Here is a 230,209-nt window from a genome sequence, read left to right on the forward strand (position 1 = left end):
CGGACCGCCCGCTGGAGCTGACCGTAAAGGGAAGCACGGAACAGACGGTGCCGCTGGATTACAGCGCCCTGCCCCAGACCGTGCTGCTGGAAAAGGGGGCCGGGGCCGACCTGCGCACCGAGCTGACCCTACCCGAAACGCTGGAAGCGCCCGTGGAGCGGGGGCAGGCGGTGGGCACTGCCGCAGTTTATGCGGGCGAAACACTGCTGGCCGAGGCCGAGGTGAAGTCTGCTGCGGATGCGCCGCGGCTGACCTTTGGCGGCGCAATGGAGCTGCTGTGGCAGAGCCTGCTGGGCGCATGAAGCGCAAAAGAAACACAACAGCGCCCAAAAGCGGTTCGCTTCGGCAAATCGGCTTTGGCGGGGCTGAACAAAAGATGTCGGGACGACCAAAAGAACACTATTAAAATTGTATGAAATCCTGGGATTTTGGCCTTGACTTTGCGGCGTTGGAACGGTACACTTATACCAAGATAAACCCTCGCAGGGCAACGTGCCCGGCAAAATGTTTGGAGGTTCTGAGAGAATGAGTGTCGTTCTGAATACAAAGCACCTCTCCGGTTTTATCAACGAAGAGGAATATAAGGCCATCTACCCCCAGGTGGAGGCCGCACACCGGCAGCTGGAAGCCAAGAATGGCCCCGGCAATGACTTCCTGGGCTGGATGTATCTGCCCCGCGATTACGACAAGGAAGAGTTCGCCCGCATCAAGGAAGCAGCGCAGAAGATCCGTGAGGACTCCGAAGTGCTGGTCGTGGCCGGCATCGGCGGCAGCTATCTGGGTGCCCGCGCTGTGATCGAGGCCGTCAAGGGCCTGTACCACAACGAGATCGAGAACGGCCTGAAGATCTACTTCTGCGGCAACAGCATCAGCCCCACCTACCTGAACGATGTCATCGCTCTGTGCAAGGGGAAGAAGTTCTCCATCAACGTCATCTCCAAGTCCGGCACCACCACCGAGACCAGCCTGGCCTTCCGTGTGCTGCGCAAGCTGCTGGAAGACGAGATGGGCGTGGAAGAGGCCAACAAGCGCATCTATGCCACCACCGACCGTGCCAAGGGCACCCTGAAGCAGCTGGCGGACGCACAGGGCTGGCCCACCTTCGTCGTTCCCGACGACGTCGGCGGCCGCTACTCCGTCCTTTCCGCTGTGGGCCTGCTGCCCATCGCCGCTGCCGGGATCGACATCGACGAGCTGATGAAGGGCGCTGCCGACGCCATGGAGCGCTTCTCCGTCCTGAGTGAGGACAACGACGCTTATAAGTACGCCGCCATCCGCAACATCCTGTACCGCAAGGGCAAGGCTGTGGAGATCCTGGAGTGCTATGAGCCGAACTTTACCCTGATGAACGAGTGGTACAAGCAGCTGTTCGGCGAGAGCGAAGGCAAGGACAACAAGGGCCTGTTCCCCGCAAGCTGCATCTTCTCCACCGACCTGCACTCCATGGGTCAGTTCATCCAGGAGGGGGCCCGCCTCATGTTTGAGACCATCGTCGATGTCAAAAAGCCTGCACAGGATCTCTTCATCGAGAAGCTGGAGGGCAACTTCGACGGCCTGAACTTCCTGGCCGATCAGAACATGAGCGTGGTCAACCGCAAGGCGATGGAAGGCACCATCCTGGCCCACACCGACGGCGGTGTGCCGGAGGTCGTGATCGAGGTGGACGACCTGACTGCTTATAATGTGGGTTATCTGATCTACTTCTTCTGGCGTGCCTGCGCCTGCAGCGGCTACCTGCTGAGCGTCAACCCCTTCAACCAGCCGGGTGTTGAGAGCTACAAGAAGAACATGTTCGCACTGCTGGGCAAGCCGGGTTACGAGAACCTGACCGCCGAGCTGGAAGCAAAGCTGAAGTAAGCTGGAAAATAAATGATCTCCCGCCGCAAGGCGTGGAAAATACAGGAGGACAGAACTATGATTAAACTGATTGTTGGTGCAAAGGGCTCCGGTAAGACCAAAGCAATGATCGACATGATCAATGATTCGGTCAAGACCTCCAAGGGCAACGTCGTCGTTGTCGAAAAGGGCATGAAGCTCACCTATGACATCGCTCCTGCTGCTCGCCTGATCGATCTGGACGAGTACAAGATCTCCGGCGGCGAGATGCTGTATGGTTTTATCGCAGGCCTGATGGCAAGCAACTACGATATCACCGATCTGTACATCGACGGCATCCTGAAGGTGCTGAACCACGACATCAACCGCCTGGGCGTGGTGCTGGACGAGATCGCTGCCATCGCCGGTGATTCCGTCCGCGTCGTCGTCACCGTCAGCGCAGACGAGGCCGAGCTGCCCCACAACGTCAAGAAGTACCTGTGATTTTCTGAACGGAAACCATCCAAGCGGGCAGGAAACCGGAAAATTTGAAATTTTTTCGGTTTTCTGCCTGTTTTGGTGTTGACAAAGGAACGCTTTGGCGCTATACTAACAAAGCAGCCTTTTATGAGGTGTACTATGCAATTTGACCTGAGAAAGTTTATCGCGACCGGCACGAAGCCCTACCACGCAGAGTTTCCCTGTGATTTGTCTGCCAGGGATTTTGCCGGCGCAAGGATCGAACAGCCTGTGACCGCCTGCTTTGATGCAGAAACGGACGGCGACGAAGTCCGGATGACACTGCGGGCAAAAGCATTGGTGCACGGAGAGTGCGCCCGCTGCCTGGACCCGGTCGAACGGGAAGAGGCGGTCGAAGCGGAGTGGACGGCAAAGGAGCGAGATCTGGACGACCCGGATTTCGATCTTCCGCTGGACGAAAAAGGCCATCTGGATGTGGACGAATGGCTGGCCCAGGAGTTCCTGTTCCAGATCCCGACGGTGCTGCTGTGCAGCCCGGACTGCGCGGGGTTATGCCCTCGCTGCGGCAAGAAGAAGGCAGAGTGTGTCTGCCCGCCAGAGGAAGAGGAGACTGCTCCCGCTGACGCAAGGCTCGCGATCCTCAAATCACTGCTGAACTGAGAAACCCATCAAGGAGGTGCAAAAATATGGCAGTACCTAAGAGACATCTTTCCAAGGCCCGCCGCGACAAGCGTCGCAGCAATGTTTGGAAGCTGGAGGCCCCTGCACTGGTCAAGTGCAGCAACTGTGGCTCTCTGAAGCTCCCCCACCAGGCATGTGGCAACTGCGGTTACTACAAGGGCGAGGAAGTCATCAAGAAGGCCTAATTTGCGCAAAATTGGTGGCACATTGGTGTTATGTTGAGAAGGGGATGGCGCAATGCCTTCCCCTTCTTCTTTTGTCCAACCCTCTCAGGCGCTTCGCGCCAGCTCCCCCAAAGTGGGAGCCATTGGCAGTCGGATGAAGTCTGATGGAACTGAATTGAGACGAACGTACGGAAAATTTGTGATTCGGTCGTTTGGCCGGAAGCAGAAAAGGCAGGTGAAGCAGAGTGGCGATCAAGATCGAGCGCGTTGAAAAGGGGAGCGAAGCCCAGGCGCTTGGCCTGCAGCCCGGCGACGAGCTGCTGAGCGTGGACGACAATGAACTGAACGACACGCTGGACTACGATTTTTATACCGACAGCAGGAGCTTTCACCTGAAGGCAAAGGTGGCGGATGGCATCCGGGAATGGGATGTCAGCCGGGAGGAGCGCGGCCCCTTTGGCTGCGATTTCCACACCTACCTCGGCGACGAGAAGCACACCTGCTCCAACCACTGCATGTTCTGCTTCATCGACCAGATGCCCCCCGGTATGCGCGAGAGCCTTTACTTCAAGGATGACGACGAGCGCCTGTCCTTTCTGTTCGGCAACTATATCACCATGACGAACATGCAGGACCATGAGATCGACCGCATCATCAAGATGCACATCTCGCCGATCAACATTTCGGTCCACACCACCAACCCCCAGCTCCGCGTCCGGATGCTGGCCAACCGGCGCGGCGGCGAGGTGCTTCAATACCTGCCCCGCCTGGTGCAGGGCGGCATCGCCATCAACTGCCAGCTGGTGCTCTGCCGGGGCATCAACGACGGCGATGAGCTGCGCCGCACCCTGACCGACTTGCTGGAACTGACCCCCATGGTGCAGAGCATAGCCGCCGTGCCCTGCGGCGTGACGGACTACCGCAAGAACCTCTACCCGCAGGTGCCCTACGACGCCGAGACGAGCGCTGCTGTCATCGACATTCTGGAAGCGTTCGGCGACGAGTGCAAGCGCCGCCACGGCAAGCGGATCATCTACCCCAGCGACGAGTGGTATCTCAAGGCAGGGCGGCCCATCCCGCCGCCGGAGTTCTATGAAGACTACGACCAGCTGGAAAACGGCGTGGGCATGATGAGCCTGTTCCGCGAAGAGTTTCTGGCTGAGCTGGAAAAGCCTCACCGCATCTACGGCACCAAGCAGCTGGATGTGGTCACGGGCACCATGGCATCCCCCCTCATCTGTGAGATGATGGACGAGCTTCACCGCCAGTACCCGATGATCGAGGTCACGGTCCACACCATCCAGAATAAGTTCTTTGGCGGCAATGTCGGCGTGGCCGGTCTTGTGACGGCCACCGACATCATCGCCCAGTGCGAGGGCCGCCTGAAGAGCGGGACGCTGGGCATCCCGGCCGTCATGCTGCGGGAAGAGAAGGATACCTTCCTGGACGATGTGACCATTGCGCAGCTGGGCGAGCGGCTGGGCGTCAAGGTAGAGGTGCTGCCCGTCAGCGGCGGCGACGAAGCCCGCGCCCTGCTCCGCAGCGGCCTGCATATTTCGAGAAGAAGACATTGAGATAAGAGATAAGAGATAAGAGACTACTCTGAAAGGAGGAACCCCCATGAGCAAACCGATCGTAGCAGTCGTGGGCCGCCCCAACGTGGGCAAATCCACCCTGTTCAATAAACTGTGCGGCCAGCGTCTGGCCATCGTCGAGGATACCCCCGGCATCACCCGCGACCGCATCTTTGCCAACTGCGAGTGGAACGGCCACGATTTCCTGCTGGTGGACACCGGCGGCATCGAGCCGAAGGCCACCGAGGGCATCCTGGCCCACATGCGGGAGCAGGCACAGATCGCCATCGACACCGCCGACTGCATCATCATGGTGGTGGATGTCCGCAACGGCCTGACCGCCGCCGACGAGGACGTGGCCCACATGCTCCGCCGCAGCCACAAGCCGGTCATCCTGGCCGTCAACAAGTGCGACAATGTCGGCGAGGCTCCCATGGAGCTGTACGAGTTCTACAACCTGGGTTTTGAGGAAGTCATGCCCATCTCGTCCGTCCACGGCCACGGCACCGGCGACCTGCTGGATGCCGTCTGCGCCCATCTGGATTTCAGCGAGACCGTGGTGGAGGAGGACCGCATCCCGGTCGCCATCATTGGCCGCCCCAACGTGGGCAAGTCCAGCCTGACCAACCGCATCCTGGGCGAGAACCGGATGATCGTGGCCAACGAGGCCGGCACCACCCGCGACGCCATCGACACCCCTGTGGACAACGCCTACGGCAAGTTCATCTTCACCGACACCGCCGGTCTGCGCAAGCGCAGCAACATCACCGACGGACTGGAACGGTATATGGTCGTGCGCGCGCTGGCAGCCGTTGAGCGCAGCCGCGTGGCTCTCATCCTCGTGGACGCCACCGTCGGCTTCACCGAGCAGGACAGCAAGGTGGCCGGTTACGCCCACGATCAGGGCAAGGCCTGCATCATCGTCGTCAACAAGTGGGACGCCGTGGAGGGCAAGGAGACCAACACCATGGAGCTCCAGCGCCGCGGCTATGCCGAGTGCTTCAGCTTCATGGGCTATGCTCCGATCATCTTCATCTCCGCACAGACGGGCTATAACGTCAACAAGCTGATGCAGCTCATCCGCGATGTGGACGCCCAGAACGGTGCCCGTGTGCCAACCGGCGTGTTGAATGAGATGCTGGCCCGCGCCACCGCCCGGATGCAGCCGCCCAGCGACAAGGGCCGCCGCCTGAAGATCTTCTATCTGACCCAGGCCTCCACCCGTCCGCCGACGTTCGTGGCCTTCGTCAACTCCAAGCAGCTGTTCCACTTCAGCTATCAGCGCTACCTCATCAACCAGATCCGCGAGAACTTTGGTCTGGAGCACACGCCCATCCGGCTGGTCATCCGCGAGCGCGGCACCGGCTCGGTCGGTGCAAAAGATGTGTAAGGGGGCAGACGGTTGATGATGACGATCCTGATCGTCCTCGCTGCCGCGGCGCAGGCATACCTGCTGGGCAGCATCGACACCGGCATCCTGGTCAGTAAGTACCTCTACCACGATGACGTCCGCAACTACGGCAGCGGTGCCGCCGGCATGACCAATATGCTGCGCACCTTTGGCAAAAAAGCCGCAGCCCTGACCGCTGCGGGAGATGTGCTCAAGGGCGTGGCGGCGGTCTGCATCGGCCGGTGGCTGTTTGGCTTCCTGCCCGAAAACGCAGCCGTTTCGCCCTACCTCGGCGTTTATCTGACCGCCATCCTGGCCGTGGTCGGCCACCTGAAGCCTCTCTACTTTGGCTTCAAGGGCGGCAAGGGTGTGCTGGTGGCGGGCGGTGCCATTCTGGCCATCCAGCCCATTCTGCTGCCCTTTCTGGCGGCGATCTTCCTGCTCTGCCTGCTGCCCACCGGCATGGTCTCACTGGGCAGCATCGTCATGGCCGCGTCCTACCCGGTGCTGACCCTCCTCTACGGTCTGCTCAAGGGGCTGGCCGTGGGCGACCTTGTCGTCTGCGTGACCGGTGCGGCCATCATGGGCGGCATGGTCGTCTATATGCACCGTGCCAATATCCAGCGCATCCGCGCAGGGCAGGAGTACCGCTTCGGCCGGAAACACAAAAAATAAAAAAACTTGAAAAAAGAAGTTGACAAATCTCTCCATTGCTGGTATAATAACTCACGTCGCAAGACACGAAACCAAACATGTGGGGGATTAGCTCAGCTGGGAGAGCGCTTGCATGGCATGCAAGAGGTCAGCGGTTCGATCCCGCTATTCTCCACCAAAAAAGCACTGTACTTCGTAGGAAGTACGGTGCTTTTCTTTTTTACTGAAGCCGATTTTGGGGGTTGCATTGCTTCGCCTGCACCGTTTTTGGGCTTTTGCAGGCGGTCGAGTTACGCCCCCGCGATTCCGCGCTATGCAACAAACGAGAGGCATCTTCGTCTGGGTACAGCACAGACGGAAACGCCTCTCTTTTCGTTTTTGAACGATATTATTCGTAGTCGATGGGCAGGGTGGGCAGGCCGTTGAGCTCCAGCCCGGCGGTGTGCCCGGCGATGTACTGGTAGTAGCCCTGGGCGGCGATCATTGCGCCGTTGTCGCCGCAGAACTTGAGCTCCGGCAGGTAGACTTTGGCACCCAGCTTCTGTGCGCCGTCGTTGACGAGCTGGCGCAGCCGGCCATTGGCTGCGACGCCGCCCGCCAGGCAGACCTGCTTCGCTCCGGTGTCGGCTGCGGCCAGGAGCAGTTTTTCGGCCAGGATGCCTGCGATGCGCTCCTGAAAGCTGGCGGCAAGGTCGGGCACGTTGACTTCCTCGCCCTTCATCTGGGCCTTGTTCACCTCGTTCAGCACGGCGGTCTTCAGGCCGGAGAAGCTGACGTTGTACTTGCCGTCCACATGGGGCACCGGCAGGCGGTAGGCTTTGGGGTCGCCGGTCTTGGCAGCGTTGGCAACGCTCGGCCCGCCGGGGTAGGGCAGACCCAGCGTCCGCGCTACCTTGTCAAAGGCTTCGCCTGCCGCATCGTCCACGGTGTGGCCGAGGATGTGGTAATGGGTGTAGTCCTGCACTTCCACGATGTGGCTGTGGCCGCCGGAGGCCACCAGACAGAGGAAGGGCGGCTTGAGTTCCGGGTGGGTGAGGTAGAGCGCCGCGATGTGACCGCGCAGATGATGCACCGGCACCAGCGGCTTGTCGGCCGAGTAGGCCAGCCCTTTGGCGAAGTTCACGCCCACGAGCACGGCCCCGATGAGGCCGGGCGCAAAGGTGACGGCCACGGCGTCCACGTCGTCGATGGTCTTGTCGGCATCCAGCAGGGCCTTTTTCACGGTGGCGCTGATGAACTCGCAGTGGCGGCGGCTGGCGATCTCCGGTACGACGCCGCCATACAGCGCCTGTTCTTTTACGCTGGTGGAGATGACGTTGCTCAGCAGATGCCGGCCATCCTCCACCAGGGCTGCGGCAGTCTCGTCGCAGGTGGATTCGATTCCTAAAACGATCATAGTATCAATGGGCCTCCAGCCAGTTTTTGCCGGTGTGCACGTCGGTGCTCAGAGGCACGGCGTACTGCACACAGCCTTCCATCTCTTCCCGCAGGATGGCGGCGGCCTTTTCGGCTTCGGCCTCCGGTGCTTCCACGATGAGTTCATCGTGGACGGTCAGAATGAGACGGCTCTCCATTTTCTCGTCCCGCAGACGCCGCCAGACCCGCACCATGGCCAGCTTGATGACGTCGGCAGCCGTGCCCTGGATGGGTGTGTTGCGGGCCATCCGCTCGCCGCTGGCCCGGATGTTCCGGTTGGTACTGGTCAGCTCCGGCAGGGCGCGGCGGCGTCCGAACAGAGTGGAAACGTAGCCGCACGCCCGCGCGTCGGCGATGGTCTTGTCCATGTAGCCGCTTACCTTGGGGAACGCGGCCAGATAATTTTTGAGGAAGACGTCCGCCTCTTTGACGGAGACGCCGATGTCCTTCGAGAGGCTGTACGCGCCCTTGCCGTACATGATGCCGAAGTTGATGGCCTTGGCCGAAGAGCGGATGCGGGGCGTGACGGCCTCCAACGGCAGGTTGTAGATCTTGGCGGCGGTGGAGCGGTGGATGTCCTCTCCGCTGCGGAAGGCCTGCTGCATGTGTTCGTCGCCGGTGATGTGGGCGAGGATGCGCAGCTCGATCTGGCTGTAATCGGCATCCACCAGCACACAGCCGGGCTTTGCGATGAAGTAGGCCCGCAGCTGGCTGCCCAGCTCGGTGCGGATGGGGATGTTCTGCAGGTTGGGGTTGTCGGAGGAGAGACGGCCGGTGCGGGCTTCGGTCTGGTTGAAGCGGGTGTGGATGCGGCCATCCTCCGCGATGACCTTCAGCAGGCCCTCCACGTAGGTGGAGTTCAGTTTCTGGTAGGCACGGTACTGCAAAATGTCCTCGACCAGCGGGTAATCCCGCAGGGATTCCAGCGTCTCGGCGTCGGTAGACCAGCCGCGCTGGGTCTTTTTGCCGTGGGGCAGACCCATGGTATCGAAGAGCATCTCGCCCAGCTGCTTGGGGCTGTTGGGGTTGAAGCTGGTGCTGCCGGTCTCCATCTGGATGCGGGCCAGCACCTCCGAAAGCTCGCTGCGCATCCGCAGGCCGAACGCCTCAATGCCGTCCCGGTCCACCAGGATGCCGGTGCGGGTCATGTCGGCCAGCACCTGGGCCAGCGGGAACTCGATGTCATTGTACAGCGCATCCTCGTCCCGCGCGGTGATCTCAGCCTTCATCCGGGCAAAAAGGTCGGCCAGCGAACCGGCATCGGGCCAGGCCTCACAGGTGAACGCGGCCTGCGTCTTATAGCTTGTCAGCAGCTCGGAGACCTGATATTTCGAAGCCGAGGCGTCCAGCAAGTAGGCGGCCAGCTTGCCGTCCCACACGATGCTGCTGCCCCAGCCGCCGTGGGCCATGGCCAGCGCATAGAGCGGGGCGGAGTCGAAGACGTCCAGCGTCACGGCGGGGTCGTCCAGCAGGCGGACCAGCGCGTCGTCTGACAGGGGATAGACGGTGGTGTCCTGCACGGCATACCAGGCTTCCGGCTGAAGCACGACGTTTTTCGTGCCCTGCTTGCCGGTCACGGCAGGCCGCGCGGCCAGCAGGTAATGCCCGGACGGCGTCAGGGGCAGGACGTCCACGCTGCCCTCCACGGCGGGCAGCGTCTCCGGGTCGGCCGCCGGGGCGACGCCGTCCAGCCCGAACCGGGGAATGAGGGAGTGGATCTCCAACTCCTGCAGGAGCTTCACGGCAGCGGCCTTGTTGCCCTCGCCCACCTTGTAAGCGCCCTCGGCGGTGTCGATGGGCGCATCGGTGCGGATGGTGCCCAGCAGATGGCTCAGCTCGGCATCGGCCTTGCATTCCAACAGGTGCTCCCGCTGCTTGGGCTTGATGACCTTGTCATCAATATTGGCATACACGTTTTCCAGTGTGCCGAACTTCTGCACCAGCGCGAGAGCGGTCTTTTCGCCGATGCCCCGCACACCGGGGATGTTGTCGGACGTGTCGCCCATCAGGCTCTTCACCTCAATGAGCTGCCGGGGCTGGATGCCGTATTTTTCCTCAATGGCAGCCACATCCATGGCCACGGTCTTGCTGCGGCCCATGGCGGTGGTGGCCAGCAGGACCGTGGTGCTCTCGCTTACCAGCTGCAGGCTGTCGCGGTCTCCCGTGGCCAGGAAGCAGTCGTCTTTGCGGGCGTCGCAGGCTGCGGCCAGGGTGCCCAGGATGTCGTCGGCCTCCCAGCCCTCGGCCGTCACTTCCCGGTAGCCCAGGTCGGCCAGCAGCTCTTTCAGCACCGGCATCTGCTGCGCCAGCTCTTCGGGCATCCCATGGCGGGTGGCTTTGTAGCCATCGTACATCTTGTGGCGGAAGGTGGGGGCTTTGAGGTCGAACGCGACGGCGACCTCGTCCGGGTCGTACTCCTTGAGCAGAGAGAGCAGAATATTCAGAAAACCATAAATGGCGTTGGTATAGCGGCCGTCCTTGGTGGTCAGCAGCTTGATGCCGAAAAAGGCACGGTTCGCGATGCTGTTGCCGTCAATGACCAGTAAACGCATAGGCTTTGATCCTCCGTAACATAATTTCACATCTTATAGTATAGCACAAAGCGGAGGATATCGGAGGATTTTTTGAAAATTTTTGATGTAGCCCCTCTTCGTACAACCTCTCAGTCGAGCCGAGAGAAGAGGGGATGCCGGAGAGGGTCACGCCTCGATCCGGATCGCGCTCACCGGGCAGGTCTGGGCAGCGTCCACAGCCTGGGGCACTGCCTCGGCGGGGATCTCACCCAGAAGGGCCACGGCCAGGGTGCCCTCCATCGTGAATACCTCCGGGCAGAGCCCTGCACACTGGGTGCAGCCGATGCAGAGGTCTGGGTCAACGAATGCTTTCATGGGATGCTCCTCCTTCCAATTTGGGATGCTGCTAGTTTTCCCGCCGGGGCATGGAAATATCCCTATGCTTTTCGGTGCAAGTATGGTACAATAGGCTGAGACTTTCCGGGAGGATGAAACGATGAACATTCAGATCTTCGGCACGAACAAGTGCTTCGATACCAAAAAGGCCCAGCGCTATTTCAAGGAGCGGGGCGTCCGGTTCCAGATGATCGACCTGAAGGAAAAAGGCATGAGCCGGGGCGAATTTGAGAACGTGGCCCGCGCGCTGGGCGGCTGGGAAAAGCTGGTGGACCCGGCGGCGAAGGACAAGCAGACCCTTGCGCTGCTGGACGCTCTGGTGGACTGGCAGAAGGAGGACAAGCTGTTCGAGAACCAGCAGCTGTTCAAAACGCCCATCGTCCGCAACGGGCGGCAGGCCACCGTGGGCTATCAGCCCGATGTCTGGAAGAACTGGGAATAACACGCGCTTTCACAAAAAATCCACGCGCCGGATTTTGCACTTTGGGGCGAATCGTGGTATACTAAAACACAGTGTGGCCCCTACGATATCCAATTAGGAGACGAATAGAATATGAAAACCTATATGACCCCGGAAGAACACGCCCGGCTCCACCGCCGCCGCGCCCGGCAGGCACTGGGCCTGCTGGTGGCGGTGCTGGTGCTGGTGGGTGCCGTGACCGTGGTGCGCGCCGGTGTGCGCACCGTGGCAAACCTGTTCGACGATACCCAGCAGCGGCAGGAGTATGAGGACAAGCTCGAAGGCCTGGTCCTGTTCGACCCCGTTCCCTTTGACGGCATCGAGAACATCGACGACCTGACCCTGCGCGAAGCGGCGGTCTGGGGCTGCGTGTACAGCATCCAGGAGACCCAGGGCGGCTTCGACAACTACAACACCGACCCCGACACCGAGCAGCTGCTGCTTCCCTCGGTGGATGTGGACGCCTATCTGGCCAAGCTCGTGGGCCCCAGCTTCAAGATGACCCACAAGAGCTTTGAGATGGATGATATGACCGTCGAATTTGACGAGACGACCCAGTGCTACAAGATCCCGGTCACGGGCAGCGTGGGCACCTACCGCGCCACCGTCACCCGGCTGTTCAAGAAGGACGGTCTGCTCCATGTCACGGTGGGCTATATCCCCACCCAGAGCGTGGATGACAGCATCCTGAACGCAGCCTCCGATACGCCCACCAAGTATATGGACTATCTGTTCAGTCGCCAGAGCGGCAGCTGGTATCTGACCGGCCTGACCGACAGCGAGACCAAGCCCGAAAGCACCGCGTCGTCGGCTGCCGCTGAGCCGATGCCGCTGGCGGACAGCGAGGTGCAGGACGCCATCCTCGCCACAGCGGGTGACTCCGCAGCTGCCAGCGAAGCGGCTTCCGGGGAAGCAGCCCCCGCTTCGGAGCCTGCCGACAGCACCGCCGCCGAGAGCAGCGCTGCCGATGCCGGCAGTGCCGCCGCCAGTGAAGCAGCATCGCAGAGCGCGGCAGGGTAAGAAGACAGAATAGAAAAGCAGAGTCCCCGCCTTGAGAGGAAGTTCCTCTCCTGGCGGGGACTTTTTTGCTTGTCGGTTATAGTTTGGATAGGTCCTCCAACAGAGCCAGCGCAATGGGTTTGACACGCATGGAGCAGGAATTGAACAATTCCACCACGCGGTCATTGGCATAGTCTTTACGTGCGATTTCGGTGTTGGTCAGAATCTCAGCCAGCTCTGTATCCAATTCCGTACAGATATTGGAGAGTGTTTCCAAGGTGGGATATACGCGGCCATTTTCTATTTTGGACAGATAGACCACCGAAATGCCGACCTGCTCGGCCAATTTTTCCTGCGTGATGTTCCGCTCCTGTCGTTTGGTTTGAATGCGTTTGCCGATTGTAGCATAGTCAATCATAGAAGTTGACCTCCTGTATGTATCTTATACTGACAATACAGGATTAAACTGAAAGAATAATAATTTAATAGATTAACTTGACTTAATAAAACAATATGCCTATAATGGAATCAAACAGGAGAAAATGGTTTTCTCCAAAAGCTTTGGAATCACAAAATCAGTGAAGGAGTGGAATTATGCGTTTACATCTTCGAACGTTCTATGCTTTGTCGGTCAGTGCTGTCATTGCGGCAATGTTTCTGACGGGATGCAGTGGCGGCGGTGAGGTTCCGGAGGCCCCCGCTGATTCAATGCCGTCCAGTGCAAGCAGTAGTACGGAGGCTCCGGCCACATCGGAGAGTGCACCAAGTGCGCCTTCCTCGGAAAGCACTTCGTCTGAACCGCAGGAATCTGAACAGACGGATGGCATCAAGTGGATGTACAGCAAAAATGAGGACGGAACGATTACACTGAAAGGCTATGATAAAACTGCCGAAAAGGTGCCATCCGGTGAGCTTCGTATCCCGGAAAAATACGATGGATATGTAGTGAGTGCAATTGGCTACCAATGTCTCTATAAAAATAATGACATAGAAAGTCTTGTTATCCCAAACTGCGTGCAGAGTATTGGTGACCAGGCTTTTTACCAATGTACAAATTTGACGAGTGTTGTTCTGCCGGAAGGCTTGAAAAAGATTGGAACAATAGCGTTTAAGGGTACAAATCTGGATGAAGTGACTTTACCAAAGAGTTTGGCAAGCGTTGGTTCGTCAGCGTTTGAAGAGAATGCGTCTTTATCTAAGGTGTCGATCAAAGGAAAAACGGAGTTTGCAGGGGCAACATTTAGAAATTGCAAGAATTTAGGAAGTGTTACATTCGAAAACAGCATTCGCAGTTTGCCAAGTGAAATGTTCAGGAATTGCGAAAAGCTTCAGAATATAGTGTTTCCTTCGGAGGTGAAAACACTCGGAAACTATATTTTCTATGGATGCAGATTGCTGGAAAACATTATACTGCCGGATTCTGTTACGGATATTGGGAGTTATGCCTTTGCCTGCTGTACCTCACTACGATCGGTCGTAATTCCAAAAGGTGTGACGGAAGTCAAAGATTGGACTTTCCAGGAATGCAAAAATCTAAGTGATGTAACAATTCCGGAGAGTGTCAAAATTCTTGGAAAAGGTGCATTTGACAGTTGTAGTGCGCTTGTAACTATTAAACTTCCAAAGTCAATGTCTTCGATTCGCGAAGTGGCATTTTGGCATTGTACGGCATTGGTTAAAATAGCGCTTCCAGAAAATATTTCTGAAATCAGTAGTCAAACATTCCAGTTCTGTAATTCGCTTCGGGATATTTATATTCCGAGTAGTGTAAAAAAAATTAACTCTTGTGCATTTGATAAGTGCACATCGCTGAGCAATGTATATTTTGGTGGTAGTGAAGAAACGTGGAATAATATACTTATCAGTGATGGAAGGCCTTCGTATGATACATACAATGGCAATAAATATCTGACGAACTCTTTTATAAAACGTTACTGGAACCAGACAGCGACAGTTATTGGTTATTGAGTAAATAAGCAACACCCCCGGTCCGGGACGCGGCAAACGTCTCAGGCCGGGGGTGTTGTTCATTTTCTGGGAATCTCAGCAGACCAAAGCCTCATCCATTGGCCTTTTCATCCCATCCGCTGGACTTGACGATCTGCCCATCGGTGGTGCACCAGAGAGCTTCGACACCGTCGAGGCTCTCGACGATGGCCTGGCCTTCTTCCAGCGGCATGCAGAACAGGCCGGTGGTCAGGCAGTCGGCGACGCCGGAATCGGGGGCCAGCACGCTCACGCCGTCAAAGTAGGCGGCGGGCCAGAGGGTGGCGGGGTTGATGAGGTGGTGGTAGCGCACACCATCGACAAGATAGTAGCGCTGATAGTCGCCGCTGGTGACGAGGGAGAGGTCGCTCATTTTGACAGCGGCCACCGAGGAGGAGCTGCCAGTGTAGACGTCCGAAGCGTTCCACGGGTCTTCCACACCGCCGACCCACTGGGAGCCGTCGGGCTTGGTGCCGATGGCCCGCAGGTTGCCGCCCACGCTGATGAGGGCGCTGGTCAGGCCGCGGGCCTCGGCAGCCTGAGCGACCATCTCCACGGCGTAGCCTTTGCCCACGCTGCCCACATCCAGGGACATCTCCGGGTCGGTCAGAAAGACCGTTCGGGCGTTGTCGTCGATGACGAGGTCGTGGATGTCGCAGTGCTGGGCGGCAGCATCCAGCTCGTCCTGCGTGGGCAGCTGGTTGTTGCTGTCGTCGGTGTCGGCGAGGGCAGCTTCACGATAATTGTGCCAGATGTTGAGCACACTGCCCATGGCGATGTTCAGCTTGCCGTCGGTGGTGTCGTACATGGTCTGGGCCAGCTCCAGCATCCCCAGAATCTTGTCGTCCACGGTCACGGGGGCGAGGCCAGCGTTGTCGTTGATGGTCTTGACGTTGGTGACGCCGTCGTAGTCGTTGTAGATGTCGTAGAGCTTGTGATATTCCAGCAGGTCGGCGTGGAGAGCGTCCATCTGGGCGGCGAACTCCTCCTCGCTGTCGCAGTAGGCGATGACCTGGGTCACGGTGTCAAAGGCGTCATAGAACACGGTGGAGTAGCGCTGCGGGCCGTCGGCGGTGCTGCTGGAAGCGCCGGACGAAGCGGCACGGCCGCAGCCGGCCAGCAGGCTCAGGCAGAGCGCGGCAGACAGGAAAACAGACAGGATGCGTTTCATGCGTGGGCGGTCTCCTTTGCAGCGGTGAAGGCGGTGTGCTCCTCCTGCAGATGGGCCAGCAGGTCGCCGAAGACCCAGTTCTTGTTGGAGGGGGTCACGAGGGCTTTGAGTGGGATATTCACCTGAGCCTGCTTCATGAGGTCGAGCAGGGTGTCCACGTCTTTGTCCTTGAAGTTGGCGAGGACAAGGGCCGACGGGTAGGCGTTCGGGTCCAGCACCAGCGTGCGGGGCGCCTTGGTCTCCACCTCACCCAGCAGCTGGGCGACGGTCTTGCCTGCATCGGCGGGGGAGACGAGGAGAAGCTTCATGCCAAAGGCAGGGGCCATGCCCTCCAGGATGCCGCGGTCGGCGGCGGACAGATTCCAGCCCAGTGCCAGCGGGACGCCAGCGTTCTGGTTGCGTGCGATATGTGCTTTCATATAGAAACCTCTTTCAAAAAGATACCTTAGTATACCACAATTCCGGGCAAAGAAAAAGCGCTCTTGCGAAAAGAGCGCTTTTTCAAACCGTTCAGTTCATCTTTTTGCCGAAGAACTCGACCTCCTTGCCGATGAACTGCATCAGCTCATCGAACTGGTCGGGGGTCAGGCTCTGGGCACCGTCGCACTTGGCCTTGGCGGGGTTGTTGTGGACCTCGATCATCAGGCCGTCGGCCCCGGCTGCTACGGCAGCCTTAGCCAGCTCCGGCACCATCCAGGCGTGGCCGCAGGCATGGCTGGGGTCTACGATGACCGGCAGGTGGGTCATCTTGTGGAGCATGACCACACCGGCCAGATCCAGCGTGTTGCGCATACTGGTCTCGAAGGTGCGGATGCCGCGCTCGCAGAGGATGACGTTCTCGTTGCCCTCGGCCATGATGTACTCGGCGCTCATTACGAACTCTTCCAGCGTGTTGGCAAGACCGCGCTTGAGCAGGACGGGCTTTTTCTGGCGGCCCACGGCCTTGAGCAGTTCAAAGTTCTGCATGTTGCGGGCACCGACCTGAATGAGGTCCACGTTCTCAAACAGGGGCAGATGCTCGGTGTTCATGATCTCGGTGACGATGGGGGCACCGGTGGCGCGACGGGCCAGCTTGAGCAGGTCCAGACCTTCGCTCCGCATTCCCTGGAAGGAGTACGGAGAGGTGCGGGGCTTGAACGCGCCGCCGCGCAGCAGGGAAGCACCGGCGTCCTTCACGCGCTGGGCGCAGTAGGTGATCTGCTCTTCGCTTTCGATGCTGCACGGGCCTGCGATGACTGCGAAATTGCCGCCGCCGATCTTCACGCCGTTCACGTCGATGACACTGTCGTCCGGGTGGAACTTGCGGTTGGCCTTCTTGTAGGGCTCGGATACGCGGCGGCAGGTCTCGACGACGGGGTTGGCCAGCACCCAGCTCTCAGCAATGGCCTTGGTGTCGCCGATGAGGCCGAGGATGTGGGTGTCGCTGCCCTTGGAGTCGTTGATCTGCAGGCCCATGCCCTCCAGCTCGCGGCAGAATTCGTGGACCTGTGCGTCGGGGGCGTTCTGTTTCAGTACGATGATCATGGTGGTGTCTCCTTTACCTTCTCACACGGTTTTGGGAACGGCACAGGAGACCGGCTCCGTTGCCGCGGCTTGTTTCATCAAACTTCAGTTTCCTGAAGCGTGAGCTTATCATATCACTTCAGTTTCCTGAAGTCAAGAGGCTTTTTGATATTTTTTGGGAAAAGTGGTAGAATAGACGGGAAGGAATCCTTCCTACAACCTCTCCGTCCATGCTGCGCATTGCCACCTCTCCTGCCAGGAGAGCTGTCGAGCGCAAGCGAGACGGAGAGGTTGTACAAAAACGGGGTTTACCTGAATTATAGAGTACAGAAAACAAAAAGGACGATAGAGTATGGGAAAAGAAGCAAAAACCAACGCGATGCGGATTTTGGAGCGGGCCAAGGTGGCCTATACGGCGCATGAGTATCCCCACGAGGAGGGCGTGGCCGTGGACGGCATCCATGTGGCCCAGAGCCTGGGCGAGGACCCGGCCTGCGTGTACAAGACACTGGTGACGCAGGGGGCCAGCCGAAATTATTTCGTCTTTGTCATCCCAGTGGCAGCGGAGCTGGACCTGAAGGCAGCGGCCCGCAGCGTGGGCGAAAAGAGCGTCGCCATGATCCATGTGGCCGACATCAACAAAGTCACCGGCTATGTGCGCGGCGGCTGCAGCCCGGTGGGCATGAAGAAGCAGTATACCACCGTGTTCGACGAGAGCGTCCTCGCGCAGGAGAAGGTCTATGTCTCCGGCGGCCGCATCGGTACGCAGGTCTGCTGCGCACCGGCCGACCTCATCAAGGCGGCACGGGCCACGACGGCGCGGATTATTTTTTAAGAAACCCTCTCAGCCGCCTGTGGCGGCAGCTCCCCCATAGGGGGAGCCATTGGCAGACCGGGCAGGTTTGCACGTTGTCGCCTTACGGCTCCCACGCAGCAGGGCCTTGTTCTCATTGGCAGCAGCTGCCAGCCTGAACAGCGAAGCCCGCCGCCTTCCGGCAGGATGAGCCTGCGCGGTCAGTAGAGCCAAAACCGGCTCGCCAGTGGCTCTCCCTTTGGGAGAGCTGTCGAGCGCAAGCGAGACTGAGAGGGTTTGTCCCCCCCTAAAATATATTCCACAAATAAGTCATACTTAAAAAGAAAATGAGTGTCGAAACTGCACAAAACTTTTGAAAGTTTTTTGGAGCAAGAGAACACAAGGGAGAATTTGCCCAAACACCCTTTGCAAAGCGGATCTTTTGCCGTAAACTGTATGTATCAGAAGGACGGTGCGGCGCAGAGCGCACCGTTCCAGAGGATGGAACAGGGAATCCCCGCAGAGAATTTGGAGGAATACGGAATGCTGGAACTGCTGCTTGGAACCATTCGCCGTCTGTGTGCGACTGGATACCAGGGCATCCGTGTAACCTCATGCGGGCGTGTTCTGCACAGACCGTAGGATCAAAAGGCCGTGGTGTAGTTGCATCACAGCCTTTTTTGTTTGCACGGAGTCTGGAAAGAGAGAAAGAGAGGCTCGGAAATATGATTCGTAAAGTTGCTGTGATCATGGGTTCGGACAGCGATTGGCCGGTGGTGAAGGGGGCCTGCGCCCAGCTCAAGGCGCTGGACATCCCGTTCGAGGCACACATCCTGTCGGCGCACCGCACCCCGGCGGAGGCGGCAGAGTTTGCCCGGAACGCGAAGGCCAACGGCTTCGGCGTCATCCTGTGCGCCGCCGGCATGGCGGCCCATCTGGCCGGTGCCTTTGCGGCCAACACCACGCTGCCGGTCATCGGCATCCCGATGAAGGGCGGCGCGATGGACGGTCTGGACGCACTGCTGGCCACGGTGCAGATGCCCAGCGGCATCCCGGTGGCCACCGTGGCGCTGAACGGTGCCAAGAACGCCGCTTGGCTGGCGGCAGAGATCCTGGCTCTCAGCGACGATGCGCTGGCCGGGAAGCTGGACGCTGAGCGCGCTGCCATGGCGCAGCAGATCGCGGCCAAGGAACAGAAACTTCAGAAAGAAATTGAGGAACTCTAATGTCTGATTTTGCATATCCGCTGCACGAAGAGTGCGGTGTGTTCGGCATCTATGACCGTGCCGGGACCGAGGATGTGGCAGCCGCAGCCTACTCAGCCCTGTACGCTTTGCAGCACCGCGGCCAGGAGAGCTGCGGCATCGCCGTCAACGACGATGGTGTCATCACCGGCCACCGGGACCTCGGCCTGGTGAACGAGGTGTTCACCCCGGCGGTACTGGCGTCGGTGTCCAGCCCCACGGCCCACATGGCCACCGGCCATGTCCGCTATGCCACCGCCGGGAGCCGGGTGCGGGCCAACGCCCAGCCCATGATCGTCCGGCATGGCCGGGGCACGATGGCCCTGTGCCACAACGGCAACCTGACCAATGCGCTGGAGCTTCGCCGCCAGCTGGAAAACGAGGGTGCCATTTTCCACGGCTCCTCCGATACCGAGGTCATCTGCTACCTCGTCACCCGCAACCGGCTGCGGATGGGCAGCATCGAGACGGCCATCAGCAAGACGATGGATGTGCTGGAGGGTGCCTACAGCCTCGTCATCATGTCGTCCACCAAGCTTATCGCAGTGCGTGACCCGCGCGGCTACCGGCCTCTGTGCATCGGTACGCTGCCCGGCGGCGGCTACGTCTTCGCCAGCGAGAGCTGTGCGCTGGATGCGGCCGGTGCTTCGCTTCTGCGGGATGTGGAGCCCGGCGAGATCGTCGTGGCCGACACCCGCACCGGCGAGCTGCGCAGCATCAAGGATCACTGCGGCCGGAAGGACACCCAGATGTGCGTCTTCGAGTACATCTACTTCTCCCGCCCGGACAGCATCATCGAGGGCAGCTCGGTCCACGAGGCCCGCAAGCAGGCAGGCCGCTTCCTAGCGCAGGAGCACCCCGTGGAGGCCGATGTGGTCATCGGTGTGCCGGACTCCGGCCTCGACGCCGCCCTCGGCTACTCCGAGGAGAGCGGCATCCCCTACGGCATCGGCTTCATCAAGAACAAATACATTGGCCGCACCTTCATCCAGGGCAGCCAGAAGCAGCGCGAGAACAGTGTGCGCATCAAGCTGAACGTCGTGTCCAGCACCGTCAAGGGCAAGCGGGTCGTGCTGGTGGATGACTCCATCGTGCGCGGCACCACCTCTGCCCGCATCATCAAGCTGCTGCGGGACGCCGGTGCAGCGGAGGTCCACTTCCGCGTATCGGCCCCGCCCTTCAAGTATCCCTGCTATTTCGGCACCGACATTCCGGACCAGAAGCTGCTGGTCGCCACCGGCCGCACCGTGGAGCAGATCAATGAGGTCATCGGCGCGGATACGCTGGGCTACCTGTCCACAGACCATGTGGTCCGGCTGGCAAAGAACGCTTCATGCGGCTTCTGCACCGCCTGCTTCACCGGCGAATATGCCGTCAAGCCCGACGAGGTGCTTTCGACCGATATTCATGAACGCCACCTGAACGACCGTCCCAAGGACGCAAAAAAGTTAGGAGAGTAAGACCATGGAAAAGAGCTATTCGGAAAGCTACGCAGCAGCCGGTGTGGATATCACCGCCGGTTATCGTTCCGTTGAACTGATGAAGCAGTATGTCGCCCGCACCATGAACGAGCACTGCATCGGCGGTCTGGGCGGCTTCGGCGGCCTGTTTGAGCTGGACTGCACCGGTTACAAGCACCCGGTCCTCATCTCCGGCACCGACGGCGTCGGCACCAAGCTGAAGCTGGCCATGCTCCTGAACAAGCATGACACCATCGGCATCGACTGCGTGGCCATGTGCGTCAACGACGTCATCTGCGCCGGTGCCAAGCCGCTGGTCTTCCTGGACTACATCGCCTGCGGCCGCAACATCCCGGAGAAGATCGCAGAGATCGTCAAGGGTGTGGCCGAGGGCTGCGTCCAGGCCGACTGCTCTCTGGTGGGCGGCGAGACGGCCGAGCATCCGGGCATGATGCCGGAGGACGAGTACGATCTGGCCGGTTTCACCGTGGGCGTCGTGGACAAGGAGAAGATCCTGAGCAACGAGACCATGAAGCCCGGCGATGTCATCCTGGCCCTGCCCTCCACGGGTGTGCACTCCAACGGTTTCTCGCTGGTACGCAAAATTTTTGACATCGACAACGACCCCGATGTCCTGAAGACGGCTCCCGCTGAGCTGGGCGGCAAGACGCTGGGCGAGGCCCTGCTGGCCCCCACCAAGATCTACGTCAAGCCGGTGCTCAAGGTGCTGGAAGAGGTGGATGTCAAGGGCATCTCCCACATCACCGGCGGCGGCTTCTATGAGAATATCCCCCGCAGCCTGAAGAAGGGCTGCTGCGCCCGCATCCGCAAGGCGGACGTCCACACCCCGGCGCTCTTCCACCTGATGGAGAAGGTGGGCGGCATCTCTGAGCACGATATGTTCAACACCTTCAACATGGGTGTCGGCATGGTGCTGACCGTCCCCGCAGAGCAGGCCGACAAGGCGCTGGCCATCCTCCACGCAAACGGTGAGCCGGAAGCCTATCGGCTGGGCGTCATCGCAGAGGGCGAGGGGGTCGAACTGTGCTGAACATCGCCGTGTTAGTGTCCGGCGGCGGCACCAATCTGCAGGCCCTGCTGGACAGCGAAGCCCGTGGAGAGAACCCCAACGGCAAAATCACCCTCGTCGTGGCCTCCAAGCCCGGCGTCTATGCGCTGGAACGGGCTGCGAAAGCCGGGGTGGAGGGCTGCGTCGTCCGCCGCAAGGATTACCCGAACAGCGAAGAGTTCGACGCCGCTCTGCTGGATACATTGAAAAGCCACCACATCGACCTCGTGGTGCTGGCCGGATTCCTGTCCGTGCTGGGGCCCAGCGTCATTGCGGCCTACCCGCGCCGCATCCTGAACGTCCACCCGGCCCTCATTCCGTCCTTCTGCGGGCCCGGCATGTATGGCCTGCGCCCCCACGAGGCGGCGCTGGCCCGCGGCTGCAAGGTGACCGGTGCGACCGTCCACTTCGTCAATGAGGAGTGCGACGGCGGGCCCATCCTGTTGCAGAAGGCCGTGGACATCCTGCCCGGCGACACCCCCGAAGTGCTGCAGAAGCGAGTGATGGAGCAGGCTGAGTGGAAGCTGCTGCCGCAGGCAGTGCGTATGATTTGTGATGGCGAAGTTCAGTGAGTGTTTTTCTGCCGCAGGCGGAAAAACATCAATAAAGGAGAACAGTATGGAAAAAATCGACCTGAACGAATATCTGGCCTCCAACGAGTATCCCGGCCGCGGCATCGCAGTGGCCATGGCTCCGGACGGTCGCCAGATGTTCATTGGCTATTTTATCATGGGCCGCAGCGAGAACAGCCGCAACCGCGTGTTTGACCCCATCCCGGAGCGGGGCGGCATCTGCACCGTGGCCGCAGACCCCGATAAGCTGGAAGACCCCAGCCTCATCATCTACAACCCCGTGCTGACCCTGGGCAAGACCCAGATCGTGACCAACGGCGACCAGACCGATACCATCTACGACCTCATGAGCCGGGGAAAGAGCTTTGCAGATGCCCTGCGCACCCGCACCTTTGAGCCGGACGGCCCCAACTACACCCCCCGCATCTCCGCTGTGGTGTATGAGGACGGCAGCTATCAGATGAGCATTTTGAAGTCGGCCGACGGCAATGGCGAGAGCGTCCAGCGCTACTTCTTCGATTATCCGCAGCCCGTTGCAGGCGAGGGCCACTTCATCAGCACCTACAAGCACAACGGTGCCCCCATCCCCAGCTTTGAGGGCGAGCCGCTCCGCTTTGCCTGCCCCCGCACCATCGGCGATTTTGCCCACGGCCTGTGGCAGAACCTGAACCCCGACAATAAGGTCAGCCTGTTTGCCCGCGTCATCGACCTGGATACCGGCGAGACCGGCGACATGATCTTCAACAAATACGACGCCGTGTACGACGACGAGGAAGACCCCGAAGAACCCGCCCTGCTGCCCGAAGAGCTGGAAGCTCTGGCCGCAGAAAGCGCAGAATAAGGAGGAAGTACGGATGAACGAACTGGCACTGAAGTACGGCTGCAACCCCAACCAGAAGCCCAGCCGCATTTATATGGAAGATGGCTCCGACCTGCCCGTGACCGTTCTGAACGGCAAGCCCGGCTACATCAATTTTCTGGATGCGCTCAACTCCATCCAGCTGGTCCAGGAGCTGAAAGCGGCCTGCGGCCAGCCCGCAGCGGCATCCTTCAAGCATGTTTCCCCGGCCGGTGCAGCCCTGGGCCTGCCCCTGACCGAGGTGGAGCGGAAGATGTACCACATCGCCCCGGATCTTGAGCTGTCTCCGCTGGCCTGCGCCTATGCCCGCGCCCGCGGTGCGGACCGGATGTCCTCCTTCGGTGACTGGATCGCCCTGTCGGATGTCTGCGACGTGCCCACCGCAAAGCTCATCCAGCACGAAGTGTCCGACGGCATCATCGCACCGGGCTACGAGCCGGAGGCTCTGGCCATCCTGTCCGGCAAGAAGAAGGGCAACTACAACGTGGTCGCCATCGACCCGGAGTATAAGCCCGCCCCGGTGGAGCACAAGCAGGTGTACGGCATCACCTTTGAGCAGGGCCGCAACGAGCTGGTCATCAACGCCGACACCATGCTGACCAACTGGGTCACCGAGAACAAGACCGTCTCGGAGGAGCAGAAGCGCGACCTCGTCATCGCCCTCATCACCCTGAAATACACCCAGTCCAACAGCGTCTGCTATACCTACAACGGCCAGACCATCGGCGTGGGTGCCGGCCAGCAGAGCCGCATCCACTGCACCCGTCTGGCGGGCCAGAAGGCCGACAACTGGCAGCTGCGCCACATGGACAAGGTGCTGAACCTGCCCTTCCGCGACGATGTCTCCAAGCCCAACCGCGACAATGCCATTGATGTCTACATCGGCGATACGCCCGAAGATGTCATCGGCGACGATGTCTGGGCCGAGACCTTCACCGAGCAGCCCGCTCCGCTGACCGCCGAGGAAAAGAAGGAATACCTGCGCCAGGTCACCGGCGTTTCGCTGGGCTCGGATGCGTTCTTCCCCTTCGGTGACAACATCGAGCGCGCCCGCCGTTCCGGCGTGACCGCCATCGTCCAGCCCGGCGGCTCCATCCGCGACCAGCAGGTCATCGACACCTGCAACAAGTACGACATCGCGATGGCCTTCTGCGGCATCCGGCTGTTCCATCACTGACCCTCTCAGGCGCTTCGCGCCAGCTCCCCCAAAGTGGGAGCCTTTGGCAGGACGATAGAGAGAATGCTGGACAGATAAGGCCCGATGTTCCGGAAGCGATTGGGCTCCGCTGCTTCGAAAAGCAGCAGCTTGCCTGAGCGGCAAGGCCCACATCTTTATGGCGGGTCGAACCCAGGCAGTCAGCAGGGCCAGAACCGACTCGCCAGTGCCTCCCACTTTGGGGGAGGTGGCATCGCGTGAGCGATGACGGAGAGGGGAGGATGTGGATGGAACACGAGAGTTTAGGAGATAGAATATGGCTAAAAAAATATTAGTCGTTGGCGGCGGCGGACGTGAGCACGCCATCATCAAGGCATTGAAGAAGAGCCCGGACTGCGGCGAGATCTGGTGCGCACCCGGCAACGGCGGCATCAGCTATGACGCCAAGTGCAAGAACATCAAGGCCACCGATGTGGACACCATGGTCGCGTTTGCAGCGGAGGAACAGTTCGATTATGTCGTCGTCGCGCAGGACGACCCGCTGGCTCTGGGCATGGTCGATGCGCTGGCGGCGGTCGGCATCCCGACCTTTGGCCCGGATAAGGCAGCGGCCCGCATCGAGGCTTCCAAGGTCTTCTCCAAAGACCTGATGAAGAAATACGGCATCCCCACCGCCAGGTATGAGACGTTTGACGACCCGGCCAAGGTCATGGATTACATCCGGGCCGAGGGCAAGTATCCTGTCGTCATCAAGGCAGATGGTCTGGCTCTGGGCAAGGGTGTGCTCATCTGTGAGAACGAGCAGCAGGCCGCCGACGGCGTGAAGGAGATCATGCTGGACAAGAAGTTCGGCGCTTCCGGCAACCACGTCGTGGTCGAAGAGTTTCTCACCGGCCCGGAGGTCAGTGTGCTAAGCTTCACCGACGGCAAGGTGGTCAAGCCCATGGTGTCCAGCATGGACCACAAGCGGGCCAACGACCACGATACCGGCCTGAACACCGGCGGCATGGGCACTGTGGCCCCGAACCCCTACTACACCCCGGCCATCGCTGCCGAGTGCATGGAGAAAATCTTCCTGCCCACCATCCGGGCCATGAACGCCGAGGGCTGTCCCTTCAAGGGCTGCCTCTACTTCGGCCTCATGCTCACCCCGGACGGCCCGAAGGTCATCGAGTACAACTGCCGCTTCGGCGACCCGGAAACGCAGGTCGTGCTGCCGCTGCTGGAGAGTGACCTGCTGCAGATCATGACGGCCTGCACCAATGGTACGCTGGCCGACACCGAGGTCCGGTTCTCCGACGGTGCCGCCGCCTGTGTCATCCTGGCTTCCGGCGGCTATCCCGTCCAGTATGAAAAGGGCAAGCCCATCTCCGGCCTGACCAACGGCCAGCTGGCAGGGGAGGAGAACATCACCGTCTACCACTCCGGCACGGCCATCACCGAGGATGGCACCCTCGTCACCAACGGAGGCCGTGTGCTGGGCGTCACTGCTACGGCACCCCGGCTGACCGCCGCCGTCACCCAGGCTTATGCGGCAGCCGAGAAGATCTCCTTCGAAAAACTGCACAAGCGGACGGATATCGGTCTGCGGGCACTGAAGGCAATCGCAGAAGGGTAAGCCCTCTCAGGCGCTTGCGCGCCAGCTCTCCCGGAGGGAGAGCCATTGGCATATCGGGCAGGTCTGCGCGTTGTCGCCGGTGGCTCTCATGCAGCGGGGCCCTGTCCCGATTGGCAGCAGTTGCTGACCTCTGTCGCGGAGCCTGAACGTTTGGGTTAAATAAAGCGTGGTTCATCCAGCAGTTTCAAGACCGTCCTGCCAATGCCTCGCCCTTTGGGAGAGGTGGCAGCGCGTCAGCGCTGACGGAGAGGGTGAGTCACTGAAAGAGAGGATAAATTCCTATGGTATATCGTATCTATGTGGAAAAGAAACCCGGCTTCGACGTGGAAGCCGAGGGGCTGAAGAATGAACTGGTGTCGCTGCTGGGCGTGTCCGGCCTGACCGGTCTGCGCCTGCTCAACCGCTACGACGTGGAGGGCATCGACGAGGCACTGTTCCAGCAGTGTGCATCCACCGTGTTCAGCGAGCCGCCGGTGGATGACACCTACGACGCGCTGCCTCAGTTTGAGGGTGTGTCCTTTGCCGTGGAGTATCTGCCCGGCCAGTTCGACCAGCGCGCCGACTCGGCTGCCGAGTGCATCCAGCTCATCAGCCAGGGCGAGCGCCCGCTCGTCCGCTCGGCCCGCGTCTATCTGCTGCAGGGCAGCCTGACCGAGGCGCAGGTGGAGGAGATCAAGAAGTATGTCATCAACCCGGTGGAGGCCCGCGAGGCAAGCCTGGAAAAGAAGGATACCCTGAAGATGGAGTACCCCATCCCCAGCTCCGTGGCGGTGCTGGACGGCTTCAACGAGCTGGACGAAGAGGGCCTGAAGAAGTTCATCGAGGAAAAGGGTCTGGCCATGGACCTGGGCGATATCCGGTTCTGCCAGGACTATTTCCGCGGTGAGCACCGGGACCCCACCATCACCGAGATCCGGATGATCGACACCTACTGGTCTGACCACTGCCGCCACACCACCTTCGGCACCATTCTGGACGATGTGCAGATCGACGATGCTGTGGTGCAGGAGGCCTTTGACCGCTACATGGCTATGCGCGAGGATCTGGGCCGCACCAAGAAGCCCCGCTGCATGATGGACCTGGCCACCATCGGTGCCAAGGAGCTGAAGAAGCAGGGCATCCTGAAGAACCTCGACGAGTCCGAGGAGATCAACGCCTGCACCGTCAAGATCAAGTGTGACGTCAACGGCAAGGATGAGGACTGGCTGTTCCTCTTCAAGAACGAGACCCACAACCACCCCACCGAGATCGAGCCGTTCGGCGGCGCAGCCACCTGCATCGGCGGTGCCATCCGCGACCCGCTGTCCGGCCGCAGCTACGTTTATCAGGCCATGCGCGTGACCGGTGCGGGCGACCCGCTCAAGCCCGTCAGCGAGACGCTGCCCGGCAAGCTGCCCCAGCGCAAACTGGTGACGACCGCTGCCGCCGGTTACTCTTCCTACGGCAACCAGATCGGCCTTGCCACCGGCCAGGTCGATGAGATCTATCACCCCGGCTATGTGGCCAAGCGGATGGAGATCGGCGCCGTCGTGGGCGCGACTCCCGCTTCCCACGTCCGCCGCGAGTGCCCGGCTCCCGGCGACGTCATCGTCCTGCTGGGCGGCCGCACCGGCCGCGACGGCATCGGCGGTGCCACCGGCTCTTCCAAGGCCCACAATCTGGGCAGCCTCGACCACTGCGGTGCCGAGGTCCAGAAGGGCAATGCCCCCATCGAGCGCAAGCTCCAGCGTCTGTTCCGCCGCGAGGACGCCTGCAAGATGATCAAGCGCTGCAACGACTTTGGTGCGGGCGGCGTTTCCGTTGCCATCGGCGAGCTGGCCGACGGCCTGTACATCGACCTGAACAAGGTCACCAAGAAGTATGACGGTCTGGACGGCACCGAGCTGGCCATCAGCGAGAGCCAGGAGCGCATGGCCGTGGCCCTTGCCCCGGAGGATGTGGATAAGTTCATCGCCATCGCCACCGAGGAGAACCTCGAAGCAACTCCCGTGGCCAAAGTCACCGAGGAAAAGCGCCTGAACATGGTGTGGAACGGCGTGTCCATCGTCAACATCAGCCGCGAGTTCCTGAACTCCAACGGTGCAGAGAAGCACCAGAACGTCCATGTGGAGCAGGGCACCGTCTGGCAGCCCCAGTGGTCCGGCATCACCTTCGCCCAGAAGATGAAGAACATGGTGGGCGACCTGAACGTGTGCAGCAAGAAGGGCCTGTCCGAGCGGTTCGACTCCACCATCGGTGCCGCCACCGTCCTGATGCCCTTTGGCGGCGCACACCAGCTGACCCCGCAGAACGCCATGGTGGCAAAGCTGCCCGTGGACGGCGAGACCACCACCTGCTCCGGCATGGCATGGGGCTACAACCCCTACCTGATGAGCGCCAACCAGTATGTGGGTGCCCGGATGGCTGTGGTCGAGAGCGTGACCAAGCTGGTCGCCTCCGGCTTCCGCTATGAGGACGCCTACCTGACCTTCCAGGAATACTTCGAGCGCCTGGGTTCCAAGCCGGAGCGCTGGGGCAAGCCGCTGGCCGCTCTGCTGGGCGCACTGGATGCCCAGATGGGCCTTGGCATCGCCTCCATCGGCGGCAAGGACAGCATGTCCGGCTCTTTTGAGCAGCTGGATGTGCCGCCCACGCTCGTCTCGTTCGCGACGGCCATCGGCAAGGCCGGCCGGGTGATCTCGACCGAGTTCAAGAAGCCGGAAAGCACCGTCGTGCTGGTGCGGCCCATTCTGGACCCGGAGACCGGCTGCCCCAACTTCTTCTCGCTGAAGGCCAACTACAAGATGGTCGAGCAGCTCATCGAAGAGGGTATGGTCGCCGCTGCCTGCTCGGTGGGCTACGGCGGTCTGGCGGAGGCTCTGTTCAAGATGGGTCTGGGCAACCGCATCGGCTTCAAGATGATGGCCGACAAGACCACGGCGGAGATGTTTGCGCCCATGTACGGCTCCATCGTGCTGGAAATGGTGTCCGATTCGCCTGCCGGTGAGCTGCTGGGCGAGACCACCAAGGACTATACCTTCGAGTGCTGCGGCGAAACGCTGGATATGGCCGAGCTGCAGGAGATCTGGGAGTCCAAGCTGGAGCCGGTCTACCCCTACCGCAAAGCCGGTGCCAATGTGGACAAGATCAACGGCCGGCTGGAAGCTCCCGCCGCTGCGCCCAAGATCGGCGTGGCAAAACCGAAGGTCATCATCCCGGTCTTCCCCGGCACCAACTGCGAGTACGACACCGCCCATGCCTTTGCGCGCGCCGGTGCCGACCCGGAGATCCTTGTCATCCGCAACCTGACCCCGGCGGACGTCACCGCCAGCTGTGAAGCACTGGTCAAGGCCATCGGCGAGAGCCAGATCGTCATGCTGCCGGGCGGCTTCTCCGGCGGCGACGAGCCGGACGGCAGTGCCAAGTTCATCGCCTCCTTCTTCCGCAACCCCGCTGTCACCGAGGCAGTGCGTGAGCTGCTGCAGAAGCGCGACGGCCTGATGCTGGGCATCTGCAACGGCTTCCAGGCCCTCATCAAGCTGGGTCTGGTGCCCTACGGCGATATCCGCCCCATCACCAGCTATGACCCGACCCTGACCTTCAACACCATCGGCCGCCATCAGAGCATGCTGGTCCGCACCCGCATCGCCTCCACCGGCAGCCCCTGGCTGAGCAACTGTGCTGTGGGCGATGAGCACACCGTGGCCATCAGCCACGGCGAGGGCCGCTTCGTGGCTCCGCAGAACGTGCTGGACGAGCTGGTCCGGAACGGCCAGGTCGCCACACAGTATGTGGATCTGGACGGCCAGCCCACCATGGATCAGCGCTACAACCCCAACGGCTCGCTCCTCGCCATCGAGGGCATCACCAGCCCGGATGGCCGTGTCTTCGGCAAGATGGGCCACTCCGAGCGCAGCGGTGAGTACCTGTACAAGAACGTCACGGGTGACAAGTACCAGCCGATCTTTGAGGGCGGCGTAGACTATTTCAAGATTTGATGGTAGAATAAAGATATCGGCCTTTCCGTTGCAATTGATGAGTTCCTTCGTACAACCTCTCAGTCACGGCTGCGCCGTGCCAGCTCTCCTGGTAGGAGAGCCTCTGGCGTACCGCAGGGCTTCGTTCGCATGGCATACCATGCTGCTGCCGTAAAAAGCAGAAACTGTATCGTGATGCCAAGGGCTCCCCTACAAGGGGAGCTGTCGAACGAAGTGAGACGGAGAGGTTGTATAGAAGGATAAAAATCAGAGAGGCTGCACCGAGTAAAATCTGCCCTCGTGCAAGTGACCGGGGGCGTAGGAGGATTTCCAATGTCTCAGCATGACCGCTATATCAGCCCGTTTTCCACCCGTTATTCCTCCGATGAGATGCAGTACATCTTCTCGGATGACAACAAGTTCCGCACCTGGCGCCGTCTGTGGGTGGCGCTGGCCCGCGCAGAGATGAAGCAGGGCCTGACCAACATCACCCCCGAAATGGTGGAGGAGCTGGAAGCCCATGTGGACGACATCAACTACGATGTCGCCATTGCCCGCGAGAAGCTGGTCCGCCACGACGTCATGAGCCATGTCTACGCCTACGGCCAGCAGTGCCCCAAGGCGGCAGGCATCATCCATCTGGGTGCGACCAGCTGCTACGTCGGCGACAACACCGACATCATCGTGATGCGTCAGGGTCTGGAGCTCATCCGCAAAAAGCTCATCGGCGTACTGGCCAAGCTGGCCCGTTTTGCCGAGGAGTACAAGGACATGCCCTGCATGGCCTACACCCACTGCCAGCCCGCTCAGCCCACCACCGTGGGCAAGCGCGCGACCCTTTGGGCCAATGAGCTGGTGATGGACCTGCAGGAGATCGACCATCGTCTGGCCGTGCTGCAGCTGCGCGGCGTCAAGGGAACCACCGGCACCCAGGCTTCCTTTATGGAGCTGTTCAAGGGCGATGCGGATAAGATCCGTGCCGTGGATGCTTCCATTGCCGAGGAGATGGGCTTCGACCCCGAAGCCGTCATCCCGGTCTCCGGCCAGACTTACAGCCGCAAGGTGGATTCCTTCATCCTCAACGCGCTGGCCGGCATTGCCCAGAGCTGCATGAAGTTCGCCACCGACCTGCGCCTGCTGGCCAACTTCAAGGAGATGGAAGAGCCGTTCGAGAAGAACCAGATCGGTTCCTCCGCCATGCCGTACAAGCGAAACCCCATGCGCTGCGAGCGCATCTGCGCACTGAGCCGCTATCTGATGGTGGACGTGCTGAACCCCAGCTTCACCACCGGCACTCAGTGGTTCGAGCGCACCCTCGACGACAGCGCCAACAAGCGCGTTGCCATGGCCGAGGGCTTCCTGGCGGCAGACGCCATCCTGAACATTATGCTGAACGTCACCGACGGCATCGTGGTCTACCCCAAGGTCGTCCGCAGCCGTCTGATGGCGGAGCTGCCCTTCATGGCCAGTGAGAACATCATGATGCAGGCCGTGGAAAAGGGCGGCAACCGTCAGGAGCTGCACGAGCGCCTGCGCCAGCATGCCATTGCCGCAGGCAAGCAGGTCAAGGAAGAGGGCCTGCCCAACGATATGGTGGACCGCATCGCCGCAGACCCTGCCTTTGGCCTGACCAAAGAGGAGATCGTGGCCGGTCTGGTGCCCGAAAACTTTGTGGGCCGCGCTCCCCAGCAGGTGGAGGAGTTCATCGCCCACATCCTCAAGCCCATCTTTGACGCCAACCCCGATGCGATCGAGCAGCATGCTTCTTTGAGCGTGTAAAAGCAGGCGAGCTGTTCTGCCGCCTTCCGGCAAAAATGGAAGACTGCGCGAAGAAGCGTGAAATAAGATTTGCTGCGCCTTGCTGTTTTGGCAGGGCGCAGCTTTGCTATCACAAGGAGAACCCATGCGATTGGATAAATATCTGGCCGAGACGGCCCAGTGCACCCGGAGCGAGGCGAAGACGCTGCTGCAAAAGGGGAAAGTGACCGTGAACGGCACGCTCTGCAAAAAAGGGGACACCCAGCTCCGGGAGACGGATATGGTGGCCGTGGAAGGGAGACCGCTGGCGTACCAGAAGTTCGTCTACATCATGCTGAACAAGCCCGAAGGTGTGGTCAGCGCCTCCACCGACAAGCGGGACACCACCGTCGTGGACCTGCTGGGCGATGCCTACCCCCGGCGGGAACTGTTCCCGGCCGGGCGGCTGGACAAGACCAGCACCGGCTTCGTGCTGCTGACGGATGACGGCGGCTTTGCCCACGACATCCTGGCCCCGAAGCGCCATGTCTCCAAGACCTACACCGTCACGCTGGACACGCCGCTGACTGCTGAAATGAAAGCGGGCTTTGCGGCGGGTGTCACCCTGGCGGACGGCACAGCGCTTTCCCCCGCCGAGGTGGAGGCCCTGACGCCCGACGGCCTGACGGTACGGGTGCTGCTCAAACAGGGGGTCTACCACCAGATCAAGCGGATGTTCGGCGTTTACGGCGCGGGGGTCAACGCCCTGCACCGGGACGCCATCGGCGGCCTTGCGCTGGATGCGGCCCTTGCGCCGGGGCAGTGGCGGGAGCTTTCGGACGCTGAAGTGGCAGAAATTACCGGCTGAAGGGGTCGGCTTTTCACCCCATTTTCAAAAAAACATCACAATTTCCCGGTAGAATACAGATAAGAACCACGCAAAAAGGCGCTTTTTAGGCCGTGTCAGACCCCTGAAAGATAATTTCAACAAGAAAAATAAAAATTTTTTGGTGAAATATGTTGCAAAAGTAAATTCTTTTGTGTAAAATAGATAATGTAATGCGGCGAAATTGTTAAAAATCACAATCTCGCCCCTGCGGCTTGCACAAAAGAGGAAAAGGGGTATCCATTTATGGCCAATAGAGTATTCCAGAGCGTGATCTACCAGATGAAAGACGCAATCGACCGTGTGGTCGGCGTGGTGGATGAGACCGGTGCAGTGATCTCCTGCTCGGAGCTGAACCTGATCGGAGAAGTGCGCGAAGGCTTTATGGCGGAGCGCCTGACAGCGGGCGACCGTTTTGTGCGGGATGGCTACACCTATCAACAGTTCTCCAGCGCCAAGCACAACGACTATGCTGTCTTCGTGGAGGGCGCGGACGAGACCGCCGGTCAGTTCGCGGCGGTGCTGTCCATCAGCCTGCAGAGCATCAAGCAGTATCACGATGAAAAGTTCGACAAGTCCAACTTCATCAAGAATGTGGTGCTGGACAACATCCTGCCCGGCGATATCTACGCCAAGGCCAGAGAGCTGCACTTTGCAACCGACGTTTCCCGCGTCGTGTTCATCGTGCGCGTGACCAGCGGCGGCGATATCTCCGCTTACGATGTCGTCAGCAGCCTGTTCCCCGATAAGCAGAAGGACTTCGTCTTCAACATCAGCGAGACCGACACCGTTCTGGTCAAGGAGATCCGCAAGGGCATCGACCGCACCGATATGGAAAAGCTGGCGGCCAGCATCGTGGATACCCTGTCCGGCGAGCATTACATCAAGGCGGTCGTGGGCATCGGCACCCCCATCTCCAATGTGAAGGATCTGGCCACCTCCTTTAAGGAAGCCCAGATCGCCATGGAGGTGAGCAAGGTCTTCGATACCGAGAAGCAGATCATCCGCTACGACAACCTCGGCATCGCCCGCCTGATCTACCAGCTGCCCACCACCGTGTGCGAGATGTTCCTGCGTGAGGTGTTCAAGCAGGGCAGCATCGAGAGCCTGGATCAGGAGACGCTGTTCACCATCCAGCGCTTCTTCGAGAACAACCTGAACGTCTCTGAGACCAGCCGCGGCCTGTTCGTCCACCGCAATACGCTGGTGTATCGTCTGGAAAAGATCAAAAAGCTGACCGGCCTGGACCTGCGTGAGTTCGACGACGCTATCGTCTTCAAGGTAGCATTGATGGTCAAGAAGTACCTGTCCAACAACCCGGCCAAATATTGATGTTCGCTGTGCGGCACAAAGCCGCCGGCGCTGGAACCGGCCGCTCGCAACCGATGCTGGCCGGTTCTTTTTGGGTACTGACCAAATAACTACGTCAGGAGCAACTAAACTGATGATTGATTTTGAACATGTTTCCAAGCAATATAAAAAGGGCACGAAGCCCGCGCTGGAGGACATCAACTTCCATGTGGACGACGGCGAGTTCGTCTTCCTGCTGGGCCACTCCGGCGCAGGCAAATCCACCCTGCTCAAGCTCATCCTCCGGGAGGAGAAGGCCAGCCAGGGCCGTGTCCTGGTGAACGGCAAGGATGTTGCGAAGGTCCGCCGCCACAAGATCCCTTATCTGCGCCGTCAGATGGGCATCATCTTCCAGGACTTCCGCCTCATCCCCACCATGACGGTCTATGAGAACATCGCGTTCGCCATGCACGTGACCAACATCGGCCGCAGACAGATCAAGGAGCGTGTGCCCTACATGCTGGAGCTGGTCCATCTGGAAGACAAGGCCAACGTCTACCCGGAGTTCCTCTCCGGCGGCGAGCAGCAGCGCGTGGCCGTGGCCCGCGCACTGGCGCATGCGCCCAAGCTCGTCATCGCGGACGAGCCTACCGGCAACATCGACCCCGAACTGAGCCTTGAGATGATGGAACTTCTGGAGCGGGTGAGCGGCATGGGCATCACCGTGCTGGTCGTTACCCACGAACACGAGCTGGTCCACCGTTTCCACCGGCGGGTCGTGACCCTGAAGGATGGCCGCATCGTCTCCGACATCCCGGCCGACCGGGAGGCAGAACCGGATCTGGCGCTGCCGCTGGACAGCCTGGAGAAGACCGGCGAGATCACACTGGAGACCGGAAAGGAGGCACTGGTATGAAACCTTCCACCTTTGCATTCCTGACCCGGCGCGGTGTGCGCAACCTGGGCAAGCACTGGGCCATGACCATTGCCTGCATCGCCTCTCTGAGCGTCTGCATGACGCTGAACACCTTTGCAAACCTGGCCGAGGTCAATGTGGACAGCATGGTCAACTATCTGGGCCAGCAGAACGAGATGGTCGTTTTCGTGGACCCGGAGGCCGACGATGCCGCCACCGCCGCTGTGGGCGAGCGCATCGCCTCCACCCCCGGCGTCAGCGGGGTGCAGTTCATGTCCAAGCAGGACACCCTGAATGCCTACAAAGGGTTCCTGTCAGATTATGCCTCCCTGCTGGACGAATTTGAAAACGACAACCCCTTCAAAGCCAACTACCGGGTCTCGCTGAGCGATCTCAGCCAGATGGCTTCCATCAGCCAGACCTTCCAGACCATCCCCGGCGTGTACAGTGTCTCGGCGCCGGTGGAGATGACACACACCTTCGTGGAGATCCAGCGGGCCGTGACCAAGGGCGGGCAGATCGTCATCCTCGTCCTGATGGCGGTCAGCATCATCACGGTGGGAAGCACCATCCGCCTGAGCGTCTTCGCCCGGCGGCGGGAAATCGAGATCATGAAGTATGTGGGCGCGACCAACGCCATGGTCACGCTGCCCTTCTTCATCGAGGGCCTGACCATGGGCCTTATCTCCGGCGCGATCACCTCGGCGGCGAGTATCGGCGGCTACTACTACATCGTGCAGGTGTCCGGCACTTTCGGCGGCCTGTGGGAGATGCTCATGGGTGCGGCCCTCGTTCCGGTGGAGAACGTCTGGCAGACGATCCTGCTCTACAGTCTGGCGGCGGGTGCGCTCATCGGCGGTCTGGGCAGCATGTTCTCCATCCGCAAGCACCTGAATGTGTAAGCGAAGGGGGAGACCGCGATGAAAGCAAAACATTCGGCCGGGTTCCGGTTGTATCACCGCCCCGCCCACGCAAGACCCAGTCGCTACCCCGGCCGCGCGATGCGGGCGGCCAGCCTGTTTCTGGCCATGGCCTGCCTGCTGCTGACCGTTTCGGTCTACCCGGCCGCGGCGGCGACCAGCATGTCCAGCCTGCAGAACAAGCTGAACAAGCTGAGCCAATCCATCGAGCAGCACAAAAAAGAGCTGTCCGACGCCAAAAAGAAAGAACAGGCCGCCAAGGCTCTGGAATCCGAACTGAAGGAAAAGGTCACAGTGGTCCAGGGGCAGATCAGTGTGCTCAAAACGCAGATCGCTCAGGTGCAGAACAGCATCGGCCTCAAGGAGCAGGAGATCGCCGCCAAAGAGCAGGAGATCGCCGCCAAGCAGGAGGAGATCACCGCCAAGCAGGGCGAGATCGACGCCCAGTGGAGCGCCTTCAAGGGCCACATGGCCGCCATGCAGGAGCTGCGGGAGGGCGGCAGCGTGGCGATGCTCTCCTCGGTCACCAACCTGTATGAGCTGTTGACCTTCAACGAAGCATTGCAGGACATCTCGGTCAAGGATACCGAGATCCTGACCAATATGCGCAACGCGAAGGAGGCGCTGGAAAACGACAAGCTCCAGCTCGAAGAGCAGAGAGCCGAGCTGAAGACGCAGAAGGCAGACCTGCAGAGCAAAAAGGCAGATCTGGATGCACAGAACAACCAGATGAGCGCAAAGCAGAAGGAGCTGAACTCCAGCGTCGCTGCCGCCAAGATGAGCGCAGCCGAGGCTCAGCAGGCCCAGAAGGATGCGCAGGCAGCCATCGAGTCGGATGAGATGAACTATGAGGCGGTCAAGAAGGAGATCCAGAAGCTCATCGCCCAGGCGGCTGCGGCCAAGCCGCAGCTGAGCTTCACCGGCTTCATCTGCCCGCTCAAGAGCTATACCCGCATCTCCAGCGAGTACGGCTGGCGCAAGAACCCGGTGACGGGCGTGAACAAGCTCCACGCCGGCACCGACTTTGCGGCCCCTGCCGGAACGCCCATCTATGCCGCAGCCAGCGGCTATGTGCAGGTGGCGGGCTGGTCCAGCGGCGGCTACGGCAACTATGTCATTATCTACCACGGCAAGATGTCGGATGGCAACCAGTACAGCACGCTGTACGGCCACATGCGCTCGGTGGCGACCTCTGCGGGCAAATATGTCCAGCAGGGCGAGATCATCGGCTATGTGGGCAGCACCGGCAACTCCACCGGTAACCACCTCCACCTTGAAGTCTGGAAGGGCGGTTCCAAGGCCAATGCCGTGAATCCTAGAAGTTATATTCCCATGAGATAATTCCTGATGGTATCAAAGGAGGCCGTTCGGTCCTATGAACGAAGAAAAACGCAAGCGCATCCTGCGCTGGGGCTGCCTGATCCTGGCAGGGGTGTTCACCCTCTCTCTGCTGGGCAGCGTGGTCGTGATGCTGCTGGTCTGACCGAGGAGGAAACCACACAATGAATCGCAAAATCTCTGTTGGCATGGCGGTCAGCATCGTGATCCTTGCCATGACGGTGACCTTTTCCATCACGATGCTGGTGGCGATGCGCCTGTTCGACAGCACCGTTTCCAGCGTGAAGGAAAAGGAGAGCATGTACAATAAGATCGCCGAGGTGGACCGCTACGTCCGCAGCAACGATTATTACCAGATCGACGAGACCACCCTGTACGACCGCCTGACCGCAGGCTATCTGCTGGGCACCGGCGATAAATACGCCCGGTATTATACGGCCTCCGCATACACGGACCTGATGAACGCCCAGAACGGCACCCTGCTGGGCATCGGCGTGGAACTGGCCGTGGACCAGTCCGGCTATGCCAAGGTGACCAAGGTCTACGACGAATCCCCGGCCAAGGAAGCTGGCATCACGGTGGGCTGCTACATCACCGCCGTGGACGGCACCGATGTCAAGAGCCTGGGCGGTGTGGATGCCATCCAGACCCGCCTGCGCGGCGAGTCCGGCATGAGCGTCAATGTGACCTGGCTGGACAGCGAGGCGACCGAGCACACCGTAGACCTGACCCATTCCGGCTACTCGACCACAACGGTGGATTTCCAGATGCTGCAGGGCAATGTGGGTTATATCAGGATCCGTCAGTTCGATGCCTCTACCCCCAGTGAGCTGGACTACGCCATCCGCAGTCTGAGCGCCAACAATGCCCTGAGCCTGGTCTTCGACCTCCGCGACAACGGCGGCGGCCTGCTGGACGATGCCCTCAGCTGCATCGACCTCGTGGCCCCGGAAGGGACGCTGGCCTATGCCGAGGATCAGAACGGCACCCGCACCGTGCTGGGCAGCAGCACCGGCGACTCGTATGTCAGCCTGCCCATGGTCTGCCTGGTCAATGGCAACACCGCCAGCGCGGCCGAGCTGTTCGCCAGCAGTCTGCGCACCCTGAACGGTGCCCGCCTGGTGGGTACCACCACGATGGGCAAGGGCACCATCCAGAGCAGCCCGCAGCGCCTTTCCGATGGCAGTGCCGTGGTCATCACCGTGGCAAAGCTCATCTGCGGCGACGGCAGCTGCTTCGACGGCACCGGCCTGAGCGTGGATGTGGACCGCCCGCTGACGGCGGATGAGCAGACCGCGTATTACGACTACACCGTTGAGAACGACCCGCAGATCCAGCGCGCTGTCAGCACGGCGCAGCAGATGAGCGGCACCACCACCGTCAGCGGTGTCAACGAGGCAGCTTCCAGCGAAGCTGCTTCCGACAGCACCGCAGCCGACAGCGCGGCTGCCGAGGCAGCTTCTTCGGAGGCCGCTGCGTCCAGTGAGACCGCTGCCGAAAGTGCCGCTTCCAGCGAGGAAACGGCCTCTTCCACCGCAGAATAAACGAAACCAGATACCGCAAAGGCCCCCGGCGCTCCTGCCGGAGGCCTTTTTGCCCAAAGAAAGGATGGAACTTATGCCGGAGCTGACCGACCTGTCTTACGTCCGCGCCCTGTGCGAGAAATATGATTTTGCCCTGTCCAAGGGCTTTGGCCAGAACTTCATCATCAACCCCGGTCTGCCCCTCAAGATCGTGGATGCCAGCGGCGTGGATCGGCGCTATGGCGTCATCGAGATCGGCCCCGGCATCGGTGTGCTGACCCGTGAGCTGGCCCGACGCGCCGCAAAGGTCGTCTCCATTGAGGTGGACGAGCGCCTGCCGCCCCTGCTGGAGGAGACGATGGCCGGTGTGGACAACTTCAAGCTGGTCATGAACGATGTGCTCAAGGTGGACCTCCGCGCCCTCATCGAGGAGGAGTTCCCCGGAATGCCGGTGGCCGTCTGCGCCAACCTGCCCTATTACATCACCAGCCCCATCGTCATGAAGCTGCTGGGCGACCGCCTGCCTGTGGAGAGCCTGACCGTCATGGTCCAGAAGGAGGCCGCCGACCGTCTGGCAGCAGCCCCCGGCACCCGCGCTTCCAGCGCCATCAGCTGCGCGGTGAGCTACTATGCAAAGTCGAAGATGATGTTCACCGCTGCGCCGGGCAGCTTCTACCCGGCCCCCAAGGTGACCAGCGCCGTGGTCCGGATGGACATCCGCCCTACCCCCGCAGTGCAGGTGGAAGATGAGGACGGCTACTTTGCCCTTATCCGCGCAGCCTTCGGGCAGCGCCGCAAGACCGCCGCCAACGCCATCGCCAGCGGCCTTGGCCGCTCCAAGGAGTCGGTCATCGCTGCCATTGAAGCGGCCGGGTTCGATGCCCGCATCCGTCCCGAAGCTCTGACGCTGGAGGATTTTGCCAAGATCCAGCAGGCCCTTGCGGCGCAGTGAGCAGACCGTCTGCCTGCGGCGGGAACATCGGCCCGCAAACAAACCCGGAAATCAAAAATCAGCCTTGCCAAACCCGCCCGCTGGTGGTATACTATTCTGGTAGTGTTCGCTAGTGTGGCGCAATGGCAGCGCAACTGATTTGTAATCAGTGGGTTGCAGGTTCAACTCCTGTCACTAGCTCCAAGAAAAATCCTGCGATATACCGTTGAAATGGCGGCGTGTATCGTGGGATTTTTGCTTTTATATGCGTTGTGAAAAGCCCGGAAAGTGCGACAAATTTGAAGAGGTCATGATGGTAAAGCGCACACATGGAGAAAAACGGCATACGATCAGAGGAATGGGGCTTGCGAGAAGGAAACAAGAACCATGCAAACGCAGCGTTTTGCGAAAAAGTTGTACTTTTATAGAAATCTTTTTCAGAAATCGGTTGACAAAAACGAGGCGAGATGGTAAGATATACAGGCAGTCAGCTGTGGCTGTAAAAATTGAATCTGGGCGTGTTCCCGAGTGGCCAATGGGGACAGACTGTAAATCTGCTGCTTTTCAGCTTCGGTGGTTCGAATCCACCCGCGCCCACCAAGAGATCCAGCATCCGAACCGGGTGCTGGATCTTCTGTTTTGTAGAAACTTTTTCAGGGCTGAGCGGGCGGATTCGAACAGCATCGGCCCGCCGTACAGTCCGGCGGGCAAAAAAGCCCCAGTGGGGCTTTTTTAGATGCGCGGCTCGCGACTCCACCCGCGCCCACCAAGAGGTCCAGCATCCGAACCGGGTGCTGGATTTTCTGTTTTGTAGAAACTTTTTCAGGGCTGAGCGGGCGGATTCGAACAGCTGCGGCGCTGTCGCAGAAGACAGCGCAAAAACAGCCCGGTGGGCTGTTTTTAGCAGCGCGGCTCGCGATATCCACCCGCGCCCACCAAGAGATCCAGTATCCGAACCGGGTACTGGATTTTCTGTTTCGTGGAAACTTTCTCAGGGCCGGGCGGGAAGAAGGCAAATGTGAAAAACAAAGTCTGGTTCTTGCCCAGGCCCGCCGGGTGTGTTAAACTGGAAGAAAAAATTGCACATATGAGGTGCATACTGGGAGGAAACCGACTTTGAAGCGTATTTCGATGGTTGCACGCCGCATTGCGGCGCTGGTACTGGCAGTGGTGCTGCTGTGCACGGCGGCCCCCGCCGCATTTGCTGAGGGCGAGACGGCCCACCCCACCACCATGGGCGGCGCGGACACGACTCTGATCCCGGCGGAGGAAGAAAACTGCCTGAGCTGGCTGTTCGGCTCGCGGAATAAGATCACGATGCCTTACCTGAACATCAAGGGCAAGGGCCTGCGCCGGAACGTGACGCTCGATCTGGTGGACTGCCTGGTGGGCATCACCTACACCGAACTTGGCTCCATTGGCAGCTTCGTCAGCGCGTCGGCGGCGCAGCAGGCCTGGAAGGCGCAGGCTGTGGCCATCCACTCCTATCTGCTGTACCATAAACAGTACGGCTCTTCGGCCAACGCCCTGATCTACACCCCGGTGGGTGAGATTCCGTCCTCTACGCGGGAGGCTCTGCGCAAGGCCATCGAGCCGGTCAAAGACGAGGTCGTGACCTACAATGGTTCGGTCATTGACGCGGTGTGGTCGGCCAGCGCAGGCTACAACACCCAGACCGGTACCTATGGCACCTGTTCCGGTCAGGATGCCTGGGGCAGCGATGTACCGTATTTGCAGAGCGTGGAAAGCCCCTATGAGGAGCAGTATCATAACCTGATGCGCCGCATCATCGGCCGAGATTACCGCTATACCGAATACACCAACAGCAAGACGGGGCAGGCTTACCAAAGCGCTGACACCACCCACAAGGATCTGGGCGGCTATGTGCAGTACAACACCCTGACGGTCGATGGCAGCAGCTACCGGTATCTCGGCCAGTTCGTCAGCTCCCGCTACTGCTTCGATTTCGGTACCGATGCCAACGGCACTCCGGTGATGTACTACTACGGCTATGGCCACGGTGTGGGGATGAGCCAGTGCGGCGCGGTGGGCTATGCCAACGAGCGTGGAATGAATTATAAAAAGATCCTCAAGCACTATTATCCCGGCACCTCCATCGGCAAGGCGGGCCGCGGCACTTCCGGCCTGTTCGGCTGGCTGAGCGGTCTGTTCGGCTAAAGAACTGGCATCCGCAGGAAAATGGGCAAAAGCGCTTCTCAAACGGGGCGGAATCTGGTATACTATATTAGTTTATAGGAAAGCGAAGCGCGGGATCTGCGTCCTGCGGAGAAGTGGAGAAATCAGAAATGCAGTTGGAGAAAGAAAAGGAAACGAGAGAGGCTGCAGAGCGCTGCCGCCTGCTGGCACAGCGCATCGCGGAGGAGCTGGCACCGGAGGCGGCTGCGGTGCTTGCAGCCGATGAGGAGTCCGGTGCGCTGCTGGAAAAGGCGCTGCGCCGTGCGGGCATCCGGACCAACCCCTGGACGGCGGCCGCCACGGCCCAGCCGGAGCTGCTGGTGGTGGAAGACCCGGTCTGGGTCGAACTGCCCGCCCAGCTGGCCGAACAGGTCCTGCTGGTGTGCACCGATGCCACCGCCCTGTCCGCATGGGCGGAAAAGCTGGCCGAGCGCGGCTACTACCGTGATCTGCAGTGGCGCAGCCGGGGCCGTGCCCAGCAGGCGGCGCTGTTCTGCACTGTCCAGCCCAGCGCCATGGGGATGGTCCGCGGTTACGAGGAAGAGCTCGACATCCTGCGGGACCGGATGGTCCGTGCAGAGCGCACCTGCGGCGAGGAAGCGGCCCTCATCGAGCGGCTGCGCAGCGACCTCTCCCTGAGCCGCAGCCACGAAAAGCAGCTGGAGCAGACCCTGAACGAGGTCACAGGCTCCACCTTCTGGAAGATGACCTGGCCCGCCCGCTATGCGGTCAGCAAGAGCCGCCAGCTCTGGCACACCTTCCCGCTCTTTGTCTTCCTGCATGAGCTGCGCACCGAGGGCGTTTCCGGTATGCTGGAAAAGGCCCGTGCCCGCCGTGTGTATGCGGCGCTCTTCCCCGGCATGACGATGCGGGCCGACCGCTTCGCCCCAGTGGAGCTGCTGGTCCGGCAGGCAAACGACCAGCCCGCCGGGCCGAAGATCAGCATCGTGGTGCCGCTGTACAACACTCCGCTGAACTTTCTGGAAGAGCTGCTGGATTCCGTCGTGAACCAGACCTACCGCAACTGGGAGCTGTGCTGCGTGGATGCCGGGCAGGACCCTGCCGTGGGCCAGAAGGTCCAGGCCCGCGCCGCGTCCGACCCGCGCATCCGCTACCAGAAGCTGGAAAAGAACGAGCTGATCCCCGGCAACACCAACCATGGCTTTGAAATGGCCACCGGCGCGTACATCGCCCTGCTGGACCATGATGACATCCTGCACCCCTGTGCGCTGTGGTATGCGGCCAAAGCCATCGCCGAGCAGAAGGCGGATTTCGTCTATACCGACGAGGCCACCTTTGAGGGCGAGGTGGAGAATGTGGTGCTTTACCACTTCAAGCCGGACTTCATGCTGGACAACCTCCGCTCCAACAACTATATCTGTCATCTGTCCGTCTTCAGCCGCGCCCTGATGGAGCGCAGCGGCGGCGGTGAGCGGATGGAATACAACGGCAGTCAGGATTACGACCTCTTCCTCCGCCTGACCGAACAGGCCGAGAAGATCGTCCACATCCCCCATGCGCTGTACTACTGGCGCTCCAGCCCCGGCAGCACGGCGGCGGACATCTCCGCCAAGACCTACTGCATTGAAGCGGGCATTGCGGCGCTCAAGGCGCATTACGAGCGCTGCGGCGTGGCGGTGGATGATGTGACCCTCATCCCCGGTACGCCCGGTTATTACAAGACCGATTACACCATCGCGCATCCGGGCCGGGTCAGCATCCTGATCCCCACCTGTGACCACATCAAGGATCTGGAGCTGTGCGTGGAATCCATCTACGACCGCACCACCTACCCGGATTTTGAACTCATCATCATCGAGAACAACAGCAGGCAGCCGGAGACGTTCCGTGCTTACAAGCGGATGGAGCAGGAGCATGCCAACCTGCACGTCGTCACCTGGCAGGGCAAGGGCTTCAACTACAGCGCCCTGAACAACTTCGGCGAGAAGTTCGCCACCGGCGAATATCTGCTGCTGCTGAACAACGACACCGAGGTCATCACCCCCAACTGGCTGGAAGAGATGGTCATGTACGCCCAGCAAAAGCGGGTGGGCTGCGTAGGCGCCAAACTGCTCTATCCGGACGACACCATCCAGCATGCCGGTATCGGCTTTGGCATCGGCGGCGTGGCGGGCCACCTGCACAAATACTTCCCGGCGGCATCCGATGGCTACATGGGCCGCCTGAACTATGTGCAGGACGTCTACGGCGACACCGCTGCCTGCCTGCTCATCCGCCGTGAGATCTATCAGGAGCTGAACGGCCTGGATGAGAGCTATGCGGTGGCCTTCAACGATGTGGACTTCTGCGTCCGCGTCCGTGAGGCGGGTTATACCAACGTCTTTACCCCGTTCGCCCAGCTCTACCACTACGAGAGCAAGAGCCGCGGCATGGAGGACAACCCCGAAAAGCAGAAGCGCTTCCAGGGCGAGGTGCTCCGCTTCCAGGCCCGCTGGGGCGACCTTCTGGCCAAGGGCGACCCCTGCACCAACCCCAACTTTGACATCCAGCGGGAGGATTTCGCACTGAAGATCCTGCCGCTGGAATGACCCTCCCGGTCATGCTTCGCGTGTCCGCCAAGGCCGGAGCAGGATGGCGCAGGCCGTTCCGTTCGGAACTTGTCGGGCGCCGCGACAGAGAAGAGGAGAATCCATTTGAAACTATCAGCTTGTATTGTAGTCTATAACGGGTACGACGAGGCGCTGAAAGCGGCACAGACCGTTTTGCGGTTCACCCGCCGCCACCCGCTGACCCTCTATCTGGTGGATAACGCCAGCCCGGACGGCAGCGGCCAAAAGCTGGAAGCAGCGCTGCACAGCGGCCTGCTGGCAACAGGGGAGGGGCAGCAGGTCGTTGTCCGCTGCCGCACCGAGAACGGCGGCTTCGGCACCGGCCACAACATGGTCCTGCCGGAACTGGACAGCGACTATCACTTCATCCTCAACCCGGACATCCAGTTGACGGCGGACACACTGAGCGACCTGGCCGACTGGATGGAGCAGCACCCGGACGTCGTCATGGCCCGGCCTGCGCTCGTCTTCCCGGATGGCCGCCCCCAGCAGCTGCCGCTGCGCCGGTGTGCGCTCCGCCCCATGGTCTACCGCCAGTTGCCGGCGCTCAGGTTCTGGGCAAAGTACAACGATGCCTACCTCATGAAGGACAAAGACCTGACCCGCCCCACCGAGATCGAGTTCTGTACCGGCAGCTTCTCGGCGGTGCGCACCCGCACTTTCCGGGCAGTGGGCGGCTTCGATGAGAAGTACTTCATGTACGTGGAAGACGCCGACCTCACCCAGAAGATGCGCACGCAGGGCAAGGCATATCTTGTGCCGCAGTTCACGGCCATCCACGCCTGGCACCGCGCTGCCCACCGCAGCCTCAAGCCTGCCCTCTGGCAGACCAGCAACCTGCTGCGGTACTTCTCCAAGTGGGGATTCCGATGGTGAACAACCCTCTCAGGCAGGTTTACAATAGCAGCGCGCTTTCCTCGGTACAACCTCTCAGTCTCGCCTACGGCTCGACAGCTCCCCTGGTAGGGGAGCCATTGGCAGGCCGGGCCAGCCCTACTGTTCGCTTGGGCCTGATGGAGCGCAAAGCAGTGGGCCCTGCTCTCATTGGCAGCGGCATTGTATTGCAGCTGTGAATCTTAACAGCGGAGCCCGGCCGTTCCCGATTGCAAAAAACTTTGCTCGTTCAGCACGACCACTACCGACTCGCCAGTGGCTCCCCTACCAGGGGAGCTGGCATCGCGAAGCGATGACTGAGAGGTTGTACGAAGGACAGCTTCTCCGCCAGCGCTTACGCGATGCCTGAGAGGTTCATCCCCCAGAAAACCGCAAATGACATCAGGAGAACGGCCCCTTTGCAGAAAAATTTCTGTAAAGGGCCGTTCTTTCTTGCTTTTTTTTCGATTTGATAGTAAAATAAAGTGTAAAACTATCTGCGGTGGTCGGAGCACCCCCGGCAGAGCGGTTTTTCTGCAACTTTGTTGACAGCGGACGCAGCTCCGCTTTGAATATTACGAGGCCGGAGGAAACGAAGGCTTCGTATAGCTGCACAACTTTTTTCATTTTAATTAAAGGAGTGCACAAACGATGAAAGGTATTATTCTCGCCGGCGGCGCCGGCACCCGGCTTTACCCGTTGACCATGGTCACCAGCAAACAGCTGCTGCCTGTCTACGACAAGCCGATGATCTACTATCCTCTGTCCACCCTCATGCTGGCGGGCATCCAGGATATCCTTATCATTTCGACCCCCACTGACACGCCCCGTTTCGAGGCGCTGCTGGGCGATGGCAGCCAGTACGGCATCCATCTGCAATATAAGGTCCAGCCCTCTCCCGATGGCCTGGCACAGGCATTCATTCTGGGTGAGGAGTTCATCGGCGACGACTGCTGCGCCATGATCCTGGGCGACAACATCTTCTACGGCAACGGCTTCTCCAAGATCCTGAAGACCGCTGCCTCCAACGCCGAGACCAAGGGCCGCTGCACCGTGTTTGGCTACTACGTACCGGACCCGGAGCGCTTTGGCATCGTCGAGTTCGACGCCAACGGCAAAGTCCTGAGCGTGGAGGAAAAGCCGGAGCACCCGAAATCCAACTACGCCATCACCGGCCTGTACTTCTACAACAAGGAAGTCGTCCAGATGGCAAAGCAGGTCAAGCCCTCTGCCCGCGGCGAGCTGGAGATCACCACCCTGAACGACATGTACCTCAAGAAGGGCGAGCTGGACGTCCAGCTGCTGGGCCGCGGCTTTGCCTGGCTGGATACCGGCACGATGGACAGCCTGGTGGATGCCGCCGACTTCGTGCGGATGATCGAGAAGCGGCAGGGCATCAAGATCAGCGCCCCGGAGGAGATCGCTTTCAAGTATGGCTGGATCGACCGCGACACGCTGCTGGAGAGCGCAAAGCGCTATGGCAAGAGCCCCTATGGCCAGCACCTGAAGAATGTGGCCGACGGAAAACTGAGATACTAAGAGGAGACCGCACATGAAAATCATCGTTACTGGCTGCAAGGGTCAGCTGGGCACCGAGATCATCAAGCAGCTCCGCGAGGGCCGCAGCGAGATCGGCCCCATCCCCGAAAAGCTGCAGAGCGCGACCGTCATCCCTGTGGACCTGCCCGAACTGGACATCTCCAACTACAAGATGGTGGATGACTTCATCCGCCGTCAGCGCCCGGATGTCATCATCAACTGCGCTGCCTACACCAACGTGGACGGCTGCGAGGTGAACCACGACGCGGCCTTCAAGGCAAACGCCCTCGGCCCCCGCAACTTGGCACAGGCTGCCACCAAGACCGGTGCCCGCCTGGTCCATGTCTCCACCGACTACGTCTTCTCCGGCCGCGAGAACGGCGGCATCGCACAGGATGAGGCCACCCTTCCCGGCCCCATCAGCGCCTACGGCTCCACCAAGCTCATGGGCGAGAAGTACGTGGAGCAGTTCTGCCACCGCCACTTCATCGTCCGCACGGCCTGGCTGTACAGCTACTATGGCAAGAACTTCGTCAAGACCATCGTGAACGCGGGCAAAAAGTTCGGCAAGCTGGAAGTCGTCAACGACCAGTGCGGCAACCCCACCAACGCGGTGGACCTGGCCCACGAGATCCTGCAGCTCTGCGTCACCCATGAGTACGGCCTGTATCACTGCACCGGTGAGGGCATCTGCTCCTGGTATGATTTCGCCTCCGAGATCATCCGCCTGTCCGGCGTGGACGCAACCGTGGCCCCCTGCACCAGCGAGGAGTACAAGGCCAAGCACCCCGAAAGCGCCGACCGCCCCAAGTGGAGCGCTCTGGACAACCGGATGCTGCGCTGCACCGTCGGCAACGAGGTACGCGACTGGAAGGCTGCCCTGGCCTGCTTCTTTGAGCACTGGGACGGCGAGAATGGGATGAAGTAAACCCTCTCAGGCCGCTTCACGTCCAGCTCTCCCGAAGGGAGAGCTGTCACCGCAGGTGACTGAGAGGTTGTATCAAAAAACGAAACAAATTGTTTTGAGGAAAGAATCAAACTATGAAAAAATATCTGATCACCGGCTGCGCCGGCTTTATTGGCTCGAACTTTGTGCATTATATGCTTAAGAAGTACCCGGAGATCCTGCTGGTCAACCTGGATAAGCTGACCTATGCGGGCAATCTGGAAAACCTGAAGGATGTTGAGGGCGACCCCCGCCACGTCTTCGTGCAGGGCGATATCTGCGATAAGGAGCTGGTCGAGGGCCTGTTCGCAAAGTACGATTTCGATTACGTCATCAACTTTGCCGCAGAGAGCCACGTGGACCGCTCCATCAAGAACCCGGAGATCTTCGTCCAGAGCAACGTCATGGGCACGGTGAACCTGCTGCAGCGCGCCAAGGAGGCCTGGTATGACGCCGAGGCCAAGACCTGGAAAGAGGGCAAGAAGTACCTGCAGGTCTCGACCGACGAGGTCTATGGCGCTCTGGGTGCCGAGGGCTTCTTCATGGAGACCACCCCGCTGTGCCCCCACAGCCCCTACTCTTCCTCCAAGGCCAGCGCCGATATGTTCGTCATGGCATTCCACGACACCTACGGGATGCCCATCAACATCACCCGCTGCTCCAACAACTACGGCCCCTATCAGTTCCCGGAGAAGCTGATCCCCCTGATGATCAACAACGTCAAGCACCACAAGCAGCTGCCCGTCTACGGCGACGGAATGCAGATCCGCGACTGGCTGTATGTGGAAGACCACTGCAAGGCCATTGATATGGTCTGCAACGGCGGCAAGATCGGCGAGGTCTACAACGTCGGCGGCCACAACGAGCGCCCCAACATCTTCATCGTCAAGACCATCATCGAGCAGCTGCACGACCGCCTGAAGGATGACGGCATCAGCGAAGACCTCATCAAGCACGTTGCCGACCGTCTGGGCCACGACCGCCGCTATGGCATCGACCCCACCAAGATCAAGAACGACCTGGGCTGGTATCCGGAGACCCCGTTCGAGAAGGGCATCGTCCTGACCATCGACTGGTACCTCGACCACGAGGAGTGGATGGAGCACATCACCAGCGGCAACTACCAGAAGTACTACGAGGAAATGTACAAGAATAAGTAAGCGCTTGTAAGCCCTCGGAATCGCAAAACCAAAAGGAGCACCCCTCTGCATGATGCAGGGGAGTGCTCCTTTTTTGGTTGGTTCAGGAAAACCTCAGCCCAGGCTCACGCCCATCCGGCGGGCGACGGTGAGCAGCTCACAGCCTTCGGGGACGTTGCGGGTCTTGCCGGCGATGTCCTCCAGACGGTTGGCGGTGACATGGCCGTTGACCAGAGCGACGGTCACGCCGTAGCGCTCGATCTCCACCAGCTTGGCGGCGTAGCTGCCGAACTGGGTGGCCAGCACACGGTCATAGGCGCTGGGGCTGCCGCCGCGCTGCATGTGGCCGGGGATGCAGACGCGGGTCTCCATGCCGGTCTTCTTCTGGACGGCGGCGGCGATGCGGCTGGTGGCGGTGGTGTAGCCCGCCTCGGCGCGCTTGGCGGTCCATTCCTTCCGCTTCAGTTTGGCCTCTTCCTCGTTCAGGGCACCCTCTGCCACGGCGATGATGGAGAAGTTGGAACCCTTCTTGGCGCGGCGCTCCACCGCACCGCAGACGCGGTCGATGTCATAGGGCATTTCGGGCAGCAGGATGATGTCTGCGCCGCCGGCGATGCCGGAATAGAGGGTCAGCCAGCCGGCCTTGTTGCCCATGATCTCGATGCACATCACGCGGCTGTGGCTGCCTGCGGTGGTGTGGATGCGGTCGATGACGTCGGTGGCGATGTCCACAGCGGTGTGGAAGCCGAAGGTGACGTCGGTGCCGTAGATGTCGTTGTCGATGGTCTTGGGCAGGCCGATGATGTTCAGGCCCTCCTGAGAGAGGAGGTTGGCGGTCTTGTGGGTGCCGTTGCCGCCCAGGCAGAGCAGACAGTCGAGCTTTGCGTCCTTATAGGTCTTCTTCATGGCTGCGACCTTGTCGATCTTGTCTTCTTCCACAACGCGCATCAGCTTGAAGGGGGTGCGCTTGGTGCCCAGAATGGTGCCGCCCAGCGTCAGGATGCCCCGGAAGTCGTCTTCCGTCATCTCCTTGTAGTCGCCGGTGATCAGGCCATGGTAGCCGTTCAGGATGCCCACGATCTCGACGCTGTCGCCCATCCGGGCATACAGAGCTTTTGCCACGCCGCGGATGGTGGCGTTCAGGCCGGGGCAGTCGCCGCCGGAGGTCAGGATGCCAACACGTTTTTTCATCTCGTAATATCCCTCGTTTTCTCTGAATTTCCCACTCGTGCAGGAGAAGTTTGTACTATAAGAGTATTCCCAAAGCGGGGCGGTGTCAAGAGTTGGAACATAAAAATCGCGTGAAATCGCGCAGAGAATTTGCCGGAAAAACTTCGGCAAAAAAGTTCTGAAAAAGTGTTGACAAGAAGGTGGTTTGATAGTATAATATCCCTTGTCAGCAGCGAGCAACGCTCCTGACAAAACAAAATATTGGGGATTTGCATAGTGGTAGTGCGGTAGACTCTGACTCTACTTGTGGGAGTTCGATTCTCTCATCCCCAACCAGACCGCAGCCGAAAAGCTGCGGTATTTTCGGGGCATAGCGCAGTTGGTAGCGCGCTTCGTTCGGGACGAAGAGGCCGTGGGTTCAAATCCCGCTGCTCCGACCAAAAAAGACCAGACGGATAAAAATCCGTCTGGTCTTTTTTCATCTTCGCAGCGGGATTTGAACAGGGCGGCCTTGCAAAGCAAGGCAAGCAATCAGCCCTGAGGGCTGTTGCTTAGCCCGCGGGTCCTGGACCAGTAGGAATGTCGAACAAGGGGACTGCTGCTGCATTTCTGCCTTTGCAGCGGGATTTGCAGTGACACTGTCCGCAGCGGGATTTGAACAGGGCGGCCTTGCGAAGCAAGGCAAGCAATCAGCCCTGAGGGCTGTTGCTTAGCCCGCGGGTCCTGGACCAGTAGGAATGTCGAACAAGGGGACTGCTGCTGTATTTCCGCCTCTGCAAGCGGGATTTGAACAATTTCCCCTGATATGTTACAATAGAGTCACTATCTGCAACGGAGGAAAATTCGATGCTCAAACGTCTGCGCAAAAACCATCCGCTCGGCTACTGTGTCGGGGCGGAGGTGCTGTTTCTGGGAAGTCTGGTCCTAACGTCGATCCTTGTGGTGTTTTTGCTGATGCTGTTTCGCTTTGATTTGAACGATGCGGACGACTATCTGCTGGGCTGCATCCAGGAGCTGGTCGGCGTCGGCGTGGCCGTGCTGCTGCTGAAGCGCACCGGCAAGGCGCAGCTGCTGCGAAAGCGGGGCTGCGGCTTCTTCAACGGCCTGCTGGTGGGAATGTATCCGCTGGCCCTGCTGGCGTACACGCTGTACACAAAGATCCTGTTCGGCCTGCCGGAAGACGGCACGCTGCTACCGCTCTGGCGCATCCTGAGCTTTCTGGCCAATATGATGCTGGTGGGCATCGCGGAGGAGTTTTTGTTCCGTGGCGTCATCGCGGAGACGCTGCTGGAGCACTTCGGCACGAGCCGTGGCGGCATCTGGAAAGCCTGCCTGCTGTCGGGTCTGCTGTTCGGCTGCGCCCACCTGACGAATCTGCTGTCCAGTGCGCCGCTGGGGGTGCTGATGCAGTGTATCTTCGCAGCGTCGCTGGGGGTGCTGTATGCGGCCATCTACTTCCGCACCGGCAACCTCTGGGTCACGGTGTTCTTACATGGCGGCATGGACATCATCTCCATGCTCGTCGGCGGGCTCTACGGCACCGAGAGCGTGGCCGAGAGCGTGAGCAGCTACGATGCCTCGATGCTGCTGTCGGTGCTGGTCTACCTCATCCCGGCGGCGATCCTGCTGCGGAAAAAGAAGATCGGTGAAGTGAAGCTCTACTTCCAATATTAAGGGACAAACGAAGACCCGCCCACCCGATGAAATGTCGGATGAGCGGGTCTTTTCTTGTGCGGGAAAACTTCCGGTTACATCTTCTCCGGAACGTTGATCTTGAACATGGTCAGCACATTGCAGATGACGTTCTTGACGCCGATGCAGAGGGCCAGGCGGGCCTGCTGGACGGCGGGGTCTGCGCCCTGGATGCGGCAGCTGCCGTAGAAGCGGTGGAAGGCGCTGGCGAGGTCGATGACGAAGCGGTTGATCCGGCTGGGGTCGTACTTCTCAGCGGCCATGACGATCTCCTGCGGGAAGGCGGCCAGCATCCGGATGAGGTCCATCTCGGAGGGCTCGGTCAGCAGGGTGGCATCCACCTGGTCGGCACCCGCAAAGGCGACACCCTCGCTCTCCATCTTCTTGAGGATGGAGCAGATGCGGGCGTGTGCATACTGGACGTAGTAGACCGGGTTGTCGTTGTCGGTCTTGACGGCCTGGTCGAGGTCGAAGTCGATGCCGCTTCCGGCGTCGTGCATGTTGAACAGGAAGCGGGCGCTGTCGATGGGCACCTCTTCCAGCAGGTCGGTCAGGGTGATGGCGTTGCCGGTGCGCTTGGACATGCGGACGGGCTGACCGTCGCGCATCAGGTTGACCATCTGCATCAGCACGACGTCGAGGTCATTGCCGTTCAGGCCGATGGCGTCCATGGCACCCTTCATGCGGGCGACATGGCCGTGGTGGTCTGCACCCCAGACGTCGATGGCCTTGGCAAAGCCGCGGGTGGCCAGCTTGTTGTAGTGGTAGGCGATGTCGGCGGCAAAGTAGGTGGGGATGCCGTTGGCGCGGACCAGAACTTCGTCCTTGGCCTCTTCCTCGGTGCCGTCCTCGGTCTTCTTCTTGTTGACGGTGCCGTACTTGGCGGCGTACTGGGCGCTGCGGTACATGACGGCACCATCCTCGGCCTTGTAGCAGGCACCCAGCTCCAGCAGCTTTTCGACCACAGCCTTGACAGCGCCGGACTCGTGCAGGGTGCTCTCGTGGAACCAGACATCGTAGTCGATGCGGTACTTGCCCAGGTCGCGCTTGAGGGCCGCGATGTTCTTGGGCAGTGCGTAATCCACGAGGGCGTTCTTCAGGGTCTCGAACGCTTCGCTGGCAAACAGGGTCTCTTCGTCCATGCCCTGGCAGGCGGCCACATAGCAGTCGCCGTGCAGGTCGGCAAATTCCCCGGCCAGCACCTTGATGTCGCCGCCCTGGTAGCACTCAGCGGGCAGGGGATAGGCTTCCTCGCCGCAGAACTTCTGCAAATAACGGACGGCCAGGCTCTTGCCGAATTTCTGGATCTGGTTGCCTGCGTCGTTGATGTAGAACTCGCGGGTCACATCGTAACCGGCCCAGTCCAGCACGGCGGCCAGGCAGTCGCCCAGAGCGCCGCCGCGGGCGTTGCCCATGTGCATGGGGCCGGTGGGGTTGGCAGAGACGAACTCCACGTTGTACTTGGCACCCTTGCCGTAGTCGGTGCGGCCGTAGTCCTTGTTGGCGGCAGCGCCCAGCACGACGCTGGCCCAGAAGGCCGGAGCCAGGAACAGGTTGATGAAGCCGGGGCCGGCCACCTCCACCTTGGCGAAGACGCTGCCCTCGATGGAGGGCAGGTGGGCGATGAGGGCGTCGGCGATCATCCTGGGAGCCTTGCGCCAGGTGCGGGCACCGGCCATGGCCAGGTTGGAGGCGATGTCACCGTTCTTGGTGTCGGCGGGGATCTCCACGATGAAAGCGGGCAGCTCGGCTTCGGGCAGGGTGCCGTCGGCCATGGCAGCCTTGGCCGCAGCGGTCAGCAGCGCGCGGGCCTCGCTCAGGGCAGCCGAGCGGGGGTTGTAGTTCTGGTAGGTCTTTTCGAATTCAGTCATTGTTTTATCCTTTCACGGGCTGACCCTCTCAGGCCGCTTCGCGTCCAGCTCTCCCAAAGGGGAGCGCTTTTCGCAAACGAGAGAAACCTTGCACTCGAAAGCACGGATGGAGAGGGTGAACCGCTTTAATTTGGCTTTTGCACGGAAATTTCCAGCGTGTTGCGGTTGATGATGGAGATGGGGTCGTCGGCGTCCAGCAGATAGCTGAATCGGGCCGTGCCGCCCGTTTCGGTCAGGCTGCACTCAATGCCGTCGCCGGTCACGCCCAGCGTCAGGGAGCCGACCTCGGTCTCATAGTGGCAGATGCTCCGGCGGTCCCGCTCGATGATGAGCTGGGCGTTGGCCGGGCCGAACCGGAGCAGGCCCACCCGGCTGCCGTCGGCTGCGATCTTGATGGTGGTGGTGCAGCCGGCAAAGCCGATGGTCTCGGTTTCTTTATAAGTGATATAGTAGGTGTCGCCCTTTTTCACGAAGCTGCCGTAGGTCATCAGTTCGATGCGGTCATCCTCGTCCACCCGGACGGGCTGGGTGTGCTCGAACTGCTCCGAGCGGCTCTTGATGCGGATGATGAAATCTTCCTTCACGTTCGTTTGTCCTTCGCTTTAGTATTTGTCGATGGCGATCTGCTCCACCGGCCCTCCCTTGTACTCGCCGAGGAAGAGGTCTGCCGTCTGCGAAAAACTGTCCGGCGTGTCGCTGACGTAGAAATGCGCCTGCCCGGCGGGGTGGTTGGCCCGCAGACCGCGCTCGCTGAGGGTGCGTTCCAGATGGTGGGCGGCGGTCTTGGCCGGGTCCACCAGCACGACGTCCCGGCCCATGAATTCGCCGATCATGGTCTTGATGAGGGGATAGTGGGTGCAGCCCAGAATGAGGGTGTCCACCCCGGCATCCCGCACCTCGGTCAGGTACTGGGCGATGACGAGCCGGGTCACTTCCTGCTTGTCTTCGGCGCTGTGGTCCACGTAACCGGCCTCCACCAGCGGCACAAAGAGCGGGCAGGGGCGGGCCGTGATCTCCACGCCCGGCACCAGTTTGCGCAGCAGGGTCTCATAGCTGCGGGAGCGGATGGTGGCCGCGGTGCCGATGACGCCGATGCGGCGGTTGCGGGTGGAAAAAGCGGCCTCCCGCGCAGCCGCATCCACGACGCCCAGGTAGGGCACGGGCAGCAGCGCCGCCTCGGCGGCGGGGTAGGTGCTGGACACCGTGCCGCAGGCAGCCATGATGCACTTGACATTCTGGGACAGCAGGAACGCGATGTCCTGCCGGGCATACTGCAGGATGGTCTCCGGGCTGCGGCTGCCGTAGGGCACACGGCCGGTGTCGCCGAAGTAGACGATGTTCTCGTGGGGGAGCCGCTTGCGCAGCTCCTTCACGCCGGTCAGGCCGCCGAGGCCGCTGTCAAATACGCCGATGGGGCGGTTATCCATGCTGCTTTTCCGTCCTTTCCAGCGCCAGTTCGATCAGGTGGTCGATCAGGGCGGGCACAGGGGTGCCCTCGTGCTCCATGAGCTTGGGGTACATGCTGATGGGGGTGAAGCCGGGGAAGGTGTTGATCTCGTTGATCATCACCCGGTTGGTGCCATGCTCCACGAAGAAGTCGCAGCGGGCCAGGCCCTCGCAGTTCAGGGCTGTGTAGGCCATGGCGGCGTAGGTCTTTACCTCGTCGAGCTTGGCCTCGTCGAGCCGGGCCGGGATGACCACTTGGCTCACGCCGTTCTTGTACTTGTCGTCGTAGGTGTAGAACTCGGCACCGGCCAGAATCTCGCCGGGGCGGGTGGCCACAGCGGGGTCGGAGCCGATGACGGCACACTCGACCTCATGACCGTCCACGAAGGCTTCAAAGACGACCTTGCGGTCGTTCTCCAGAGCCAGCCGGATGGCGTCCTTCAGCTCGGCGCGGTCGTGTGCCTTGGTGATGCCGACGCTGGAACCGGCGTTGGCGGGCTTGACGAAGATGGGCCAGCCCAGCTTCGCGATGGCACCGTCGCAGACGCCTTCGAGGTCGGATTCGATCTCCCAGCGGTTGGCAGCCAGCCACCGGGTGTGGGGGATGCCGGCGGCGTCGAACAGAGCGTTGGCCACCGCCTTATCCATGCAGACGGCGCTGGCCAGAACGCCGCAGCCCACGTAGGGGATACCGGCCAGCTCCAGCAGGCCCTGCACCGTGCCGTCCTCGCCCCACAGGCCGTGCAGGGCCGGGATGACGACATCCACGTGCAGCTTTTCCACCTGGCCGGAAGGAGCGAACAGGATCATGCCGTGGTCGGCACGGTCCGGGCTAATGACACAGGGCATGTTGCCGGGCAGCTCTTCCCAGCTGCCGTCGGCCATCTGGGCGCTGGAAGCCTCGGTGCACAGCCAGCGGCCCTCTTTGGTGATGCCCACGGTCAGCACTTCGTAACGGCTGGGGTCGAGGTTGTCAACGAAGGTCCCGGCGGACACGCAGCTGACCTCGTGCTCGCTGGACATGCCGCCGAACAACACGACGACACAGAGTTTCTCTTCAGATTGCATCATGATCTCTCCTGATCGTACGGCCGGAAGGCCGGAATTTCTCTATATAGGTATAGACGCTGTTATTATACAATATCTATGCGCGGGATGCAAGCGGGCAGAACCAGAAAGAAGCAAAAGAAAAATTTTTCAAAAAAGTTGAAAAACCGCAGAAAATCCGCTTGACGGATGGAAAAAGACGTGATACAATGATAACACCTCTTTTGCGGGGTTATTAAGTGCGCCCTGTTTTGAAGGCGCTCCCGCAAGCCGAGGGAGGTTCAAAACAACCGTTATAATGGAGGTGTCAACAAATGACCGTTAAAATCACTCTGGCCTGCACCGAGTGCAAGCAGCGCAACTACAACACCACGAAGAACAAGAAGAACAACCCCGATCGTCTTGAGATGAAGAAGTACTGCCGCTTCTGCAAGAAGCACACCGTTCATCGCGAAACCAAGTAAGAAAGGCGGACGACATCATGGCAGACAAAACCGAGAAAAAGCCGGGCTTTGTGGCCAGAATGAAGGCCGCCGTGAAGGGCTTCTGCAACCGCGTTGCGAAGTTCTTCCGCGACACGAAGAGCGAGCTGAAGAAGGTCGTGTGGCCGTCCAAAGAGGACACCAAGACCAACACCGTCGTCGTGCTCGTCACCGTGGCGATCGCTGCCGTTGTCATGATCGCGCTGGATGCCATTTTCGGCGGCATCCTGGGCCTGATCATCGGCGCATGAACATCTTGAAACGGAGGTTTGAAAAATGGAAGATCAGTCCAATGAAGCCCTCTGGTATGTAGTCCATACCTATTCCGGTTACGAGAATAAGGTTGCAACGGACCTGCAGACCATGGTCGAGAACCGCCGTCTGCAAGACCTGATCTGTGACATCAAGGTCCCCACCGAGATGGTCCCTGAGATCAAGGACGGCAAGGAGCGTATGGTGGAGCACAAGCTGTTCCCCGGTTACGTTCTGGTCAAGATGGTCATGAACGACGATACCTGGTATGTGGTGCGCAACACGCGCGGCTGCACCGGCTTCGTCGGCCCCGCATCCAAGCCCGTCCCGCTCTCCGCTGAGGAGGTCGAGAAGATGGGCGTCGAGAAGGCAGCTCCGCTGACCGTCGATTTCAAAGTCGGCGACACCGTGCAGATCACTGCCGGCCCCCTGGAAGGCTTTATGGGCCTTGTGGAGGGCATCGACACCGAGAGCTTCAAAGTCAAGCTCAAGGTCAACATGTTTGGCCGCGAGACGCCCGCTGAGGTGGACATCGCGCAGGTCGAGCTGCCGTAACCAACCGGCATCCGTTTACCAAGGTAAGACCGCAGTGCGGTTCTTATAGAGCGTGTGCACCGCGCACATGCTCGTGGGAGGCGCCTACACGGCGCCGCAACTCACCACAGATTTTTGGAGGTGCATTTATCATGGCACAGAAAGTTACTGGCTACATTAAGCTGCAGATCGAGGCCGGCAAGGCGACTCCGGCTCCCCCTGTTGGCCCTGCTCTGGGTCAGAAGGGCGTCAACATCATGGCCTTCACCAAGGAGTTCAACGAGCGTACCAAGAACCAGATGGGTTATGTCATCCCCGTCGTCATCACCGTTTACGCTGACCGCTCCTTCAGCTTCATCACCAAGACTCCTCCGGCAGCCGTTCTGATCAAGAAGGCCGCTGGCATCAACACCGCTTCCGGTAAGCCCAACAAGGAAAAGGTTGCTTCTCTGACCGCTGCTCAGGTGGAAGAGATCGCGAAGACCAAGATGCCCGACCTGAACGCTGCTTCTCTGGAAGCTGCATGCAGCATGGTCCGTGGCACCTGCCGCTCCATGGGCATCACCGTCGAGGGCTGAGACAACAACAGTGGGAGGGCATAAAACTGCCCGCATGACCACATAGGAGGATATACAATGAAACATGGCAAGCACTATGTCGATGCTGCGAAGCAGATCGATTTTTCTAAGCTGTATGATATGAACGAGGCTCTGGAGCTGGCTTGCAAGACCGCTTCTGCCAAGTTCGACGAGACCGTTGAGCTGCACGTCCGCCTGGGCGTTGACGGCCGCCACGCTGACCAGCAGGTCCGCGGTGCTGTCGTTCTGCCCAACGGCACCGGCAAGACCGTCCGCGTCTGCGCCATCGCAAAGGGCGCTGCTGCCGCTGCTGCTGAGGCAGCCGGCGCTGACATCGTTGGTGATGATGAGCTGATCGCCCGCATCGCCGGCGGCTTCATGGACTTCGACGTTGTTGTCACCACCCCCGACATGATGGGCCGCGTCGGCCGTCTCGGTAAGGTGCTGGGCCCCCGCGGCCTGATGCCCAACCCCAAGGCTGGTACTGTTGCTCCCGATCTGGGCAAGGCAGTCACCGAGGCCAAGGCTGGTAAGATCGAGTATCGTCTGGACAAGCAGAACATCATCCATGTCCCCGTGGGCAAGGCTTCCTTCGGTGCAGAGAAGCTGTACACCAACCTGGATACCGTTATGAGCGCCATTGCAAAGGCAAAGCCTGCTGCTGCAAAGGGCACTTACTTCAAGAGCGCTACCATCGCCACCACCATGGGCCCTGGCATCCGTCTCAACACCCTGAAGTACGGTGTCTGATTTGAAGAAATAAAACCTCTCAGTCTGCGCTTTGGCGCAGCCAGCTCCCCTATTAGGGGAGCCAAAGAGAGGAAAATAAAAAATCTTCAAAAAAGCACTTGACAACACCGCGCGTTTGCGGTAAAATAATCATGCTGTTTTTGAGACAGCAGGTGCTGGAACCCAGCGTAAGGCTAAGCCGCCTGCCGAGAAACGCGCATAATGTTGTTTTATGCCTCTTTCTCGGATACAGTGCGGGAAAGAGGCTTTTTTGATCCCTGAGTTTCAGTGTTCGATACAAGTTTTTGAAACGAGGTGAAACCGAATGCCCAGTGCAAAGATTCTTTCTGAGAAGCAGGCTTATGTCGCTGATCTGAAGGCAAAGTTTGAGAGTGCGGTTTCCGGCTGCGTCGTCGCTTACGGCGGCATTAACGTCGAGAACGACACCAAGCTCCGTAAGGAGCTGCGTGAGGCAGGCGTCGATTATATGGTCGTGAAGAACACCATGCTGCGTCTGGCTGTTAAGGGTACCTCTCTGGAGGGCCTGGCTGAGCAGTTCAAGGGCGATACCGCTATCGCTTTTGCTCACGAGGAAGATCCCATGTCCGCTGCCCGCATCCTGTGCAAGTATCAGGATGGCGATAAGTCCAAGAAGTTCGTCGTCAAGGCTGGCTTCATGGAAGGCAAGGTCATGGACGCTGCCGAGACCAACGCCATCGCAAAGCTGCCCAACCGCGAAGGCATGCTGTCCATGTTTGCAGGCGCCCTCACCAGCACTCTGTCTGGTCTGGCCGTTGCAATGCAGGCTTATGCCGACAAGCAGGAAGAGCCCGCTGCTTAATTGCTGCGTGACTGCTGCTTAACAATCTGAAATCAACAAACACAAAACCATTTATATTGGAGGGTTATTACCATGGCTTCTGAGAAGATTACTGCCATCATCGACTCCGTCAAGGAGCTGTCCGTCCTGGAGCTGAAGGAACTGATCGACGCTTACTGCGAAGAGTTCGGCGTTTCCGCTGTTGCTGCTGCTGCTCCCGCTGCTGCTGGCGCTGCTGCTGCCGCTGAGGAAGAGAAGACCGAGTTCGACGTCATCCTGGCTGAGGCTGGCGCTACCAAGATGCAGGTCATCAAGCTGGTCAAGGAGATCACCGGTCTGGGCCTGAAGGAGGCTAAGGCTATCGTTGACGGCGCTCCCAAGGCTGTCAAGGAGAAGGCTTCCAAGGCTGAGGCTGAGGACATCAAGAAGAAGCTGGAAGAGGCTGGCGCTAAGGTTGAGATCAAGTAATTTGATCCCCCTGAACGTTCTTTCTTGAATTTCGATTCTTGAAATGAAGGCACTCTCGTCGAAAGGCGAGGGTGCCTTTTTTTGTTGTTTCCTCTTGACAGATGAAACACAACATGATATGATTTTGATATCAGATAGAAACACTTCCAGACCCGATAAGGAGGGATCTTACATGGAAGAGAAGATCTTGCAAACGAAGAAGAACGGAATGACGATGCTGCTGCTGACCTTGCTCGGCTATGTTGCGGCCATCATCGTGTTCGTGCTGGGTGGGATACTGCTCACGGCAGAACATAACGTGCCGGGCGTGATTTTGATGGTGCTGAGCATCGTCTATGGCATCGTCGGCATTTTCCTGCTCTGCGGCCTGAAGGTGCTGAAGCCGGAGGAAGCATTGGTGCTGACCCTCTTCGGCGACTACATCGGCACCCTGAAAGGGGAGGGCTTCTATTGGGTGAATCCCTTCTGCACCTCCGTCAACCCCGCCGCGGGCACAGTGCTGAGCCAGAGCGGCGACGTCCAGAAGATGCCTGTCGTGCAGGCGAGCCGGGAGCAGGATGGCAAAAAGATCTCCCTCAAGATCATGACCCTGAACAACTCCCGCCAGAAGATCAACGACTGCCTGGGCAACCCGGTCGAGATCGGCATTGCCGTCATCTGGCGCGTGACCGATACCGCGAAAGCCGTCTTCAATGTGGACAACTACAAAGAGTACCTGTCCCTTCAGTGCGACAGCGCCCTGCGCAACGTCGTGCGGGTCTACCCCTACGATGTGGCCCCCAATGTGGACACCACCGGTGACGGCATCGCCGACGAAGGCAGCCTGCGCGGTTCGTCCGAGGTCGTGGCCAAGCGCATCCAGGACGAGATCCAGAAAAATGTGACCGAGGCCGGCATCGAGATCATCGAAGCTCGCATCACCTATCTGGCCTATGCGCCGGAGATCGCAGCCGTCATGCTGCAGCGCCAGCAGGCCAGCGCCATCATCGACGCCCGTAAGATGATCGTGGACGGTGCCGTCGGCATGGTGGAAATGGCACTGGAACGCCTGAATGAAAACAAGGTGGTAGAGCTCGACGATGAGCGCAAGGCAGCAATGGTCTCCAACCTGCTGGTCGTGCTCTGCGGCAACCGTGACGCTCAGCCCATTGTGAACAGCGGCAGCCTCTACTGATGGCAGCAGAACCCAAAAAACAGATCCCGCTCCGCCTGAACGCAAAGCTCTACGAAGCCCTTGCCGCGTGGGCTGAAGATGATTTCCGCTCGGTGAACGGGCAGATCGAGTATCTGCTCACCGAGTGTGTGCGTCAACGGAAGAAGAATGGCAAGTATGTCTCAGATGAGATCGACCTGCCGCCGGAACTGGATCTCAAATAAGAGAAGGGAACCTTTGGAAAAAATGCTTTTCAGAGGTTCCTTTTTTCATGAAAAAGGGGAGTTGCTTCACCTTTCAGTCAAAATAGACACATTTCCACCGGGATACGGGGAAAGTTTGTTAATAAATTATCTATCTTCTGTCCTTGCAAACCACACAGTTTTTGTTTATAATAGAAGTGTACGGGGAGGCAAGCCCCGATAACGAGTGAAATTCGATTCCGATGAAAAGAATTTGAGAGGAGTTTATTACCATGGGTTTAGGTAAGAAGACGATCGACGACGAGAATTACTGCGGCAAGAAGGTTCTGGTCCGCTGCGACTTCAACGTCCCGATGAAGGACGGCGTCATCACCAACGAGAACCGCATCAACGCAGCTCTGCCCACCATCCAGAAGCTGCTCAATGATGGCGCAAAGGTCATCCTGTGCAGCCACCTGGGCAAGCCCAAGAACGGCCCTGAGGCAAAATTCAGCCTGGCTCCCGTTGCAGCTGCCCTGAGCGCAAAGCTGGGCAAGACCGTTGTGTTCGCAGATGACGACAACGTCGTGGGCGAGAACGCAAAGGCTGCTGTGGCTGCCATGAACAACAGCGACGTTGTCCTGCTCCAGAACACCCGTTTCCGCAAGGAAGAGACCAAGAATATGCCGGAGTTCTCCGAGGAGCTGGCTTCTCTGGCGGACGCATATGTGGACGACGCTTTCGGCAGCTGCCATCGTGCACACTGCTCCACCGCCGGTGTCACCGACTACGTCAAGGATACCGCTGTCGGTTACCTGATGGAGAAGGAGATCAAGTACCTGGGCAATGCTGTCAACGACCCGGAGCGTCCCTTCACCGCCATCCTGGGCGGCGCAAAGGTCGCCGATAAGCTGAACGTCATCTCCAACCTGCTGGAGAAGGTCGATACCCTGATCATCGGCGGCGGCATGGCTTACACCTTCATCAAGGCACAGGGCTACGAAGTCGGCAAGAGCCTGTGCGATGACTCCAAGCTGGACTACTGCAAGGAGATGATGGCAAAGGCTCAGGAGAAGGGCGTCAAGCTGCTCCTGCCCGTCGATGCCGTCTGCATCAAGGACTTCCCCGATCCCATCGACGCACCCGTCGAGACCACCGTTGTGCCCGTGACCGCAATGCCTGCCGATATGGAAGGCTGCGACATCGGCCCGGAGAGCACCAAGCTGTTTGCTGAGGCCGTCAAGGCTTCCAAGACCGTTGTCTGGAACGGCCCCATGGGCGTCTTCGAGAACCCGACTCTGGCAGCAGGCACCCTGGCTGTGGCACAGGCGATGGCTGAGAGCGGCGCTACCACCGTCATCGGCGGCGGCGACAGCGCAGCAGCAGTCCAGCAGATGGGTCTGGGCGATAAGATGACCCACATCTCCACCGGCGGCGGCGCTTCTCTGGAGTATCTGGAGGGCAAGGAGCTGCCCGGTATCGCTGTCATCCAGAACGCATAATTCGCGCTCGCAACAGCAGGATCGAGGTGCGGCGGCATGGCGCCGCCGCACCTTTTTTGGTACGTAGGTAAATAGAAGGAGATAGAGATCATGGATAAGGCAAAGCGTAAGGCAATCATTGCAGGCAACTGGAAGATGAACAAGACCGCTTCGGAAGCAGCCAAGCTGGTGGACGAGCTGATCCCCGCCGTCAAGGATGCTTCCTGCGAGGTCGTCATCTGCACTCCGTTCACCGATCTGGTGACGGCTGTGGAAAAGACCAAGGGCACCAACATCCATGTCGGTGCAGAGAACGTCCACTTCGAGAAGTCCGGTGCGTTCACCGGTGAGATCAGCGCAGAGATGCTGGTGGATCTGGGCGTGGAGTACGTCATCGTCGGCCACTCCGAGCGCCGCCAGTACTTTGCAGAGACCGACCAGACCGTCAACAAGCGCGCTCTGGCTGCGCTGAACGCGGGCCTGAAGGTCATCATCTGCGTGGGCGAGAGCCTGGAGCAGCGCGAAGAGGGCGTGACTGAGGAGCTGGTCCGGATGCAGACCAAGATCGCTCTGCGCGATGTCACCGCAGAGCAGATGGCCAACGTCGTCATCGCGTATGAGCCCATCTGGGCCATCGGCACCGGCAAGACCGCTACGGCAGACCAGGCAGAGGAAGTCTGCGGCCAGATCCGCAAGGTCATCGGTGAGGTCTACGGCGAGGCCGTGGCCGAGGCGACCACCGTGCAGTACGGCGGCAGCATGAATGCAAAGAACTGCGAAGAGCTGCTGAGCAAGAAGGACGTCGATGGCGGCCTGATCGGCGGCGCTTCCCTGAAGGCTCCGGATTTTGCAGTCATCGTCAACGCTGCGACCAAGGGCTGAGAAACAGAGCTTCCCCCGCATCGCACACTGCCTTTTACAAATCACCCCAGCGCCCGGCCGCGCCGTTTGCAAGCGCTGAAGCCGGGCGCTTTTTAGTTCAAAATCAAAGGAGATACCATTTATGTCCAAGAAACCCGTAATGCTCTGCATCATGGACGGCTTTGGCTGGACCCCCAACGAGACCTACGGCAACGCTGTGGCCGCCGCAAACAAGCCGTTTATCGACTCTCTGATGGCAAAGTACCCCATGACCACCATCGACGCTTCCGGCATGGCAGTCGGCCTGCCCGACGGCCAGATGGGCAACTCTGAGGTCGGCCACACCAACATGGGCGCAGGCCGCATCGTTTATCAGCAGCTGACCCTCATCACCAAGTCCATCCGGGACGGCGAGATGCTCAAGAACCCGGTCCTCGTCAAGAACATGAAAGCTGCCATCGACGCAGGGAAGGCCATCCACCTGATGGGCCTGGTCGGCACCGGCGGCGTCCACAGCCACGCCGACCACTGGTTCGGTGTGCTGGAAATGGCCAAGCACATGGGTGCCAAGGAGGTCTATCTCCACTGCATCACCGACGGCCGTGATACCGACCCGCACTCCGGCAAGGGCTTCCTGGCCGACCTGCAGGCCAAGCTCGATGAGCTGGGCATCGGCAAGATCGCCAGCGTCTCCGGCCGTTACTACGCCATGGACCGCGACAACAACTGGGACCGTGAGGAGAAGGCCTACGCGGCATTTGTCTACGGCGAGGGCGGGCAGTATGCCAACGCTGCAGAGGCGATCGAGGCATCCTATGCCAACGACAAGACCGACGAGTTCGTTCTGCCCTGTGTCACCTGCGAGGGCGGCCGTGTGCAGGACGGCGACACCGTCATCTTCATGAACTTCCGCCCCGACCGTGCCCGCCAGATGACCCGTATCTTCTGCGATGACGCCTTCACCGGCTTTGAGCGCCGCGGCGGCCGCAAGCAGGTCCACTACGTCTGCATGGCCGAGTATGACGCCACCATGCCCAACTGCGAGGTCGCCTATCCTCCTGTGGAGCTGAAGAACGTTCTGGGCCAGTACCTGTCCGAGAACGGCAAGACCCAGCTGCGCATCGCCGAGACCGAGAAGTACGCACACGTCACCTTCTTCTTCAACGGCGGTGTCGAGGCGCCCTACGCGGGGGAGGATCGCTGCGTCATCCCCAGCCCGAAGGTGGCCACCTACGATCTGCAGCCGGAGATGAGCGCTCCGGAGGTCGCTGCAGAGTGCAAGCAGCGGATCGAGAGCGGCAAGTATGATGTCATCATCCTGAACTTCGCCAACTGCGACATGGTCGGCCACACCGGCGTCTTTGAGGCCGCTGTGAAGGCCGTAGAGGCCGTGGACGCTGCCGTCAAGGAAGTTGTCACCGCTGTGCTGGATGCGGGCGGCTGCGCCTTCCTGACCGCCGATCACGGCAATGCGGAGAAGATGAAGAACCCCGACGGCACTCCCTTCACCGCACACACCACCAATGTGGTGCCCTTTGTGGCCATTGGCTGCGGCGATGTGAAGCTGCGCGAGGGCGGCTGCCTGGCCGACATTGCGCCCACCATGCTGCCCTATATCGGCCTGCCTGTCCCCGCAGAGATGACCGGTAAGAGCATCATCGTGGAGTAAGCATTCTTTTTCGAGAAGATCTCCTGAATCACATAGCAGCGCCCCGCAGAGCCTTCTGAGAAGGTCCCTGCGGGGCGCTGCTGTTTTCATCATTAAAAGAGATCGCTGTGTGTTCCGGTTCGGGACAAAAGCAAATAGAGCTCCTCATCATAGATCTGGTAGATGAGCAGCCAGTCCGGTGTAATGTGACATTCATGAAAGCCGGAATAATCACCGACGAGGATATGGTCTCTGTACTTTTTGTCCAGCGGCTCCCCATTGGCAAGTGTTTTGATGACAGTTTCAATCAGTCGGGGGTCATAACCACGCTTTTTGACCAGCTTCATATCCTTTTTGAATCGTGAAGAAGGCTTGATCTCGTATTTCATGCCAACAGATCCTTCATCATTTCATCCACATCGTGATAGCCTTTATACTTTTCAGGATGTTTTTTCATCTCTTCTGCTTCTCGCATGGCAGCGATCGTGTCGGCATTTGGAACTTCCCGCTCAATGTTGAAGGGAATACAGTTTTCACGAATGGACTGCCGCAGAAAGATGTTGACAGCCGTAGGAATATCAAGACCAAAATCAGAGAACAGCTCTTCCGCTTCTTTTTCGACTTTTTCATCAATCGGAATATTCAAAGTTGTCATCGTATCTCCACCTCTTTCGGTTCTTGTTGAGAATGCGGACGCAACGAATGCGTCTTTCTCGTTGCTATTATATCATTTTGACGATGCTGTGTCAAACACAAAACCCCGCCGCTGAGGTCTCCCTCAAACGGCGGGGCATTTGTGTTAAAATACCGGAAAGCGGTTCAGCTTAAAGCTGGCTTTCGTACTCCTTGCGGTAGCCTTCCAGCTCGCGCTGGTTGCCATAGACGAAGTGACCGTTGGCGATCTCTTCCCAGACCGGCTTCTCCACGCTGTAATCGTGGATGGACGGATCATAAACAAGCAGCTTCTTGTTCTTCTCCAGAGAGGGGTCGGGGATGGGAACGGCGCTCAGCAGGGCTTTGGTGTAGGGGTGCAGCGGATGGAGGAACAGCTCTTCCGCCTCGGCCAGCTCCACGATACGGCCCTTGCTGATGACGGCAATGCGGTCCGAGATGAACCGGACGACCGACAGGTCATGTGCGATGAACAGGTAGGTCAGACCGCGGCTTTTCTTCATCTCGTTCAGCAGGTTCAGAACCTGTGCGCGGATGGAGACGTCCAGAGCCGAGATGGGCTCATCGGCCACGATGAACTCCGGCTGCATGACCAGAGCACGGGCGATGCCGATGCGCTGACGCTGGCCGCCGGAGAACTCGTGCGGGAAGCGGGAAGCGAACTCCGGCAGCAGGCCGACTTCGTGCAGCGCGTCCATGACCTTGTTGTGCAGGTCTTCCTGGTCTTTGTACAGGTGGTGGTTCAGCAGACCTTCAGCCACGATGTACTCGACCTTGGCGCGCTCGTTCAGGGATGCCATGGGGTCCTGGAAGATCATCTGGATCTTGCGGATGACCTCCTGGTCCAGCTCTTTGGAGATCTTGCCGTTGATCTTCTGGCCTTTGAAGAGGATGTCGCCGCCGGAGGTCGGGTTGATGCGGCAGATGGCACGACCAATAGTGGTCTTGCCGGAGCCGGACTCGCCGACCAGCGAGAAGGTCTCGCCCTTGTAGATGTCAAAATTGACATGGTCCACAGCCACAAATTTCTTTTTGCCAGAGCCAAAGGTGATCTGAAGGTCTTTCAGCTCAATCAGCTTTTCACGCTCAGCCATTTAAGTTGGAACCTCCCATCTTTCCCATTTTCTCACGAAGGTTCTGGATGGAGTGCGGGCGCTCGATCTTGGGCGCGCGCGGGTCCAGATACCAGGTCTTTGCTGCATGGGTCTCGGACACCTGGAAGAACGGAGGTTCTGCCACGAAGTCGATCGCCAGCGCATGTTTGTTGCGGGGGGCGAAAGCATCGCCATGGATCTCGTTGAACAGGTTCGGGGGAGTGCCATCCACGGTGGGCAGGCTCTCGCCCTTGGTGCCCAGCTGCGGCAGAGCCTGCAGCAGCGCCCAGGTGTAGGGATGCCATGCGTCGTAGAAGATCTCCTGAACGGTGCCGTATTCCACGATCTGGCCGGCATACATGACGGCCACGCGGTCTGCCACGTTGGCCACAACACCCAGGTCATGGGTGATGTAGATGACGGACATGCCCAACTCTTTCTGCAGATCGCGGATGAGCTGCAGGATCTGCGCCTGGATGGTCACATCCAGTGCGGTGGTCGGCTCGTCGCAGATCAGGATCTGCGGGCGGCAGGCCGCTGCAATGGCGATGACGACACGCTGGCGCATACCGCCGGAAAACTCATGCGGATACTGCTCGTAGCGGCGCTCCGGGTCGGGGATGCCGACCTTGCCCAGCATCTCAATGGCGGCCTTCTTGGCGGCTTCGCCTTTCAGGCCCTGGTGATGCTCGATGCTCTCCTGGATCTGCTTGCCGATCTTCTTCAGCGGGTTCAGGCTGGTCATCGGGTCCTGCATGACCATGGCGATCTTCTTACCGCGGACGCCAAGCCAGTCCTTTTCGGTGAACTTGGTCATATCGCGGCCTTCGTACAGGATGGAACCGCCGGTGATGGTACCGTTGGCATCCAGCATGCCCACAAAGGTCTTGGTGAACACGGACTTGCCGGAGCCGGACTCGCCGACGATGGCGAGGGTCTCGCCCTCATACAGGTCCAGCGAGCACTTGCGGATGGCGTTCAGTTTGCGGCCGCGCAGGCTAAAAGTGATCTCCACGTCTTTGGCAGAGATAATCGGTTTTCTATCCATTTACGTTTCTCTCTCCAATCTATCAAACGTGGTTGCGCGGGTCTGCCGCATCCGACAAAGCGTTGCCCATGATGTAGAACGAGATCGAGATGATGGACACGATGGATGCAGGGAAGACCAGCAGGTACGGGTAATCCAGGAAGAAGCCGCGCACCTTGCTCAGGAGCAGGCCCAGAGACGGGGTGTCGATGCCCAGGCCCAGGCCCAGGTAGGACAGCGTAGACTCCAGGTTGATGGTGCCGGGGATGGAAAGCGCCATGCGCAGGATGATGACAGAGACCAGATACGGCAGGATGTTCTTGGTCAGAACACGCCACAGCGGGGTGCCAAGGCAGCGGGAAGCGAGGTTGTACTCGCGGTCACGGAACATGAAGACCATGTTGCGGACACGGCGCGCCATGGACAGCCAGTTGATGGCGATCATCGAAATGGCCATGATCCAGAAGCTCTGACCGACCATCAGGGCGATCAGGGTCATATAGATGATATAGGGCACGTTGTCGATCAGGTTGTACAGCTCCGTGAAGAAGCGGTCCAGGCTGCGGACGTAGCCCCAGATCAGGCCGAAGATGACGCCGACGATGCTCTCGCCAACGGCAACGACCAGAGCCAGACGGATGGAGACCTGGGTGGCGTACCACACCTGGCACCAGTAGTCACGGCCGAGGTTGTCGGTGCCGAACCAGTATTCGCTGTTCGGCTTGATGAATGCCTTGCTCGTATCCGAGATCAGGGTGGTGTAATCGTACTTGCCAATGGCCAGTGCGATGAAAGAGAACACGCTCAGTGCCAGGAACAGGATCAGGCAGAAGACAGCGACCTTCTGCTTGAGGAAGTTCTGGATGACGGAACCCCAGTAGGAATAGTTGGAATAGCCGATGCGCTCGGCTTCTTCCGGAGAGTATTCGACGAAGTAGAACAGTTCGTCCTGCTTCTTGCCCTCAAAATCCGATGCCTTAGCCATCAGCGAGCTTCCTCCTTTCCGGTCAGAGTAATACGCGGGTCGACCACCATCATCAGCACGTCGCCCAGGAAAACACCCACGATGCCCAGAACGGCATACAGGATGACCAGCGTCTGCACGACGTTCAGGTCATAACGCTGGATGGCGTCGGTCAGCAGGGGGCCCATGCCGGGGACGGAGAAGAAGCGCTCCATCAGCAGAGAGCCGCCGACCGTCAGCAGGATGGACTGGGGGATATACTGCACCATGGGGACCATGGCGTTGCGCAGCACGTGCTTGAACATGATCTCGCGGGAGCTCAGGCCCTTGACACGCGCCAGTTTGATGTAGTCGCGGGTGAGCTCATCGACCATGTAGCGGCGGGTCCACAGGGCATAGCCTGCAATGGAAGCCAGCGACAGGCAGGTGATGGGCAGCACGCTGGACGCACCCACATTGCGGGTGGAGTACAGCGTGGGGAAGCCCAGGTACTTGGAGCCGAAGACCAGGACCAGCGAATACGAGACCAGAGAAGGAACTGCGTTGACGAACACGGTGTAAGCCGTGCCGATCCAGTCGAACACTTTGTCCTTGAATGCGGCCTGCAGAATGCCCATCAGCACACCCAGCACCAGAGAGATGCCGGAGGCGGTGAGGCCCAGGCGCATCGAGACGCCGAACTTTTTGCCGATGACCTTGACCACCGATGCACCGTTCTGGATGCGGCGGGATGTGCCGAAGTCCAGGTGCAGCAGATCGTTGTAGAACTTGATCAGCTGGGTGGGGATGGGGTCGGTCAGGCCGGCTGCTTCCAGAGCAGCGGTCTTCTGCTGATCGGTGAACTTCATGAGCTGTTCCTCAGTGAAGTAGTAGTCCGTCGGCAGACAGCGCATCATCAAAAAGACGGCTGTTGCGATTAAAAAGATTGTGACAAGCGACTGGAGCAGCCGCTTAACCGTGTATTTTAACATGTTATCGAACCTTTAACTTTTATTTTGGGGTGCGGTGGAAAACTCAGGCCTTGGTGGCAGCATCGAATGCAGCAGCGAACTCCTCGTACTGCTCGGTGGTGTAAGCCTCTTCGCTGGTCTCCCAGTTGACAGCCTTGTAGTTGCAGGGACCGTACATGGCGTTGATCTTGCTGTACTCGTTGGCGTGGGTCAGAGTCCAGGCCACCTCGAAGTAGCAGGGGCAGGCCAGAACGTTGTTCAGCATGCTGGCCTCAGCCTTTGCGAAGGCAGCATAGCGGGCATCGGTATCATCGACGATGGCCTTTGCGGTGTTGACCAGATCGGTGAACTCCTCGTAGCAGGCCACCAGATCCTTCTGCCAGTCAGCGGGGCCGGCCTCGACGATCTTAGCGATGTTGGAGTAGTACCAGCTGTAGTAGGCGTTGTCGTCGTGCAGGATCTCCTGACCAACGAAGTTGACGGGGTCACCGAAGTCAGCGCCCCAGCCGTTGATGACGAAGCTCTGCAGCTGAGGATTGCGGACTTCCTGGGTGATGGAGGAGACGAAGGTCTTGATGTCCAGCACGATGAAGTCATCGCCGAAGCTGTCGGTGAAGCACTGCTTCAGGACGGTTGCGCTGTCCAGAGCGGTGGAGTTGCTGGCGATGATGTAGTAAGCAGCGTGGACGGGGAAGGTGACGCCGATGGCGCTCAGCTCGTCCATAGCCTGCTTCTTCAGGTCCGCGATGTCGCCATTGTTGGCGCGCAGGCGGATCATGGTCTTGCCGTCATAAGACTCCTTGTCGAAGCCCATCTCCTTGGCGACCAGGGTGGAGTACTCCTCGCCCTTGGTGTTGTAGCAGACGCCCGGCATGGTGTAGTAGTCGTTCTCGCACTTCAGGGGGTTGATCTTGTTGGTACGTGCATACCAGTTGGTCAGCTCCAGGCCCTTGTAGAAGCACTGACGGAAGGCGGTGTTGGCGATGGCCTTGTTCCAGTTGTCGTCGGGGGTGCCGTCCTCGTTGTTCTTCTGATAGTTGAAGTGCATCTGGTAGCTGAACTTCTTGGGGCGCTTCTCGCACAGCTGCTGATTGTACTCGCTGGAAGGATCGGCCTGGATGGTGGTCAGGGTGCTCTCGCCCACATCCATCTCGTCCAGCTCACGGTTCTGATACAGCTGGAAGGTAACGGTGCCGTCGCTGATCATGGTAACGGTGAAGCGGTCGAAGCGGGACACATCGTCTGCACCATAGTAGTTGGGGTTGGGGATGTAGCTCTTGGTGTTCTGGCTGATGAACTCCTCCACCACATACGGGCCGTTGTACCACATGTTGGTGTAGTCGCAGGCACGGAAGCCCTCGATGCCCAGCTCGGTGATCAGATCCTCAGAGACGGGGTAGAAGCTGGTGTAGGCCGCCACGGTATCAAAGTACGGGCAGGGAGCCTTGCAGGTGAAGACCAGGGTGTAATCATCGGTAGCCTCAACGCCCACACCGGCGGCCAGCATATCTTCGTAGGTCAGGTCGGCAGCAGCGTCGCCCATGTCGCTGGTCTTCTGGTAGTAGTCCGCAGCGCCCACCAGAGTCTCGTTGGGCATGGAGGTGTTGTTGGCCTGGTTCTTGGCTGCGTTCAGCACCCACTCCAGACCCACGAGGAAGTCCTTGCTGGTCAGGTGAGCCTTGACCTCGCCGTTGACGTCCACCCAGTCGACATCGTCGCGCAGGTTGAAGGTCCAGACGGAGGAGTCCTCGTTGTGGCTCCACTCCTTGGCCACGGAAGGCACAGCCTTGCCGTAGCAGTCAAAGCTCAGCAGGCCCTCCCACAGGTTGGTGGTGACATTCATGTCGGAAGCCATCTGGCTGTACAGCATGTTCCAGCTCTCCAGCTCACGGTTGGTGCTCTCCCAGGAGATGAACTCCTTCAGCGGAGTAGCGCCGGTGGTGTTGGGGGCGCTGGTTGCGCCGGAAGAAGCGGCGGTGGAGCTGCTGGAGCTGCCGCCGCAGGCTGCCAGGATGCCGGCGGCACCAACAACGCCGGAAGCCTTCAGAAAGCTGCGGCGGCTGATTGCATGAGACTCGTGATTGATGTTCATTGTGTTATCCTCCCTAGAATTTTTTCCGTGCTTCGGTGCATGGTGCAGGGCACGTTGTCCTGCTTGTTTCCCACTCCTTTGCGGGAGCTTCGCATCTCCTGTACTGCTGAGGAATACAAAAGAGCGCAGATACAGACCCCTCTGTCTGTGCCTGTGCTCCTCCCGCAAAACCTTAACACGCTGATTATTATATCATTAAAAGAATAAGCTGTCAATGGAGCATGGACAGGAACCTCTTCAAAAAAGAAAGATAGACTGTGGAAAACGATGAAATATATTTGTTTTTGTCTGACGAAGGATGCAAAAAGTTTAACACTGCTTTTGAAAGACAAAACAACCGAAATTGTTCTTCACAAACGAACAGGTGTGAAACACTTTACATAATAAAAGAGCGGGAGCCATCCGCTTTGCGAACAGCTCCCGCCGGGGGAAAAGTGCTTAACTTAGAATGCGCTCAAAAACCGATCAGGCCTGGGTGGCTGCATCGAAAGCAGCGGCGAACTCCTCGTACTGCTCGGTGGTGTAAGCCTCTTCGCTGGTCTCCCAGTTGACCGCCTTGTAGTTGCAGGGGCCGTACATGGCGTTGATCTTGCTGTACTCGTTGGCGTGGGTCAGGCACCAGGTCACATCGTAGACGGTGGGGAAGATCAGGTTCTCCTCCAGGAAGTAGGCCTCAGCCTTTGCGAAGGCAGCGTAGCGTGCATCGGTGTCGTTGACGATGACGCGGCCCTCGTTGACCAGGTCGGTGAACTGCTCGTAGGCAGCCACCAGATCCTTCTGGTAATCGGCGGCACCGTTCTCGGCGATGCCCTCGATGTTGGTCATGTTGCAGCTGTAGTAAGCGTTGTCGTCGTGGACGATGATCTGGGCCAGGAAGTTGATGGGATCGCCGAAGTCAGCGCCCCAGCCCATGTGGACGAAGCTCTGCAGCTTGGGTGCCACGACCTCCTTCATGGTGGAGGAGACGAAGGTCTCGATGTCCAGCACGATGAAGTCATCGCCGAAGCTGTCGGTGAAGCACTGCTTCAGGACGGTCGCGCTGTCCAGAGCGGTGGTGGAACCGGCCAGGATATAGTAAGAGCAGTGCACCGGGAAGGTGACGCCGATGGCGCTCAGCTCGTCCATGGCCTGCTTCTTCAGGTCGGTGATGTCGCCGTTGTTGGCGCGCAGACGCTTCATGGTCTTGCCATCATACTTCTCGCCGTCCAGACCCAGCTCCTTAGCGACCAGGCTGGTGTAATCGGTGCCGTCGGTGGTGTAGCACAGGCCGCTCATGGTAAAGAAGTCGTTCTCGCACTTCAGCGGGTTGATGGGGTTGTAGCGAGAGTAGAACTTGGACAGCTCCAGACCCTTGGAGAAGCACTGGCGGAATGCCTTGTTGGCGATGGCCTTGTTCCAGTTCTCATCGGCGGTGCCGTCGGCCTTGCGCTTGTCGTAGTTGAAGATGAAGCAGTAGCTGAACTTCTTGGGGCGTTTCTCGCACATCTGCTGGTTGAACACGTTGGAAGGATCGGCCTGAATGGTGGCGATGCTGCTCTCGCCCAGATCGACCTCGTCCAGCTCACGGTTCTCGTACAGCTGCAGGCTGATGGTGCCATCGGAGATCATGGTGATGGTCAGGCGCTCAAAGCGGCTGACGTTGGCTGCATCGTAGTAGCTGGGGTTGGGGATATAGCTCTTGGTGTTGCCCTGGATATACTCCTCGACGACATACGGGCCGTTGTACCACATGGTGGTGTTGTCGCAGCCGCGGAAGCCCTCGATGCCCAGCTCGTCGAGCAGGGCGGGAGCGACGGGGTAGAAGCTGTTGTAAGCCGCCACGGTGTCGAAGTACGGGCAGGGATCCTTGCAGGTGAAGACCAGAGTGTAGTCATCGGGAGCCTCGATGCCGACACCGGCAGCCAGCATGTCCTCATAGGTCATGTCGGCAGCAGCGTCGCCGGCTGCCTTGGTCTGCTCGTAGTAATCGGCAGCGCCCACGACGGTATCGTTGGGCATGGAGGTGTTGTTGGCCTCATTCTTGTAGGCGTTCATGACCCACTCGAAGCCGACCAGGAAGTCCTTGCTGGTCAGGTGATCCTTTACCTCGCCGTTGGCATCGACCCAATCGACGTCATCGCGCAGGTGGAAGGTCCAGACGGTGGAATCGTCGTTGTGCTCCCAGCTGGAAGCGATGGCGGGCACGACCTTGCCGTAGCAGTCGAAGCTCAGCAGGCCGTCCCACAGGTTGGTGACCACGTTGGCGTCCTCAGCCCTCTGGGTGTACAGCATATTCCAGCTTTCCAGCTCCCGGTTGCCGCTCTCAAAGGAGATGAACTCCTTCAGCGGGGTGGCGCCGGTGGTGTTGGGGGCTGCGGCACCGCTGGTGGAGCCGCCGGTGCTGCCGTTGTCGGACTTGCCGCCGCAGGCAGCCAGCAGCCCAGCTGCGCCGACCATGCCTGCGCCCTTGAGGAAGCTGCGGCGGTCGAGCTTGTGAGACTCAAAATTGATACTCATGGATGGATCCTCCCAGATCTCTGGCACAGGCGGTCTGCCTGCGCTGTTTTTTCCTATTCCTGAACGAGTGTGGCCTGTCCTCCACGAAAAAATGCACAGGAAGGGCAAAAGTCGCACTCCAAATATTTTAGCACTGTATTGAAAAGAAGTCAATGTATTAAAGCAATAAATTGGAAACAAAAGGGTGACAGCCGCTTTTGCATGAAAAGCAGCAGCGGAAAAATGCAAAAGAATCCAAAGCGCCGGGGGACCGCGGGAAGCGGCAGGCTTCCAAAGAAAAAAGTGGACTGTTTTTTCACCATGGACGATTCTGCTATCTTTTTTCATAAAAACATGCTACAATAAAATGAATCTGTATCGGAATAAGGAGCAAACCATGAAAAAACTACGCGCGATGTACAAAGGCTATATGCTTCATCCCATCTTATATAAAACTGTGACCCGCACTTCCATCGTGGCTGTGCTGATGCTGCTGTGGGAGCGGTATGTCAGCGATGGAACCTTCTCCATGTGGGAGGCACCGGGCTTTCTGTGCGGCGTGGTGCTGCTCATCTGGGCGTGGGTGGACTATATGCGGCTGGACGGCCTGACCATCCACCACCTGCTCGAAGAGTTCAAGGGGATCAAGCCGCAGAAAAAGTTCCATGCCACCCGCTCCATCATGGACTATGTCGACGAGAAGATCGTCTCCTTTGAGGAGCTGGAGCCGGAGGAGCGCACCTATTGCAGTATGCTCTCCAATCTGGTGCTGGGGGTGCCGCTGGTGGTGGTGGCGCTCTGCATCAGCTTTTTATAAGGAAGGGTGCAGACCATGGAAAACCCGCACAAGCAGCTGGTGGTGGGCATCCTCGCCCATGTGGACTCCGGCAAGACCACCCTTTCCGAAGCCATGCTCTACCGCGCCGGTGCTATCCGGAAGCTGGGCCGCGTGGACCACAAGGACGCCTTTCTCGACACCGACGCGCTGGAAAAGGCGCGCGGCATCACCATCTTTTCCAAGCAGGCCCTGCTGACGGCAGGAAACACCGACTTCACCCTGCTGGATACCCCCGGCCATGTGGACTTTTCCACCGAGACCGAGCGCACCCTGCAGGTGCTCGATTATGCAGTGCTGGTCATCAGCGGCACCGACGGCGTCCAGAGCCACACGGAGACGCTCTGGCGTCTGCTGCGGCGGTATCACATCCCGACCTTCGTTTTCCTCAATAAGATGGACCTGCCCGGCCCCGGCCGGGAGGCGCTGCTGGAACAGCTCAACCATCGGCTGGGGGACGGCTTTGTGGATTTCGGGGCCGATGCGTCCGCCCGCGACGAAGCGCTGGCCCTCTGCGACGAGCGGCTGATGGAAACCGTCCTTGACAAAGGGGAGCTGACCGATGCCGACATTCTCCCGGCCATCGCCCGGCGGCATGTCTTCCCGTGCTGGTTCGGCGCAGCGCTCAGGCTGGAGGGTGTGGACGAACTTCTGGCCGGGCTGGACCGCTTCACCCGCCCGGCTCCCGCGCTGGAAGCTTTCGGCGCACGGGTGTTCAAGATCTCGCAGGATGAGCAGGGGGCCCGGCTGACCTGGCTGCGCGTGACCGGCGGCGAACTGAAGGTCAAGGCCCAGCTCACCGGCGAAGTGGACGGGGAGCCCTGGGCCGAAAAGGCCAACCAGCTCCGCCTTTACTCCGGTGCCAGGTATACGCTGGCCGAGCGCATCGGGCCGGGGCAGGTCTGCGCCGTCACCGGCCTGACCAAAGCCCGCCCCGGCGAGGGGCTGGGCGCAGAGCGGGACGGCGACCTGCCGGTCCTGGAGCCGGTGCTGAGCTATCAGGTGCTTCTGCCGGAGGGGGCTGACGTCCACGCAGCCCTCGGCAAGCTCCACCGGCTGGAAGAAGAGGAACCCCAGCTCCACGTCGTCTGGAACGAGACGCTGGGCGAGATCCACGTCCAGCTCATGGGCGAGATCCAGCTGGAGGTGCTCCGGAGCCTGCTGGCAGAGCGCTATGGGCTGGAGGTGTGCTTCGGCCCCGGCGGCATTTTATATAAGGAGACGATCACCGAGGCCATCGAGGGCGTGGGCCACTATGAGCCGCTCCGCCACTATGCCGAAGTCCACCTCAAGCTGGAACCTCTGCCCCGCGGCAGCGGGGTGCAGTTTGCGGCCGACTGCCGCGAAGAGGTGCTGGACAAGAACTGGCAGCGTCTGGTGCTGACCCATCTCGAAGAAAAACAGCACCTCGGTGTGCTGGCCGGTGCCCCGCTGACCGATGTGAAGATCACCCTCATCGCGGGCCGCGCCCACCTCAAGCACACCGAGGGCGGCGACTTCCGGCAGGCGACCTACCGCGCGGTGCGGCAGGGCCTGATGATGGCCGCGCAGATCCACAAAGCGCAGCTGCTGGAGCCGTGGTACGCCTTCCGGCTGGAACTTCCGGCCGAGAATGTGGGCCGTGCGATGAACGACATCCAGCAGATGGGCGGCAGCTTCGACCCGCCCCAGACGGCTCCGGATGGCCAGACGGCCACCCTGACCGGCACAGCTCCGGCCTCCACGATGCGCAGCTACCCGATGGACGTAGTGGGCTACACGCGGGGCCGGGGGCACCTGAGTCTGACGCTGGACGGCTACCGCCCCTGCCACAACACCGACGAGGTGCTGGCGGCCATCGGCTACGAGCCGGAACACGACCTCGACAACCCGGCGGATTCGGTCTTCTGCTCCCATGGGGCAGGGTTCGTGGTGCCCTGGGAACAGGTGCGCAGCCACATGCACGTGGACAGCGGCTGGGGCAAGACCGCCCGCCCGGCGGAAGAGGCCGCTGCCCGGCCCCGCCGGATGGCCGCCTACCGCGCCACGCTGGAAGAGGACGCCGAGCTGCTGAAGATCTTTGAGCAGACCTATGGCCCCATCAAGCGGGACCCGCTGGCCGCATTCCGCCCGACCCGGAAGACCGAGCGCCCGGATTTTGACGCCGAGCAGTGGGAGATCGCGCCCGAATACCTGCTGGTGGATGGCTACAACATCATCTTTGCGTGGGATGAGCTGAACGAGCTCTCCAAACAGAGCCTTGATGCCGCCCGCAAGAAGCTGATGGACATCCTGTGCAACTATCAGGGGTTCAAAAAGTGTGTACTCATCCTCGTGTTCGATGCCTACCGTGTGCCGGGCAGCCCCGGCGTCATCGAGCAATATCACAACATCCACGTCGTCTACACCAAGGAGGCCGAGACGGCGGATATGTTCATCGAGCATGTCACTCACGAGATCGGCAAGGGGCGGCGGGTCCGCGTGGCCACCTCCGACGGCATGGAACAGATCATCATTCTGGGTCACGGTGCCCTCCGCGTCTCGGCCCGCATGTTCCATCAGGAAGTGCAGGAGGTCGAGAAGGAGATCCGGAACTATTTGCAGGGAGAGGTGTAAACCTTATGAAAACAGACGCCGCGTATGTTTGGACGTGTCTTCGCCCCCGCCCGCGGGACAGCCACAAGGGCACCTTCGGGGCCGTGCTGGCCGTGGCAGGCAGCGCCAGCTACCGGGGCGCGGCAGCGCTGGCGGTGGAGGGCGCTCTGCGCACCGGCGCGGGTATCGTCACGCTGGCCAGCGTGGAACCGGTGCTGGCGGCGGTGTCTGCCCGCCTGCCGGAGTGCTGCCTCTGCCCCTGCGAGGCCGGGGCCGAAGGGGGCATCGCGCCGGAGAGCATCCCCCGCATCCAGCGCCAGAAGGCGACCGTCCTTCTGCTGGGGCCGGGTCTGGGCTACACGGCCCAGAGCGCGGCCCGCGCTGCCGAGACTCGGACGCTGGTGCAAACGCTCCTGCCCGGCTTTGCGGGCAGTGCCGTGCTGGACGCCGACGGCCTGAACGCTGCCGCCGACCTGCTGCAAGCTGGAAAAACGCTTCATCCGAAGGGTGAACTGATTTTAACGCCCCACCCCGGTGAGATGGCCCGGCTGACCGGGTTGTCCGCTGCGGCCATCCACGCCGACCGGGAGGGTACCGCCCTGCGGTTTGCCAGAGCGTGGAACGCCGTGGTCGTGCTCAAGGGGGCGCAGACGGTCATCGCGGCCCCGGATGGCCGGTGCGCGGTGAACCCCACCGGCAACCCCGGCCTGTCGCGCGGGGGCAGCGGCGATGTGCTGGCCGGTATGACCAGCGCCCTGCTGGCCTGCGGGCTGCCTGCCTTTGAGGCTGCCGTCTGCGCGGTCTACCTCCACGGGGCCGCTGCCGACCGCGCCGCCGCCGTGCACGGCGAAGCCGGGATGCTCCCGCACGACCTCTTTGCGGCCCTCGGCACCCTGTTTGCCGAGAACGGCCGCTGAACCAGAGAACCAAAAGAAACGCTTCCTTTCCGCCGGATTTGTGTTATACTGGACGTGTAACCAAATCTGCTGGAAAGGGGCGTTTTTTGTTATGGTTCCTGCGCTGGAAAAGATCATCCAGGAGAGCGACAGCATCGTCTTCTTCGGCGGTGCGGGCGTCTCCACGGAGAGCGGCATCCCGGACTTCCGGAGCGTGGACGGGCTGTATCATCAGAAATACGATTACCCGCCCGAAACCATCCTGAGCCACACCTTCTGGGAACAAAATCCAGAGGAATTTTACCGTTTTTACCGCGATAAGCTCATCGTGAAAGGGGCAAGGCCCAATGCAGCCCATCTGCGGCTGGCCAAACTCGAACGCGAAGGCAGGCTGAAAGCGGTCGTCACCCAGAACATCGACGGCCTGCACCAGGCGGCGGGGTCCAAAACGGTCTATGAGCTGCACGGCAGCACCCTGCGCAACTACTGCACCGGATGCGGCAAGTTCTACGACATCGACTTCATCGCCAACAGCACCGGTGTGCCTCGCTGCCCGGACTGCGGCGGCATCGTCAAGCCGGACGTGGTGCTATACGAAGAAGGGCTGGACGACGAGGTCGTCTCCGGGGCCGTGCAGGCCATCCGCCGGGCCGATACCCTCATCGTGGGCGGCACCAGTTTGGTGGTCTACCCGGCGGCGGGGCTGCTGCGGTATTTCCGGGGCCGGCATCTCGTCGTCATCAACATGCAGCCCACCCCGGCGGACGAAAGCGCAGACCTGTGCATCGCCCAGCCCATCGGGCAGGTGCTCCGCGAGGACGTGGAATTGGAGGAGAAGCGATGAAAGCCGTCATTCTGGAACGCTATGTCATGCACGAGGGCGACCTCGACTGGTCGGGGGTCAAGGCCCTCATCCCGGATACCACCAGCTACGTCCGCACGGCCTACGAGGAGATCGCGCCCCGCATCGGGGATGCCGAGGTCGTCTTCCTCAACAAATGCCGGATGGATGAAGCCATTCTGGCCCAGTGCCCGAACCTGAAGTTCGTGGGCATCATTGCCACCGGCACCGACAATCTGGATCTGGACGCCTGCCGCCGCCATGGCGTGGCCGTAGCGAATGTGCCCGGCTACTCGACCTACAGCGTGGCGCAGATGACCTTCAGCCTGCTGCTGGCCATCGTCCAGTGTGCCGAGCGGTATGACCGCGCCGTCAAGGACGGCCTGTGGCAGCTGGACATCCCGGCAGGCTACGGCCTGCTGCCCCAGAGGGAGCTGTACGGCAAGACCTTCGGCATCTACGGCTACGGCAGCATCGGGCGGCAGACGGCCCGCATCGCCAGAGCATTCGGGATGCGGGTACTCGTCTGCACCCGGACCGTCCGGCCGGAATATGCCGCCGACGGTGTGGAGTTCGTGGCGTTTGCCGACCTGCTGAAGGAGAGCGACGTCCTCAGCCTCCACTGCCCGGCCACGCCCCAGACGCGGGGGCTCATCGGTGCGGAGGCGCTGGCGCAGATGAAGCCCGGTGCCATCCTGCTGAACACCGCGCGCGGTGCCCTTGTGGACGAAGCAGCGGTCACGGCGGCGCTCCGCAGCGGGCAGCTGGGCTTTTACGGGGCCGACGCCTTTGCCACCGAACCCCTCCCGGCGGACAGCCCGCTCCGGAAGGAACCCCACGCCATCCTCACCCCGCACATTGCATGGACGACAAAGGAAGCGCTGCAGAACCTGATGGACATCACCACCCGGAACCTGCGCACCTTCCTGGACGGAAACGGCGAGCACATCGTCAACCGATAACAATGAAAAAGGAGAACGAATCATGCAGGCAACCATCCACAACGAATTTCTGACGCTGACCGTGGACACCCTTGGCGCGGAGGCCGTCAGCCTGAAGAATGCAGCGGGCGAAGAGCTGCTCTGGCAGGCCGACCCGGCGGTCTGGAAGCGTCATGCGCCCATCCTCTTCCCCTGGACCGGCAAACTGCCCGGCGGCACCTTCACCCATGGCGGCAAGACCTACAAGGGCGGCCAGCACGGCTTTGCGCGGGATCTGGAGCACACCCTGCTCCGCGCCGAGGGCGACACCATTGAGCTGGAACTGCGCTCGGACGATGCGATCAAGGCCGAGCGCTTCCCCTTCGATTTTGTCCTCACTAGCACCTTCCGGCTGGAGGGGAAGACCGTCCACCACACCCTGACGGTCGCAAACCCCGAAACCGCCGCAGAGGAGCTGCGCTTCGGCATCGGCTACCACCCGGCCTTCCGCATCCCCTTTGATGCCAGCCACACCACCACCGATTACGAGTTCCGCTTCGACCAGCCCGAAAGCCCGATGATTTTGGATGCTTACCCCAACGGCCTGCTGACCGGCAAATGCGGCTACCGGTGGAAGAACGTCTCCGCCATCCCGCTCACGGACGACCTCTTCGCCAACGACAGCTTCTGCATGGCGGGCCTGCGCACCAGGACGCTGGGCATCTACGAAAAGGACACCGGCCGCCACATCGTCTGCAACGTCGAGGGCTACCCGTATTCCCTCATCTGGTCGGCCCCGGCAAAGCCGGTCCGCTTCGTCTGCATCGAGCCGTGGCAGTCCCTGCCCGGTGCCGAGAGCGACCCGCAGGCCTGGACCGAACGCGCTGCCGCCGCCTGCCTCGCCCCCGGCCAGCACTGGGCCACGACCCTGAGCACGACATTCGAGCGCTGAAGTAAAATTTGGCAAAGAATCTGGAAAACCTCTTGACAGCGGAGACGCAGTCTGATTTAATGAGACCCGATAAAAGGGAGTAAAGGGCGCTCCGCAGGGTCTGCGGGGTGCTGCATGGCAGCGTCATCACGGCAGAAATGCCCGATGTCATGTGTTCGCTTGAGACTTTTGTCACAGACAGGGTGCTGTGGCAGGAGTCTCTTTTTTCTTGCCTTTGGCACCGGAACACGAGGAGGTAAAACTATGAACTTTCTGAACACGTTCGCCGGGCTCTTTTCCAATTTTGGGAATCTGACCTGGCAGATGGTGGTGATGTGGGGCATCGGTGCGCTGCTCATCTACCTTGCCATCGCAAAAAAGATGGAGCCGAGCCTGCTGCTGCCCATGGGTTTTGGTGCCATTCTGGTCAACCTGCCCCTGTCGGGTGCCATCACCCAGGGGGAGACCGTCGGCCCCATTTCGGCCCTGTTTGAGGCGGGCATGTCCAACGAGCTGTTCCCGCTGCTGCTCTTCATCGGCATCGGCGCCATGATCGACTTTGGCCCCCTGCTGGAAAAGCCGTGGCTCATGCTCTTTGGTGCAGCGGCACAGTTCGGCATCTTTTTCACGCTGTTCCTGGCGGGCTTCTTCTTTGACCTGAAGGATGCCGCGTCCATCGCCGTGATCGGTGCAGCCGACGGACCCACCGCCATTTTCGTGGCCAACACCCTCAACTCCCAGTACCTCGGTGCCATCATGGTGGCTGCCTACAGCTACATGGCGCTGGTGCCCATCGTGCAGCCGCCGGTCATCAAGCTGCTGACCACCCGGAAGGAACGCCGCATTCGGATGTCCTACGAGAAGGGCAGCGTCTCCCAGCTGACCAAGATCCTGTTCCCGATCGTTGTGACCATCATCGCGGGCATGGTGGCCCCGGCCAGTGTGGCGCTGGTGGGCTTCCTGATGTTCGGCAACCTGCTGCGGGAGTGCGGTGTACTGAATGTGCTGAGTGAAACGGCACAGAATGTGCTGGCAAACCTCATCACCATCGTGCTGGGCCTGACCGTGGCCGGGCAGATGACCGCAGACAAGTTCGTCCGGCCCGACACCCTGCTGATCCTCGCACTGGGTCTGGTGGCCTTTGTCTTCGATACCGCAGGCGGTGTGCTGTTTGCAAAGCTGCTGAATCTCTTCCTGCCGGAGGGCAAAAAGCTGAACCCGATGATCGGCGCTGCCGGCATCTCGGCCTTCCCCATGAGCGGCCGCGTCGTCAACAAGATGGGCCTGGAAGAGGACAACCAGAATTTCCTGCTGATGTACTCCATCAGCGTCAACGTTTCGGGTCAGATCGCGTCCGTCATTGCAGGCGGCCTGATCCTGACTCTGATGGCCTAACGGAGGTGTGTTTATGCTTCATCTTTCTTCGTGGATGACCACTCTGCCCATCATGGTGATCGGAATGGTCGGCATCATCCTCGTCATCGGTGTGCTGGTCCTGGCGGTGATGCTGCTGAACCGGCTGACGGGCCGGAAATAAGACCGGACCAGAAAAAACAGAAAAGGCGATGCAGTCGTACAAAAACTGCATCGCCTTTTTGCTTGCAAAAAATTACAGGGCCTGGATGGCGGTCTGGATGCGCTCGGCGGCGGTCTTGGTCTTCTCCGCATCGCCGAAGGCGGTCAGGCGGAAGTAGCCCTCGCCGCATGCACCGAAGCCGACGCCGGGGGTACCGACGACGCCGCAGTTCTCCAGCAGCCAGTCGAAGAACTCCCAGCTCTTCATATTGCCGGGGCAGCGCAGCCAGATGTAGGGGCTGTTCTTGCCGCCGCAGTACCACACGCCGCATGCGTCCAGCGCATCGGCGATGACCTTGGCGTTCTGGCGGTAGTAGTCGAGGTTCTGCTGGATCTCGGCCATGCCGCTCTCGGTAAAGACGGCGGCAGCGGCGCGCTGCACGACGTAGGGCACACCGTTGAACTTGGTGGTCTGACGGCGCAGCCAGAGTTTGTTCAGGTTCATGCCCTCGCGCTCCAGCTCCTTGGGCACGATGGTGTAACCGCAGCGGGTGCCGGTGAAGCCTGCGATCTTGGAGAAGGAGCAGATCTCGATGGCGCATTCGCGGGCACCCTCGATCTCGAAGATGCTGCGGGCCAGGTGCTCGTCGGTGATGAAGCACTCGTAGGCGGCATCGTAGAGGATGACGGCGTTGTTCTTGCGGGCATAGGCCACCCACTCCTTGAGCTGCTCGCGGGTGTAAGCGGCGCCGGTGGGGTTGTTGGGGCTGCAAATATAGATGATATCTGCCTTCACATTCTCATCGGGCATCCCCAGGAAACCGTTCTCCTGGCTGGTGCGGCCGTAGATGATCCTGCGGCCGTCGGTCACGTTGTCGTCCACGTAGGTGGGGTAGACGGGGTCCGGAACCAGAACGGTGTTGTCCACATCGAACAGGCCCAGCACGTTGGCCAGGTCGCTCTTGGCACCGTCGGAGATGAAGATCTCATCCTCGTCCAGCCGGGTGCCGCGGCCGGCATAGTAACCCTGGATGGCCTGCTTCAGGAAGGGGTAGCCCTGCTCCGGGCCGTAGCCGTGGAAGCCTTCCTTGGTGCCCATCTCGGCGGCGGCGTCCTGCATGGCGGTGACGACGCACTTGGCCAGAGGCTGGGTCACATCGCCGATGCCCAGGCGGATGATCTCTTTTTCGGGGTGTGCTTCCTGATAGGCGGCGACCTTGTGGGCGATGTCCACGAACAGATAGCTTGCCTTCAGCTCGCCGTAATGATGATTCATTTTCATTGTATGTTCCCTCGATTCTTTCTAACGTTAGACTTCGATCACAGCTTCGTAAACGGTGGAGGCCGCGCCGGTCATGAGCAGCTGCTGGCCGGGCAGGACCCGGATGGTCAGCTCGCCGCCGCGCAGCGCCACATGGACGTCCTCGCCCGCGGGGCACAGGCCCTGCTCCACCAGAGCGGCCACCGTGGCGCAGGTGCCGGTGCCGCAGGCCCAGGTCTCGCCGCTGCCGCGCTCCCACACCCGCATCTTCAGGTGGGTGCGGTCCACGAACTCGACGAACTCGGTATTGATCCGCTCCGGGAAGTTCGGGTGAGACTCGAACGCCGGGCCGATGGCCTCCAGCTTGAGGCCGTCCACCTCCGGCACAAGGGTGACGCAGTGGGGGTTGCCCACGCTGATGCAGGTGACCTCCCAGGTCTTGCCGTCCACCGTCAGCGGGCAGCGGACCAGCGGCCCTTCGCCCATGTTCACGGCGGGCAGGTCGGCGGCGCGGGTGGAATAGGCCCCCATCTCCACCTGCCACAGCTCCTCGCCCATCCGGGTCAGCGTCTTCCGGCCGCTGCGGGTGTCGATCTTCAGCACGGGCTTTGCTGCGCAGGCCGGTTCATGCACATGCAGCCACTCGGCCACGCAGCGGATGCCGTTGCCGCACATCTGCGCCTCGCTGCCGTCGGCGTTGAAGATGCGCATGGTGCCGTCTGCGCCCGGCGTTTCCGGGGCGCAGATGCAGATGATGCCGTCGGCACCCACCGAGAAGTGCCGCGCCGAGAGCTTCCGGGCCAGCGGAACGATGTTCTCCGGCACGCCGGAGGTCCGGCAGTCCAGATAGATATAGTCGTTGGCGCAGCCCTGCATTTTGGTAAATGAGAACTTCATCGCGTTCATCCTTTCGGTAGTTATAACGAACCTCTTATTATCATAAGAAGCAAACGGGATTCTGTCAAGCGGAAAACTGTGCTTTCCGCAATTTTTATCGGAAATTTCCGCCGCATCCGTGCCGGAATCCAAAACAGGGCTTGACAAGATGCGGCCCATGGGATATAAAAAATAGAGAGTGCTTTGCGCGGCCGGTCAGCTGCGCAGGGCGGACAACAAAGAATCGATGACAAAAGGAGACCGTGACAATGGATACCTTTGAGAAAATTCGTGCCCTGCTGGCGGAACAGCTGGATATCGACCCCGCCAAGATCACGATGGAGAGCGACATCATGAGCGATTTCGAGGCCGACAGCCTGGACATCGTGGATATGGTCATGACGCTGGAGGATGAGTTCGGCATCGAGGTGCCGGATGACGCCATCGAGACGCTGCGCACCGTGGGTGACGTGGTGAACTTTGTGGACAGCCATCAGGGCTGATCCGGACGCTGCAAAAAGGCCCCGTTTCCCGGCGCTGCACACGGCGGTGCTGCGGCGGGGCTTTTAATATGAGTTCGTGCGGAACGGCCTGGGAGCAGGGCGTTTGGCGCACGGCTTTGGAGGATAAAAGAAAATGGCAAAAGACAACAAGAAACTCGTGCAGGCGATCACCAGCCAGGAAGAGAACTTTGCGCAGTGGTACACCGACATCTGTGTCAAGGCAGAGCTGGTCGAGTATTCCAGCGTGAAGGGCTTCATCATCCTGCGCCCCTACGGCCAGGCCATCTGGGAGCTGATCCAGAAAGACATGGATGCCCGCTTCAAGGCCACCGGCCATGAGAATGTGGCCATGCCCGTGCTGATCCCGGAGAGCCTGCTGCAGAAGGAAGGCGAGCTGGTCAATGGCTTCGCGCCGGAGGTGGCGTGGGTCACGATGGGCGGCTCGGACAAGCTGGAAGAGCGTCTGGCGGTGCGCCCCACCAGCGAGACCATGTTCTGTGACCACTGGTCCCGCGTGCTGCACAGCTACCGTGAGCTGCCCATGAAGTACAACCAGTGGTGCAGCGTCGTGCGCTGGGAGAAGACCACCCGTCCCTTCCTGCGCAGCCGCGAGTTCTGGTGGCAGGAGGGCCACACCATCCACGAGACGGCCGCCGAGGCTGAGGCGGAGACCCAGCAGCAGCTGAACTGCTACGCAGACGTCTGCGAGCAGGATCTCGCCATCCCTGTTGTCAAGGGCCGCAAGACCGATAAAGAGAAGTTTGCCGGTGCGGAGGCGACCTACACCATCGAGGCGATGATGAAGGACGGCAAGGCCCTGCAGAGCGGCACCAGCCACTACTTCGGCGACAAGTTCAGCAAGGCCTATGACGTGACCTTCACCGGCCGCGACAACCAGCTGCACCACCCGTTCCAGACCAGCTGGGGCGTTTCGACCCGTCTGGTAGGTGCCATCATCATGACCCACGGCGACGACGACGGCCTGATCCTGCCGCCCGCTGTGGCTCCTGTCCAGGTCGTGGTCGTGCCCATCGCCGCCCACAAGCCCGGTGTTTCTGAGAAGGCCGCGGAGCTGGCTGAGAAGATCAGCAAGTACGCCCGCGTCAAGCTGGACGACAGCGACAACGCCCCTGGCTGGAAGTTCTCCCAGTGGGAGATGAAGGGTGTGCCCCTCCGCCTGGAGATCGGCCCCAAGGATCTGGAGAAGAACCAGTGCGTTCTGGTCCGCCGCGACACCCGCGAGAAGGTCTTCGTCTCTCTGGACGAGCTGGAAACGGCCATCCCGGCCCAGCTGGAGGCCCTGCGCAAGGACCTGTACGAGCGCGCTCTGGCCAACCGCGAAAAGCGCACCTGGGCAGCCACCACCATGGACGAGGTCAAGGAGCTGGCCAAGGCCAACACCGGCTATATCAAGACCATGTGGTGCGGCGACCTGGCCTGCGAGATGAAGATGAAGGAAGAGGCTGGCCTGTCCAGCCGCTGCATGCCCTTCGCGCAGGAGCACCTGAGCGATGTCTGCCCCTGCTGCGGCAAGCCCGCCAGCAAGATGGTCTACTGGGGCGTGGCATACTAAGCCGCCCCACAGTCAGAGCCTGATCCGATGAAAAAAGCAGCTTTCCCGTCCAAACGGGAAAGCTGCTTTTTTGTATCTGCCTATTGACAATCATGTGTCTACTGTATATACTGTAAATATACAGATGAAACGGAGGCGGCAGACATGAATCTTTTCATCGATAACAAGAGCGGTGCACCCATCTACGAGCAGCTCTACACCCAGATCAAGAACCAGATTTTGAGCGGGGAACTGCAACCGGAGGAAGCTATGCCGTCCATCCGGGGGCTGGCGCGGGATCTGCGCATCAGCGTCATAACCACCAAGCGGGCCTACGATGAGCTGGAACAGGAGGGCTTTTTGTACGCTGTGCCTGCCAAGGGCTTTTTCGTGGCAGCGAAGAACACCGAACTGCTCCGGGAAGAAAACCTGAAAAAAATCGAAGCACACCTGACGGAAGCCGTCCGGCTGGCGGCTCCCTGCGGACTGACAAAACAGGAATTGACCGAAATGCTGGAATTGTTGTGGGAGGAATGAAGCATGAATGCACTGGAACTGCACGGCGTACAGAAAACGTATCCGGGTTTCACCCTGGGGCCTATTGATTTGACCCTGCCCGGCGGCACGGTCTGCGGCCTCATCGGCGAGAACGGTGCGGGTAAGAGCACGACCCTGAAGCTGATTTTGGGAATACTTCCACCGGAGTCCGGCACCATCCGGGTGCTGGGGAAAGACGACCTGGAAGCATTCCCCTGCACCAAGGAGGACATCGGCGTGGTGCTGAGCGGCGATGGCATCCCCACCTGCCTTACCGCCGAACAGGTGGGAAAGGTGATGGCGGGCATCTACCGCAATTGGGACGCCGGGGTCTATGCCGGATTTTGCAAGCGCTTTGAACTGCCTGCTAAGAAAAAGTATAACGAATACTCCACCGGCATGAAGATGAAACTCTGCCTTGCAGTGGCACTGTCCCACCATCCGAAACTGCTGCTTCTGGACGAAGCCACCAGCGGCCTGGACCCTGTCGTTCGGGATGAGCTCATCGACCTGCTGCTGGACTTTGTACGGGATAAGAACCATGCAATTTTGATCTCGTCTCACATCGTCAGCGATTTGGAAAAGCTCTGTGACACCATTGCCTTTCTGCACAAGGGCAGGCTCCTGCTCTGTGAGGACAAGGACACCCTGCGGGAAGAATACGCCCTCTGGCACGGCACCGTCGCTCAACTGGAAGAGCTGGCTCCGGACGTCGTGGTCAGCCAGCGGGTCACACCCTACGGGGCCGAAGCGCTGGTCAAACGGGACGGGGTGCCCACTGGAAGCGCCCTGACGCCCGTGAGTATCGAGGAACTGTTTGTATTGATGGTGAAAGGGGAGAAGAACGCATGAAGGGCTTATTATTAAAAGATTGGTACCAGATAAAAAGCAACATGAAGACGATGTACCTTACAGTTCTGGCTGTTCTGGTGATCTGGACTCTGAGCGCATCGGGAGCGTCTACCTTTGCCATGAACTATGCGGCCATTTTTCTGGGCATTCTGCCGGTCTCCCTGTTGGCATATGATCATTCCAGCGGGTGGACAGAGTACGGCCTGACCTTGCCAATGAGCAGAAAAATTCAGGTCGCGGAAAAATATCTTATCGGGGTGATCTGTGCAGCGGTCTCCGTTGGGCTGAGCGGCGTGTCATGCGGCGTGATTGTTCTGCTGGGAAAACCGCTTCCAGATGCCCCGGTTAGCATCTGGATGGAGTTTGGCGTGCTGGCGATACTGCTGATGAATGGCATTATGCTTCCGCTGTATTATCGTTTTGGTCCGGAAAAAGCCCGAATGCTGTACATGCTGATGTTTGCAGGAATGGGGGCCATGCTGGGCGGAGGAATTGCCCTGATGGATGCCTTTTCCGGTGCCAGTGCGGCGGTTCTTGTGAGCGGGCTGCTGGCGGCGGCACTGGTGCTGTACGCCGTGTCGTGGCGGGTATCGGTGGCGTGGTACGGAAAATACAAAAAGTGACAAAAACCGGAACGTGTCTTTCGATGCGTTCCGGTTTTATCATGTCTTGAAATCTGGCTCAGAATCGGTAAAAGTTTTGTAAAAGGGGTTGAAAAATCCGCCCGGCCGTAGTATCATAACGAGGCCGAACGGCAAATCTCAGTTTCAGGAGGCGTTTGATTTCCATGTCCAGTGACCATACGGATCACCCCAAACAACGTTTCTCCTGCGATGCGGGCCAGGCGAATGAGTCTGCCGCGTCCTGAACTGCATGTGCCCATGATACACCGCAGGAGTCAAGCATGACCGACGCGGTGTATTTTTTATGCCCGGAATGGGCAGGAAGGGAACCAAGATGCAGAAGAAGAATTACCAGGAAGAGATCCTGAACCTCATCCACAGCGGTCTGCCGCAGACAGAGCTGGCGGAAAAGCTTTCCGACTACCACGAAAATGACCTGGCCGATGCGCTGACGGCGCTGACGCCGGACGAGCGCCAGAAGCTGTACCAGGTGCTGGGCATCGAGCGGGTGGCGGAGATCTTCTCCTACCTCGACGATGCAGAGCCGTATCTGAAAGAGCTGCCCTCGGAAAAGGCGGCGAAAGTCGTCTCCAACATGGATTCGGACGATGCGGTGGACGCGCTGGATGACCTCGAAGAAGAGGACAAGGCCAAGATCGTCGGCCAGCTGGATCGCGACTCCGCTGAGGATGTCCGGATGCTGCTCTCCTACGGTGAGGATGAGATCGGCAGCAGCATGACCACCAACTACATCTCCATCCGGAAGGATATGACCATCCGGCAGGCGATGAGCGAGCTGGTGAAGCAGGCGGGCGAGAACGACAATATCTCCACCCTGTACGTCGTGGACGAGAACGACAAGTTCTATGGTGCCATCGACCTGAAAGACCTTATCATTGCCCGCGCGGACGACCGGCTCGAAAAGCTCATCGCGCGGTCGTACCCCTATGTGACTGACCACGAGAAGATCAGCGACTGCATCGACCGCATCGTGGACTACGCCGAGCGCTCGCTCCCGGTGCTGAACGATGCAGGCAAGCTGGTCGGCATCATCACCTCGTCCGACGTGGTCGAACTGGTCGATGACGAGATGGGCGACGATTACGCAAAACTGGGCGGTCTGACCAGCGAAGAAGACTTGAACGAGGGCGTTTTCGAGAGCGTGAAGAAGCGCCTGCCCTGGCTGATCGCCCTGCTCTTCCTCGGAATGCTCGTCTCCTCGGTCGTCGGTGCGTTCGAGTCGGTGGTGGCAGTGCTGCCCATCGTCATCTGCTTCCAGTCCATGGTGCTGGATATGGCCGGCAACGTGGGCACCCAGTCGCTGGCCGTGACCATCCGTGTGCTGGTGGACGAGAACCTGACCACCGCCAAAAAGCTCCAGCTGCTCTGGAAGGAGATGCGGGTCGGTCTGGTGAACGGCGCACTGCTGGCTGTGATGGCGCTGGGCTTCCTGGGCTGCTACATCCATTTCTTCAAGGCCTATGCCTGGGGCGAAGCCTTCCTGCTGTCCGGCTGTGTCGGCGTGGCGCTGATCATCGCCATGGTCGTTTCCAGCCTGGTGGGCACGGTCATCCCCATGCTGTTCCACAAGATCCACATCGACCCCGCTGTGGCCTCCGGCCCGCTCATCACCACCATCAACGATCTGGTGGCCGTTGTGGTCTATTACGGCCTTGCCATGGTCGTTCTCATTGATCTGTTCCATCTGGGTTGATCACAATACAAAACCCTCTCCGTCAAAGCCTGTCGGATTTGCCACCTCTCCCGAAGGGGGAGCTGGCATTGCGAAGCAATGACGGAGAGGGTTTCTTAATGGTTGGAGATCCAGTACCGCTGGGTCAGGGTTCCATCCTGCGGGTCAAACTGTTCGTCTTCGAGGACGCCGCCGTTGGCGCGGATGGTTTTGGCGGAAGCGACGTTGTAGTGGTCGCAGCAGATGCGCACCTTCCCGATGCCGCGCGCTCTGGCCTGTTCCAGCGTCAGGCGGAGCATCTGGGTGGCATAGCCGTTCTGCCGCTCGGAGGGGCGGACGCTGTAGCCGATGTGCCCGCCGTAGGTGAGCAGATAGTCGTTCAGGTGATGGCGCAGGTTGGTCATGCCCACAAGGCGTTCGTGCTCGTCCAGCGCCAGATATTCGGTGGCAGGAACAAGCCCGGCGGGCGTCGTGCGGGGATCGGTCAGTTTCCGAATCTGGGCCAACCAGGCGTCGAAATCGTCGAACTGGTCCAGCGCCGAGGTGCCGTCCATCCGGGAGCCGAGGGCGAGAAATTCCTCCCGATAAGCCATGACCTGTTCGCGGTCGCGCTCGTCCGGCTCCCGCAGGTGGATTTTCTGCGGCGGGGTGCGGCGGGTGGCCGTGCGGAGGTCTGGGGCTTTCATCAGGCCGTGGCGGTTGCAGTAAAAATAGAGCACCCCGGCGCCCCGCAGCGGGAACCGGCAGCTGGCTTCGCCCTCCGGGTAGAGCTTGACGAGCTGGAGCTTGTCGCCGGTGAGGTAGGCGATGAAGGAGATGAAGTGGCTCTTCTCCATGGGGTGGTGCAGGGTAACGAAAAGTTCATCCTCCACCCGTTCAATGGTCAGCTGGTGCTTCTCGTCGGCATCATCGGCCTCCGCGATATCCAACGCGGGCAGCGTGATGCCGCAGCAGCTCACCACGGCCTGACCGGTGGAGTGGAGCACGTTCCCGCAGAGGGGGCAGACGTAGAGCTTGGAACGCAGCAGATTGGCGGCACGGTTTCGGTTGACCACCGGTTCGCCCTGCATCAGTTCCAGCACCGACACGCCCAGTGCAGCGGCCAGCGGTTCCAGCAGGGAGATATCGGGCAGGCCCTTGGCGGTCTCCCATTTGGAGACCGTTTTGGCGCTGACCAGGAGCTGGCGGGCAAGCTCTGCCTGCGTCAGGCCCTTGGCTTCCCGCAGCAGCCGGATGGTGCTTCCGGTCACATAGGTATTCATAATGGATTCCTCCTGTTCATTTGCGTTGCAGACAGGATAGCATAGAAAACCCCTCTGCGCAACCTACGCTGCGTAGAGGGGTCTTGGTTTACTGTGGCTTCATTGCTTCGGAGGATTCTTTCTGTGCCGCTTCCAGTTCATCGACGCGATGCTGCAAAGCAGTGATTTTATCATCCATTTTCATGAACGCCCATACAAGGACAGAAAGCACGAGCGCAGGCGGTATGACCATCAGCAGAGACTGCTGGCAATAGAGCAACAGGGAATAACCGCCGAATACGGTAAAAATGAATACGAAAAACAGGCAGGCTATAAAAACAGCAAGAAATCCCATGGTATGGTTCCTTTCACTCTGTAGTGTCGTCCTCGTCCAGCTCGATACTGAACACGGCCTTTTTCAGCTTGCCGCAGCCCTGCGCCTTCAGGCCGGACTTGTACGGCTCCCCAGCCAGATAGAGGACGAAGCGGCCTTCGCAGAGCATCCCGGCAATGCTGGTGCCCGCGCTGCCGACCGTGATGTCAGCAGCCTCGTCGGTGGGTTTGGTGGGGCTGAACTCGCCCAGCGAGACTTCAAACAGCTCGCTGCCTTCGAGGTCGGTCTCCAGCGTCAGGTGGGTGTCCCGGCGGACGAAGGGGGCCTTGTCGCCGGGCTGCGGGGTCACGGTGCTGACCGTGACGACGGCCTTCTCGCCGAGGATGCGGGTCTTTCCAGCGGGGAGGTTGTTGATGTCCCGCGCCATGACGAACTCGATGACGGCATCCAGATTTTCGCTCATGCCCAGATAGTTGGGCAGGTTGTTCAGGGTATCGTAGATCATAAACAGGCTCCTTATTCTGTGTCCTTCGGGTCAGTCAGCAGTTCTTTGATGCTGGGCACCACGCCGCCGAGGTTTTGCAGCTCGGACGGGATGATGATCTTGGTGGCCTTGCCGTTGGCGACCTTGGCCAGTGCTTCCAGACTGCGGATGGCCAGCACCTTGTCGCTGGGCATGGCCTCGTTCAGCAGGCGGATGGCGTCGGCGTTGGCCTGCTGCACCGCGAGGATGGCCTGTGCCTCACCCTCGGCTTCGAGGATGCGCTGCTGCTTGACGGCGTCGGCGCGGAGGATGGCGGCTTCCTTTTCGCCCTCGGCGGCGGTGATGGCGGCCTGCTTTTCACCGTCGGCCTTCAGAATGACGGCGCGCTTCTCGCGCTCGGCCTTCATCTGCTTTTCCATGGCCTCCTGGATCTCACGCGGGGGGATGATGTTCTTGACCTCGACGCGGTTGACCTTGATGCCCCACTTGTCGGTGGCTTCGTCCAGGATGGCCGTGATCTTGCCGTTGATGACATCGCGGCTGGTCAGGGTGTGGTCCAGCTCCATTTCACCGATGATGTTGCGCAGGGTGGTGGCAGACAGGCTCTCGATGGCCGCAATGGGCTGGTTGACGCCGTAGGTGTAGAGCTTGGCATCCATGACCTGGAAGAAGACCACGGTGTCGATCTGCATGGTGACGTTGTCACGGGTGATGACCGGCTGGGGAGGGAAGTCGGCGACCTGCTCCTTCAGGCTGACCTTTTTGGCCACCCGCTCCACGAACGGGATCTTGACGTGCAGGCCGGCGCTCCAGCTGTCGGAGTAGCTGCCCAGCCGCTCGATGACGTAGGTCATGGACTGGGGCACGATGACGATGTTGGTGATGACGATGAGAAGGATGACGAAGACCAGTGCAAGGATCACAAACAGCATGATGGGCATAGGAACGCTCCTTTTTTCAGTGGGTGGATGATTCGGTCAGGACAGGCTCCACGATGAGCAGGGTACTGTGGATCTCGGTCACACGGCAGGTCTGGCCCGGCTCCAGTGCGTCGCCGGGGGTGGCGCAGCGGGCGTTCCAGTCCACGCCGTCCAGCCGGACACGGCCGGTCTTTCCGGCGGAGACCGGGGTCAGGACCTTTGCCTCGCGGCCAAGGCTGCGGTCGCCGTTGGTGGGGGTGTGCTTCCGGCGCAGCTTGTCAGCCAGCGGCTTGAACGCCGCCAGGCAGAGGATGCTGACCACGATGAACACCACCGCCTGCACCCGGAACGACGGCCAGAACAGGCAGCTCAGCAGAGCGGCCGCGCTGCCCGCTGCAAACCAGATGGATACCATGCTGAAGGTCATCCCCTCCAGCACCAGAAAGCCGATGGCTGCGATGAGCCAGAAGATGGGGTCGATGGGCATAGATACTCCCTCCCTTGCAGATGGAAACGAGACGAAGGGTCTCTTTTCGTTTATTATATAATAACAAGAGCGGGATTACAAGATGTCCTGATTTAAGAAAACAAGGCCCGCGGTCTTGCGATCCCACGGGCCTTGTTCGTTGAGGGTCAGATATAATCGTAGTAGCTGTGGTTCGGGTTGTGGCCGACCTCTTCCACCACGATGGTGAAGCCCATGGGGTTCACTTCGGTGCTCTTGCCGCTGGCCAGCGTCTCCACGATGATGTGTTCGGTGCGGTTGACGATGATCTCCGCCGTCTCCGCCTCGCCGATGCGCTGGTAGTGCAGGATGCCGCCCTCGGCCCGCAGGACGTTGAGCTTGCCGGTGCGGAACGCCTCGCAGGTGTGGCGTAGCTGGGCCAGCTGTGCCAGAACGGGGCGCAGACGCTGCTCGTGGGCGTCCCAGCGGAAGAAGGCCCGGTTGAACGGGTCGCGGTAGCCCTGCATGGCGATCTCGTCGCCGTAGTACAGGCAGGGCACACCCGGCAGGGTGTAGATGATGGCGTAGGCCATCCGGAGCCGGAGCAGCCCCTCCTCATAGGCGTCGCCGGTCACACAGCGGCCGCTCTGCCATTCCCGGCCCCGGCCGTTGGCGGGCTCGTCGGCGATGACGGTCAAGGCGCGCTCAGTGTCGTGGGTGGAGAGGAAGTTCAGTGCCGTGTCCATGGCGGGGGCAGGGTAGTGCTCGCAGATGGTCAGGATCTCGTTGGCAGCCTGCTCGGCGGGCTTGCCCTTGACGAAATCCAGCACGGCATTCTTGAACGGATAGTTCATCACGCTGTCCAGCCCCTTGCCCAGCAGGTAGGTGCGGCGCTGGTTGAAGCCGTATTTGGTGGTGGCGTCCTCCCAGACTTCGCCCAGCAGGAACTTTTCGGGGCTGACCCGCTTGACGGCGGTGTGGATCTGTTCGATGAACTCATCCGGCAGCTCGTCGGCCACATCCAGCCGGAAACCGGCGGCACCGCGCCGCAGCCAGGTATCAATGACGCCGCCCACGCCGGTGATGAACTCGACGTAAGAGGGGGTCTCCTCGTTGACTTCGGGCAGGGTCTCGAAGCCCCACCAGCTGCGGTAGCCGCCCTTGTACTTCGGGTCGAAATCGTACCAGCTGCGGTACGGGGAGCTGGGATCGCGGTAAGCGCCGCCCTCGCCGTAGCGGCCCTCGCGGTTGAAATAGCGGCTGTCGGAACCGGTGTGGCTGAACACACCGTCCAGCACGATGCCGATGCCGTACTTCTTCGCCTCGGCGCACAGCGCCTCGAACTCTTCGTTGGTGCCCAGCAGGGGGTCTACGTTGAGGTAGTCGGCGGTGTTGTAGCGGTGGTTGGAGTGCGCCTCAAAGATGGGGTTCAGGTAGAGGAAATCCACGCCCATCTCGTGCAGGTAGGGCAGCTTGAGCTGGATGCCCTTCAGGTCGCCGCCGAAGTAGTCCTCGTTCAGATGGCCGCCCACCTCATTGGGCTGCCAGAAGGGTTCGGCGTGTTTGTCGGCCTGATAGATGCGGTCCGGGAAGGGCATGGGCTTGTTCTCTACCCCTTCGCAGAAGCGGTCCGGGAAGATCTGGTAGAATACTTTGCCCTTGATGGACTCCGGCGTCTCGAAGGCGGCATCGTAGACCGTGATCTGCCATTTCTCACCGTCCTGCCAGCTGACCATGCCGCAGTTGTCCGGCCCGCGCACGATGCGGCGAAAGTCGGTGTAGAGGTCAAAATAGTAGAAGTAGAGGCCGGGGTCGTTGAGGGTGACTTCGACCGAGAAGTGGTTCTGCTTGGGGGTCTGGCCGTTGAAGTTCATCCGGTAGTATACCGGCACGTCGAATCGGCCCTCTTTCTGAAGGACGAGGTGCGGGTCCACATAGCCGAGTTCTTCGGGGATGCAGAGGGAGAGCCGGACGCTCTGCCCGGCCCGCACGGCACCGAAGGGCTGCTTGAAATAGGGATCGTAGCTGTTGAACAGGCAAGACAAGTCGGGTCGTTCCTTTCTCGAAAAAAGCTCCGGAGCCGTTGTACAGTCCGGAGCTTTTGGTATCATGAGGTTAAAGCAAAGCCGCGCCGCAGAACGTTTTCTGCGAAACTGCGCTTTACCCGTCTGCCAATGGCTCCCACTTCGGGGGAGCTGGCAGCACGAAGTGCTGACTGAGAGGGTTATTTCACGACAGGTGCGTTCCAGATGTCGCGGGCGTAATCCAAGACGGAACGGTCGGCGCTGAAGATGCCGCTGTTGGCGATGTTCTTCAGGCTCATGCGGGCCCAGGCCTCACGGTCGGCATACAGACGCTGCAGGTCGGCCTGTGCACGGCGGTAATCCTTGAAGTCGGCCATGACCATGTACGGGTCGCTGCTGCGCAGGTTCTCGGTGACTTCGTGGAAGTTCTCGCCGTTCCAGCCGCGCTCCAGGAAGTTCAGGGCTGCGTTGGCCACATCGTCGCCCATGATGAAGGCGTTGGGGTGATAGCCGACCTGCTTGAGGTTGTTGACCTCAGGCGTCAGCATACCGAAGATCAGCTCGTTCTCCTTGCCGGCGGCATCGGCGATCTCGACGTTGGCACCGTCCAGAGTGCCCAGCGTGATGGCACCGTTCAGCATGAACTTCATGTTGCCGGTACCGGAAGCCTCGGTGCCTGCCAGAGAGATCTGCTCAGAGACCTCGGCAGCGGGCATCAGGTGCTCACTCAGGGAGACGCAGTACTCTTCCAGATAGACCACGCGCAGCTTTTCGCGGACGGCGGGGTCGTTGTTGATGAGGTCGCCCAGCTTGCAGATCATGCGGATCATCTGCTTGGCCATATAGTAGCCGGGAGCAGCCTTTGCGCCGAAGATGTAGGTCTTGGGGATGAAGTCGGCGTTGGGGTTCTCCTTCAGGTACAGATACTGAGCAGCGATGTTCAGCGCGTTCAGGTGCTGGCGCTTGTACTCGTGCATCCGCTTGACCTGGCAGTCGAAGATGGAGTTCGGGTCGATGGACTGGCCGGTGCTCTTCTCCAGATAAGCGGCAAAGTTCTTCTTGTTGTCCAGCTTGATCTCGTTCAGCTTCTTCAGCACGGTCTTGTCATCGGCATACTTGTTCAGCTTGCTCAGGTCAGCAGCGTCGTGCTTGTAGCCGTCGCCGATGGTCTCATCCAGCAGCTTGCACAGCTCCGGGTTGGAGGCGAGCAGCCAGCGGCGGTATGCGATGCCGTTGGTCACGTTCTTGAACGCCTTCGGCTTGAACAGGTAGTAATCGTGGAAGACGCTGTCCTTGATGATCTCGCTGTGCAGCTTGGACACGCCGTTGATGCTGTGCGAGGTATAAGCGCAGATGTTGGCCATGCGGACCTGGTTGTCGCCGATCAGGGCCATATAGTTGATCTTGCCCTCGTCGCCGGGGAATGCCTTCTCCAGCTCTTCGCGGGCGCGGCGGTTCATCTCGACCACGATCTGGTAGATGCGGGGCAGGGTCATCTTGAAGATGTCCACATTCCACTTCTCCAGAGCCTCGGCCATGACGGTGTGGTTGGTGTAGGCGAAGACCTTCTGGCAGATGTCGAAGCTCTTGTCCCAGCCAAAGCCGCACTCGTCCAGCAGGATGCGCATCATTTCGGGGATGGCCAGGGTCGGGTGGGTATCGTTCAGCTGGATGGCCACCTTGTCGCCCAGGTTCTCCAGGGTGCCGTAGGTAGCCAGGTGGTTCTGGACGATGTCGCCGATGGAAGCGGCAGACAGGAAGTACTGCTGGCGCAGGCGCAGGATCTTGCCCTCGACGTGGTTGTCGTTGGGGTAGAGGACCTTGGAGATCAGCTCGGCGTTGGCGTTCTTGCTCATGGCCGTGTTGTAGTTGCCCAGAGAGAAGCTGGACATATCAAAGTCCGGGGCCTTTGCCTGCCACAGGCGCAGCTTGGCAACGCCCTTTCCGTCGTAGCCCTGCACGTACATGTCGGAAGGCACCGCCATGACGCTGTTGTAGTTGGTGTGCTGGATATAGTGGAAGCCGTGATCCCAGTTCTCGTGGATCTCGCCGTCAAAGCGGACCTCGATGGCCTGATCCGGGTGGCTCTTCAGCCAGACCTGACCGCCGGGCAGCCAGTTGTCGGCGCGTTCCTGCTGCCAGCCGTCCACGATCTTCTGCTTGAAGATGCCGTACTCGTACAGGATGGAGTAGCCGGTGCCGCAGATGCCGGTGGTGGCCATGCCGTCCAGATAGCAGGCTGCCAGACGGCCCAGACCGCCGTTGCCCAGACCGGCATCGGGCTCTTCCTCGAAAATGCCGTCGATGTTGATGTCAGCAGCGGCCAGAGCCTGCTGTGCCACATCGTTCAGGCCCAGATTGAACAGGCTCATCTTCAGGCTGCGGCCCATCAGAAACTCCATGCACAGGTAATAAACCTGCTTGGAGCCGGTGCCGATCGCCTTGGACTGGAACTTTTTGTGGTTCTCGCTCATCATCTGGCGGCAGATCAGAGCAAGGGAACGATAGATCTGCTGGTTGGAAGCAACGCTCAGATCCACGCCGTACTCGCTGGTCAGCTTTTCCTGAAGAATTTTTGCAAATTCTTTCGTAGTCATAAAGGAACTCCTATCCGCACACTCACGGGTGCTCTTTCTGAATTTGAACGCAGCAGGGAAACTCTCCTCTTTCCCTCAGCCCTGCTACACAACAATGATATTATAATCAGTTCTGCGCATGAATGCAAGGAAAAGAGCCAATTTTTGCCGTTACTGCTATTTTTGGACCCGTCTTTCTGACAAATCTGCTAAAAATTCAGATTTAGCACTTTTTCTTGCGCTCCATTTATATTATAATAAGGGTACAGCGGGCCGGGGGGCTGCTGCAGGAGAACGGCGGCACCCCGGCAATTCGGAGAGAAATTCCGCTCAGAACGAAAAAGCCGCGCCCCGGTTTTCGGGCGCAGGCGGGTTTGTGCCCGAAGATCCCGAAAATGCGTCCGAAAAACCGGGAAACTCGGAACCGCTCCCGCCGTGCAGAGGCCATGCGGCGTGCAAAGTGAGGATACGATGGTTAATAAAGTGCGAGTGAACATTGCGGGCGCGCCCTATGCGATCGCAACGACGGATTCGGAAAAGTATATCACCTCTCTGGCCAAAAAGCTGGACGAGGATATCGCAAAGCTGCTGGACGGAAACGAAAATCTTTCGGTGACCAAGGCGGCGGTGTTCTGCGCCATGGACTATCTGGACGAGTACAAAAAAAGCACCGGCAGCGCCGAGAATATGCGCAGCCAGATCCAGAGCTATATCGCGGATGCAGCCCATGCGAAGCTCGCGGAGGATAAGGCAAAAGCTGAGAATGAGACGCTCCGGCGCGAAAATGCAGCCCTGCGGGAGCAGCTGGCCCGCCTGAAGGCAAAACAGGACCGCGAAAAGGCCGCGCAGACCGAGCAGGAACAGGAAAAACAGAGGGAACAGAATGTCGAAGATTGAGATCCTTGCCCCGGTGGGCAGTGAAGAGATGCTCCATGCCGCTGTGTTCAGCGGTGCGGACGCCGTGTATCTGGGGTTTTCGGGCTTTAACGCCCGCACCAGCGCGGGAAACTTTGATGCGGACAGCCTGAAGGAGGCCGTCCGCTTCTGCCATGTGCGCGGGGTCAAGGTGCATGTGGCGCTGAACACCACCGTTTACGGCACCGAACTGGCCCAGCTGGCGGATGCCGTGCGGGCCGTGGCCGCCAGCGGCGCGGATGCCGTCATCTGCCAGGACCTGGCCGTGGCAAAGCTCATCGGGGAGATCGCCCCGGAACTGCCCCGCCACGGCTCCACCCAGATGAGCGTCCACACCTTGCAGGGCGCGCTGGAGCTGAAGGACCTGGGTTTCACCCGCGTGGTGCTGGCCCGCGAGCTGAGCCTGTCGGAGGTGGAAGCCATCACCCGGAACTGCGGCATCGAGACCGAGTGCTTCGTCCACGGGGCGCTGTGCATGTGCGTCAGCGGCCAGTGCTACATGTCGGCTTTTCTGGGCGGGCGCAGCGGCAACCGCGGCTCCTGCGCAGGCCCCTGCCGCCTGCCGTTTGAGGCGAACCCCCTGCCGGAGGGCAGGCCGGGCCGCCTGCATCACCTGTCCCTGAAGGACAATTCCGTCATCGACAAGCTGGACAGGCTGCAGGCCATCGGCGTGGCCTCGGCCAAGATCGAGGGCCGTCTGCGCACACCGGAATACGTGGCGGCGGCGGTCAATGCCTGCCTGGCGGGCCGCGAAGGCCGCGCCTATGACCGCGACCTGCTGAAGAATGCGTTCAGCCGGTCCGGTTTCACGTCCGGCTATCTGGACGGCAAGATCGACGGCACGATGTTCGGCGTCCGCAGTGAGGCCGACGCGGAACTGACCCGGAAGACCCTGCCCGCCCTGCGGGAGCTGTACCGCCGGGAGCGCTCCCGTGTGCCGGTGAAGATGAAGCTGGAGATCGAGGAGGGCGGCGAGAAGCTGACCGTCACCGATGCAGACGGCAACCGTGCCTTTGCCTACGGCGACGCCGAACCCCAGCCCGCCCGCACCGACCCCACCGAGAGCTTGCAGCGCAGCCTGTCCAAGACGGGCGGCACACCGTTCGCGGTGGAAAAGATCGACGTGGAGATGGACGGCGGGCCGTGGTTCGTGCCGGGTAGCGCCGTCAATGAGCTGCGCCGCACCGCGCTGGAGGGCCTGCAGCAGAAGCGCGAGACCCTGCGCCCCTGGCCGGTGCACGAGGTGGAACTGGCTCCGCTGCCGCAGCGCACTTTGCCGCCCCATCGGACCCTCCGCGCCCGGTTCGAGAGCTGGGACCAGGTGCCGGAACAGGCACTCTCCAGCCTCGAAGCGCTCATCCTGCCCATCGCGCAGGCAGACCGCGTCCCCCGTGCGTGGCGCAGCAAGACCATCCTCGAACTGCCCCGCGTCATGTTTGGCGCGCTGGAAGCGGACACCGCCCGCCGCATCGCGGCGACGCAGGAGGCCGGGTTTGCGGGCTACGAGGCGGGCAACATCGCCCACCTGCGGATGTGCCGGGGCCTGCCGCTCTCCGGCGGTTTCGGCCTGAATGTGACCAACCAGCTGTCGGCTCAGTTCTATGCCGACCACGGCCTGAACGCCATCCTCATCCTGCCGGAGGTCAAGGACAGCGACATTGCGTCCATTGCCCCGGCGCAGAACGGCCAGCCGGTGCCCACGGGCGTGATCGTCTACGGCCACATGCCGCTGATGGTCACCCGTGCCTGCCCGCTGCAAAATATCCACGATTGCGCCCACTGCGACAAGACCGGCCTGCTGACCGACCGCAAGGCCAAAAAGTTCCCGGTGCGCTGCGGTATGGGGGTGCGTACTATTTATAATCCGGTGCCCATCTACATGGGCGACAAGCCCGGTGCCCTGACGGTGGACTACGGCGTGGCCTATTTCACGCTGGAGACCCGCGAGGAAGCCGCCGCCATTCTGGACAGCATCCGCCAGCATGCCCCGTTCGAGGGCGAGTTCACCCGCGGGCTGTATTTCAAAGGAACGAATTGAGGTATAACATGGAACCCATCACGGTAAACTATAAAGTATTGGATGTGCGGGCGAAGGTGCCCGCCTATGCGACGCCGGGCGCGGCCGCAGCCGACCTGTGCGCGGTGCTGGACGAACCCCTGACCGTGGCCCCCATGCAGCGGGTGCTGGTGCCTACCGGCCTTGCCATCGAGCTGCCCGGCGCTCACTGCGTGGCGCTGGTCTATGCCCGGAGCGGCCTGTCCATCAAGCACGGCCTGTGCATGGCCAACGGCGTCGGTGTCGTGGACAGCGATTATCGCGGGGAACTGAAGGTGCCCATGGTCAATCTGGGCGGCGAGGCCTACACCATCCAGCCCGGTGAGCGGGTGGCGCAGCTCTGCATCGCGCCGGTGTACACCGCAGCCTTTGCGCAGGTGGAGGAGCTGGGCGGCACCCAGCGCGGCGAGGGCGGCTTCGGCTCGACGGGAAAATAAAATGAAACAACTGATTTTGGCCTCCGGCAGCCCCCGGCGCAGAGAGCTGCTGAGCCTGTACACCACCGATTTTACCGTCTGCGCCAGCGATTTTGACGAGAGTACCGTGACCGCCGACACCCCTGCCGAGCTGGTGGAAATGCTGGCGCGGGGCAAGTGCCGGGCGGTCTCGGCCCAGCACCCCGGCGCGGTGGTCATCGGCTGCGACACCGTCGTGGACATGAAAGGGGAAGTGTTCGGCAAGCCCCACAGCGTGGAGGACGCCAGACGGATGCTGCGGGCCCTTTCCGGTGCGGTGCACGAGGTCCACACCGGCGTCTGCATCTCGGACGGCACCCGCACCGAGAGCTTCGTGGACACCTGCCGCGTGAAGTTCTTCCCCATCTCCGAAGCGGAGATCGAGCGCTATGCCGCCACCGAAGAACCCTACGACAAGGCCGGTGCCTATGCCATCCAGGGCCGCGCGGCCCTCTGGCTGGACCGCATCGAGGGCGACTATTACACCATCATGGGGCTGCCCGTCAGCCGCACCATCCGGCTGCTGGAGCGATTTTGAGCGGTTTGGCGCGGAGATTTATGAAAAAATCCGGAAAAACCTGTAAAAACGCTTGAGAAAACTTCTGCTTGCGGCTATAATATAGTCGTGTTATTCTGCGATCGGCGGCGGATTGGTTTGCGCCGCCCTGCGTTTTGGATAGACCGGAAATACGAAGGAGAGCTTCATTATGAGTTTGTTTTCAAAAGACGTTGGCATTGATCTGGGTACAGCCAACACCCTGGTTTACATGAAGGGAAAGGGCATCATCATGCGCGAGCCGTCCGTTGTGGCGGTGGACACCAAGACCGATGAGGTCCGCTGCGTGGGCACCGAGGCAAAGGCCGTCATCGGCCGCACCCCCGGCAGCATCGTGGCCGTCCGCCCTCTGAAGGACGGCGTCATCGCGGACTTTGACATCACGGCCAATCTGCTGGAGAACTTCCTGAAGAAGGCCTGCGGCAACAGCATGTTCTCCCGCCCCCGCGTGGTCATCTGCATCCCGTCCGGCGTGACGGAAGTCGAGCGCCGTGCGGTGCGTGAGGCGACCCTGAAGGCCGGTGCCCGTCAGGTCTCCGTCATCGAGGAGCCCATGGCTGCGGCCATCGGTGCAGGCCTGCCCATCAGCGAGCCCACCGGCAGTATGATCGTGGACATCGGCGGCGGCACGGCCGAGATCGCTGTCATCTCGCTGGGCGGCATCGTGGCATCCCGCAGCGTCCGGATGGCAGGCGACATGTTCGACCAGGCCATCATCGCGTTCATCAAGCGCAAGTACAACCTGCTCATCGGTGAGCGCACTGCCGAGCAGATCAAGATCGAGATCGGCTCTGCTTACCCCCTGGACCCCGAAATGACCATGGAGATCAAGGGCCGCAATCTGGTGGACGGCCTGCCCAAGAACATCGTCGTTCACTCCGAGGATGTGCGCGAGGCTCTGCTGGAGTGCCTGGTGAAGATCACCAGCGCCATCAAGGAGACGCTGGAGCGCACCCCGCCGGAACTGAGCGCCGACATCATCGACCACGGCATCACCCTGACGGGCGGCGGCGCACTGCTGCGCGGTCTGGACCAGCTGATCCAGAGCGAGACCGGCATCGACGTGCATGTGGCTGAGGACCCGCTGGACTGCGTGGCCAAGGGCGCAGGTGCCGTGCTGGATCATGTGGACGTCCTGCATGACGTTCTGGATACCGACGGGCCCCATATGTAACAGAGAGTGCGGACGGCTCTGGCTGTCCGCGCTTTTTTGCAACCGGAGGAAGTTCCCTTGAAAGATTTTTTCGATACCTGGAAATTTAAGATCCTCATCGGCATCGCGGTGTTCCTGGTGGGCATCATGGCCTATGCCGGTGCCAACGACCGCCTGACCGCCGCCCCGCAGGAGCTGCTGAGCGTGGCCGTGGCCCCGTTCCAGAAGGCGGCGGCCATGGTGGGCGACCGCGTGGCCTCCCTGTGGGAGAACTACACCAACATCGGGGCCATTCTGGACGAGAACGAGCAGCTCACTGCCGAAAACGCCGAGCTGCGCAAACAGATGGTGGACTACGACCGGCTCAAGGCGGAGAACGAAGCCTACAAGGCGCTGGCCAACATCCAGAACACCCGCCCGGAGATGAGCTGCGTCTCGGCCTTTGTTATCGGCCGCGACCCGCTGGATGCCTTTTACGGCTTCACGCTGGATCAGGGCTCGGTGGACGGCGTGGAGCTGAACGACACCGTCGTCAGCGACGAGGGCTATCTGCTGGGCATGGTGGTGGAAGTGGAAGCCACCAGCTGCAAGGTCATGACCATCCTGCACCCCAACTTCAACGCGGCGGGCGTCGTTTCCCGCACGCGGGACAACGGCATCATCACCGGCAGCTCGGACTATGCGGCTGACGGCCTGTGTGTGCTGACCAACCTGAACCGCAACACCCTGACCCGGAAGAGCGATCAGGTCATCACCACGGGGCTGGGCGGCGTTTTCCCGGCGGATGTGCTGGTGGGCGTGGTCCGGGAAGTGGTGCCGGAGGTCAGCGGCAAATCGTCCATCGCGGTCATCGAGCCGGGCGCCGACCCGCGCACGGTGCGCCACGCATTCATCATCACCAATTTCTGAGGAGGCCCTGCCATGGAATCACGCCGCAAGCGCAAGCGCAGCCAGATCACCAAATGGGTCTGCTATGCTCTGCTGATGCTGCTGTGCACGGTTTTGCAGACCCTGCCGGGGCTGTTCCGGCTGGGGGAGGCAAAGCCCCTTTGGCTGCTGCCGCTGGCGCTGGCCGTCGCGGTGGAGGAGGGCGAGTTCGCGGGGGGCATCTTCGGTGCCGTCTGCGGCCTGATGTGGGACTACACCGCAGGCCGCACCGCCGGGATGCTGGCCTTTGAGCTGCTGCTGCTCTGCTTTCTGCTCTCGGCGGTCATGCAGCTCTACTTCAAGACCTCGGCGGCGAATGTTGTCCTGCTGGAAACGGCGGCGGTGCTGCTGGTGCTCTCGCTGGACTGGCTGTTCTTCTACTACATGCCCGGCTACAGCGGGGCAGTGGAGCGATATCTGTGGTTTGTGCTGCCCACGGCGGCGCTGACCATCCCGGTCTGTCTGGTGCTGTTCGGGGCAGTGCGCCGCATCCATGCGGAATTCAAGATCGACAACGACGCAGTCTGAACCGGCTGCGCCAAAAGGAGAACGGATGAACCAAGACGAACGCAAAACGGCCGCGCGGCGGATGATGCTCCTCATCGCCGCCGCAGGTGTGATCATCGGGCTGTACGGCTTCCGGCTGATCTTTCTGCAGCTGGTCAACGGCGACAGCTTCAAGGCGCAGGCCACCAACACGACCGATTATAAATTTACCGTCACGGCCGCCCGCGGCGACATCGTGGACAGCAAGGGCGAGCGCATCGCTTCCAGCGTGACGGGCTACAACGTGGTGCTGAACAAGCTGCTGATGGGCGACGAAGATCTGGACGCTCTGCTCCAGAAGCTGGTCGGCCTGCTGGGCGAGAACGGCGAGGGCTGGAACGACAGCCTGCTCATCGGGCAGGCAGATGCCGCCGGGCACTATGCGTACACGGCGGAGAGCGACAACGCCGCCGAGCAGCGCTCCCTTGCCGCCATGAAGGAGAACCTGGGCCTGCAGCAGTATGCCACCGCCGACGATGTGATGGAAAAGCTGGTGGAGGACTATGACCTTGCCGATTTCTCTTTCTACTGGCAGCGCATCCTGGGCGGCATCCACTACGAGATGCAGCTGCAGGCGTTTTCCAACGTCAACAACTTCATTCTGGCGGAAAACGTCAGCGAGGCCACCGTGGCCACCATCAAGGAGAACAGCCTTACCCTGCCGGGCGTGGAGATCGTGGAGACGAGCGCCCGCAGCTACGAGCAGGGCACCGTTCTGCCCCATGTGCTGGGCCGGGTGGGCAAGATCACGGCCGAAAAGTGGAAGGTGACCGACGAGAACGGTCAGGTGACCTATCCGCTCAAGGAAAAAGGCTACAACATGAACGACGTCATCGGCATTTCCGGTCTGGAATCTGCCTATGAGGACGAGCTGCGCGGCAAGGACGGCGTGGAGACCATCACCCGCAACTCGGACGGCGTCATCGTGAACACGGCCCTGACCACCGTGCCGGAACCGGGCCACACCGTCCAGCTGACCATCGACAGCGAGTTCCAGAAGGCTGTCGATCAGGCGCTGGCAAAGAACGTGGAGTGGATCCGGAACAGCTATGCGGACAGCAAGCAGGCCAGTGCCGGTGCGGTCGTCGTCATCGACGTCAAGACCGGCGGTGTGCTGGCAGTGTCCAATTACCCCAGCTTTGACCAGAACCTTTACGCCGCCAATTACAGCGCATACAGCGAGGACGAGAACATGCCCCTGTTCAACCGCGCATTGCAGGGCCTGTATACCCCCGGCTCCACCTACAAGCCCAGCGTGGCAGTGGCGGCGCTGGATACGGGGCTGATCAACCGGTATTCCACGGTGCTGTGCAACGGCGTCTATACCTATTATAAGGATTATCACCCCAAATGCACCCGCCATGGCCACAGCGGCAACATCGACGTCGTGACCGCCATCAAGTGGAGCTGCAACATCTTCTTCTACGATGTGGGTCGGCGCCTGACCAGCGATGTCTACGACGCCTATGCCTACAAGCTGGGCTTGGGCCAGCGCACCGGCGTGGAGGTCAGCGAGGCGCTGGGCCGCCTGACCACCAAGAACGACTCCAACTACACCGAGTCGCTGGACGTGCAGGCCGCCATCGGCCAGGGCAACACGGCGGTCACGCCTATCCAGCTGGCGACCTATGCCGCCACGCTGGCCAACCGCGGCACCCGCTACCGCACCCACTTCGTCAAGGCCATCCTCGACTCCAACACCGGCAAGACGCTGGAAGAGACCCAGCCGGAGGTCATGGATGTCGTCGAAGACAAGGGCGAGACCTTCGACCTGGTCAGGGAAGGGATGCTGGGGGTGGCCCAGACCATCCCGGCATTGGCCAACTATCCTCACACCATCGCCTGCAAGACCGGCAGCCCCCAGCGCAGCGAGGGTTACTATGCGGGCAGCACCTATAAGCACTACACCAACGCCGCCATGATCGCCTACGGCCCGGCAGAAGACCCGGAGATCGCCATCGGCATCGTGGTGGAATACGGCGGTGCCGGTGCCCGCACCGGCACACTGGTGGCGGATATCTTCAACGCCTACTATGCGATGAAGGACGGTACCCTGACCGTGGACGAGGCGGCAGCAGAGTCGCAGGCGCAGCCCGAAACGGCAGCCGATGCGGCCGAGACCCCTGCGGACGGCGCGGCCGACCCTGCCGCCGGGGAGACAGAGGATGCCGGGCAGAACGACGCAGCTGCGGCTCCGGCGGATGCCGCAGCCACGGCAGGCGCGTGACGATAATGCGCGGATTTCGGTGGAAATTGGAGAAACTCCCGAAAAAATCGGCGCTTTTGTCCAAAAACCTGTTGTAAAAAGAGAGAAACTATGATACTATGATATGTGCAAGGAAATGGCCCAGCACATGGGGAACGTAAAGGAGAGGTTGACCGATGACGATTGCACTGATCGCGCATGACTCCAAAAAGGAGCTGATGGTTCAGTTCTGTACGGCGTACTGCCGGATCCTGAGCCAGCATAAATTGGTGGCCACCGGTACGACCGGCAAGATGATCGCCGAGGCAACGGGCCTGCAGGTCCAGCGGTTCCTGGCGGGCATCCAGGGCGGCGACCAGCAGATCGCGTCCCGCATCGCCTGCAACGAGGTCGATCTGCTCCTGTTCTTCCGCGACCCCATCAATGCAAAGCCCAGTGAGCCCAATGAGATGACGCTGCTGCGCCTGTGTGATGTGCACAACATCCCGCTGGCCACCAACATCGCCACCGCAGAGGTGCTCATCCATGGTCTGGAGCGCGGCGACCTCGACTGGCGCGACATCGTCCACCCCCAGAACAGCTGAGATCAAAAAGAAAGAGGCTCTGGACCGAACGGTCCGGGGCCTCTTGTGCATTTCCGGGCAGCATCAGAACTGGAGCTCTTCGGCCAGGTCGGAAAGCTCATCGGGCGAGAAATCGCCCAGCGGCAGGATGAGCCGGGCCAGCGTCTGCTGCGGCAGAGCGGCCAGAGCGGCGCTCTCGTCGCTGGCTGCATCGGCGGCGGGCAGCAGGTGGCTCACGCCGTCTGCATCCGTCTCCACCCGCGCATGGTGGCCGGTGGCGATGTACTGGATGCCCAGCCGGTCGGCAGCGGCCAGCAGGGCAGGGAAGCGCAGGTCGCCGGGCAGCGCTTCTTCGGCCAGCTGGCTTGCCAGCTCAGAAGCGTTCAGGGTGACGCACTCGATGCCGAGGGCCTTGGCCGCGTCCTTTGCGGCCTGCACGGTGTCGTCGGCGTCGGTCAGGCGGACCACTGCGCCCGCCACAGCAAAGCCCTGCTGCTGCAGGATGCGGACGGCGGCCCGGCAGCCTCTGCCGCCGCACAGGCCCACCAGGACCTTATCCTGCTCTTCGTAGGTGTCAAACCCGCTGCCGGGCAAAAACGTATCGCTCATCGTCCCTGTCTCCCTCCGTGTGCCTGACTTTGTGCCACGGCCAGCTGGTCGCAGCGCTCATTCTCCGGGTGGCCTGCGTGGCCCTTGACCCAGACATAGGTGATCTTGTGCCGGGCCTCCTGCTCCAGCGCCTGTTCCCACAGGTCCGGGTTCAGGGCAGGGGAGCCGTCGGATTTTTTCCAGCCCCGGCGCTTCCAGCCTTTGGCCCAGCCTTTTTCCAGCCCGTTGATGACGTACTGGCTGTCGGAGCACAGGCGCACCTCGCAGGGCTCTTTCAACTGGCGCAGCGCCTCGATGAAGGCCGTCAGCTCCATCCGGTTGTTGGTGGTGGACGCGTCGCCGCCGCTGAGCTCCTTCTCGTAGACCTTGCCGTTGAAACGGTAGCGCAGCACCGCACCCCAGCCGCCGGGGCCGGGGTTGCCGCTGCATGCGCCGTCGGTGTAAACTTCAACTTGTTTCATGTGGTTCTCCCGGTGTGTTGTTGTAGATGCTTCTATTTAGAGCCATTTTTCCGTTTCTGTCAAGAGGGAGACGCATAATTTGCTGCCGCACAGCCCAACCTTGGAATTGACAAAAAGGGTGAGAAATACTATACTGTTTGTAACAAAATGCGTATAGGGGTGCACCGGAGGGGTGCGCTCAGGGGCTGCACGGCTGCGCCGCGGTCGCATCGAACAGATGGACTGACAGGCTGCAATGTGCTGCGCAGACCCGACTCTGCGCTCGTGAAACGGCGCTGAAACGATAAATTCTATACGATGGTTTGATGGAAGCGGCAGAGCTTGCCCGCTTCTTTGTGAGGACAGGCCGCCCGCAGAACGGGCGAGCCTGCGTTTTGTGATTGATTTTTTGGAGGTACGAATGGCACAGGCAAAGGAACAGAGCCAGACCATGGCACAGGCTCAGAACAGAAACACGGAATCCACCGGCGAAAAGCGGCCCCGCACCCGCCGCCCCTATTATCAGCGGCGGCCCCGCCGCCCGCAGCAGCCCAAGGAGGCCGCTGTGCCCATCCACATCTACCCGCTGGGCGGCCTGGGCGAAGTGGGCAAGAATATGACGGTCTATGAGTGCTGCGGCGATATGATCATCGTGGACTGCGGCCTCGTCTTCCCGGACAGCGACATGTACGGCGTGGATCTGGTCATCCCGGATTTCACCTTCGTGGTGCAGAATAAGGAGAAGATCAAGGGCCTGCTCATCACCCACGGCCACGAAGACCACATCGGCAGCATCCCCTATCTGCTGCAAAAGTTCGATCTGCCCATCTACGGCACCCGCCTGACCTGCGGCCTCATCCGGAACAAGCTGGAAGAGTTCGGCCTGGCAGGCAAGACCAAGTTCGTGGAGATCACCCCCAAGCAGAAGCTCAAGCTGGGCTGCTTTACGGTGGAACCCATCCATGTGAACCACTCCATCCCGGATGCGGTGGCCTTTGCCATCGACAGCCCGGCAGGCACCATCATCCAGACCGGCGACTTCAAGATCGACTATACCCCGCTGGCCTGCGGCGTCACCGACCTGACCACCCTGTCCGAGTACGGCCAGAAGGGCGTTCTGGCCCTGCTGAGCGACTCCACCAATGCCGAGCGTCCGGGCTTTACGGCCACCGAACAGAAGGTCGCCGCCGGTGTGCGCAGCCTGTTTGCCCGCGCCCGGAACAAGCGCATCATCATTGCGACCTTTGCATCCAACATCTACCGCGTCCAGCAGATCATTGACCTGGCCGTGGAAGATGGCCGCAAGGTGGCATTCAGCGGCCGCAGCATGGTCAACAACACGGCCATGGCGCAGGAGCTGGGGTATATGCACATCCCGGAGGGCACCCTCATCAGCGTGGAAGAGCTGAACCAGTACCCGCCGGAACAGGTGGTCCTCATCACCACCGGCAGCCAGGGAGAGCCGCTGAGCGCCCTTTCCCGCATGGCTTCGTGCAGCCACCGCCAGGTCCGCGTCGGCCCCGGCGACTTTATCATCATCTCCGCCAACCCCATCCCCGGCAACGAGAAGAGCGTGACCAAGATCGTCAACGGTCTGCTGCTGCTGGGCGCGGAGGTCATCTACGAGAGCATGTATGATGTCCACGTCTCCGGCCACGCCTGCCAGGAGGAGCAGAAGCTGATGCTCACCCTGACCCGGCCCAAGTATTTCCTGCCGGTGCACGGCGAGTACAAGCAGCTGAAAAAGCATGCCCTCACCGCCGCAAGCCTCGGCATCCCCACCAGCAACATCCTCATCGCAGAAAACGGCTCCAACGTCATCCTGACCAGGGATGAGATCAAGCTGGGCGAACCGGTCACGGCCGGTGCCGTCATGGTGGACGGCCTCGGCGTGGGCGATGTGGGGAATGTGGTCCTGCGGGACCGCAAGCACCTGTCGGAGGACGGCCTCGTCATCATCGTGGCCACCGTGGACAGCAAGACCGGCAAGGTGCTGGCCGGCCCCGATCTCGTGAGCCGTGGCTTCGTCTACGTGCGCGAGAACGAGAGCCTGATGGACGGTGCCCAGAGCATCGTAGAAAACGCGCTGGACCGCTGCGTGGACGAACACGTCCGCGACTGGAACAGCGTTAAGACCCGTGTGCGCGAGGCGCTGAGCAGCTATATCTACCGCCGCACCAAGCGCAGCCCGATGATCCTCCCCATCCTGATGGAGGTCTGATAGAGGCCGCCCGACGCGGCGGCAGATCAGGAGGCAGAAGATTTGATGAAACGAAAACCGAGATGGACGCTTGAGATACTGACCGGCGCGCTGGCCGTTCTGTGCGGCCTGCTGTTTCTGGTGCTGCTCGTCCAGCGCCCGGCGGGCTGGCCGGTGCTGGTGGTGCTGGTGGTGCTGTGGGGCATCGGGATGGGGCTTTTCCGTTACCGGCTGCGCAGCTGGCTTGCGCGCTGGGTAACGGGCGGGAGTTTTGAAAACTCCAAGACCCAGTACAGTCTGGAATCCCTGTCTCAGCCGGCGGCGGTGCTCTCCGGCGAGACGGTGCTGTGGTATAACACCGCATTCCGCCAGCGACTGCTGGGCGGCGAAGACCGTCTGGCCAGCCGGGCGCAGAAGCTGCTGCCCGGCCTGGACCTGCAGCTCTGCCGCACGGCGGACGGTCAGCAGCTCAACCTGGCCGACGGCGTGTGGAGCATCCACAGCTCCACGGTGCCGGGCCAGAGCGAGAGCGTCACGCTCCTGATCTTCAACGAAGAGACCGCGCTGCGCCGGGTGGAGGCCGAGTACAAGGCCAGCCGCCCCGGCTACATGGTCTTTCTGGTGGATGGCTACGACGATGTCTTCAGCGATATGCTGGATAGCGAGCGCGCCCGCCTGCTGGAGGGCATCAACCGTGTGCTGGAGGATCTGATCGGGCGGGGCACCGGCTTTCTGCGCCGGGTGGCCAGCGGCCGGTATATCGCTGTGGTGGAAGAGCGCCATCTGGAACAGTACGCAAAGCGCGGCTATGATGTGCTGGATAAGATCCGCGCCCTCGACCCCAGCGTGAACCTGTCCATCTCCATCGGCATCGGCCGCGGGGCCAAGACCCTGCGGGAGGCGCAGGATATGGCGGTGCAGGCGCTGGATATGGCGCAGGGCCGCGGCGGCGACCAGGCCGCCGAGATGACGCCGGACGGCTTCACCTTCTACGGCGGCGTCAGCCACGGCGTGGAAAAGCGGAGCAAGGTCCGCAGCCGCATCGTGGCCGACCAGCTGGTCAAGCTCATCAAGGAGGCCGACCATGTGGTCATCATGGGCCACCGGATGAGCGACCTCGACGCCATCGGCGCGGCAGAGGGTGTGCTGCGCATCTGCAAGATCTGCGATGTGCCCGCCGTCATCGCTGTCCGCCGGGACGCCACGCTGGCAGGTTCCCTCATCGACGCTCTGGTCCGGGCCGGGCAGGAGGATGACTTCATCGACCCCAAGGGGGCGCTGCCCATCGTCTCAAAAAAAACGCTCTGCATCGTGGTGGATACATACCAGACCGGCCTCGTGGAGAGCAAGGAGATCCTGGAAAAGTGCGGCAAGGTGGCCGTCATCGACCACCACCGCAAGGGCGTCGGCTTCATCGAGAACCCGGCTCTGGTCTGCCACGAGCCGTATTCGTCCTCGGCCAGTGAGCTGGTCACGGAGCTGCTGCAGTACGTCGGCACCCGCGACGACAAGCCCAACCGGGTCGAGGCCGAGGGCCTGCTCTCCGGCATCATGCTGGACACCCGCGACTTCACCCTGCACACCGGTGTGCGCACCTTTGAGGCCGCTGCGGCCCTCCGCCGCTATGGCGCGGAGACCGAGCGGGTCCGCCAGCTGTTCGATGTGACGATGGTGGAATACAACGCCAAGGCCGCGCTGGTGGAAGCAGCCCAGATGTACAAAGGCTGTGCCATCTCGGTGGGCGGCGAGCTCGCCCCGGAGGCCCGCGTGGCCGTGGCGCAGGCTGCAAACGACCTGCTGACCATTCAGGGCGTCGATGCCAGCTTCGTGGCCGTTCCGGTGGGCACGGGTGTGAACGTCTCGGCCCGCAGTCTGGGGGCTGTGAATGTGCAGGTCATCATGGAGTCGCTGGGCGGCGGCGGCCACCAGACCATGGCGGCGGCCCAGCTCAAGCACATCACCCCGGAGGCGGCGCGGGCACGTATCCAGACCGCCATCGACCAGTACCGGGAGTCGCAGAAAAAGAGCGCCCCAGATACGAAAAAATGAGGAAAGGGGAATCTTCCCATGAAGCAGTATGATTATCTCATCGTGGGTGCCGGTCTGTACGGCGCGGTGTTTGCCCACGAGGCGAAGAAGGCCGGCAAGCGCTGCCTCGTCATCGACAAGCGCGGCCACATCGCGGGCAACATCTACACCGAGCCGGTGGAGGGCATCAACGTACACCGCTACGGCGCCCACATCTTCCACACCAACAACAAGGCCGTGTGGCAGTATGTGAACCAGTTCGCGGAGTTCAACCGCTACACCAACAGCCCGGTGGCCAACTACCACGGCGAGATCTACAACATGCCCTTCAACATGAACACCTTCAACAAGATGTGGGGCGTGGTCACGCCGGCCGAGGCCAGGGCCAAGATCGAGCAGCAGAAGGCCGAAGCGGGCATCACCGAGCCGAAGAATCTGGAAGAGCAGGCCATCAGTCTGGTGGGCACCGACATCTACGAGAAGCTGGTCAAGGGCTACACCGGCAAGCAGTGGGGCCGCCCCTGTACCGAGCTGCCCGCGTTCATCATCAAGCGCCTGCCCGTCCGTTTTACCTACGACAACAACTATTTCAACGCGCTGTATCAGGGCATCCCCAACGGCGGCTATACCGCTCTGGTGGAGAAGATGCTGGATGGTGTGGAAGTCCGCCTGAACGTGGACTATCTGGCCGAGAAGGCGTCTCTGGACAAACTGGCGGAGAAAGTCGTCTACACCGGCCCCGTCGATGCCTACTTCGGCTATCAGCTGGGCGCATTGCAGTATCGCAGCGTCCGGTTCGAGACCGAGGTGCTGGACACCGACAACTACCAGGGCAACGCCGTCGTGAACTACACCGACGCCGAGACCCCCTACACCCGCATCATCGAGCACAAACACTTTGAGTTCGGCACCCAGCCCAAAACGGTCATCAGCCGCGAGTACAGCGCCGAGTGGAAGAAAGGCGATGAGCCGTACTACCCCGTCAACGACGAGAAGAACGGTGCGCTCTACGCTGCATACAAGAAATTGGCCGATGCTGAGCCGGGGGTCATCTTCGGCGGCCGTCTGGGCGAGTACAAGTACTACGATATGGACAAGGTCATCGAGGTAGCACTGTCGGTGGCGGAAAACGAACTGGCATAACAGCAGGTTCCCGGCCGCACGAGGGAAAAGCACCCGGCGATGCGGTCGGATATCAAGTTGACGGAAGCGGTCAATTGCTGTATACTAGAACTTACAAGAACGGCACCGGTTTTTCCGGTGAGAAGTGAGGGATACTATCATGAAAGTGATTCTGAAGCAGGACGTCAAGGGCATTGGCAAGAAGGACGAGATCCATGAGGTCTCCGACGGCTACGCCCGCAACTTTCTGTTCCCGCGCAAACTGGCCGCTGTGGCCGACGCCAGCGCGGTGAATATCGCACGCGGCAAGGAGGCTGCTGCGGATTTCCACGAGGCCGAGACGGTGGCTGCTGCCCAGGCTCTGGCGGCGAAGATCAACGGCAAGACCGTGACCATCAAGGCCAAGGGCGGCGCATCCGGCCGTCTGCACGGCAAGGTCACCGGCAAGGAAGTTGCCGAGGCTCTGGCCCAGCTGGCCGGTGCTCCCATCGACAAGAAGAAGATCGAGCTGGAGACCAAGGATATCAAGGACGCAGGCGTGTTCAACGCCAAGGTGCGTCTGCATGTCGGTGTCGTGGCTTCCTTCAAGATCATGGTGGAAGTGGAGCAGGCCTGATTCCAAAATGCCTGTCAGCGCCCCCTCAGTGCAGGGGGCGCTTTTTGGGTTTCTGAGAGGAAAACGATACCATGCCGAACGAACGACATTATACCAATGAACTGAATCTGGAGAGCGTGGGCATCAACCTGCCCTACAACATGCAGGCCGAACAGAGTGTGCTGGGCGCGGTGCTGCTCAAGCCGGATACCCTGACCGACCTGGTCGAGATCATCCGGCCGGAGATGTTCTACACCCGCCAGAATGCACAGATCTATTCCGAGATGCTGCGGCTCTTCACGAGCGACCAGACCATCGACTTCGTCACCCTGCTGGACGCAGTCATCTCGGACGGCGTCTTCCCCAGCGCGGACGAGGCGAAAGTCTACCTGACCGGTCTGGCCGAGACGGTGCCCAGCATCTCAAACGTCAAGGCCTATGCCCAGATCGTGCAGGAAAAGTATCTGGTCCGCCAGCTGATGGGGGTGGCGAAGGATATCTTGCAGGATGCGGGCGATGAGCCGGACGCGGACCTGCTGCTGGAAAACGCCGAACAGCGCATCTACGAGATCCGCTCCGGGCGGGACTCCAGCGCACTGACGCCCCTTTCTTCCAGCATGGTGGAAACGCTGACCAACCTGCAGAAGATCAGCGGCCCCGATGCCGACAAATACAAGGGCATCCCCACAGGGTTCCGCCTGCTGGATACCGTCCTGACCGGTCTGGGCCGCGGCGACCTCGTCATCCTGGCTGCCCGCCCCGGTATGGGCAAGACCAGCTTTGCGCTGAACATCGCCACCCGCGTGGCCATGCAGCAGAAGGTACCGGTGGCCATCTTCAGCCTCGAAATGACCAAGGAACAGCTGACCAACCGCATCCTCTCGGCGGAAGCTGGCATCGACAGTCAGGCGTTCCGCACCGGTGCCCTTCGTGCCGAGGACTGGGAGTATCTGGCCATGGCGACCGAGAAGCTCCACGATGCGCCCATCTATATGGACGACACGTCCGGCATCACCATCACCGAGATGAAGGCGAAGATCCGCCGGGTCAATCAGGACCCCACCCGCCCGAACGTTGGGCTCATCGTCATCGACTATCTGCAGCTGATGACCACCGGCCAGCGCACCGAGAACCGTGTGCAGGAGATCAGTTCCATCACCCGGAACCTCAAGATCATGGCCAAAGAGATGAATGTGCCCATCATCGCGCTGTCGCAGCTGTCCCGTGCGGTGGAAAAGCAGGGCAACAATTCCAGCCACCGGCCGCAGCTGTCTGACCTGCGTGACTCCGGTTCCATCGAGCAGGATGCCGACTGCGTCCTGTTCCTCTACCGCGATTCCTATTACGCCAGCCAGAATCCCGACGGCGGCGAGGTGGACGCCGACACCGCCGAGTGCATCGTGGCCAAGAACCGCCACGGCGAGACCAGCACAGTGCCGCTGGGCTGGGATGGCGCGCATACCCGCTTTATGGATGTGGATTTCAAACGCTGATGAACGAGATCGTGGAAAAAGTGCGCGCCTTCGCGCAGGAAAACGAGCTGTTCGCGCCGGGGCAGCGGCTGTGCGCCGCCGTTTCGGGCGGGGCCGACAGCATGGCGCTGCTCCGGCTGCTGTTGCTGTTCCAGCCGGTGTTCGGCTACGAGCTGACGGCCTGCCATGTGAACCACGGCCTGCGGGGAGAGCCCGCCGACCGGGACGAAGCCTTTGTCCGCGCCGAATGCGCCCGGCTGAACGTGCCGCTGCGCGTGTTCCATCCGGCTGACGTGGGCGCTGCTGTTCCGGCGCATCCAGGGGAGGACTGGGCGCGGAAGCTCCGCTATGCCTGCTTCGATGCTCTGCGGGCCGGTGGGATAGATGCGGTCGCTACCGCCCATACTGCTACTGACCAGACCGAGACGCTGCTGTTCCGGCTGGCGCGGGGGGCCGGTCTCCACGGCGCAGCGGGCATCCGGCCCAGCCGCCCCGGCTTCTGCCGCCCGCTGCTCTGCCTGACCCGCGCGGAGACCGAGCAGGTCTGCACGGCATGCGGCCAACGCTGGGTGACGGACGAGACGAACGCCTCCGATGCCTACGCCCGCAACCGGCTGCGCCACGCGGCGCTCCCGGCCCTGCGCTCGGTGAACGAGGCAGCGGAGGAAAATTTCGCCCGCTTCTGCGAAAAGGCCGCCCGCGCGGATGCCTACTTTGCACAGCGGGCGGAAGAGCTGCTGGAAGACGCGGAAGTCCTGCTGCCGCCCGCCCTCCCGGCGGGGGCACGGTATGCGCTGCAGAGCGGCCGGCCCGTCTGGGGGCTGGAAGGGCTGCAGGAGGCCGACCCGCTGATCCTGGAAGCTGCTCTGCACAGTCTGGTGGCCCCGGTGCGGGATGCGGAGGAAAAATACATCCGCCTGCTCAGCACTCTGGTGGAGCAGGGGAGCGGGGCCGTCCAGCTGACCGGAAGCGTCCGCTTCTGCGCGGGCGGCGGGGTGCTCTGGATGGAGAAAATGCCCGCCGCGGCAGCCCCGGACGACCCGGCGGCTGCGGTGCTCCCGCTGCCGTTTGACCCGGTAGGACCGCTGGAGATCGCCCTTCCGGGGGGCTGGATGCTCGCAGCCCGGCAGATTCCGGGCGGTTTTCAAGAAAAAACACAGGGTGTTCATAAAAAAGACTTAAAAAATCAGGCAGATTATGCTAGAATAATAATGCTATATTCTGCGCTCACGCTGCGCTGCCGCCAGCCGGGGGATACGTTCCGCCCGGCGGGACGCGGCATCCGCAAAGAGCTGCGCAAATGGATGAACGAAGCGGGCATCCCGCCCGAAGAACGAGACCGTCTGCCGCTGCTTGCGGCGGGGAGCGAGGTCGTGTGGGTCTGCGGTGCAGGCTTTGCCGACGGGCTGGCTCCCACGGCGGACAGTGAAAACGTCTTGCAGATGGAAGCGCAAAAAATGGAGGAACAACAATGAGTATGCACGACGATATCGAGAAAGTTCTGGTCAGCGAAGAACAGCTGAAGGCCAAGGTCGCGGAATTGGGCGCCCAGATCAGCAAAGACTACGAGGGCAAAAACCTCGTCCTTGTCTCCATCCTGAAGGGCTCGGTGGTCTTCATGGCCGACCTGATGCGGGCGGTGAGCATCCCGTGCAGCATCGACTTCATGGTGGTGTCCAGCTACGGCGGCAGCAACACCACCTCCAGCGGCCTGGTCAAGATCATCAAGGATCTGGACGGCGACCTCTCCGGCAAGGATGTGCTGATCGTGGAGGATATCCTCGACACCGGCGTCACCCTGTCCAACCTGGTGCCGATGCTCAAGATGCGCAACCCGAACTCCGTGAAGATCTGCACCATCCTCGACAAGCCCAGCCGCCGCAAGGCCGACATCCAGCCCGACTACGAGGGCTATCAGGTGCCGGACGAGTTCGTGGTGGGCTATGGCCTGGACTACGATGAGAAATACCGCAATCTGCCCTATGTCGGCGTGCTCAAGCCCGCTGTCTACGAAAAATAAGTAAGAATAGAACTGGAGTTGATCCCTTTTGCAACCGAAACGACCTCGCTTTAACCCCCTGATCCTGGCGCTGGCTCTGGCGGCTGTGCTGATGATCTGGTCGGTGCTGGGCACCAGCGGCAGCAGCACGAGCGGCTCGACCATGAGCTACTCCACCGTGGTGCATTACTTTGAGCACAATCAGGTCACGGACTTCACGCTGGACCGGAACACCAGCATCATCACCCTGACGCTGAAGGAGGGCGACCTGGCCCTGCCGGACACCTCGTCCGCAGCCGGCACCACGCAGGCCACCGGCGGCCTGCTCAGCGGGATGTTCTCCACCTCCTCGGCGGCGTCCGTCGGCGCGGTGAAGAACGACGACGGCACTGTGACCGTCCGTTACAAGCTGCCCTATGCCTACGTTTTCATTGAGAATGTGGACAAATATATCGCTTCCTACGATGCGGCGAACCCCGACGCACCGATGACCTACGACTACACCACACTCAAGGAGACCATCCCCTGGATGGAGATCCTGTTCTATCTGGGGATGCTGGGCTGCACCGGCTTCCTGCTCTTCTCCATGATGCGGGGCGGTGCCGGTGGCGGCGGCATCATGAACGTCGGCAAAGCCAAGGTCAAGGATGAGCATGAGAACAAGAAGACCGCGACCTTCGCCGATGTGGCCGGTGAGGACGAGGAGAAGGAAGAGCTGAAGGAAGTCGTCGAGTTCCTCAAGAGCCCGGACAAGTTCAACTCCCTCGGTGCCCGCATCCCCCACGGCGTCCTGCTCGTGGGCCCTCCGGGTACCGGCAAGACCCTGCTGGCCCGCGCCTGCGCCGGTGAGGCCGGTGTGCCGTTCTACTCCATCTCCGGCTCGGATTTCGTGGAGATGTACGTCGGCGTCGGCGCTTCCCGCGTACGCGACCTGTTCGACAAGGCCAAGAAGACCATGCCCTGCATCATCTTCATCGACGAGATCGACGCGGTCGGCCGCCAGCGCGGCGCCGGCCTGGGCGGCGGCCACGATGAACGTGAGCAGACCCTGAACCAGCTGCTGGTCGAGATGGACGGTTTTGAGGCCAACGACGGCGTCATCGTCATGGCGGCTACCAACCGTGCCGACATCCTCGATAAGGCGCTGCTCCGCCCCGGCCGCTTCGACCGTCAGGTCTATGTCGGCCTGCCGGACGTCAAGGGCCGTGAAGAGATCCTGAAGGTCCACACCAAGAACAAGCCTCTGGCCCCGGATGTGTCGCTGAAGGTCATTGCCCAGCGCACCGCCGGTTTTGCCGGTGCAGACCTCGAAAACCTCGTCAACGAGGCCGCGCTGCTGGCAGCCCGCCGCAGCCGCAAGGCCATCACGATGGAGGACATCGAGGAGGCATCCATGAAGGTCATGGCAGGCCCTGAAAAGAAGAGCCGCGTCGTGACCCCCGAAGAGAAAAAGCTCACGGCCTACCACGAGGCAGGCCACGCGGTGGCGGGCTTCTACTGCAAGCACCACCCCCGTGTGCATGAGATCACCATCATCCCGCGCGGTCAGGCAGGCGGCTACACCATGTATCTGCCCGAAAAGGACCGCAGCTACGTGACCAAGGGCGAGATGTTCGAGGACATCGTGTCCAGCCTGGGCGGCCGCGTGGCCGAGCAGCTGATTTTGGAGGACATCTCCACCGGTGCCTCCAACGACCTGCAGCAGGCCACCAATATCGCCCGCCAGATGATCACCAAGTACGGCTTCTCCGAGCGGCTTGGCCCGGTGGTCTACGGCACCTCGCAGGAGGAGACCTTCCTGGGCCGCGACTTTGGCCAGGGCAAGGGCTACAGCGAGACGACCGCCGCCGAGATCGACAGCGAGATGCGCGATATCATCGACGAGGCCTACGAGACCTGCCGCCGCACCCTGACCGAGCACATCGACCAGCTGCATGCACTGGCACAGGCTCTGATGGAGCGTGAAAAGCTCAACGAGCAGGAGTTCAATACCGTGATGGCGGGCGGCAAGCTGTCCCCGCGTGACGGGGACGAACCCAAGGCGGAGGCAGCGGCTCCCGTGGAGACGGCCCCGGTGGAGCCTGCTGAGCCGGCCGAACCGGCAGAACCTGCCGAGCAGGCCGAGAATGCCCAGCTCGGCGAAGCATTCATCCCGGAGCAGGATGCTCCGACGAGCGAAGAATAAACCACGAAGGGAGCGAGTGTTGTGGAGGAAAATTTTGATCCGGTCGCACGGACAAGAGCGAATTACTACACTCCCGGCAGCCCGGTGCAGTTCGTCTGCGTGGAGCTGCTCAAGGGCGAGGCCAGCGGCGACCATGCGGTCTGCCTGACCTTTAAGAACATTTCCCGCGTGACCCTGACCGCACTGGAGATCCATTTCAAGTGCAAGGGCGTGGATGGCGTCATCCTCTGTGAGGACCAGTTCGAGTACCGCGACATCGAGGTCAAGCCCGGCGAGAGCTTCGGCATGGACGATGCAGTGTTCGTGACCCAGAAGGCCATCACCAGCGTGGATGTGTCTCTCCGAAATGTTTACAGCGGCAAAAAGGTCGTGCATCTGGACGCCATCAAGCGCGTCCGCCTGCCCGCCCCGCGCCGCCTGAGCCCGGAGCTGCAAAAGGCGCTGGAAGCCCGGATGAACCGTCAGGGCCTCAAGTATATGCCCCAGGTCTTCGAAAACGGCTGGTACTGCGCCTGCGGTTCCTTCCACCCGAAGGAAGAAGACACCGTTTACTGCACCGAGTGCGGCTGCGACCGCATCCTGCTGCAAAACGCATTGAACACCCTGTTGCAGCCGGAAAAGAAGGAGCCTGTGCCCGCCGCCGAGCCGGTGCGGCCTGTGCAGACGGAGCCGGACGAGCGCACCCGCGTTGTGGGCGCTGCCCCGGTCCCGCCGGAAGAGCCGACCCGCATCGTGGGCAGTGTGCCGCCCCGGACAGAACCGGATGCGGAGGCCACCCGCGTGATGCCGCCGCGCACGACCCTGCGGCCTTCGGCTGAGGAAGTGGACAGGCCTGCTTCCTTTGCGCCGCCGCTGGAGACCGCGCCGGATGCAGAGAGCACCCGTGTGCTGGATGCTTCCACCCGTGCGGCATTTCCCGGCAAAACCAGCCCGGCCCATGCGGACGACGAGGGGACCCGCGTCATCCCGGCCAGAGGGCGGGAGACCGTTCGCCCGGCCGAACCGGAGGACGCCGAAGAGGAAGAGCAGACCGAAGCCCACGACGGCGTGGCCGAAACGCTCATCCGCTGGGTGCCGCCGCTCACGGCCATCATCTGCGCCGGCATCGCGCTGTGGGGCTTTGTGTACTATCAGTTCATGATGTAAAAAACGAACGGAGGAGGCCCAACGCTTCCTCCGTTTTTGGTTTTCTCAAGGGAGGATACTATGCCAGACGAAACACTGCAAGTGGCATTTGAGATCAAAACAGCCTGCGACGAGATCAGCCGCAAGCTGCTGCGCTGGCACTGGGAGCGAAAGCCCGGTGCCCACAGCCTGAACGCCCTGCTGGAACACATCGCCCAGCGCCAGCAGGAGAGCCCGGAGTATTACGAGCGGATGCCCGACCTTTCGGGCAGGACGAGCTGGAGCCAGCTGGACACCACCCTGTGTATGCGGGTGCTGCTGGACCCCGAAAAGGACGCCGCCCATCCGCTGGACCTGCTGGGCAATACCGAACACCCCGGTGCTGCCCGCCGCGCCTGCAACGCGGTGCGCACGGCCCGCAACGAGGCCGCACACGCATCGGACCGCACCGCCGGGACCCAGGCGGCCATTCTCTTCAACGAAGCCGTGGAGGCGCTGGAAGAGGGCTATGCGGGCACAGCCCTGCGCACCAGTGAGCTGGAGCAGTATTACCGGCAGGCGGAGGCATTTCTGGACCGCTGCGGGGCAAGAAAGCCCGTCGCCAGGGCATCGCAGCCGGAGGGGCAGGAGACGCGCAGCACCGGAAAAACCCGGAACGCCAGCCAGCGGAACGGGTCGGGTTCGGGCGCTGCGGCCAGCCGCAGGCCGCGTTCCGGCAGCGCGGGCCGCACTTCGGGCAGCCGGAACGGCACGGCCCGCAAAAACACGACGAATCGCAAACAGGGGAACGGCAGACGCAGCCGGACGCCCCGCACGAATTACGCGGTGCTGGGCCTGCTGCTGGCTATGCTGGTGCTGGGCCTGCTCTTCCGCTGGATGGGGATGGGAAAATGAAACAAAAACTGATTTTTCTGGATATCGACGGCACCCTGCTGCCGCCGGGTGAGATGACCGTGCCGGATAGCGCGGTGGAGGCTCTCCGCCGCGCCCGCGCCAACGGGCACAAGCTCTTTCTCTGCACCGGGCGGAACCTCCGGATGACCGAACCGCTCTTCCACTACGGGTTCGACGGCTTCGTCTGCTCGGCAGGCGGCTATGTGGGCTGTGAGGGAAAGGTCCTGGTGGATCTCCCCATGGAGCCGGAGCAGGTGCGCGGTCTGCGGGCGGCGCTGCAAGCATGCGGGGCCGAGTGTACACTGGAAGTGCGGGACGATACTTATGGCGGCATCAAAATGATCGAGCGGTTCGCCAACCTCTTCCCCAAAAAGCCGGGCCAGACCAACAGCGAGGCCGAGCGCTGGCGGAAGATGATGGAGTTCGGGATGACCATCCGCCCCATCGAGGAATACCACGGCGAGCCGGTCTACAAGATCGTTTTCATTGCGCCCAACGAAGCCTGCCTGACGGAGGTAAAGCGGCAGTACGAAGACCAGTTCGTCTTCTGCGAATCCCGCCTTGGCGACGAGGGCGGCGGCATCGTGAACGGAGAGCTCATCAACCGCAAATTCAACAAGGGCAGCGGCATCCGGGCCATTTGCAATCACCTGGGCTGCTCGCTGGCCGATACCATCGGCTTTGGCGACAGCGACAACGACTTGCAGATGACGGACGTTGTCGGCATCAGCGTCTGCATGGCCAACGGCTCAGATAACCTGAAAAAACGCTGTGACCGCATCTGCCCCGCCGTCACCGACGACGGCATTGCGCGGGAATTTGCGGCGCTGGGGCTGATCTGAGGACAAACCAATGAATTTGAACCGGACAGCATGTGGGCGTGGGAAAATGTTCGGTGCGGCCACACGGAAAATTACTACGAAGCGTCTCTTTTGACGCTTCGGAACAGGTCCTGAAGCATTGGGACACCGAACGAGAAGCGTTGATCCAAGGCGCAAGGGTACTCACCGAACAGTTCCGGAGAAAAAATTAGAAGATCAAAAAGAAAAACGACCGGGAAGTCTCTTGGATGAGAGACTTCCCGGTCGTTGCGCTACATCTCTGCCCCGCCGTCACCGACGACGGCATTGCGCGGGAGTTTGCGGCGCTGGGGCTTATCTGAGCCGGAATGCCTCATACAAAAAGAGCGCACAATGGTGCTGGATAGCCCAGTGGAGCACCCGCTTGAGCCGGGGGAGCTGGCTCTCATCCAGCTCCCGGAGAACAGCCTGCACAAGAGGATCCCGGCAGATGGCCGCGATGTTCCGCAGGCTGTTTTTGTTGTGTGCGGCCTCCTGCGCGATGCAGCGGCGGACCCGGCCTAAAAAGGCCTTGTCGAGCCGCGGACGGTAGACTTCGGGCGGGAAGCGCAGGGCAAGCTCTGCCGAGACCTTCTCGTAGAACCGCTTTTCCCGCGCAAAGCGGTCGGCCCGGTATACACCGGTGAGGGAGGCAGGGTTCTGGCAGTAATAATAGAGAGGCTCCGGTACGATGGCGACTGCCCCGGCGTGGGCAAGATAGTCCAGATGGAACAGCAGATCTTCGGACAGGTACTCCCGCTCGGAGAGGAACCGGATGTGGTGCGCCCGGAGGATGGGCAGGGAGTAGAGCCCCTTCCAGACCGACATTCCGATCTCCACGTCGTAGGGATGGTGCGGCCGGGAGCCGACCATGCCGAGAAGAAGCTGGTCGATCTCAGCACCGGTGTAGAGGGAACGCGCATAGTCCTCCGGGGCAAGGCGGACGCTGCCGTCGGCGGAGACATCATAATAGCGGCAGAAGCAGGTGTCGGCCTGTGCCTGGGTGAGCGTGGTCAGAAGCCGTTCCAGCATGTGGGGGTCGGCGTAGTCATCCGGGTCAAGGAAGGCGACAAAATCGCCGACTGCATGGTCCAGCCCGGTGTTGCGGGCTGCACTGAGGCCGCCGTTGGGCTGGTGGACGACCCGGACGCGCGGGTCCTGCCGGGCATAGGCGTCGCAGCGGGCGGCGCAGCCGTCGGTGGCGCCATCGTCGATGAGAAGGATATCAAGGTCCCGGTGGGTCTGCCCCAGCAGGGACGTCATGCTGCGGTCCAGATAGGGCAGAACGTTGTAGGTCGGGACGATCACGCTGATGCAGGGCATTCAGACCACCTCGCTTTCGGAAACTTGTGCGCCGACTTCTTTGCCGGCATGGTAATAGGTGAACCGGGTGCGGAACGCCTGCTCTGCGTTGGCGCTGAGCCGGGCGGCAAAGGCAGGGTCTGCGGCCAGCCGGTCCATCGCCTCGTGCAGAGCCGCTTCCTCCTTGGGCACCACAAGGCCGGTGACGCCATCGGTGAGATAGTCGTCTGTCAGGCCCTGTGTCTGGGTCACGATGACGGGTACACCGAGATCCATGGCCGTGAGGAAGGTCAGCTGCCCGGAGGCGATCTGGTCGTTTTCAAAGGCGAAGAGAACGGCTCTGGCGTTCCGCATCCGGCGCAGCATGGCCTCGCCGAACAGGTTCTGTTCGACCTGGATGTTGGGTTCCGGGCAGGGGGCGAGGACATCGCAGGCGATGCAGAGCGTTTCCGGGCGGCCCCGGAACGCCCGGATGAGGAAGTCATAGTCGCGGTTGCTGCGGCCGGTGGCAAAATAGTAGCCCTGCGCTTTCAGTGCCGGGTCGTCGTAGGCGGCGGGGTCGTGCGGGATCGAGCCGCAGTGGGCAAAACCGAATCGGGAAAGGGGCAGACCGAAGGTCTCGGCGTAGCGCGGGGCCTCGGCGCGGGTGGTCAGCAGGATGCGGTCCACTGCGTCGGAAGTGACGGCGTACCGCACAAAGCGCTCGAACAGCCTCCCGGCAAAGCCGGACCGCGGCTTGTAGATAAAGGTCATGATGACGAGCCGGAACCGCTTTTTGAGGTGGAACAATCGGCAGAAAAACGCGATGGCGATGCCGTAGAATTGCTGCCAGCAGAGCAGGGTCTTGCCGGAATACCGGGCCGGGTGGGTGACCACATGGAGCGCCACCGTGAAAAACTTGAGGTAGCGGCGCAGACCGTAGGTTGTGTTGTTGGGATAAAGCTCGACTTCCCAGGGGGAAGCGGTCGCTTCTTCCAGCCCGCGCACAAAGCCCTCGGCCTCCTCATAGTTACTGTCGATCAGCAAAATGTATTCTGCCATATCCTGAACCTCCGCAATGTGATCTTGTCAGCCCCTCGCAGGATCGGGATCTCCGTGAAAAGAGGGAATTAGACTAAAATCATTATAAAGGATTTGCACATAAAAATCCATCTTTTTATCAAAAAACCGGGAAGCCTCTTGGGTGAGAGACTTCCCGGTCGTTGGTTTGATGGGAGTTAGTAGTGCAGCTGGTCAGCGGTCAGCGCTTCCAGAACAGGGAGCATGGCGGCTGCCTCGGCTCTGGCGGCGGGCAGGTCCATGTCGCGGTAGTTGCCGCATTCCACTTCGCTGGCACCGGGGACAGCGCCCTCAAAGGCCGCCATGAAGCGGAAGGACTCCACCGTCAGCTTCAGCGCTTCGGCAGGGGTAAGGCCGCGCGTGAGCAGATAGAAGCCGGTGCGGCAGCCCATGGGGCCGACGTAGATGACGCCGTCCCGGAAAGCGCTGTTCCGCGCATAGGTGGCGAACAGGTGCTCCAGTGTGTGGGCGGCCCCGGTGGAGAGATAGTCGCCGTGGTTTGGCTTCTTCATCCGGATGTCCCAGGTGAGCACATCGCCGTCCTGACGGCTCAGGTACATGCCGCGGTCCAGTTTGGTGTGGTCCACGCAGAAACTCGCGATCCGTTCCATCCCGTGCACCTCTCAGGCCTGCAGGCGCTGGACGCTGCCGTGGGCGCAGTCCACAGCGATGTCCAGACCGTCGCGGATGTGGCTGCAGGCACCCAGGGCACCCACGATGGTGGGCTTGAGCAGGGCCTTGCCGGCAATGGCGGCGTGGCTGTTCAGGCCAGCCTCCTCGACCACCAGAGCGGCAGCATCGCGGACATACTCCAGCATCTCGTTGGTGGTGGAGGGCACGACCAGCACCATGCCAGGCTTGAACTTGGCGCGGACCTCGTCCAGCGTGCGGCAGACGCAGGCCTTGCCGGAAGCGCTGGTCAGGTCGGCGTTCTCGCGGCCGACGCCCACACCGGTGGACAGGCAGTTGCCGACCATGTGGATCTTGATCATGTTGGTGGTGCCGGAAACGCCCACGGGGACACCGGCGGTGACGACGGCCAGCTCACCGTTGTGCAGGTAGCCGTTCTTCTGGGCCAGCGCGGTGGACATCTCGATCAGCTCGTCGGTGCTCTTGGCGGGGCCCATCAGCAGGGAGGTGATGCCCCAGCTCAGGGAGAGCTGACGCTGGACCTGCTCGTTCATGACGCAGGCGATGATGGGCTGGGTGGGGCGGTACTTGCTCAGCAGGCGGGCGGTGTTGCCGGACTCGGACACGGTGACGATGGCGGCAGCGTTGACGTCCCGTGCGGTCAGGCAGGCAGCGTGTGCGGTGGCATCGCTGACGCTGATCTGGCCGTGGGCGGCATCCTTGAAGCGCTCGTCGCGGTAGTGGGGCTCGTTCTCGGTACGCTCGGCGATGGCGGACATGGTCTTCAGGGCCTCGACGGGGTAAGCGCCCGCAGCGGTCTCGCCGGAGAGCATGATGGCAGAGGTGCCGTCATAGATGGCGTTTGCCACGTCGGAGATCTCGGCGCGGGTGGGGCGGGGGTTGACCATCATGCTGTCCAGCATCTGGGTGGCGGTGACGATGGGCTTGCCGAAGGAGAAGGAGCGGTCGATGACGTTCTTCTGGATGCCGGGCAGCTCGGTGAAGTCGATCTCGACGCCCAGGTCGCCGCGGGCGACCATGACGGCGTCGGCAGCGGACAGGATGCTGTCGATGTTGTTGACGCCCTCACGGTTCTCGATCTTGGCGATGATGCGGATGTTGGAGTCATACTCGTTCAGCAGGTTGCGGATGTCGTAGACGTCCTGTGCGGTGCGCACGAAGGAGGCTGCGATGAAGTCGAAGCCGTTCTGGATGCCGAAGATGATGTCCTCGCGGTCCTTCTGGCTCAGGTACGGCATGGACAGATGGACGCCGGGCACGTTGACACCCTTCTTGGTCTTGATCTTGCCGCTGTTCAGCACGGTGCAGGTGATGTCGGTGTCGGTGACCTTCTCGATGCGCAGCATGATGAGGCCGTCGTCCAGCATGATGGTGCCGCCCTCGTGCACATCGTGGGGCAGGTCCTTGTAGGTGACGGAGCAGATCTCCTTGGTGCCCTCTACCTCGCGGGTGGTCAGGGTGAAGGTCTGGCCGGCTTCCAGCATCTCGACGCCGTTCTTGAACTCCTTCAGGCGGATCTCAGGGCCCTTGGTGTCCAGCAGAGCGGCAACGGGCTTGCCCAGCTCCTCGCGCAGTGCCTTCAGATTGGCCAGGCGGCCGCCGTGCTCCTCATAGGAGCCGTGGGAAAAGTTAAAGCGGGCCACGTTCATGCCGTTGGCGATCAGCTCGCGCAGGACATCCCCTTTGTCGGTGGAAGGGCCCAGGGTGCAGATGATCTTCGTTTTTCTCATGTTGATTACCTCGATCTTTCTCTATTCTACTCTCTATCTTAACGCAACAGCCCGATCGGCTGCATTTGGCAGGCTCCGGCATTCGGGGCCTGCCGCGGCGAAAGACGCCAATATGGTTATTCTCAAAACCATACCATACTATATTATAAACGCTTGGATACAATAGGGCAAGAGGGAGTTAGCAAAGAATTGGTTAAAATTTCGTAAGGAATGCCTGCATCCGGAAAGCCCTTGCATCCGGGAGCGGAACTGCTTATAATGGAACCAGAAAAAGTCTCACTTTCGGGTGGGACGCTCTGGAAACGAAATGGAGAACAAAACTATGGAAAAACGTGTGTTTCTGATCGTTCTGGACAGCTTTGGCATCGGCGCAGAGCCGGATGCAGCCGCCTTTGGCGACGCGGGCACCAATACCCTCGGTGCCATTGCAAAGCACCCGAACTTTCACTGCCCCAATCTGCAGAAGCTCGGCCTGTTCAACATCGACGGCGTGACGGCAGGGGAAAAGACCGCTGCCCCGGCGGGGGCCTTTGCCCGCCTGCAGGAGCAGAGCAAGGGCAAGGATACTACCATCGGCCATTGGGAGATCGCCGGTGTGGTCAGCCCGAAACCGCTGCCCACCTTCCCGGACGGCTTCCCGGACAGCCTCATCCACGAGTTCGAGGAAAAGACCGGCCACAAGGTGCTCTGCAACAAGCCCTATTCCGGCACACAGGTGCTCCGGGATTACGGCGAGCAGGCCATGCGGGAGGATGCCCTCATCGTTTACACCAGCGCCGACAGCGTCTTTCAGGTGGCCGCGCACGAGGAGCTGGTGCCGGTGCACGAACTGTACCGTTACTGCGAGATCGCCCGCGCGATGCTGAACGGCGAATACGGCGTGGGCCGCGTCATCGCCCGCCCCTTCCTGGGCAGCACGGCGGAGACCTTCTACCGCACCACCAACCGCCACGACCTGAGCCTGAAGCCGCCCCGCGCCACCATGCTCGACCTGCTGAAAGACGCAGGCAAGGACGTCATCGCCGTGGGCAAGATCTTCGACATCTTTGACGGCGAGGGCGTGACCGAGAAGATCAAGACCACCGGCAACACCAACGGCATCGCCTTCACCAAAGCCTTGCAGACCCGCGATTTTGAGGGCCTGGCCTTTGTGAACCTCGTCGATTTTGATATGCTCTACGGCCACCGCCGCGACGTGGCAGGCTATGCCGCTGCTGCCACCGAGTTCGATGCGTTCCTGGCTGACTTCATCCCCGGTATGCGGGAGGGTGACCTGCTGATGATCACGGCAGACCACGGCTGCGACCCGTCCTATACCAAAACCACCGACCACACCCGCGAGTATGTGCCGTACCTCATCTGCGGCAGGGGCGTCAAGCCCGGCGTGGACCTGGGCACGAAGCTCTGCTTCGGCACCATCGCCCACACCGTCTGTGAGTACCTTGGTGTAGACGCTTCGACCCTGGATGGCCAGAGCGTATGGGAGAAGATCCGGAAGTAAAAGTCACAGGTTGAAAACAAAAGCGCCAAAGGTGCTTGAAGTATGGTTGAGGTTGTGGTAGACTAGGCCCTGTGCCTGTTCGTGAGGGAAGAGCAGAATCGCTCCTGCTTCCGGACAGAAAAAGGATTGGTTCAAACAAAGGAGATCATACAATGAAACTGAATCGTGCAATGGGTCTGGCAGTGGCCGCCGCTGTTCTGGCTTTTGCTGTGACCGGCTGCTCCGGCACCGCATCTTCCACCGCTTCCTCTGCTGCTTCCAGCGAGGCTGCCTCTTCTGTGGCTGCTTCGGAGGCCGCATCCAGCGAGGCTGCCGCCGCCAGCGTGGTCAGCACCGAGTCCCTCGAAGTGAACGGCAAGACCTACGATGCCGACTGCTACGGCGAGTTCACCCTCTCCAACGGCGACACCATGAAGCTGTGGAAGCTGAACGGCGCATACGACGACCTGAGCGCCCTGCCCATGAAGGGCATGGTCGAGGAGTTCCCCATCGAGGCTGAGGAGAACACCGTGTATGTGGCAGACGTGACCGCAAACGGCGAGACCACCCGCCAGTATCTGCGCGCCGACAAGGCTGGCCGCAACGGCACCGCCTCCGTCAAGACCTTCGAGCTGGAGTCCGCTGAATAATCCGCTCCAACATGAAACAAGAAAAAGTCCCGACCGGTCTGGTCGGGACTTTTTTTGCAGCGGGGTCTTATTCTGCGGAGCTGCTGGAACCGAACAGGGCATCCAGAACGGTGGACGCCGCCTGATGGAGCGAGGAGGCGGCCTGCTCGACCTGCTCCTGTGTGGGCAGGGAAATGGACGGTGCTTCGGAGGAGCTGCTGCTCTCGGCAGGAGGCTCCTCGGCGGGCACTTCGGTGGAGGCAGACGGTTCGCTGCCGGCCGGGGTTTCGGCAGGGGTCTCAGCCGGAGCCTCTGCGGGCTGCTCGCTGCTGGCAGGGGTCTCTTCCGGGACGCTCTCCGCAGGCTCATCCAGGACGACGCTGTCCGCCGGGGTCTCCGGCACGGAAACGGCGGCGTTGGGGTCTGCCGTCGGCGTGTGGACTTCGGTCTTCTCCGGAGTCTGCTGGGTGTCGCTGACCGTGCCCTCACCACCCAGCACGGAGGCGATCAGCTCCTTGGCCTGTGCCACCGAGCTTTCATCCGGTTTCATGACGTAGAGGCTCTGCCCCTTGGCGGAGTAGCACTGGGAGCTCTTGCCGCTGGAACCGGTGACGGAGTAGCTCTGGATATCCCAGTTGGCGAGGTCGCTCAGCTGCATCCGGACCAGCGCGGAGATCTGCTCCTGCGACAGGCTGGTGACGAAGCAGTCCGACACGGCGTCCATCAGCTTGGAAAAGCTCATCAGGACGGTGGGGGACTTGAGCTTGTTCACCATGGCGTCGATGACCTTCATCTGGTTGATGCCGCGCTGGATGTCGCCGGAAGCGAAGGCGTGGCGCTCGCGGGCAAAGGCCAGCGCGCTCTTGCCGTCCAGATGGTTCCAGCCCTCGGCAAAGGTGGTGGGGTCATAGTAACCGGGGCTGCCCACCGAGGTGAACGCCTGGTCGGAGTAGACATCCACACCGCCCACGGCGTCGATGATGCTGATGAAGCCCGCAAAATTGATGCGGATGTAGTGCTCCACATTCACGCCGTAGAGGTTGCCCAGGGTGGCCATGCTGGTCTCCACGCCGTACAGACCGGCGTGGGTCAGCTTGTCCTTACTGCTGGTACCCGCCAGATCGACGTAGTAGTCGCGCGGGGTATTGATGAGAGCCACCCGCTTGGTGGCGGGGTTGACCACAGCCAGAATGTTCACATCGCTGCGGGCCTTTTCGGTCAGCTCTCCGCGGTTGTCCACGCCGCTGAGGTAGATGACGAACGGCTCCTTGGTGATCTTATTCGCCTCAGCACCGGTGAGCAGGCCGGAGGTCACGTTGCCCAGCGCGGCAAGGCCCTGCTGCGCCCAGACGCAGCCGAGGGCCAGCGCCGCGCACAGGAAGACCGAGAAGACGCGGGAGACTCTGCCGGGGGTCCTGTACTCCTGGCAGCGCTTGACCAGCAGCCAGAACAGGGCCAGCAGCGCTGCAATGATGACGAGGTAGAGCGCGGGAAGCATCCGGGTGCGGCAGAGCTGCACGAAGGCTGCCACGCTGAGAATGGCCTGCAAGACCAGCAGGAACGACCCGAATTTCGAGCCGGAGCCTTTCTTTTTGCCAGGCTTTTGGGGCGGCCGGGCCGGGGAGCTGTTCTGCCGGGGCGGCTTTTTGGAGGGCGGCGGCGTCACCGGCCGGGCAGTCTCCGGCGCAAAAAATGCGGAGCTGTCCACCTCAACGGTGCGGTCCGGGTCCTTCCGTGCGCCCCGGTGGATGTGCCGGGTGGTGTCTTTTTCATCGAACATGGAAACTCTCCTTTTGACTGTGCCCTCAGGACAGCGGCGCGATGGTCAGCACGGCGCGAGCGGGCAGGCAGGTGGCGGTCTGATCTTCCGCCGAAAGCCAGCCGAAACTTTCGCAGATGTGGTCCGGGCAGGGCGAATCCACAAAGCGGGCGGCCCCGTCCTTCACCTCGATGTGGACGGTGTAGTAACCGGTGTCCACATCATAGGTGGCGTCGTTGTCCAGAGAAAACTTCTGCACCGTGTTGGCGTCGCCGTAAATGAGCTCGGCCTCCAGGGTGCTGCCGGTGGCGTGTGCGGCCCGCAGGGCGAACAGAACGCCCGCAATGGCCAGCACGGCCAGAACAAAGATCAGGTTGACGACAAGCTTGGAATGTTGTTTCATGGATCATCCTTTGTGCGGAAACAGTTGTTCGAGTTCGGCCAGCCAGAGCGCTGCCGCCGCATCGCTGGGCATCCGCCAGTCGCCGCGGGGCGAGAGGGTCACGCTGCCGATCTTGGGGCCGTCGGGCAGGCAGCTGCGCTTGAACTGCTGGGCAAAGAACCGCCAGTAGAAGTTGCGCAGCCATTTGTACAGCACTTCGTCCGGGTATTCGGCCCGGCCTGCAAAGGCCGCTTTGGCCAGCCGGAAGATCTTGGCCGGGCCGAAGCCGAAGCGCAGCACATAATAGAGATAAAAGTCGTGCAGCTCATACGGGCCGACCAGGTCTTCCGTCTTCTGCGCGATCTCGCCGTCCTTTGCGGGCAGCAGTTCGGGGGAGACGGGAGTGTCGAGGATGTCCAGCAGCACGGTCCGGAGCGCATCGGTGGCGGCGATGTCGGATTCGTACCGGACGAGGTGGCGCACCAGCGTTTTGGGCACCCCGGCATTCACGCCGTACATGCTCATGTGGTCGCCGTTGTAGGTGGCCCAGCCCAGCGCCAGCTCCGAGAGGTCGCCGGTGCCCACCACGAGGCCGCCGGTGCGGTTGGCGGTGTCCATCAGCTCCAGTGTGCGGACGCGGGCCTGGCCGTTCTCAAAGGTAACGTCCAGCACGCTCTCGTCCTGGCCGATGTCGGCAAAGTGGCTGTGGACCGTGTTGGCGATGTCGATCTCGGAGAAGGAAACATGCAGCTCCTCGCACAGGATCTCCGCGTTGCTGCGGGTGCGCCGGGTGGTGCCGAAGCAGGGCATGGTCACGGCCAGCACATCGGTGGTGGGGCGGCGGAGCTGCTTCATGGCGCGGACGGCCACCAGCAGGGCAAGGCAGCTGTCCAGCCCGCCGGAGATGCCGATGACGGCCGTTTTGGCGTGGGCATGTTCCAGCCGCTTGGCCAGACCGTCGGCCTGCATCTTCAGGATGAGCTCACAGCGCTCAGCGCGGCGCTGCGGGTCACCGGGCACAAAGGGGGTCGGGTCCACGAAGCGAGTCAGGGCGGTGTCGGTCAGCGTCAGGCTGAAGTCCACGGTCTGATAGCCGTCCGTGGAAGGCTCGAAGCTGGTGTTGCGGGCCCGCTCGGATTCCATCCGCTGGCAGTCCAGCTCCGTCTCGGCGTGACCGCCTGCAAAGGGAGCCGTTTCAGCCAGCAGGGTGCCGTTTTCCGCAATGAGGTCGTGGCCTGCGAACACCATGTCCTGGGTGCTCTCACCGTGCCCGGCAGAGGCATACAGGTAGCCGCAGAGCAGGCGGGCGGACTGGTTGGCCACCAGCGCCCGGCGGTACTCCGCCTTGCCGACCGTCTCGTCGCTGGCGGAGAGGTTCGCAATGACGGTGGCTCCGGCCAGCGCGTGGAAGGTGGAAGGCGGGAGCGCGCTCCACAGGTCTTCGCAAAGCTCCACGCCCAGCACGAAGCTGGGCATCTCGCGGCAGCGGAAGAGCAGCGAGGTGCCAAAGGGCACCTGCTGGCCGCAGACTGTGAGGGTCTCGACCTCGGTGGAGCCGGGGTTGAACTGGCGCTTTTCGTAGAACTCGCCGTAATTGGGCAGGTACGTCTTAGGAACAAGGCCCAGCAGCCGGCCGCGGCAGAGCACGGCGGCGCAGTTGTACAGCTTGCCCCGCACCAGCAGCGGCAGGCCCACCAGCGCCACGACGTCCAGCTCCCGGCTGGCGTCCAGAAGCGTCTGCAGGCCGGTCAGCGCGCCCTGCTGCAGCGTGCGCTGCAAAAACAGGTCGCCGCAGGTGTAGCCGGTGAGGCAGAATTCCGGGAATACGGCCAGCTTCACGCCGCGTGCAGAGGCTGCGCGCAGCTCCTGAAGGATCTGCGCGGTGTTATAGGCGCAGTCCGCCACCCGCAGTGCGGGCGAGAGAGCGGCTGCTTTCAAAAAACCATCTTTCATCGGAGGATTTCACATCCTGTCTGTTGTGTTTGACTACGGCGGACAGATGAATCGCCGTGGTGAACATAGTATACCACACTCCGGCCAAAACGGAAAGTCACAGAGTGGTAAAAGTTGCGGGAACAAACAAAAAGAGCTGCTGCGGGGCCTCCGCAGCAGCTCAGACAAAACCAAACATGGAAAACGAGATGGACCGTAAGCCGGGTTCTGTATTAAACGACGATCTGTCTCGACCTGCCATTGCTGGCAGGCTCATGCCACCATCGGGACACGCGAGCAGCGCTATCCGTCCCATATAGGTGTTGCTTCCGGTAGGGTTTACAAAGCCGCATGGTCACCCATGCGCTGGTGAGCTCTTACCTCGCCCTTTCATCCTTACCGCATCGCTGCGGCGGTTTCCTTTCTGTTGCACTTTCCCTGAGGTCACCCTCGGCTGCCGTTAGCAGTTACCGTGCTCTGTGAGGCCCGGACTTTCCTCAGGGCGGTCAAAGCCGCCCCGCCGCCGTATGTTCCACTCGTTTTCCGTTCCTCATGATACCATAAAAAAACAAGAATTGCAAGTGGAGGCAAAATTTGTTATAATAATTCATATATGGCGTAAAGATTTCGGGGAGGTGGCACAGGGATGAAATTGATCTTTCCGGTGCCGCCCGAAGCGGACGGCGCGCTGCTGCGCAATTTTCTGCGCCGGTGTGCCGTCTCCACCGAGCTGGCCCGCGCGGTCAAGTTCCACGGCAGCGGCTTCTGGGCTGGTGGACAGCCCATCCTGGCGAACCGCCGGGTCGAAGCCGGGCAGGACATTTGGTTCGAACTGCCTGCTGACGGGGCCGGTGTGGCCCCGCAGCCGGAGATCCCGGTGCAGGCCGTCTATGAGGATGCGTTCGCCATCGTGCTGGACAAGCCGCCGCACCTGGCTGTGCATCCCACGCTGAACTATCCGCTGGATACGCTGGCCAACGGCTATGCGGCCCGGATGGAGGCGCGGGGCGAGAGCCCGGTCTTCCGCCCGGTGAACCGGATCGACAAGGACACCAGCGGCCTTGTGCTGGCCGCAAAGAATGGCTACGCCGCTCCGCTGCTGGCCCGGAACGTCGAAAAGCTCTACTATGCCGTCGTGGAGGGCGAACTGCCCCTCGGTAAAGGCGTCATCGACGCCCCCATCGGCCGTCAGGCCGAGAGCATCATCGGCCGGTGTGTGACGCCGGACGGCAAGCCCAGCCGGACGGAGTATACCATAGTAAGAGCGGAGCACGGTCTCAGCCTGGCCGCCTGTGTCCCGGTGACGGGGCGGACGCACCAGATCCGGGTCCACTTTGCCTCCATCGGCCACCCGCTGGCCGGAGATGACCTCTACGGTGGGAACCGGGAGCGGATCGGGCGGCAGGCGCTGCACTGTGCAGAGCAGCGCTTCCGGGTGCCGGAATACGAGATAACGCCGGAGGGCATCCGCATCACGGCACCGCCTCTGGAACAGAGCCGGGCCGTCACCGTGAAAAGCCTGCTCCCGCCCGATCTGCGGGCACTTTTCGGGGAAGACCCCCTGGAAATATGAAAACTAAGTGAAAAGTCCGTGAAAGGTCTGCCCAATTTTTGTGAGGAACCTTGTTTCAGCGCGGACGGCGTGTATAATTGAAATGAATTTGTGATTTTTGATCCTTACAGTCAGGAAGGAGCAACCCCTTTTGATCGAAGAAAAGACAAAGGAGCCGATGCAGGAGGCTCCGTCAGCACCGCCGGTGAAGCACAAGCGGACGCTGCGGTCCCTCTGGGCACAGCTCCAGTGCAGCCGGCTGCTGCGGAAACACCGCTTCCGCCGGAAGACGCAGCGCCACATGAACGACCTTTCGCAGAAGCTGCGGGGGAGCGCTTTGGTGCTGCGGGTGGGCGAGACCCTGTATGCGTTGGGCTTTGCCGCCGAATATGCTGTGGTGCGCATGGGCCGGAATATCTCCGCCATCGCACGGTGGCTGGCGCACGGCATCCGCAATGTGTTCCATGAGCTGGCCGCGCTGGCGTTCCCCGGTGCTGCCCAGATGTTCCGGGACCTGTTCGGCCCGGTGATCCTCTTTTTCCGGGGCACGGGGGCACTGCTGGTGCACGCCCGCGCGGTCCGGAAGGAGAAAGGCTTCGGCGCGGCCGTCAAAGCCAGCGTCCATTATCTTACCAGCGGCATCCGGCGCAACCTTCGGCTGCTGCCCCGGATGGCCATGTACATCCTGCCGGTGTGTATGCTGGCGGTGTTCGTGACGGTGTTTGACCGCACCATCCAGCAGCCCTACGCATTGGCGGTGCAGGTCAATGGGAAGACCGTCGGCTATGTGGCCAACGAAGAAGTCTTCAACCTTGCCCGTGAGGACGTGATGGAGCGTATCAATTACGCCGGTACGGACAAGACCGACTGGACCATTGAGCCGAACTATACCATCTCGGTGGCGCATCAGGTCATGGACGAGAGCGAGACCGCCGACGCCATCCTGAAGAGCGCCAGCGACGAGATCAGCGAGGGCACGGCTCTCTACCTGAACGGTGAGCTGACGGCCGTGTGCGCAGACGGCGACGCCCTGCGCAGCTACCTGAACAGCCTGCTGGCCCCCTACGAGGAAGAGTACAAGAACGACGAAAACGTCACCGTCGGCTTCAGCAAGACCGTTCTGCTCGAAGACGGCATCTATTTCAACGACAGCTTCGAGGACGACAATTCCATCGAGGATATGATCTCCGGCGTCCGCCAGCAGGAGAAGACCTACACGGTCCAGATCGGCGACACCCTGTGGTCCATCGCCCGGAAGAACGACCTGACCTTCCGCGAGCTGTGTGCGCTGAATCCGAACTTCAAGGGGGCAGCCCTGACCGAAAGCTCCAACATCCAGGAGGGCGACACCCTCATCGTGACCAAAGAGGAAGCGACGCTGGAAGTGCGCATCACCAAGATGGAGACCCGGCAGGAGGAGATCCCCTTCACCACCGAGACCACCCAGTCGAACGAATATACCAAGGGCACGACCAAAACCTTGCAGGAGGGTGAGAACGGCCTGCGTCTTGTGACGCTGCAAAATGTCTACGACACGAACGGCACCCTGTTGGAACAGACCGTTGTTTCCACCCAGACCCTCAAGGAAGCCGTGCCCAAGAAGGTGGTCGTCGGCACCAAGAAGGTGACGAACAAGACCGCCTACATCACCGGCAGCGGCCAGTTCATCTGGCCGGTGCCCAACTACCGTAACTGCTCGCGCTGGTACGGCAGCGGCCACAAGGGCGTGGACATCTGCGCACCGGCCGGTACGCCCATCTATGCGTCGGCAGGCGGCACCGTGACCAAGGCGGGCTACAACAAGGCCGGTGCCGGCACGGGCTATGGCTACTCGGTCATCATTAGCCACTCCGGCGGCTATACCACCGTCTATGCCCACTGCCTGTCGCTGACCGTCAGTGCAGGCCAGAGCGTCCGTCAGGGCCAGCTCATCGGTTACGTGGGCAGCACCGGGCGTTCCAGCGGCAACCACTGCCACTTCGAGATCCGCCGCAGCGGCTCGTATCTGGCACCGCAGAACTTCTTCCCCGGCAAAAGATAAGGAAAAAACCTCGCGTTCTGCTGTGTGACGCTTGAGAGGTTCATTCTAACATAACCAAGGAAAAGGAGACGATTACTATGGCAACTCCCCACATCAGCGCCGAAAAAGGCGACTTCGCAAAAACTGTCCTGATGCCCGGTGACCCCCTGCGCGCAAAATTCATTGCAGACACCTTTCTGCAGGATGTCCGCCAGGTGACCGGCGTCCGCGGGATGCTGGGTTTTACCGGTACCTATGAGGGCCGCCCCATCAGCGTGATGGGCAGCGGCATGGGAATGCCCTCCATCGGCATCTACTCCTACGAGCTGTTCAAGTTCTACGATGTGGACAACATCATCCGCATCGGCTCGGCGGGCAGCTACACCGACAAGGCCAAGCTGTTCGACGTCGTGCTGGCCAACGGTGCGGTCAGCGAGTCCAACTATGCCCGCGTTCAGAGCGGCTTCGAGGGGGACATCACCCTGCCCAGCCAGACCCTGAACGACAAGCTCCGCGCTTCGGCGACCAGGCAGGGCATCCCCCTCATCGAGGGCAACATCCACTCTTCGGATGTTTTCTACCGCCAGCCCTCCGAGGAAAAGCCTACCTACTGGGAGAAGCTGCGGGATGAGCGCGGCTGCCTCTGCGTCGAGATGGAGAGCTTCGCTCTGTTTGCCAATGCCCAGGTCCTGGGCAAGAATGCCGCCTGCCTGCTGACCATCTCCGACAGCTTCGTTTCGCCGGAGATCACCACCGCCGAGCAGCGCCAGACCAGCTTCACCAATATGATGAAGGTCGCTCTGGGGGCAGAATACTGATTATGGGTTGAAAAGAAAGAGGGGGACGGCTACCACACGGTAGCTGCCCCCTCTTTTCAGGTGTCATCATAATGCCCGAAGCAGGACGCGATGATGATGTTTCCGTCCTGCTCTTTATAAACGATTCGGTGCGTGTCGTCGATTCGGCGGCTCCACCAGCCGCTCAGATCGCCCTTCAACGGTTCGGGCTTTCCGATGCCCTCGTAGGTGTTCCGCTGGATGTCCTTCAATAGAGTGTTGATCCGTTTCAGCAGCTTTTTGTCCCGCGTCTGCCAAAGACAGTAATCCTCCCAGGCTTCCTCTTCCCAAAGCAGTCTCATTTAATCTACCTCGATCAGGTCATGTTCGGTCAGCTTGGCTTTTCCGGTATCAATATCGTGCACGATCTGACGCAGGTGATTGATGTTGCTCTCTGCGTAGAACGGGTCAGCAGAGACCTCAAACGGAATGCGGTGTTCGCGCGAGACTTTCTTTGCAAAAATCGTGAAAGCGGTCGTCATGGAAAGGCCCATCTCGGCGCAGACCTCTTCCATACTGCGCTTCAGATCCGGGTCCATTCGAAAATTCACGTTGACTGCGTTTGCCATATATCTCAGCCTCCTTCTTAAACCTATTATAAGCACTTGTAATGAAGAGTGCAAGAAATTTCATTACAGAAAATGTGAAAAATCGGAACGCTTGCGGGAAAAGAAGGAATGGGGTATACTTTAATTGATATGAAAAAGGAGGAAGGGCAATGGAAAAGCAGGGAAGGGAAACGATTCCCATCACCCCATCGCTCCGCCTCGTTCCCTATTACCCAGCCTACGAGACTACGCTTCCGTGGTATCAGGATGCAGAGCTATGTCACCAGGTGGACAATCAAAACCGCATTTATGATTTGTCCATTTTGAAAAACATGTATGAGTATCTGAACGCCCATGGCGATCTGTTTTATATCGAGTATGAAGGAATCCTCTGCGGCGATGTTTGTTTACAGACCAGCGGAGAAATTGCCATTGTGATCTGCAAAGAATACCAAAACCGGCACATCGGGCGGGCCGTGGTAGGAAAGATCTTGGAGCTGGCACGGGAAAGGGACTGCCTGGAGTGTTTTGCGGAGATTTATTCGTTCAATGCACAGTCTCAGGCGGTGTTCCGCTCAATAGGATTTGTGCAGAAGGATGCAGAAATGTTTGTTTATCCGCTGAAATAAGAAGGAGGACTACACCATGACGAATCTGACGCTGGAAGAAAAGAAGGAGCTGATTCGGAGGGCACTGAAGGCCCGCGAGGGGGCCTATGCGCCCTATTCGGACTTTCTGGTTGGCGCGGCGCTGCGGGCGGAGGACGGCCGCGTCTTCACCGGCTGCAATGTGGAGAACGCCGCCTTTACCCCGACCAGCTGCGCCGAGCGCACGGCGCTGTTCAAGGCGGTGAGTGAGGGCGTGACCCGGTTCACCGACATTGCCGTCGTGGGGGCCCGCCGGGGCGAGGTGAACAAACAGATCACGTCGCCCTGCGGGGTCTGCCGTCAGGCGCTGTTCGAGTTCGGCGGGCCGGAGCTGAACGTCATCATGGCCAGGACGCCCGATGATTTCATCGAGCGCAGTATGGACGAGCTGCTGCCCTTCGGCTTCGGGCCGTCCAACGTGGCGGGCAACAAAGCGGTGGAGGAATGAGGCCGCAGACCGGGCAAAAAAACGCAAAATTGGACAAAAAGCAAGACTTTCACGCGAATTTTACAAAAAATCTGTAAATATTTTGTAATCGGAAATTCCTTGCTTTCGTCACAGATCCCGGCTATACTTGGTTCAGTAAATGTGCCAGTGTGCACATTTGGAACGTAAAACGCAAGTTTTCAAATCACATAAAAGGAGAGTTTTCACTATGATGATTTCTCGTCGTAACTTCCTGGCTGTGGCTGGTGCCGCTGCCGCTGCTGCCGCTCTGACTGCCTGTGGTGGTTCTTCCTCTTCCACCAGCACCGCTTCTTCCGCTGCTTCTTCTTCCGCAGCATCTGCTGGCTCTGAGGCTGCTGGCAAGATCACGAAGGTCGCTCTGACCTGCGATACCGGCACGATCGATGACGAGAGCTTCAACCAGGCTTGCTGGACTGCTGTTTCCGGCTACATGGGCGATGACTGCCAGTACTACATCCCCGAAGCAGATGCTTCCGATGAGGACCGCGAGACCATGATCCGCCAGGCTGTCAACGACGGCGCTGAGGTCATCGTCTGCGTCGGCTATCTGTACGGTGCTTCTCTGGCATGGGCTGCTGAGCAGTATCCCGATGTCAAGTTCATCGCCATCGATGTCACCCAGGGCGACATCGGCACCGATGCCATCCCCGCAAACTGCTACTGCATCACCTTCAAGGAGGAGCAGGCAGGCTATCTGGCAGGCTATGCTATCACCAAGGACGGCAAGAACAAGCTGGGCTTCCTGGGCGGCATGGCAGTTCCCGCTGTCATCCGTTACGGCTATGGCTTCGTGCAGGGCGCTGACGCTGCCGCACAGGAGCTGGGCCAGAACGTCGAGATCAACTACTTCTACGGCGGCCAGTTCTACGGTGACGCCAACATCACTTCCCGTATGGAGGGCTGGTACTCCAACGGTACGCAGGTCGTCTTCGCCTGCGGCGGCGGCATCTACACCTCTGCAGTTGAGGCTGCTCTGAAGAACAACGGCTACGTCATCGGCGTTGACGTTGACCAGAACTACATCGGCGCAAACGGCGTGGCAGACGGCACCTATGCCTACAACCCGTTCATCACCTCCGCCATGAAGGGCCTGTCCGCTGCGGTCGAGACTGCTCTGACCGACATCGAGGGCGGCGAGTGGAGCGAGATCGCTGCCACCAACGGCAACTTCGGTCTGGAAGATGGCGATTACATCGGCCTGCCCACCGATGACGACAGCTGGAACTTCGAGTCCTTCACCAAGGATGAGTACGAGGCAGTCAAGGCCAAGATCGCTTCCGGCGAGATCACCGTGGACAACAGCTCCGACGACGCAACCAAGCCCACCGTCAGCGAGTTCACCACCGTCACCTACATCCAGTAATTTTTCTGTAGTCTGCGAGGCTGCTGCATCACTCCTTCCGGCATTGCTTGTGCAATGCCATCTCCCTCAATGAGGGAGGCTTTGATTGCGGGCCGTCACGTTCAGGCTCCCTCCCAGAGGGAGCAGACGCGGCGGAGCTGTGACGGAGGGGGTGGGTGCAGCAGCCTCTTTTTGCAATTTCTGGAGAAAAACGTCTCGCAGAAAACTGTTCAGGTTGCACAAAAGTCGTACTTTTGATAGGACAAATCCTTAAAAATTCAAAAAGAAGTGTGCAAATCGGCAAAAATACGGTATAATGAGAGACAGAATAGTATAGGTGTCGAACCGGCACGAAAGGAGAGTGAGCAGATTGGCAGAGGATTTTGTGATCGAGATGCTCCATATTACCAAGGAATTCCCCGGTATCAAGGCAAACGACGACATCACCCTGCAACTGCGCAAAGGCGAGGTACACGCTCTGTTGGGCGAGAACGGCGCGGGCAAGAGTACGCTGATGAGCGTTCTGTTTGGCCTGTACCAGCCGGAACAGGGTAAGATCCTCAAAAACGGCAAGGAGGTCGCCATCCGCAACCCCAACGATGCCAATGCACTGGGCATCGGCATGGTGCACCAGCACTTCAAGCTGGTGGAGTGCTTCAGCGTTCTGGACAACATCATCCTGGGTGTGGAACCCAACAAGCTGGGCTTTTTGCAGAAGGCGGAGGCCCGCAGGAAGGTCATGGCCCTGAGCGAGAAGTACGGCCTGCGCGTGGACCCGGACGCCCTCATCAGCGACATCTCGGTCGGTATGCAGCAGCGCGTGGAGATCCTGAAGATGCTCTACCGCGACAACGAGATCCTGATCTTCGATGAGCCCACCGCAGTTCTGACCCCGCAGGAGATCGACGAGCTGATGGAGATCATGCGCGGGTTCAAGAAAGAGGGCAAGTCCATCCTCTTCATCACCCACAAGCTGAACGAGATCATGGCCGTTGCAGACCGCTGCAGCGTTCTGCGCAAGGGCAAGTATATGGGCACCGTGGACATCAAGGACACCACCAAGGAAGAGCTCTCCCGCATGATGGTCGGCCGCGATGTCCAGCTTCAGGTCGAAAAAAAGCCCGCAGCCCCCGGCAAGGTCGTGCTGGATGTGGAGAACGTTACCATGCACAACGCCCAGCACAAGAAGGATTCCGTCAAGAACGTCTCCTTCCAGGTGCATGCCGGTGAGATCGTCTGTCTGGCAGGCATCGAGGGCAACGGCCAGACCGAATTCGTCTACGGCCTGACCGGTCTGGAAAAGTTCAACTCCGGCAAGGTCACGCTGGACGGCAAGGACATCACCAATGCCTCCATCCGCGAGCGCTCGAAGGACGGCATGAGCCACATCCCCGAAGACCGCCACAAGCATGGTCTGGTGCTGGATTACAGTCTGGAAAACAACATCGTGCTGCAGCGCTACTGGCAGCCGGAGTTCCAGAAGAACGGCTTCATCCGCAACGAGAAGGTGCGGGAGTATTCCGACCGGCTGATCGAGCAGTACGACGTGCGCAGCGGTCAGGGAAGTGCCACCATCGTGCGCAGTATGTCCGGCGGCAACCAGCAGAAGGCCATCATCGCCCGCGAGATCGACAAAGACCCCAAGCTGCTGGTGGCCGTGCAGCCCACCCGCGGCCTGGATGTCGGCGCCATCGAATACATCCACCGCCAGATCGTGGCCCAGCGCGATAAGGGCAAGGCCGTGCTTCTGGTCAGTCTGGAACTGGACGAGGTCATGAACCTGTCCGACCGTATCCTTGTCATGTACGAGGGCGAGGTCGTGGGCGAATTTGATCCCAAGACCACCACCGTGCAGGAACTGGGCCTGTATATGGCAGGCGCGCGCAAGCAGGGAAAGGAGAGCAAGTAACCGATGAAAAACAAAAAACTTTCCCGCAGCAATCTGAACAGCTCCATCACGAGCGTTCTGGCCGCGCTGCTGTGCATCGTGATCGGCATGGCCGTCGGTTTCCTGGTGCTGCTGGCCATCAACCCGGCCCACGCCTGGGGCGATGGCTTCGTCCGCATCGTCAAGGGCGGCTTCTACGATGCCCCCTACGGCGTCGGCAAGGAGCTGGCCAATGCGGCGCCCCTTATCATGACCGGCCTTTCGGTCGGCTTTGCCTTCAAGACCGGCCTGTTCAACATCGGTGCAGCCGGTCAGTATACGCTGGGCGCTTACGGTGCTCTCTACTGCGCCATCATGCTCAAGCTGCCCTGGTTCGTCTGCCTGCTGGTTGCGGCCGTTCTGGGCGGCCTCTGGGGCGCGATCCCCGGCTTCTTCAAGGCCTATTTCAACATCAACGAGGTCATCACCTCCATCATGTTCAACTGGATCGGCCTCTACCTCGTCAATGAGCTGGTCTACCAGAACGGCACCGGCCCCATGTACGATGTGCGCAACACGCGCACCCTGAACCTGGGCAAGAATGCAGATTTTGCGCAGTCCATCATCCCGGATTTCGGCCTGAATAAGCTGTTCCAGACCAACAGCACCACCATCGCCATCTTCCTGGCGGCGGTCGTGGCGGTCCTGGTCTGGGTGGTGCTGAACAAGACCACCTTCGGCTATGAGCTGAAGGCCGTCGGCCTGAACAAGAGCGCTGCCCGCTATGCCGGCATCAACGAGAAGAAGAACATCATCCTCTCCATGGCCATTGCCGGTGCACTGGCCGGTTTTGGTGCGGGCCTGTTCTATCTGTCCAACGTGGGCCAGTGGAACCCGCTGAACTCCACCAGCCTGCCTGCCATGGGCTTCAACGGCATTTCCGTTGCCCTGCTGGCAAGCTCCAACCCCATCGGCACCATCTTCTCGGCCATCTTCATCTCCCACATCTCGGTGGGCGGCACCTTCCTTTCCACCAAGTATTACCCCACCGAGATCGCAGACCTCATCAGTGGTATCATCATCTATCTGTGCGCATTCTCCATGCTCTTCCGCGGCAAGATCCAGAAGCTGCTGTTCAAGAACGCGGACAAGACCAACGTGAACGCAGAGCCTGCCCCGGCGGAAAAGGCCAACGTGAAGAAGGAGGGCAAGTAAGATGCTGCTTTTGATCAAATATACTCTGCTGTATGGCATCGTTCTGATGCTGGTGGCGCTGGGCGGCATGTTCAGCGAGCACTCCGGCATCATCAACATCGCGCTGGAAGGCATCATGGTCATCGGCGGCGTGGCGGGTGTGCTCACCCTGACCATGCTTCCGGCCGGTCTGTCGCCGTTCCTCACCGTGCTCATCTCGGTGCTGGTGGCTGCGCTGGCGGGCGTGGTGTACAGCCTGCTGCTGGCGTTCGCTTCCATCAACCTGAAAGCGGATCAGACCATCGGCGGCACGGCCCTGAACCTGCTGGCGACGGCCATCGCGGTGGTCATCGCCAAGTATTTCAGCGACAGCGGCAGTGCCAAGCTGAATTATTCCAACAAGCCCTTCCTGTTCAGCATCGGCGGGCTGGAGCTGAGCATCTTTGTCCCGCTGGGCATCGTGCTGCTCATCATCAGCTATGTCGTGCTGTACAAGACCCGCTTCGGCCTGCGTCTGCGGGCCTGCGGTGAGCACCCCCAGGCAGCCGACTCGGTGGGCATCAACGTCTACAAGATGCGGTATGCCGGTGTGCTCATCTCCGGTGCGCTGGGTGCCATCGGCGGCATGGCCTACATCGTGCCGCCCGTCCAGACCTGGAACTTCGAGGTCGGTGTGGCCGGTGCAGGCTTCCTGGCCCTGGCCGTTATGATCTTCGGCCAGTGGAAGCCGTTCAACATCTGCGCCGCCGCCATGTTCTTTGCAGTGTTCAAGAGCCTGGCCAACATCGCCGACTCCACCTTCCTGGCCCAGTTCCACTGGTCCAGCAACATCTACAACATGATGCCGTTCATCGCCTCGATGATCATTCTGGCGTTCACGTCGAAGAACAGCATGGCCCCCAAGGCCGAGGGCATCCCCTACGACAAGGGCTCCCGCTGATCCGTTCGCATCGCAACAGTTCCACAGGGCGCAGCTGCTTTCGGGCGGCTGCGCCCATTTTCGTGGAAAACGAACAAATGCAGCTTGATTTTGCGGCAGGATTTGATATACTTGAGACAAGAATATTCGAGGAGTGTGACTTTATGCGCATTTATGATCTGATCGCCAAAAAGCGCGACGGCGGCACCCACACCCGCGAGGAGCTGGAAGCCATCGTCAACGGCTTCGTCAGCGGGGAAGTGGCCGACTACCAGATGGCCGCCTGGATGATGGCCGTCTACCTGCGCGGCATGACCGACGAAGAGACCGCCGAGCTGACCGATGTGATGGCTCACAGCGGCGTGATGGTAGACCTTTCGCCCATCCCCGGCATCAAGGTGGACAAGCACTCCACCGGCGGCGTGGGCGACAAGACCACGCTGGTCATCGCGCCGGTGGTGGCGGCCTGCGGCGTCAAGATCGCCAAGATGAGCGGCCGCGGCCTGGGCCACACCGGCGGCACCATCGACAAGATGGAGAGTGTGCCCGGCACCCGGACGGCCCTCTCGCAGGAGGAATTCTTTGCGCAGGTGAACAAGATCGGCCTGTCGGTCATCGGCCAGAGTGAGGGCATCGCGGTCGCCGATAAAAAGATGTACGCCCTGCGGGATGTGACGGCCACCGTCAGCTGCATCCCGCTCATCGCGTCATCCATCATGTCCAAAAAGCTGGCGTCCGGTTCGGATGCCATCCTGCTGGACGTCACCACCGGCACCGGTGCCTTCATGAAGACCGTGGACCAGAGCATCGAGCTGGCCAAGCTGATGGTCTCCATCGGCACCCACCATGGCCGCCGCGTGGCCGCGATGATCACCGACATGGATACCCCGCTGGGCCACAACATCGGCAACAGCCTCGAAGTGATGGAGAGCATGGACGTCCTCAAAGGAAAAGGCCCGGCAGACCTCACCGAGGTCTGCCTGCAGCTGGCCGCCAACATGCTGGTGCTGGCCGGTAAGGGCACGCCGACAGAGTGCCGCGCCATGGCCGAAGCAGTCATCGCGGACGGCTCCGCCTTCGCCAAGTGCAAGGAGATGTTTGCGGCCCAGGGCGGCGACATCCGTGTGCTGGACGATTACGACCGGTTCGAGAAGCCCGCTGCCCGCTATGAGCTGCTGGCCGAACAGGATGGCTACATTACGGCCAACGACGCCGAGAAGATCGGCTCGGCCAGTGTGCTGCTGGGTGCAGGCCGCCAGAAAAAGGGCGACCCGCTGGATTTTGCTGCCGGCATCGTCCTGCACAAAAAGCGCGGCGACTACGTCCACAAGGGCGAGAGCCTGGCGACCTTCTACGGCGCAGCGGACAAGTTCGCTGCCGCCGCCGAGGAGTACCGCAGCGGCCTTGTCTACGGCACCGAAAAGCCCGAAGAGGCCCCGCTGGTGTATGCCCTTGTCACCAAGGATGGTGTGGAACGGTATTAAGAGATCAAACAAAAGGCAGAGCCGGGATTTTTCGGCTCTGCCTTTTGTGTCAGTTCTGCTTTTGTACGATCAGCCCGCTGAGGGCAACGGCAAGCCCCAGAAGAACGAGTCCGGCCCCGGCCTGCCCGAAAATGTCCCCGATCGCACCCACGAGCGGGCTGGCGGGAATCATCAGCAGACTGTAGGCTATGTTGTCCATGCTGATGAGAGTGGCCCGCTGGTCACTGGGGATGGCATCGTTCAACAGTCGGTTCTCGTGCAGGAGCCAGGCACCCAATACGCCTTCGGCCAGCATACAACCCAAAATGCCCACCAGTGCAGGCGCGGCACCCACGCAGAGGCATCCGATGCCGCAGAGCAAGGCACAGAGGGTATAAAACCGCCGGAAACTGTGCAGGTGGATTCGACGACTCAATTCCGTACCCAGCATAGCAGCCAGATTGCTGAACAGTAACGGAAGAAACAGCAGCGAAGTGGGATATCCCAGTTCTACCAGACGCTGTTGAAAGAACATGATGCTCAGATAGTTGGAGCCGCTGATGACGGCGCTGGACAGAATGAGTCTCCCGACTGACGGGCAGGAGCGGAGGACCCGCAGGCTGTCCTGGATCAGCTGAGCAAATTGGGCGGGCAGCTCCCGCAGAGGATGCTGCTTCCGGCTGGCCTGCGTTTCGGTGACGATGGGTTCCTCTAAACGTGTGATGGCAAGGGCAGAAATGCTCTCAAAAGCGGCGCTCAGAAGATAAAATCCGGAAAAGCCCAGAAATTTGTGCAGAAGACTGGTCAGTGAACCGAGGGCATTGGTAACATTTGTGATCTGGTACTCATTGGCCGATACTTGAATGTAATCTTGTTCGCGGCCCGCTTGCTTCAAGCTGTCGTAGGTCAGTGCAGAACTGGTGCCGGAGAACAGGGCGTTGGACAGTGCGTTCAACGCCATAGCAAGGCAGATGACAAACAGGTTCGGGGCAAAGGCTATCAATACGTTGTAGGCCACGACCAGGACACCGCCCAAGACGAGGGCGCGCTTACGGCCGAACAGGTCAGCGGCCATCCCGCTGGGAAGCTCGGCCAGCAGACTGACCGTATAATAGATGCTTTTGGCAAGACCGATCTCCAGCAGTGAGAAGCCCCGCGCGGCCAGCAGGGCCACCCAGACCGCATCCGTGATGCGCAGGCCGGAGAAGAAATCGGAAAGATAAATACAACGGAGCTGTCTTTTCAGGTTAAGCGGATGGTTCATGGGAACACCCTTTCTATTGAACAAATCGATTTCAAAATAGAAAGTGCGCCTTTTTGATGATCCTTCGTACAACCTCTCAGCCTCGCTCACGCTCGACAGCTCTCCTGGTAGGAGAGCCTCTGGCGAAACCGGACACGCGGTGTGGACTGCCAAGGCCTCTCCTACAAGGAGAGGTGGCAATGCGAAGCATTGACGGAGAGGTTGTATCAAAACTGCGTTTGGAAAAGAAAAAACGCACAGCAAAGCTGTGCAGCGCAAAATTCATGCTCCACGCTTTGCTGGAAGAAATATCTGCCAATGAGGACAAGGCCCGCACGTTCACGCAAAAAAGACCTGTGTGTTCCGCAGGGTCTGCCCGGCATGCCAATGGCTTTCCCTTCGAGGGGGGAGCTGGCTGCACAGCAGACGGAGAGGGATATCCCCTAAAAATGGGCGCACTTCGAGCCGGAAACGCTGAATCTACGACGCGGGATTTCGAGTAAACCGTGCAGCAGTTCCGACCATTCAGGTGCGCCCTCCTTCCAGTAAATCGTTGAATCGACTATACCACATTTCCACACAAAATGCAAGAACGGTTGGAAAACCCCAGAAAACCGCATAAACAGTGGAACTATCCATCGAACTGTGTTATACTAAACCTGTATTTTCGTTTGGCAAGACACTTCCCGCAGGGAAGAAAAGGAAAGGAATTTTCGACTATGAAGATCATTCTGGTGGGCGGCGGCAAGGTCGGCACAGCGCTGGCGCGGCAGCTCAGCGAGGAGGGCCACAACGTAACGGTCATCGACACGAACAAGGCCCGCGTGGAGCACCTGAGCGAGTCCTACGACGTGATGGGCATTGTGGGCAATGGCTCCTCCATCACCACCCTGTCCGAAGCCGGAATTGAAGAAGCCGACGTGTTTATCGCGGTCACCGGCTCGGATGAGCTGAACCTGCTGTGCTGCATGTTCGCGAAGAAGGCGGGCCACTGCCACGCCATCGCCCGTGTGCGCAACCCGTCGTACAGCCATGAGCTGGACTTCATTAAGAAGCAGATCGGCATCTCGGCCATCATCAACCCGGAAATGGCGGCGGCGCGTGAGATCTCGCACCTGCTGCGCTTCCCCGGCGCCAGCAAGATCGACACCTTTGCGGACGGGCGCGTCCGGCTCATCAAGTTCACCCTGACCGATGCGCAGGAGCTCGACGGCGTGGCCATCCATGAGATCCCCACCCGCCTGAAGAGCGATATCCTCGTCTGCGCCGTGGAGCGGGCGGGCGATGTCATCATCCCCAACGGCAACTTTGTGCTGCAGACCGGCGACCAGGTCACCTTCCTGGCCACGCAGGAGAAGGCGCACGCGTTCTTCCAGCGCATCCATCTGGCGGTGCGCCCGGTGCGCAATGCCATGATCGTGGGCGGCGGTGCCATCGGCTTCTATCTGAGCCAGGAGCTGCTGGAAAACCATGTCCGCGTCCGCATCGTGGAGCGGGACCCGGAGCGCTGCAATGTGCTGGCCGAGTCCCTGCCCGAAGCGCAGATCCTGTGCGAGGACGGTTCGAACCGGGAGTTCCTGCTCTCGGAAGGGCTGGAATCCACCGAGGCGTTCGTGGCCCTGACCAACATCGACGAGGAGAACGTTCTGCTGACCCTGTTTGCCAAAAAGCATTCCAACGGCAAGCTGGTCACCAAGATCAACCGCCTGGAATTTGATGACATTCTGGCCGGGCTGGACCTGGGCAGCATCGTCTACCCCAAGTACATGACCTGCGACTACATCGTCCAGTACGTCCGTGCCTTGCAGAACGAGGCGGGCAGCAACATCAAGACGCTCTACCGCATCCTGGACGACCGCGTGGAAGCGCTGGAATTTACGGTCCATGAGGAGAGCCAGGCCACGGGAGTGCCCCTGAGCCGCCTGCACCTCAAAAAGAACACCCTGCTGTGCTGCATCACCCGCGGCAATGAGATCAAGATCCCCCGCGGCGGCGACCAGATCCAGGTGGGCGACAACGTCATCGTGGTCACGCTGGAACACGGTCTGCACGACCTGCGGGACATCGTGGAAGACTGACGGAGGCGTGGCATGAATTATGCGATCGTTTTGCGGCTGCTGAGCTACATCCTGCTGACGGAGGGCGCTCTGCTGCTGCTGCCCGCTGCGGCCAGCCTGTGCTATGGCGAGTGGTTCGTGATGGGCGTCTTCCTGTTCACAGCGGCGCTCAGCGCGGCGCTGGGGGCACTGCTCCACCGCATCAAGACCAAAAGCCAGATCTTCTATATGCGCGAGGGCTTTGCCACCACGGCGCTCTGCTGGCTGCTCATCAGTGTGGTGGGCGCGGTGCCCTTTGTCCTGACCGGCTGCATCCCGAACCCGGTGGATGCCCTGTTCGAAACGGTGTCCGGTTTCACGACCACCGGCGCGTCCATCCTGCCCGGTGTGGAAGACCTGCCCAAGGGCATCCTGTTCTGGCGCAGCTTCACCCACTGGGTGGGCGGCATGGGCGTTCTGGTCTTTCTGCTGTCCCTGCTGCCGCTGACCGGCGGCTCCCACGTCAACCTGATGAAGGCCGAAAGCCCCGGCCCCCAGGTGGATAAGCTGGTGCCGAAGGTGCAGTCTACGGCAAAGATCCTCTACGGCATTTATTTTGGCCTGACCGTCATCGAGTTCGTGTTCCTGCTGTTCGGCGGGATGCCGGTGTTTGAGTCTCTGCTCACAGCCTTTGGCACAGCGGGCACCGGCGGCTTTGGCTTCCGGAACGACAGCTTCGGCAGTTTTTCGCCCTACATCCAGTGGGTCGTGACCATCTTCATGATCCTGTTCGGCGTCAACTTCAACGCCTACTTCCTGCTGCTGATGCGCCGGTTCCGCCGCGCGGCCGCCAGCGAAGAGGTGCGCGCCTATTTCCTCATCATCGCTGTGGCGGTCGGCATCATCACCTGCAACATTTACAGCATGTACAACGGCCTCGGCGAGGCGCTGCGGCAGGCGGCGTTCCAGGTGGGTTCCATCATCACGACCACCGGTTTTTCCAGCTGCGACTTTGACCTGTGGCCCACCCTCTCGAAAGAGATCCTGGTCATGCTGATGTTTGTGGGTGCCTGTGCGGGCAGCACGGGCGGCGGCATGAAGGTCAGCCGCCTCCTGATCCTGGGCAAGACCCTGAAAAAGGAGCTCAGGCAGGCCCTTCACCCGCAGGTGGTAGCCCCGGCCCGGATGGACGGCAAGCTGCTCAACCACGAGACCATCCGTGCAACGAACGTCTATGTGGCAGCGTACATCTTCATCTTTGCAGCGTCCTTCCTGCTCATCAGTCTGGACGGCTTCGACATGGTGACGAACTTCACGGCCATTGCCGCCACCCTGAACAACATCGGCCCCGGCCTGAATCAGGTCGGCCCCATGATGAACTTTGGCAGCTACTCCAACCCCGCCAAGCTCGTCATGATCTTCGACATGCTCGCCGGCCGTCTGGAGATCTTCCCGATGCTGGTGTTCTTTCTGCCCGATACGTGGAGGAGATTCTGATTGAAATCGACGCGGAACCGTGATATACTGAAGCAAAGAGGTGATTTTCATGAGCGTTCGGGAACAACTGAATGAACTGACGGCGGCATTGCCGGATTATAAGCTGGCCTATGTGCTGGCCTATGTGCAGGGACTGATAGCAGATGAGACAACAGACCAGGCGGACGATGCCTACTGTGAGCAGCTCCTGAAAAACTACCGGGAGAATCCTGACCCGCACAAGCATGATGCGGTTCCGCTGGAAGAGCTTGCACAGGAACTGGGGATCGCACTATGAAGTATCACATTGTAGTGGAAAAGTGGGCGGCAAAGTTTATTCGCAAACAACAGCCTGCACAGCAAAAGCGAATCATGCAGGCACTTGCTCAGCTTCCATTTGCAGGGGATATCAAGCCGATGGCGGGTTCAGAAGGATTCTACCGACTGCGTGTCGGTGACTACCGCATTCTGTATACCGTGGAAGAAGAAATCATCACAGTCCGTGTGACCGATGCGGGAAATCGCGGCGATATTTACAAGTAAGAAAAGCAAAAGGACTGTCACCCATTTGAGTGGCAGTCCTTTTTGTATGCAGCAAATGCAGCAACGTTCAGAACGTCAGATCGACTTTTTCCTGTGCGCGGTACTGCAAGGCTTCCAGCACGGAATCTTCGTCGAGGAGCTGCTTTCCGGCCAGGTCGGCGACGGTGCGGGCCACCCGGAGGATGCGGTCATGGGCGCGGGCAGAGAGGCCCAGCGCGTCGTAAGAAGCGCGGAGGAGCTGCTCGGCACCGGGGGTCATCCGGCAGATCCGGCGCACCTGCCCGGCCGTGAGCTGGGCGTTGCAGCGGACGCCCTCGAAGCCGGGAGCGGCGTAACGTTGGGATTGGATCTGGCGGGCCTTCAGCACCTGCTGGCGCAGCGCGGCACTGCTCTCGGCAGGGGAGGAGGCGTGAAGCTCATCGAAGGCGACAGGGTCCATCTCGACGCAGAGGTCGATGCGGTCGAGCAGCGGGCCGGATACCCGGCTGCGGTACTGCCGCACCGCGCTGGGCGAGCAGGTGCAGGCGCGGGTGGGGTGGCCGTAGTAGCCGCACTTGCAGGGGTTCATGGCGGCTACCAGCTGAAACCGGCTGGGGTAGGTAGCGCTGCCTGCGGCGCGGCTGACCGTGATCTGGCCGTCTTCCAGCGGCTGGCGGAGCACTTCGAGGCTCTCGCGGGAAAACTCCGGCAGCTCGTCCAGAAACAGGACGCCGCAGTCAGCCAGACTGCATTCGCCGGGGCGGAAATTGACCCCGCCGCCAGCCAGAGAAGCGGCACTGGCCGAGTGGTGCGGGCTGCGAAAGGGCCGATGGGTGATGAGCCCGCGCCCTTTGGGCAGCTGCCCGGCGATGGAGTAGATCTTGGTCGTCTCCACAGCCTCTTCACGGCTGAGCGGCGGCAGGATGCCGGGCAGACGCCGGGCCAGCATGGACTTGCCGGTGCCGGGTGCGCCGATCAGAAGCACGTTGTGCCCGCCTGCGGCGGCAATGACCATGGCCCGGCGGGCGAGGGGCTGGCCCATGACGTCTGCCAGGTCCGGGGCATTGTTCCAGCTCTCGGCGGGGTCGAAGGGGATGGACACTGTGGGGGCGATGGGGGAGAGGCCGCGCAGCGCGTCCACCACCTCCCGCGCGGTGCGGGCCGGGTAGACCTTCATCGCGTCGCCGCCCGCCTCGGCTGCTTCGGCGGCGTTCTCGGCGGGGACGTACAAGGCCCGGACGCCGTCGGCGGCAGCGGCCAGCGCCATGGGCAGCACACCGGACACCGGGCGGAGCGCACCGTCCAGCGCCAGTTCGCCGAGGAAGGCGGTATCCTGCGGCGGGGGTTCCAGCTGGCCGGAGGCGGTCAGAACCGCCAGCAGCAGGGGCAGGTCGTAGACCGGCCCGGTCTTGCGGACATCGGCAGGGGCCAGGTTGACCGTGATGTGCCGGTCCGGCCACTTGAAGCCCAGATTCTTGACGGCGGCACGGACGCGGTCGCCGCTCTCGCGGACGGCGGAATCCGGCAGGCCCACCAGCGAAAATGCGGGCAGCCCGCCGGAGATGTCGGCTTCGACGGCCACAGCAAAGCCGGTCAGGCCATTCAGGCCGTAACTTCTCAGAACAGAGTACATAAGATCCTCCTCAGGGAACCACCGAATGGCGGCAAGTTCCCAATTTTTGGCAAAGAAACGGCTAAGAAATCGTCAGAACTCGAATTTCGACAGATTATCATCTTGATTTTCATTATAGTTTGGGGTATTGATAATGTCAATGTGTGAAATGAGGGAGGAAAGACCATGATCGTAAAGGAATTCTGTCAGTATGTCCGCTCTTATTCGGAGCTGGAGGGGCTGCAGCATGCCCACACGCTGTATTACTCTGCCCGACGCATCGAGATGGGCATCGTGCTGGAACTGGCACAGGAACAGAGCGGGAGCTGCACGGTCAGCCGGGTGCTGTGCCCGGCGGGGAATTTTCCGCAGGCCATGCGGGTGATGCGGTACCTGTGTGAAAACGGCATCGGCCCCGGCCAGTGGCTGGAAATTCTGGACGACCTGCACCAGCCATTTTGTCTGCTGACGCCGCCGGACACGGTGCAAACGCCCCCAAATGCGGATTTTGGGAAGCGATTTGTGGTATTTGTATGATTTCTTTGGCAAAACTTCTTACATAATATGGAATTGACACAGACGAGCCAAGCGTTTATAGTATAAGTAGGTTTGGAAAAACTGCCCCTTGGCAAAAACAATAAAGGTAAGGTGTGTGTAATATGTATCTGGATGAGTATAAGCGCTGGCTGGCAGCGGATCTGGAAGACGCTGACCTGAAGCCGGAACTGGCCAGGATCGAGGGAAATGATGAGGAGATCAAGGACCGTTTTGCGGTGGCCCTGAAGTTCGGCACCGCCGGTCTGCGCGGCGTTCTGGGTGCTGGCACCAATCGCATGAACATTTATGTCGTCCGTCAGGCCACCCAGGGCCTGGCCAACTGGGTCAAGACCCAGGGCGGCAATCAGACCGTTGCCATCAGCTATGACAGCCGCCTGAAGAGCGACATCTTTGCAAAGACGGCGGCCGGTGTTCTGGCGGCCAACGGCATCAAGGTGCGCATCTATGATGCCCTGATGCCCGTGCCGGCCCTGAGCTTTGCCACCCGCTACTACGAGTGCAACGCCGGTATCATGGTCACGGCTTCCCACAACCCCGCCAAGTACAACGGCTACAAGGCCTACGGCCCGGATGGCTGCCAGATGACCGATGACGCCGCCGCCATCGTTTACGACGAGATCCAGAAGACCGATGTGCTGACCGGCGCAAAGTACATCTCCTTCGCCGAGGGCGTGGAGCAGGGCCTCATCCGCTTTGTCGGCGATGACTGCAAGAAGGCCCTGTACGATGCCATCGAGGCACGTCAGGTCCGCCCCGGCCTGTGCAAGACAGCTGGCCTGAAGCTGGTGTACAGCCCGCTGAACGGCTCCGGTCTGGTGCCTGTGACCCATGTGCTGAACGATATGGGCATCACCGATATCACCATCGTGCCGGAGCAGGAGTACCCCAACGGCTACTTCACCACCTGCTCCTACCCCAACCCGGAGATCTTCGAGGCCCTGAAGCTGGGCCTGAACCTGGCCACTGAGACCGGCGCCGACCTGATGCTGGCAACCGACCCCGATGCTGACCGCGTGGGCATCGCCATGAAGTGCCCGGATGGCAGCTATGAGCTGGTCTCCGGCAACGAAATGGGCGTTCTGCTGCTGGATTACATCTGCGCCGGCCGCATCGAGAAGGGCACCATGCCCAAGAACCCCGTGGCCGTCAAGTCCATCGTTTCCACTCCGCTGGCTGACGCGGTGGCAAAGCACTACGGCGTGGAGATGCGCAATGTCCTGACCGGCTTCAAGTGGATCGGCGACCAGATCGCCAACCTGGAAGCTGCCGGTGAGGTGGACCGCTTCATCTTCGGCTTCGAGGAGAGTTACGGCTACCTGGCAGGCCCCTACGTCCGCGATAAGGATGCCGTCATCGGCTCCATGCTCATCTGCGAGATGGCTGCTTACTACCGCAGCATCGGTTCCTCCATCAAGCAGCGTCTGGAGGAGATCTACGCACAGTATGGCCGCTATCTGAACAAGGTGGACAGCTTCGAGTTCCCCGGCCTGACCGGCATGGAGAAGATGGCTTCCATCATGCAGAAGCTGCGCGACGAGCCTCTGACCGAGCTGGCCGGCCACAAGGTCGTCAAGGTCACCGACTACAAGAAGCCCGAAGAGACCGGCCTGCCCGCCGCAAACGTCCTGATCTACACGCTGGAGAACGGCGCTACCGTCGTGGTCCGTCCCTCCGGCACCGAGCCGAAGATCAAGACCTATTTCACCACCCTGGGCAAGGACCTGGCCGAGGCACAGGCCCAGAAGGATGCTCTGGCTGCTGCCATTGAGCCGATCCTGAAGTAAAAGCAAACGATTTTTGGAGCTGTTGCAGGACTCCTTCCGGCATCGCTTGTGCGATGCCACCTCCCTCACAGAGGGAGGCTTCATAGCTGACCGCAGCGTTCAGGCCCTCTCCCAGAGGGGGCTGGCGCGGCGAAGCCGTGACTGGGGGAGTTTCTTCAACGGCTCCATTTTTTATTGCCCGGTGCAGTTGCAGTTTGCCGGGCAATACGCTATAATATTCAATGTATCATTCTGTGCTTTCTGGAAGGCACGAAAAACGGAAGACAGGGTAGGTGTCAGAAGTGGAAAAACGTGTGACGGCGGTCCTGGTGGCCGCAGGTTCCTCCACCCGGATGGGGTTCGACAAACTCAGCTTTGATCTGGGCGGGGAGACCGTGGTCCAGCGGAGCATCCGCGCCTTTGCGGAGTGCCCGCTGGTGGATGAGATCGTGCTGGTGGCGGGTAAGAACCGCGCCTTTCTGGAGCAGCAGGCTGCGGCCTGCCCAAAGCCGGTGCAGGTAGTGCCCGGCGGGGCCACCCGCGCCGAGAGCGCGAAGAACGGTGTGCTGGCGGCGCACGGCGACCTTGTGGCCGTCCACGATGCGGCCCGTCCCTTTGTGAGCGAAGCCGTCATCGAGGCGGCCGTCTACGCCGCAGCGGCCTGCGGGGCCGCGGCCCCGGCGGTCCCGGTGAAGGACACCGTCAAGCGGGCTGTGCGCGGCGACGGCAAGACCGTGCCGGAGGCCTGCATGGTGGCCGAAACGCCCGACCGCAGCACACTGTATGCGGTGCAGACCCCCCAGTGCTTCGACCGTGCCGCCTATCTGGCTGCGCTGGAAGAGCTGGATGCAGAAAAGGCCCGCCTCGTCACCGACGATTGCAGCCTGTTCGAGCTGACCGGACGCCCGGTGCAGCTGACCCAGGGCGACTACGCCAATCTGAAGATCACCACGCGGGAGGACCTGCCCCGCCCGCAGCAGAAGGAAGGAGAACCTATGCGCATTGGTCATGGTTATGATGTTCATCGTCTCGTGGAGGGCCGCAAGCTGATCCTGGGCGGTGTGGAGATCCCGTATGAGAAGGGCCTGCTGGGCCATTCCGACGCCGACGTGCTGGCCCACGCCGTCATGGACGCTGTGCTGGGCGCAGCGGCTCTGGGCGACATCGGGAAGCACTTCCCGGATACCGCCCCCGAATATGCCGGGGCCGACAGCCTGATGCTGGCCCGTCATGTGGCCCGCATCGTCCGGGAGAACGGCTGGAAGGTCGAGAACATCGACTCTACCATCCTCTGCCAGAAGCCGAAGCTGGCTCCCTACATCCCCGCCATGCGCGAAAAGCTGGCCGAAGCCTTCGGGATGCCGCTGGACGCCGTGAGCGTCAAGGCCACCACCGAAGAGCATCTGGGCTTTACCGGCGAGGGGCTGGGCATCGCCGTCCATGCGGTGGCTCTGATCGAAACGCTGTAAGCAGGAGAAACTTTCATGACTCTGAACTCGATCATCGCGAATTTCCAGACGTTCAAGCTGGCGGACCTTCTGGATATTATCATCATCGCGTTTCTGATCTATCAGCTGCTGGGCATCATCAACCGCACCCGCGCCGGGCAGCTGGCCAAGGGTGCCCTGCTGGTGCTGGCCGTCTATCTGGTGGCGAACGTGCTCAACATGCGCACGGTCACATGGCTGCTCAACTCGCTGCTGCAGGTCGGCCTGCTGACGCTGGTCGTGCTGTTCCAGCCGGAGATCCGCCGTGCGCTGGAACGGATGGGCCAGACCGACCAGTGGGCCTCGAAGCTCTTCAATGTGAAGGGCCGCTACAACGACCCCAGCTTCAAGGGGGCCTGGCGCAGCGCTATCATCGCCATCTGCGACGCCGCCGAGCGCTTTTCCGAGACCAAGACCGGCGCGCTCATCGTGCTGGAGCGCAGCACCAATCTTTCTGAGATCGTCCGCACCGGCACACCGGTGAACAGCGCGGTCAACCTGGAAGTGCTGGGCACCATCTTCTACGAGGGTACCCCCCTGCACGACGGTGCCGCCATCATCGAGAACGGCCGCATCAAGGCGGCGGGATGTGTGCTGCCGCTGTCCAATAACCTGGACCTCGGCAAGGATATGGGCACCCGCCACCGCGCCTGCCTGGGCATCGCGGAGAACTCCGACGCCATCGCCATCGTCGTCAGCGAAGAGACGGGCATCATCTCCATGGCCAAGAACGGCGTCCTCATCCGCCACTTTGACCGCCAGACCCTGTACACCCGTCTGGTGGATGAGATGATCCCCAAGGAGACCGCCAGCGAAAAGACCGACAACAGCTGGAAGGGCAGAGTCAAGCGCCTGCTGAGCTGGGTGAACCAGAAAGAGGAGGACGAGCAGTCATGAGCAACGAGCCGAACAAGAGCGGCACAAAGCCTGCCATCCAGCACAGCAAGAGCATCCTGGACGACCGTCGCATCCGGTTGCTGCTGGCCGTCGTGGGTGCCATCGTGGCCTGGATGGTCGTCACCATCGTGGTCCAGCCCGGCACCACCAAGACCATCGCCAATGTGCCGGTGGATTTCACCTACGATTCCGCCGCGTACACCTCCCGCGGCCTGAGCATCGTCAACGCTCCGGAAAAATACGTCACTCTGAAAGTTTCCGGCGACGGCTACACCATCGGCAGCCTCACGGCGTCCGATTTCGTCGTCTACCCGGACTGGTCCGGTGTGCGCGACAGCGGCGAGAAGACCCTGCATCTGCAGGTGCGGGGCGTCAACGGCCTGCTGAACGGCGTTACCGTCTCCATCGAGGGCGGCGACAACAGCGTGGACGTGGTCTTTGATGTGGTGGAGGAAAAGACGGTCCCCATCACGGTGACCACCAACTACCTGACCATTGCCGATGGATATATTTTGTATGGGACGGAGCTTTCGAAGGAGAGTGTGACCCTCTCCGGCCCCAGCACCGAGATCGACAAGGTGACCACCTGCACCGCTGAAGTGACCCACAACGGCGAGCTGACGGAGTCCGTCACCCTCGATACCGCCCTGCGGTTCTACACCAACAGCGGCAGCGAAGTCAAGTTCGCGTACACCACGCTGGAAGAGTCAAGCGTGGAGGTCACGCTGCAGGTCTACAAGATGGCCACGCTGCCCGTCAGCGTCAGCTTCATCAACGCCCCGCGCGATTTTGACGACTCGGTGCTGACCTACACGCTGAGCAAGAAGACCCTGAACGTGGCGGGCCCGGCCAGCCAGATCGACAAGATGTCCACCCTGTCCGTCGGCACCATCGACCTGTCCACCTTCTCGCTGAACAAGGTCTATGAAATGCCCATCGAGCTGCCCAGCGATATCCGCCTGCTGGACAACATCTCCACCATCACCGTCAGCTTCGATTCCTCCAAACTGGAGACTAAGACCCTGAATCTGCCCGCCGCGTGTGTGCAGGTGGTCAACCTGCCCTCCACCTATACCCTGACGGTGGAGACCGAGCGTCTGATGAACGTGACCCTCTGCGGCCCGGCGGGCGCGATGGAGGCCCTGACGCCGGAACAGGTCGTCATTGAGATCGACGCAGACGACTTCGCGGTGGCCATCGGCCAGCAGAACATCGCATGCAGACTGTATGTGCCGTCCAACGGCAAAATTTTCGCGCTGGGCAGCTATGTCATCCAGTGCAAGATCGAGAGCAACTAAAACGCAGCCCGCTCCGTCCATACTGTATGCAGGGGGCGGCAATGAAAAAGAAAGCAATCATCGTATGATTTTGGTAAGAGACATCAGGCTCCCCCTTTCCGCCGGGGAGCCGCAGGCCTTTGAAAAAGCGCTGCACCTGGCCCGCATCCCCCGCAGCAAAGCCGCCCATCTCGGTGTGGCAAAGCTGTCGGTGGATGCCCGCCACGGCCAGCCCAGACTGGTCTATACCGTTGCGGTAACGCTCAAGGACGAGGGTGAGGAATCTGCATTTGCAGGGGCCTCGCCCTGCGTTGCTCTCCGCAGCAGGACCGATTTTTCCGTCCGGAACGGCACCGAGCCGCTGGCCCACCGGCCCATCGTCTGCGGGCTTGGCCCGGCGGGGTTGTTCGCGGCGCTGCTGCTGGCCCGGCAGGGCTACCGGCCCATCGTGCTGGAGCGCGGCCCGGCGCTGGACGAGCGGGTGAAGGCGGTGGAGCATTTTTCCGCCACCGGCGAGCTCAATGAGAACGCGAACATCCAGTTCGGCGAGGGCGGCGCAGGCACGTTTTCGGACGGCAAGCTGACCACCCGCATCGGCGATGCGCTGTGCGGCTTTGTCACCGAAGTGTTTTTGCAGCATGGTGCCCCGGCGGAGATCGCCTGGAAGCAGAAGCCGCATGTCGGCACCGATCTGCTCCGGGGCGTCATCACCTCCATCCGGAAAGAGATCGAATCTCTGGGCGGCGAGGTGCATTTCAACACGGCCCTGACCGGCTTTGTGCGGAAGGACGGCAGGCTCGTCGGCGTTCAGACCACGCAGGGCAGCTTCCCGTGCGAGGCGCTGGTGTTCGCGGTCGGCCACTCGGCGCGGGATACCTTTGAAATGCTGATGGACAGCGGCCTTGTGCTGGAGTGCAAGCCGTTCAGCGTGGGCTTCCGGGCGGAGCATCTGCAAAGTGCGATCGAAAAGAGCCTCTACCACGAGGCGGCGGGCCACCCGGCGCTGCCGCGCGGGGAATACCAGCTGTCCCAGCATGTGGGCAGCCGGTGTGTCTACACCTTCTGCATGTGTCCCGGCGGGCAGGTGGTGGCCTCGGCCAGCGAGGCGGGCCGGGTGGTGACCAACGGCATGAGCTACCACGCCCGCAGCGGCAAAAACGCCAACGCGGCGGTGGTGGTCAGCGTGGGAGCCGAGGATTTCGGCAATGACCCGCGCCGGGCCATTGCATTCCAGCGGGAGCTGGAAGCCAACGCCTATCAGGCGGGCCGCGCCGGGGGAGCCTATGCGGCCCCGGCGGAAAATGTCCGGAGCTTCCTCGAAGGCCGGGGAGAACTGCACATCGGCACGGTGGAGCCGACCTACGACCGGGGCGTCGTGGCGGCAGACCTGGGCGCTTTGCTGCCTGGGGAGCTGGCCGACACCCTGCGGGCCGGTCTGCGGGCGTATGAACGCAAGATCGCCGGGTACACCGCGCCGGACGCGGTCCTGACCGGTCTGGAGACCCGCACCAGCAGCCCTGTGCGGCTGAAGCGGGAAGAAGATCTGGAATCGGCCCAGCTGGCAGGGTTGTACCCCTGCGGAGAAGGCGCGGGCTATGCAGGCGGCATCATGAGCGCCGCCGTGGACGGCCTGCGGGTCGCCCGCGTGATCATCGGCCGGTATCGTCCGGCAGAAGGGTGAGAAGATTTTGATGAACGATCGTGAAAACGATAGGATGAAGGAGACCGAAGGCCAGCAGGTGCAGCGGGAACTGGAAGACCAGCTGCGTGAGTTTGGCGACACCATGTCCGATGCGTTCCGCTATGGCTTTGAGGGCCGGGGCATGGAGATCGGCGACCGGGCCTGGGATGTGGGAAAAGCAGCCGTCCATGCGGCCAACTTCGGCATCTCGGAAGCGGGAAAAGCCCTCCGGAACAGCCGGAACGAATACTACAAAGCTCAGCAGGAGGCACAGAAAACCGGGCCCCGGAACGCGGGCGGGATGCCCCAGTGGGCCAGACAGATCTTTGGCCTGAAAGGGGAGCAGACCCCCGTAGACCTGCTGCGTGCAGACTGCAAAAAGCGCCAGAACGGCGGTGCAGCCCTGCTGGCCGTGGGCATCACCTTCATGGTGATCTTCGGGCTGGGGACGCTGGGCTGCCTCATCGGGCTGGGCATTATTTCGCCGGCTGACGTTGTGGTGTCGGCTACGGAGGACGGCAGTGTGCTGATGACGGGCACGGACTACGTTATGAACACCGCCTACAACGCGCTGGGCATCGTCGGCAGCGTGCTGGCCCTTGTCACGGCGGGCTTTGGCTGGATGACGGCCTGTGGTTCCGCCTGGGTGAAAGCCGGAAAGCAGCTGGGGCAGTTCGCCGATCTTGCGGATACCACCGACTACCACAAGGGCCTTTCGGTCCGGATGCTGGCCGATCTCGTCCACCAGAACCGGAAAAAAATGCTGAAGAAGCTGCAAAAATACATCCGCAAAGGCTGGCTGAACGGATGGCTGGATGAAAAAACGGAAACACTCTATCTGACGGCGGAGGATTACCGCGCCGCGCAGGAGGCCAGAGCCGCTGTGCAGGCAGAGCCGGAACCCAAGGCCGAACCGCAGGCGGAACCCCAGGAGACCCCGCTCAACCTCGAAACGACCCGCCGCTTCGCCAAAGTGCTGGCGCAGGAGCAGCAGCTCATGCAGGACGCGCAGGGCGTGGAGGAGCTGGCCCACATGCAGAAGACCACCGAGGCCATCTGTGACTGGCTGGAAGCCCACCCCGAAAGCCTGCCGAAAGCACGGCGGTTCGCGGAATACTATATCCCGACCACCCTCAAGCTCCTGCACACCTACAACGATGTGCAGGGCCAGAAAGGCGATAATGCCGAGAGCATCCGCCGGGACATCGCGGGCATCCTGCATACGCTCAATCAGGCGTATGACAACCTCTACGATAATCTGCTGAGCGATGTGGCGCTGGATGTCTCCAGCGAGATCGCGGCATTGCAGGGAATGCTGGCCAACGACGGCCTGACCGGGGAGGGATTGCGATGACCTGCCGGGCATGGACCTTAAAAGAATTTGACCGCACCGCCCTCAAGGAACTGACCTCCGCCATTGCGGAACAGAACACCGAAGAACTGGAGCAGAACGCTCTGGACGATGAGCCCTGGAGCGAGCAGAAATACGCCGCCACGCTGGCGGCACAACAGAAGGAAGCGGGCCTGCTGGCGGGCGTCCTGGCTGCGCGCGGCATCACCGACCCCGCTGAGGCGCTGACGCTGCTGGCAGGCGAGGAAGAGCTGAGCGACCCCATGCTCCTGACGGACATGGACAAAGCCTGTGCCCGCATCCTCGAAGCCATCGACAAAGAACAGACCATCGTTGTTTACGGCGATTATGATGTGGACGGCGTGACGGCCACGGCCCTGCTGTACCAGCATCTCAAGGGGATGGGCGCAAACGTCAAGTGCATGCTGCCCAGCCGCGAAGGCGACGGCTATGGCCTTTCGAAGAACGCCGTCCAGTCCATCCACGACAAGGGCTGTCAGCTCATCGTCACGGTGGACAACGGCATCTCTGCGCTGGAAGAAGCCGACTTTGCGGCTTCGCTGGGTGTGGACCTCATTGTGACGGACCACCACCTGCCCCACGACACCCTGCCCCACGCAGTGGCCGTTGTGGATCCCCGCCGCGCCGACGACCACAGCCCCTTCAAGGGCCTGTGCGGCGCGGGGGTGGCCTTCAAACTCTGTGCGGCGCTGGATGGCTGCCCGCCGGAAGAGATGCTGGACTACTGCGGCGACCTGGCCGCCGTGGGCACCGTGGCGGACGTCATGCCGCTGACCGGCGAGAACCGCACCCTCGTCAAGGCGGGCCTGAAACTGCTGCAGCAGACCGACCGGCCGGGCTTTTCGGCCCTGCTGGAAGAAGTCGGCTTGGCGGGCAGGCCCATCACGGCCGAGAACGTCAGCTATGCCATCGCGCCCCGCATCAACGCGGCGGGGCGGATGGACAACGCCGTCACTGCGCTGCAGCTCGTCCTCTGCGAGGAGGAGGAGCGCGCCGAGGAGCTGGCGCATAAGCTGAACGAGATCAATGTGGCCCGGCAGGAGACCGAGCAGGAGATCGTCCGGGCTGCGCAGGAGCAGCTGGATGCGGAACCCGCCATCCTCGAAGACCGGGTCATCCTCATCTGGGGCCGGGACTGGCACCCCGGCGTCATCGGCATCGTAGCCTCCCGGCTGGTGGAAAAGACCGGCCGCCCCGTCATCGTCGTCTCGGTGGATGAGCACGGCGAGGGCAAGGGCAGCGGCCGCAGTGTGCAGGGCTTCAACCTGCATGCCTGCATCGCCTCGTGCGAGGACATCCTGCTCCGCTTCGGCGGCCACGCCATGGCGGCGGGCCTCTCGGTGCGGGAAGAGAATCTGCACGAGCTGCGCCGCCGCCTGAACGAGTGGGCCGCGCGGGAGTGCCCCGTGCTCCTCACGCCGCCGCTGGAATGCGACCTGTCCATCCATCTGGACCGCATCACCGTGGAGTCGGTCCGGCGGCTGGAACAGCTGGCTCCCTATGGAGCCGAGAACCCCACCCCCGTTTTTGTGCTGGAAAAGGCCGTCGTCGACGGCATCTACCCGGTGTCGGAGGGCAGGCACTGCCGCCTGCGCCTGCGGCAGGGCAGCGCCAGCATGTATGCCGTCTGGTTCGGGATGCACCCGGAGCAGCTGCCCTATGCCATGGGCGATGTCGTGGACGTTGCGCTGAACCTTTCGGTCTACGATGCGCCGCGCGGGGCACAGCTTTCGGGCCGCATCCTGGAGCTGCACCCGGCGGGGCTGGGCAATGCGGCCGCCGAGCAGACGGCGCTGGTGCAGGCGCTCCGGCGCGGCACCCCGCTCACGGCGGAACAGAAAGCAACCGTGGCGCCCAAACGGAGCGATATCATCACAGTGTACCGTGAACTGCAGGCCCGGCGCTGGCACGCTGAGGATCTGCAGCCCCTGTTCGCAAAGCTGGGGGAGCACAACACCGGAAAAATCTTAGTCGCACTCACCGCTCTCGAACAGGTGGGGCTCATCACGGTGCAGGAATGCGGCGGGGCAAAGTTCTGGGCACTGGTGCCCGCACAGGGCAAGAAGAATCTTGCCGACGCACCGATCTTGAAATGTCTGGAGGAAGAGTAAATGCCAGAGGGAAAAAGTATGCTGGACCCGGTCAAGCCGGAGGATTCTTATTCCGCAAAAACACACCTGCATCAGGCCGTGAGCAACCCGCCGGAAGTGGCGACGGTCGCAGCCACGGCTCTGCCTGCCAACGCCCCCGAAGGGACGCTGCCCAGTGAGGTGCGCCCGGAGATCATCACCTGGGAAAAGCTGGTGGAGGCCATCCAGGCCAGCGGCAAAGCCTACAATATGGAGATGATCCAAAAGGCGTATGACCTGGCCAACAATGCCCACAGGGGCGTCTGCCGCCGCAGCGGCGAGCCCTACATCTGCCACCCGCTGGCCGTGGCCCGGCTGGTGCTGGACCTGGGCATGGACACGGAGAGCATCGCCGCCGCCCTGCTCCACGATGTGGTCGAGGACACCCCCACTACCCTGGACGACCTGAAGGCCGCCTTTGGCGAGGAAGTGGCCCTGCTGGTGGACGGTGTCACCAAGCTGACCAAGATCCAGTTCTCCAACATCGAAGAGCTGCAGGCTGAGAACCTGCGCAAGATGCTGCTGGCCATGAGCCGCGACGTCCGCGTGATGATCATCAAGCTCTGCGACCGGCTGCACAACATGCGCACCGGCGATGCCTGGCCTGAACAGAAGCGCCGCGACAAGGCCCGCGAGACGATGGAGGTCTATGCTCCCATCGCCAACCGCCTGGGCATCCTGAACGTGAAGGAAGAGCTGGAAGACCGCAGCCTGCACTATCTGGACCCCGTGGGCTACAACGAGATCAGCAAGATGCTGAGCGAGCGCGCGGGCGAGGAGTTTCTGGCCAGCGTGTCCGGCGTCATTGAGCAGCGGCTGGAAGAGAGCGGCATCGAGGGTGCGACCATCAAGCGCCGCGTCAAGAGCATCTACGGCATCTACCGCAAGACCATCATGCAGAACAAGTCCTTCGACGAGATCTACGATATCTATGCGGTCCGCATCATTTTGGATACGCTGGCCGAGTGCTACAGCACTCTGGGCCTCATCCACGATATGTACCACCCGCTGCCCAACCGCTTCAAGGATTATATCTCCACCCCCAAACCCAACGGCTACCAGAGCCTGCACACCACCGTCATCGGGCACGAGGGCATCCCCTTCGAAGTCCAGATCCGCACCCGCAAGATGGATGAACAGGCCGAGTACGGCGTTGCGGCCCACTGGAAGTACAAAGAGGGGCTGGACGGCCACGACAAGCTCGATGAGCGTCTGGCCTGGGTCAGCCAGCTTCTGGAAAATCAGCGCGTCAGCGAGGATTCCGGCAACCTGCTGCACGACCTGAAGAGCGACCTGCTGCCGGAGGAGGTCTTCGCCTTCACCCCGAAGGGCGATGTCATCAACCTGCCCGCCGGTGCCACCTGCATCGACTTCGCCTATGCCATCCACTCTGCCGTCGGCAACCGGATGGTGGGCTGCAAGGTGAACAACCGGATGGTCCCCATCGACCACATCGTCTCCACCGGCGAGATCATCGAGGTCATCCTCGGCCCGGCGGACAAAGGCCCCAGCCGCGACTGGCTCAAGATCGTGCGCACCAGCGAGGCCAAGAGCAAGATCCGCAACTGGTTCAAGAAGATGCGCCGGGAAGAGAACATCCAGCAGGGCCGCGATGCGCTGGCCCGCGAACTGCGCCGCGAGATGATCTTCATCCCGGACGACGAGCTGGATGATTTCATCGGCAGCTGCTGCCGCCGCCTGCGCCAGAACAACGCCGAGGAGCTGTATGCGGCCATCGGCTACGGCGGCATCACCATCGCCAACTGTCTGCCCAAGCTGAAAGAGGAGTGGCAGAAGCTCAAGGCCGAGGAAGACAAGACCGAACAGCTGGCCAAAGTGGATCTGAGCAAGGTCCATGCCACCGACGGCGTCGTGGTGGAAGGGTTCGACAACACCCCCATCAAGTTCGCCAAGTGCTGCTCGCCGCTGCCCGGCGACCCCATCGTGGGTTTCATCACCCGCGGGTTCGGCGTCTCCATCCACAAGCAGAGCTGCGCCAATGCCATTTCCAGCATGAAGGACCCCACCAACGCCCCCCGCTGGGTCAAGGCGTACTGGGCCGACAGCGTCAAGGACAGCTACAAGGCCGGCCTTGAGATCGTGGCGCTGGACCGCAACGAACTGCTGCGGGACGTGCTGAGCGCTCTGGCCGACATCCGGGTGCCCATCTACACGATGAACGCCCGCCAGGTGGAAAACAACTGCGCCGTGGTCAGCCTGACCATCGGCATCAACAACACCGAGCATCTCAACCGGGTGGTAGCCCGCCTGTCCAAGATCAAAGATGTGCTCAAGGTCACAAGGAGTTAAACCATGCGTGCAGTCATTCAGGCCGTTTCGTCGGCCAGTGTCCGGGTCGATGGGGGCGAGCCCCGCGCCATCGGCCCCGGCCTTGTCATCCTGCTGGGCGTCCGCGACACCGACTCGCTGGACATCGTGCCCAAACTGGCCGAAAAGTGCGCGGGCCTGCGCATCTTCAAGGATGAGAACGACAAGCTGAACCTCAGCGCAAAAGACCTTGGGTATTCGGCGCTGGTGGTCAGCCAGTTCACCCTGTATGGGGACACCCGAAAGGGCTTCCGGCCCAGTTTCATCCACGCAGCCAAAGCCCCGCTTGCAGTGGACGCCTACGAGCTGTTTCTGGCCGAGATGAACAAACAGGGCCTCCGGGAGGTCCGGCACGGAGAGTTCGGGGCGGATATGCAGGTGGCTCTGGTCAACGAGGGGCCCTGCACCATCGTCATCGACACCGACGAGTGGAAAAAGAAGGATTGAGAGGGATAACATGCAGGCATTTCATCTTCTCGGCTCTGCGCCGTTTTACACCAACAGTTTTCTGCTGCTCACCAAGGCCGGCCATGCGGTCATCATCGACCCGGCGGCCGGGGTGCAGGAGTACGATCAGATCCTGCGGGACCACGGTGCCGTGCTGACGCACATCCTGTGCACCCACGGCCACTACGACCATGTGGGCAGCGCCGGTGTGCTGAGCCGCGAGTGGGGCGCAAAGATCTGGTGCGAAGCCGCCGACTGCGCCGGGACCCAACTCTTCCCCCTGAAGAGCGCCGATTTCGGTTATGGAGAGGGAACCAACCTTTTGGTGGATGAGCTGACCTTCACCGCATGGCACACCCCCGGCCACACCGAGGGCAGCGTGGTGCTGCTGTGCAGCGAGTATCTCTTTGTGGGCGATACGGTCTTTCAGGGCAGCATCGGCCGCACCGACCTCGAAGGCGGCAGCGACCGCAAGCTGGAGGCGAGCCTGCGCAAGTTCGCGGGCCTGCCCATCCCCAAAGAGACCCAGCTCCTGCCCGGCCACGGGGATTTCTCGACCTATGGCGAGGAGCTGGAGACCAACTATTATATCAAAGCCGCACTGCGGAACGCATAAAAAAGGCAGGAACACATGAAGATCTATATCACAGGGCTTGCATCCGGCTACGAGGTCGAGCATCTGGTCCGGCTGTTTTACCCAATGGCACCGCTCACCCTGACCCCGCCCGAAGCCGGGGAGGACTGTGTGTGGGCCGAGCGGAAGCCGGACGGTCTGCTGGCGCTGGTGCGGGAGCACGGCGGGCAGGAGACCGTCTCCGCCCCGCTGCCGGGGCCGGACGGCGAGACCGAAGCCTTTGCCCTTGCCAGCCTGACCTATGACCTGCTGCGCCGCTGGACGGGCATCCGCCCGCCCTGGGGCAAGATGACCGGTGTGCGCCCGGTCCGACTCATCCACGACAAGCGCGCCGCCGGTTGGAGCGAAGCGGAGATCGACCGCTTTTTCCTGAGCCGGTTCGACTGCTCGGAGCAGAAATACCAGATGGCCAGAGCCATTGCCGATCTGCAGGAGCCGATCCTGCGCCTGGGCAGCGAGCCGAAGACCTACAGCCTGTACATCGGCATCCCGTTCTGCCCCTCCCGGTGCAGCTATTGCAGCTTCGTCAGCTGCAATCTCGACCGGGACCGCAAGCTGGTGCAGCCCTATGTGGACTGCCTCTGCCGCGAGGTGGAGGAGATCCGGGCGCAGGCAGAGCAGGCCGGGCTGAAGCTGTGCAGCATCTACATCGGCGGCGGCACGCCCACCAGCCTTTCGGCAGACCAGCTCCGCCAGCTGATGGGCACCGTGCGGCAGTGCTTTGACCTTTCCTGCGTCGTGGAATACACGGTGGAGGCAGGCCGCCCCGACTGCACCGACGCCGAAAAGCTGGCCGTCATCAAGGAGTATGGGGCGACCCGCATCTCCATCAACCCCCAGACCTTTTCGGACGAGGTGCTGGCCGGCATCGGCCGCCGGCACTCGGCGCAGGACATCCTGGACTGCTTTGCCGACGCCCGGAAGGCGGGCCACGACGACATCAACATGGACCTCATCGCGGGCCTGCCCGGCGACACCGTGGAGGGCTTTGAGCGCAGCCTGCGGCAGGCCATCGCGCTCGACCCGGAGAACATCACCGTCCACACCCTGACCCTTAAGCGGGCTTCCCGCATCGTCATCGAGGACCAGAGGGAGAACGACTACGCCGATGTGGCCGCCATGCTGGAACGCTGCCATCTACTGGCAGAGGCGGGCTACCGGCCCTACTACCTCTACCGCCAGAAGAATACCCTGCAAAATCTGGAAAACGTGGGCTGGTGCAAGCCAGGCCACGAGGGATATTACAACATCTATATCATGGAGGAAGTCCAGACCATCCTTTCCGCAGGCGCGGGCGGCAGCACCAAGCTGGTGGCCGACGGCGGAAAACGGATGCAGCGCATCTTCAACTTTAAGTACCCGACCGAATACATCCAGCGCTTTGCGGAGGTTCTGGAACGGAAAAAAGGAGTGGCTGATTTTTATGATCACGATTTGGGTCCCGAAACGTCTGGTGGAGATCGACCTTTATAACATTGCCGCCCGCAGCCCGGAAGCGCTGGCGGAGATGAGCGAGCGCAGCTACCGCGAGCGGGTCCGCTACGCGGCCGAAAAAGTCCGCTTTTCCGGCACCAAGATCGTCATGTTCACCGGCCCATCGGCCAGCGGCAAGACCACCTCGGCCCACAAGCTGGCCGAAGAACTCATCCGGCAGGGCACACCGGCCCATGTGGTCAGTCTGGACAATTTCTTCCGGGGCGCGGAGTTCTACCCCCGGATGCCGGACGGTACACTGGACTACGAGAACCCCGACACCATGGATCTGCCCCTCATCCGGCAGTGCCTCCGCGAGCTGAGCGAGACGGGAAAGACCGTGTTGCCGATCTACGATTTCACCAGCGAGAAGCGCTCGGATGCGACCGAACCCGTGGACCTGCAGGGCGGCGTCTGCATCGTGGAGGGCATCCACGCCCTCAACCCGGAGCTGACCAGCCTTGTGCCCGGTGAGGAAGTCTACCGCATCTATGCCGGTCTGCGGGAGGAATACTGCATCGACGGCCGCCGGGTCATCAACACCCAGGACATCCGCCTGTGCCGCCGCACCCTGCGCGATGCCGCCGCCCGCGGCCGCAGCCCCGAAAAGACCCTTGCCATGTGGGACCGCGTCCTGGACGGCGAGACCCGGTATATCAAGGGCTTCAAGACCACGGCGGACTTCCTGCTGGATACCTCCTTCACCTACGAGATGGGCCTCATCGCCCAGCTGCTGCAAAAGGTGCGCCGCCAGTTCGTGCTGGAAGGCCACAATGCCGAGCTGTGGGACGAGACGGCCCGCCGGTTCGAGCATGTGGCCCCCCTGCCGCTGGACCTGCTGCCTGCCGACAGTATGCTGCGGGAGTTCTACGGCAGCGAGGCGAACTGACGAAGGGCTGTCCGGAGTTTGTGTAAATGCGAAAAATCTGTTTCCAAATCCGCACGAAACTGTAAAACTTGCGGCAAATTCGTTGCAATCAGAGGTGGAGTGCGCTATAATGAAACCATCATCCGAAAGCACAGGAGGGGAAGTACCCTTCCGCTGAGAGAGGTGTCTGTTATGGATTTCAACAAGATCAAGGAAATGGGTCTGGAATATGCCGAAAAAGGCAAAAATGCAGCAATGGATCTGGCCGAGCGCGGCAAGACGCAGGCAAAGATCGTGAACGAGCAGACCAAGCTCGCCCGCGCACAGCGCCAGCTGGGTGCGCTGGTGTACAGCCTGGCCAAGGGCAACGAAGAGAACCAGCCCCTTGTGGATAAGTACATCGAGATGATCGATGCCATCGAAAAGAACCTGGCCGCTCTGCGCGAGAGCATCGGGACGCCCGCAGCGGAAGCTGCCCCGGAACCCGAAGCACCGGCGGACAGCGTGACCATCGAGTTCCCCATCGACGCACAGCCTGCTGCAGAGGAAAAGAAGACCTGCCCGCAGTGTGGTGCGCCGGTCTCGGACGATGCACTGTTCTGCAACAAGTGCGGCGCGCAGCTGTGACCTGAAATTGAAACAGCCCGAAGCGGGTGGTGTCCGTGCGGGATACCGCCCGTTTTTGTGCCAAAGTGTGAAAAATCTGGAAACATTTGGAGCGAAAAACCGGAAAATGCGCTTGTCCCCTTGAAAAATGGCGGATTCTGCGATACAATAAAGCCCTACTTTTGGAGCAGAAGGGAGCGCTTGCCCATGCTGGACTGGCCGGAGCGGGAGCACTATACGGCAGAGGACCTCATCGAGATCCTCCGCATCCTGCGCGACCCCGAAACGGGCTGTCCGTGGGACAGGGTGCAGACGCACCAGTCCATCCGGAAAAATTTTCTGGAGGAAACGTACGAGGCGCTGGAAGCCCTGGATGCCGACGACCCCGCGATGCTGCGGGAAGAGCTGGGCGACGTGTTGATGCAGGTAGCCTTCCATGCCGTCATGGAGGAGGAGCGGGGCCGGTTCGATTTTGAGCAGGTCTGCCGTGAGGTGTGCGAGAAGCTGGTGTTCCGTCACCCGAACATCTTTGCCTCCTCTGCGGCGGAAAATGCCGGTATAAACAGCTGGGATGCGCTCAAAAATAAGGAAAAGGGACGCCGGACGCTGGCCGATGAGCTGGGCACCGTACCGGCCACCCTGCCTGCTTTGATGTATGCTCAGAAACTGCAGAAGCGCGCCGCAGGCCATGGCCTCGGTGCAGTGGACCAGGAATGCGCGGCTGCTGCCCTGCGGGCGGCAGAACAGAACTGGGACGCCGCTGCACCGGAGGAGGCCGCCGCACGGGCGGGAGAGCTGCTGTTCGCAGCGGTCAACGCCATCCGGCTGGCCGGTGTGGACGCCGAAGAAGCACTGACCTTTGCCTCGAAGCGATTCCGGGACGAGCTGCTGGCCCCACAGGTGGGAGCAAACGGGTATCAGGCCGAAACGCCTGCTCCGATAGATAGAAAATGATGAGTACAAATTTTGTGGAGGTTTTACTATTATGACCAAGACTGATCTGATCGCACAGGTTGCGGCAAACACCGAAATGAGCAAGAAGAGCGCTGAGCTGGCTGTCAACGCTGCATTCGAGGCACTGGGCAAGGCCATGGCAGAGGGTGAGAAGATCACCATCTCCGGCTTCGGCACCTTCGAGATCCGTGAGCGCGCCGAGCGTCAGGGCATCAACCCCCGCACCCGCGAGCCCATCACCATTGCTGCTTCCCGCAGCATCGTGTTCAAGCCGGGCAAGGCTCTGAAGGACACCCTGTAAGAGAGAACCCACTGCCGCCGGAACCGTTTGGCCCGGCGGCTTTTTATATGGAGGTTTCCCATGCGATTGGACAAATACCTGAAAGTTTCGCGGCTCATCAAGCGCCGCACCGTAGCAAACGAGGTGGCCGATGCAGGCCGCATCCTCATCAACGGCAAGGTCGCCAAGGCCAGCCAGGCCGTCAAGGCGGGCGACCTCATCGAGGTCACCTTCGGCAACCGCCCCATCAAAGTCCGCGTACTCTCCGATGTGGAGCCCCGCACCAAGGATGTGGCGCGGGAGATGTACGAGATTCTTTCGGAATAAGACTGAGACAGAAAAAGCCTCCTGAATTGCACGAATGTGCCGTTCAGGAGGTTTTTGCATATTATAGCAGTTTGCGTTTTTAATGCACAAGCAACATCCGCAAACTGCATATCGCAAATATGCCGTGTTGATGGGCACTATTTTTGAAAATTGCGATAGAAATCAACCGAATGGATCGCAGCGTTTTCGAAAACGAGATAATCGTTGTATTCGTGGGTCAGCGCTTCTGTGTCGCGCTTTCCGCTTGGCTTGACGGAAAAGGAATCGCGAAACTTGTAAGCGCTGGGGACGGCAGGGGCGGGGAGAACTTGTTCGCAATGGGTATGCAGCTCCTTCAGAAGTTGGAGTTTATCACCGAAGAAGTCTTTTTTCAGAAGGATATGTGCGACCGGGAACGAAGAACCATCCCGATGCAGGACAACGACTTCACAGATATCGACCGCAGGATTTTGCAGAATAACGTTTTCGATATCAAACAGGTAATGCTTTTGGCTCTGAGCGTCGATAAAGTAATCGACCGCACGGCCAAGAACGTATACGAAGCCGTCCGCATCCAGGTAGCCGATATCACCCGTGTGGCCCCATTTCCGGCCTTGTTCATCTACCCGGAAAAATGCGTTTGTTGCATCCGGGTTCTGATAGTATTCTTTCATGCAGCAGGGCGTGGAGACCTGCAATTCACCCCGCTGGCCGTAAGGAAGCTCTTTTCCGGTATCGGGATCAAAGGCGCTGACCATGGCAAGAGGGAGAGGAATCCCTGTGGACCCGATCTTATTTCGAGGCCCGGCGGGGGTTTTATCGGAAGAGGTCGATGCAACTGTTGCGCCCAGTTCACACATGCCCCAGCCTTTTTGCAATCCGCAGCTGTAATGATGAGCAGAAAGAAATTCGTTAATCTGAAGTTCTGTTTCAGGCAGTAACTGCTCTCCACCGGTCATTGGACAAATCAAAAAAGACAAATCATGCTTGGAATCCAAATGTTCCATGGCGTAGAGCCACAGACTGGTTGCGCCAAAGATATAGTTGGGGGAGTATTTTTCAAGATCAGAAGTAAAGGTCTCCGGGCTGAACAGCGGCTCCAAAACACAAGACACCCCCAGACACAGAGGCATCAGAAGCGAAATGGAAATGCCGCTAGAGAACCAGATGGGAACGATGTGGAGGAATTTCTTCTGGCGGGAAACCTCTGGAAAACCCGTTTCGTATTGCGCGATGGTGGCATTGATGCCATCGTTTGTCAGCACGATGCCCTTCGATGCTCCGGTCGTGCCAGAAGAATAGACCATGACCACAGGGGTGTCTTTCTGATAAGGTGCTTCCGTTGGAGAAGCATAGGAACTACCCGTTTTGATGAAAGCAGACCAAAGAGAGTGTTTGGAATTCTCATGGAGAGCTTGTTTCAGCTCAGGCTCCAGAGGGCTTTTGAGTTCGGCAAGAATGCGGAGCGGAGCAGGGAGCGAAGCCGTGGCAGGAAGAACAACAAGATGCCGGATGCAAGTTTCGGACAAGATGGATGAAACGCTGGCGTAGAGCCTGTCCAGCACAAACAAAAACGCTGCGTTTGTTTCATTGATGCGGTCACGAATCTGGGCGGGCTGAAACATGGGATTGACGAAATTGGCCAGCGCGCCGATTTTGCTGCAGGCAAGAACGATATAAACGGCTTCGGGGGTTCCTGCGGTACAAAGCGTGACACAGTCTCCGGCCCGGACACCGTTGGAGAGCAGCGCTTTTGCGCAGGCTTCAACGTGTTCAAATAATTTTGAAAAAGTGATTTTCACACCAAAATATTCCAATGCGGTTTCGGTCAGGTGTTCTTTGTTGTGCTGGTAGATGTTTTGGTATACGGTACACGAAGCAGGTTGCGCATGAAGGGCCTCGGAACTGTAGTACTTCAACCAAGGCTTGTCAATGGATGGATACCCGGATATTTTTGTGTTGCACATAATGATTCCTCCCAATAAAAGATGAAATTAACCCTTTTGAGCAATTATAACCCAAAAGAGTTAATCTTTTCAAGAGCTTTTCGATATGCTTTTTCTAAAAAAGGAGAAAGCATCCATGAATATCGGAGAAGCAGTGAGGGAACGGATCATAGAACTGTGCCGAGAAAATGATATTTCGATTAACAAGCTGTGCACGATGAGTGGAGTTACACAGTCTACGGTGAACAACATCGTCAGCGGAAGAAACAATAGCGCAACGGTATCGACCATCAAGAAGCTATGCGATGGACTGGGAATCTCCATTGAAGATTTTTTCCATTCGGAGCTGTTCCGGAATCTGGAACAGGAAGTCAAATAACGAATAACGGCACTCTGCCCTTCATACAGTGAGAAAAAGGGGAGTTGTGCCATGAACAAGACCGCCGAAAAAACGCCCGCCCCGCCCCACGACCTGATTTTGGAAGGCCGTAGTAAACTGACGGTGACCGGTGTGAAGCGGGTGCTGCGGTGCGATGCCGACAGCGCCGCGATGGAAACGGGCAAGGGGGTGCTGCACCTGACGGGAGCCGAGCTGAACGTGACCAGCCTCGACCTGGAGAGCGGGGAGGTGCGCCTGACCGGCCGCATCGACGCGCTGGAATATACGGCCGAGCGGACGCCGGGCGGCCTGCTGCGCCGTCTGCTGCGCTGATGGCCCCGGCACTTCCGGCGGGGCTCATCGGGCGGGAGGCAGCAGCCTGCGTTCTGCTGGGGGCCGTTCTGGGCGGGGCAAGGGCGCTGTTCCCGGAAAAAGGCCGGGGGGCCTTTCTGCCGGACGTGCTGCTCGTAGGGGCGCTGCTGCTGGGGCTGCAGTCCTATGCGGCGTCGCTGAGCTTCGGCGGGGTGCTTCGGTGGTATCAGCTGGCGGCGGCCGTCTTTGGCGCGTGGGCGGCAGAACGTGTGCTGCGCTGGCCGGTGCGGGGTGCGCTCTTTGTGCTGGGGCTTCCGCTGCAAGGGGCCCGGCGGCTCCTTGCGCCGGTGCTGCTGGCCCGAAAAGTGCGTTCAAAACGTGCCAAAGAACGCCGGAACGCAAAAAGGAACGCAAAAAAACAAAAAAAGAACTTGCCAAGACCACAGCGGATGTTGTATAATTCTAACGTATCAAAGTAAGACCACAGGCGCATCGGGCCTGCTGATTTCAGGGGGCACTGAGGTATGACGAATCCGAGCCGCAAAAAACGCAGAAAGAACACGGTGCTGCGCACGGTGTTCCGGCTGTTCTTTCTTTTGCTGCTGCTGAGTATGCTGGCAGCATACATCTCCAATCAGGTGGCCATCAGCTCCAAGCGCGCCGAGCTGCAGACCCTGAACGAGCAGATCGAACAGCAGCAGACCAAAAATGAGGAGCTGCAGCGCATCCTCAGCGGCGACGCGGATGACGTGACCGAATGGGTCGCCCGTGATTCTTACAACTACGCCGCCCCCAACGAGCGCATCTTTGTGGATGTGACCGGCAACTGAGGGCGGGTCCTCCGGGAGGGTCTGCGGCCCGCCCCGGAACAGCCACCCAAAAAGAGAGCAAGGAGTATTGAGTTTTGGCGATTGAGGTAGGGAACGTATTTGAAGGCCGTGTGACCGGCGTGAAGCCGTTCGGCGCATTTGTTGCGCTGCCGGAGGGCCGGGTGGGCATGGTCCACATTTCCGAAGTGTCCAATGAATATGTGCAGGACATCAACACCGTCCTGCACGACGGCGATACCGTGAAGGTGCAGGTCATCCAGGTGGCACCGGATGGCAAGATCGCATTGTCCATCAAGCGGCTGCTGCCGCGCCCGGCCCGCACGGACCGCGGCCCCCGCCCCGGCGGCCCGCGCAGCGGTGCCCCGCGTGAGGGCGGACATTTCGGCGGTTCCCGCGGCGGCGGACGCCCCCCGCGTGAGGGCGGCAGAGGCCCGGCCCGCGAGGCTGCGCCCCGCGTCTGGCAGCCCAAAGCGCCCGCCAAGAGCGACAACCTGAGCTTTGAGGATATGATGAGCCGCTTCAAGAGCCAGAGCGAAGAGAAGATGGCCGACCTGGACCACGAGACCAACAACCGCCGTGGCGGCGGTTATGCCCCGCGCTCCCGCCGCGGCCGCTGAACCCAATGAACTGATCGGGCCTGTCCCCAGCCGGGACGGGCCTGTTTTTGTGAACTGCGCCCCGGCGCAAGAAAGGAACGCTAAATGCCTGCAAAATTTGAACTGATCGCGCCCTGCTTCTTCGGCTGTGAGTCCACGGCCAACTTCGAGCTGCGCCGCATCGGCGCGGAGAACATCCGGGTCAGCGACGGCCGCCTGACCTTTGAGGGCGGTGCGGAGATGATCGCAGCCGCAAACCTCAACCTGCGCACCGTTGAGCGCGTCATGCTGCTGCTGAACACCTACCCGGCCTCCACCTTCGATGAGCTGTTCGATGGGGTATACGCCATCCCCTGGGAGGAGCTGCTCCCCGCCGATGCGGCCTTCCCCGTCACCGGTTCGTCCCTGAACAGCCAGCTGACCAGTGTGCCCGCCTGCCAGAGCATCATCAAGAAGGCCGTGGTCAAGCGGCTGATGACCAAGCACCACACCTCCGTTCTGCCGGAGACCGGTGCGGAGTATAAGATCCGCTTCATGCTGCGCAAGAACGTCTGCGAGATCATGCTGGACACCACCGGCGACGGCCTGCACAAGCGCGGCTACCGCCGCAACGCCATGGAGGCCCCCATCCGCGAGACGCTGGCGGCGACCATCGCCGACCTGGGCCGTGTCCGCCGCGACAGCCTTGTGGAAGACCCTTTCTGCGGCAGCGGCACCCTGCTCATCGAAGCAGCCCAGAAGGCCATGAACATCGCCCCCGGCTTGAAGCGCCGCTTTGCCGCCGAGCGGTACAGCTTCGTGCCTGCGTCCATCTGGGCGGAGCAGCGCCAGAAGGCTCTGGCCGAATCCAAACTGGATGTCGGTTTTGAGGCCTTCGGCTACGACATCGACCCCGCCGCCGTGGCGCTGGCCAACGCCAACGCCAAGCTGGCCGGTGTGGAAAAGCGCTGTCACTTCGAGGTGGCCGATGTGGCGGCCTTTGAGGCCAGACCCGAAGCCATCGTCCTGACCAATCCCCCGTACGGCGAGCGGATGAGCACCATCGAGGGGGCCGCCCAGCTGGCCCGGACGCTGGGCCGCCAGATGGAAGCCCACCCCTGCGCGGGCGTCTACGCCATCACCGCTGACATGGAGTTCGAGAGCCACTACGGCAAACGGGCCAACAAGCGCCGCAAGATGTACAACGGCATGATCCCCTGCCAGCTGTATATGTACTACGAGGCCCCGAAGTTTGAGCACAAGGCGAAGCCCATGCCCAAACAGGGCTTTGACGGCAAGCGTTCCACCGGCCGTTTCGAGAAAAAATAAACAAAAGTAATGCTTTACAACCGCACTGAACGGGAAAGTTTGGTGCGGCTGTTGCTTTTCCGGGGCTGACAAGGTGCGAATCTTTTACATTTCGTCAGTTGCATCCAAGACCGAAAAAGGGTATACTTGTACCATTGTAAGAACATGCAGCGCGAGGCTGCTGGAAAGGGAGGACGGCAATGGAAGGGCGCATGAGACCTTATCTTCCGGAGCTTACCATCCGCGATTATAACACATATCTGTGGTATCTGCGGGGGGTGCGCTGGCAGATGAGACGCAGCTACGGGTTCTACTCCTGTCGGCTGCTGCAATACAACGGTGTGCTGTTCGCGCTTCTGGCGGACAGTCTGGCCGGCCGGTCAGCCACCTGCGTCAACCAGCGCCTGCCCGGTACACTCTGCTACAGGCAGATGATGTGCCAGACCCAGGGCATCCGCCTGGCGGCACAGGTGGAAGTGATGATGGGCTGGCATAAGCTGCAGGACCGCCGCTGGGACGAGCTGCCGCTCCGGAGCCAGCTGTTCCGCGCGGTGGACCACGCTCTCCTGCGCCGCGCCTACGAGAAGGCTGTGAGCGAAAACCCTGCGCTGGAACGTTTGTTTGGGCAGGAACAGGCACAGGCTGTGGTCCAGATGAACCTGAACGCGAAGAACTACGGCGTGGCAGCGGAGCCGATGAGCAACATCTACGGTGCGCTCTACTCTACCCTCGCCACCGATGACCCCAGCCAGCGCAAGAGCATGCGCTACATCGGCAGCTGCATCGGGCGGGTGTTCTATCTGCTGGATAAGGCCAGCCGGGTGGAAAAGGACCGCAAGGTGGGCCGGTACAATGTGTTTCTGATCAACGGCATCAACGAGAAGGATGCTGCCATGGAAAATGCCCGGCGGCAGGCGCTGGCCGCAGCGAACGACCTGGTCCGCGCCTACGGGATGCTGGACGTCAAGCTGAACAAGTCACTCATCGACAACATCATGATCCTCGGCCTGCGCCATGCGGTGGACCCGCTGGACGCCGGGAACCAGCCGGTGCGCTGGGAGCTGCCGTGAAGGGCCGCAGGAGCTGGGCTATGGCCTACTGCGGCATGGCGGCGGCGCTGAGCGTCGCGCTGATGCTGCTGGGGGCCGTGGTGCCGGTGCTGATGTTCCTTGCACCGGCCGCAGCCAGCCTGCTCATCGCTACGGTCTGCATGGAGTGCGGCATGAAGATGGCCCTTACGGCCTACGGCGCGGTGAGCCTGCTCAGCCTGCTGTTCGTGCCGGACAAAGAGGTGGCTCTCGTCTTCGTCTTTCTGCTGGGGTACTACCCGCTGGTCAAGCCGAAGTTCGAACGCATCCGCCCAAAGCTGCTGCGGGGCGTGTGCAAGCTGCTGCTCTGCAATGGGGCGCTGGCGGCGATGTACGGGCTGGTGCTGCTGCTCGTTCCGGCGGGCAGCATCTCGCAGGAGCTGCGCACCACAGCGTGGGTCGTCTCGCTGAGCACACTGGCCATGGGCAATGTGGCCTTTCTGCTCTACGACCGGGCCATCCATAATCTATTGCAGGTCTACCGCCTGGTCTGGCAGCCAAGGCTGCATAAGATGCTGGGGAGGTGACCCTCTCAGGCAAAGCCATCAGGCGAGCGCAGCGAGACTGAGAGGGCATCGAAAGAAGGAATGTGGACTTTTTGTTGACACAAAGCGCCGGGCCACGCGGGTGACAGCCGTGAGGGTGACGAGGAGAGGAATCATCGAACGATTCGGCGGATGTTTCTCCGGTCGAACAGGCTATACCGATCGCAGCAAGGGGCAAAAAGCGGCAGCAATACCGTAACAGATCCTCTTTCACGCAAGCCATACAAGAACATAAACTGGAAGAGAAGCTGACAGCTGTTCTGTGCGCATGTTGAGCGCCGGGCTGTCGGTCTGGAGGTATTTTGTATGTGTGGCATTGTTGGTTATGTTGGCAAACGCAACGCGCAGAACGTTCTGCTGGATGGTCTGGAAAAGCTGGAGTACCGCGGCTATGACTCCACCGGTGTCGCGCTGGCACTGGACGGCGGCATCCGCGTGGTCAAGAGCAAGGGCCGCCTGGCCGAGCTGCGCAAAAAGCTGGAATTGCAGGCCCTGGCCGAGAGCGGCTGCGGCATCGGCCATACCCGCTGGGCCACCCACGGCGAACCCAGCGATGTGAACAGCCATCCGCATTCGACGCCGCGTGTGAGCATCGTGCACAACGGCATCATTGAAAATTACGGCATCCTGAAAGAGCGGCTCATCGCAAAGGGCTACACCTTTGAGAGCGAGACCGACACCGAAGTGCTGGTCAAGCTCATCGACAGCTGCTACGAGGGCGAGCCGCTGCAGGCCATCCACGAGGCTCTGAGCATGGTGCGCGGCAGCTACGCGCTGGCCGTGCTCTTCCGGGATTTCCCGGATACCGTCTTTGCCGTCAAGCGGGAGAGCCCGCTCATCGTCGGCTGGGGCGAAGGGGAAAACTTCGTGGCGTCGGATATCCCGGCCCTGCTCAAGTATACCCGCCGCTACAGCGTTCTCGAAGAGGGCGACCTTGCCGTCGTGACGCGGGAGTGCATCCGCTTCTACAACGAGTTCGCCGAGCCGGTGGAGCGGGAGATCCTGACCGCCGATTGGGACATGGAAGCGGCGGAAAAGGGCGGTTATCCACACTTTATGCTCAAGGAGATCAACGAGCAGCCCGCCGCCATCACGGCAACGGTCAGCCCCCGCGTGGAGGACGGCCTGCCCGACCTGCGCATCCCGGAGCTGTCGGATGAAAAGCTGCGGGACATCGGCACCATCCATCTGGTGGCCTGCGGCACGGCCATGCACGCGGGCATGGTGGGCAAGGCGGCCATCGAGACGCTGGCCCGCGTCCCCGCCGAAGTGGACATCGCCAGCGAGTTCCGTTACCGCGACCCCATCCTGAACAAAAACGATCTGGTCATCATCATCAGCCAGTCGGGTGAGACCAGCGACACACTGGCGGCTCTCAAGCTGGCAAAGAGCCGGGGTGTGCCGGTGCTGGCCATCGTCAACGTGGTGGGCAGCTCCATTGCCCGCGCGGCAGACTATGTGCTCTATACCTACGCCGGGCCGGAGATCGCGGTGGCCTCCACCAAGGCTTACATGGTGCAGATGTGTGTGCTGTACCTCTTTGCGCTGCGGCTGGCCTATGCGCGCGGTGCCCAGACCGAGGCCGAGACCCGCCGCCTGACCGCAGAGCTTCTCCGCGCCAGCGAGGTCATCAAGCCCCGCCTGGCCGACTGCGAACAGATCAAGTACCTGGCCAGCCGGTTCGTCAACACCCAGAGCTGCTTCTTCATCGGGCGCGGGTTCGATTATTCGCTTTCGCTGGAAGGCAGCCTGAAGCTGAAGGAGATCAGCTACGTTCACTCGGACGCCTACGCTGCCGGTGAGCTCAAGCACGGCACCATCAGCCTCATCACGGACGGTGTGCCGGTCATCGCGCTGGCCACCCAGAAAAAGGTCTACGAAAAGACCATCTCCAACGCCAAGGAGACCAAGAGCCGGGGCGCGAAGGTCCTGCTCTTCACGACGAAAGACGCCGTGGTGCCGGACGGCGTGGCAGACTATGTTGTCCGTCTGGACGATTACGACGACCTGCTCATGCCGCTGCAGCTCATCGTGCCGCTGCAGCTGTTCGCCTACTATATGGCTGTGCTGCGTGGCTGCGACGTGGATAAGCCCCGCAACCTGGCCAAGAGCGTGACCGTGGAATAAAAACAGACGCCTCCGGATGGAGTGTGCCCCTCCCATGGAATAGGGAGGGCGCGCAGACCGTCCGGAGGCGTTTTGAATGGACAGCAAACAAAGGCCGTTCCCGTGCATTGTGCAGGGGAGCGGCCTTGCGTGTTTATGAGGTCAGACAGCGGCCTTTTTGCTCCGCCGTTCGAGGGCGAGGAAGAAGCAGACGTTCAGCACGATGCCCACCACGGTGGAGGTGGGGGCCGCCAGACCGATCATGGTCAGGTTGGCGTTGGGCTGAATGCTCATGATGTAGGCCATGGGCAGGCGGACGAGCAGGGTCTGCACCAGGCCCTGGACCATGACCCAGACGGTCTTGTCGCTGCCGTTGAAGTAGCCCACCATGCTGAACAGCACGGCGGTGGCAAGCGTTTCGGGTGCAAAGCCCTTCAGGTAGGCAAAGGCGTTTTGGATGACGGCAGCGTCGGTGGTGAAGACATTGGAGAGCAGATCGCCCCGGAAGAAAACGAGGGCGAACATCGCGCAGCCGAAGGCCAGACCGATGCCGATGCCGGTGAACATGGCCTTTTTGGCGCGCTTGGGGTTGCCCGCACCCATGTTCTGGGAGACGAAGGATGCCATGGACTGCATGAGCGAGCTGGGGATGAGCATGGCAAAGTTGACGATCTTGCAGGCGACGCCGTAGCCGGAGGAAGCCTCCAGACCCAGCCGGTTGACGAACGCGCAGAGGGCCAGGAAGGAAAGCTGGGTCAGAAACTCCTGCAGCGCCAGCGGCAGGCCGATGCTCAGGAACTTGCGGCTCTGCAGGTTCAGCCGGAAGTCAGACTTGCGGATCGTGAAGGGGAGCTTTTTCTTGAGCAGGATGACCACGGCGCAGACGACACTGACGGCCTGCGCCGCTACGGTGGCAATGGCGGCACCGGCGGCATCGAGGTGGAAACCGGCGACCAGAACGAGGTCGCCAATGATGTTGACGACGCAGGCCACCAGAACAAAGAGCAGGGGCGACTTGCTGTCGCCCAGGCCGCGGAAGACGGCGGCCAGCAGGTTGTATGCCACGATGAAGAAGATGCCGGAACCGCAGATGCGGACGTAGCTGGCAGTCAGGGCCACAGCTTCGGCGGGGGCCTGCATCAGCACCGAGATGCTGCGCGCAAAACCGACCATCACAACGAAGAGCACGGCGGAGAGAAGGGTAAACACGACGGCCGCACCGCCGATGACCGAGCCGATGAGCTCCGGCTTTTTCTCACCCAGATACCGGGCAATGAGGACCGTGACGCCCATGGCCAGCTGGGTGACGACGAAGGTGACGAGGTTGAGCACCTGGCTGCCGGTGGAGACCGCCGACAGGCCGATGGTGGAGCCGAACCGGCCCACGACCAGCAGGTCTACCGCGCCATAGGCCGCCTGCAGCACCAGTGCGCCCAGGATGGGGAGCATGAAGGCAGCCAGCTTTTTCAGGATGCTGCCCTGCGTAAAATCGTTTTTCTCAGATCTCAAGGGAAGTTCTCCTTTCGCAAAACACTTGGTGGAATGCTTCAATGGTGCGGATAGTCGTTTCAACATCCGCTTCCGGGACGCCTTGCAGGCAGGGGACTAGCGCGTCAAAAAACTGCTTGTCGTATGTCTGCGAGAGCTGTGCCCCGGCTTCGGTAATGGAAAGGTAGGTCACCCGGCCGTCCTCTGCCGAGGCGGTCTTTTTCAGGTAGCCTTTGGCCTCCATCTCCTTCACAGTGCGGGTCACGCCGGGGCGGGGCAGGTTCAGTGCGTCGCTCAGGTCGGACACCTTGACCTGCACACCCTGCTGCTCCAGCTTCTGGATGCTGTCCAGATAGTGGATGTAGGACGGCATAACGCCCTTTGGCAGCGGCGGGAGCAGATCCCGCACCCGCTTGGCCTGATAGCATGCGTCCATCATCCGCTTGATGAGTTCGACAGTCATGGCAGTTCCCCCTCAAATAATTACCAAAGCTAATTACCGTAGATAATTATAAGCAGAAATGAGAACTTGTCAAGAGTTTTTTGGCAGAACATAAAAAAGCCGCAGACCCGGCAGGGCTGCGGCTGATAGAGCAAATTCAGAAAACATCTTTTATGGCGACAACGTTAAGATTCCCTGTCTGCGAGGTTTCCTTCCGCAGGTCGTGGGCAGGAAAAGCGGATAGTCCGGATGGGTGAAGCGTTCGAAGTTCGTAAAAGGGTCTCCCATGTGGTGCGGATTTTACAGGGCATCGTAATATTGGTGAATTTTTTCCGCCATCAGGACCCGGCGCTGCGCAAGGAACTGCTGATAGTCATGGATCTCCAGGTCTTCAAATCCATCCGGAATGCAGTTCTGCCGGAGATTTTCACGCAGAGCACTCGCTTCGACGATGCCTCCATAGACAGGCTGCTTGGTTTCGCACTGGTGAAAAACCTCGCGCATATAAACAGAAGGGGCATTGTCTCTGATTTTGATATTGATCTCCTGCTGAATGAAAGCATAATTGGCGATCTGGTTATACTGGGCCTGCGGGATGCCGTGCTGGATCAGATACTTCTTGGGGAACAGATGATGGATATCTCCACGATTTTCCAACATGGTTTCAACGTCAATCTGCGTGGACAGGAACCCCTTATCGTGCGCTTTGACCTGTGCGATGAGGAACAGATTGAAATAGGGACTGCTGGCGACCGAGGTGTTGAGACGTTGGACGAGATTCACCGACCAATATGCGTCTGAAAGCTCACCGGCCTCCGTTATGCGCAGATACTCCATGGGGTCATCATAGGAGAAGAACCGCTTGATATCATAATCAAACGAGGATTCCGGAGAAGCAGAGTAGCGCCCGGTCAGAATCGAGAGGGCCAGCCAGCGCCGGACGATCTGTTCGATCTTGCTGTTCTCTACTTTCCGCTCGCGAAGAGCAAGGAAAAGTGCATAGCCGAAGTTCAAAACGTTCTGTGAGCGGATCAGAGAACGCCGGACAATACCGGCAGATCGGACGATCATCAGATAACGCTCATAATTTGTTTGATTGACGGCTTGCAGAACTGCTTCATGAAGCTGGTAAAAAGATTGCTCCTCGATCTCGATTTTGAACTCGCGGTTTTCAAAATCACGGCCGGAAAGAAGACTGACCAGATCGGCCAGCTTGCCGCGGTTGAATTTATAGGTGAATGCTACGCGCAGGATATCGGTATAAGAAGTGCGGTAAATGGGAGAAACTTTGGATGCAGCCCAGCGGATGGCCTCAAATTCTTTCCGTGCAGCAAAGGCAGTGTCGTTTTGCTGGATGTCCCGCAGGTCTTCGGGGGATTCCAGCAGGTGGCAGAAATAGTCAATGGTCTTCCGGGTGATATTGCCATCGTAGACTTCATTGGAAGAAATTTTAGACATGGCAAAATCGGCCTGTGAAAGGACGACGCCTTTGGAGTTGATGCGGATAAAAATATCCGTAACGCTGTCGATATCCAGATCGGCAGCCAGTGTGATAACACCCAAGCTGTTGTTCTGGATGGCCAGGAGATTGTTGATGACTTTGTTGATCCGGGGCATCTGGTCAGGAATATCATTCTTTTTACAATACTCCATGACAAACGAAAATGAATCAAAACCGTGTACAAAGACGGGCGCGATATCGGGAATCCATTTGCTGCTGCGCTGATTTGCCGAGTTGGAGACCTCAAAGGTCTCATCCATCGGGTTGAATGCAATGCTGATCCGTTTCCATTTGTAATGGTTGTCCAGCACTTCTTGCCCGACAATGGCGGCAGCCATGGCAGTGATGCGCTGTTGTCCATCAATGAGAACTTTTTTCCCAATGGCAATGGAGCCGTCTTTCAGTTTCACATCCGGATTCTGCCAGATGATAATGTAACCGACCGGGAAACCTTTGTACAGAGAATCCATCAGGTCACGGACCTGGGCGGTATCCCAGACAAAGGGACGCTGCATTTCCGGAATGGCAATCGTTCCGGATTTGATGTTGGACAAAAGATCGTCAACGGTATCATTGTTTACGGTGTAGCGCGGCATGGTCAGGCTCCCTTCCCTTTTTCAGACATGTGAACTTATATTCTGTTCCCATCCTACCACATCCTGACGCATCCCGCAAGATTTGCAGCAAAACAAAAAACCAAAAATTACGCCGTATCTTCTCTGCTTATTTCCACCCTCTCGCGGTGGGGTCCAGCATTTCGGCGGCAGAGTAGACCAGCGCGTTGCAGATGGCGGCGGCGACGTTGCTGCCGCCCTTGCGGCCCATGGCGGCGATGGCGGGGACGCCGTGGGCTTCGCAGGCGGCGAAGAGGATCTCTTTGCTTTCCACCACGTTCACAAAACCGACCGGCACCCCGATGACGAGCGCAGGCCGCAGCCCGGCCTCGATCTCTTCGGCGATGGTCAGAAGGGCTGTGGGGGCATTGCCAACGGCCAGGATGGCACCCGGATGCTCCTGCGCGGCCCGGTGCATGGAGGCCACAGCGCGGGTGGTCCCGGCGGTCTTGGCGGCGGCGGCGACCTCCGGGTCGGCCATGTAGCAGAGCGCCGCGCTGCCCACTTTGGCAAGGCCGGGCCGCGTGATGCCGGCCAGCGCCATGTTGGTGTCGGTGACGATGGGCGTCCCGGCCCGCAGGGCGGCGACTCCGGCGGCGACGGCGCCCTGCGTGAAGCGCAGATTCCGGGCGTAATCGAAATCCGCCGTGGTGTGGATGACCCGCTTGACCACCGCAGCCGTTTCCGGCGGCGGGGTCAGGCCCAGCGTTTCCAGCTCGGCGGTGATGATGGAAAGGCTCGTCCGCTCGATGTCGGCGGGGAGATGATGCTGCGGTGTCATGTGCGGCTCCTTCCGTTCAGGCCCATTGCGGTGTAGAGGGCATCCAGATCCAGAGCGCTGCGTACCCCGTCGGCCAGCCGGTCAAACTGCTGCTGGCGGTATTGCTCCATCGGGATGAGCGCGGCACTTTCGGGGCGGATGCCCTTTCGTTTGCACAAAAATTCCACGAGTTTTTCGGTCAGTTCGCCGGTGTCAAAGAGGCCGTGCAGATAGGTGCCGAAAACATCGCCCTGCACACAGCCTTCGGGGTGGCCGTCGGCCTGGGTGCAGAAGGGGAGGCCCTGCACCTCGGTGCGGCCGGTGTGGATCTCATAGCCCGTCAACGCGGCCCCGGCAAACGGCCCGGCCGCGGCGGTGGCGTGGGTCTGGGTGCGGCGTTTTTGCGCAGTAAAGACGGTGCGGGTGGGCAGCAGACTCAGCCCGCGCAGGGTCTGCGGACGGCCGCTCTCGCTGCCCATGGGGTCGGCCAGCGTTTCGCCCAGCATCTGATACCCGCCGCAGACGCCGAAGACCGGGGTGCCCCGCGCAGCCAGCTTGAGCAGGGCCGGTTCCAGACCGGACTGCCGCAGCCAGAGCAGGTCGTCGATGGTGTTCTTGGTGCCGGGCAGCAGGATCAGGTCGGGTGTGCCGAGGGTGCGCGCGTTTTGTACATACCGCACACCGAGCAGCGGGTGCTGTTCCAACGGCATGAAATCGGTGAAGTTCGAGATGTGGGGCAGCCGGACGATGGCGAGGTCCAGCGGCTTGACCGCTTTGTCGGCGTCCAGCCGTTCGGAGAGCGAATCCTCGTCCTCGATGTCCACCTTCAGATAGGGCACGACGCCCAGCACCGGCAGATGGGTCTTCTCTTCCAGCATGGCAAGGCCGGGGCGCAGAATCTCGACGTCGCCCCGGAATTTGTTGATGATGAGCCCCTTGATGCGGGCGCGTTCGTCCGGCTCCAGCAGCGCTACGGTGCCGTACAGCTGGGCAAAAACGCCGCCCCGGTCGATGTCGCCCGCCAGAAGCACCGGTGCGTCCACAAGCCGGGCGAGGCCCATGTTCACGATGTCGTCGGCCTTCAGGTTGATCTCGGCGGGGCTGCCGGCCCCCTCGATGACGATGATGTCCACATCCTCGGCCAGGCTGTTGTAGGCGGCGAGGATGTCCGGGATGAGCGATCTTTTCATCTTGAAGTAGGCGGCGGCGGGCATCTGGCCCCGCACCTCGCCGTTCACGATGACCTGACTGCCCACATCGCTGCTGGGCTTGAGGAGGATGGGATTCATCCGGACATCCGGCTCGATGCCGGCTGCCTGGGCCTGCACCACCTGCGCCCGGCCCATTTCAAGCCCGTCGCGGGTGACGAAGCTGTTCAGCGCCATGTTCTGGCTCTTGAAGGGGGCCACGCGGTAGCCGTCCTGCGCAAAAATGCGGCAGAGCGCCGCGCACAGCAGGCTTTTGCCCGCGCCGCTCATCGTGCCCTGGACCATGATGCACCGGGCCTTGCTCATGAAAACACCTCCGAAAGGGTCTGGAGCAGCTGCTCGTTTTCCGCCGCCGTGCGCACGGCGGTGCGGTACCAGCTGCCGTCAAGACCTGGATAATTTGCGCAGCTGCGCAGAACGACGCCCTTCTGCCGCAGGGTCTCGCCCAGCGTTTCGGGGCCTTGGAACAACAGATAATTGGCGCGCCCATCCAACACCCGCAGCCCCAGAGCCCGCAGGCCGGAGGCCAGCCGGGGCCGCTGCGCCGCGATGAGGGCGCGGACCTGCTCCACGTAGGCGGTCTCGTCCAGCGCGGCCAGCCCCGCTGCCTGCGCCAGGCTGGAAACAGCCCAGGGCTGGCCGGTGTACTGCATGGCGTCCAGCAGGGCCGTGTCCGCGCTCAGAGCGTACCCCAGCCGGACGCCTGCCATGCCATACAGTTTGGTGAAGGCTTTCAGGATCAGAAGATCGCCGCTGCCCAGCAGCGGCTTTGCGGTCAGCTGCGCATGGTCGGGCAGAAAATCGAGGAAACATTCGTCCAGCACGAGCAGCGCCCCGCAGGCGGTGCAGCGCTGTAGGATGCGGGCCACGAAGTCCGGCGGGGTGAGCTGGCCGGTGGGGTTGTTGGGCTGGCAGAGGAAGACGAGGTCCACCCGGTCGTCGATGGCGGAGAGGAATGCTTCCGGTACCGCAAAATCGTCTGCCGCCTGCAGGATGAAGCGCTCCACCGTGCAGCCGATGGTTTCGAGTGCGGCGGCATACTCGGCGAACGTGGGGGCGGTGACCAGCGCCCGGCGGGGCTTTCTGGCCCACACCAGCCGGAAGATGAGGTCGGCCGCGCCGTTGCCGCAGAGGATGTGGTCTGCGGGCACGCCCTCGTGCAGGGCGAGCTTTGCCCGCAGTTCCCGGCAGAGCGGGTCCGGGTAGCGGTCTGCGGTGGGGAGTGCCGCCGTGATGGCCTTTGCCACCCCCTCCGGCAAGCCCAGCGGACTCACGTTGGCCGAAAAGTCCAGCGCATCCCGCCCGAACTGTGCCCGGTATCCGGCCCAGTCGCCGCCGTGTACCAATTGTTCCATGGGTCGTCTCCTTACATGAATCTACAGACCGCCAGCCGGATTGCCAGCCCGATGGCCAGTGCCAGCAGGCTTTCGGCATACATCATCCGGTTGGCGCGGCGGATGTCCTCCGGCTCAATGGGCCGCAGAGGGTCGCCAATGGTGGGTTTGTCATAATATTCGCCAAAGTAGCAGGCGGGCCCCGCCAGCTGGACGCCCAAAGCCCCGGCGCAGACGCTTTCGGTCTGGGCGCTGTTGGGGCTGGCATGGTTCCGACGGTCGCGCCGCCAGATCTTCCACGCGCCCGAAGCGCTGTTCCCGGTGAGCGCCGCCGCAGCGGCCCAGAGCAGCCCGGCGATCCGGCTGGGCAGATAGTTCGCCGCATCGTCCAGTTTGGCGGCGGCGCGGCCGAAATAAAGATATTTCTCGTTTTTGTAGCCGAGCATGCTGTCCATCGTGTTGATGGCCTTGTAGGTCAGGGCCAGCGGGGCACCGCCCAGCAGCATATAGAGCAGCGGCGCGATGACGCCGTCGCTGGCGTTTTCGGCTACGGTCTCCACGGCGGCTTTGGTCACGCCCTCCAGCGTCAGGTTCTGGGTGTCCCGCCCCACGATGCGGCTCACGGCCCGGCGAGCGGCGGGCAGGTCCGGCTTGATGAGCTCCCGGTAGACGCGGGTGCTCTCCTGCGCCAGCCCCTTTGCGGCCAGCGCCTGCCCGCACCAGAACATCTGCACGGCCAGCCCCAGCCAGGGGCTGAGCGCTGCGGTCCCCAGGCAGACGAGGCTTGTCAGCAGGAAGGTGCCCACCGGCAGGCAGAACGCCAGAATGGCACCGCCCAGCAGTTCGCCCTGCGGCGTCCGGGGCAGGCGAGCCCGCAGCCGCCGTTCCAGCGCCGAGATGGCCCTGCCCATGTACACCACGGGGTGGGGGAGCCACGCCGGGTCGCCAAAGAGAAGATCCAGCACGAACCCGCCCAAAACAGCTGCTCCGATCATTCTGCCGCCTCCTTTGTGTATTGCACGGTGCGCACGAGGTGGAGCACCCGCTGTTCGGCCCAGTCGCGGGCATCCAGCAGATAGCCGCCCGCATTCGGGGCGCACCAGTGGTAGTAATCTGCATGGGGCAGCGCATAGCGCTCCATAGCGGCCATCTGGGTGCCGCCGTGGGCCAGGATGACGAGGGACTCCTCGCCGTCGGCAAGGGCCCGGTCCACCAGTGCGGAGAACGCCTTGCAGACCCGCTCGGAGAAGACCGCCTTCGTCTCACCGTCGGGGCAGGGGCTTTCGCAGTTGGCGTTCACCCAGGCGAGGTAATCCGGGTCGTGTTCCATCTCGATGAAATTCCGCCCCTCAAAGCTGCCAAAGCACATCTCCTGCAAATCGCGTACCTCCACGAGGTCGGCGTCTGGGAAGAGCACCTCGGCAGTCTGGCGGGTGCGGCAGAGCGGGGTGATGTAGACCGTCCGGGGCCGGAGGTCGGCCTGGCGGAGCTGGGCCCGCCCTTCGGGCGAGAGCGGGATGTCCCGCTGGCCCTGATAGCGCTTTTCGGCATTGTAGGCGGTCAGGCCGTGGCGCAGAAGATAGATCAGCATGGGGGAAGTTCTCCTTTCAGGACGGTGGGCAGGCCGCAGAACATCTGGACCACACAGTCGGCCCGCGCGGCCAGCAGGCAGGCCAGCCGCCCGGCGGCTTCCCGCGCGGCGCGTTCGGCTGCGTCCATGGGCACGACACCGCCGCCCACCTCGGTGGCGAGGACGAGGTCATATGCGGCGAGGCGGTCTGCAAGGCTTTCCAGATCCTCCGCCGCTGCGGCCAGCTCCTGCACATCGGTGATGCGGGTGCCGGGGAAGTTCTGCGCAAAGGTGCGCTTGCCGCTGTACAGCGGCCCGATGATGAAGATCATAACAGCCCTCCCCATTGGCAGACGGCCAGTGCCGCCAGCATCCAAAGCTCCGCTTTTTGCAGGAACCATCCGGCCAGATCGCCGGTGATGCCGCCGAATTGCCGATCAGAAACAACACGATAGCGCCAGAAAACAAGGAGCGCCGCAAGGACGAGCGCCCCGCCGCCCAGCAGCACCAGCGCAGCGCAGAGCAGGCCCGCCAGCGCCAGCAGGACGCTGCGAACGGCCTTGCGGTCTGCCGCAGAAGCGAACGTGTGGGCAAGGCCGGTGTTCCTGGCCAGCGGGAAGGAGGCGATGGCAAGGCCCGAAAGCGCCCGCTCCAGCACCAGCGCCAGCGTCCAGCAGAGGCCGATGCGCGGCGTGAACTGCACGGCGGTGCACAGCGCGAAATAAGCCAGAAAATAACTGCACAGCCGGATGACGGCAAAGGCCCCGCAGTGGGGGTCTTTCAGGATCTCCAATTTCTTTTCCCTGCCGCCGTAGCTGGAAAGGGCGTCGCAGGTGTCGGCGTAGCCGTCCAGATGGATGCCGCCTGTGACCCAGACGGGGATGAGGCAGAACCCGCCCGCTCGGACGAGTGCCGGGAGCGGCAGTGCCCCGCATAGGCACCACAGGGCTCCGCACACCGCGCCGATGAGCGGGAACGCGCACATCGCGTAGCGCATGTTCTTTTCGTTCCAGTCGAACTGCGGCACCGGGATGGCTGAAAACATGGCAAATGCCACGGCAATGGTCTGCAAAACGATCATGACGGGCCTCCTTTATGATAGACCGGGATGCCGCATACCACCCGCACCACTGCATCGGCACGGGCCGCAAGGGCGTTGTTGACTTGCGCCAGAGCCTTCAGATACCGGTCGGTGTCGCCCGCGTAGTTTGCCCCGCCGCTGAACACTTCGTTCGAAACGACGACGAGGTGTTCACATTGCGCGGCCAATTTGTCCAGACCGTCCAGAATGGCCGAAGCGGCGGCTTCGCCCGCCCCGGCGGGGTCGTAAAGCTCGTTGGCGGTCAGGTTGCCGAGGTCTTCCAGCAGGGCGGTGCCCCGCGCGGGCAGGTGCACCGTGCCCAGATGCAGGGGGCACTCCAGCGTCTCGAACTGCTTTTCCGCCCGCATCCGGCGGTGCTTTTCCACCCGTGCGGCGCACTCGGCGTCCCATACCTGCATCGTGGCAAGGTAATAGCGCGGGAGCGCGGTCTGCAGCACAAGGCATTCGGCGTACGCGCTTTTTCCGCTGGCTGCGCCGCCGACCACCAGCGTCAGCATTGGGGCGTATACGGCGGGATGCCGCCCTCCGTGAAGGAATAGCAGTGGTCGTAGACCGCCAGTGCCAGATCCCACAGCGGAAGCGCGGCCACAGCCCCGGTGCCCTCGCCGAGGTGGAGCCCCGCCGTCAGGAGCGGGGCCTTGCCCAGCGCTTCCAGCACCAGCCGGGCCGCAGGCTCGGTGGAACAGTGGCTGGCGAACACGGCCTTGGCGGCGGCGGGGCAGAGCCGCACCGCGCACAGGGCTGCCACCCCGCTGATGAAACCATCCATCAGGATGGGCAGGTCTTCCAGTGCGCCGCCAAGGAAGACCCCGCACAGCCCGGCGATGTCAAAGCCGCCCAGTTTGGACAGCACGTCCAGCGGGTCAGCAGCATCGGGCTGGTTGCGGGCGATGCCGCGCCGGATGGCGTCCAGCTTGCGGGCCAGCCCGGCGTCGGAAAGGCCCGCGCCCCGCCCGGTCATGACCTCAACGGGCTGGCCGAGCAGGACTGCCGCCACAGCGCTGGACGTGGTGGTGTTGCCGATGCCCATCTCGCCGGTGGCGAGCAGCTGGCACCCCTGCGCCTTCTGCGCCCGCACCAGTTCGATGCCCGCCGCGATGGCCTCCACAGCCTGGGCGCGGGTCATGGCGGGGCCTTGGGTGAAGTCTGCCGTTCCGGCGGCGATGCGGCGGGGGACGACGCCCGGCACCGGGGCGCCTGCCATGCCCATATCCACCGGCACGACCTCGCAGCGGGCCGTTTTTGCCATCTGGCAGACGCTCGTCCGCCGCGCCGCTAGGTTTTCGGCCACGGCGCGGGTCACGCTCTGGTCGGTCTGGCTCACGCCCTGGGCCACGATGCCGTTGTCCGCGCAGAGCACAAGGACGGCCCGACGGTCAAAGGCGAGCTGCGCCGTGCCGGTCAGGGCGGCGGCATCTTCCAGCAGGGTCTCCAGTGCGCCCAGCCCGCCCAGCGGCTTGGCCAGGCTGGCCCAGTGGGCGTGTGCGGCCGCGCGGGCGGTCTCGCTGGGCGGGGTGATGGTAGTGAGAAGCTGTTTCAGTTCCGGTTCGGTCATGGGGTCTGCTCCTTCTGGTGATTGAGTACGGCGGCTTCCACGAACCGCCGGGGCAGGGGGGTGCCTGCCCAGTACAGATGCGGAAAACCCGCATAGAGATGTTCATTGGCAAAGCTGCAGGCCCAGCTGCGGCCATTGGCTTTTGCAGCGGTCAACGCTGTGCCGTTCGCGGTCGAGTCCCAGTGGTGGAACTCGTGGGCGGGGAATGCCTCTCCGGCGCGGAACAGCAGGCTGTCGGCGCAGGCGGTCAGCTCCGCGTACCCGAACCGCACCAGCCGCCCGACCGGGAAACCGCTGCCCGGCAGGACGCCCGCCATGGGCCAGACGGTGCCGTCGGCGTCTTCGAGCGTCTGCCCCAGATAGAGGAAGCCGCCGCACTCGGCCACGGTGGGCAGACCGAGCTCCACGGCCTGCCGCACAGAAGCCCGCATCGGGCGGTTCTCGCTCAGCGGCCCTGCGTACAGTTCCGGGTAGCCGCCCGGCAGATACAGCCCGCCAAGCTCCGGCGGAAGGGCCGCATCGTGCAGGGGGCTGAATGGGACAAGCTCGGCCCCGGCGGCGGTCAGGGCCTCCAGCGTTTCTGCGTAGGCAAAGCAAAAGGCTTCATCCTGCGCAACGGCGATACGGGTGCGCGCCGGGGCGCGGGCAGCAGGCTGAGCCTGCGGTGCAGGCCGGTCGGTCAGGGCCTGGAACTGCACCCAGTCCAGCACCAGCGCATCCGCAAGAAGGGCGATCTTTTGCTGAAGCCCGGCGATCTCCCCGGCGGTCTTCAGCCCCAGATGACGGCTCTCGATGGACGCCTCCGGCAGGCGGGGCAGATGCCCCAGCACCGGCAGGCCGGTCTCGCGTTCCAGCATCGGTTTGAGCATTTTGTACAAAGCCGAGGTGCAGTCGTTGAGCAGAACGCCGACGATGCGGCTGGGGGTGCGGAACGTTTTCAGCCCGTTGATCTGCGCGGCCAGGGTCAAACTGGCCCCTTTGGCCGGGACCACCAGCAGCACCGGCAGGCCCAGCGTGTCGGCCAGATGCCAGGCGCTGGCCGTGTCGGTCACGCCGCCCAGACCATCGTAAAAGCCCATGGCCCCCTCGCACACCGCCGCCCCGTGCCCGGCGGCACCCTGTGCATAAAGGGCGCGCACGGTATCCGGTGCGGAGAAAAAGAGGTCAAGGTTGTGGCTCTCGACCCCCAGCACGGCCCGGTGGAACATGGGGTCGATGTAGTCCGGCCCGCTCTTGAACGCGCAGGGGTCGGCCCTGCGCCGCTTGAGCGCGGCCAGCAGCGCACAGGTCAGGGTGGTCTTGCCGCTGCCGGAACAGGGCGCTGCTACGAGAAATTGCATCATTTGCGTTCACCTGTGATGAGGAAGATGGGGTTGTTGGCCATCAGCAGATGCAGCCTGCCCGCCGGTTTTGTGCGGCTGACGGCGATCTGGGTGACTTCGGCGGTGAGCCCCCGCGCCGTCAGGGCCGCAACGGCGGCGCTCAGCGTTTCCAGCGCGATGGCGGAGATGCAGAGGCGGGCCTGCGGGTTTTTGGCCAGCACAGCGTCCACCACGGCCTCCATGCTGCCCTTGGTGCCGCCGAGGAAAACGGCGTCCGGGGCGGGCAGAGCTTCCAGCGCCTGGGGGGCTTTCCCCTCGATGAGGGTCAGATTCCAGGCTGCGAAGCGCTCCCGGTTCTTCCGGATAAGAGCGCAGGCCTCCGGGTCGCATTCCACGGCATAGACCCGTCCGCGCGGGGCGGCAAGGGCCAGTTCCACACTGACACTGCCGGTACCGGCCCCCACATCCCACAGCGTGTCCGTGGGGCGGACGGCCAGCTTTGCCAGCGCGGCAGCGCGGACTTCCTGCTTCGTCATGGGAACATCTCCCCGGAGAAAGGCTTCGTCCGGGAACCCGGCACAGCGCCGGGGCGGCTGGGGCAGATGTTCGATGAGCAGAACGCTCAGGGATGCCGTGCTTTTTTGGGAAACTTCCTGCGCGGTGCCGAAGAAGATCTTCTCCTCCGGTGTGCCGAGCTGTTCGCCGACCAGCGCATGGGCCTGCCCCAGCCCGGCGGCGGTCAGGGTGCCGCAGAGGGTGGCAGGGGTCTCGGAGCCGCCGGTCAGGAAGAAGACCGGTCGGCCATCCGCCGTCAGGCACTCGGCCACCGGGTCGCAGGCACAGCCGTGGGCAGAGACGAGTTTCCAGTCCTGCCAGGGGCGGCCGACCGCCGCCGCGAGCAGCTGGACGCTGGAGATGCCGGGCAGGACGCGGCAGGAGATGCCGCAGGCCCGCAGCATGGGCAGCAGCCTGGAAGCCCCGGAATAAAATCCGGTGTCGCCGCTGTACAGCAGGGCCGCGTCTCCCTCCGGATGCTCCGCAAGGCAGGTCAGGATCTCCTCCGGTTTGTACAGGGCCTTCCGGTGTTCGGTGCAGCCGTCCGGCAGGTGCTCCAGCAGCCGCCGGGCGCCTAAAATGAGGTCGGCCTGTTGCAGAGCCGCAAGCCCTTCGGCGGTCAGGGAGCCGGACAGCCCGGCCCCCATTCCGATCAGTGTGACCATGCCAGCACCTCCTTGCAGCGGGTCAGGATCTGCTCCGCCGTTTCGCCCTGCTCTGCGGGGCGGCGGAGGACGATGAGCTGTGCGCCGGTGTCCTGCGCGGCCTGTGCCTTCTCGGAAAAGCCGCCCGCTGCACCGCCGTCCTTCGTGACGAGGAAGCGGATGTGGAACTGTTCCAGCAGGGCCCGATTCAGCGCATAGGAGAAGGGGCCCTGCATCGCGATGATGTTTTTGTGGGGGATGTGCGCGGCCTCGCAGGCTGCGATGCCCTCCGGGGTGGGCAGCACACGGGGGAACAGGCGGGCAGGCTCGATGCCGGAAAAGGCCGCGAGCTCCTTGGCCCCGGTGGCCAGCAGGAGATTGCCGCAGGTGTTTGCAAGAAACTCTGCCGCGTGTGCAGCCGACGGAAAGACCATGCTCCCCGCCGGAAGCGGGCTTTCGGCCCGGAGCAGGCGGTGGTACTCGATGCAGGCGGTTTTACACGCAGACCGGATGTTTTTGGTGGCGTCCACCGCATAGGGATGGGTGGCGTCCACGCAGAGGGCGGCCCCCTGCAGCAGGGTGGTCATTTCCTCCGGCGTCAGCCGCCCGCAGTGGACGGTGACACCCTGCAAACGGCCCTGCTCTTCGGCTCCCAGCGGGGTCGCTACGCTGACGAGGACTTCGGCCCCCTGCGCGGCCAGCTGGCGGGAGAACAGACGGCCCTCGGTGGTGCCGCTGAACACGACGATCTTCATGCGCGGTACCCCCTCGGTGTGACCATCTTTCCGCCCAGCTGCCGGGTGGCGGTGTTGCCGATGAAGACGGTGGTGAACATATCCACCGGGGCGGTTTCCAGTTCCGCCAGGGTCAGGATGCGGTGGGCCTGCCCCTCGCGCCCGATGTTCCGCACCAGCCCGCAGACGGTCTGCGGCGGTTTGCCGTGGTCCAGCAGGATGCGGACGGCTCTGGCCAGATAGTCCGGCCTGCCCTTGGAGGAGGGGTTGTATAGTGCGACGCAGAAATCGCCCATCGCTGCTGCCGCCAGCCGCCGCTCGATGACGGCCCAGGGGGTCAGCCGGTCCGACAGGGAGATGACGCAGAAATCGTGGGCCAGCGGGGCACCCAGCACGGCCCCGCCGCTGAGAGCCGCCGTCAGGCCGGGCACCACCTCCACAGCGACCTCCGGGAACTGCCCGGCCAGCTCCAGCAGGGGGCTGGCCATGCCGTAGACCCCGGCGTCGCCGGAGCAGACCAGCGCAACGACTTTGCCGCGCCGGGCTGTTTCCAGCGCCCAGCGGCAGCGGTCGATCTCCTGGGTCATGCCGGTGGAGTAATATTCTTTTTCCGGGAAATAGGGGCGCACAAGGTCCAGATAGACCGTATAGCCGCACAGCACCTCGGTTTGCGTTAAGGCGCTCTGCGCCTGTGCGGTCAGAAACTGCGGGCCGCCGGGGCCAAGCCCGACCACAAAAACGGTGTTCGTCATGAAAGAACCCTCCAATCTGGGGCAAAGGGGGAAAGGGCCAGCGCAAAGGTCACGCCGCCGCCCGCCTGTTTGGGGATGTGGATGCTCCCGCCGGACGCCAGAACGGCTGCCCGCTCGCAGACATTGTCCACACCGGTGACGTTCCGGACAAAGGCAGAAGGGGTAAAGCTGCCGGGGGCGGTCTGCAGCGCTTCGGCAGAGAAGAACGAGAGGCCCCACCGGTGCGCCGCGCAGAACGCAAGAAGCCCGGCCTCGTTCTGTTTCAGGTCGATGCTGGCGGCGGCTGCGATGCACTGCGGGGCCAGCGTGTGGGCCGCACAGAAGACGGAAAAGGCGGCTTCCAGCTGCTCGGCCGTCGTCCCGCGCCGGCACCCGATGCCCAGCACCCCGATGCGCGGGGTCAGATGCAGGGCATTCCCGGCGGGGGAGAGGGTCAGGGCAAAGTCGGCAGCTTCCGGCGCTGGTGCTGCATTCACCCCGGCCGGAGCCGGGCCTGCGATGGGAAACTCCGACCAGAAGGAGACCGGCTCCCCGGCCAGCAGTTTCCCGCTGACGGTCTTGATGCGTTCGGGTTCCAGCACCTGGCAGTTGTGATGCCTTGCCCACTCGTCCACGGCAAAGAGGCCGTGGGCATCGGTGGCCGTGGTGATGACCGGGACAGCCCCGCAGAGGGCCGCGATGGCCCGCGCCAGATCGTTGGCACCGCCCAGATGGCCGGACAACAGCGGCACCGCAAAGTGTCCGCATTCGTCCACGACCACGACCGCCGGGTCGCTGGCCTTGCTGCGGCAAAACGGCGCGATGGCCCGCACCGCGATACCCACGGCCCCCACAAAGATCAGGGCCTCGTTTTGGGCAAACGCGGCGGCGGTCCACTCTGCCAGCGAAGGCCCACCGTGCCCGCAGCGGGTCACAGGGCCGGGCAGAGCGCGCGCCAGCGTTTCTGCCAGCGCCAGCCCGGTCTCGGTAAAGGCGGCATAGGCGCGGCTCATGCGTCGGCTCCTTTGCGGAACTCGGTCGTGAAGGCGGGGTCGTAGAGTCGGCTGCGCTCATACCGGGTGCCGAGGAAGTCGCCCACCACGATGAGCGCGGTCTTGGTGATGCCCGCTGCATGGACGCTTTCGGCCAGCGTTCCCACGCTGCACCGCACGATCTTCTCTTCCGGCCAGGTGGCTTTGTAGACCACAGCGGCAGGCGTTCCGGGGGTGTAGGCCCCCTGTAACAGAGCCTCCTGCACCTTGTCAACGAGGCCGATGGAGAGGAAGATGACCATCGTAGCCCCGTGGGAAGCAAGGCGGGCCAGCGTTTCCCGTTCGGGCACCGGGGTGCGGCCCTCCATCCGGGTGATGATGACCGTCTGGCTGACGGTGGGCAGGGTGTACTCGGCGTTCAGCGCAGCCGCCGCGCCGCAGAAGCTGGAAACGCCGGGCGTGTCATCGTAGGCGATCCCGTCGGCATCCAGCGCGTCCATCTGCTCCCGGATGGCCCCGAACAGGCAGGGGTCGCCGGTGTGGAGCCGCACGGTGGTCTTGCCGGCGGCTTCCATCTGCCGCAGCACGCCGAGCACCTGCTCCAGCGTCATCTCGGCGCTGTTGTAGATGGCGCAGCCCGGCTTTGCCAGCCCCAGCAGGGCCGGGTTGACAAGGCTGCCCGCATAAATGATGCAGTCGGCCCCCTGCAACAGAGCCGCGCCGCGCTGGGTGATGAGGTCCGGTGCGCCTGGCCCGGCACCAACAAAATGTACCATATTATCGCTCCTTCCAGTCGTTCAGGATCTGTGCCGCCGTTGCGGTCTGGCCCAGCGGGCCGTGCTGGTTCGAAAAGAGGATAGCACCCACCCGGAACGCCCCGGCGGCGCGGCGGTCCAGATGGAGCTGCACCGCCGCCAGCAGGCTTTCCAGCACCGGGGCGCGGAGACTTGCCGCATCCAGAAGGTCGAGGCAGGCATCGGTGGTGGCGGCTTCGAACAGGGCACGGCAGGTCTCCCGGCTGGCCCCGCAGAGGGCGGCATGGGTGCAGAACAGCTCGGTGCGGCAGTCCGCCGTGTGGGAGTGGGTGTTCATGATGCCGCCCGCCAGCTTGCAGAGCTTGCCCACATGGCCCACGAGCAGCACGTCCTCAAACCCGGCAGAAGCGGCCATATCCAGCGTGTCACCGATGAAATTGGAGGTTTTGACGACCGGGATGGAAGCGAACGCCGGGTAGGCCGTGCCAAGGTAGTCCAGCCCATAGTTGCCGGGGGCCAGGATGAGCCGCCGTGGCCCGGCAGCGGTTTGGACGCGCAGCGCCGCCTGGTTCATCTCCAGCTGGATGGTGTCCAGAATGGCCTGCTGGCTCATGGGCTCCACGATGCCGCTGGTGCCGAGGATGGACAGCCCGCCCGCGACCCCGATGTGGGGGTTGAAGGTGCGCCGGGCCACCTCTTCGCCGCCCGGAATGGAGAGGGTCACGGCAAAGCCGCCGGTGTAGCATGCCGTTTCGGCCTCCCGCTGCAGGGCCTCGGCGATCATCCGGCGGGGGACGTGGTTGATGGCGGCTTCGCCTACGGGTTGGTCCAGCCCCGGCCGGGTCACCCGGCCTACGCCCGGCCCGCCCGCGATGCGGACTTCCGTGGTGCCGGGCAGCAGCTCCACCGTGGCGACGATGGGCAGGCCGGTGGTCACATCCACATCGTCGCCGCCGTCCTTTTCGATGGCGCATTCGGCCCCCGGCCCGGTGCGGCGGCAGAACAGCGGGGCTACCTCCACGACGATGCCCTTCGGTGTGCGCAGCGCCACCGTCTCCGGGGCCTTTCCGGTCAGCAGCAACCGGGCCGCGCCCGCCGCGCCCAGCGCTGCACAGGTGCCGGTGGTGTAGCCGCAGCGCAGCAGTTTCTGCCCGCTGCGGACGTAGTGCTCGAATCTGGGTTTTGCAGGTTTCGGGGGGCCGAACAGCGTTTCGTACTGCTCCCGGCTCAGGCGGTAGAGGGTCTGGATGTTCTCCGGCGCAAAAGCCTCCTGGGGCGTCAGAACGCCGGAGACGCCCTGCGGGGAGACGCAGACCACGGCGTCCGCGATCTTCTGCGCCATGTCCAGCTCGTGCAGGCTGACGAGGACGGCAAGGTGCTGCGTGTGGGCCAGCGTTTGCAGGATGCTCAGCAGCTCGATCTTGCCCTTGATGTCCAGAAAAGACGTCGGCTCGTCCAACAGGATGACTTCCGGCTGCTGGCAGATGGCGCGGGCCAGCAGGATGCGCTGGCGCTGGCCGTCGCTGATGCAGTTGAAGTCCCGCTCCGCGAGAGCGGAAGCTCCCACCAAAGCCAGCGCATCGCGCACGGCTTGCCGGTCTGCCTCGGAGAGGAGGCCCAGCCGCCCGGTGTAGGGGATGCGCCCGGCTGCGGCAAACTCGAAGCAGGTGGTCAGCTCGGTGCGGCGGGTGTGGGGGAGCATGAGGGCGAGCCGCTGTGCGCGGGCGCTGCCGGTGTAGGCGGTCAGATCCTGTCCGTCCAGCAGCACTGCGCCGCCCATGGGGGCCAGCTGGCCCGCCAGTGTTTTGAGCAGGGTGGATTTGCCCGCGCCGTTCGGCCCGATGAGGGTCAGGATCTGCCCTGGTCGGACGCCCAGCGCGATATGCTCGGCCAGCGGTGCTTTGCCGTAGCCGACGGCGAGGTCCTGTGCCTCGCAGGAAAATTCGTTCATCGTGCACCCTCCTGATTCCGGCGGATGAGCAGCCAGATGACCACCGGTGCGCCGAACACCGCCGTCACAGCGCTGATGGAAAGCTCGGTGGGGGCGAACAGGCTGCGGGCGATGAGGTCGCACAGCAGGCAGAACGCCGCCCCGCCCAGGCAGCAGCCCGGCAGGACGAACAGCGGCCGGGCGCTGCCCAGCAGCTGTTTGACGAGGTGCGGCACCGCGATGCCCACAAAGGAGATCGGCCCGGCAAAAGCCGTGATGCAGGCGGCCAGCAGGCTGGAGAGCAGCACCAGTGTGCGGGAAAACCGCTTGACGTTGACGCCGACGCTCTGGGCGTAGGCCTCGCCCATCTGGTAGGCGGACATGGGTTTCGACAGGCAGAACGCCGCCGCCAGCGCGGGCAGGACGACGAGCGCCGCCGCCCGGACATTGCCCCAGGTCATGCCGGAAAAGCTGCCCTGCGACCAGTTGTGGAGGTTGACGATGTTCGAGTCCTGCGCAAAGGCCACCACAAATTCGGTGATGGCTGAGCAGATGTAGCCGATCATGACGCCGCAGATGACCAGGATGCTCATCCGCTGCACCCGGCGGGAGACCGCCAGCACAAAGGCCATGGCCGCCATGGCCCCCGCGAACGCGGCCAGGATGAGGGTGAGGGAGCTTGTGAGCAGCCCCTGGTTCAGGAACACCACCATGACCAGCGCTACCGCCAGCTTGGCCCCGCTGGAAATGCCCATGACGAAGGGCCCGGCGATGGGGTTGGCGAAAAAGGTCTGCAACAGATAGCCCGCCGCCGAGAGCGCTGCGCCCAGCAGCACGACCATCACGGCGCGGGGCAGACGCAGCTGGGTGATGATGCGCACCGAGAGCGCGTCCTGCCCGCGGCCCAGCAGGGCCGAAAGCACGGCCTCCGGCGTCAGTGCCACGCTGCCCCAGAAGAGGTTGGCGGCAAAGAGCACCGCCAGCAGAACGGCCAGGATGCCATAGGAGAAGAGGAGGCGTTTTTTGGTAGTCATGCGGGTCCTTTCTGGGGAAGTTACGTCACCGGTGTCAGGAATTGCAGGCCGTCAGGGGCGTCCTCGGTCAGAACGCGGTGCAGCTCGATCACAAAATCGGCCAGCTCCATGCTCTGCTGAAAAAAGCTCTGGGTGGTGCACCAGACGTTCCCGTTCTGCACGGCCCGGAAGTCGGCCAGCAGGGCACATTTTGCCACCAGCTCGTCGATGGTGGAGACCATGCCTTCAATGGTGCTGTTGTAGATGAGAACATCGGCGTCCTTTGCCCCGGCGTAGAAATCCTCCAGCGGGAGGTTCATGGTGGAAAGGTTATTGCCGCTGTCGGTCAGGTCGGAGAACACATAATCGGCCCCGGCCATCCCGATCATCTGGGCCACATAGTCGCCGCCCTTGCGGACGTTGGCGAGGTTGTTGGCCGTGATGGAGAAAAACGCACAGGTCTTGCCGGTGGGGGCCTGTTCCAGAAGCGGCTGGATGCGCTCCACCTGCTTTTGGAACACCTGCTCGGCAAGGGTCTCCCGGCCCAGCAGGATGCCCCAGAACTTGATCCACTCCATCCGGGCCAGCGGACTGCTCTCGTAGCTGGAGCGCTCCACCACCACCGGGATGCCGAACCGTTCCAGCTGCTCCTTGACCTCCGGTGTGTGGAGGATCATCGTGTTCTCAATGGCAAGGCCGCAGTTGGAAGCGAGGATCTGCTCATAGTCCGGGGCGCTGTACTTGCCCGCGTAGGCGATGCGCCCGGCCTCCATGGCGGCTCTGGCCTCGTCGAGATGCCAGCCGGCAGCCTGGGTGCCGGAGAGGGTGATGCAGTCCAGCGCTTCCAGATGGAGGAACAGGTCCATCACCGAGGTGGAGACGAGATAGATATTCTGCACCGGCTGGCGCAGGGCCGTGACTCCGGCGGGCAGACCGTCCACCTCGGCGGCATCTTCCGGCAGGACGAGGAACTGTTCCCCAGACCCGGTCAGGGTCAGCAGGGTAGAACCGCCTTCGTAGCAGTCGGCGGTGAACTGCCGGGCGTAGTCCAGCGGATAGGCGTGGTCGAACACCAGCGCTTCCGTGTTGGCCGGGGCCGTCTGCTTTGCCGCACAGCCCGCCAGCAGAAGCGCAGAGGCGGGGAGCGCTTTTAAGAATTGTTGTCTGGTCAGTTTCATGGTATCAGCCTTGCGCCTTCGAAGGTGCGCGGGCGGCAGCTGCCCCACAAAGGGGGGGGAGCCGTTACGCCAGCGTGAACGTCAGGGTGTATTCGATCTCGTGCGGGGTGCTCATGGCCACGGTGTCGGCCGTGACGGAGAGGGGCGTGCCCAGCGCGGCAACGGGGATCACAAAGGTGGAGTTGCCCTCGGTGTTGGTGGGCAGATACTTCTCGCCGTCCACGATCATGTAGTCGTAGTTGGGGCTGCTCCAGACGATGGTGGCGGTCATCTTGCCGTCGGCCACGGTCAGCGCGGCGGGGCTGTCCACCGTGGCGCGGCCGGAACCGCCTTCCAGCACGACATTCACATTGTACGCGCCGTCTGCGGGCATCTCAGCAGCCGCTTCCGCCTTGGGCTCCGCATTGCGGATGCTGACGGTGTGGTCGTACCACTTGCCCTTGGTGCCCAGAAGAGCCAGCTGGAAGTCCTCGTCCACGGCGGCGACGGGGATGTCGTAGCCGTAGACCTCTTCGGAGGTGCCGTCGGAGTAGGTGACGGTGTCGGTGGTGGGCAGCAGCCAGTCGGCTTTGTTGGCGTCGGCGTCTGCGGCCATGCCGACATACAGGTTGACGATCTTCTTGGAAGCGAGGCTGACGTGGAAGGTCATCGTGCCGTTTTCGACCGTCAGGGTGCCCTTGCCGTCGCAGGCTTCGTTCGCGTGGAACATGCCGCTGTCGGTGTCAAATTCGGCGGTATAGACGCCGTCCGGCAGAGCGGCGGCAGCGGTCTCGGATGCAGCAGCAGAGGAGGCCACGGACGAAGCGGCCTCCGAGCCTGCGGCAGAGCTTGCAGTGGAAGAGGCCGCCCCGCAGCCGGTCAGGGCAGCAGCCAGCAGCAGGGAAGCGACGGACAGGGAAAGAAACTGTTTGCAGTGCATAGATCAAAATACCTCGCGATCAAATTTGAGCGGGCAGAGAACTGCCCATGGGGGAGGGTGCCTCCTCATGCGGGGGCATCCTCCATAAAAAATGCCCGAAAAGATCACTCCCTTCGGGCATTGGGGCACACGATATCAGCCGTTCAGGGACTCGATCGCAGCTTTGGTGTGTGCGATGTAGAGCTGCTGGATGTCGGAGATCTCGCCCAGACCGGCGATCTGGGTATCCACTTCCTCAAATGCACCGGAAGCCTTGAACTCGCTCAGCCAGGAGTCATCGTCCGCACCGGCCATGTCGTTGTTGGCATGGTCACCGGCAACGACCATCAGCGGGCGCAGAACGACCTTGGTGTAACCGGCAGCCTTGACGGCCTCGATGACGTTCTCGCAGGCGGTCTCCTCCGGCTCGCCCTCGACGGTGCCGATGAAGACATTGTCATAGCCGAGGGTCTGCATGGTGGTCTGCATCTGGCTGTAGCTGATCTTTGCGGTGTGCGAGGTGCCGTGGCCCATGAAGACGAATGCGGTCTTCTCGGCAGCGGCGGCATCCAGGCTGTCGAAACCGGCATCCTTCACGGCAGCAGCGGTGATGGCCTTGGCGACGGCTTCCTTGTCGGAGTTGATGACGGCGGCGTCTGCGCCGACCTCACCCAGCAGGGGCTCGGCCACGGCGACGGACTCGAACTTGTCGCGGTAGCTGTCGATCATCTCCATCATCTCGTCGTACTCGGCACCGTGCATCAGGTGGGTGGGCTGGACGACCAGATTCTTCACGCCGTTGGCCACAGCGCGGTCCATGGCCTGCTGCATGTTGTCGATCTTCTCACCGTCGCGGGCCTGGACATGGTTGATGATGATCTGAGCGGTGAAGGCGCGGCGGACAGACCAGTCCGGATAAGCTGCCTGCAGAGCATCCTCGATGCCCTTGATGTCGGCGGCGCGGCTGGCGTTGAAGGAGGTGCCGAAGCTGACGACCAGCAGCTCGTTCTCGCCGATGTCGTCCGCGTTGCGGGGGTCATCCTTGGAGGCATCGCCGGTGTCGCGGCCAAAGTAGTCGGGGTCGGCCTCTTCGCCTTCCACCAGCTCCTTCTGGGCGTCGGTCAGGGCGTCCCAGGCGGCCTTGGCGGCAGCGCACTGGGCGTCCGTGTCATCGGTGTGCTCCTGCACGTAGATGGCGTCGATCAGGTCTGCGACATTCTGTGCGGCCAATTCGTCGGCCTCCTCGCTCGAAACTTCGCTGCTGGCAGCGGCAGAGCCTGCCGTGCTGGAGGCAGCGGTGGAACTTGCGGCCCCGCCGCAGCCGGTCAGAACACCGGCGCAGAGTGCCAAGGCGGTCAGGGCGGCCGCCGTCTTGTGGAGAGTGCGTTTTCTCATGTGTGAGCTTCCTTTCCTGTTTGAAACATTGCGGCGCTGAACAGAAGGGCACAGGAAAGAGGACCCGAACAACGAAAAAGGGTCTTTTTGCTTGCGGGACGGCAAAACAAAAAGACCCCTTACAGTGGTTCGGGCTTTTTGGTACAACCAATTCCTCGTGATCTGGGGCAGATGCCCCTGTACCAACAGCGGGCAGGTTTCCTGACTGAAAGTTCAACGCCTGCTGCCGCCTTCCCAGACCGGACGGTTCAGTGGCCGGTGCCCAAAGCACCCGGACAGTAGACTCCCTTATCACAGTGACGAGATCGTGCGGGATCTGCACCCGCTTCCCTTTTAACGTTCCTGCCGCTGCCCGGAGGCATGGGCGGAACGCACCTGCTGTTTTCTATTCAGTTCGAGGAAAAGTATAGCACACACCGGGGGAAAAGGCAAGAAAAAAGAAACCCGGCAAACAGGGCCGGGCCGACAAAAAACGCCCCCGGAGCGCGGCGGGCGCATTCCGGGGGGCTGGGGGTCATGATTGGTTCCCGTTGGCTTGCAGGCGTCGGCAGGCATCCTCTTTCACAAGCTCGATGACCACCGCCGTCAGCGGGATGAAGAAGATGATGCCGAGGATGCCGAAGAGGTTGCCGCCGATCATGGCGGCGATCAGGGTGTAGAGCGGCGAAAGCCCGACGGACTTGCCCACGACACGGGGGTAGATGAACTGGTTCTCGATGAACTGCACCGCGAGGTAAACGATGAGGCAGCGCACCGCCAGCATCGGGTCCACCAGCAGAACAAGGAACACGCTGACCACACAGGAGATGAGGGCACCCACATAGGGGATGATGGCACAGATGGCGGTCAGCATCCCCACCAGACTGCCGTAGGGGAGCTGGAAAACGGAGAATGCAAAGGCCATGAGAACGCCGAGGATTACCGCCTCGCTGCACTGGCCGGTCAGGAAATTGGCGAAGGACTGCCGGAACAGTCGACAGAACCGGAGCAGCCCGGCGGCGTGGCGGGGCTTCAGATACGCGCACACCAGCGTATGGGCCTGTCGGCCAAGGCTCTCCGTCCCAAGCGACAGATAGACGGAGATGATGAGGGCGAAGGAGGCCGTCACGATGACGTTCACCGTGGCGGATACGGCACCCACCGCATTGACCAGCACCTTGTCGATGCTGTCGGCGGCTTTGTGGAGCAGCTGCTCCCAGTTGATGCCCTCCAGCCAGTGCATCAGCCAGCCCATGTCGGCGTCCTGTGCGCTGAGGTAGGCGGTCCAGCGGGGGATGTTCGACTCGATCTGCAGATAAAGGCTGTGGAACGATTTGACCAGTTCCGGCACCAGCAGGGTCAGCGCAAGCACCAGCACCAGCACGATGCCGACCAGCGTGATGAAAAAGCTGAGGAGATGAAGGGTCTTGTCCGGCGGCTGCTTTTTGGCCTTGCGGAACAGCTGCTTCAGCCGCTTTTCCAGCCCGGTCATGGGCACGTTGATGAAAAGTGCCAGGATGCCGCCCGCCAGAATGGGCAGCACCAGATCCACAAGACGCGCCGCAAAGGCGAGCACATCCGAAAACCGCAGCAGTGCAACAAAAAGTGTTACCCCCACAACGGTGACGAGCAGAGAGCGTTTGGTGTTCGAATCCATGATGAAGTTCCTTTCCCGGAGTGTACGGCCGCAAGCTGGAATGAGGCCGCCGCAGAGCCTTTGTTGTATTGTACCAGATGCGCCGGGCTTGTCAAGACGGCGGGAAAGGGGAGCGCGCATCTGATAAGATCTTGCGCAGCTCCTGCACCAGGTCGCCGACTATGATCGGCTTGGACAAAAAGCCGTTCATGCCGCTTGCCAGTGCGTTGCGGCGGTCTTCGTCAAAGGCGTTGGCCGTCATGGCGAGGATGGGGATCCCGGCCAGCGCCGGGTCCTCCAAAGCGCGGATCTGCCGGGTGGCGGTGTAGCCGTCCATGACCGGCATCTGCACATCCATCAGCACCAGATCGTAGCGGCCCGGTGCGCTGGTGCGGACTTTTTCCACCGCCACCGCGCCGTTTTCGGCCGTATCGACCTGGAAGCCGTACTCGCGCAGAATTTCCAGCGCGATCTCGCGGTTCAGCTCGTTGTCCTCCACCAGCAGGATGGTGCGGCCCTTGAAGCTTTCCTCTTTTTCGGGCAGAAGCTCCTGCGCGGCGTCCGTCCGTTTCTGGCCGAGGGCGCTCATCAAGGTCTCGCGCAGGTCGGAGAGGAACATGGGCTTGGAGCAGAACGCCGTCACACCGGCGGCCTTTGCCTCCACCTCGATGTCAGACCAGTCGTAGGCGGTCAGGATGATGATGGGGGTGTCGTCGTTCAGGCTGCGGATCTGGCGGGTGACTTCGATGCCGTTCATATCCGGCAGACGCCAGTCGATGATGTAGGCATGGTAGGCATCGCTCATCTCGATGGACTGCCGTGCGCGCAGCACGGCCTCCTTGCCGGAGAGGGTCCACTCCGAGCGCATTCCCACCTTGACCAGCATCTTGGTCACACTGTCGCAGGTGTTGAAATCGTCGTCCACCACCAGCGCCTTCAGGCCCTCCAGCTCGGTGATCTTTTCCACCGGGCGGTGTTCCGCCTGCGCGCGCAGCGGCACACGGATGATGAACTCGGTGCCCTTGCCCTGCTCTGTCTGCACCTCGATGGTGCCGCCCATCATATCCACGATGTTTTTGGTGATGGCCATGCCAAGGCCGGTGCCCTGGATCTTGCTGACCGTGGAGGTGCGCTCCCGCTCAAAGGGTTCAAAGATCCTTTGGGCAAACTCCTGGCTCATGCCGATGCCGTTGTCCTTGATGCGGAACTCATACTGCCCGCAGCCGTGCATCGGACCCGCAAGCTGCCGCACCCGCACCGAGACCATGCCGCCCGCCGGGGTGAACTTGATGGCGTTGGACAGCAGGTTCAGCAGCACCTGGTTCAGCCGGGTCTTGTCGCAGTAGACGTCCTCGTCGGTCACATCCATGGCGTCCATATACAGATCCAGCTGCTTTGCGTGGATCTGCCCGCTGACGATGGTCTTCAGGTCGTGCAGCACATCCGAGAGGTTGACCTCGGTCTCTTCCAGATGGATCTTTCCGCTTTCGATGCGGCTCATATCCAGCACATCGTTGATGAGGGAGAGCAGGTGGTTGCTGGAAGCGAGGGTCTTGGTGAGGTAATCCTTCACCCGCTCCTTGTCGTCGATGTTGCTGACCGCCAGTGTGGTGAAGCCGATGATGGCATTCATGGGGGTGCGGATATCGTGGGACATATTGGAAAGGAAGGTGCTCTTGGCGCGGTTGGCGGTCTCGGCGGCCGCAACGGCCTCCGAGAGGGCCTGGTTCGCCTGTTTGTCGGCCGTGCGGTCCGACAGCACCAGGATGTACTTCATTCGGCCCTCTACCTCGCTGCCCATGGCGATGTTATGGAACCAGCGGCGCTCCCTGGTCTCTTGATGCTCATACTCAAGATCCCATTCGCGCTGCTGCCCGCTGAGAAGCCCTTCCAGAACGTTTTTGCCGTGCGCCGGGGAGCCTTTCGGGAGCAGCTTGTCCAGTACAAAGACATCCTGGCGGACTTCTTTCCACGGGATGCCCAGCAGGCGCTCGATGTTCGGGCTGACGTAATCCACCTTGGAGGTCTCTGCGTCCAGCATCAGGAACACGTCGTCCACGTTCAGCGAGAGCTTCTGGAACAGCTCGTCCCGGTAGGAGATCTCGGTATCCTTCCGGCGCAGGGTGGTGCGGTTCCGATGCAGGATGAGCAGGATGATGGCGGCGGCAAGACCGGCGGCGATGCCCGTTACGATCTGCACCGTGTGGAACCACAGCTTGTCCAGACTGGCATTGACGATGTTGACCGGCACAAGCCCCAGCATCGTCCAGCTCTGCACCGCCGTGCCCTCGTAGATCAGATAATAACGGGTGTCGCCCAGCGTTACCTTCCGGTTTCCGCTGCGGCCCTGCGCAAAATCATCCGAAAGCGTAAGGATCTCCTCCTCGGAAAGGTCGGAATAGTCGCGCAGCATCGCAATGAAGTTGTAGATCGTTTTCTCGCGGTTTACGGAATTGTCGATGACGACCCGTCCATCCGGGTAGATCACATAGTTGCTGGCGTTGCCCTGAAACGCAGAGTTGTCCAGCAGCTTCAGCACCGCATCATTATAATAAGAGATGGCAACGGCATCGTAGGCAAAGCCCCGGTAGCTGCCCTGTGTTTCGGGACAGATGAACACAAGCATCTGTGCCTTGCCGGGCAGTGCTGCGTTCATCACGATATCCTCGCCATCGGCGAGCTTTTCGTCCAGATTGGTCTGCAAGCCAAGGTAGCCTGTTTCCCCGTTCACGGTCATGTAGTTGCCGTCATAGGAAAGGAAGTAGAAGCCGACAAATCCGATGTCCTGCTGCGCTTTCTCGATATACGCCTGAATGGCGTCCGCGTCCGAGGTGCTTTCCAGAAAGCAGTTGTACAGGTGCAGATAGCTCACGTTCTTGCGCACCATCTCTTTCAGCATATTGTTGGATTTGTGCAGCACTTCTTCCAGATGCGAGGTGCTTTCCTGATAGATGGTCTGCGACACGAACGAGAGATACTGAATGCCGAAACGGACTGCCAGCAGGACCAGAAGAAGGATGGCAGCAGCAGAGAGCAATTTTTGCCGGAAATGGCTGTTTCGGTTGGGTTCGTGCTTTTCGTCTGGCATTCTGTTCACCTCAGTGTCATGTAGTGTTCCGGCTCTGCAAGCACCACGCCGCCGCCGGAGAGAGCCTCGCGCCATGTATATTTTACCCATGTATCTTCGCCCGCAGACCTGCCGCATTCGTCCGCAAGCAGCGCTGCCATCTGGCTGGCCGTGGCCAGGCAGGTCACGGTCACGGTGTCGTCATCCCGCAGCGGCTGGCCGTTCCGGGTGATGCCGGTCAGGGTATAGCTGCCGTCTGCCTCTTTTACCTCCACGGCAATGCCGCTGACCACCGGCAGAGAACCACGGTTAAAGGGCACAAAGCCGCCCTCGCAGCCTTCCACAAAGGCACGGACTGTCTCCTTCAGTTCCGCGCCGGTCATGGTGCGCTGGCGGGACATCAGACCGTTGGGCATGATCATAGAAGCCGCCATCTTTTCGGTATAGTCAGCCTGCAGCACGCTGCCGGTAAAGCTGTTTGCGGCGGCGAGCAGCACATCGGTGCCGTAAAGGCCGCGCAGGGTGTTCGCCATGACGGAGAAGGAGGCAGTGCCGCCGTCTTTGTGGAACACGTTGGAATAGCGTTTCTCAGAGGTCAGCACGACCTCGTCCGCAGCAGGCTCCTCGTCCGCAAGAAGCTGGGCATCGAACGCCTGATAGGCCTGTTTTGCCGTGTACTCGCCCGCGATCATTTTAGAGACCACATCCTGGGAGATGGCAAAGAAATCGTTGGAGGCGATGCGGATGTACATGTGGTTTTCTTCCACCACAGAGCGGGTGTCCTTCATGGCATCGGTCAGGCGCAGGGGGACGTCCTGGCTGTAGCTCAGAACGTCCTGCCCTTCCGAGACGATCCGGTTCTGTGCCTCCTCGGAGAGCATGACGTCCAGCACCTTCATGGCTTTTTCGCGGCGGGCTGTGTCCTGCTCCAGGTCGCGGTTCAGCGCCACCTGGAAATAGGGAGTGGTCATGATCCACTGTTCGCCGTTCTGGCTGAAGAAGGGCAGGAAGGTGGTGTCGATGCCCTCATCCTGGAACATCTTCACGCCGGCAGAACTGCCAAAGTACATGGCGACCTCCCCGTTCCGGAACAGGTCCATCACGTCATCGTAAGTCTGCGCAAGGTCGTCCGCCGTAAGGCGGGTATCCTGGATGAACTGTGCCATCCGCTCGAAGGCACCCGGCCAGACGGTATCGTCCAGCCCGACCCGCGTGGTGTTGGCGGGGTCGCTGTATGCGGTGCGCCACTTGCGCCCGTCCACCGTGGTCAGCTCGGCAGCAGAAAGCCCCTGCAGCGTTTCCATGCAGGTGTAATCGTAGGCGTAATCGGCGGTAAAGCCGCGGATGCCCACCTTCTCAAATGCCTGACAGGCCGAAACGAAGCTCGCGTAATCGGTGGGCAGCGGGATGTCGTACTGCGCAAACAGGCTGCGGTTGACCACGAAGCCGTGGGCGTCGGCGCACACCGGCAGCCAGTTCACGCTGCCGTCTTCATTTTTGAAGCTGTTGAGGTAGGTGTTGTAGACGGCACCCGCCTCGTTGGTGGTGGAAAGATCCATCAGGCTGTCCTTCAGGGGCGCTGCATCGTGCAGTGAGAAGCGGCAGCAGGTGATGATATCCGGCAGACCGCCGTTCTGCTGCAAAAATTTGTAAAAATCCAGATCGTTGTTGCCGACGATGAACTCAATGTTCACGTCCGGCAGCTGAGCCTGGATGTAGGAGGCGTAGGTGTCGTACAGGCTGGTGGTCCACAGATACACCTGAATGGTCTCGGCGTCTTCCTGTGCTTCCACCGGCTCGGTGTCCGCTGCGCCGCAGCCGGTCAGCAGGGCAAACAGGCTGCGCAGTGTGTTCTTCTTCATTTTTTATGTTCCTCTTCCTCACGGCCCGCTGCCAGCCGCCGCAGTGCAGCGGGCTGGCCCGGACCTCTTGCATGATGATACAGCCCACCCCACGGGAATGACGCCGCCCCCTGCGTGCGGCCTGCCCGGCACTCTGGCAAAAAGCCGTTCGAGAGCCGGAAAAAAGGCGCAGCACGATCGAGATATAAGACCATTCTACCACCCCGACAACGGCATTGCAAGGAATCTGAACGTGTTTTTGGGAGAAAGCGATGAAAAATGGTGCCCTTTGCGGAAATTGCTGGACCTTTGTTGCAATCTGCCCGAAAAATGGGGGAGCGCGGGGCACCGGAGGAATGTCAACCCGATTGAAAAAATGGCTTGAACGGGTGACTGGACAGCGGTATACTATAATCGTTATGGTATGCCCTCTGGCGAGGCTGGAACGTACGGCAGATTCAAATATATGCGAGGATGAAAATGAAGTTCAACAACCGACTTACGGATGAGATCTATACATCCGATACGGAAAAATTGGGAGAGAACGTGCTTCAGGCGATGCAGAACACGATCCATCAGAATGGCGGCATCGGGACCGTGACCGGGTACTATGATGCGGGCCTGCCGATCCTGTCGGTCAGCGAACTGCTGCTGCATAATCTGAACCACAGCTATGCGTCCCTGATGGAGCAAACGAAGGGTTCGCTGAAGAACCTGTTTTATGGGGAAAACGTCAGCTTCCTCGAACCGGAGCGCTTTCGTCAGATCCAGGGCGCAGGGGAGGGCCAGATCCTCACAGCCGATGGAACACCGGTCTTCGTGCGTCTTTATAAGGAAGATACCGTGGACGCGGACGGCAGGCCGCTCTGGGTGCTGTCGGTGCAGGTGAATTGGGCGTATGAAGACCTTGCGCTGGTCAATGAGTCCATCCACTCGGCACCGTGGAGCATTGAATGCGATGAAAAGGGCAGGATCGCCCGTGCGATCTGGAGCCATGCCTTCCGGCAGATCCTGGGGTATCATGACGCTCTGGATTTCCCGGATCAGCTGGATGCGTGGTCGGAGCTTCTGCACCCGGAGGACAAAGACCGGGTGATGACGCTGCTTTTTGAAACGGCGGCCGACAAGACCAACACCACAAAGTTCAGCGTGGAGTACCGGCTGAGGCTGAAAAACGGCCAATACCAGTGGTTCCGGGCCTCGGCGGAAGTGATCCGCCGTCTGGATGGCACGGCCAGCCGCATCGCCGGCATCATCTGCAACATTGAGGAAGAAAAGCAAAGCCGGATGCAGGCGCAGCGGGCGGAAGCGTTCCACCGCGCGTTCACCAGCGCGAACCTCTGCGAATATTATGTGGATCTGGAACAGAACACCTTCGATACCTTCAAGGTGGAGGACTCCCTGATGACGGCCTTTGAGCAGAGCCAGACATGGGACGAGCTGGTCAAATTCTTTGTGGACAACTATGTGGTCGAACAGGACAAACAGAAGGTCACGGAGTTCTACGACCGCGCCTACATCACCGAAAAATTGAAGGGGCTTGAGACCGAGCTGTGCCAGGAATGCCGCATCTTCCTGAACGGCGAAAAGCGGTGGGTCCGCAACGTGGTCATGCGCGGCGAGATCGGGGACTCGAACTATGCGATGATCTTTTTGCGGGACATCACAGAGAGCAAAGCCGAGACGGCGCGGCGGATGCAGATGGCCTCGGCCAACGCATCCATGGAGCTGCTGATCCAGAGCATGGTGCGCCTGCTGGACCGCTTCGTCGTCTGCGATCTGGAAAATGACCGCTATCAGTTCTATAACCTGCAGGGTGAAAGGATCTATGCGCCGACCGGGACCTACCATGGTTTTGTGGAGCAGGTCGTTGCAAAGTATAAGACACTGGAATCGCTGGACGCATTGGATGCGCTCATCTCGCCGGAAAATATCCGCAGGAATTTGCAGGGCGAGAACGACATCTACAAATTTGAATACTGCTCACTGGACGAAAACACGTATAAGATCGCGTCTTTCATCCCGCTGGAGTGGGACGGCACGAAGCTGGTCAAAGTTCTGCTGGCGTCGATGGATGTGTCGCAGGAGAAAAAGGCCGAGATCGAATCCCACAAGGCGCTGAAGGAAGCGTACCGCGCGGCCGAGAACGCAAGCCGCGCCAAGACGGATTTCCTCTCCAATATGTCCCACGACATCCGGACGCCGATGAACGCCATCGTGGGCCTGACGGCCATTGCGGGGGCCAACATCGAAAATCAGGACAAAGTCGTCGAATGCCTTGGCAAGATCACCAAGTCGAGCCGCCATCTGCTGGGCCTGATCAACGAAGTGCTGGACATGGCCCGGATCGAGAGCGGGCGGATGAGCCTTGCCGAGGAGGATTTCAGCCTGCCGGAGCTGGTCGATAACCTGCTCACCCTCACAAATCCGGCGATCGACGAGCACCACCATCAGCTCGAAGTCCACGTGGAGCACATCGAGCACGAGGCCGTCTGCGGCGACAGCCTGCGCATCCAGCAGGTCTTTGTGAACCTGATGAGCAACGCCATCAAGTACACCCCGGATGGAGGAAACATCACCTTCACGATCAAGGAAAAACCGAATGGTTTCTCTGAGCTGGGCTGCTATGAATTTTCCATTGCGGACAACGGCATCGGCATGACGCCGGAATTTCAGAAGATCATGTTCGAGCCGTTCAGCCGGGCGGACGATCACCGGACGACCAAGGTGCAGGGCACCGGTCTGGGCATGGCCATCACCCGGAACATCGTCAACCTGATGAATGGCGACATTCAGGTCGAAAGCGCCCCCAACAAGGGCACGAAGATCACGGTCACGGTCTATCTGAAATTGCAGAAAGACGAGAAAGAGCAGGAAAAAGAGCTGTTCGATCTGCCGGTTCTGGTCGTGGACGACGACAAGACCAGCTGCGAAAGCACCGTCGAGACCCTGCGGGAGATCGGCATCGCAGGCGAATGGGTCCTGACCGGTAAGGAAGCTGTGGAGCGCTGCTATGCGCGTCATGAGACCAACAGTGACTATTTTGCGGTGATCCTGGACTGGAAGATGCCGGAGATGGACGGCATCGAAACGGCCAGAAGGATTCGGGAATGCGTCGGGCAAGACGTCACGATCATCATCCTGACCTCCTTCGAGTTCAGCGAGATCGAGGAAGAAGCCAGAGCGGCGGGCGTGGATGCGTTTATGGCAAAACCGCTGTTCCGCTCCCGCCTGACGGCGACCCTGCGGCAGTTCACCTCCGGCAAGAAAGAGAAAGACGCCCGGAATTATCTGGAAGACTTTGCAAAAACGGACTACACGGGCAAGCGGCTCCTGCTGGTGGAAGACAACGACCTGAACCGCGAGATCGCGACCGAGATCCTGGGCATGACAGGCGTGACGGTCGAAACGGCCGAAAACGGAAAGATCGCCGTCGAAAAGGTCGCGGCGGCCCCGGAAAACTGGTACAGACTCGTCCTGATGGACATCCAGATGCCGGTCATGAACGGCTACGAAGCAACGGCAGCGATCCGTTCTCTTCCCGGCAGTCGGGGCAAAGTGCCCATCATCGCCATGACGGCGAATGCCTTCGCCGAGGACGTGCAGCTGGCCAAGAACACCGGCATGAACGAACATATCGCCAAACCGCTGGACCTGAATAAGCTGAACGACGTGCTGAAACAGTGGCTGTAAGAGCCGCCGAAAAAGAACAATGGAAAAGGGCTGGACCGAACGACGCCATCTACCGCACCACCGAGGACATGCTGAAACAGTTCAGCTATCTGCCCAAAGAAAAGGCGTATCCACCCCACGCGGCACCTACCCGCCCAGCACCCCGGCGGTATGGTCGTCGTGCCCTCGGCGACCTGCCGGAGAGCAGCCAGGTGAGCTTTTTCTAAAAATGCTTGACACCATATGTGACACCATGTATAATGGGAACAGGGGGATTCGGAATGTCAAAATGGGATAAGCTGCTTGCGCGCATCTGTGCCTTATCGAAGGACCTGCGGTTCGACGAACTGCGAAAAGTGCTGGAAAGCTATGGCTACGAGATGACAGCCCCCAGAAGCGGGAGCAGCCACTACACCTTCCGGAAAGCAGGCTGTATGCCCATTACGATCCCAAAACATGAACCCATCAAGAAAGTTTACGTGGAAATGGTACGGCAGATCGTGGAGAGTGAGGCGAAGAACGATGAAGACGCTGAATGAGTATTTGAAGATGCCTTACCGGATGGAGTTGGTGGAGGACCCGGATGAGGGGGGATTTGTTGTCTCTTATCCGGACTTGCCGGGCTGCATTACCTGCGGCGAAACGGTCGAACGCGCGATCGCAAATGCACAGGACGCAAAAAAAGCATGGCTGGAAGCAGCGCTGGAAGAGGGAATCGAGATCCATGAGCCGGATAGCCTGGAGGAATATTCCGGGCAGTTCAAACTGCGGCTTCCGCGCAGTCTGCATCGCTCGCTTGCCGAGCATTCGCAGCGGGAGGGAATCAGTATGAATCAATACTGCGTTTACCTCCTTGCGAAAAATGATGCGATGTACGTGAAATAGAGGTTCCAAGAACCGCAAAGCCCCCTGCATCCGGGATGGATGCAGGGGGCTTGTTCTGTGTCTTACAAGTGCAGGAGTGAAAATTACTCCACGCTGATCATATAATAATAAACGGGCTGACCGCCGCGGATGTGGCTGACCTCAACGTGGTTGGGGCACTTTGCCTTGACGATCTCGGTGACCTTTTCGGCATCCTCGTCGGAGACATCGCAGCCGGAGATGATGGTGACAAAGCTGGAGTCCTTCTTGCACATGCTGCGGGCCAGGCGGTAGGTGGCCTTGGTCAGGTCATTGGAGGTGGCCACGATCTTGCCGTTCTCCAGAGCCATGATCTCGCCCTTCCGGATGCGCTTGCCGTCGAACTCGCTGTCGCGGGCGGCGTAGGTGATGAGGCCGGTGGAGACCTTGTCGGCCGCAGCCATCATGTTGATGGTGTTGGTCTCAACATTGGCAGAGGGGTCAAAGTTCAGCAGTGCCGTGATGCCCATGGGCACGGTGCGGGTGGGCAGAACGACGACCTGACGGTCGGCCAGCTTCTGGGCCTGCTCGGCAGCCATGATGATGTTCTTGTTGTTGGGCAGAACGAAGACGGTCTTGGCCGGGACGCTCTGGATGGCGGCGAGGATGTCCTCGGTGGCGGGGTTCATGGTCTGACCGCCGGAGACGACAGCGTCGGCAGCCAGGTCGGTGAAGACGGCCTTCAGGCCCTCGCCCGCAGCAACTGCCACAAAGCCGTAATCACGGCTGGGATCCACAGCAGCGTAGATGAACTCGGAGGTTGGGTCGGGCTTCTTTTCGGCAGAAGCCTGCTTTTCCAGGCTCTTGCCCTGCTTCTGGCGGGCCAGGAACTGCTCGTGCATGTTCTCGATCTTGAAGTTGGTCAGGTAGCCATACTTGATGGCCTCGCTCAGGATCTTGCCGGGGTCGGCGGTATGGACGTGCAGGTTGATGACGTCATCGTCCTCGATGCAGACGACGCTGTCGCCGTTGGACTCTGCGAAAGCGCGCATCTTGGCGGCGCTGGCACCCTCGTTCTTGTTGATGAGGAACTGGGTGCAGTAGCCGTTCTTGATGTCTTCGACCTTCATCAGGTCATCGGTGAAGACGCCGCGGCCGGCGTTCTCGGTGGAGAGCTTGGCCTTGTTGGGGACAGCCTCGCCGCCTGCGACGATGGGCTCACCGTGGAAGACCTTGCCCATGCCCTCGAAGATGACCATGATGCCCTGGCCGCCGGCATCCACGACGCCGGCCTTCTTCAGGACGGGCAGCAGGTTGGGGGTGTCCTCCAGTGCTTTCTGACCGGCGGCGAGCACTACGTCCCACAGAGCGGGGACTTCGCTGGCACCGCAGGCAGCTGCTTCTTCGGAGGCCACGCGGGCCACGGTCAGGATGGTGCCCTCGGTGGGCTTCATGACAGCCTTGTAAGCGCCCTCGACGCCCTTCTTCAGAGCCTCAACGAGGTCGTCTGCACCGGCTTCCTTCTTGCCTTCCAGCGCCTTGGAGAAGCCGCGGAACAGCAGGCTGGTGATGACGCCGGAGTTGCCGCGCGCACCGCGCAGCATGGCGGAGGCAGCGGTCTTGGCGGCCTCGCCGACGGTGCAGCTGTCGTCCAGAGCTTCCAGCTCACGGACGGCTGCGCCCACGGTCATGCCCATGTTGGTGCCGGTGTCGCCGTCCGGGACGGGGAAGACATTCAGCTCGTCCACGCGGGAGCGCTGGTTGTTGATGTTGTTTGCGCCGGAAATAATCGCGTCGCGCAGGATCTTACCAGAAATCATTTGAATTTTCTCCTTATTCTCTTGTCCGATCAGGCGATCACGTCGTCCACGGAGACGATCACGCGGGCGACCTTGAGGCCGGTGGCCTGCTCCACCTCGTCCTTGACGCGGTGCGAGATGCTGCGCGCAGCGGTCGAAATGTTGAGCCCATAGCTGACGGCGATGTGCAGCTCGATCACGAGACGGCCCTCTTCCTGGGTGACGCGGACGCCCTTTGCAGAAAAATCAGCGCCGTGTACCATGCTCCGCACCTTGTCGGTCAGATCGCGGGGGGTCATTGCGGCCACACCGTAGCATTGTTTGGTTGCTTCGCCCACGAGCGTCGAAAAATACTCGGCGGAGAAGCTGACATCTCCCAGCGGGAAACGGGAAGTGATCATAGTCGCTCTGCTCCTTTTATCAGATTGTTTGGTTTGGCCCGGCGAACCGGGAAAGGAATCTTACACGCTTATTATACCTCTTTACCGGCCCGGTGTACAGCGGAAAATTGCAACTCCTGTGCCGGATATGCCCCATTGCACCCGATTTCGAGCGCCGCAGTGGGTATCCTGAGAACAGGGCCGCAGTGCCAGAGGCCCCGGTGGGCAGTTCCTTTCTGTTTAGTATAGCACAAAATGCGCCAGCGTGCATGGTTTTTCCGCATGTTTTGAAAAAGAGCGAAAAATGACTGTGAATAAAATCTAAAAAGTATGATTATTCCCTTTAACTTGCTGTGAAAAAGTGCTAAAATCAAATCAGAGAGACGGGGCGCTGCGCCCACAACGGCAGAATTTGTTTTTCGATAGGAGAGCTGATGATGAACATTTTGTTTTTCCTTTCCCCCAAGCAGGACCTGATGTATGTCTACGATGACTTCACCCTGCGGCAGACCTTGGAAAAATGGGAGAACAACCGCTACGCATCCATTCCGGTGCTCAACCGCAAAGGCGAATATGTGGGCACCCTGACCGAGGGGGATATCCTCTGGGGGCTGAAAAAATACCATGGCCTGGACCTGGAAGCCGCCGAGGACGTGCCCATTTCCAGCTTTGCCCACAAGCGGGATTACAAAGCCGTGACCGTGAGCACCAGCATGGACCAGCTCATCGAAGCGGCCATGAACCAGAACTTTGTGCCGGTGGTGGACGACCGGGGCATGTTCATCGGCATCGTCCGGCGGCAGGCTATCATCCGGTATTGCTACGATAAGGCCCGCGCTGAGCAGCCCGCCGCAAAAACGGCCCGGCGGCGGGAAATGGCGTCAGCTGCGGCAAACTGAATCGTTTGTAAAATCCATGTAAAATCTGCGAAAAGAACTGTGCCAAAACCCGGCGAAACGCGCAAAAATGTATCAAAAACGCAAAAAACATGTAAAATAAGGCTTGTTGAAACAGGCCGCTCGATGCTATAATAAAAAGGACGGCGTTCAGGCGGAAAGAGCTCGGCGGCCGTCCTTTGTCTGTTCAAAAGAAAAAGGAAGAACATTTTTAGGAGTATCGAGATGGATATCACACACATCACCTCTCTGTTGGGCGGTATTGCGCTGTTCCTGTACGGCATGTCGATCATGGGCGCCGGCCTGGAGAAGCTGGCGGGCGGCAAGATGCAGGGCGTATTGCAAAAGCTGACCTCTTCCACCATCAAGGGCGTCATTTTCGGCACCCTCATCACCGGCGTCATCCAGTCGTCGGCGGGCACGGTCGTCATCTGTGTCGGCCTTGTCAACTCCGGGATCATGACCCTCACGCAGTCGGTAGGCGTGATCATGGGTGCGAACATTGGTACGACTGTCACCGGCCAGCTCATCCGCATGGCGGATATCTCCGGCGACAGCCTGTGGCTGACCCTGATGCAGCCCAAGACCTTCGCACCGGTGGTCGCGTTTATTGGCTGCATTTTTTATGTGTTCCTGCGCAACGCCAAGAAAAAGAACATCGGCCAGATCATGCTGGGCTTCGGCATCCTGTTCACCGGCATGAACCTGATGGATACCGGCGTTTCGCCCCTGCGGGAGAGCGCGGCGTTCCAGGACCTGTTCGTCAGCATGACCAACCCCATCCTCGGCGTTCTCGTGGGTGTGGTGGTCACGGTCATCATCCAGTCGTCCTCGGCATCGGTCGGTATCTTGCAGGCACTGTCCAGCACCGGCCTTGTTACCTTCGGCTCAGCCATCCCCATCATTCTGGGTGCCCACATCGGCACGGCCTTCACCCCGCTGCTGACCATCGGCGGCTCCTCCAAGGATGGCAAGCGCGCCGCGCTGATCCACCTTTATTTTAATATCATCGGCAGTGTGGTGCTGCTGGCGGCCATCTATGCGGTGCGCTACACCATCGGCATCCCTGTCTGGGGCGATGTGATGAACAAGAGCTCCATCGCAAACATCCACACCATGTCCAGCGTGGCGGCGATGCTCCTCTTCCTGCCGTTCAGCAGTGTGCTGTCGAAGCTGGCTGTCCTCACCGTGCCCGACAGCGCCGAGGAAGCGCAGGAGCTCAGTATGCCCGTGCTGGACGAGCGCCTGTTCAAGAGCCCGGCCGTTGCCCTGCAGCAGGCCAAGAACGCAGTGGTCAAGATGTCCCGCCGTGCTGCCCGCAACGTGAACCTGTCGGCTCCGCTGCTGCTCAAGATGGACGAAGACGTCGTGAGTGCGGTGAACGTCCGGGAGAACCTCATCGACCGGATGGAAGTCGAGATCTCCAACTACCTCATCAAGATGACCGACCAGGAGCTGGGCGACGACGAGAGCCATGCTGTGACCGAGCTGCTGAACTTCGTCACCGAGTACGAGCGCATCGGCGACTATGCCGTCAACATCATGGAAAAATCCGAGGAGCTTTATGAGAAGGAAGCGTCCTTCAGCGACCACGCAAAGGAGGAGCTCAAGCTCCTCACCGGCGCGATGGAGCGCGTGCTGGACCTGACGAACGACGCCTTTGAGAACAATGACGTCGCATTGGCCCGCCAGGTGGAGCCGCTGGAAGAGGTCATCGACATCATGGTCGAAAAGCTGCGCGACCAGCACATCAAGCGCCTGAAGAATGGCATCTGTTCCATCGACACCGGCGTCGTCTTCCTGGATGTGCTGAACAATGTGGAGCGCATCTCCGACCACTGCTCCAACATCGCAGCCCGTCTGATCGGCACGAACCAGGGCGACGACTACGACTCCCACACCCTGAAGAGCCTGATGCACCACAACCCCACCAAGGAATACTCGCTCCATTACGAACAGTGCTGCAAGGACTACCTTGTGCCGCTGGAAGCCATGGAAGCGTAATGCACCAATGACAACAGAGACCCTCCCCGGCGGGAGGGTCTCTGTCATTCTCCCAGGTCCTCCAGCACGGTCCGCAGCTCGGTCTCGCTGTAGACCGCAAGGCCCTGCTTGATGCGGAGGGCGTCGTTTTCGGGCAGAAGGTTGACGTAGATGCCGGTCTCCTCCAACCGGTCGGCGGGTTCCCCGTCGGCCCCGCAGGCATAGACCGTCAGCATCCCGCCCTCGTCGCAGAGGTAGTAGAGGGCTGTCCGCTCCGGCAGAGCCTGCGCCGCCAGACTCAGCGGCACCGAGTCCGGCGTTTCGTCCTGCGGGGCAGGGGAGGGCAGCGTCAGCCGGGGGAGGGCCATCCAGAACAGGCTGAACGCGATGGCGAAGGCGCAGAGCGCATAAAACAGGCAGAGAACAAGCTTGCGCACAGGGAAATCACTCCTTTGCAGGGAAAGTTTCAAACGGTAGTATGCGCAAAAAGAAAGTTTTCCAGACAGAAGAACAGAATTTTCACAGCAGAATGCTGTACTTTGCAGGGCAAAATGTGCTATACTACCTCTATCCGGGGAAAATTCTGCCCTTTTGCCGGTCGGACCGGGCGGGGCAGCTTGTCGTATAACCAGCGAATCATCGGCCCAGTGGCCGGTCAGGAGGCGATCCTTATCGAACCAAGAAAGATCCACCAGAGCGGGGCGAAGAGAGAACCCCAGCCTTCCGTGGGACGTCAAGTCAATGTGAACAACAGCCGCCGGGACCCGGCTCCCAGCGGGAAGCCCCCCAAGGAGCCGAAGGAGAAGAGCAGGCACCCCCTGCTGCGGTTCCTGGGCCGCACCCTCGCGATGCTGATCTGTCTGGGCATCATGGCGGGCAGCCTGCTGATGGTGGGCATGGTCTATTACGCGGTGCAGGCCACGGCCAACGACGGCGACCTGCTGGATCTGGACAACATCGAGCTGAGCCAGTCCAGCACGGTGGTGGCCACCGACCCCGACACCGGGGCGCAGGTGGAGTACGCCACCCTGCGTTCCTCCAACAGCCACCGTGTCTGGGCAGACCTGGAGCAGATCCCCACCAACCTACAGTATGCGTTCATCTGCACCGAGGACAAAGATTTCTACAATGAGCCGGGCGTCAACTTCAAGCGCACCATTGGCGCCATGGTCAACGAGTATGTGCTGCCGATCTACAGCTCCAAGCAGGGCGCGTCTACGCTGGAACAGCAGCTCATCAAGAACCTGACCTCGGACAAGAGCGCCAGCGGCATCCAGGGTGCGCTGCGCAAGGTGCGCGAGATCTACCGCGCCCTCTGCCTGAGCCGCACCTACTCCAAGGAGACCATTCTGGAAGCCTACCTGAACACCATCAGCTTCACCGGCACGATCCAGGGCGTTCAGACGGCGGCAAACGAATACTTCAACAAGGATGTCAGCCAGCTCACCCTGTGGGAGTGCGCGGCCATTGCGTCCATCACCAAGAACCCCACCAATTACAACCCCTATACGAACCCCGAAAATCTGATCCACCGCCGCAATTTCATCCTGTATAATATGTGGCAGCAGGGTGTGATCTCGGAGGATGACTACCGGAATGCCGCCGCCCAGCCGCTGGTGCTGGCGGAGGATACCAGCAAGAAGAACACCTCCTCCGTGACCAGCTACTTCACCGATGCCCTGTTCAACGAGGTGGTCGGCGACATCATGGAGAAGGAGGGCGTGGACGAAGCCACGGCCCAGAACATGCTCTACACCGGCGGCTACACCATCGAAGCCACTGTCAACCCCAAGATGCAGACCGCCATGGAAAACCTCATGCTCAACACCGACGATGCCTATTTCCCGGCAGGCTGGCATGAGGAGGAAGTCACCTCCATCTCGGACGACGACGTGCAGGTGATGAACGAGGACGGCACCCCCAAGACCCGCACCGGCGACGACGGCACGGTCTACTATTACCGCAATGTCCGCACCCAGGCGGCCATGGTCACCCTGGACTATGACGGCAATGTGCTGGCCATGGTGGGCGGCCTGGGCAAGAAGACCAAGAGCCTCTCCCTGAACCGTGCTTACGGCGTCACCCGGCAGACCGGTTCGACCATCAAGCCCATCGGCGCCTACGCTCTGGGCATCGAGTACGGCCTTGTCAACTGGTCCACCATGCTGAACAACTCGCCCCTCTACCTCAAGCAGGATATGGTCATCCGCGATGAGGATTACTGCCGAAAGAACGGCCTGATGGGCCTGTCCGACACCCAGCTGAAGGCCTACCCCAACGCATGGCGCAGCTGGCCCCGCAACTATGGCGGCAACTACGGCGACAACTCCGACCTGCCGCTGTGGAACGGTCTGGCCCGCTCGCTGAACACCATCGCCATCCGTGTGGGCGACCTGGTGGGCGCAAGCAACATCTTCAACTTCGTCTATAATACCTTGCAGCTGGACACGCTGGACCCCTCCAGCGACGTCGGCCTTGCCCAGATGGTCATGGGCAGCCAGACCCACGGCGTCACGCCCACGGCGCTGGCCGCAGCCTTCCAGATCTTCTACGACGGCCAGTACACCACCCCGCATCTGTACACCCGTGTGCTGGACCGTGACGGCAACATCTATCTGGAAAACAACTCCACCAGCTATCAGGCCCTGACCCCGCAGACGGCCTATGTCATGAACCGCCTGCTGAAGAACGTCCTGTACTCCAACGTTGGTACGGCCAGCGGCCGCTACCCCAACTCCAACGGCATGGAGTCCTTCGGCAAGACCGGTACAGCCAGCGACGAAAAGGATCTGTGGTTCGTGGGCGGCACACCGTATTACGTCACCGCTGTGTGGTGGGGCTACGATGCGCCGTATGACATGACCAACACCCTGAGCAAGAATCAGGCCAAGACCCGCACCTGCGTCATGGCATGGAAGGCCTATATGGAAGAGGTCCAGAAGGACCTGCCCTATAAGCCGTTCCCGGCGGCAGACGGCGTGGTGGAGCGCGCCTACTGCACCCAGAGCGGCCTGCTGGCAGGCCCCAGCTGCCCCAGCCGCGCTACTGGTTATTACCGTGCGGACGACCTGCCCGATACCTGCAATTACTCCCACTCTTCGGGCGTGACGCAGGCGGCCCAGCCCGCAGCCGACCAGACCACCATCCCGGCGGACACTTCCGGTCTCGACACCGACTGAGCGCAAAACTCATACTTTTTCCCATGGGATGGGTGCCATTCCGGCAAGGCAATGCGCCACTTCACGCATCAAAACTGGACAATCTGACAAAAACACATCCGGCCTCTTGCAATGCAGGGGGCCGGATGTTATTATATTCTCTGCAAGAACACTTGTGTTTGTGAGGTGAACAAGTTGGAACGCCGCTTTTATCTGGTGGATGCACAGGTCCTTCCGGAGGTCTTCCTGAAGGTCGTCAAGGCCAAGGAGCTTCTGGCCAGCGGGGAGGCGCGCAGCATTTCGGCTGCGACCCGCAGCGTAGACCTGTCGCGCAGTGCTTTCTATAAATACAAAGACTGCATTTTTGACTCCGAGAACGGCCGTGAGGTCATCACTGTGATGGCAACCCTGCGGGACGAGACCGGTGCGCTGCAAAGTCTGCTGGCCGGCATCAGTGCCGCAGGCGCCAGCATCGTGACCATCAACCAGTCCACGCCGGAAAATGGCGCTGCGCTGGTGGCTGTCACCATCCGCACTGACACGATGCAGATGACCCCGGAAGAACTGACCGAAAAGCTCTCCCGGCAGCGGATGGTCGTCGGTGTGCACTGTGGATACAATCTGTAAACAACTAAGAGACAGGAACGAGGGGTTACCATGGCAAAGATCGCGATCTTAGGTTTTGGCACGGTTGGCAGCGGTGTGTACGAAGTGCTGTGCCGCAATGCAGCGGGCGTTTCCCGCCGGGCAGGGGAACCCGTTGAGGTGAAGTACATCCTCGACCCCAAGGATTTCTCCGGCCACCCGGCCGCGGATCTCTTCATTAAGAACTTTGACACCATTCTGGAAGACCCGGAGATCAAGGTGGTGGTCGAGACCATCGGCGGCACCCGGTTCGCATACCCGTATGTGAAAGCCTGCCTGGAGAGCGGCCGCAGCGTCTGCACCTCCAACAAGGAGATGGTGGCCACCTACGGTGCCGAGCTGCTGGGTCTGGCCAAGGCGCACGATTGCGCGTTCCTGTTCGAGGCCTCGGTCGGCGGCGGCACCCCCATCATCACCCCGATGCACCAGTGCCTCGCGGCCAACGTCATCACCGAGGTGGAGGGCATCGTCAACGGCACCACCAACTTCATGCTGACCAAGATGATCCACGAGAACCTGGGCTTTGACGAGGCGCTGAAGATCGCACAGGAGCTTGGCTATGCCGAGACCAAAGACCCCGGCGACGATGTGGACGGCCGCGATGCCTGCCGCAAGATCGCCATCCTGTCCTCGCTGGTCTGCGGCCACCAGATCTACCCCCAGAACATCCCCACCCGCGGCATCCGCGAGATCACCATCGCCGATGTGGCGGCGGCGGAGAAACTGGGCTGCGTCATCAAGCTCATCGCCTGGATGAAGCAGGGCGGCGACGGCAGCGTGGCCGCAGGCGTGGAGCCCTGCTTGGTGCCCCGGTCGAACCAGCTGGCCGGTGTGGACGACGTCTTCAATGCCGTTCTGGTCAAGGGCGATATGCTGGGCGACGTCATCTTCTACGGCAAGGGCGCGGGCAAGCTGCCCACCGCCAGCGCCGTGGTGGCCGATGTGGTGGATGCCATCAAGGAAGGCTCCAAGGTCCACGACAGCCTGTTCTGGCAGCCTGCCGAGCCGGTGGAGGGGATGCTCACCGACCCCGCGCCCGCCGCATATTATGTGCGTGTGGCAGGCATTGCACCGGCTGTGGTGGAGGCCATCTACGGCACCGGAAAGGTCGTGGAGGAGCGGTTCGACGGCTGCTCGTACTTCGTCGAAAAGGCCGACGCCAGAGCGCTGGCCGAAGCAGCCCGGAAGGTGGAGGCCGTGGGCGGCAGCGTGAAGCTGCTGCTCAAGCGTCTGCCGGAGGAAGCATAAAAGGGAAGGTGCAGCCATCATGAAGATCAAAGTCTCTGTCCCGGCCACCAGCGCCAACGTCGGCTCCGGCTTCGATGCCCTGGGCCTGGCGGTGACCCTGTACAATACCGTGACCTTTGAAGAGAGCGAGAAACTGGACATCTCGGCAGCGGACGGGACCCGCATCCCCCGCAACGAGTCCAATCTGGTCTACCGCTCGGCCAAAGGCCTGTTCGACAAAGTGGGAAAGAAGATCCCGCCGCTCCGGATCGTGCAGACCAACCCCATCCCCATGGCACGCGGTCTGGGTTCCTCGTCGGCCTGCATCATTGCGGGCCTGCTGGGTGCCAACCGGATGCTGGGCGATATCCTGAACACCCAGGAGCTGCTGACCCTGGCCACCAGCATCGAGGGCCACCCGGACAATGTGGCACCGGCCCTGCTCGGCGGCCTGACCAGCAGCGTCTATGAGGACGGTGTGGTCTACTCCGTCAAACGGGATGTGGACCAGAGCCTCTGCTTCGCGGCCATCGTGCCGGACTACAAGCTCCTGACCGAGGCCGCCCGTGCAGCCCTGCCGAAGCAGGTCTCCCACAAGGATGCGGTCTACAACCTGTCGCGCGCAGCGCTGGTGCCTGCGGCCTTCTGTGAGGGCCGCCACGAGCTGCTGGCCATTGCGACGGAGGATAAGCTGCACCAGCCCTACCGGATGCCGCTGATGCCCGGCTCGAAGGAAGTCTTCGCGCTGGCAAAGCAGTGCGGGGCAAAGGCCGTGTATGTGTCCGGTGCCGGTTCCACCGTGATGGCGGTGGCCGAGCGCACCGACGCAGAGGAATTTTACAAGGGCCTGGAGGCAGGCCTCGAACAGCTGGAAGGGCTGGACGGATGTGAAGCATTTACGCTGCTGCGCCTGGATGCAGATAATGCCGGCGCAACCGTGGAATGATATTAGGCGTACGCCCTGCGCAGAAAAGCAGGGCAGAAGAAGAGGAGAGTGACAAACTATGGCGTTGATCGTACAGAAGTTCGGCGGTTCTTCCGTGAAGGACCGGGACCGTATTTTCAACGTGGCCCGCATCGTGGCCAATACCCACAACGCAGGCAATGACGTGGTGGTCGTGGTGTCCGCCCAGGGCGATACCACCGACGACCTGATCGCAAAAGCAGCGGAGATCACCCACAACCCCTCCGCACGTGAGATGGATATGCTGCTGGCAGCGGGTGAGGAGATCAGCATCTCGCTGCTGGCCATGGCCCTGAACGAGCTGGGCTGCCACGCCACCAGCCTGACCGGCTGGCAGGCAGGCTTCCGCACCGACCGTGCCTACACCAAGGCCCGCATCACCCGGCTGGAGACCGAACGCATCTCCTCCGAGCTGGAGCGCAACCGCGTGGTCGTCGTGGCAGGCTTCCAGGGCCTGAACAAGCTGGATGACATCACCACCCTGGGCCGCGGCGGTTCCGACACCAGCGCCGTTGCCATCGCGGCGGCGCTTCATGCAGACCGCTGCCAGATCTTCACCGACGTGGAGGGCGTTTACACCGCCGATCCGCGCAAGGTGCGCAACACCCGCAGGCTGAAGGAGATCACCTTCGACGAGATGCTGGAGCTGGCCTCCCTCGGCGCACAGGTGCTCAACAACCGCAGTGTGGAGCTGGCCAAAAAGTATAACGTGGAGCTGGAAGTGCTTTCCAGCCTGAACCCGATTCCGGGTACGGTCGTCAAGGAGGTTACAAAAATGGAAGGTATGCTGATCAAGGGCGTCGCAAAGGACACCGACGTTGCTGTTATTACGATTCTGAATGTTCCCGATGAGCCGGGCACGAGCTTCAAGATCTTCGGCCTGCTGGCCCAGAAGAACATCAACGTGGATATCATCCTGCAGTCCACCGGCCGCGACGGCAAGAAGGATATCTCCTTCACCTGTTCCGAGGGCGAGGCAGACACCGCACTGCGTGTGCTGAAGGAAAGCGGCAAGTTCCAGGACGTCACCTGTGACGAGACCTGCGCCAAGGTCTCCATCGTGGGCGCTGGTATGCAGAGCCACAGCGGCGTTGCTTCCAAGATGTTCGAGGCACTGTCGAACAACAACATCAACATCAAGATGATCTCCACCAGCGAGATCAAGATCTCCTGCATCATCGACCGCAACGACGCCGACAAGGCCGTCAGCGCCATCCACGATATGCTGTTCGACTAAGAAGCACCGGAAGCGCGGGGCCGCGGTGTAAGGGCTCCGGCTCCAGGGCGTCCGCAGGGAAAGGCGGGAAAATCTCCGGTCTGATAGAGAGAGGCGAAGGAAAATGTTGGAATCCATCAAATGCAGCACGGGCGGCGCGTACTATGTGCGCGGCGCATGGGTCAACGCAGATGCAGACGCCCCGGCGGCACTGGCTGCGCAGGGCTTTGATGCCGCCGCTGTGGCGGATGCCCCCAAGGGCACCATGGCCTACGGCATCCTGACGGCACACAACACCAGCGGCGATGACCAGAACCTGAAGATCAAGTTCGACGCCATGGCCAGCCATGACATCACCTTTGTGGGCATCATCCAGACGGCCCGCGCATCGGGCCTGGAAAAGTTCCCCATCCCGTATGTGCTTACCAACTGCCACAACAGCCTGTGCGCCGTAGGCGGCACCATCAACGAGGACGACCACCGGTTCGGCCTGTCCGCAGCCAAAAAGTACGGCGGCATCTTCGTGCCGCCCCATCTGGCGGTCATCCACCAGTACATGCGCGAGCGGTTCGCGGGCTGCGGCAAGATGATCCTGGGTTCGGACTCCCACACCCGCTATGGTGC

The 230,209-nt window shown here is 61.0% G+C and carries 208 protein-coding genes, 5 tRNA genes, 1 other RNA gene, 1 riboswitch and 1 other annotated feature (2 of these 216 only partly in view); of the genes, 141 read left to right on the forward strand and 73 right to left on the reverse strand.

The annotated features are described in order from the left end of the window. From DWY95_RS01110 to DWY95_RS01150, 9 genes are all read left to right on the forward strand, one after another. Positions 1-302 carry the end of a D-alanyl-D-alanine carboxypeptidase family protein gene (locus DWY95_RS01110; protein ID WP_118551639.1) on the forward strand. Its footprint begins 937 nt before the window's first position, so 302 of the gene's 1,239 nt are visible here — the last part of the coding sequence; its start codon lies beyond the left edge, outside the window; its stop codon occupies positions 300-302. 223 nt (positions 303-525) lie between these two features. Continuing rightward, on the forward strand, positions 526-1,857 hold the full coding sequence (locus tag DWY95_RS01115) for a glucose-6-phosphate isomerase (protein ID WP_118551641.1): 1,332 nt from the start codon (positions 526-528) through the stop codon (positions 1,855-1,857). A gap of 57 nt (positions 1,858-1,914) precedes the next feature. Then, a complete protein-coding gene (locus DWY95_RS01120; protein ID WP_118551643.1) occupies positions 1,915-2,319 on the forward strand; it encodes an ATP-binding protein in 405 nt (134 codons plus the stop codon). Between the two features lie 135 nt (positions 2,320-2,454). After that, positions 2,455-2,955 carry a YceD family protein gene (locus DWY95_RS01125; protein ID WP_118551645.1) on the forward strand — a complete coding sequence of 167 codons (501 nt, stop codon included), beginning with the start codon at positions 2,455-2,457 and terminating at the stop codon, positions 2,953-2,955. Between the two features lie 26 nt (positions 2,956-2,981). Beyond that, on the forward strand, positions 2,982-3,161 hold the full coding sequence (gene rpmF / locus DWY95_RS01130) for a 50S ribosomal protein L32 (protein WP_005920250.1): 180 nt from the start codon (positions 2,982-2,984) through the stop codon (positions 3,159-3,161). A gap of 224 nt (positions 3,162-3,385) precedes the next feature. Then, positions 3,386-4,714: a DUF512 domain-containing protein gene (locus DWY95_RS01135; RefSeq protein ID WP_118551647.1), complete on the forward strand. Its 1,329-nt coding sequence runs from the start codon at positions 3,386-3,388 to the stop codon at positions 4,712-4,714. Positions 4,715-4,760: 46 nt separating this feature from the next. Continuing rightward, complete coding sequence (der, locus tag DWY95_RS01140) at positions 4,761-6,104, forward strand: ribosome biogenesis GTPase Der (protein ID WP_097792690.1); 1,344 nt, start codon at positions 4,761-4,763, stop codon at positions 6,102-6,104. 15 nt (positions 6,105-6,119) lie between these two features. Beyond that, entirely contained in the window at positions 6,120-6,779 is a 660-nt protein-coding gene (plsY, locus tag DWY95_RS01145) for a glycerol-3-phosphate 1-O-acyltransferase PlsY (RefSeq protein WP_118551649.1), read from the forward strand. Positions 6,780-6,860: 81 nt separating this feature from the next. After that, positions 6,861-6,936: transfer RNA gene (locus DWY95_RS01150), tRNA-Ala, on the forward strand. A gap of 210 nt (positions 6,937-7,146) precedes the next feature. Here DWY95_RS01150 and tsaD read toward each other — a convergent pair. The 3 genes from tsaD to DWY95_RS01165 all read right to left on the reverse strand — a co-directional run bounded on the left by tsaD (position 7,147) and on the right by DWY95_RS01165 (position 11,062). Further along, positions 7,147-8,154 carry a tRNA (adenosine(37)-N6)-threonylcarbamoyltransferase complex transferase subunit TsaD gene (tsaD, locus tag DWY95_RS01155; protein WP_118551651.1) on the reverse strand — a complete coding sequence of 336 codons (1,008 nt, stop codon included), beginning with the start codon at positions 8,152-8,154 and terminating at the stop codon, positions 7,147-7,149. A gap of 4 nt (positions 8,155-8,158) precedes the next feature. After that, positions 8,159-10,726: a DNA polymerase I gene (polA, locus tag DWY95_RS01160; RefSeq protein ID WP_118551653.1), complete on the reverse strand. Its 2,568-nt coding sequence runs from the start codon at positions 10,724-10,726 to the stop codon at positions 8,159-8,161. 147 nt (positions 10,727-10,873) lie between these two features. Beyond that, entirely contained in the window at positions 10,874-11,062 is a 189-nt protein-coding gene (locus DWY95_RS01165; RefSeq protein WP_097792680.1) for a ferredoxin, read from the reverse strand. A gap of 121 nt (positions 11,063-11,183) precedes the next feature. Here DWY95_RS01165 and DWY95_RS01170 point away from each other — a divergent pair, with 121 nt between their 5' ends. Further along, complete coding sequence (locus DWY95_RS01170) at positions 11,184-11,525, forward strand: arsenate reductase family protein (protein WP_118551655.1); 342 nt, start codon at positions 11,184-11,186, stop codon at positions 11,523-11,525. A gap of 111 nt (positions 11,526-11,636) precedes the next feature. After that, complete coding sequence (locus tag DWY95_RS01175) at positions 11,637-12,563, forward strand: Ice-structuring protein (protein ID WP_118551657.1); 927 nt, start codon at positions 11,637-11,639, stop codon at positions 12,561-12,563. 76 nt (positions 12,564-12,639) lie between these two features. Here the strand turns inward: DWY95_RS01175 and DWY95_RS01180 are convergent, their stop codons facing one another. Beyond that, on the reverse strand, positions 12,640-12,960 hold the full coding sequence (locus DWY95_RS01180; protein WP_118551659.1) for a helix-turn-helix transcriptional regulator: 321 nt from the start codon (positions 12,958-12,960) through the stop codon (positions 12,640-12,642). Between the two features lie 176 nt (positions 12,961-13,136). On the opposite strand from DWY95_RS01180, the gene DWY95_RS01185 reads away from it, so the two are divergent. After that, the gene (locus tag DWY95_RS01185) at positions 13,137-14,510 is read left to right on the forward strand and encodes a leucine-rich repeat domain-containing protein (RefSeq protein WP_118551661.1); all 1,374 of its coding nucleotides are present in this window, start codon (positions 13,137-13,139) and stop codon (positions 14,508-14,510) included. A gap of 91 nt (positions 14,511-14,601) precedes the next feature. Here DWY95_RS01185 and DWY95_RS01190 read toward each other — a convergent pair whose 3' ends face one another. The 3 genes from DWY95_RS01190 to aroF all read right to left on the reverse strand — a co-directional run bounded on the left by DWY95_RS01190 (position 14,602) and on the right by aroF (position 17,223). Then, positions 14,602-15,699 carry an FAD:protein FMN transferase gene (locus DWY95_RS01190; RefSeq protein WP_118551663.1) on the reverse strand — a complete coding sequence of 366 codons (1,098 nt, stop codon included), beginning with the start codon at positions 15,697-15,699 and terminating at the stop codon, positions 14,602-14,604. Next, positions 15,696-16,118, reverse strand: a complete 423-nt coding sequence (locus DWY95_RS01195; RefSeq protein ID WP_118551665.1) for a DUF3783 domain-containing protein — start codon at positions 16,116-16,118, stop codon at positions 15,696-15,698. The genes DWY95_RS01190 and DWY95_RS01195 overlap by 4 nt, the downstream gene beginning before the upstream one ends. A 91-nt stretch (positions 16,119-16,209) precedes the next feature. After that, complete coding sequence (aroF, locus tag DWY95_RS01200) at positions 16,210-17,223, reverse strand: 3-deoxy-7-phosphoheptulonate synthase (RefSeq protein ID WP_118551667.1); 1,014 nt, start codon at positions 17,221-17,223, stop codon at positions 16,210-16,212. A gap of 331 nt (positions 17,224-17,554) precedes the next feature. Here aroF and ybaK point away from each other — a divergent pair, with 331 nt between their 5' ends. From ybaK to rfbB, 25 genes are all read left to right on the forward strand, one after another. Further along, positions 17,555-18,037 (forward strand): Cys-tRNA(Pro) deacylase, encoded by a 483-nt coding sequence (gene ybaK, locus DWY95_RS01205; RefSeq protein ID WP_118551669.1) that lies wholly within the window; start codon positions 17,555-17,557, stop codon positions 18,035-18,037. A 683-nt stretch (positions 18,038-18,720) separates the two neighbouring features. Then, the gene (gene purE / locus DWY95_RS01210; protein WP_097792672.1) at positions 18,721-19,221 is read left to right on the forward strand and encodes a 5-(carboxyamino)imidazole ribonucleotide mutase; all 501 of its coding nucleotides are present in this window, start codon (positions 18,721-18,723) and stop codon (positions 19,219-19,221) included. Next, complete coding sequence (gene purF, locus DWY95_RS01215) at positions 19,221-20,699, forward strand: amidophosphoribosyltransferase (protein ID WP_118551671.1); 1,479 nt, start codon at positions 19,221-19,223, stop codon at positions 20,697-20,699. The genes purE and purF overlap by 1 nt, the downstream gene beginning before the upstream one ends. A 4-nt stretch (positions 20,700-20,703) precedes the next feature. Further along, a complete protein-coding gene (purM, locus tag DWY95_RS01220) occupies positions 20,704-21,750 on the forward strand; it encodes a phosphoribosylformylglycinamidine cyclo-ligase (protein WP_118551673.1) in 1,047 nt (348 codons plus the stop codon). Next, the gene (gene purN, locus DWY95_RS01225) at positions 21,744-22,340 is read left to right on the forward strand and encodes a phosphoribosylglycinamide formyltransferase (RefSeq protein WP_118551675.1); all 597 of its coding nucleotides are present in this window, start codon (positions 21,744-21,746) and stop codon (positions 22,338-22,340) included. Before purM ends, purN begins: the two co-directional genes overlap by 7 nt. Before the next feature lie 46 nt (positions 22,341-22,386). Beyond that, the gene (locus DWY95_RS01230; RefSeq protein ID WP_097792668.1) at positions 22,387-23,181 is read left to right on the forward strand and encodes an IMP cyclohydrolase; all 795 of its coding nucleotides are present in this window, start codon (positions 22,387-22,389) and stop codon (positions 23,179-23,181) included. Positions 23,182-23,194: 13 nt separating this feature from the next. After that, on the forward strand, positions 23,195-24,376 hold the full coding sequence (locus tag DWY95_RS01235; protein WP_118551677.1) for a phosphoribosylaminoimidazolecarboxamide formyltransferase: 1,182 nt from the start codon (positions 23,195-23,197) through the stop codon (positions 24,374-24,376). Between the two features lie 295 nt (positions 24,377-24,671). Continuing rightward, positions 24,672-25,973 carry a phosphoribosylamine--glycine ligase gene (purD, locus tag DWY95_RS01240; RefSeq protein ID WP_118551679.1) on the forward strand — a complete coding sequence of 434 codons (1,302 nt, stop codon included), beginning with the start codon at positions 24,672-24,674 and terminating at the stop codon, positions 25,971-25,973. Positions 25,974-26,254: 281 nt separating this feature from the next. Beyond that, positions 26,255-29,950 (forward strand): phosphoribosylformylglycinamidine synthase, encoded by a 3,696-nt coding sequence (locus DWY95_RS01245; protein ID WP_118551681.1) that lies wholly within the window; start codon positions 26,255-26,257, stop codon positions 29,948-29,950. Positions 29,951-30,262: 312 nt separating this feature from the next. Beyond that, positions 30,263-31,708, forward strand: a complete 1,446-nt coding sequence (gene purB, locus DWY95_RS01250) for an adenylosuccinate lyase (protein ID WP_118551683.1) — start codon at positions 30,263-30,265, stop codon at positions 31,706-31,708. A 124-nt stretch (positions 31,709-31,832) separates the two neighbouring features. Next, entirely contained in the window at positions 31,833-32,534 is a 702-nt protein-coding gene (locus DWY95_RS01255) for a pseudouridine synthase (RefSeq protein ID WP_118551685.1), read from the forward strand. A gap of 264 nt (positions 32,535-32,798) precedes the next feature. Further along, complete coding sequence (locus DWY95_RS01260; RefSeq protein WP_055189472.1) at positions 32,799-33,884, forward strand: helix-turn-helix domain-containing protein; 1,086 nt, start codon at positions 32,799-32,801, stop codon at positions 33,882-33,884. Between the two features lie 112 nt (positions 33,885-33,996). Continuing rightward, a complete protein-coding gene (ftsE, locus tag DWY95_RS01265) occupies positions 33,997-34,758 on the forward strand; it encodes a cell division ATP-binding protein FtsE (protein WP_118551687.1) in 762 nt (253 codons plus the stop codon). Then, the gene (locus DWY95_RS01270; RefSeq protein ID WP_118551689.1) at positions 34,755-35,660 is read left to right on the forward strand and encodes a permease-like cell division protein FtsX; all 906 of its coding nucleotides are present in this window, start codon (positions 34,755-34,757) and stop codon (positions 35,658-35,660) included. The genes ftsE and DWY95_RS01270 overlap by 4 nt, the downstream gene beginning before the upstream one ends. A gap of 18 nt (positions 35,661-35,678) precedes the next feature. Next, complete coding sequence (locus DWY95_RS01275) at positions 35,679-37,019, forward strand: M23 family metallopeptidase (RefSeq protein WP_243082503.1); 1,341 nt, start codon at positions 35,679-35,681, stop codon at positions 37,017-37,019. 161 nt (positions 37,020-37,180) lie between these two features. After that, positions 37,181-38,560: a S41 family peptidase gene (locus DWY95_RS01280; protein ID WP_118551691.1), complete on the forward strand. Its 1,380-nt coding sequence runs from the start codon at positions 37,181-37,183 to the stop codon at positions 38,558-38,560. Positions 38,561-38,633: 73 nt separating this feature from the next. Continuing rightward, positions 38,634-39,491 (forward strand): 16S rRNA (adenine(1518)-N(6)/adenine(1519)-N(6))-dimethyltransferase RsmA, encoded by an 858-nt coding sequence (gene rsmA / locus DWY95_RS01285; protein WP_097792659.1) that lies wholly within the window; start codon positions 38,634-38,636, stop codon positions 39,489-39,491. A 108-nt stretch (positions 39,492-39,599) separates the two neighbouring features. Then, positions 39,600-39,674 (forward strand) — tRNA-Thr (locus DWY95_RS01290). A 310-nt stretch (positions 39,675-39,984) separates the two neighbouring features. Next, positions 39,985-40,070, forward strand: a tRNA-Tyr gene (locus tag DWY95_RS01295). A 516-nt stretch (positions 40,071-40,586) separates the two neighbouring features. Beyond that, entirely contained in the window at positions 40,587-41,648 is a 1,062-nt protein-coding gene (locus tag DWY95_RS01305) for a SpoIID/LytB domain-containing protein (RefSeq protein ID WP_243082505.1), read from the forward strand. Positions 41,649-41,776: 128 nt separating this feature from the next. Then, entirely contained in the window at positions 41,777-44,215 is a 2,439-nt protein-coding gene (locus DWY95_RS01310) for a glycosyltransferase family 2 protein (protein ID WP_118551695.1), read from the forward strand. Between the two features lie 105 nt (positions 44,216-44,320). Continuing rightward, positions 44,321-45,112, forward strand: coding sequence for a glycosyltransferase (locus DWY95_RS01315; protein WP_118551697.1), 792 nt, complete (start codon positions 44,321-44,323; stop codon positions 45,110-45,112). A gap of 648 nt (positions 45,113-45,760) precedes the next feature. After that, complete coding sequence (gene rfbA, locus DWY95_RS01320; RefSeq protein WP_118551699.1) at positions 45,761-46,648, forward strand: glucose-1-phosphate thymidylyltransferase RfbA; 888 nt, start codon at positions 45,761-45,763, stop codon at positions 46,646-46,648. Positions 46,649-46,661: 13 nt separating this feature from the next. Beyond that, complete coding sequence (rfbD, locus tag DWY95_RS01325) at positions 46,662-47,576, forward strand: dTDP-4-dehydrorhamnose reductase (protein ID WP_118551701.1); 915 nt, start codon at positions 46,662-46,664, stop codon at positions 47,574-47,576. Positions 47,577-47,689: 113 nt separating this feature from the next. After that, a complete protein-coding gene (gene rfbB, locus DWY95_RS01330; protein WP_097792653.1) occupies positions 47,690-48,754 on the forward strand; it encodes a dTDP-glucose 4,6-dehydratase in 1,065 nt (354 codons plus the stop codon). A gap of 93 nt (positions 48,755-48,847) precedes the next feature. On the opposite strand, the gene DWY95_RS01335 is transcribed toward rfbB, so the two are convergent. After that, positions 48,848-49,924, reverse strand: a complete 1,077-nt coding sequence (locus DWY95_RS01335; protein WP_097792652.1) for an ATP-dependent 6-phosphofructokinase — start codon at positions 49,922-49,924, stop codon at positions 48,848-48,850. A 241-nt stretch (positions 49,925-50,165) separates the two neighbouring features. On the opposite strand from DWY95_RS01335, the gene DWY95_RS01340 reads away from it, so the two are divergent. The 3 genes from DWY95_RS01340 to DWY95_RS01350 all read left to right on the forward strand — a co-directional run bounded on the left by DWY95_RS01340 (position 50,166) and on the right by DWY95_RS01350 (position 51,577). Beyond that, a tRNA-Gln gene (locus DWY95_RS01340) sits at positions 50,166-50,239 on the forward strand. A 28-nt stretch (positions 50,240-50,267) separates the two neighbouring features. Then, positions 50,268-50,343 (forward strand) — tRNA-Pro (locus DWY95_RS01345). Between the two features lie 406 nt (positions 50,344-50,749). Beyond that, the gene (locus tag DWY95_RS01350) at positions 50,750-51,577 is read left to right on the forward strand and encodes a type II CAAX endopeptidase family protein (protein ID WP_118551703.1); all 828 of its coding nucleotides are present in this window, start codon (positions 50,750-50,752) and stop codon (positions 51,575-51,577) included. Between the two features lie 74 nt (positions 51,578-51,651). Here the strand turns inward: DWY95_RS01350 and argS are convergent, their stop codons facing one another. The 4 genes from argS to DWY95_RS01370 form a co-directional block, all read right to left on the reverse strand. Further along, on the reverse strand, positions 51,652-53,466 hold the full coding sequence (gene argS / locus DWY95_RS01355; RefSeq protein ID WP_118551705.1) for an arginine--tRNA ligase: 1,815 nt from the start codon (positions 53,464-53,466) through the stop codon (positions 51,652-51,654). Positions 53,467-53,591: 125 nt separating this feature from the next. Beyond that, positions 53,592-54,050 (reverse strand): DUF1934 domain-containing protein, encoded by a 459-nt coding sequence (locus DWY95_RS01360; protein ID WP_118551707.1) that lies wholly within the window; start codon positions 54,048-54,050, stop codon positions 53,592-53,594. 18 nt (positions 54,051-54,068) lie between these two features. Next, positions 54,069-54,893 (reverse strand): glutamate racemase, encoded by an 825-nt coding sequence (murI, locus tag DWY95_RS01365; protein WP_097792648.1) that lies wholly within the window; start codon positions 54,891-54,893, stop codon positions 54,069-54,071. Beyond that, complete coding sequence (locus DWY95_RS01370) at positions 54,886-55,980, reverse strand: D-alanine--D-alanine ligase family protein (protein WP_097792647.1); 1,095 nt, start codon at positions 55,978-55,980, stop codon at positions 54,886-54,888. Before DWY95_RS01370 ends, murI begins: the two co-directional genes overlap by 8 nt. A gap of 293 nt (positions 55,981-56,273) precedes the next feature. On the opposite strand from DWY95_RS01370, the gene rpmG reads away from it, so the two are divergent. The 12 genes from rpmG to gpmI all read left to right on the forward strand — a co-directional run bounded on the left by rpmG (position 56,274) and on the right by gpmI (position 65,168). Continuing rightward, positions 56,274-56,423: a 50S ribosomal protein L33 gene (gene rpmG, locus DWY95_RS01375; protein ID WP_005920501.1), complete on the forward strand. Its 150-nt coding sequence runs from the start codon at positions 56,274-56,276 to the stop codon at positions 56,421-56,423. A gap of 17 nt (positions 56,424-56,440) precedes the next feature. Beyond that, entirely contained in the window at positions 56,441-56,692 is a 252-nt protein-coding gene (gene secE / locus DWY95_RS01380; RefSeq protein WP_097792646.1) for a preprotein translocase subunit SecE, read from the forward strand. Positions 56,693-56,717: 25 nt separating this feature from the next. After that, positions 56,718-57,248 carry a transcription termination/antitermination protein NusG gene (gene nusG / locus DWY95_RS01385; protein ID WP_097792645.1) on the forward strand — a complete coding sequence of 177 codons (531 nt, stop codon included), beginning with the start codon at positions 56,718-56,720 and terminating at the stop codon, positions 57,246-57,248. Positions 57,249-57,379: 131 nt separating this feature from the next. After that, positions 57,380-57,805 (forward strand): 50S ribosomal protein L11, encoded by a 426-nt coding sequence (gene rplK / locus DWY95_RS01390; RefSeq protein ID WP_118551709.1) that lies wholly within the window; start codon positions 57,380-57,382, stop codon positions 57,803-57,805. Between the two features lie 57 nt (positions 57,806-57,862). Next, the gene (gene rplA, locus DWY95_RS01395) at positions 57,863-58,555 is read left to right on the forward strand and encodes a 50S ribosomal protein L1 (RefSeq protein ID WP_118551711.1); all 693 of its coding nucleotides are present in this window, start codon (positions 57,863-57,865) and stop codon (positions 58,553-58,555) included. Positions 58,556-58,676: 121 nt separating this feature from the next. Then, positions 58,677-58,816: a sequence feature (ribosomal protein L10 leader region), on the forward strand. Between the two features lie 43 nt (positions 58,817-58,859). Next, a complete protein-coding gene (gene rplJ / locus DWY95_RS01400) occupies positions 58,860-59,375 on the forward strand; it encodes a 50S ribosomal protein L10 (protein WP_097792643.1) in 516 nt (171 codons plus the stop codon). A 72-nt stretch (positions 59,376-59,447) separates the two neighbouring features. Beyond that, positions 59,448-59,822 carry a 50S ribosomal protein L7/L12 gene (rplL, locus tag DWY95_RS01405; protein WP_055189512.1) on the forward strand — a complete coding sequence of 125 codons (375 nt, stop codon included), beginning with the start codon at positions 59,448-59,450 and terminating at the stop codon, positions 59,820-59,822. A gap of 172 nt (positions 59,823-59,994) precedes the next feature. Then, a complete protein-coding gene (locus DWY95_RS01410) occupies positions 59,995-60,996 on the forward strand; it encodes an SPFH domain-containing protein (protein WP_118551713.1) in 1,002 nt (333 codons plus the stop codon). After that, the gene (locus DWY95_RS01415; protein ID WP_097792641.1) at positions 60,996-61,199 is read left to right on the forward strand and encodes a PTS ascorbate transporter subunit IIC; all 204 of its coding nucleotides are present in this window, start codon (positions 60,996-60,998) and stop codon (positions 61,197-61,199) included. Before DWY95_RS01410 ends, DWY95_RS01415 begins: the two co-directional genes overlap by 1 nt. 251 nt (positions 61,200-61,450) lie before the next feature. Beyond that, positions 61,451-62,659 (forward strand): phosphoglycerate kinase, encoded by a 1,209-nt coding sequence (locus DWY95_RS01420; RefSeq protein ID WP_118551715.1) that lies wholly within the window; start codon positions 61,451-61,453, stop codon positions 62,657-62,659. A gap of 90 nt (positions 62,660-62,749) precedes the next feature. After that, positions 62,750-63,520: a triose-phosphate isomerase gene (gene tpiA / locus DWY95_RS01425; protein ID WP_097792639.1), complete on the forward strand. Its 771-nt coding sequence runs from the start codon at positions 62,750-62,752 to the stop codon at positions 63,518-63,520. Positions 63,521-63,641: 121 nt separating this feature from the next. Next, a complete protein-coding gene (gpmI, locus tag DWY95_RS01430) occupies positions 63,642-65,168 on the forward strand; it encodes a 2,3-bisphosphoglycerate-independent phosphoglycerate mutase (protein ID WP_118551717.1) in 1,527 nt (508 codons plus the stop codon). A gap of 92 nt (positions 65,169-65,260) precedes the next feature. Here the strand turns inward: gpmI and DWY95_RS01435 are convergent, their stop codons facing one another. The 8 genes from DWY95_RS01435 to DWY95_RS01470 all read right to left on the reverse strand — a co-directional run bounded on the left by DWY95_RS01435 (position 65,261) and on the right by DWY95_RS01470 (position 74,442). Beyond that, entirely contained in the window at positions 65,261-65,536 is a 276-nt protein-coding gene (locus DWY95_RS01435; protein WP_118551719.1) for a type II toxin-antitoxin system YafQ family toxin, read from the reverse strand. After that, positions 65,533-65,802 carry a type II toxin-antitoxin system RelB/DinJ family antitoxin gene (locus tag DWY95_RS01440; RefSeq protein WP_118551721.1) on the reverse strand — a complete coding sequence of 90 codons (270 nt, stop codon included), beginning with the start codon at positions 65,800-65,802 and terminating at the stop codon, positions 65,533-65,535. Before DWY95_RS01440 ends, DWY95_RS01435 begins: the two co-directional genes overlap by 4 nt. Positions 65,803-65,971: 169 nt before the next feature. Beyond that, positions 65,972-66,913: an ATP-binding cassette domain-containing protein gene (locus DWY95_RS01445; RefSeq protein WP_118551723.1), complete on the reverse strand. Its 942-nt coding sequence runs from the start codon at positions 66,911-66,913 to the stop codon at positions 65,972-65,974. Further along, a complete protein-coding gene (locus DWY95_RS01450) occupies positions 66,906-67,961 on the reverse strand; it encodes an ABC transporter ATP-binding protein (RefSeq protein WP_097792636.1) in 1,056 nt (351 codons plus the stop codon). The genes DWY95_RS01445 and DWY95_RS01450 overlap by 8 nt, the downstream gene beginning before the upstream one ends. A 22-nt stretch (positions 67,962-67,983) precedes the next feature. Further along, entirely contained in the window at positions 67,984-68,925 is a 942-nt protein-coding gene (locus DWY95_RS01455) for an ABC transporter permease (RefSeq protein ID WP_118551725.1), read from the reverse strand. Next, a complete protein-coding gene (locus tag DWY95_RS01460; RefSeq protein ID WP_243082530.1) occupies positions 68,925-69,800 on the reverse strand; it encodes an ABC transporter permease in 876 nt (291 codons plus the stop codon). Before DWY95_RS01460 ends, DWY95_RS01455 begins: the two co-directional genes overlap by 1 nt. Before the next feature lie 118 nt (positions 69,801-69,918). Beyond that, the gene (locus DWY95_RS01465; protein WP_118551729.1) at positions 69,919-71,946 is read right to left on the reverse strand and encodes an ABC transporter substrate-binding protein; all 2,028 of its coding nucleotides are present in this window, start codon (positions 71,944-71,946) and stop codon (positions 69,919-69,921) included. Positions 71,947-72,411: 465 nt separating this feature from the next. Then, positions 72,412-74,442 carry an ABC transporter substrate-binding protein gene (locus tag DWY95_RS01470; RefSeq protein ID WP_118551731.1) on the reverse strand — a complete coding sequence of 677 codons (2,031 nt, stop codon included), beginning with the start codon at positions 74,440-74,442 and terminating at the stop codon, positions 72,412-72,414. A 376-nt stretch (positions 74,443-74,818) separates the two neighbouring features. Between DWY95_RS01470 and DWY95_RS01475 the strand changes: the two genes are divergently transcribed. The 8 genes from DWY95_RS01475 to DWY95_RS01510 all read left to right on the forward strand — a co-directional run bounded on the left by DWY95_RS01475 (position 74,819) and on the right by DWY95_RS01510 (position 82,955). Beyond that, on the forward strand, positions 74,819-75,238 hold the full coding sequence (locus DWY95_RS01475) for a hypothetical protein (protein ID WP_118551733.1): 420 nt from the start codon (positions 74,819-74,821) through the stop codon (positions 75,236-75,238). A gap of 15 nt (positions 75,239-75,253) precedes the next feature. Continuing rightward, the gene (locus DWY95_RS01480; RefSeq protein WP_118551735.1) at positions 75,254-77,851 is read left to right on the forward strand and encodes a TetM/TetW/TetO/TetS family tetracycline resistance ribosomal protection protein; all 2,598 of its coding nucleotides are present in this window, start codon (positions 75,254-75,256) and stop codon (positions 77,849-77,851) included. Between the two features lie 5 nt (positions 77,852-77,856). Then, complete coding sequence (locus DWY95_RS01485; RefSeq protein WP_118551737.1) at positions 77,857-78,747, forward strand: NAD(P)H-hydrate dehydratase; 891 nt, start codon at positions 77,857-77,859, stop codon at positions 78,745-78,747. A gap of 91 nt (positions 78,748-78,838) precedes the next feature. Then, a complete protein-coding gene (locus DWY95_RS01490) occupies positions 78,839-79,570 on the forward strand; it encodes an NAD-dependent protein deacylase (protein WP_118551739.1) in 732 nt (243 codons plus the stop codon). Then, positions 79,567-80,529, forward strand: a complete 963-nt coding sequence (locus DWY95_RS01495) for a D-2-hydroxyacid dehydrogenase (protein ID WP_118551741.1) — start codon at positions 79,567-79,569, stop codon at positions 80,527-80,529. Before DWY95_RS01490 ends, DWY95_RS01495 begins: the two co-directional genes overlap by 4 nt. Positions 80,530-80,551: 22 nt before the next feature. After that, positions 80,552-81,439 carry an aldose 1-epimerase family protein gene (locus DWY95_RS01500; RefSeq protein WP_118551743.1) on the forward strand — a complete coding sequence of 296 codons (888 nt, stop codon included), beginning with the start codon at positions 80,552-80,554 and terminating at the stop codon, positions 81,437-81,439. A 243-nt stretch (positions 81,440-81,682) separates the two neighbouring features. Beyond that, the gene (locus tag DWY95_RS01505; RefSeq protein WP_097792625.1) at positions 81,683-82,813 is read left to right on the forward strand and encodes a sodium ion-translocating decarboxylase subunit beta; all 1,131 of its coding nucleotides are present in this window, start codon (positions 81,683-81,685) and stop codon (positions 82,811-82,813) included. Between the two features lie 13 nt (positions 82,814-82,826). Further along, positions 82,827-82,955: an oxaloacetate decarboxylase gene (locus DWY95_RS01510; RefSeq protein WP_097792624.1), complete on the forward strand. Its 129-nt coding sequence runs from the start codon at positions 82,827-82,829 to the stop codon at positions 82,953-82,955. 72 nt (positions 82,956-83,027) lie between these two features. Here DWY95_RS01510 and DWY95_RS01515 read toward each other — a convergent pair whose 3' ends face one another. Continuing rightward, entirely contained in the window at positions 83,028-84,215 is a 1,188-nt protein-coding gene (locus DWY95_RS01515) for an LL-diaminopimelate aminotransferase (RefSeq protein ID WP_118551745.1), read from the reverse strand. 27 nt (positions 84,216-84,242) lie between these two features. Next, the gene (dapF, locus tag DWY95_RS01520) at positions 84,243-85,091 is read right to left on the reverse strand and encodes a diaminopimelate epimerase (RefSeq protein ID WP_118551747.1); all 849 of its coding nucleotides are present in this window, start codon (positions 85,089-85,091) and stop codon (positions 84,243-84,245) included. A 248-nt stretch (positions 85,092-85,339) separates the two neighbouring features. On the opposite strand from dapF, the gene acpP reads away from it, so the two are divergent. The 6 genes from acpP (at position 85,340) to mgtE (ending at position 90,851) form a co-directional block, all read left to right on the forward strand. After that, complete coding sequence (acpP, locus tag DWY95_RS01525; RefSeq protein ID WP_097792621.1) at positions 85,340-85,573, forward strand: acyl carrier protein; 234 nt, start codon at positions 85,340-85,342, stop codon at positions 85,571-85,573. A gap of 133 nt (positions 85,574-85,706) precedes the next feature. Further along, a complete protein-coding gene (gene proS / locus DWY95_RS01530) occupies positions 85,707-87,146 on the forward strand; it encodes a proline--tRNA ligase (protein WP_118551749.1) in 1,440 nt (479 codons plus the stop codon). A 144-nt stretch (positions 87,147-87,290) separates the two neighbouring features. Further along, positions 87,291-87,662: a GntR family transcriptional regulator gene (locus tag DWY95_RS01535; protein ID WP_005932304.1), complete on the forward strand. Its 372-nt coding sequence runs from the start codon at positions 87,291-87,293 to the stop codon at positions 87,660-87,662. A gap of 3 nt (positions 87,663-87,665) precedes the next feature. Next, the gene (locus tag DWY95_RS01540; RefSeq protein ID WP_118551751.1) at positions 87,666-88,514 is read left to right on the forward strand and encodes an ABC transporter ATP-binding protein; all 849 of its coding nucleotides are present in this window, start codon (positions 87,666-87,668) and stop codon (positions 88,512-88,514) included. Then, on the forward strand, positions 88,511-89,137 hold the full coding sequence (locus tag DWY95_RS01545) for an ABC-2 transporter permease (RefSeq protein ID WP_097792617.1): 627 nt from the start codon (positions 88,511-88,513) through the stop codon (positions 89,135-89,137). Before DWY95_RS01540 ends, DWY95_RS01545 begins: the two co-directional genes overlap by 4 nt. 334 nt (positions 89,138-89,471) lie before the next feature. Beyond that, entirely contained in the window at positions 89,472-90,851 is a 1,380-nt protein-coding gene (gene mgtE / locus DWY95_RS01550; RefSeq protein ID WP_243082507.1) for a magnesium transporter, read from the forward strand. Positions 90,852-90,946: 95 nt separating this feature from the next. Here the strand turns inward: mgtE and DWY95_RS01555 are convergent, their stop codons facing one another. The 7 genes from DWY95_RS01555 to DWY95_RS01585 all read right to left on the reverse strand — a co-directional run bounded on the left by DWY95_RS01555 (position 90,947) and on the right by DWY95_RS01585 (position 98,875). Then, positions 90,947-92,092: a GNAT family N-acetyltransferase gene (locus DWY95_RS01555; protein ID WP_118551755.1), complete on the reverse strand. Its 1,146-nt coding sequence runs from the start codon at positions 92,090-92,092 to the stop codon at positions 90,947-90,949. Between the two features lie 88 nt (positions 92,093-92,180). Continuing rightward, entirely contained in the window at positions 92,181-92,426 is a 246-nt protein-coding gene (locus DWY95_RS01560) for a hypothetical protein (RefSeq protein ID WP_118551757.1), read from the reverse strand. A gap of 13 nt (positions 92,427-92,439) precedes the next feature. Next, positions 92,440-92,910 (reverse strand): YhcH/YjgK/YiaL family protein, encoded by a 471-nt coding sequence (locus DWY95_RS01565; protein WP_118551759.1) that lies wholly within the window; start codon positions 92,908-92,910, stop codon positions 92,440-92,442. Positions 92,911-92,921: 11 nt separating this feature from the next. Next, positions 92,922-93,830 (reverse strand): SPFH domain-containing protein, encoded by a 909-nt coding sequence (locus DWY95_RS01570; RefSeq protein ID WP_187116949.1) that lies wholly within the window; start codon positions 93,828-93,830, stop codon positions 92,922-92,924. 16 nt (positions 93,831-93,846) lie between these two features. Beyond that, positions 93,847-94,296 (reverse strand): NfeD family protein, encoded by a 450-nt coding sequence (locus DWY95_RS01575; RefSeq protein ID WP_097792612.1) that lies wholly within the window; start codon positions 94,294-94,296, stop codon positions 93,847-93,849. 146 nt (positions 94,297-94,442) lie between these two features. Beyond that, positions 94,443-96,299 (reverse strand): glycoside hydrolase family 13 protein, encoded by a 1,857-nt coding sequence (locus tag DWY95_RS01580; RefSeq protein ID WP_118551761.1) that lies wholly within the window; start codon positions 96,297-96,299, stop codon positions 94,443-94,445. A 179-nt stretch (positions 96,300-96,478) separates the two neighbouring features. Further along, a complete protein-coding gene (locus DWY95_RS01585) occupies positions 96,479-98,875 on the reverse strand; it encodes a glycogen/starch/alpha-glucan phosphorylase (RefSeq protein WP_118551763.1) in 2,397 nt (798 codons plus the stop codon). 450 nt (positions 98,876-99,325) lie between these two features. Here DWY95_RS01585 and DWY95_RS01590 point away from each other — a divergent pair, with 450 nt between their 5' ends. The 9 genes from DWY95_RS01590 (at position 99,326) to mgsA (ending at position 108,252) form a co-directional block, all read left to right on the forward strand. Beyond that, on the forward strand, positions 99,326-99,751 hold the full coding sequence (locus DWY95_RS01590) for a cell division protein ZapA (RefSeq protein ID WP_097792609.1): 426 nt from the start codon (positions 99,326-99,328) through the stop codon (positions 99,749-99,751). After that, positions 99,738-101,807, forward strand: coding sequence for a U32 family peptidase (locus DWY95_RS01595; RefSeq protein ID WP_118551765.1), 2,070 nt, complete (start codon positions 99,738-99,740; stop codon positions 101,805-101,807). The genes DWY95_RS01590 and DWY95_RS01595 overlap by 14 nt, the downstream gene beginning before the upstream one ends. A gap of 8 nt (positions 101,808-101,815) precedes the next feature. Beyond that, positions 101,816-102,262 (forward strand): dUTP diphosphatase, encoded by a 447-nt coding sequence (gene dut, locus DWY95_RS01600; protein WP_118551767.1) that lies wholly within the window; start codon positions 101,816-101,818, stop codon positions 102,260-102,262. A 1-nt stretch (position 102,263) separates the two neighbouring features. Continuing rightward, positions 102,264-102,818 carry a Maf family protein gene (locus DWY95_RS01605; RefSeq protein WP_118551769.1) on the forward strand — a complete coding sequence of 185 codons (555 nt, stop codon included), beginning with the start codon at positions 102,264-102,266 and terminating at the stop codon, positions 102,816-102,818. 169 nt (positions 102,819-102,987) lie between these two features. Then, the gene (locus DWY95_RS01610) at positions 102,988-104,010 is read left to right on the forward strand and encodes a rod shape-determining protein (protein ID WP_097792605.1); all 1,023 of its coding nucleotides are present in this window, start codon (positions 102,988-102,990) and stop codon (positions 104,008-104,010) included. 57 nt (positions 104,011-104,067) lie between these two features. Then, positions 104,068-104,898, forward strand: a complete 831-nt coding sequence (gene mreC, locus DWY95_RS01615; protein WP_243082509.1) for a rod shape-determining protein MreC — start codon at positions 104,068-104,070, stop codon at positions 104,896-104,898. A gap of 12 nt (positions 104,899-104,910) precedes the next feature. Next, positions 104,911-105,444, forward strand: coding sequence for a rod shape-determining protein MreD (gene mreD, locus DWY95_RS01620; RefSeq protein WP_118551771.1), 534 nt, complete (start codon positions 104,911-104,913; stop codon positions 105,442-105,444). Positions 105,445-105,469: 25 nt separating this feature from the next. Beyond that, on the forward strand, positions 105,470-107,689 hold the full coding sequence (locus DWY95_RS01625; RefSeq protein WP_118551773.1) for a penicillin-binding transpeptidase domain-containing protein: 2,220 nt from the start codon (positions 105,470-105,472) through the stop codon (positions 107,687-107,689). A gap of 155 nt (positions 107,690-107,844) precedes the next feature. After that, positions 107,845-108,252 (forward strand): methylglyoxal synthase, encoded by a 408-nt coding sequence (gene mgsA, locus DWY95_RS01630; RefSeq protein WP_097792602.1) that lies wholly within the window; start codon positions 107,845-107,847, stop codon positions 108,250-108,252. Positions 108,253-108,315: 63 nt separating this feature from the next. On the opposite strand, the gene DWY95_RS01635 is transcribed toward mgsA, so the two are convergent. Together DWY95_RS01635 and rnhA are read right to left on the reverse strand one after the other, a co-directional pair. Then, positions 108,316-108,840, reverse strand: a complete 525-nt coding sequence (locus DWY95_RS01635; RefSeq protein WP_118551775.1) for a hypothetical protein — start codon at positions 108,838-108,840, stop codon at positions 108,316-108,318. After that, positions 108,837-109,301, reverse strand: a complete 465-nt coding sequence (gene rnhA / locus DWY95_RS01640) for a ribonuclease HI (RefSeq protein ID WP_097792600.1) — start codon at positions 109,299-109,301, stop codon at positions 108,837-108,839. Before rnhA ends, DWY95_RS01635 begins: the two co-directional genes overlap by 4 nt. A 400-nt stretch (positions 109,302-109,701) precedes the next feature. On the opposite strand from rnhA, the gene DWY95_RS01645 reads away from it, so the two are divergent. The 11 genes from DWY95_RS01645 to DWY95_RS01695 all read left to right on the forward strand — a co-directional run bounded on the left by DWY95_RS01645 (position 109,702) and on the right by DWY95_RS01695 (position 123,742). Further along, entirely contained in the window at positions 109,702-111,501 is a 1,800-nt protein-coding gene (locus DWY95_RS01645; protein ID WP_118551777.1) for a ribonuclease J, read from the forward strand. A gap of 45 nt (positions 111,502-111,546) precedes the next feature. Next, positions 111,547-113,529: a DHH family phosphoesterase gene (locus tag DWY95_RS01650; RefSeq protein WP_118551779.1), complete on the forward strand. Its 1,983-nt coding sequence runs from the start codon at positions 111,547-111,549 to the stop codon at positions 113,527-113,529. A gap of 18 nt (positions 113,530-113,547) precedes the next feature. Next, positions 113,548-114,651 (forward strand): UDP-galactopyranose mutase, encoded by a 1,104-nt coding sequence (glf, locus tag DWY95_RS01655; protein WP_097792597.1) that lies wholly within the window; start codon positions 113,548-113,550, stop codon positions 114,649-114,651. Between the two features lie 139 nt (positions 114,652-114,790). Next, on the forward strand, positions 114,791-115,246 hold the full coding sequence (gene rplI / locus DWY95_RS01660) for a 50S ribosomal protein L9 (RefSeq protein ID WP_097792596.1): 456 nt from the start codon (positions 114,791-114,793) through the stop codon (positions 115,244-115,246). Positions 115,247-115,317: 71 nt separating this feature from the next. Beyond that, entirely contained in the window at positions 115,318-116,718 is a 1,401-nt protein-coding gene (dnaB, locus tag DWY95_RS01665) for a replicative DNA helicase (RefSeq protein WP_097792595.1), read from the forward strand. Beyond that, complete coding sequence (gene tilS / locus DWY95_RS01670) at positions 116,718-118,172, forward strand: tRNA lysidine(34) synthetase TilS (RefSeq protein ID WP_118551781.1); 1,455 nt, start codon at positions 116,718-116,720, stop codon at positions 118,170-118,172. The genes dnaB and tilS overlap by 1 nt, the downstream gene beginning before the upstream one ends. Next, the gene (gene hpt, locus DWY95_RS01675) at positions 118,169-118,717 is read left to right on the forward strand and encodes a hypoxanthine phosphoribosyltransferase (RefSeq protein ID WP_097792593.1); all 549 of its coding nucleotides are present in this window, start codon (positions 118,169-118,171) and stop codon (positions 118,715-118,717) included. Before tilS ends, hpt begins: the two co-directional genes overlap by 4 nt. Positions 118,718-118,808: 91 nt before the next feature. After that, positions 118,809-120,881 carry an ATP-dependent zinc metalloprotease FtsH gene (ftsH, locus tag DWY95_RS01680; RefSeq protein ID WP_187116953.1) on the forward strand — a complete coding sequence of 691 codons (2,073 nt, stop codon included), beginning with the start codon at positions 118,809-118,811 and terminating at the stop codon, positions 120,879-120,881. 21 nt (positions 120,882-120,902) lie between these two features. Continuing rightward, positions 120,903-122,027: a hypothetical protein gene (locus DWY95_RS01685; protein ID WP_118551785.1), complete on the forward strand. Its 1,125-nt coding sequence runs from the start codon at positions 120,903-120,905 to the stop codon at positions 122,025-122,027. A gap of 60 nt (positions 122,028-122,087) precedes the next feature. Further along, a complete protein-coding gene (locus tag DWY95_RS01690; protein WP_118551787.1) occupies positions 122,088-122,900 on the forward strand; it encodes a hypothetical protein in 813 nt (270 codons plus the stop codon). After that, positions 122,897-123,742 carry an HAD family hydrolase gene (locus tag DWY95_RS01695; protein WP_118551789.1) on the forward strand — a complete coding sequence of 282 codons (846 nt, stop codon included), beginning with the start codon at positions 122,897-122,899 and terminating at the stop codon, positions 123,740-123,742. The genes DWY95_RS01690 and DWY95_RS01695 overlap by 4 nt, the downstream gene beginning before the upstream one ends. A gap of 312 nt (positions 123,743-124,054) precedes the next feature. On the opposite strand, the gene DWY95_RS01700 is transcribed toward DWY95_RS01695, so the two are convergent. The 4 genes from DWY95_RS01700 to pyk all read right to left on the reverse strand — a co-directional run bounded on the left by DWY95_RS01700 (position 124,055) and on the right by pyk (position 128,481). Continuing rightward, a complete protein-coding gene (locus DWY95_RS01700) occupies positions 124,055-125,062 on the reverse strand; it encodes a glycosyltransferase (protein WP_118551791.1) in 1,008 nt (335 codons plus the stop codon). Then, on the reverse strand, positions 125,063-126,082 hold the full coding sequence (locus tag DWY95_RS01705) for a glycosyltransferase (protein WP_118551793.1): 1,020 nt from the start codon (positions 126,080-126,082) through the stop codon (positions 125,063-125,065). Between the two features lie 176 nt (positions 126,083-126,258). Next, on the reverse strand, positions 126,259-126,711 hold the full coding sequence (locus DWY95_RS01710) for an S-ribosylhomocysteine lyase (RefSeq protein WP_118551795.1): 453 nt from the start codon (positions 126,709-126,711) through the stop codon (positions 126,259-126,261). A 12-nt stretch (positions 126,712-126,723) separates the two neighbouring features. Continuing rightward, the gene (gene pyk, locus DWY95_RS01715) at positions 126,724-128,481 is read right to left on the reverse strand and encodes a pyruvate kinase (protein ID WP_118551797.1); all 1,758 of its coding nucleotides are present in this window, start codon (positions 128,479-128,481) and stop codon (positions 126,724-126,726) included. A 322-nt stretch (positions 128,482-128,803) separates the two neighbouring features. Between pyk and DWY95_RS01720 the strand changes: the two genes are divergently transcribed. Both DWY95_RS01720 and DWY95_RS17160 read left to right on the forward strand, forming a co-directional pair. Further along, a complete protein-coding gene (locus tag DWY95_RS01720) occupies positions 128,804-129,982 on the forward strand; it encodes a phosphopentomutase (protein ID WP_118551799.1) in 1,179 nt (392 codons plus the stop codon). A 152-nt stretch (positions 129,983-130,134) separates the two neighbouring features. Then, complete coding sequence (locus tag DWY95_RS17160; RefSeq protein WP_187116950.1) at positions 130,135-130,611, forward strand: hypothetical protein; 477 nt, start codon at positions 130,135-130,137, stop codon at positions 130,609-130,611. A gap of 67 nt (positions 130,612-130,678) precedes the next feature. Here DWY95_RS17160 and DWY95_RS01730 read toward each other — a convergent pair whose 3' ends face one another. The 4 genes from DWY95_RS01730 to rnpB form a co-directional block, all read right to left on the reverse strand. Beyond that, positions 130,679-132,370, reverse strand: coding sequence for an LCP family protein (locus DWY95_RS01730; protein ID WP_118551801.1), 1,692 nt, complete (start codon positions 132,368-132,370; stop codon positions 130,679-130,681). 25 nt (positions 132,371-132,395) lie between these two features. After that, positions 132,396-132,752: a NusG domain II-containing protein gene (locus tag DWY95_RS01735; protein ID WP_118551803.1), complete on the reverse strand. Its 357-nt coding sequence runs from the start codon at positions 132,750-132,752 to the stop codon at positions 132,396-132,398. Positions 132,753-132,755: 3 nt separating this feature from the next. After that, positions 132,756-134,684: an NAD(+) synthase gene (locus DWY95_RS01740; RefSeq protein ID WP_118551805.1), complete on the reverse strand. Its 1,929-nt coding sequence runs from the start codon at positions 134,682-134,684 to the stop codon at positions 132,756-132,758. Between the two features lie 180 nt (positions 134,685-134,864). After that, positions 134,865-135,202: RNase P RNA component class A (gene rnpB / locus DWY95_RS01745), an RNA gene on the reverse strand. A 107-nt stretch (positions 135,203-135,309) separates the two neighbouring features. Here rnpB and DWY95_RS01750 point away from each other — a divergent pair. The 3 genes from DWY95_RS01750 to deoD all read left to right on the forward strand — a co-directional run bounded on the left by DWY95_RS01750 (position 135,310) and on the right by deoD (position 139,053). Then, entirely contained in the window at positions 135,310-136,236 is a 927-nt protein-coding gene (locus DWY95_RS01750) for an RluA family pseudouridine synthase (protein ID WP_118551807.1), read from the forward strand. 130 nt (positions 136,237-136,366) lie between these two features. Continuing rightward, positions 136,367-138,256, forward strand: a complete 1,890-nt coding sequence (locus tag DWY95_RS01755; protein ID WP_118551809.1) for a M23 family metallopeptidase — start codon at positions 136,367-136,369, stop codon at positions 138,254-138,256. A gap of 77 nt (positions 138,257-138,333) precedes the next feature. After that, positions 138,334-139,053: a purine-nucleoside phosphorylase gene (gene deoD, locus DWY95_RS01760; RefSeq protein ID WP_118551811.1), complete on the forward strand. Its 720-nt coding sequence runs from the start codon at positions 138,334-138,336 to the stop codon at positions 139,051-139,053. Between the two features lie 56 nt (positions 139,054-139,109). Here the strand turns inward: deoD and DWY95_RS01765 are convergent, their stop codons facing one another. Together DWY95_RS01765 and DWY95_RS01770 are read right to left on the reverse strand one after the other, a co-directional pair. Next, positions 139,110-139,373 (reverse strand): Txe/YoeB family addiction module toxin, encoded by a 264-nt coding sequence (locus DWY95_RS01765; protein WP_097792576.1) that lies wholly within the window; start codon positions 139,371-139,373, stop codon positions 139,110-139,112. After that, positions 139,374-139,640, reverse strand: coding sequence for a type II toxin-antitoxin system RelB/DinJ family antitoxin (locus DWY95_RS01770; protein WP_097792575.1), 267 nt, complete (start codon positions 139,638-139,640; stop codon positions 139,374-139,376). Positions 139,641-139,789: 149 nt separating this feature from the next. Here DWY95_RS01770 and DWY95_RS01775 point away from each other — a divergent pair, with 149 nt between their 5' ends. From DWY95_RS01775 to DWY95_RS01805, 7 genes are all read left to right on the forward strand, one after another. After that, positions 139,790-140,248 (forward strand): GNAT family N-acetyltransferase, encoded by a 459-nt coding sequence (locus DWY95_RS01775; protein WP_118551813.1) that lies wholly within the window; start codon positions 139,790-139,792, stop codon positions 140,246-140,248. Between the two features lie 16 nt (positions 140,249-140,264). After that, positions 140,265-140,714: a cytidine deaminase gene (locus DWY95_RS01780; RefSeq protein ID WP_118551815.1), complete on the forward strand. Its 450-nt coding sequence runs from the start codon at positions 140,265-140,267 to the stop codon at positions 140,712-140,714. Between the two features lie 208 nt (positions 140,715-140,922). Beyond that, positions 140,923-142,098, forward strand: a complete 1,176-nt coding sequence (locus DWY95_RS01785; protein WP_118551817.1) for a BMP family ABC transporter substrate-binding protein — start codon at positions 140,923-140,925, stop codon at positions 142,096-142,098. Between the two features lie 373 nt (positions 142,099-142,471). Further along, a complete protein-coding gene (locus DWY95_RS01790) occupies positions 142,472-143,986 on the forward strand; it encodes an ABC transporter ATP-binding protein (RefSeq protein ID WP_118552068.1) in 1,515 nt (504 codons plus the stop codon). 3 nt (positions 143,987-143,989) lie between these two features. After that, entirely contained in the window at positions 143,990-145,159 is a 1,170-nt protein-coding gene (locus DWY95_RS01795) for an ABC transporter permease (RefSeq protein ID WP_118551819.1), read from the forward strand. A 1-nt stretch (position 145,160) separates the two neighbouring features. Further along, entirely contained in the window at positions 145,161-146,078 is a 918-nt protein-coding gene (locus DWY95_RS01800; RefSeq protein WP_118551821.1) for an ABC transporter permease, read from the forward strand. Positions 146,079-146,221: 143 nt separating this feature from the next. Then, positions 146,222-147,541 (forward strand): thymidine phosphorylase, encoded by a 1,320-nt coding sequence (locus tag DWY95_RS01805; protein WP_118551823.1) that lies wholly within the window; start codon positions 146,222-146,224, stop codon positions 147,539-147,541. A gap of 49 nt (positions 147,542-147,590) precedes the next feature. Here the strand turns inward: DWY95_RS01805 and DWY95_RS01810 are convergent, their stop codons facing one another. Next, positions 147,591-148,784, reverse strand: a complete 1,194-nt coding sequence (locus DWY95_RS01810) for an MFS transporter (RefSeq protein WP_118551825.1) — start codon at positions 148,782-148,784, stop codon at positions 147,591-147,593. Between the two features lie 179 nt (positions 148,785-148,963). Here DWY95_RS01810 and DWY95_RS01815 point away from each other — a divergent pair, with 179 nt between their 5' ends. The 5 genes from DWY95_RS01815 (at position 148,964) to DWY95_RS01835 (ending at position 152,818) form a co-directional block, all read left to right on the forward strand. Beyond that, the gene (locus DWY95_RS01815; protein ID WP_118551827.1) at positions 148,964-149,266 is read left to right on the forward strand and encodes a hypothetical protein; all 303 of its coding nucleotides are present in this window, start codon (positions 148,964-148,966) and stop codon (positions 149,264-149,266) included. 81 nt (positions 149,267-149,347) lie between these two features. After that, entirely contained in the window at positions 149,348-150,841 is a 1,494-nt protein-coding gene (gene trkA / locus DWY95_RS01820; protein WP_274235506.1) for a Trk system potassium transporter TrkA, read from the forward strand. 12 nt (positions 150,842-150,853) lie between these two features. Next, on the forward strand, positions 150,854-152,296 hold the full coding sequence (locus tag DWY95_RS01825; RefSeq protein ID WP_118551831.1) for a TrkH family potassium uptake protein: 1,443 nt from the start codon (positions 150,854-150,856) through the stop codon (positions 152,294-152,296). A 49-nt stretch (positions 152,297-152,345) separates the two neighbouring features. Then, positions 152,346-152,573 carry a hypothetical protein gene (locus DWY95_RS01830; protein ID WP_118551833.1) on the forward strand — a complete coding sequence of 76 codons (228 nt, stop codon included), beginning with the start codon at positions 152,346-152,348 and terminating at the stop codon, positions 152,571-152,573. Further along, positions 152,570-152,818: a type II toxin-antitoxin system RelE/ParE family toxin gene (locus DWY95_RS01835; RefSeq protein WP_118551835.1), complete on the forward strand. Its 249-nt coding sequence runs from the start codon at positions 152,570-152,572 to the stop codon at positions 152,816-152,818. Before DWY95_RS01830 ends, DWY95_RS01835 begins: the two co-directional genes overlap by 4 nt. A gap of 67 nt (positions 152,819-152,885) precedes the next feature. Here the strand turns inward: DWY95_RS01835 and DWY95_RS01840 are convergent, their stop codons facing one another. Further along, positions 152,886-154,430, reverse strand: coding sequence for a YifB family Mg chelatase-like AAA ATPase (locus DWY95_RS01840; RefSeq protein ID WP_118551837.1), 1,545 nt, complete (start codon positions 154,428-154,430; stop codon positions 152,886-152,888). 165 nt (positions 154,431-154,595) lie between these two features. Between DWY95_RS01840 and DWY95_RS01845 the strand changes: the two genes are divergently transcribed. From DWY95_RS01845 to DWY95_RS01925, 17 genes are all read left to right on the forward strand, one after another. Next, on the forward strand, positions 154,596-154,946 hold the full coding sequence (locus DWY95_RS01845; RefSeq protein WP_118551839.1) for a hypothetical protein: 351 nt from the start codon (positions 154,596-154,598) through the stop codon (positions 154,944-154,946). Positions 154,947-155,068: 122 nt separating this feature from the next. Then, the gene (locus tag DWY95_RS01850; protein ID WP_097792562.1) at positions 155,069-156,751 is read left to right on the forward strand and encodes a phospho-sugar mutase; all 1,683 of its coding nucleotides are present in this window, start codon (positions 155,069-155,071) and stop codon (positions 156,749-156,751) included. 272 nt (positions 156,752-157,023) lie between these two features. Beyond that, a complete protein-coding gene (ispF, locus tag DWY95_RS01855) occupies positions 157,024-158,199 on the forward strand; it encodes a 2-C-methyl-D-erythritol 2,4-cyclodiphosphate synthase (RefSeq protein WP_243082511.1) in 1,176 nt (391 codons plus the stop codon). A 15-nt stretch (positions 158,200-158,214) separates the two neighbouring features. Then, complete coding sequence (gene cdaA / locus DWY95_RS01860) at positions 158,215-159,114, forward strand: diadenylate cyclase CdaA (protein WP_097792561.1); 900 nt, start codon at positions 158,215-158,217, stop codon at positions 159,112-159,114. Next, positions 159,111-160,412, forward strand: a complete 1,302-nt coding sequence (locus DWY95_RS01865) for a CdaR family protein (protein ID WP_118551841.1) — start codon at positions 159,111-159,113, stop codon at positions 160,410-160,412. The genes cdaA and DWY95_RS01865 overlap by 4 nt, the downstream gene beginning before the upstream one ends. Before the next feature lie 64 nt (positions 160,413-160,476). Continuing rightward, positions 160,477-162,072 (forward strand): FAD-dependent oxidoreductase, encoded by a 1,596-nt coding sequence (locus DWY95_RS01870; RefSeq protein WP_118551843.1) that lies wholly within the window; start codon positions 160,477-160,479, stop codon positions 162,070-162,072. 10 nt (positions 162,073-162,082) lie between these two features. Continuing rightward, positions 162,083-163,426 (forward strand): 5-bromo-4-chloroindolyl phosphate hydrolysis family protein, encoded by a 1,344-nt coding sequence (locus DWY95_RS01875; protein WP_243082513.1) that lies wholly within the window; start codon positions 162,083-162,085, stop codon positions 163,424-163,426. Beyond that, on the forward strand, positions 163,423-165,555 hold the full coding sequence (gene recJ / locus DWY95_RS01880) for a single-stranded-DNA-specific exonuclease RecJ (protein ID WP_118551847.1): 2,133 nt from the start codon (positions 163,423-163,425) through the stop codon (positions 165,553-165,555). The genes DWY95_RS01875 and recJ overlap by 4 nt, the downstream gene beginning before the upstream one ends. Next, positions 165,556-167,883, forward strand: coding sequence for a bifunctional (p)ppGpp synthetase/guanosine-3',5'-bis(diphosphate) 3'-pyrophosphohydrolase (locus DWY95_RS01885; RefSeq protein WP_118551849.1), 2,328 nt, complete (start codon positions 165,556-165,558; stop codon positions 167,881-167,883). A 3-nt stretch (positions 167,884-167,886) separates the two neighbouring features. After that, positions 167,887-168,348, forward strand: a complete 462-nt coding sequence (gene dtd, locus DWY95_RS01890; protein WP_097792555.1) for a D-aminoacyl-tRNA deacylase — start codon at positions 167,887-167,889, stop codon at positions 168,346-168,348. A gap of 10 nt (positions 168,349-168,358) precedes the next feature. Then, the gene (locus DWY95_RS01895; RefSeq protein ID WP_118551851.1) at positions 168,359-168,964 is read left to right on the forward strand and encodes an MBL fold metallo-hydrolase; all 606 of its coding nucleotides are present in this window, start codon (positions 168,359-168,361) and stop codon (positions 168,962-168,964) included. Between the two features lie 15 nt (positions 168,965-168,979). Continuing rightward, entirely contained in the window at positions 168,980-170,455 is a 1,476-nt protein-coding gene (hemZ, locus tag DWY95_RS01900) for a coproporphyrinogen dehydrogenase HemZ (RefSeq protein ID WP_118551853.1), read from the forward strand. Then, positions 170,406-171,344, forward strand: coding sequence for a nucleoside kinase (locus tag DWY95_RS01905; protein WP_118551855.1), 939 nt, complete (start codon positions 170,406-170,408; stop codon positions 171,342-171,344). The genes hemZ and DWY95_RS01905 overlap by 50 nt, the downstream gene beginning before the upstream one ends. Positions 171,345-171,515: 171 nt before the next feature. Then, a complete protein-coding gene (locus DWY95_RS01910) occupies positions 171,516-171,950 on the forward strand; it encodes a zinc ribbon domain-containing protein (RefSeq protein ID WP_097792551.1) in 435 nt (144 codons plus the stop codon). A gap of 186 nt (positions 171,951-172,136) precedes the next feature. Beyond that, positions 172,137-172,883: a MazG family protein gene (locus DWY95_RS01915; protein ID WP_118551857.1), complete on the forward strand. Its 747-nt coding sequence runs from the start codon at positions 172,137-172,139 to the stop codon at positions 172,881-172,883. 31 nt (positions 172,884-172,914) lie between these two features. Then, positions 172,915-173,184, forward strand: a complete 270-nt coding sequence (locus DWY95_RS01920) for an HU family DNA-binding protein (protein ID WP_097792549.1) — start codon at positions 172,915-172,917, stop codon at positions 173,182-173,184. A 60-nt stretch (positions 173,185-173,244) separates the two neighbouring features. Beyond that, on the forward strand, positions 173,245-173,490 hold the full coding sequence (locus tag DWY95_RS01925) for an RNA-binding S4 domain-containing protein (protein WP_097792548.1): 246 nt from the start codon (positions 173,245-173,247) through the stop codon (positions 173,488-173,490). Between the two features lie 137 nt (positions 173,491-173,627). Here the strand turns inward: DWY95_RS01925 and DWY95_RS01930 are convergent, their stop codons facing one another. After that, positions 173,628-175,436: a class I adenylate-forming enzyme family protein gene (locus DWY95_RS01930; RefSeq protein WP_118551859.1), complete on the reverse strand. Its 1,809-nt coding sequence runs from the start codon at positions 175,434-175,436 to the stop codon at positions 173,628-173,630. Positions 175,437-175,551: 115 nt separating this feature from the next. Between DWY95_RS01930 and DWY95_RS01935 the strand changes: the two genes are divergently transcribed. The 9 genes from DWY95_RS01935 to glmS all read left to right on the forward strand — a co-directional run bounded on the left by DWY95_RS01935 (position 175,552) and on the right by glmS (position 182,579). Beyond that, the gene (locus tag DWY95_RS01935) at positions 175,552-175,794 is read left to right on the forward strand and encodes a helix-turn-helix transcriptional regulator (RefSeq protein ID WP_118551861.1); all 243 of its coding nucleotides are present in this window, start codon (positions 175,552-175,554) and stop codon (positions 175,792-175,794) included. 51 nt (positions 175,795-175,845) lie between these two features. Continuing rightward, positions 175,846-176,127 carry a YabP/YqfC family sporulation protein gene (locus DWY95_RS01940; protein WP_097792547.1) on the forward strand — a complete coding sequence of 94 codons (282 nt, stop codon included), beginning with the start codon at positions 175,846-175,848 and terminating at the stop codon, positions 176,125-176,127. Continuing rightward, the gene (locus DWY95_RS01945; RefSeq protein ID WP_243082515.1) at positions 176,127-176,585 is read left to right on the forward strand and encodes a hypothetical protein; all 459 of its coding nucleotides are present in this window, start codon (positions 176,127-176,129) and stop codon (positions 176,583-176,585) included. Before DWY95_RS01940 ends, DWY95_RS01945 begins: the two co-directional genes overlap by 1 nt. 45 nt (positions 176,586-176,630) lie before the next feature. Next, positions 176,631-176,936: a septum formation initiator family protein gene (locus DWY95_RS01950; protein ID WP_097792545.1), complete on the forward strand. Its 306-nt coding sequence runs from the start codon at positions 176,631-176,633 to the stop codon at positions 176,934-176,936. Between the two features lie 74 nt (positions 176,937-177,010). Next, positions 177,011-177,553: a S1 RNA-binding domain-containing protein gene (locus tag DWY95_RS01955; protein ID WP_118551863.1), complete on the forward strand. Its 543-nt coding sequence runs from the start codon at positions 177,011-177,013 to the stop codon at positions 177,551-177,553. A gap of 84 nt (positions 177,554-177,637) precedes the next feature. Then, entirely contained in the window at positions 177,638-178,840 is a 1,203-nt protein-coding gene (locus tag DWY95_RS01960) for a class I SAM-dependent RNA methyltransferase (RefSeq protein WP_097792543.1), read from the forward strand. Between the two features lie 191 nt (positions 178,841-179,031). Then, complete coding sequence (locus DWY95_RS01965) at positions 179,032-179,889, forward strand: DUF5685 family protein (RefSeq protein WP_243082518.1); 858 nt, start codon at positions 179,032-179,034, stop codon at positions 179,887-179,889. Further along, positions 179,886-180,434: a hypothetical protein gene (locus DWY95_RS01970; RefSeq protein ID WP_118551867.1), complete on the forward strand. Its 549-nt coding sequence runs from the start codon at positions 179,886-179,888 to the stop codon at positions 180,432-180,434. The genes DWY95_RS01965 and DWY95_RS01970 overlap by 4 nt, the downstream gene beginning before the upstream one ends. 324 nt (positions 180,435-180,758) lie before the next feature. Beyond that, positions 180,759-182,579: a glutamine--fructose-6-phosphate transaminase (isomerizing) gene (glmS, locus tag DWY95_RS01975; RefSeq protein ID WP_118551869.1), complete on the forward strand. Its 1,821-nt coding sequence runs from the start codon at positions 180,759-180,761 to the stop codon at positions 182,577-182,579. A 141-nt stretch (positions 182,580-182,720) separates the two neighbouring features. Here glmS and DWY95_RS01980 read toward each other — a convergent pair whose 3' ends face one another. From DWY95_RS01980 to DWY95_RS02105, 26 genes are all read right to left on the reverse strand, one after another. Then, on the reverse strand, positions 182,721-184,067 hold the full coding sequence (locus DWY95_RS01980) for an MATE family efflux transporter (protein ID WP_118551871.1): 1,347 nt from the start codon (positions 184,065-184,067) through the stop codon (positions 182,721-182,723). Next, positions 184,057-184,509, reverse strand: coding sequence for a MarR family transcriptional regulator (locus DWY95_RS01985; protein WP_118551873.1), 453 nt, complete (start codon positions 184,507-184,509; stop codon positions 184,057-184,059). The genes DWY95_RS01980 and DWY95_RS01985 overlap by 11 nt, the downstream gene beginning before the upstream one ends. 279 nt (positions 184,510-184,788) lie before the next feature. Further along, positions 184,789-186,585 carry a DUF262 domain-containing protein gene (locus tag DWY95_RS01990; protein WP_118551875.1) on the reverse strand — a complete coding sequence of 599 codons (1,797 nt, stop codon included), beginning with the start codon at positions 186,583-186,585 and terminating at the stop codon, positions 184,789-184,791. A gap of 127 nt (positions 186,586-186,712) precedes the next feature. Then, positions 186,713-187,384, reverse strand: coding sequence for a precorrin-8X methylmutase (locus tag DWY95_RS01995; protein ID WP_118551877.1), 672 nt, complete (start codon positions 187,382-187,384; stop codon positions 186,713-186,715). Further along, on the reverse strand, positions 187,381-188,877 hold the full coding sequence (locus DWY95_RS02000) for a cobyric acid synthase (protein ID WP_118551879.1): 1,497 nt from the start codon (positions 188,875-188,877) through the stop codon (positions 187,381-187,383). The genes DWY95_RS01995 and DWY95_RS02000 overlap by 4 nt, the downstream gene beginning before the upstream one ends. Then, positions 188,874-189,926: a threonine-phosphate decarboxylase CobD gene (cobD, locus tag DWY95_RS02005; RefSeq protein ID WP_118551882.1), complete on the reverse strand. Its 1,053-nt coding sequence runs from the start codon at positions 189,924-189,926 to the stop codon at positions 188,874-188,876. The genes DWY95_RS02000 and cobD overlap by 4 nt, the downstream gene beginning before the upstream one ends. A gap of 11 nt (positions 189,927-189,937) precedes the next feature. Then, positions 189,938-190,900: an adenosylcobinamide-phosphate synthase CbiB gene (cbiB, locus tag DWY95_RS02010; protein WP_118551884.1), complete on the reverse strand. Its 963-nt coding sequence runs from the start codon at positions 190,898-190,900 to the stop codon at positions 189,938-189,940. Then, the gene (locus tag DWY95_RS02015) at positions 190,897-191,496 is read right to left on the reverse strand and encodes a histidine phosphatase family protein (protein ID WP_118551886.1); all 600 of its coding nucleotides are present in this window, start codon (positions 191,494-191,496) and stop codon (positions 190,897-190,899) included. The genes cbiB and DWY95_RS02015 overlap by 4 nt, the downstream gene beginning before the upstream one ends. Then, a complete protein-coding gene (locus DWY95_RS02020; RefSeq protein WP_118551888.1) occupies positions 191,490-191,807 on the reverse strand; it encodes a bifunctional adenosylcobinamide kinase/adenosylcobinamide-phosphate guanylyltransferase in 318 nt (105 codons plus the stop codon). Before DWY95_RS02020 ends, DWY95_RS02015 begins: the two co-directional genes overlap by 7 nt. Next, on the reverse strand, positions 191,804-192,556 hold the full coding sequence (locus tag DWY95_RS02025) for an adenosylcobinamide-GDP ribazoletransferase (RefSeq protein ID WP_118551890.1): 753 nt from the start codon (positions 192,554-192,556) through the stop codon (positions 191,804-191,806). The genes DWY95_RS02020 and DWY95_RS02025 overlap by 4 nt, the downstream gene beginning before the upstream one ends. Beyond that, the gene (locus DWY95_RS02030) at positions 192,553-193,074 is read right to left on the reverse strand and encodes a bifunctional adenosylcobinamide kinase/adenosylcobinamide-phosphate guanylyltransferase (RefSeq protein WP_118551892.1); all 522 of its coding nucleotides are present in this window, start codon (positions 193,072-193,074) and stop codon (positions 192,553-192,555) included. The genes DWY95_RS02025 and DWY95_RS02030 overlap by 4 nt, the downstream gene beginning before the upstream one ends. Continuing rightward, positions 193,068-194,132, reverse strand: a complete 1,065-nt coding sequence (cobT, locus tag DWY95_RS02035; protein ID WP_118551894.1) for a nicotinate-nucleotide--dimethylbenzimidazole phosphoribosyltransferase — start codon at positions 194,130-194,132, stop codon at positions 193,068-193,070. Before cobT ends, DWY95_RS02030 begins: the two co-directional genes overlap by 7 nt. After that, on the reverse strand, positions 194,129-195,475 hold the full coding sequence (locus tag DWY95_RS02040; protein WP_118551896.1) for a cobyrinate a,c-diamide synthase: 1,347 nt from the start codon (positions 195,473-195,475) through the stop codon (positions 194,129-194,131). Before DWY95_RS02040 ends, cobT begins: the two co-directional genes overlap by 4 nt. Further along, complete coding sequence (cbiE, locus tag DWY95_RS02045) at positions 195,472-196,674, reverse strand: precorrin-6y C5,15-methyltransferase (decarboxylating) subunit CbiE (RefSeq protein WP_118551898.1); 1,203 nt, start codon at positions 196,672-196,674, stop codon at positions 195,472-195,474. Before cbiE ends, DWY95_RS02040 begins: the two co-directional genes overlap by 4 nt. Beyond that, positions 196,662-197,408 carry a precorrin-6A reductase gene (gene cobK / locus DWY95_RS02050; RefSeq protein WP_118551900.1) on the reverse strand — a complete coding sequence of 249 codons (747 nt, stop codon included), beginning with the start codon at positions 197,406-197,408 and terminating at the stop codon, positions 196,662-196,664. Before cobK ends, cbiE begins: the two co-directional genes overlap by 13 nt. After that, entirely contained in the window at positions 197,405-198,139 is a 735-nt protein-coding gene (gene cobJ / locus DWY95_RS02055; protein WP_118551902.1) for a precorrin-3B C(17)-methyltransferase, read from the reverse strand. The genes cobK and cobJ overlap by 4 nt, the downstream gene beginning before the upstream one ends. Further along, on the reverse strand, positions 198,136-199,131 hold the full coding sequence (locus DWY95_RS02060; RefSeq protein ID WP_118551904.1) for a cobalt-precorrin 5A hydrolase: 996 nt from the start codon (positions 199,129-199,131) through the stop codon (positions 198,136-198,138). Before DWY95_RS02060 ends, cobJ begins: the two co-directional genes overlap by 4 nt. After that, positions 199,128-199,886, reverse strand: coding sequence for a precorrin-4 C(11)-methyltransferase (gene cobM, locus DWY95_RS02065; protein WP_097792524.1), 759 nt, complete (start codon positions 199,884-199,886; stop codon positions 199,128-199,130). The genes DWY95_RS02060 and cobM overlap by 4 nt, the downstream gene beginning before the upstream one ends. 1 nt (position 199,887) lies before the next feature. Continuing rightward, positions 199,888-201,816 carry a cobalt-precorrin-5B (C(1))-methyltransferase CbiD gene (gene cbiD, locus DWY95_RS02070; protein WP_118551906.1) on the reverse strand — a complete coding sequence of 643 codons (1,929 nt, stop codon included), beginning with the start codon at positions 201,814-201,816 and terminating at the stop codon, positions 199,888-199,890. Further along, positions 201,813-202,829 (reverse strand): iron ABC transporter permease, encoded by a 1,017-nt coding sequence (locus tag DWY95_RS02075; RefSeq protein WP_118551908.1) that lies wholly within the window; start codon positions 202,827-202,829, stop codon positions 201,813-201,815. The genes cbiD and DWY95_RS02075 overlap by 4 nt, the downstream gene beginning before the upstream one ends. A gap of 20 nt (positions 202,830-202,849) precedes the next feature. After that, entirely contained in the window at positions 202,850-203,986 is a 1,137-nt protein-coding gene (locus tag DWY95_RS02080) for an ABC transporter substrate-binding protein (RefSeq protein ID WP_118551910.1), read from the reverse strand. Positions 203,987-204,050: 64 nt separating this feature from the next. After that, positions 204,051-204,905 carry an iron transporter gene (locus tag DWY95_RS02085; protein ID WP_118551912.1) on the reverse strand — a complete coding sequence of 285 codons (855 nt, stop codon included), beginning with the start codon at positions 204,903-204,905 and terminating at the stop codon, positions 204,051-204,053. Between the two features lie 135 nt (positions 204,906-205,040). Next, on the reverse strand, positions 205,041-206,279 hold the full coding sequence (locus tag DWY95_RS02090; protein ID WP_118551914.1) for a sirohydrochlorin cobaltochelatase: 1,239 nt from the start codon (positions 206,277-206,279) through the stop codon (positions 205,041-205,043). Between the two features lie 173 nt (positions 206,280-206,452). Next, positions 206,453-206,673: riboswitch (cobalamin riboswitch) on the reverse strand. Between the two features lie 120 nt (positions 206,674-206,793). Further along, positions 206,794-207,915 carry an AI-2E family transporter gene (locus tag DWY95_RS02095; protein WP_097792518.1) on the reverse strand — a complete coding sequence of 374 codons (1,122 nt, stop codon included), beginning with the start codon at positions 207,913-207,915 and terminating at the stop codon, positions 206,794-206,796. A 91-nt stretch (positions 207,916-208,006) separates the two neighbouring features. Beyond that, a complete protein-coding gene (locus DWY95_RS02100) occupies positions 208,007-210,982 on the reverse strand; it encodes a response regulator (RefSeq protein WP_118551916.1) in 2,976 nt (991 codons plus the stop codon). Between the two features lie 5 nt (positions 210,983-210,987). Beyond that, positions 210,988-212,823 carry an ABC transporter substrate-binding protein gene (locus DWY95_RS02105; protein ID WP_118551918.1) on the reverse strand — a complete coding sequence of 612 codons (1,836 nt, stop codon included), beginning with the start codon at positions 212,821-212,823 and terminating at the stop codon, positions 210,988-210,990. Between the two features lie 459 nt (positions 212,824-213,282). Here DWY95_RS02105 and DWY95_RS02110 point away from each other — a divergent pair, with 459 nt between their 5' ends. From DWY95_RS02110 to DWY95_RS02120, 4 genes are read left to right on the forward strand one after another with little or no spacing between them, the layout of a single operon-like run. Further along, positions 213,283-216,495, forward strand: a complete 3,213-nt coding sequence (locus tag DWY95_RS02110; RefSeq protein WP_118551920.1) for a response regulator — start codon at positions 213,283-213,285, stop codon at positions 216,493-216,495. After that, positions 216,486-216,701: a hypothetical protein gene (locus tag DWY95_RS16765; protein ID WP_147365912.1), complete on the forward strand. Its 216-nt coding sequence runs from the start codon at positions 216,486-216,488 to the stop codon at positions 216,699-216,701. The genes DWY95_RS02110 and DWY95_RS16765 overlap by 10 nt, the downstream gene beginning before the upstream one ends. 54 nt (positions 216,702-216,755) lie before the next feature. Continuing rightward, on the forward strand, positions 216,756-217,013 hold the full coding sequence (locus DWY95_RS02115) for a type II toxin-antitoxin system HicA family toxin (RefSeq protein ID WP_097792515.1): 258 nt from the start codon (positions 216,756-216,758) through the stop codon (positions 217,011-217,013). Beyond that, the gene (locus DWY95_RS02120) at positions 216,997-217,359 is read left to right on the forward strand and encodes a type II toxin-antitoxin system HicB family antitoxin (RefSeq protein WP_118551922.1); all 363 of its coding nucleotides are present in this window, start codon (positions 216,997-216,999) and stop codon (positions 217,357-217,359) included. The genes DWY95_RS02115 and DWY95_RS02120 overlap by 17 nt, the downstream gene beginning before the upstream one ends. 83 nt (positions 217,360-217,442) lie before the next feature. On the opposite strand, the gene DWY95_RS02125 is transcribed toward DWY95_RS02120, so the two are convergent. Together DWY95_RS02125 and DWY95_RS02130 are read right to left on the reverse strand one after the other, a co-directional pair. Continuing rightward, positions 217,443-219,137: a DAK2 domain-containing protein gene (locus DWY95_RS02125; RefSeq protein WP_118551924.1), complete on the reverse strand. Its 1,695-nt coding sequence runs from the start codon at positions 219,135-219,137 to the stop codon at positions 217,443-217,445. A gap of 29 nt (positions 219,138-219,166) precedes the next feature. Further along, entirely contained in the window at positions 219,167-219,517 is a 351-nt protein-coding gene (locus tag DWY95_RS02130; RefSeq protein WP_055187762.1) for an Asp23/Gls24 family envelope stress response protein, read from the reverse strand. A gap of 416 nt (positions 219,518-219,933) precedes the next feature. Here DWY95_RS02130 and DWY95_RS02135 point away from each other — a divergent pair, with 416 nt between their 5' ends. Next, positions 219,934-220,395 carry a CBS domain-containing protein gene (locus DWY95_RS02135; protein WP_118551926.1) on the forward strand — a complete coding sequence of 154 codons (462 nt, stop codon included), beginning with the start codon at positions 219,934-219,936 and terminating at the stop codon, positions 220,393-220,395. Positions 220,396-220,617: 222 nt separating this feature from the next. Continuing rightward, entirely contained in the window at positions 220,618-222,396 is a 1,779-nt protein-coding gene (locus DWY95_RS02140) for a Na/Pi cotransporter family protein (protein ID WP_118551928.1), read from the forward strand. A gap of 44 nt (positions 222,397-222,440) precedes the next feature. Here the strand turns inward: DWY95_RS02140 and DWY95_RS02145 are convergent, their stop codons facing one another. Beyond that, positions 222,441-222,812 (reverse strand): hypothetical protein, encoded by a 372-nt coding sequence (locus DWY95_RS02145; protein WP_118551930.1) that lies wholly within the window; start codon positions 222,810-222,812, stop codon positions 222,441-222,443. Positions 222,813-222,992: 180 nt separating this feature from the next. Between DWY95_RS02145 and DWY95_RS02150 the strand changes: the two genes are divergently transcribed. The 6 genes from DWY95_RS02150 to DWY95_RS02175 form a co-directional block, all read left to right on the forward strand. Further along, complete coding sequence (locus DWY95_RS02150) at positions 222,993-225,554, forward strand: transglycosylase domain-containing protein (protein ID WP_243082521.1); 2,562 nt, start codon at positions 222,993-222,995, stop codon at positions 225,552-225,554. 165 nt (positions 225,555-225,719) lie between these two features. After that, positions 225,720-226,160, forward strand: a complete 441-nt coding sequence (locus DWY95_RS02155; protein ID WP_055187772.1) for an ACT domain-containing protein — start codon at positions 225,720-225,722, stop codon at positions 226,158-226,160. A gap of 30 nt (positions 226,161-226,190) precedes the next feature. Next, positions 226,191-227,426 carry a homoserine dehydrogenase gene (locus DWY95_RS02160; RefSeq protein ID WP_118551932.1) on the forward strand — a complete coding sequence of 412 codons (1,236 nt, stop codon included), beginning with the start codon at positions 226,191-226,193 and terminating at the stop codon, positions 227,424-227,426. 19 nt (positions 227,427-227,445) lie between these two features. Beyond that, positions 227,446-228,351 carry a homoserine kinase gene (thrB, locus tag DWY95_RS02165; RefSeq protein ID WP_118551934.1) on the forward strand — a complete coding sequence of 302 codons (906 nt, stop codon included), beginning with the start codon at positions 227,446-227,448 and terminating at the stop codon, positions 228,349-228,351. Positions 228,352-228,409: 58 nt separating this feature from the next. Further along, positions 228,410-229,606, forward strand: coding sequence for an aspartate kinase (locus tag DWY95_RS02170; protein WP_118551936.1), 1,197 nt, complete (start codon positions 228,410-228,412; stop codon positions 229,604-229,606). A gap of 103 nt (positions 229,607-229,709) precedes the next feature. Further along, positions 229,710-230,209: the 5' portion of a hydratase gene (locus DWY95_RS02175; protein ID WP_118551938.1), read on the forward strand. 1,777 nt of this gene lie beyond the right edge of the window; the window shows 500 of its 2,277 coding nt (coding positions 1-500); the start codon lies at positions 229,710-229,712; the stop codon falls past the right edge of the window.

Source organism: Faecalibacterium sp. AF28-13AC, assembly GCF_003478405.1.
Taxonomy (GTDB): Bacteria; Bacillota; Clostridia; order Oscillospirales; family Ruminococcaceae; genus Faecalibacterium; species Faecalibacterium prausnitzii_E.

Excerpts from the sequence above, each read along its gene's own strand:
- DWY95_RS01115 (WP_118551641.1), top strand. The coding sequence starts at position 526 with ATGAGTGTCGTTCTGAATACAAAGCACCTCTCCGGTTTTATCAACGAA.
- DWY95_RS01120 (WP_118551643.1), top strand. The coding sequence starts at position 1,915 with ATGATTAAACTGATTGTTGGTGCAAAGGGCTCCGGTAAGACCAAAGCA.
- DWY95_RS01125 (WP_118551645.1), top strand. The coding sequence starts at position 2,455 with ATGCAATTTGACCTGAGAAAGTTTATCGCGACCGGCACGAAGCCCTAC.
- rpmF (WP_005920250.1), top strand. The coding sequence starts at position 2,982 with ATGGCAGTACCTAAGAGACATCTTTCCAAGGCCCGCCGCGACAAGCGT.
- der (WP_097792690.1), top strand. The coding sequence starts at position 4,761 with ATGAGCAAACCGATCGTAGCAGTCGTGGGCCGCCCCAACGTGGGCAAA.
- plsY (WP_118551649.1), top strand. The coding sequence starts at position 6,120 with ATGATGACGATCCTGATCGTCCTCGCTGCCGCGGCGCAGGCATACCTG.
- tsaD (WP_118551651.1), bottom strand. The coding sequence starts at position 8,154 with ATGATCGTTTTAGGAATCGAATCCACCTGCGACGAGACTGCCGCAGCC.
- polA (WP_118551653.1), bottom strand. The coding sequence starts at position 10,726 with ATGCGTTTACTGGTCATTGACGGCAACAGCATCGCGAACCGTGCCTTT.
- DWY95_RS01165 (WP_097792680.1), bottom strand. The coding sequence starts at position 11,062 with ATGAAAGCATTCGTTGACCCAGACCTCTGCATCGGCTGCACCCAGTGT.
- DWY95_RS01170 (WP_118551655.1), top strand. The coding sequence starts at position 11,184 with ATGAACATTCAGATCTTCGGCACGAACAAGTGCTTCGATACCAAAAAG.
- DWY95_RS01175 (WP_118551657.1), top strand. The coding sequence starts at position 11,637 with ATGAAAACCTATATGACCCCGGAAGAACACGCCCGGCTCCACCGCCGC.
- DWY95_RS01180 (WP_118551659.1), bottom strand. The coding sequence starts at position 12,960 with ATGATTGACTATGCTACAATCGGCAAACGCATTCAAACCAAACGACAG.
- DWY95_RS01185 (WP_118551661.1), top strand. The coding sequence starts at position 13,137 with ATGCGTTTACATCTTCGAACGTTCTATGCTTTGTCGGTCAGTGCTGTC.
- DWY95_RS01190 (WP_118551663.1), bottom strand. The coding sequence starts at position 15,699 with ATGAAACGCATCCTGTCTGTTTTCCTGTCTGCCGCGCTCTGCCTGAGC.
- DWY95_RS01195 (WP_118551665.1), bottom strand. The coding sequence starts at position 16,118 with ATGAAAGCACATATCGCACGCAACCAGAACGCTGGCGTCCCGCTGGCA.
- aroF (WP_118551667.1), bottom strand. The coding sequence starts at position 17,223 with ATGATCATCGTACTGAAACAGAACGCCCCCGACGCACAGGTCCACGAA.
- ybaK (WP_118551669.1), top strand. The coding sequence starts at position 17,555 with ATGGGAAAAGAAGCAAAAACCAACGCGATGCGGATTTTGGAGCGGGCC.
- purE (WP_097792672.1), top strand. The coding sequence starts at position 18,721 with ATGATTCGTAAAGTTGCTGTGATCATGGGTTCGGACAGCGATTGGCCG.
- purF (WP_118551671.1), top strand. The coding sequence starts at position 19,221 with ATGTCTGATTTTGCATATCCGCTGCACGAAGAGTGCGGTGTGTTCGGC.
- purM (WP_118551673.1), top strand. The coding sequence starts at position 20,704 with ATGGAAAAGAGCTATTCGGAAAGCTACGCAGCAGCCGGTGTGGATATC.
- DWY95_RS01230 (WP_097792668.1), top strand. The coding sequence starts at position 22,387 with ATGGAAAAAATCGACCTGAACGAATATCTGGCCTCCAACGAGTATCCC.
- DWY95_RS01235 (WP_118551677.1), top strand. The coding sequence starts at position 23,195 with ATGAACGAACTGGCACTGAAGTACGGCTGCAACCCCAACCAGAAGCCC.
- purD (WP_118551679.1), top strand. The coding sequence starts at position 24,672 with ATGGCTAAAAAAATATTAGTCGTTGGCGGCGGCGGACGTGAGCACGCC.
- DWY95_RS01245 (WP_118551681.1), top strand. The coding sequence starts at position 26,255 with ATGGTATATCGTATCTATGTGGAAAAGAAACCCGGCTTCGACGTGGAA.
- purB (WP_118551683.1), top strand. The coding sequence starts at position 30,263 with ATGTCTCAGCATGACCGCTATATCAGCCCGTTTTCCACCCGTTATTCC.
- DWY95_RS01255 (WP_118551685.1), top strand. The coding sequence starts at position 31,833 with ATGCGATTGGATAAATATCTGGCCGAGACGGCCCAGTGCACCCGGAGC.
- DWY95_RS01260 (WP_055189472.1), top strand. The coding sequence starts at position 32,799 with ATGGCCAATAGAGTATTCCAGAGCGTGATCTACCAGATGAAAGACGCA.
- ftsE (WP_118551687.1), top strand. The coding sequence starts at position 33,997 with ATGATTGATTTTGAACATGTTTCCAAGCAATATAAAAAGGGCACGAAG.
- DWY95_RS01270 (WP_118551689.1), top strand. The coding sequence starts at position 34,755 with ATGAAACCTTCCACCTTTGCATTCCTGACCCGGCGCGGTGTGCGCAAC.
- DWY95_RS01275 (WP_243082503.1), top strand. The coding sequence starts at position 35,679 with ATGAAAGCAAAACATTCGGCCGGGTTCCGGTTGTATCACCGCCCCGCC.
- DWY95_RS01280 (WP_118551691.1), top strand. The coding sequence starts at position 37,181 with ATGAATCGCAAAATCTCTGTTGGCATGGCGGTCAGCATCGTGATCCTT.
- rsmA (WP_097792659.1), top strand. The coding sequence starts at position 38,634 with ATGCCGGAGCTGACCGACCTGTCTTACGTCCGCGCCCTGTGCGAGAAA.
- DWY95_RS01310 (WP_118551695.1), top strand. The coding sequence starts at position 41,777 with ATGCAGTTGGAGAAAGAAAAGGAAACGAGAGAGGCTGCAGAGCGCTGC.
- rfbA (WP_118551699.1), top strand. The coding sequence starts at position 45,761 with ATGAAAGGTATTATTCTCGCCGGCGGCGCCGGCACCCGGCTTTACCCG.
- rfbD (WP_118551701.1), top strand. The coding sequence starts at position 46,662 with ATGAAAATCATCGTTACTGGCTGCAAGGGTCAGCTGGGCACCGAGATC.
- rfbB (WP_097792653.1), top strand. The coding sequence starts at position 47,690 with ATGAAAAAATATCTGATCACCGGCTGCGCCGGCTTTATTGGCTCGAAC.
- DWY95_RS01335 (WP_097792652.1), bottom strand. The coding sequence starts at position 49,924 with ATGAAAAAACGTGTTGGCATCCTGACCTCCGGCGGCGACTGCCCCGGC.
- DWY95_RS01350 (WP_118551703.1), top strand. The coding sequence starts at position 50,750 with ATGCTCAAACGTCTGCGCAAAAACCATCCGCTCGGCTACTGTGTCGGG.
- argS (WP_118551705.1), bottom strand. The coding sequence starts at position 53,466 with ATGACTGAATTCGAAAAGACCTACCAGAACTACAACCCCCGCTCGGCT.
- murI (WP_097792648.1), bottom strand. The coding sequence starts at position 54,893 with ATGGATAACCGCCCCATCGGCGTATTTGACAGCGGCCTCGGCGGCCTG.
- DWY95_RS01370 (WP_097792647.1), bottom strand. The coding sequence starts at position 55,980 with ATGCAATCTGAAGAGAAACTCTGTGTCGTCGTGTTGTTCGGCGGCATG.
- rpmG (WP_005920501.1), top strand. The coding sequence starts at position 56,274 with ATGACCGTTAAAATCACTCTGGCCTGCACCGAGTGCAAGCAGCGCAAC.
- secE (WP_097792646.1), top strand. The coding sequence starts at position 56,441 with ATGGCAGACAAAACCGAGAAAAAGCCGGGCTTTGTGGCCAGAATGAAG.
- nusG (WP_097792645.1), top strand. The coding sequence starts at position 56,718 with ATGGAAGATCAGTCCAATGAAGCCCTCTGGTATGTAGTCCATACCTAT.
- rplK (WP_118551709.1), top strand. The coding sequence starts at position 57,380 with ATGGCACAGAAAGTTACTGGCTACATTAAGCTGCAGATCGAGGCCGGC.
- rplA (WP_118551711.1), top strand. The coding sequence starts at position 57,863 with ATGAAACATGGCAAGCACTATGTCGATGCTGCGAAGCAGATCGATTTT.
- rplJ (WP_097792643.1), top strand. The coding sequence starts at position 58,860 with ATGCCCAGTGCAAAGATTCTTTCTGAGAAGCAGGCTTATGTCGCTGAT.
- rplL (WP_055189512.1), top strand. The coding sequence starts at position 59,448 with ATGGCTTCTGAGAAGATTACTGCCATCATCGACTCCGTCAAGGAGCTG.
- DWY95_RS01410 (WP_118551713.1), top strand. The coding sequence starts at position 59,995 with ATGGAAGAGAAGATCTTGCAAACGAAGAAGAACGGAATGACGATGCTG.
- DWY95_RS01415 (WP_097792641.1), top strand. The coding sequence starts at position 60,996 with ATGGCAGCAGAACCCAAAAAACAGATCCCGCTCCGCCTGAACGCAAAG.
- DWY95_RS01420 (WP_118551715.1), top strand. The coding sequence starts at position 61,451 with ATGGGTTTAGGTAAGAAGACGATCGACGACGAGAATTACTGCGGCAAG.
- tpiA (WP_097792639.1), top strand. The coding sequence starts at position 62,750 with ATGGATAAGGCAAAGCGTAAGGCAATCATTGCAGGCAACTGGAAGATG.
- gpmI (WP_118551717.1), top strand. The coding sequence starts at position 63,642 with ATGTCCAAGAAACCCGTAATGCTCTGCATCATGGACGGCTTTGGCTGG.
- DWY95_RS01435 (WP_118551719.1), bottom strand. The coding sequence starts at position 65,536 with ATGAAATACGAGATCAAGCCTTCTTCACGATTCAAAAAGGATATGAAG.
- DWY95_RS01440 (WP_118551721.1), bottom strand. The coding sequence starts at position 65,802 with ATGACAACTTTGAATATTCCGATTGATGAAAAAGTCGAAAAAGAAGCG.
- DWY95_RS01445 (WP_118551723.1), bottom strand. The coding sequence starts at position 66,913 with ATGGCTGAGCGTGAAAAGCTGATTGAGCTGAAAGACCTTCAGATCACC.
- DWY95_RS01450 (WP_097792636.1), bottom strand. The coding sequence starts at position 67,961 with ATGGATAGAAAACCGATTATCTCTGCCAAAGACGTGGAGATCACTTTT.
- DWY95_RS01455 (WP_118551725.1), bottom strand. The coding sequence starts at position 68,925 with ATGGCTAAGGCATCGGATTTTGAGGGCAAGAAGCAGGACGAACTGTTC.
- DWY95_RS01460 (WP_243082530.1), bottom strand. The coding sequence starts at position 69,800 with ATGATGCGCTGTCTGCCGACGGACTACTACTTCACTGAGGAACAGCTC.
- DWY95_RS01465 (WP_118551729.1), bottom strand. The coding sequence starts at position 71,946 with ATGAACATCAATCACGAGTCTCATGCAATCAGCCGCCGCAGCTTTCTG.
- DWY95_RS01470 (WP_118551731.1), bottom strand. The coding sequence starts at position 74,442 with ATGAGTATCAATTTTGAGTCTCACAAGCTCGACCGCCGCAGCTTCCTC.
- DWY95_RS01475 (WP_118551733.1), top strand. The coding sequence starts at position 74,819 with ATGAAAAAACTACGCGCGATGTACAAAGGCTATATGCTTCATCCCATC.
- DWY95_RS01480 (WP_118551735.1), top strand. The coding sequence starts at position 75,254 with ATGGAAAACCCGCACAAGCAGCTGGTGGTGGGCATCCTCGCCCATGTG.
- DWY95_RS01485 (WP_118551737.1), top strand. The coding sequence starts at position 77,857 with ATGAAAACAGACGCCGCGTATGTTTGGACGTGTCTTCGCCCCCGCCCG.
- DWY95_RS01490 (WP_118551739.1), top strand. The coding sequence starts at position 78,839 with ATGGTTCCTGCGCTGGAAAAGATCATCCAGGAGAGCGACAGCATCGTC.
- DWY95_RS01495 (WP_118551741.1), top strand. The coding sequence starts at position 79,567 with ATGAAAGCCGTCATTCTGGAACGCTATGTCATGCACGAGGGCGACCTC.
- DWY95_RS01500 (WP_118551743.1), top strand. The coding sequence starts at position 80,552 with ATGCAGGCAACCATCCACAACGAATTTCTGACGCTGACCGTGGACACC.
- DWY95_RS01505 (WP_097792625.1), top strand. The coding sequence starts at position 81,683 with ATGAACTTTCTGAACACGTTCGCCGGGCTCTTTTCCAATTTTGGGAAT.
- DWY95_RS01510 (WP_097792624.1), top strand. The coding sequence starts at position 82,827 with ATGCTTCATCTTTCTTCGTGGATGACCACTCTGCCCATCATGGTGATC.
- DWY95_RS01515 (WP_118551745.1), bottom strand. The coding sequence starts at position 84,215 with ATGAAAATGAATCATCATTACGGCGAGCTGAAGGCAAGCTATCTGTTC.
- dapF (WP_118551747.1), bottom strand. The coding sequence starts at position 85,091 with ATGAAGTTCTCATTTACCAAAATGCAGGGCTGCGCCAACGACTATATC.
- acpP (WP_097792621.1), top strand. The coding sequence starts at position 85,340 with ATGGATACCTTTGAGAAAATTCGTGCCCTGCTGGCGGAACAGCTGGAT.
- proS (WP_118551749.1), top strand. The coding sequence starts at position 85,707 with ATGGCAAAAGACAACAAGAAACTCGTGCAGGCGATCACCAGCCAGGAA.
- DWY95_RS01535 (WP_005932304.1), top strand. The coding sequence starts at position 87,291 with ATGAATCTTTTCATCGATAACAAGAGCGGTGCACCCATCTACGAGCAG.
- DWY95_RS01540 (WP_118551751.1), top strand. The coding sequence starts at position 87,666 with ATGAATGCACTGGAACTGCACGGCGTACAGAAAACGTATCCGGGTTTC.
- DWY95_RS01545 (WP_097792617.1), top strand. The coding sequence starts at position 88,511 with ATGAAGGGCTTATTATTAAAAGATTGGTACCAGATAAAAAGCAACATG.
- mgtE (WP_243082507.1), top strand. The coding sequence starts at position 89,472 with ATGCAGAAGAAGAATTACCAGGAAGAGATCCTGAACCTCATCCACAGC.
- DWY95_RS01555 (WP_118551755.1), bottom strand. The coding sequence starts at position 92,092 with ATGAATACCTATGTGACCGGAAGCACCATCCGGCTGCTGCGGGAAGCC.
- DWY95_RS01560 (WP_118551757.1), bottom strand. The coding sequence starts at position 92,426 with ATGGGATTTCTTGCTGTTTTTATAGCCTGCCTGTTTTTCGTATTCATT.
- DWY95_RS01565 (WP_118551759.1), bottom strand. The coding sequence starts at position 92,910 with ATGATCTACGATACCCTGAACAACCTGCCCAACTATCTGGGCATGAGC.
- DWY95_RS01570 (WP_187116949.1), bottom strand. The coding sequence starts at position 93,830 with ATGCCCATCATGCTGTTTGTGATCCTTGCACTGGTCTTCGTCATCCTT.
- DWY95_RS01575 (WP_097792612.1), bottom strand. The coding sequence starts at position 94,296 with ATGCCCATCGACCCCATCTTCTGGCTCATCGCAGCCATCGGCTTTCTG.
- DWY95_RS01585 (WP_118551763.1), bottom strand. The coding sequence starts at position 98,875 with ATGACTACGAAAGAATTTGCAAAAATTCTTCAGGAAAAGCTGACCAGC.
- DWY95_RS01590 (WP_097792609.1), top strand. The coding sequence starts at position 99,326 with ATGGTTAATAAAGTGCGAGTGAACATTGCGGGCGCGCCCTATGCGATC.
- DWY95_RS01595 (WP_118551765.1), top strand. The coding sequence starts at position 99,738 with ATGTCGAAGATTGAGATCCTTGCCCCGGTGGGCAGTGAAGAGATGCTC.
- dut (WP_118551767.1), top strand. The coding sequence starts at position 101,816 with ATGGAACCCATCACGGTAAACTATAAAGTATTGGATGTGCGGGCGAAG.
- DWY95_RS01605 (WP_118551769.1), top strand. The coding sequence starts at position 102,264 with ATGAAACAACTGATTTTGGCCTCCGGCAGCCCCCGGCGCAGAGAGCTG.
- DWY95_RS01610 (WP_097792605.1), top strand. The coding sequence starts at position 102,988 with ATGAGTTTGTTTTCAAAAGACGTTGGCATTGATCTGGGTACAGCCAAC.
- mreD (WP_118551771.1), top strand. The coding sequence starts at position 104,911 with ATGGAATCACGCCGCAAGCGCAAGCGCAGCCAGATCACCAAATGGGTC.
- DWY95_RS01625 (WP_118551773.1), top strand. The coding sequence starts at position 105,470 with ATGAACCAAGACGAACGCAAAACGGCCGCGCGGCGGATGATGCTCCTC.
- mgsA (WP_097792602.1), top strand. The coding sequence starts at position 107,845 with ATGACGATTGCACTGATCGCGCATGACTCCAAAAAGGAGCTGATGGTT.
- DWY95_RS01635 (WP_118551775.1), bottom strand. The coding sequence starts at position 108,840 with ATGAGCGATACGTTTTTGCCCGGCAGCGGGTTTGACACCTACGAAGAG.
- rnhA (WP_097792600.1), bottom strand. The coding sequence starts at position 109,301 with ATGAAACAAGTTGAAGTTTACACCGACGGCGCATGCAGCGGCAACCCC.
- DWY95_RS01645 (WP_118551777.1), top strand. The coding sequence starts at position 109,702 with ATGGCACAGGCAAAGGAACAGAGCCAGACCATGGCACAGGCTCAGAAC.
- DWY95_RS01650 (WP_118551779.1), top strand. The coding sequence starts at position 111,547 with ATGAAACGAAAACCGAGATGGACGCTTGAGATACTGACCGGCGCGCTG.
- glf (WP_097792597.1), top strand. The coding sequence starts at position 113,548 with ATGAAGCAGTATGATTATCTCATCGTGGGTGCCGGTCTGTACGGCGCG.
- rplI (WP_097792596.1), top strand. The coding sequence starts at position 114,791 with ATGAAAGTGATTCTGAAGCAGGACGTCAAGGGCATTGGCAAGAAGGAC.
- dnaB (WP_097792595.1), top strand. The coding sequence starts at position 115,318 with ATGCCGAACGAACGACATTATACCAATGAACTGAATCTGGAGAGCGTG.
- tilS (WP_118551781.1), top strand. The coding sequence starts at position 116,718 with ATGAACGAGATCGTGGAAAAAGTGCGCGCCTTCGCGCAGGAAAACGAG.
- hpt (WP_097792593.1), top strand. The coding sequence starts at position 118,169 with ATGAGTATGCACGACGATATCGAGAAAGTTCTGGTCAGCGAAGAACAG.
- ftsH (WP_187116953.1), top strand. The coding sequence starts at position 118,809 with ATGATCTGGTCGGTGCTGGGCACCAGCGGCAGCAGCACGAGCGGCTCG.
- DWY95_RS01690 (WP_118551787.1), top strand. The coding sequence starts at position 122,088 with ATGCCAGACGAAACACTGCAAGTGGCATTTGAGATCAAAACAGCCTGC.
- DWY95_RS01695 (WP_118551789.1), top strand. The coding sequence starts at position 122,897 with ATGAAACAAAAACTGATTTTTCTGGATATCGACGGCACCCTGCTGCCG.
- DWY95_RS01700 (WP_118551791.1), bottom strand. The coding sequence starts at position 125,062 with ATGCCCTGCATCAGCGTGATCGTCCCGACCTACAACGTTCTGCCCTAT.
- DWY95_RS01705 (WP_118551793.1), bottom strand. The coding sequence starts at position 126,082 with ATGGCAGAATACATTTTGCTGATCGACAGTAACTATGAGGAGGCCGAG.
- DWY95_RS01710 (WP_118551795.1), bottom strand. The coding sequence starts at position 126,711 with ATGGAACGGATCGCGAGTTTCTGCGTGGACCACACCAAACTGGACCGC.
- pyk (WP_118551797.1), bottom strand. The coding sequence starts at position 128,481 with ATGAGAAAAACGAAGATCATCTGCACCCTGGGCCCTTCCACCGACAAA.
- DWY95_RS01720 (WP_118551799.1), top strand. The coding sequence starts at position 128,804 with ATGGAAAAACGTGTGTTTCTGATCGTTCTGGACAGCTTTGGCATCGGC.
- DWY95_RS17160 (WP_187116950.1), top strand. The coding sequence starts at position 130,135 with ATGAAACTGAATCGTGCAATGGGTCTGGCAGTGGCCGCCGCTGTTCTG.
- DWY95_RS01730 (WP_118551801.1), bottom strand. The coding sequence starts at position 132,370 with ATGTTCGATGAAAAAGACACCACCCGGCACATCCACCGGGGCGCACGG.
- DWY95_RS01735 (WP_118551803.1), bottom strand. The coding sequence starts at position 132,752 with ATGAAACAACATTCCAAGCTTGTCGTCAACCTGATCTTTGTTCTGGCC.
- DWY95_RS01740 (WP_118551805.1), bottom strand. The coding sequence starts at position 134,684 with ATGAAAGATGGTTTTTTGAAAGCAGCCGCTCTCTCGCCCGCACTGCGG.
- DWY95_RS01750 (WP_118551807.1), top strand. The coding sequence starts at position 135,310 with ATGAAATTGATCTTTCCGGTGCCGCCCGAAGCGGACGGCGCGCTGCTG.
- deoD (WP_118551811.1), top strand. The coding sequence starts at position 138,334 with ATGGCAACTCCCCACATCAGCGCCGAAAAAGGCGACTTCGCAAAAACT.
- DWY95_RS01765 (WP_097792576.1), bottom strand. The coding sequence starts at position 139,373 with ATGAGACTGCTTTGGGAAGAGGAAGCCTGGGAGGATTACTGTCTTTGG.
- DWY95_RS01770 (WP_097792575.1), bottom strand. The coding sequence starts at position 139,640 with ATGGCAAACGCAGTCAACGTGAATTTTCGAATGGACCCGGATCTGAAG.
- DWY95_RS01775 (WP_118551813.1), top strand. The coding sequence starts at position 139,790 with ATGGAAAAGCAGGGAAGGGAAACGATTCCCATCACCCCATCGCTCCGC.
- DWY95_RS01780 (WP_118551815.1), top strand. The coding sequence starts at position 140,265 with ATGACGAATCTGACGCTGGAAGAAAAGAAGGAGCTGATTCGGAGGGCA.
- DWY95_RS01785 (WP_118551817.1), top strand. The coding sequence starts at position 140,923 with ATGATGATTTCTCGTCGTAACTTCCTGGCTGTGGCTGGTGCCGCTGCC.
- DWY95_RS01790 (WP_118552068.1), top strand. The coding sequence starts at position 142,472 with ATGCTCCATATTACCAAGGAATTCCCCGGTATCAAGGCAAACGACGAC.
- DWY95_RS01795 (WP_118551819.1), top strand. The coding sequence starts at position 143,990 with ATGAAAAACAAAAAACTTTCCCGCAGCAATCTGAACAGCTCCATCACG.
- DWY95_RS01800 (WP_118551821.1), top strand. The coding sequence starts at position 145,161 with ATGCTGCTTTTGATCAAATATACTCTGCTGTATGGCATCGTTCTGATG.
- DWY95_RS01805 (WP_118551823.1), top strand. The coding sequence starts at position 146,222 with ATGCGCATTTATGATCTGATCGCCAAAAAGCGCGACGGCGGCACCCAC.
- DWY95_RS01810 (WP_118551825.1), bottom strand. The coding sequence starts at position 148,784 with ATGAACCATCCGCTTAACCTGAAAAGACAGCTCCGTTGTATTTATCTT.
- DWY95_RS01815 (WP_118551827.1), top strand. The coding sequence starts at position 148,964 with ATGCGAAGCATTGACGGAGAGGTTGTATCAAAACTGCGTTTGGAAAAG.
- trkA (WP_274235506.1), top strand. The coding sequence starts at position 149,348 with ATGCAAGAACGGTTGGAAAACCCCAGAAAACCGCATAAACAGTGGAAC.
- DWY95_RS01825 (WP_118551831.1), top strand. The coding sequence starts at position 150,854 with ATGAATTATGCGATCGTTTTGCGGCTGCTGAGCTACATCCTGCTGACG.
- DWY95_RS01830 (WP_118551833.1), top strand. The coding sequence starts at position 152,346 with ATGAGCGTTCGGGAACAACTGAATGAACTGACGGCGGCATTGCCGGAT.
- DWY95_RS01835 (WP_118551835.1), top strand. The coding sequence starts at position 152,570 with ATGAAGTATCACATTGTAGTGGAAAAGTGGGCGGCAAAGTTTATTCGC.
- DWY95_RS01840 (WP_118551837.1), bottom strand. The coding sequence starts at position 154,430 with ATGTACTCTGTTCTGAGAAGTTACGGCCTGAATGGCCTGACCGGCTTT.
- DWY95_RS01845 (WP_118551839.1), top strand. The coding sequence starts at position 154,596 with ATGATCGTAAAGGAATTCTGTCAGTATGTCCGCTCTTATTCGGAGCTG.
- DWY95_RS01850 (WP_097792562.1), top strand. The coding sequence starts at position 155,069 with ATGTATCTGGATGAGTATAAGCGCTGGCTGGCAGCGGATCTGGAAGAC.
- cdaA (WP_097792561.1), top strand. The coding sequence starts at position 158,215 with ATGACTCTGAACTCGATCATCGCGAATTTCCAGACGTTCAAGCTGGCG.
- DWY95_RS01865 (WP_118551841.1), top strand. The coding sequence starts at position 159,111 with ATGAGCAACGAGCCGAACAAGAGCGGCACAAAGCCTGCCATCCAGCAC.
- DWY95_RS01870 (WP_118551843.1), top strand. The coding sequence starts at position 160,477 with ATGATTTTGGTAAGAGACATCAGGCTCCCCCTTTCCGCCGGGGAGCCG.
- DWY95_RS01875 (WP_243082513.1), top strand. The coding sequence starts at position 162,083 with ATGAACGATCGTGAAAACGATAGGATGAAGGAGACCGAAGGCCAGCAG.
- recJ (WP_118551847.1), top strand. The coding sequence starts at position 163,423 with ATGACCTGCCGGGCATGGACCTTAAAAGAATTTGACCGCACCGCCCTC.
- DWY95_RS01885 (WP_118551849.1), top strand. The coding sequence starts at position 165,556 with ATGCCAGAGGGAAAAAGTATGCTGGACCCGGTCAAGCCGGAGGATTCT.
- dtd (WP_097792555.1), top strand. The coding sequence starts at position 167,887 with ATGCGTGCAGTCATTCAGGCCGTTTCGTCGGCCAGTGTCCGGGTCGAT.
- DWY95_RS01895 (WP_118551851.1), top strand. The coding sequence starts at position 168,359 with ATGCAGGCATTTCATCTTCTCGGCTCTGCGCCGTTTTACACCAACAGT.
- hemZ (WP_118551853.1), top strand. The coding sequence starts at position 168,980 with ATGAAGATCTATATCACAGGGCTTGCATCCGGCTACGAGGTCGAGCAT.
- DWY95_RS01905 (WP_118551855.1), top strand. The coding sequence starts at position 170,406 with ATGATCACGATTTGGGTCCCGAAACGTCTGGTGGAGATCGACCTTTAT.
- DWY95_RS01910 (WP_097792551.1), top strand. The coding sequence starts at position 171,516 with ATGGATTTCAACAAGATCAAGGAAATGGGTCTGGAATATGCCGAAAAA.
- DWY95_RS01915 (WP_118551857.1), top strand. The coding sequence starts at position 172,137 with ATGCTGGACTGGCCGGAGCGGGAGCACTATACGGCAGAGGACCTCATC.
- DWY95_RS01920 (WP_097792549.1), top strand. The coding sequence starts at position 172,915 with ATGACCAAGACTGATCTGATCGCACAGGTTGCGGCAAACACCGAAATG.
- DWY95_RS01925 (WP_097792548.1), top strand. The coding sequence starts at position 173,245 with ATGCGATTGGACAAATACCTGAAAGTTTCGCGGCTCATCAAGCGCCGC.
- DWY95_RS01930 (WP_118551859.1), bottom strand. The coding sequence starts at position 175,436 with ATGTGCAACACAAAAATATCCGGGTATCCATCCATTGACAAGCCTTGG.
- DWY95_RS01935 (WP_118551861.1), top strand. The coding sequence starts at position 175,552 with ATGAATATCGGAGAAGCAGTGAGGGAACGGATCATAGAACTGTGCCGA.
- DWY95_RS01940 (WP_097792547.1), top strand. The coding sequence starts at position 175,846 with ATGAACAAGACCGCCGAAAAAACGCCCGCCCCGCCCCACGACCTGATT.
- DWY95_RS01945 (WP_243082515.1), top strand. The coding sequence starts at position 176,127 with ATGGCCCCGGCACTTCCGGCGGGGCTCATCGGGCGGGAGGCAGCAGCC.
- DWY95_RS01950 (WP_097792545.1), top strand. The coding sequence starts at position 176,631 with ATGACGAATCCGAGCCGCAAAAAACGCAGAAAGAACACGGTGCTGCGC.
- DWY95_RS01960 (WP_097792543.1), top strand. The coding sequence starts at position 177,638 with ATGCCTGCAAAATTTGAACTGATCGCGCCCTGCTTCTTCGGCTGTGAG.
- DWY95_RS01965 (WP_243082518.1), top strand. The coding sequence starts at position 179,032 with ATGAGACCTTATCTTCCGGAGCTTACCATCCGCGATTATAACACATAT.
- glmS (WP_118551869.1), top strand. The coding sequence starts at position 180,759 with ATGTGTGGCATTGTTGGTTATGTTGGCAAACGCAACGCGCAGAACGTT.
- DWY95_RS01985 (WP_118551873.1), bottom strand. The coding sequence starts at position 184,509 with ATGACTGTCGAACTCATCAAGCGGATGATGGACGCATGCTATCAGGCC.
- DWY95_RS01990 (WP_118551875.1), bottom strand. The coding sequence starts at position 186,585 with ATGCCGCGCTACACCGTAAACAATGATACCGTTGACGATCTTTTGTCC.
- DWY95_RS01995 (WP_118551877.1), bottom strand. The coding sequence starts at position 187,384 with ATGACACCGCAGCATCATCTCCCCGCCGACATCGAGCGGACGAGCCTT.
- DWY95_RS02000 (WP_118551879.1), bottom strand. The coding sequence starts at position 188,877 with ATGAGCAAGGCCCGGTGCATCATGGTCCAGGGCACGATGAGCGGCGCG.
- cobD (WP_118551882.1), bottom strand. The coding sequence starts at position 189,926 with ATGGAACAATTGGTACACGGCGGCGACTGGGCCGGATACCGGGCACAG.
- cbiB (WP_118551884.1), bottom strand. The coding sequence starts at position 190,900 with ATGATCGGAGCAGCTGTTTTGGGCGGGTTCGTGCTGGATCTTCTCTTT.
- DWY95_RS02015 (WP_118551886.1), bottom strand. The coding sequence starts at position 191,496 with ATGCTGATCTATCTTCTGCGCCACGGCCTGACCGCCTACAATGCCGAA.
- DWY95_RS02020 (WP_118551888.1), bottom strand. The coding sequence starts at position 191,807 with ATGATCTTCATCATCGGGCCGCTGTACAGCGGCAAGCGCACCTTTGCG.
- DWY95_RS02025 (WP_118551890.1), bottom strand. The coding sequence starts at position 192,556 with ATGATCGTTTTGCAGACCATTGCCGTGGCATTTGCCATGTTTTCAGCC.
- DWY95_RS02030 (WP_118551892.1), bottom strand. The coding sequence starts at position 193,074 with ATGCTGACGCTGGTGGTCGGCGGCGCAGCCAGCGGAAAAAGCGCGTAC.
- cobT (WP_118551894.1), bottom strand. The coding sequence starts at position 194,132 with ATGACCGAACCGGAACTGAAACAGCTTCTCACTACCATCACCCCGCCC.
- DWY95_RS02040 (WP_118551896.1), bottom strand. The coding sequence starts at position 195,475 with ATGATGCAATTTCTCGTAGCAGCGCCCTGTTCCGGCAGCGGCAAGACC.
- cbiE (WP_118551898.1), bottom strand. The coding sequence starts at position 196,674 with ATGGTCACACTGATCGGAATGGGGGCCGGGCTGTCCGGCTCCCTGACC.
- cobK (WP_118551900.1), bottom strand. The coding sequence starts at position 197,408 with ATGAAGATCGTCGTGTTCAGCGGCACCACCGAGGGCCGTCTGTTCTCC.
- cobJ (WP_118551902.1), bottom strand. The coding sequence starts at position 198,139 with ATGACGAACACCGTTTTTGTGGTCGGGCTTGGCCCCGGCGGCCCGCAG.
- DWY95_RS02060 (WP_118551904.1), bottom strand. The coding sequence starts at position 199,131 with ATGAGCCGCGCCTATGCCGCCTTTACCGAGACCGGGCTGGCGCTGGCA.
- cobM (WP_097792524.1), bottom strand. The coding sequence starts at position 199,886 with ATGGTACATTTTGTTGGTGCCGGGCCAGGCGCACCGGACCTCATCACC.
- cbiD (WP_118551906.1), bottom strand. The coding sequence starts at position 201,816 with ATGAACGAATTTTCCTGCGAGGCACAGGACCTCGCCGTCGGCTACGGC.
- DWY95_RS02075 (WP_118551908.1), bottom strand. The coding sequence starts at position 202,829 with ATGACTACCAAAAAACGCCTCCTCTTCTCCTATGGCATCCTGGCCGTT.
- DWY95_RS02080 (WP_118551910.1), bottom strand. The coding sequence starts at position 203,986 with ATGAAACTGACCAGACAACAATTCTTAAAAGCGCTCCCCGCCTCTGCG.
- DWY95_RS02085 (WP_118551912.1), bottom strand. The coding sequence starts at position 204,905 with ATGCACTGCAAACAGTTTCTTTCCCTGTCCGTCGCTTCCCTGCTGCTG.
- DWY95_RS02090 (WP_118551914.1), bottom strand. The coding sequence starts at position 206,279 with ATGAGAAAACGCACTCTCCACAAGACGGCGGCCGCCCTGACCGCCTTG.
- DWY95_RS02095 (WP_097792518.1), bottom strand. The coding sequence starts at position 207,915 with ATGGATTCGAACACCAAACGCTCTCTGCTCGTCACCGTTGTGGGGGTA.
- DWY95_RS02100 (WP_118551916.1), bottom strand. The coding sequence starts at position 210,982 with ATGCCAGACGAAAAGCACGAACCCAACCGAAACAGCCATTTCCGGCAA.
- DWY95_RS02105 (WP_118551918.1), bottom strand. The coding sequence starts at position 212,823 with ATGAAGAAGAACACACTGCGCAGCCTGTTTGCCCTGCTGACCGGCTGC.
- DWY95_RS02110 (WP_118551920.1), top strand. The coding sequence starts at position 213,283 with ATGAAGTTCAACAACCGACTTACGGATGAGATCTATACATCCGATACG.
- DWY95_RS02115 (WP_097792515.1), top strand. The coding sequence starts at position 216,756 with ATGTCAAAATGGGATAAGCTGCTTGCGCGCATCTGTGCCTTATCGAAG.
- DWY95_RS02120 (WP_118551922.1), top strand. The coding sequence starts at position 216,997 with ATGAAGACGCTGAATGAGTATTTGAAGATGCCTTACCGGATGGAGTTG.
- DWY95_RS02125 (WP_118551924.1), bottom strand. The coding sequence starts at position 219,137 with ATGATTTCTGGTAAGATCCTGCGCGACGCGATTATTTCCGGCGCAAAC.
- DWY95_RS02130 (WP_055187762.1), bottom strand. The coding sequence starts at position 219,517 with ATGATCACTTCCCGTTTCCCGCTGGGAGATGTCAGCTTCTCCGCCGAG.
- DWY95_RS02135 (WP_118551926.1), top strand. The coding sequence starts at position 219,934 with ATGAACATTTTGTTTTTCCTTTCCCCCAAGCAGGACCTGATGTATGTC.
- DWY95_RS02140 (WP_118551928.1), top strand. The coding sequence starts at position 220,618 with ATGGATATCACACACATCACCTCTCTGTTGGGCGGTATTGCGCTGTTC.
- DWY95_RS02160 (WP_118551932.1), top strand. The coding sequence starts at position 226,191 with ATGGCAAAGATCGCGATCTTAGGTTTTGGCACGGTTGGCAGCGGTGTG.
- thrB (WP_118551934.1), top strand. The coding sequence starts at position 227,446 with ATGAAGATCAAAGTCTCTGTCCCGGCCACCAGCGCCAACGTCGGCTCC.
- DWY95_RS02170 (WP_118551936.1), top strand. The coding sequence starts at position 228,410 with ATGGCGTTGATCGTACAGAAGTTCGGCGGTTCTTCCGTGAAGGACCGG.